Source organism: Erwinia sp. AK-PDG3-5 (assembly GCF_056821705.1).
Window position 1 is genome coordinate 2,410,713 of the sequence record NZ_CM165967.1, and the last position, 230,686, is coordinate 2,641,398.

197 protein-coding genes and 4 pseudogenes (2 of these 201 only partly in view) are annotated in these 230,686 nt (G+C 55.5%); 83 read left to right on the top strand and 118 right to left on the bottom strand.

The features are described 5' to 3' along the window. The 8 genes and pseudogenes from AC1UKS_RS11105 to AC1UKS_RS11140 form a co-directional block, all read right to left on the bottom strand. Positions 1-75, bottom strand: a pseudogene (locus AC1UKS_RS11105) (GrpB family protein); it reaches 473 nt to the left of the window's first position. A gap of 143 nt (positions 76-218) precedes the next feature. After that, entirely contained in the window at positions 219-488 is a 270-nt protein-coding gene (locus AC1UKS_RS11110) for a VENN motif pre-toxin domain-containing protein (RefSeq protein WP_482433547.1), read from the bottom strand. Between the two features lie 48 nt (positions 489-536). Continuing rightward, positions 537-1,076: a hypothetical protein gene (locus AC1UKS_RS11115; protein ID WP_482433549.1), complete on the bottom strand. Its 540-nt coding sequence runs from the start codon at positions 1,074-1,076 to the stop codon at positions 537-539. Continuing rightward, entirely contained in the window at positions 1,076-5,137 is a 4,062-nt protein-coding gene (locus tag AC1UKS_RS11120) for a hemagglutinin repeat-containing protein (protein ID WP_482433550.1), read from the bottom strand. Before AC1UKS_RS11120 ends, AC1UKS_RS11115 begins: the two co-directional genes overlap by 1 nt. Positions 5,138-5,156: 19 nt before the next feature. Further along, positions 5,157-5,501, bottom strand: a complete 345-nt coding sequence (locus tag AC1UKS_RS11125; protein WP_482433552.1) for an immunity 8 family protein — start codon at positions 5,499-5,501, stop codon at positions 5,157-5,159. A 2-nt stretch (positions 5,502-5,503) separates the two neighbouring features. Continuing rightward, positions 5,504-15,595: a hemagglutinin repeat-containing protein gene (locus AC1UKS_RS11130; protein ID WP_482433553.1), complete on the bottom strand. Its 10,092-nt coding sequence runs from the start codon at positions 15,593-15,595 to the stop codon at positions 5,504-5,506. Positions 15,596-15,607: 12 nt separating this feature from the next. After that, the gene (locus tag AC1UKS_RS11135) at positions 15,608-17,272 is read right to left on the bottom strand and encodes a ShlB/FhaC/HecB family hemolysin secretion/activation protein (protein WP_482433555.1); all 1,665 of its coding nucleotides are present in this window, start codon (positions 17,270-17,272) and stop codon (positions 15,608-15,610) included. Positions 17,273-17,610: 338 nt separating this feature from the next. Further along, a complete protein-coding gene (locus AC1UKS_RS11140) occupies positions 17,611-18,543 on the bottom strand; it encodes an NmrA/HSCARG family protein (protein ID WP_265910501.1) in 933 nt (310 codons plus the stop codon). A 100-nt stretch (positions 18,544-18,643) separates the two neighbouring features. On the opposite strand from AC1UKS_RS11140, the gene AC1UKS_RS11145 reads away from it, so the two are divergent. After that, positions 18,644-18,994 (top strand): winged helix-turn-helix transcriptional regulator, encoded by a 351-nt coding sequence (locus AC1UKS_RS11145; protein WP_013202203.1) that lies wholly within the window; start codon positions 18,644-18,646, stop codon positions 18,992-18,994. A 158-nt stretch (positions 18,995-19,152) separates the two neighbouring features. Here the strand turns inward: AC1UKS_RS11145 and fabF are convergent, their stop codons facing one another. From fabF to AC1UKS_RS11165, 4 genes are all read right to left on the bottom strand, one after another. Then, positions 19,153-20,442 carry a beta-ketoacyl-ACP synthase II gene (gene fabF, locus AC1UKS_RS11150; protein WP_482433557.1) on the bottom strand — a complete coding sequence of 430 codons (1,290 nt, stop codon included), beginning with the start codon at positions 20,440-20,442 and terminating at the stop codon, positions 19,153-19,155. Further along, the gene (locus tag AC1UKS_RS11155) at positions 20,429-23,530 is read right to left on the bottom strand and encodes an efflux RND transporter permease subunit (RefSeq protein ID WP_482433559.1); all 3,102 of its coding nucleotides are present in this window, start codon (positions 23,528-23,530) and stop codon (positions 20,429-20,431) included. The genes fabF and AC1UKS_RS11155 overlap by 14 nt, the downstream gene beginning before the upstream one ends. Then, on the bottom strand, positions 23,527-24,633 hold the full coding sequence (locus tag AC1UKS_RS11160) for an efflux RND transporter periplasmic adaptor subunit (RefSeq protein WP_482433561.1): 1,107 nt from the start codon (positions 24,631-24,633) through the stop codon (positions 23,527-23,529). The genes AC1UKS_RS11155 and AC1UKS_RS11160 overlap by 4 nt, the downstream gene beginning before the upstream one ends. A gap of 73 nt (positions 24,634-24,706) precedes the next feature. After that, positions 24,707-25,321 carry a TetR/AcrR family transcriptional regulator gene (locus AC1UKS_RS11165; RefSeq protein ID WP_482433562.1) on the bottom strand — a complete coding sequence of 205 codons (615 nt, stop codon included), beginning with the start codon at positions 25,319-25,321 and terminating at the stop codon, positions 24,707-24,709. A 312-nt stretch (positions 25,322-25,633) separates the two neighbouring features. Here AC1UKS_RS11165 and iolE point away from each other — a divergent pair, with 312 nt between their 5' ends. From iolE to AC1UKS_RS11180, 3 genes are read left to right on the top strand one after another with little or no spacing between them, the layout of a single operon-like run. Beyond that, a complete protein-coding gene (iolE, locus tag AC1UKS_RS11170) occupies positions 25,634-26,551 on the top strand; it encodes a myo-inosose-2 dehydratase (RefSeq protein ID WP_482433563.1) in 918 nt (305 codons plus the stop codon). Next, entirely contained in the window at positions 26,548-27,723 is a 1,176-nt protein-coding gene (locus AC1UKS_RS11175) for a Gfo/Idh/MocA family protein (RefSeq protein WP_482433565.1), read from the top strand. The genes iolE and AC1UKS_RS11175 overlap by 4 nt, the downstream gene beginning before the upstream one ends. A 25-nt stretch (positions 27,724-27,748) precedes the next feature. Further along, positions 27,749-28,780, top strand: coding sequence for a Gfo/Idh/MocA family protein (locus tag AC1UKS_RS11180; RefSeq protein WP_482433567.1), 1,032 nt, complete (start codon positions 27,749-27,751; stop codon positions 28,778-28,780). Between the two features lie 69 nt (positions 28,781-28,849). On the opposite strand, the gene AC1UKS_RS11185 is transcribed toward AC1UKS_RS11180, so the two are convergent. Next, complete coding sequence (locus tag AC1UKS_RS11185; RefSeq protein ID WP_482433569.1) at positions 28,850-29,860, bottom strand: Gfo/Idh/MocA family oxidoreductase; 1,011 nt, start codon at positions 29,858-29,860, stop codon at positions 28,850-28,852. Positions 29,861-29,973: 113 nt separating this feature from the next. Here AC1UKS_RS11185 and AC1UKS_RS11190 point away from each other — a divergent pair, with 113 nt between their 5' ends. Both AC1UKS_RS11190 and AC1UKS_RS11195 read left to right on the top strand, forming a co-directional pair. Next, positions 29,974-30,993: a LacI family DNA-binding transcriptional regulator gene (locus AC1UKS_RS11190; protein ID WP_482433571.1), complete on the top strand. Its 1,020-nt coding sequence runs from the start codon at positions 29,974-29,976 to the stop codon at positions 30,991-30,993. Positions 30,994-31,027: 34 nt separating this feature from the next. Next, positions 31,028-31,363 carry a hypothetical protein gene (locus AC1UKS_RS11195; RefSeq protein ID WP_482433572.1) on the top strand — a complete coding sequence of 112 codons (336 nt, stop codon included), beginning with the start codon at positions 31,028-31,030 and terminating at the stop codon, positions 31,361-31,363. Positions 31,364-31,376: 13 nt separating this feature from the next. Here AC1UKS_RS11195 and AC1UKS_RS11200 read toward each other — a convergent pair whose 3' ends face one another. Then, entirely contained in the window at positions 31,377-32,159 is a 783-nt protein-coding gene (locus tag AC1UKS_RS11200; protein WP_482433573.1) for an SDR family oxidoreductase, read from the bottom strand. A gap of 129 nt (positions 32,160-32,288) precedes the next feature. On the opposite strand from AC1UKS_RS11200, the gene AC1UKS_RS11205 reads away from it, so the two are divergent. After that, entirely contained in the window at positions 32,289-33,203 is a 915-nt protein-coding gene (locus AC1UKS_RS11205; RefSeq protein WP_482433575.1) for a LysR family transcriptional regulator, read from the top strand. Position 33,204: 1 nt separating this feature from the next. On the opposite strand, the gene bdcA is transcribed toward AC1UKS_RS11205, so the two are convergent. Together bdcA and AC1UKS_RS11215 are read right to left on the bottom strand one after the other, a co-directional pair. Then, positions 33,205-33,933, bottom strand: a complete 729-nt coding sequence (gene bdcA, locus AC1UKS_RS11210) for an SDR family oxidoreductase (RefSeq protein WP_482433577.1) — start codon at positions 33,931-33,933, stop codon at positions 33,205-33,207. A 54-nt stretch (positions 33,934-33,987) separates the two neighbouring features. Further along, positions 33,988-35,148: an MFS transporter gene (locus tag AC1UKS_RS11215; RefSeq protein ID WP_482436925.1), complete on the bottom strand. Its 1,161-nt coding sequence runs from the start codon at positions 35,146-35,148 to the stop codon at positions 33,988-33,990. 175 nt (positions 35,149-35,323) lie between these two features. On the opposite strand from AC1UKS_RS11215, the gene AC1UKS_RS11220 reads away from it, so the two are divergent. Further along, complete coding sequence (locus AC1UKS_RS11220) at positions 35,324-35,938, top strand: TetR/AcrR family transcriptional regulator (protein ID WP_482433579.1); 615 nt, start codon at positions 35,324-35,326, stop codon at positions 35,936-35,938. Positions 35,939-35,971: 33 nt separating this feature from the next. On the opposite strand, the gene AC1UKS_RS11225 is transcribed toward AC1UKS_RS11220, so the two are convergent. Next, complete coding sequence (locus AC1UKS_RS11225) at positions 35,972-36,709, bottom strand: SDR family NAD(P)-dependent oxidoreductase (protein WP_482433581.1); 738 nt, start codon at positions 36,707-36,709, stop codon at positions 35,972-35,974. Between the two features lie 81 nt (positions 36,710-36,790). Here AC1UKS_RS11225 and AC1UKS_RS11230 point away from each other — a divergent pair, with 81 nt between their 5' ends. Together AC1UKS_RS11230 and AC1UKS_RS11235 are read left to right on the top strand one after the other, a co-directional pair. Beyond that, positions 36,791-37,174 carry a winged helix-turn-helix transcriptional regulator gene (locus AC1UKS_RS11230; RefSeq protein ID WP_482433583.1) on the top strand — a complete coding sequence of 128 codons (384 nt, stop codon included), beginning with the start codon at positions 36,791-36,793 and terminating at the stop codon, positions 37,172-37,174. Between the two features lie 599 nt (positions 37,175-37,773). Then, positions 37,774-37,866: pseudogene (locus AC1UKS_RS11235) on the top strand (phage portal protein); the annotation flags it as partial. A 97-nt stretch (positions 37,867-37,963) separates the two neighbouring features. Here the strand turns inward: AC1UKS_RS11235 and AC1UKS_RS11240 are convergent. After that, positions 37,964-38,170 carry a regulator gene (locus AC1UKS_RS11240; RefSeq protein ID WP_482433585.1) on the bottom strand — a complete coding sequence of 69 codons (207 nt, stop codon included), beginning with the start codon at positions 38,168-38,170 and terminating at the stop codon, positions 37,964-37,966. 117 nt (positions 38,171-38,287) lie between these two features. Between AC1UKS_RS11240 and AC1UKS_RS11245 the strand changes: the two are divergent. From AC1UKS_RS11245 to AC1UKS_RS11255, 3 genes and pseudogenes are all read left to right on the top strand, one after another. Next, positions 38,288-38,374 (top strand): annotated as a pseudogene (locus AC1UKS_RS11245) (phage repressor protein CI); the annotation flags it as partial. A 102-nt stretch (positions 38,375-38,476) separates the two neighbouring features. Then, positions 38,477-40,174: an SNIPE associated domain-containing protein gene (locus AC1UKS_RS11250; protein WP_482436926.1), complete on the top strand. Its 1,698-nt coding sequence runs from the start codon at positions 38,477-38,479 to the stop codon at positions 40,172-40,174. A 123-nt stretch (positions 40,175-40,297) separates the two neighbouring features. Beyond that, on the top strand, positions 40,298-41,428 hold the full coding sequence (locus AC1UKS_RS11255; RefSeq protein WP_482433587.1) for a PAAR domain-containing protein: 1,131 nt from the start codon (positions 40,298-40,300) through the stop codon (positions 41,426-41,428). A gap of 454 nt (positions 41,429-41,882) precedes the next feature. On the opposite strand, the gene AC1UKS_RS11260 is transcribed toward AC1UKS_RS11255, so the two are convergent. The 6 genes from AC1UKS_RS11260 to AC1UKS_RS11285 form a co-directional block, all read right to left on the bottom strand. Next, positions 41,883-42,188 (bottom strand): YdgH/BhsA/McbA family protein, encoded by a 306-nt coding sequence (locus tag AC1UKS_RS11260; protein WP_482433589.1) that lies wholly within the window; start codon positions 42,186-42,188, stop codon positions 41,883-41,885. A gap of 275 nt (positions 42,189-42,463) precedes the next feature. Next, the gene (gene glgX, locus AC1UKS_RS11265) at positions 42,464-44,545 is read right to left on the bottom strand and encodes a glycogen debranching protein GlgX (RefSeq protein ID WP_482433591.1); all 2,082 of its coding nucleotides are present in this window, start codon (positions 44,543-44,545) and stop codon (positions 42,464-42,466) included. A 56-nt stretch (positions 44,546-44,601) separates the two neighbouring features. Next, positions 44,602-47,136, bottom strand: coding sequence for a malto-oligosyltrehalose synthase (treY, locus tag AC1UKS_RS11270; RefSeq protein WP_482436927.1), 2,535 nt, complete (start codon positions 47,134-47,136; stop codon positions 44,602-44,604). Between the two features lies 1 nt (position 47,137). After that, a complete protein-coding gene (gene treZ / locus AC1UKS_RS11275) occupies positions 47,138-48,919 on the bottom strand; it encodes a malto-oligosyltrehalose trehalohydrolase (protein WP_482433593.1) in 1,782 nt (593 codons plus the stop codon). A gap of 232 nt (positions 48,920-49,151) precedes the next feature. Continuing rightward, positions 49,152-50,150, bottom strand: a complete 999-nt coding sequence (locus AC1UKS_RS11280; protein WP_482433595.1) for an acyltransferase family protein — start codon at positions 50,148-50,150, stop codon at positions 49,152-49,154. 619 nt (positions 50,151-50,769) lie between these two features. Next, a complete protein-coding gene (locus tag AC1UKS_RS11285) occupies positions 50,770-51,936 on the bottom strand; it encodes a metallophosphoesterase (RefSeq protein ID WP_482433597.1) in 1,167 nt (388 codons plus the stop codon). A 199-nt stretch (positions 51,937-52,135) separates the two neighbouring features. On the opposite strand from AC1UKS_RS11285, the gene AC1UKS_RS11290 reads away from it, so the two are divergent. Then, a complete protein-coding gene (locus AC1UKS_RS11290) occupies positions 52,136-53,053 on the top strand; it encodes a ketopantoate reductase family protein (protein ID WP_482433598.1) in 918 nt (305 codons plus the stop codon). Here the strand turns inward: AC1UKS_RS11290 and AC1UKS_RS11295 are convergent. Then, positions 53,038-53,907: an AraC family transcriptional regulator gene (locus tag AC1UKS_RS11295; protein ID WP_482433600.1), complete on the bottom strand. Its 870-nt coding sequence runs from the start codon at positions 53,905-53,907 to the stop codon at positions 53,038-53,040. The two genes, AC1UKS_RS11290 and AC1UKS_RS11295, sit on opposite strands and share 16 nt — an antisense overlap. A 318-nt stretch (positions 53,908-54,225) precedes the next feature. On the opposite strand from AC1UKS_RS11295, the gene AC1UKS_RS11300 reads away from it, so the two are divergent. After that, entirely contained in the window at positions 54,226-55,167 is a 942-nt protein-coding gene (locus AC1UKS_RS11300) for a sugar phosphate isomerase/epimerase family protein (RefSeq protein ID WP_482433602.1), read from the top strand. A 66-nt stretch (positions 55,168-55,233) separates the two neighbouring features. Here the strand turns inward: AC1UKS_RS11300 and gntP are convergent, their stop codons facing one another. The 4 genes and pseudogenes from gntP to AC1UKS_RS11320 form a co-directional block, all read right to left on the bottom strand. Beyond that, positions 55,234-56,568, bottom strand: a complete 1,335-nt coding sequence (gene gntP, locus AC1UKS_RS11305) for a gluconate permease GntP (RefSeq protein WP_265910467.1) — start codon at positions 56,566-56,568, stop codon at positions 55,234-55,236. A gap of 77 nt (positions 56,569-56,645) precedes the next feature. Further along, entirely contained in the window at positions 56,646-57,710 is a 1,065-nt protein-coding gene (uxuA, locus tag AC1UKS_RS11310; protein WP_482433603.1) for a mannonate dehydratase, read from the bottom strand. 140 nt (positions 57,711-57,850) lie between these two features. After that, positions 57,851-58,150, bottom strand: coding sequence for an aldehyde dehydrogenase family protein (locus tag AC1UKS_RS11315; protein ID WP_482436928.1), 300 nt, complete (start codon positions 58,148-58,150; stop codon positions 57,851-57,853). Further along, positions 58,063-58,818 (bottom strand): annotated as a pseudogene (locus AC1UKS_RS11320) (aldehyde dehydrogenase family protein). The gene AC1UKS_RS11315 and the pseudogene AC1UKS_RS11320 overlap by 88 nt, the downstream one beginning before the upstream one ends. Between AC1UKS_RS11320 and AC1UKS_RS11325 the strand changes: the two are divergent. Continuing rightward, a complete protein-coding gene (locus tag AC1UKS_RS11325; RefSeq protein WP_482433605.1) occupies positions 58,781-59,251 on the top strand; it encodes a LysR substrate-binding domain-containing protein in 471 nt (156 codons plus the stop codon). The pseudogene AC1UKS_RS11320 and the gene AC1UKS_RS11325 sit on opposite strands and share 38 nt — an antisense overlap. 98 nt (positions 59,252-59,349) lie before the next feature. On the opposite strand, the gene AC1UKS_RS11330 is transcribed toward AC1UKS_RS11325, so the two are convergent. Together AC1UKS_RS11330 and AC1UKS_RS11335 are read right to left on the bottom strand one after the other, a co-directional pair. Continuing rightward, positions 59,350-59,925 carry a C40 family peptidase gene (locus tag AC1UKS_RS11330; RefSeq protein WP_053143142.1) on the bottom strand — a complete coding sequence of 192 codons (576 nt, stop codon included), beginning with the start codon at positions 59,923-59,925 and terminating at the stop codon, positions 59,350-59,352. A 230-nt stretch (positions 59,926-60,155) separates the two neighbouring features. After that, positions 60,156-61,664 carry an MDR family MFS transporter gene (locus AC1UKS_RS11335; protein WP_482433607.1) on the bottom strand — a complete coding sequence of 503 codons (1,509 nt, stop codon included), beginning with the start codon at positions 61,662-61,664 and terminating at the stop codon, positions 60,156-60,158. A gap of 82 nt (positions 61,665-61,746) precedes the next feature. Between AC1UKS_RS11335 and AC1UKS_RS11340 the strand changes: the two genes are divergently transcribed. After that, a complete protein-coding gene (locus AC1UKS_RS11340; protein ID WP_482433608.1) occupies positions 61,747-62,412 on the top strand; it encodes a TetR/AcrR family transcriptional regulator in 666 nt (221 codons plus the stop codon). Positions 62,413-62,548: 136 nt separating this feature from the next. Here the strand turns inward: AC1UKS_RS11340 and AC1UKS_RS11345 are convergent, their stop codons facing one another. Genes AC1UKS_RS11345 through AC1UKS_RS11375 form a run of 7 tightly spaced genes read right to left on the bottom strand, consistent with a single transcriptional unit; the run spans position 62,549 to position 69,723 of the window. After that, positions 62,549-64,084, bottom strand: a complete 1,536-nt coding sequence (locus AC1UKS_RS11345) for a sodium:solute symporter family protein (protein ID WP_482433609.1) — start codon at positions 64,082-64,084, stop codon at positions 62,549-62,551. After that, positions 64,081-64,386 carry a hypothetical protein gene (locus tag AC1UKS_RS11350; protein WP_265910460.1) on the bottom strand — a complete coding sequence of 102 codons (306 nt, stop codon included), beginning with the start codon at positions 64,384-64,386 and terminating at the stop codon, positions 64,081-64,083. The genes AC1UKS_RS11345 and AC1UKS_RS11350 overlap by 4 nt, the downstream gene beginning before the upstream one ends. 36 nt (positions 64,387-64,422) lie before the next feature. Then, a complete protein-coding gene (locus AC1UKS_RS11355) occupies positions 64,423-65,361 on the bottom strand; it encodes a phosphotransferase (protein ID WP_482433610.1) in 939 nt (312 codons plus the stop codon). Next, positions 65,358-66,287: a phosphotransferase gene (locus AC1UKS_RS11360; RefSeq protein WP_482433612.1), complete on the bottom strand. Its 930-nt coding sequence runs from the start codon at positions 66,285-66,287 to the stop codon at positions 65,358-65,360. The genes AC1UKS_RS11355 and AC1UKS_RS11360 overlap by 4 nt, the downstream gene beginning before the upstream one ends. Continuing rightward, positions 66,281-67,570 carry an allantoate amidohydrolase gene (locus AC1UKS_RS11365; protein WP_482433614.1) on the bottom strand — a complete coding sequence of 430 codons (1,290 nt, stop codon included), beginning with the start codon at positions 67,568-67,570 and terminating at the stop codon, positions 66,281-66,283. The genes AC1UKS_RS11360 and AC1UKS_RS11365 overlap by 7 nt, the downstream gene beginning before the upstream one ends. Next, on the bottom strand, positions 67,509-68,306 hold the full coding sequence (locus tag AC1UKS_RS11370; protein WP_482433615.1) for a DeoR/GlpR family DNA-binding transcription regulator: 798 nt from the start codon (positions 68,304-68,306) through the stop codon (positions 67,509-67,511). Before AC1UKS_RS11370 ends, AC1UKS_RS11365 begins: the two co-directional genes overlap by 62 nt. A 19-nt stretch (positions 68,307-68,325) precedes the next feature. Then, a complete protein-coding gene (locus tag AC1UKS_RS11375; protein WP_482433617.1) occupies positions 68,326-69,723 on the bottom strand; it encodes an amidase in 1,398 nt (465 codons plus the stop codon). Positions 69,724-70,235: 512 nt separating this feature from the next. On the opposite strand from AC1UKS_RS11375, the gene AC1UKS_RS11380 reads away from it, so the two are divergent. The 6 genes from AC1UKS_RS11380 (at position 70,236) to AC1UKS_RS11405 (ending at position 76,601) form a co-directional block, all read left to right on the top strand. After that, positions 70,236-71,015: a PadR family transcriptional regulator gene (locus tag AC1UKS_RS11380; protein ID WP_482433618.1), complete on the top strand. Its 780-nt coding sequence runs from the start codon at positions 70,236-70,238 to the stop codon at positions 71,013-71,015. A gap of 36 nt (positions 71,016-71,051) precedes the next feature. Beyond that, complete coding sequence (locus tag AC1UKS_RS11385; protein ID WP_482433619.1) at positions 71,052-72,452, top strand: M24 family metallopeptidase; 1,401 nt, start codon at positions 71,052-71,054, stop codon at positions 72,450-72,452. Between the two features lie 174 nt (positions 72,453-72,626). Next, positions 72,627-73,280, top strand: a complete 654-nt coding sequence (locus tag AC1UKS_RS11390) for a DUF3313 domain-containing protein (protein ID WP_265910452.1) — start codon at positions 72,627-72,629, stop codon at positions 73,278-73,280. Between the two features lie 17 nt (positions 73,281-73,297). Beyond that, positions 73,298-74,392, top strand: a complete 1,095-nt coding sequence (locus AC1UKS_RS11395) for a paraquat-inducible protein A (RefSeq protein WP_482433621.1) — start codon at positions 73,298-73,300, stop codon at positions 74,390-74,392. Further along, complete coding sequence (locus AC1UKS_RS11400; protein ID WP_482433623.1) at positions 74,389-75,999, top strand: PqiB family protein; 1,611 nt, start codon at positions 74,389-74,391, stop codon at positions 75,997-75,999. The genes AC1UKS_RS11395 and AC1UKS_RS11400 overlap by 4 nt, the downstream gene beginning before the upstream one ends. 11 nt (positions 76,000-76,010) lie before the next feature. After that, a complete protein-coding gene (locus AC1UKS_RS11405; RefSeq protein WP_482433625.1) occupies positions 76,011-76,601 on the top strand; it encodes a PqiC family protein in 591 nt (196 codons plus the stop codon). On the opposite strand, the gene AC1UKS_RS11410 is transcribed toward AC1UKS_RS11405, so the two are convergent. Further along, the gene (locus tag AC1UKS_RS11410) at positions 76,596-77,231 is read right to left on the bottom strand and encodes a TetR/AcrR family transcriptional regulator (RefSeq protein WP_482433626.1); all 636 of its coding nucleotides are present in this window, start codon (positions 77,229-77,231) and stop codon (positions 76,596-76,598) included. The genes AC1UKS_RS11405 and AC1UKS_RS11410 overlap by 6 nt on opposite strands. Positions 77,232-77,332: 101 nt before the next feature. Further along, positions 77,333-78,250: a LysR family transcriptional regulator gene (locus AC1UKS_RS11415; RefSeq protein ID WP_265910448.1), complete on the bottom strand. Its 918-nt coding sequence runs from the start codon at positions 78,248-78,250 to the stop codon at positions 77,333-77,335. Positions 78,251-78,413: 163 nt separating this feature from the next. On the opposite strand from AC1UKS_RS11415, the gene AC1UKS_RS11420 reads away from it, so the two are divergent. Further along, complete coding sequence (locus tag AC1UKS_RS11420; RefSeq protein WP_482433628.1) at positions 78,414-79,115, top strand: SDR family NAD(P)-dependent oxidoreductase; 702 nt, start codon at positions 78,414-78,416, stop codon at positions 79,113-79,115. 42 nt (positions 79,116-79,157) lie between these two features. Here AC1UKS_RS11420 and adhP read toward each other — a convergent pair whose 3' ends face one another. Then, entirely contained in the window at positions 79,158-80,186 is a 1,029-nt protein-coding gene (gene adhP / locus AC1UKS_RS11425) for an alcohol dehydrogenase AdhP (RefSeq protein ID WP_482433630.1), read from the bottom strand. 168 nt (positions 80,187-80,354) lie between these two features. Here adhP and AC1UKS_RS11430 point away from each other — a divergent pair, with 168 nt between their 5' ends. Then, a complete protein-coding gene (locus AC1UKS_RS11430) occupies positions 80,355-80,780 on the top strand; it encodes a GNAT family N-acetyltransferase (RefSeq protein ID WP_482433631.1) in 426 nt (141 codons plus the stop codon). Here AC1UKS_RS11430 and AC1UKS_RS11435 read toward each other — a convergent pair. The 4 genes from AC1UKS_RS11435 to AC1UKS_RS11450 form a co-directional block, all read right to left on the bottom strand. Beyond that, complete coding sequence (locus AC1UKS_RS11435) at positions 80,777-81,733, bottom strand: quinone oxidoreductase family protein (RefSeq protein ID WP_482433633.1); 957 nt, start codon at positions 81,731-81,733, stop codon at positions 80,777-80,779. The genes AC1UKS_RS11430 and AC1UKS_RS11435 overlap by 4 nt on opposite strands. A 132-nt stretch (positions 81,734-81,865) precedes the next feature. Then, positions 81,866-82,213 carry a VF530 family protein gene (locus AC1UKS_RS11440; RefSeq protein WP_410173038.1) on the bottom strand — a complete coding sequence of 116 codons (348 nt, stop codon included), beginning with the start codon at positions 82,211-82,213 and terminating at the stop codon, positions 81,866-81,868. A gap of 157 nt (positions 82,214-82,370) precedes the next feature. After that, complete coding sequence (ahr, locus tag AC1UKS_RS11445) at positions 82,371-83,387, bottom strand: NADPH-dependent aldehyde reductase Ahr (protein ID WP_013202122.1); 1,017 nt, start codon at positions 83,385-83,387, stop codon at positions 82,371-82,373. A gap of 203 nt (positions 83,388-83,590) precedes the next feature. Further along, on the bottom strand, positions 83,591-84,910 hold the full coding sequence (locus AC1UKS_RS11450; RefSeq protein WP_482433634.1) for a methyl-accepting chemotaxis protein: 1,320 nt from the start codon (positions 84,908-84,910) through the stop codon (positions 83,591-83,593). Positions 84,911-85,303: 393 nt separating this feature from the next. Here AC1UKS_RS11450 and AC1UKS_RS11455 point away from each other — a divergent pair, with 393 nt between their 5' ends. From AC1UKS_RS11455 to AC1UKS_RS11470, 4 genes are all read left to right on the top strand, one after another. Further along, positions 85,304-86,818: an ABC-F family ATP-binding cassette domain-containing protein gene (locus tag AC1UKS_RS11455; protein WP_482433636.1), complete on the top strand. Its 1,515-nt coding sequence runs from the start codon at positions 85,304-85,306 to the stop codon at positions 86,816-86,818. 208 nt (positions 86,819-87,026) lie between these two features. After that, positions 87,027-88,496 carry an SrfA family protein gene (locus tag AC1UKS_RS11460; protein ID WP_482433638.1) on the top strand — a complete coding sequence of 490 codons (1,470 nt, stop codon included), beginning with the start codon at positions 87,027-87,029 and terminating at the stop codon, positions 88,494-88,496. A gap of 2 nt (positions 88,497-88,498) precedes the next feature. Continuing rightward, positions 88,499-91,483, top strand: a complete 2,985-nt coding sequence (locus tag AC1UKS_RS11465; protein WP_482436930.1) for a virulence factor SrfB — start codon at positions 88,499-88,501, stop codon at positions 91,481-91,483. Then, a complete protein-coding gene (locus tag AC1UKS_RS11470) occupies positions 91,480-93,873 on the top strand; it encodes a virulence factor SrfC family protein (RefSeq protein ID WP_482433640.1) in 2,394 nt (797 codons plus the stop codon). The genes AC1UKS_RS11465 and AC1UKS_RS11470 overlap by 4 nt, the downstream gene beginning before the upstream one ends. 186 nt (positions 93,874-94,059) lie before the next feature. On the opposite strand, the gene AC1UKS_RS11475 is transcribed toward AC1UKS_RS11470, so the two are convergent. The 25 genes from AC1UKS_RS11475 to ssuD form a co-directional block, all read right to left on the bottom strand. Then, positions 94,060-94,239, bottom strand: coding sequence for a hypothetical protein (locus AC1UKS_RS11475; protein WP_482433642.1), 180 nt, complete (start codon positions 94,237-94,239; stop codon positions 94,060-94,062). A 455-nt stretch (positions 94,240-94,694) separates the two neighbouring features. Next, positions 94,695-94,877 (bottom strand): hypothetical protein, encoded by a 183-nt coding sequence (locus tag AC1UKS_RS11480; RefSeq protein WP_482433643.1) that lies wholly within the window; start codon positions 94,875-94,877, stop codon positions 94,695-94,697. Between the two features lie 100 nt (positions 94,878-94,977). Then, on the bottom strand, positions 94,978-95,910 hold the full coding sequence (locus AC1UKS_RS11485) for an ABC transporter substrate-binding protein (protein WP_482433645.1): 933 nt from the start codon (positions 95,908-95,910) through the stop codon (positions 94,978-94,980). A gap of 12 nt (positions 95,911-95,922) precedes the next feature. After that, positions 95,923-96,717 carry an amino acid ABC transporter ATP-binding protein gene (locus tag AC1UKS_RS11490; protein ID WP_013202112.1) on the bottom strand — a complete coding sequence of 265 codons (795 nt, stop codon included), beginning with the start codon at positions 96,715-96,717 and terminating at the stop codon, positions 95,923-95,925. Then, positions 96,701-97,621, bottom strand: coding sequence for an amino acid ABC transporter permease (locus AC1UKS_RS11495; RefSeq protein WP_373421576.1), 921 nt, complete (start codon positions 97,619-97,621; stop codon positions 96,701-96,703). Before AC1UKS_RS11495 ends, AC1UKS_RS11490 begins: the two co-directional genes overlap by 17 nt. 9 nt (positions 97,622-97,630) lie before the next feature. Continuing rightward, positions 97,631-98,143 carry a GNAT family N-acetyltransferase gene (locus AC1UKS_RS11500; RefSeq protein WP_265910435.1) on the bottom strand — a complete coding sequence of 171 codons (513 nt, stop codon included), beginning with the start codon at positions 98,141-98,143 and terminating at the stop codon, positions 97,631-97,633. A gap of 10 nt (positions 98,144-98,153) precedes the next feature. Continuing rightward, entirely contained in the window at positions 98,154-99,095 is a 942-nt protein-coding gene (locus AC1UKS_RS11505) for an ABC transporter substrate-binding protein (RefSeq protein ID WP_053143274.1), read from the bottom strand. Between the two features lie 14 nt (positions 99,096-99,109). Further along, positions 99,110-100,420, bottom strand: coding sequence for an LLM class flavin-dependent oxidoreductase (locus AC1UKS_RS11510; RefSeq protein WP_482433647.1), 1,311 nt, complete (start codon positions 100,418-100,420; stop codon positions 99,110-99,112). Between the two features lie 78 nt (positions 100,421-100,498). Next, positions 100,499-101,659, bottom strand: coding sequence for an amidohydrolase (locus AC1UKS_RS11515; RefSeq protein WP_482433649.1), 1,161 nt, complete (start codon positions 101,657-101,659; stop codon positions 100,499-100,501). Between the two features lie 21 nt (positions 101,660-101,680). After that, positions 101,681-102,685 (bottom strand): MsnO8 family LLM class oxidoreductase, encoded by a 1,005-nt coding sequence (locus AC1UKS_RS11520; protein WP_482433651.1) that lies wholly within the window; start codon positions 102,683-102,685, stop codon positions 101,681-101,683. 360 nt (positions 102,686-103,045) lie between these two features. Continuing rightward, positions 103,046-103,438, bottom strand: coding sequence for a YgiW/YdeI family stress tolerance OB fold protein (locus AC1UKS_RS11525; RefSeq protein WP_265910430.1), 393 nt, complete (start codon positions 103,436-103,438; stop codon positions 103,046-103,048). 71 nt (positions 103,439-103,509) lie between these two features. Further along, the gene (locus AC1UKS_RS11530; RefSeq protein ID WP_482433652.1) at positions 103,510-104,355 is read right to left on the bottom strand and encodes an LLM class flavin-dependent oxidoreductase; all 846 of its coding nucleotides are present in this window, start codon (positions 104,353-104,355) and stop codon (positions 103,510-103,512) included. 16 nt (positions 104,356-104,371) lie between these two features. Next, the gene (locus tag AC1UKS_RS11535; RefSeq protein WP_482433653.1) at positions 104,372-105,355 is read right to left on the bottom strand and encodes an ABC transporter permease; all 984 of its coding nucleotides are present in this window, start codon (positions 105,353-105,355) and stop codon (positions 104,372-104,374) included. Beyond that, on the bottom strand, positions 105,348-106,379 hold the full coding sequence (locus AC1UKS_RS11540; RefSeq protein ID WP_482433655.1) for an ABC transporter permease: 1,032 nt from the start codon (positions 106,377-106,379) through the stop codon (positions 105,348-105,350). Before AC1UKS_RS11540 ends, AC1UKS_RS11535 begins: the two co-directional genes overlap by 8 nt. Continuing rightward, positions 106,376-107,902 (bottom strand): sugar ABC transporter ATP-binding protein, encoded by a 1,527-nt coding sequence (locus tag AC1UKS_RS11545; protein WP_482433656.1) that lies wholly within the window; start codon positions 107,900-107,902, stop codon positions 106,376-106,378. The genes AC1UKS_RS11540 and AC1UKS_RS11545 overlap by 4 nt, the downstream gene beginning before the upstream one ends. Then, positions 107,892-108,914 carry a sugar ABC transporter substrate-binding protein gene (locus AC1UKS_RS11550; protein ID WP_265910425.1) on the bottom strand — a complete coding sequence of 341 codons (1,023 nt, stop codon included), beginning with the start codon at positions 108,912-108,914 and terminating at the stop codon, positions 107,892-107,894. Before AC1UKS_RS11550 ends, AC1UKS_RS11545 begins: the two co-directional genes overlap by 11 nt. 102 nt (positions 108,915-109,016) lie before the next feature. Next, complete coding sequence (locus AC1UKS_RS11555; protein WP_482436933.1) at positions 109,017-110,351, bottom strand: LLM class flavin-dependent oxidoreductase; 1,335 nt, start codon at positions 110,349-110,351, stop codon at positions 109,017-109,019. A 43-nt stretch (positions 110,352-110,394) separates the two neighbouring features. Next, entirely contained in the window at positions 110,395-111,606 is a 1,212-nt protein-coding gene (locus AC1UKS_RS11560; RefSeq protein ID WP_482433658.1) for an acyl-CoA dehydrogenase family protein, read from the bottom strand. Beyond that, positions 111,599-113,062 (bottom strand): MFS transporter, encoded by a 1,464-nt coding sequence (locus AC1UKS_RS11565; protein ID WP_265910422.1) that lies wholly within the window; start codon positions 113,060-113,062, stop codon positions 111,599-111,601. The genes AC1UKS_RS11560 and AC1UKS_RS11565 overlap by 8 nt, the downstream gene beginning before the upstream one ends. 188 nt (positions 113,063-113,250) lie before the next feature. Then, positions 113,251-114,126: a MetQ/NlpA family ABC transporter substrate-binding protein gene (locus tag AC1UKS_RS11570; RefSeq protein WP_265910421.1), complete on the bottom strand. Its 876-nt coding sequence runs from the start codon at positions 114,124-114,126 to the stop codon at positions 113,251-113,253. Between the two features lie 2 nt (positions 114,127-114,128). Further along, on the bottom strand, positions 114,129-114,824 hold the full coding sequence (locus AC1UKS_RS11575) for a methionine ABC transporter permease (protein WP_105759043.1): 696 nt from the start codon (positions 114,822-114,824) through the stop codon (positions 114,129-114,131). Then, positions 114,821-115,837 carry a methionine ABC transporter ATP-binding protein gene (locus tag AC1UKS_RS11580; RefSeq protein WP_482433660.1) on the bottom strand — a complete coding sequence of 339 codons (1,017 nt, stop codon included), beginning with the start codon at positions 115,835-115,837 and terminating at the stop codon, positions 114,821-114,823. The genes AC1UKS_RS11575 and AC1UKS_RS11580 overlap by 4 nt, the downstream gene beginning before the upstream one ends. Continuing rightward, positions 115,830-117,242, bottom strand: a complete 1,413-nt coding sequence (locus AC1UKS_RS11585; protein ID WP_482433662.1) for an LLM class flavin-dependent oxidoreductase — start codon at positions 117,240-117,242, stop codon at positions 115,830-115,832. Before AC1UKS_RS11585 ends, AC1UKS_RS11580 begins: the two co-directional genes overlap by 8 nt. A gap of 88 nt (positions 117,243-117,330) precedes the next feature. Further along, on the bottom strand, positions 117,331-118,740 hold the full coding sequence (locus tag AC1UKS_RS11590) for an FAD/NAD(P)-binding protein (protein WP_482433663.1): 1,410 nt from the start codon (positions 118,738-118,740) through the stop codon (positions 117,331-117,333). A gap of 3 nt (positions 118,741-118,743) precedes the next feature. Beyond that, entirely contained in the window at positions 118,744-119,910 is a 1,167-nt protein-coding gene (ssuD, locus tag AC1UKS_RS11595) for an FMNH2-dependent alkanesulfonate monooxygenase (RefSeq protein ID WP_482433664.1), read from the bottom strand. A 274-nt stretch (positions 119,911-120,184) separates the two neighbouring features. Between ssuD and AC1UKS_RS11600 the strand changes: the two genes are divergently transcribed. Both AC1UKS_RS11600 and AC1UKS_RS11605 read left to right on the top strand, forming a co-directional pair. Next, positions 120,185-122,071 (top strand): aliphatic sulfonate ABC transporter substrate-binding protein, encoded by a 1,887-nt coding sequence (locus AC1UKS_RS11600; RefSeq protein ID WP_482433666.1) that lies wholly within the window; start codon positions 120,185-120,187, stop codon positions 122,069-122,071. Between the two features lie 94 nt (positions 122,072-122,165). Further along, a complete protein-coding gene (locus tag AC1UKS_RS11605; protein WP_482433668.1) occupies positions 122,166-123,113 on the top strand; it encodes a sulfonate ABC transporter substrate-binding protein in 948 nt (315 codons plus the stop codon). 64 nt (positions 123,114-123,177) lie between these two features. Here the strand turns inward: AC1UKS_RS11605 and AC1UKS_RS11610 are convergent, their stop codons facing one another. From AC1UKS_RS11610 to tssD, 7 genes are all read right to left on the bottom strand, one after another. Next, entirely contained in the window at positions 123,178-124,221 is a 1,044-nt protein-coding gene (locus tag AC1UKS_RS11610; protein ID WP_482436937.1) for a PLP-dependent cysteine synthase family protein, read from the bottom strand. A gap of 175 nt (positions 124,222-124,396) precedes the next feature. Continuing rightward, on the bottom strand, positions 124,397-125,209 hold the full coding sequence (locus AC1UKS_RS11615) for a MetQ/NlpA family ABC transporter substrate-binding protein (protein WP_013202087.1): 813 nt from the start codon (positions 125,207-125,209) through the stop codon (positions 124,397-124,399). Between the two features lie 17 nt (positions 125,210-125,226). Beyond that, complete coding sequence (locus AC1UKS_RS11620; protein WP_346598739.1) at positions 125,227-125,895, bottom strand: methionine ABC transporter permease; 669 nt, start codon at positions 125,893-125,895, stop codon at positions 125,227-125,229. Continuing rightward, positions 125,888-126,913: a methionine ABC transporter ATP-binding protein gene (locus AC1UKS_RS11625; protein ID WP_482433671.1), complete on the bottom strand. Its 1,026-nt coding sequence runs from the start codon at positions 126,911-126,913 to the stop codon at positions 125,888-125,890. Before AC1UKS_RS11625 ends, AC1UKS_RS11620 begins: the two co-directional genes overlap by 8 nt. A 192-nt stretch (positions 126,914-127,105) precedes the next feature. Further along, positions 127,106-127,573: a hypothetical protein gene (locus AC1UKS_RS11630; protein WP_482433673.1), complete on the bottom strand. Its 468-nt coding sequence runs from the start codon at positions 127,571-127,573 to the stop codon at positions 127,106-127,108. Further along, positions 127,570-127,932, bottom strand: coding sequence for a tlde1 domain-containing protein (locus tag AC1UKS_RS11635; RefSeq protein ID WP_265910412.1), 363 nt, complete (start codon positions 127,930-127,932; stop codon positions 127,570-127,572). The genes AC1UKS_RS11630 and AC1UKS_RS11635 overlap by 4 nt, the downstream gene beginning before the upstream one ends. 12 nt (positions 127,933-127,944) lie before the next feature. Further along, complete coding sequence (gene tssD / locus AC1UKS_RS11640; RefSeq protein WP_482433675.1) at positions 127,945-128,436, bottom strand: type VI secretion system tube protein TssD; 492 nt, start codon at positions 128,434-128,436, stop codon at positions 127,945-127,947. A gap of 132 nt (positions 128,437-128,568) precedes the next feature. On the opposite strand from tssD, the gene AC1UKS_RS11645 reads away from it, so the two are divergent. From AC1UKS_RS11645 to AC1UKS_RS11685, 9 genes are all read left to right on the top strand, one after another. Continuing rightward, entirely contained in the window at positions 128,569-128,988 is a 420-nt protein-coding gene (locus AC1UKS_RS11645; RefSeq protein ID WP_482433677.1) for a hypothetical protein, read from the top strand. A gap of 180 nt (positions 128,989-129,168) precedes the next feature. Continuing rightward, positions 129,169-130,809 (top strand): TIGR04028 family ABC transporter substrate-binding protein, encoded by a 1,641-nt coding sequence (locus tag AC1UKS_RS11650; RefSeq protein ID WP_482433679.1) that lies wholly within the window; start codon positions 129,169-129,171, stop codon positions 130,807-130,809. Positions 130,810-130,819: 10 nt separating this feature from the next. Beyond that, positions 130,820-131,764, top strand: coding sequence for an ABC transporter permease (locus AC1UKS_RS11655; protein ID WP_482433680.1), 945 nt, complete (start codon positions 130,820-130,822; stop codon positions 131,762-131,764). After that, positions 131,761-132,612: an ABC transporter permease gene (locus tag AC1UKS_RS11660; protein WP_482433681.1), complete on the top strand. Its 852-nt coding sequence runs from the start codon at positions 131,761-131,763 to the stop codon at positions 132,610-132,612. The genes AC1UKS_RS11655 and AC1UKS_RS11660 overlap by 4 nt, the downstream gene beginning before the upstream one ends. Next, positions 132,609-134,231, top strand: coding sequence for a dipeptide ABC transporter ATP-binding protein (locus AC1UKS_RS11665; protein WP_482433682.1), 1,623 nt, complete (start codon positions 132,609-132,611; stop codon positions 134,229-134,231). The genes AC1UKS_RS11660 and AC1UKS_RS11665 overlap by 4 nt, the downstream gene beginning before the upstream one ends. Then, a complete protein-coding gene (locus AC1UKS_RS11670; RefSeq protein WP_482433683.1) occupies positions 134,228-135,229 on the top strand; it encodes a putative FMN-dependent luciferase-like monooxygenase in 1,002 nt (333 codons plus the stop codon). The genes AC1UKS_RS11665 and AC1UKS_RS11670 overlap by 4 nt, the downstream gene beginning before the upstream one ends. Before the next feature lie 12 nt (positions 135,230-135,241). Continuing rightward, positions 135,242-136,342 (top strand): alkylhydroperoxidase domain protein, encoded by a 1,101-nt coding sequence (locus AC1UKS_RS11675; protein WP_482433685.1) that lies wholly within the window; start codon positions 135,242-135,244, stop codon positions 136,340-136,342. 8 nt (positions 136,343-136,350) lie between these two features. After that, positions 136,351-137,490, top strand: a complete 1,140-nt coding sequence (locus AC1UKS_RS11680) for an amidohydrolase (protein WP_482433686.1) — start codon at positions 136,351-136,353, stop codon at positions 137,488-137,490. A gap of 19 nt (positions 137,491-137,509) precedes the next feature. Next, a complete protein-coding gene (locus AC1UKS_RS11685) occupies positions 137,510-138,358 on the top strand; it encodes a VOC family protein (RefSeq protein WP_482433688.1) in 849 nt (282 codons plus the stop codon). Positions 138,359-138,360: 2 nt separating this feature from the next. Here the strand turns inward: AC1UKS_RS11685 and AC1UKS_RS11690 are convergent, their stop codons facing one another. From AC1UKS_RS11690 to AC1UKS_RS11720, 7 genes are all read right to left on the bottom strand, one after another. Then, positions 138,361-138,630 (bottom strand): barstar family protein, encoded by a 270-nt coding sequence (locus tag AC1UKS_RS11690; protein ID WP_482433689.1) that lies wholly within the window; start codon positions 138,628-138,630, stop codon positions 138,361-138,363. Between the two features lies 1 nt (position 138,631). Then, positions 138,632-139,096, bottom strand: a complete 465-nt coding sequence (locus AC1UKS_RS11695; protein ID WP_482433690.1) for a ribonuclease domain-containing protein — start codon at positions 139,094-139,096, stop codon at positions 138,632-138,634. 33 nt (positions 139,097-139,129) lie between these two features. Then, on the bottom strand, positions 139,130-140,050 hold the full coding sequence (locus tag AC1UKS_RS11700) for a sugar ABC transporter substrate-binding protein (protein ID WP_482433692.1): 921 nt from the start codon (positions 140,048-140,050) through the stop codon (positions 139,130-139,132). Positions 140,051-140,192: 142 nt separating this feature from the next. Next, complete coding sequence (locus tag AC1UKS_RS11705) at positions 140,193-141,146, bottom strand: AEC family transporter (protein WP_482433693.1); 954 nt, start codon at positions 141,144-141,146, stop codon at positions 140,193-140,195. 109 nt (positions 141,147-141,255) lie between these two features. Then, on the bottom strand, positions 141,256-142,836 hold the full coding sequence (locus tag AC1UKS_RS11710) for a methyl-accepting chemotaxis protein (RefSeq protein ID WP_482433695.1): 1,581 nt from the start codon (positions 142,834-142,836) through the stop codon (positions 141,256-141,258). Between the two features lie 139 nt (positions 142,837-142,975). Next, complete coding sequence (locus AC1UKS_RS11715; protein WP_013202070.1) at positions 142,976-143,989, bottom strand: AI-2E family transporter; 1,014 nt, start codon at positions 143,987-143,989, stop codon at positions 142,976-142,978. Between the two features lie 167 nt (positions 143,990-144,156). Continuing rightward, complete coding sequence (locus tag AC1UKS_RS11720) at positions 144,157-144,498, bottom strand: helix-turn-helix domain-containing protein (RefSeq protein WP_013202069.1); 342 nt, start codon at positions 144,496-144,498, stop codon at positions 144,157-144,159. Positions 144,499-144,929: 431 nt separating this feature from the next. Between AC1UKS_RS11720 and AC1UKS_RS11725 the strand changes: the two genes are divergently transcribed. Both AC1UKS_RS11725 and AC1UKS_RS11730 read left to right on the top strand, forming a co-directional pair. After that, complete coding sequence (locus AC1UKS_RS11725; RefSeq protein ID WP_482436946.1) at positions 144,930-146,036, top strand: efflux RND transporter periplasmic adaptor subunit; 1,107 nt, start codon at positions 144,930-144,932, stop codon at positions 146,034-146,036. A gap of 20 nt (positions 146,037-146,056) precedes the next feature. Then, positions 146,057-149,218 carry an efflux RND transporter permease subunit gene (locus tag AC1UKS_RS11730; RefSeq protein WP_482433698.1) on the top strand — a complete coding sequence of 1,054 codons (3,162 nt, stop codon included), beginning with the start codon at positions 146,057-146,059 and terminating at the stop codon, positions 149,216-149,218. Positions 149,219-149,313: 95 nt separating this feature from the next. On the opposite strand, the gene AC1UKS_RS11735 is transcribed toward AC1UKS_RS11730, so the two are convergent. The 4 genes from AC1UKS_RS11735 to AC1UKS_RS11750 form a co-directional block, all read right to left on the bottom strand. Beyond that, entirely contained in the window at positions 149,314-149,442 is a 129-nt protein-coding gene (locus AC1UKS_RS11735; protein WP_482433700.1) for a hypothetical protein, read from the bottom strand. Between the two features lie 34 nt (positions 149,443-149,476). Next, complete coding sequence (locus AC1UKS_RS11740) at positions 149,477-149,959, bottom strand: RrF2 family transcriptional regulator (RefSeq protein ID WP_206401348.1); 483 nt, start codon at positions 149,957-149,959, stop codon at positions 149,477-149,479. A gap of 212 nt (positions 149,960-150,171) precedes the next feature. Continuing rightward, on the bottom strand, positions 150,172-151,044 hold the full coding sequence (locus AC1UKS_RS11745) for an NAD(P)-dependent oxidoreductase (RefSeq protein ID WP_482433702.1): 873 nt from the start codon (positions 151,042-151,044) through the stop codon (positions 150,172-150,174). Between the two features lie 151 nt (positions 151,045-151,195). Next, positions 151,196-152,053, bottom strand: coding sequence for a helix-turn-helix transcriptional regulator (locus AC1UKS_RS11750; protein WP_482433704.1), 858 nt, complete (start codon positions 152,051-152,053; stop codon positions 151,196-151,198). A gap of 117 nt (positions 152,054-152,170) precedes the next feature. Here AC1UKS_RS11750 and AC1UKS_RS11755 point away from each other — a divergent pair, with 117 nt between their 5' ends. Together AC1UKS_RS11755 and AC1UKS_RS11760 are read left to right on the top strand one after the other, a co-directional pair. Further along, the gene (locus tag AC1UKS_RS11755) at positions 152,171-153,589 is read left to right on the top strand and encodes an MFS transporter (protein WP_482433706.1); all 1,419 of its coding nucleotides are present in this window, start codon (positions 152,171-152,173) and stop codon (positions 153,587-153,589) included. Between the two features lie 283 nt (positions 153,590-153,872). Then, the gene (locus AC1UKS_RS11760; RefSeq protein ID WP_105759072.1) at positions 153,873-155,060 is read left to right on the top strand and encodes a sugar transporter; all 1,188 of its coding nucleotides are present in this window, start codon (positions 153,873-153,875) and stop codon (positions 155,058-155,060) included. A 49-nt stretch (positions 155,061-155,109) separates the two neighbouring features. On the opposite strand, the gene rhaM is transcribed toward AC1UKS_RS11760, so the two are convergent. The 4 genes from rhaM to rhaB are packed head-to-tail and all read right to left on the bottom strand — an operon-like array spanning position 155,110 to position 158,991. Then, positions 155,110-155,424, bottom strand: coding sequence for an L-rhamnose mutarotase (rhaM, locus tag AC1UKS_RS11765; RefSeq protein WP_482433708.1), 315 nt, complete (start codon positions 155,422-155,424; stop codon positions 155,110-155,112). Continuing rightward, positions 155,414-156,256 (bottom strand): rhamnulose-1-phosphate aldolase, encoded by an 843-nt coding sequence (gene rhaD / locus AC1UKS_RS11770; RefSeq protein ID WP_482433710.1) that lies wholly within the window; start codon positions 156,254-156,256, stop codon positions 155,414-155,416. Before rhaD ends, rhaM begins: the two co-directional genes overlap by 11 nt. Positions 156,257-156,265: 9 nt before the next feature. Continuing rightward, on the bottom strand, positions 156,266-157,522 hold the full coding sequence (locus AC1UKS_RS11775) for an L-rhamnose isomerase (protein ID WP_265910389.1): 1,257 nt from the start codon (positions 157,520-157,522) through the stop codon (positions 156,266-156,268). Beyond that, a complete protein-coding gene (rhaB, locus tag AC1UKS_RS11780; protein ID WP_482433713.1) occupies positions 157,519-158,991 on the bottom strand; it encodes a rhamnulokinase in 1,473 nt (490 codons plus the stop codon). Before rhaB ends, AC1UKS_RS11775 begins: the two co-directional genes overlap by 4 nt. A gap of 299 nt (positions 158,992-159,290) precedes the next feature. Between rhaB and rhaS the strand changes: the two genes are divergently transcribed. Further along, positions 159,291-160,118 (top strand): HTH-type transcriptional activator RhaS, encoded by an 828-nt coding sequence (gene rhaS / locus AC1UKS_RS11785; RefSeq protein ID WP_482433715.1) that lies wholly within the window; start codon positions 159,291-159,293, stop codon positions 160,116-160,118. Between the two features lie 59 nt (positions 160,119-160,177). Further along, positions 160,178-160,996, top strand: a complete 819-nt coding sequence (rhaR, locus tag AC1UKS_RS11790; protein ID WP_482436952.1) for an HTH-type transcriptional activator RhaR — start codon at positions 160,178-160,180, stop codon at positions 160,994-160,996. An 86-nt stretch (positions 160,997-161,082) separates the two neighbouring features. Here the strand turns inward: rhaR and rhaT are convergent, their stop codons facing one another. Continuing rightward, positions 161,083-162,117 carry an L-rhamnose/proton symporter RhaT gene (gene rhaT, locus AC1UKS_RS11795; protein ID WP_013202053.1) on the bottom strand — a complete coding sequence of 345 codons (1,035 nt, stop codon included), beginning with the start codon at positions 162,115-162,117 and terminating at the stop codon, positions 161,083-161,085. A 369-nt stretch (positions 162,118-162,486) separates the two neighbouring features. On the opposite strand from rhaT, the gene aldA reads away from it, so the two are divergent. Beyond that, complete coding sequence (gene aldA, locus AC1UKS_RS11800) at positions 162,487-163,926, top strand: aldehyde dehydrogenase (protein WP_482433717.1); 1,440 nt, start codon at positions 162,487-162,489, stop codon at positions 163,924-163,926. A gap of 583 nt (positions 163,927-164,509) precedes the next feature. Beyond that, on the top strand, positions 164,510-165,553 hold the full coding sequence (locus tag AC1UKS_RS11805) for an acyltransferase family protein (protein WP_482433719.1): 1,044 nt from the start codon (positions 164,510-164,512) through the stop codon (positions 165,551-165,553). 64 nt (positions 165,554-165,617) lie between these two features. Here AC1UKS_RS11805 and AC1UKS_RS11810 read toward each other — a convergent pair whose 3' ends face one another. Both AC1UKS_RS11810 and AC1UKS_RS11815 read right to left on the bottom strand, forming a co-directional pair. After that, the gene (locus AC1UKS_RS11810) at positions 165,618-166,904 is read right to left on the bottom strand and encodes an MFS transporter (RefSeq protein WP_482433721.1); all 1,287 of its coding nucleotides are present in this window, start codon (positions 166,902-166,904) and stop codon (positions 165,618-165,620) included. Next, a complete protein-coding gene (locus tag AC1UKS_RS11815; RefSeq protein WP_482433722.1) occupies positions 166,901-168,331 on the bottom strand; it encodes a M20 family metallopeptidase in 1,431 nt (476 codons plus the stop codon). The genes AC1UKS_RS11810 and AC1UKS_RS11815 overlap by 4 nt, the downstream gene beginning before the upstream one ends. 159 nt (positions 168,332-168,490) lie before the next feature. Here AC1UKS_RS11815 and AC1UKS_RS11820 point away from each other — a divergent pair, with 159 nt between their 5' ends. The 4 genes from AC1UKS_RS11820 to AC1UKS_RS11835 all read left to right on the top strand — a co-directional run bounded on the left by AC1UKS_RS11820 (position 168,491) and on the right by AC1UKS_RS11835 (position 171,652). Beyond that, a complete protein-coding gene (locus AC1UKS_RS11820; RefSeq protein ID WP_482433723.1) occupies positions 168,491-169,414 on the top strand; it encodes a LysR family transcriptional regulator in 924 nt (307 codons plus the stop codon). A 383-nt stretch (positions 169,415-169,797) separates the two neighbouring features. Next, entirely contained in the window at positions 169,798-170,127 is a 330-nt protein-coding gene (locus AC1UKS_RS11825) for a hypothetical protein (RefSeq protein WP_482433725.1), read from the top strand. A gap of 84 nt (positions 170,128-170,211) precedes the next feature. Further along, positions 170,212-170,775 (top strand): hypothetical protein, encoded by a 564-nt coding sequence (locus AC1UKS_RS11830; protein WP_482433727.1) that lies wholly within the window; start codon positions 170,212-170,214, stop codon positions 170,773-170,775. A 43-nt stretch (positions 170,776-170,818) separates the two neighbouring features. Next, on the top strand, positions 170,819-171,652 hold the full coding sequence (locus AC1UKS_RS11835) for a helix-turn-helix transcriptional regulator (protein WP_482433728.1): 834 nt from the start codon (positions 170,819-170,821) through the stop codon (positions 171,650-171,652). A 31-nt stretch (positions 171,653-171,683) separates the two neighbouring features. Here the strand turns inward: AC1UKS_RS11835 and AC1UKS_RS11840 are convergent, their stop codons facing one another. Further along, positions 171,684-173,276, bottom strand: a complete 1,593-nt coding sequence (locus AC1UKS_RS11840) for an ABC transporter substrate-binding protein (RefSeq protein ID WP_482433730.1) — start codon at positions 173,274-173,276, stop codon at positions 171,684-171,686. Positions 173,277-173,558: 282 nt separating this feature from the next. Further along, positions 173,559-173,987, bottom strand: coding sequence for an OsmC family protein (locus tag AC1UKS_RS11845; RefSeq protein ID WP_482433732.1), 429 nt, complete (start codon positions 173,985-173,987; stop codon positions 173,559-173,561). Positions 173,988-174,181: 194 nt separating this feature from the next. Between AC1UKS_RS11845 and pepT the strand changes: the two genes are divergently transcribed. Continuing rightward, positions 174,182-175,414, top strand: a complete 1,233-nt coding sequence (pepT, locus tag AC1UKS_RS11850; RefSeq protein ID WP_482433734.1) for a peptidase T — start codon at positions 174,182-174,184, stop codon at positions 175,412-175,414. 68 nt (positions 175,415-175,482) lie between these two features. Here the strand turns inward: pepT and AC1UKS_RS11855 are convergent, their stop codons facing one another. Next, positions 175,483-176,262: a transporter substrate-binding domain-containing protein gene (locus AC1UKS_RS11855; protein ID WP_265910369.1), complete on the bottom strand. Its 780-nt coding sequence runs from the start codon at positions 176,260-176,262 to the stop codon at positions 175,483-175,485. A 22-nt stretch (positions 176,263-176,284) separates the two neighbouring features. Then, complete coding sequence (locus AC1UKS_RS11860) at positions 176,285-177,454, bottom strand: methionine aminotransferase (protein WP_482433735.1); 1,170 nt, start codon at positions 177,452-177,454, stop codon at positions 176,285-176,287. A gap of 118 nt (positions 177,455-177,572) precedes the next feature. Between AC1UKS_RS11860 and AC1UKS_RS11865 the strand changes: the two genes are divergently transcribed. After that, positions 177,573-178,421 (top strand): LysR substrate-binding domain-containing protein, encoded by an 849-nt coding sequence (locus AC1UKS_RS11865; protein ID WP_482433736.1) that lies wholly within the window; start codon positions 177,573-177,575, stop codon positions 178,419-178,421. Between the two features lie 18 nt (positions 178,422-178,439). Here the strand turns inward: AC1UKS_RS11865 and AC1UKS_RS11870 are convergent, their stop codons facing one another. After that, entirely contained in the window at positions 178,440-180,107 is a 1,668-nt protein-coding gene (locus AC1UKS_RS11870; protein WP_482433738.1) for a methyl-accepting chemotaxis protein, read from the bottom strand. A gap of 218 nt (positions 180,108-180,325) precedes the next feature. Further along, positions 180,326-181,858 (bottom strand): carboxylesterase/lipase family protein, encoded by a 1,533-nt coding sequence (locus tag AC1UKS_RS11875; protein ID WP_482436957.1) that lies wholly within the window; start codon positions 181,856-181,858, stop codon positions 180,326-180,328. A 190-nt stretch (positions 181,859-182,048) separates the two neighbouring features. On the opposite strand from AC1UKS_RS11875, the gene AC1UKS_RS11880 reads away from it, so the two are divergent. Beyond that, positions 182,049-182,483 (top strand): DoxX family protein, encoded by a 435-nt coding sequence (locus AC1UKS_RS11880; protein WP_105759087.1) that lies wholly within the window; start codon positions 182,049-182,051, stop codon positions 182,481-182,483. 35 nt (positions 182,484-182,518) lie between these two features. Here the strand turns inward: AC1UKS_RS11880 and hglS are convergent, their stop codons facing one another. Beyond that, positions 182,519-183,874, bottom strand: coding sequence for a 2-oxoadipate dioxygenase/decarboxylase HglS (hglS, locus tag AC1UKS_RS11885; RefSeq protein WP_265910363.1), 1,356 nt, complete (start codon positions 183,872-183,874; stop codon positions 182,519-182,521). Between the two features lie 97 nt (positions 183,875-183,971). Beyond that, positions 183,972-185,291: an MFS transporter gene (locus AC1UKS_RS11890; protein WP_482433740.1), complete on the bottom strand. Its 1,320-nt coding sequence runs from the start codon at positions 185,289-185,291 to the stop codon at positions 183,972-183,974. Between the two features lie 297 nt (positions 185,292-185,588). On the opposite strand from AC1UKS_RS11890, the gene AC1UKS_RS11895 reads away from it, so the two are divergent. After that, positions 185,589-186,512: a LysR substrate-binding domain-containing protein gene (locus AC1UKS_RS11895; protein ID WP_482436959.1), complete on the top strand. Its 924-nt coding sequence runs from the start codon at positions 185,589-185,591 to the stop codon at positions 186,510-186,512. A gap of 12 nt (positions 186,513-186,524) precedes the next feature. On the opposite strand, the gene smrA is transcribed toward AC1UKS_RS11895, so the two are convergent. Together smrA and AC1UKS_RS11905 are read right to left on the bottom strand one after the other, a co-directional pair. Then, a complete protein-coding gene (gene smrA / locus AC1UKS_RS11900; RefSeq protein ID WP_482433742.1) occupies positions 186,525-187,097 on the bottom strand; it encodes a DNA endonuclease SmrA in 573 nt (190 codons plus the stop codon). An 88-nt stretch (positions 187,098-187,185) separates the two neighbouring features. Next, positions 187,186-188,139 (bottom strand): sugar-binding transcriptional regulator, encoded by a 954-nt coding sequence (locus AC1UKS_RS11905; protein ID WP_482433744.1) that lies wholly within the window; start codon positions 188,137-188,139, stop codon positions 187,186-187,188. A 170-nt stretch (positions 188,140-188,309) separates the two neighbouring features. Here AC1UKS_RS11905 and dalD point away from each other — a divergent pair, with 170 nt between their 5' ends. The 4 genes from dalD (at position 188,310) to AC1UKS_RS11925 (ending at position 193,434) form a co-directional block, all read left to right on the top strand. Then, a complete protein-coding gene (gene dalD, locus AC1UKS_RS11910) occupies positions 188,310-189,704 on the top strand; it encodes a D-arabinitol 4-dehydrogenase (RefSeq protein WP_482436961.1) in 1,395 nt (464 codons plus the stop codon). A gap of 10 nt (positions 189,705-189,714) precedes the next feature. Beyond that, positions 189,715-191,184, top strand: coding sequence for a xylulokinase (gene xylB, locus AC1UKS_RS11915; RefSeq protein WP_482433745.1), 1,470 nt, complete (start codon positions 189,715-189,717; stop codon positions 191,182-191,184). Positions 191,185-191,237: 53 nt separating this feature from the next. Beyond that, positions 191,238-192,530: an MFS transporter gene (locus tag AC1UKS_RS11920; protein WP_482433746.1), complete on the top strand. Its 1,293-nt coding sequence runs from the start codon at positions 191,238-191,240 to the stop codon at positions 192,528-192,530. Between the two features lie 148 nt (positions 192,531-192,678). Next, positions 192,679-193,434: an FNR family transcription factor gene (locus AC1UKS_RS11925; RefSeq protein WP_013202029.1), complete on the top strand. Its 756-nt coding sequence runs from the start codon at positions 192,679-192,681 to the stop codon at positions 193,432-193,434. Positions 193,435-193,499: 65 nt separating this feature from the next. Here AC1UKS_RS11925 and AC1UKS_RS11930 read toward each other — a convergent pair whose 3' ends face one another. Beyond that, the gene (locus tag AC1UKS_RS11930) at positions 193,500-194,441 is read right to left on the bottom strand and encodes a glycosyltransferase (RefSeq protein WP_482433748.1); all 942 of its coding nucleotides are present in this window, start codon (positions 194,439-194,441) and stop codon (positions 193,500-193,502) included. Between the two features lie 665 nt (positions 194,442-195,106). On the opposite strand from AC1UKS_RS11930, the gene uspE reads away from it, so the two are divergent. After that, positions 195,107-196,057 (top strand): universal stress protein UspE, encoded by a 951-nt coding sequence (gene uspE / locus AC1UKS_RS11935; protein WP_013202026.1) that lies wholly within the window; start codon positions 195,107-195,109, stop codon positions 196,055-196,057. 77 nt (positions 196,058-196,134) lie between these two features. Here the strand turns inward: uspE and pntB are convergent, their stop codons facing one another. Both pntB and pntA read right to left on the bottom strand, forming a co-directional pair. After that, positions 196,135-197,523 carry a Re/Si-specific NAD(P)(+) transhydrogenase subunit beta gene (pntB, locus tag AC1UKS_RS11940; protein ID WP_482433750.1) on the bottom strand — a complete coding sequence of 463 codons (1,389 nt, stop codon included), beginning with the start codon at positions 197,521-197,523 and terminating at the stop codon, positions 196,135-196,137. A 10-nt stretch (positions 197,524-197,533) separates the two neighbouring features. After that, positions 197,534-199,063 (bottom strand): Re/Si-specific NAD(P)(+) transhydrogenase subunit alpha, encoded by a 1,530-nt coding sequence (gene pntA, locus AC1UKS_RS11945; RefSeq protein ID WP_265910350.1) that lies wholly within the window; start codon positions 199,061-199,063, stop codon positions 197,534-197,536. A gap of 517 nt (positions 199,064-199,580) precedes the next feature. On the opposite strand from pntA, the gene ydgH reads away from it, so the two are divergent. Continuing rightward, positions 199,581-200,531: a DUF1471 family protein YdgH gene (gene ydgH / locus AC1UKS_RS11950; RefSeq protein ID WP_265910348.1), complete on the top strand. Its 951-nt coding sequence runs from the start codon at positions 199,581-199,583 to the stop codon at positions 200,529-200,531. A gap of 228 nt (positions 200,532-200,759) precedes the next feature. Next, positions 200,760-202,151, top strand: a complete 1,392-nt coding sequence (locus AC1UKS_RS11955) for an amino acid permease (RefSeq protein WP_265910347.1) — start codon at positions 200,760-200,762, stop codon at positions 202,149-202,151. On the opposite strand, the gene AC1UKS_RS11960 is transcribed toward AC1UKS_RS11955, so the two are convergent. Beyond that, on the bottom strand, positions 202,148-202,561 hold the full coding sequence (locus tag AC1UKS_RS11960; RefSeq protein ID WP_013202021.1) for a hypothetical protein: 414 nt from the start codon (positions 202,559-202,561) through the stop codon (positions 202,148-202,150). The two genes, AC1UKS_RS11955 and AC1UKS_RS11960, sit on opposite strands and share 4 nt — an antisense overlap. 174 nt (positions 202,562-202,735) lie before the next feature. Between AC1UKS_RS11960 and rstA the strand changes: the two genes are divergently transcribed. From rstA to AC1UKS_RS11990, 6 genes are all read left to right on the top strand, one after another. Continuing rightward, positions 202,736-203,464 (top strand): two-component system response regulator RstA, encoded by a 729-nt coding sequence (gene rstA / locus AC1UKS_RS11965; RefSeq protein ID WP_013202020.1) that lies wholly within the window; start codon positions 202,736-202,738, stop codon positions 203,462-203,464. Then, complete coding sequence (gene rstB / locus AC1UKS_RS11970; RefSeq protein WP_482433753.1) at positions 203,461-204,762, top strand: two-component system sensor histidine kinase RstB; 1,302 nt, start codon at positions 203,461-203,463, stop codon at positions 204,760-204,762. Before rstA ends, rstB begins: the two co-directional genes overlap by 4 nt. Positions 204,763-204,791: 29 nt before the next feature. Next, positions 204,792-206,282 carry a carboxypeptidase M32 gene (locus AC1UKS_RS11975; RefSeq protein WP_482433755.1) on the top strand — a complete coding sequence of 497 codons (1,491 nt, stop codon included), beginning with the start codon at positions 204,792-204,794 and terminating at the stop codon, positions 206,280-206,282. 161 nt (positions 206,283-206,443) lie between these two features. Then, positions 206,444-206,968, top strand: a complete 525-nt coding sequence (gene asr / locus AC1UKS_RS11980) for an acid resistance repetitive basic protein Asr (RefSeq protein ID WP_134824045.1) — start codon at positions 206,444-206,446, stop codon at positions 206,966-206,968. A gap of 91 nt (positions 206,969-207,059) precedes the next feature. After that, a complete protein-coding gene (gene ydgU, locus AC1UKS_RS11985; RefSeq protein ID WP_471721134.1) occupies positions 207,060-207,140 on the top strand; it encodes a small membrane protein YdgU in 81 nt (26 codons plus the stop codon). 114 nt (positions 207,141-207,254) lie between these two features. Continuing rightward, positions 207,255-208,070 (top strand): trypsin-like serine peptidase, encoded by an 816-nt coding sequence (locus tag AC1UKS_RS11990; RefSeq protein ID WP_053143422.1) that lies wholly within the window; start codon positions 207,255-207,257, stop codon positions 208,068-208,070. A gap of 61 nt (positions 208,071-208,131) precedes the next feature. On the opposite strand, the gene AC1UKS_RS11995 is transcribed toward AC1UKS_RS11990, so the two are convergent. Next, positions 208,132-208,464, bottom strand: coding sequence for a YnfA family protein (locus AC1UKS_RS11995; protein WP_482433758.1), 333 nt, complete (start codon positions 208,462-208,464; stop codon positions 208,132-208,134). Positions 208,465-208,593: 129 nt separating this feature from the next. On the opposite strand from AC1UKS_RS11995, the gene AC1UKS_RS12000 reads away from it, so the two are divergent. Both AC1UKS_RS12000 and AC1UKS_RS12005 read left to right on the top strand, forming a co-directional pair. Beyond that, positions 208,594-208,944, top strand: coding sequence for a DUF1283 family protein (locus AC1UKS_RS12000; RefSeq protein ID WP_072134900.1), 351 nt, complete (start codon positions 208,594-208,596; stop codon positions 208,942-208,944). A 50-nt stretch (positions 208,945-208,994) separates the two neighbouring features. Next, a complete protein-coding gene (locus AC1UKS_RS12005) occupies positions 208,995-209,291 on the top strand; it encodes a DUF1161 domain-containing protein (protein ID WP_455915334.1) in 297 nt (98 codons plus the stop codon). An 86-nt stretch (positions 209,292-209,377) separates the two neighbouring features. Here the strand turns inward: AC1UKS_RS12005 and AC1UKS_RS12010 are convergent, their stop codons facing one another. After that, positions 209,378-210,832: an MDR family MFS transporter gene (locus AC1UKS_RS12010; RefSeq protein ID WP_053143426.1), complete on the bottom strand. Its 1,455-nt coding sequence runs from the start codon at positions 210,830-210,832 to the stop codon at positions 209,378-209,380. A 335-nt stretch (positions 210,833-211,167) separates the two neighbouring features. On the opposite strand from AC1UKS_RS12010, the gene osmY reads away from it, so the two are divergent. Genes osmY through osmV form a run of 4 tightly spaced genes read left to right on the top strand, consistent with a single transcriptional unit; the run spans position 211,168 to position 214,628 of the window. Next, complete coding sequence (gene osmY, locus AC1UKS_RS12015) at positions 211,168-211,884, top strand: osmoprotectant ABC transporter permease OsmY (RefSeq protein ID WP_053143428.1); 717 nt, start codon at positions 211,168-211,170, stop codon at positions 211,882-211,884. Between the two features lie 21 nt (positions 211,885-211,905). Further along, a complete protein-coding gene (locus tag AC1UKS_RS12020) occupies positions 211,906-212,832 on the top strand; it encodes a glycine betaine ABC transporter substrate-binding protein (protein WP_265910340.1) in 927 nt (308 codons plus the stop codon). 9 nt (positions 212,833-212,841) lie between these two features. After that, positions 212,842-213,489, top strand: coding sequence for an osmoprotectant ABC transporter permease OsmW (osmW, locus tag AC1UKS_RS12025; protein WP_482433760.1), 648 nt, complete (start codon positions 212,842-212,844; stop codon positions 213,487-213,489). Then, on the top strand, positions 213,489-214,628 hold the full coding sequence (gene osmV / locus AC1UKS_RS12030) for an osmoprotectant ABC transporter ATP-binding protein OsmV (RefSeq protein WP_053143431.1): 1,140 nt from the start codon (positions 213,489-213,491) through the stop codon (positions 214,626-214,628). Before osmW ends, osmV begins: the two co-directional genes overlap by 1 nt. A gap of 97 nt (positions 214,629-214,725) precedes the next feature. Here the strand turns inward: osmV and bioD are convergent, their stop codons facing one another. The 3 genes from bioD to AC1UKS_RS12045 all read right to left on the bottom strand — a co-directional run bounded on the left by bioD (position 214,726) and on the right by AC1UKS_RS12045 (position 217,771). Continuing rightward, a complete protein-coding gene (gene bioD / locus AC1UKS_RS12035) occupies positions 214,726-215,394 on the bottom strand; it encodes a dethiobiotin synthase (RefSeq protein ID WP_482433762.1) in 669 nt (222 codons plus the stop codon). A 130-nt stretch (positions 215,395-215,524) separates the two neighbouring features. Next, positions 215,525-216,742: a sugar metabolism global transcriptional regulator Mlc gene (gene mlc / locus AC1UKS_RS12040; protein ID WP_265910336.1), complete on the bottom strand. Its 1,218-nt coding sequence runs from the start codon at positions 216,740-216,742 to the stop codon at positions 215,525-215,527. A 117-nt stretch (positions 216,743-216,859) separates the two neighbouring features. Next, positions 216,860-217,771: a LysR family transcriptional regulator gene (locus AC1UKS_RS12045; protein WP_482433764.1), complete on the bottom strand. Its 912-nt coding sequence runs from the start codon at positions 217,769-217,771 to the stop codon at positions 216,860-216,862. Between the two features lie 94 nt (positions 217,772-217,865). Between AC1UKS_RS12045 and AC1UKS_RS12050 the strand changes: the two genes are divergently transcribed. Next, entirely contained in the window at positions 217,866-219,119 is a 1,254-nt protein-coding gene (locus AC1UKS_RS12050; RefSeq protein WP_265910334.1) for an MFS transporter, read from the top strand. Between the two features lie 36 nt (positions 219,120-219,155). On the opposite strand, the gene msrA is transcribed toward AC1UKS_RS12050, so the two are convergent. Both msrA and AC1UKS_RS12060 read right to left on the bottom strand, forming a co-directional pair. Continuing rightward, positions 219,156-219,686 (bottom strand): peptide-methionine (S)-S-oxide reductase MsrA, encoded by a 531-nt coding sequence (msrA, locus tag AC1UKS_RS12055; RefSeq protein WP_482433765.1) that lies wholly within the window; start codon positions 219,684-219,686, stop codon positions 219,156-219,158. Positions 219,687-219,716: 30 nt separating this feature from the next. Further along, positions 219,717-220,358, bottom strand: a complete 642-nt coding sequence (locus AC1UKS_RS12060) for a TetR/AcrR family transcriptional regulator (protein WP_053143436.1) — start codon at positions 220,356-220,358, stop codon at positions 219,717-219,719. 304 nt (positions 220,359-220,662) lie between these two features. On the opposite strand from AC1UKS_RS12060, the gene bhsA (AC1UKS_RS12065) reads away from it, so the two are divergent. The 3 genes from bhsA (AC1UKS_RS12065) to AC1UKS_RS12075 all read left to right on the top strand — a co-directional run bounded on the left by bhsA (AC1UKS_RS12065) (position 220,663) and on the right by AC1UKS_RS12075 (position 223,642). Next, positions 220,663-220,917: a multiple stress resistance protein BhsA gene (gene bhsA / locus AC1UKS_RS12065; RefSeq protein ID WP_265910332.1), complete on the top strand. Its 255-nt coding sequence runs from the start codon at positions 220,663-220,665 to the stop codon at positions 220,915-220,917. 54 nt (positions 220,918-220,971) lie between these two features. Further along, positions 220,972-221,229 carry a multiple stress resistance protein BhsA gene (gene bhsA / locus AC1UKS_RS12070; protein WP_013202000.1) on the top strand — a complete coding sequence of 86 codons (258 nt, stop codon included), beginning with the start codon at positions 220,972-220,974 and terminating at the stop codon, positions 221,227-221,229. A gap of 370 nt (positions 221,230-221,599) precedes the next feature. After that, on the top strand, positions 221,600-223,642 hold the full coding sequence (locus tag AC1UKS_RS12075; RefSeq protein WP_482433768.1) for a choline transporter: 2,043 nt from the start codon (positions 221,600-221,602) through the stop codon (positions 223,640-223,642). A gap of 85 nt (positions 223,643-223,727) precedes the next feature. Here AC1UKS_RS12075 and AC1UKS_RS12080 read toward each other — a convergent pair whose 3' ends face one another. After that, positions 223,728-224,804, bottom strand: a complete 1,077-nt coding sequence (locus tag AC1UKS_RS12080) for an AbrB family transcriptional regulator (RefSeq protein ID WP_482433770.1) — start codon at positions 224,802-224,804, stop codon at positions 223,728-223,730. Positions 224,805-225,451: 647 nt separating this feature from the next. Between AC1UKS_RS12080 and AC1UKS_RS12085 the strand changes: the two genes are divergently transcribed. Both AC1UKS_RS12085 and tus read left to right on the top strand, forming a co-directional pair. Then, positions 225,452-225,853 (top strand): H-NS family histone-like protein, encoded by a 402-nt coding sequence (locus tag AC1UKS_RS12085; protein WP_013201997.1) that lies wholly within the window; start codon positions 225,452-225,454, stop codon positions 225,851-225,853. A gap of 170 nt (positions 225,854-226,023) precedes the next feature. Further along, positions 226,024-226,953, top strand: a complete 930-nt coding sequence (gene tus, locus AC1UKS_RS12090; RefSeq protein WP_482433771.1) for a DNA replication terminus site-binding protein — start codon at positions 226,024-226,026, stop codon at positions 226,951-226,953. A 59-nt stretch (positions 226,954-227,012) separates the two neighbouring features. Here tus and fumC read toward each other — a convergent pair whose 3' ends face one another. Beyond that, positions 227,013-228,410 (bottom strand): class II fumarate hydratase, encoded by a 1,398-nt coding sequence (gene fumC / locus AC1UKS_RS12095; RefSeq protein WP_482433774.1) that lies wholly within the window; start codon positions 228,408-228,410, stop codon positions 227,013-227,015. Positions 228,411-228,608: 198 nt separating this feature from the next. Between fumC and manA the strand changes: the two genes are divergently transcribed. Both manA and AC1UKS_RS12105 read left to right on the top strand, forming a co-directional pair. Further along, complete coding sequence (gene manA, locus AC1UKS_RS12100; protein ID WP_482433775.1) at positions 228,609-229,781, top strand: mannose-6-phosphate isomerase; 1,173 nt, start codon at positions 228,609-228,611, stop codon at positions 229,779-229,781. Between the two features lie 142 nt (positions 229,782-229,923). Beyond that, positions 229,924-230,686, top strand: partial view of a YdgA family protein gene (locus AC1UKS_RS12105; RefSeq protein WP_482433777.1) — the 5' portion only. The gene runs 740 nt beyond the window's last position; only the first 763 of its 1,503 coding nucleotides appear in the window; its start codon is at positions 229,924-229,926; its stop codon lies beyond the right edge, outside the window.

Sequence of the window (230,686 nt, forward strand, 5' to 3'; positions counted from 1 at the left end):
TTACTAACCTGGCGCGTTCTGCTTGATACTGATTTGCCACTGCTGATCGTATGGCGCTACGACGACAATGCGCATCGGTATGCCCCCAGTTTTATCGTTTTTCGATGGCGTCGCTACGTGAATTCTTTTATGACGTGGCACCCCTTGCCTTACAGATTTCACGTAGCGTTACCGTATCTGAGCCTGGATTATTTTCCAGGATCGCTTTGATAATATCGCTAGCAAAATGAATCTACTCCGGCACTGCCATCAACCGCGCCACCGGCCGCTCCGCCTGCCAGCGTTACAATGTTGGCGATAAGCATTCTTTCATCAGCAGACAGCTCAGAAGGTTTCCTGCCAAACAACAATGTGCTGAGCGCGTCGTTATAACACATCAGGCCTGCGGTTAACCCGCCCGCAGCGCCTCCAGCCACGCTACCGCCCTGAGCTTTGGCAATAAGCCCCGACGCCAGGGTGTGCAACAGATTACGTGGAAATACGTTCAACTGAGTTACAGTTAAAAAAATCCCGGCCGCGAGGGCTTGGGTTAATTGCTAACCGACTGCTTCAAAAAAACCACCTATTTCTTTTTGCGTTAACTTGTCCAAAAATAAATTAACAATGTTTTTTCCATCATCAATTCCAAGAGAAAATCTATCACTACACTTTATCCAACTAACCACATCCCTATCCTCACCTATGACTATTAAAATTGACTCTGAGGATATAATAACCTGAACATCTAAACTGAAATCATCTATAAAACGCTGATTAAAATCATGACTTCCTGAGTTCTTCCAGATGTCTGTATTAACAACTGGAAGTCCATGCGAACTGTTTATAAAATCTTTTGACATGGAGTCTGTTTTATGAACCGCTCCAGATTCTATCATTACTAATGTTACAGATGATAAAAGTCCATTCTCTGGTAACACAGCCAGTTCAAGCAGGCTTTTATTACCGTTCCCGACCCGCCAATACAAAGGAGGAAGATTCATACAATCAAGAATATTTATATTTATAGGAACGTAACCATCAACTGCAATGGCTACATTTCCTTGCTCATTAATAATTCGATCAATAATTAAGCTCATTATTTATACAACGCATGTTTTAGTACTGGATAAGGATCTGTAGGTCGTTGGCTAAATACCAATTCCCAGCGCCCAACCTGCATTTTTTCGTTAAATTTGAGTCCCAGAGAAGATGCATCTTCAACGGCACTCTGTAGACTGGTCAGCATAGCCTGACTTCCTTCTGTAGTACTGTGAGATAATCCATTTCGTGTTAAATATTCGCCCATATGTTTAGTTGCATTTGGATTCACCCAAACAGTTTGTCCATTAACATTTAATTCAAAAGACTTTGGAATGGACGTTCCTGCGATTGCAGGTTGAGTTGCTTTAATTGAATCAAAAACTGTTCCTGTTTTAGCTATATCAGCGCCAGCTATAGCCGCTGCTGCTTCAGCCTTACCCGCAACCTTAGCAACCACCTTCTCCGTCAGTACCGCGCCACCTTTCACCACTCCGACACCGCCAGCAAGCAGACTGGCTATATCGGTGACCAGCTTACCGCCCTCAACACCTGCATTAAACGAGCCACTGGCTCCGGCTTTCTGATACTCCGCTTCCATCCGGTCAATGCGGTCAATATAGGACTGCTTCACCGCATCCGACACGTTACCAAGCACATCGCCACTATTAAAGAGGGATTTCAGTGCTTCGTAAGTTTCAACCGGACTGCTGGCCGTTTTCACGATGCTGTCAACGGCATCATACAGCCCCGCCGGAACACCGGCCACCATGCCCGCCGCAAAGCTGCCATCCTGACCCAGGTCAATCGCCGTCCATTTGGCTTGCGCCCCCGCTTTGCATGCCACGGTCTGACATTCAGCGATTTCTTTATCCTTCTGAGCCTGCTGTTTTTGGCTCAGATAGTTATTCTCAACCTCAGTCCTGCCTGCAGATGCCCCGCTTCCAATTCCTGCACTGCCATCCACTGCTCCGCCTGTCGCTGCGCCTGCCAGCGTAACAATATTGGCGATAAGCATTTTTTCATCAGCAGACAGCTCAGAAGGCTCCCTGCCAAACAACATTTTACTGAGCGCGTCGTTATAACCCATTAAGCCTGCAGTTAACCCGCCCGCAGCGCCTCCAGCCACGCTACCGCCCTGAGCTTTGGCAATAAGCCCCGATGCCAGGGTGTGCAGCAAAATTCGCAACGGCTCATTGTCTTGCGAAACCTGCTTCACCATCTGTGCCAGCAGTGGAGCCGCACCGGCTGCGACCGCCCCGCCTAAGTTCCCGCCCGCAAGGCCGGCAAACACGCCGCTGATGGCCTGCGCGGCAATCTGCATTTTTGAGCCAACACCATATTTATCTTCGGCTGCCTTATCCAGCACTTTTTCTTTTTCAGCGTCAGACAGCTTGTTGAATTCACTGTCGTTCTCACGCTTTTTCTTCTGCTCTTGCTTCTCCTGTTCTTTCAGATAATCGAACGTCTGGGTAATGACCTGCTGCGCCAGCGCGGCCATCTCGCGCTGTACGGTGAGGCTGTTCTGCACTTTTTCCGCATCGAAGCTGTCCTTTAGCGCGTTCTCTGCGGACGCCGTTTCCCGACTGAGCTGCGAGACGTCCTGCTGCTGATCGTCCGGGTTGCGTATCTCAATGCTACCCGGCGAAATGGCGCTGTAGGTGGTGGAACCCGCACGGTCCTTTGTCTGCCCTAACGTCGCCACCGGCAGGGAACTGTCACTGACTCCTACCCCAAAGCCATTGCCGCCCGAACTGGCGTTGTTATGGATCTCTGTCCAGCCCAGCGTGCCGGTGCTGAGGGTATTTTTATCCGGCGTCGCCGTCGAGGCGATAACCGCGCCATCCAGCTGGGTATGGTCGCCCACATAAATAGTGTAGCCACCCTCACCCGCGCTGATGCCGCTTTGCTGGTTAACCGAAGCGTAGTCATTATAAATTTTGCTGGCGCTGGCGCTGGCGTTGGCGCTGCCCTGTACGGGTACCCCTGCGCAAATCGGCGGCACGCAGATACTGACATTGAAGCCGGATGAACTTTCATGGCTGTCATAGCTGGCATGATCCTGCTGGCTGGCGATCGCCAGGTTGCGGCCAGCATTAAGCTCGACGTGATTACCGCTCAGGTTGGCGCCGTTGAGCGTCACATCCTGACCCGCTTTTACCGTCAGATCGCCTGTTGCCGTCACCTCACTGTTATGGTGGGTGACGCTGTTGCCGTCCATTTTCCCACTGCTCTGGCTTGCCGCCAGCTCAATCGAGAAGCCGTTCTGGCTGCCGCCAAGGCCAAAACCGACACCCACGCCATAATGGCTGCCGCCGGAGGAGGATTTCTGGTTACTGGTATCTTCTGACGAGCGTAAAGCAATATCCTTGCCCGCAGACAGCGCGATGTTGTCGCCGCTGATACTTGCCCCAACGCCGGTGATGTTTTCTTTTGCCGTCAGCGTGGTGTCACCGCCGGATTTCAACGTGGTACCGGTCTGCTCGGTGTGACTCTGCTCCATCGACTGATGACTGCTACCGGCGGTAGCACTGACGGTGACTTTCACCGCGGCGGTTTTCTGTGTAACGGCCGACAGCGCTGTCATTGCTGCCTGCGCGGCATAGATGGCCTGCAGACGCGGATCGCTGTTATTTCTGTGCGCATCGACGGTCTTATCTGCCGCCTGTGCCGCGCTCACGCCGTAACCCGACATCTGCACCGTCACGCCATACTGTGCCGATTTACTGGCGCTGCTGGCTCTACTGCTGTCCTGTGACGTTGTCAGTTGGATATTCTGACCGTCAATATCCAGCCTGTTACCGGCATAGACGTCAGCCCCTTGCAGCGTTACATCCTTACCTGCTGAAATTGAGACGTTACCCTGCTCACTGACCACGCCGCTGCGCAGGTTATTCTGCTGGCTGCCCGCGTTTGCTTTATTCCATGCCGAGCTTCCCCAACCAATCGTGCCGCTATAGCCATCACCGCCGAGTGAACCGATGGTGGTGCTTGAGCCATGAGCCGTCACATTTTGCCGATCCTCGCCGGTATTCAAACTCACGTTGCCTTCGCTCGCGGTGAGTGACACGCTCTGTTTACCGGTCAGCGTTGAACCGGATACGGTAATGTCTCCCTTGTCGCTGTTCAGGCTGACGCTGTTGCCGGTAATGGCTGAGGTGTGCTGTGTAAGATAGGTGGCATCGCTGTTCTGCTGCTCACGGCCCAGACCGAACGGTGAAGCAGGTGCGCCATTATTTGGCGAGTCGCCAACCATGCGTGCCATTGCGCCAGCAGAAACGGTCGTGGTGAAATCTTTCTGCTTGCTGCGGCTGTCTGAGGTCATGCGCTGGCTGTCGGCCTCAGTCACCACGTCAATATTGCCCGTGGCCTGCAATGCTGCCGCTTTACCTGCGCTGACGGTACTGCCAGCAATCAGGATATTCCCGCTTCCAGCTTCGCCGCGTGCCGTCAGGGAAACATTTCCCCCGGCCGTCAGTGAACTGCCGCTCTGATAAACACTTTCACTGGTCTGGCTGGCTTTCGAAGAGGACCGGTGATACGTCAGCCCTACATCCGGTGCATCCAAAGCCGACGCGCCGAACTCGTTACCAACGGCTTTCGCCTGCCCGTATACCGAACTGTTCTGGTTCATGGCATCGCACAGATTGCGGACGGTATCAATCAACGTACCGGTCAATTGCAGACCAATCCCGGAGCTTTTGCTCTCTTGTTTATAGCTCTCTCTGACCTGATCCTGGCCGGACAGCACGGCAATATTTTTTGCCGTTACGTTGATGTCACCATTATTGCCACCAGCCACCACGTCGCTGCCTTTAATTAGCGCATTATTGCCTGCAGTAATTGTTACAGCGCCATTGGCCGTCCCGACCAGGCTACGCGCATCACTTTGCGTGACCTTCGCGCCGTTATATTCACTTTTCGCAGATTGCTTGCCATAACTGATCCCCATCCCACCGCTGGACAGGCCGCTTTTCTTCACCTCTTTCAGGCTGTAAGTGGACTGCGAGTCGGTGGCGGCAAGCAGATTAGAGCAGCGGGAGATAGCTGCTTTTATTGAACTGGTTGCTGCGCCGCAGATGCGGTAACTGATTGGTATGTCGAGTAAAACCCCAGCCACAAGGGCCGGGGGTTGTCATTTAAGGCTGGTAGTCTTCATATTCCCAGGCAAAGACGCGGGAGAGTTTTTGCGCTATCTCCATCCAGTCTTTGCCTTCGCACTGGTCGATATAATCAGTGATGGTTTTTGTGATCTCATCCAGATCATATTTACGTACCAGCAGCGTATGACGCATCAGTTCAGGTAGCCAGTGGTGCTTGCAAAGCCATTCGGGAGTACAAACAAAAAGATCAAAGTTATCTCCTCCTGATGTTTCAACAGTACCTATCGTTAAGGTTAAATTTATCGCAACTTCATCAACATCAGGCAGATATGTATTAAAATCATGATGAGCACAATCAATATTTTTCAGTGTTGCTTTCATTTCTAATCCAAAATATTCAGATGGCCATTACCAGTTTTAACTGGCTTACCTGTTGAGTTGATTTCGTAGGTTTCAAAGTTTGCTTGTGTTCCCGTTGTGGCAAAATGAGAATCCTTCAATGAAGGAGATCTATATCCACGAGTACCATCTGCACTAATCCAACCGCCGCCACTAGTTTGCTTTGCTCCATCACCAAGCCAAATTTGGCCTAATCTGTCAGCTTCAGCACGCGATCCTTCTCCCATTGAAAAGTCTTTTTTCCCTGATCCATCACCTTTAATTGCGATCTCCAGTCTTGGATCCTGCTTCGCAATATTGTTCAGGTTCTGCTGTAACAGATCATCCTTCAGCTTCGGATAGGTGGCAATGTTTTCTGCACCGCTGGATGTCTTGCTGCTGACAATGCTTTCTATGGATTCTTTCGTGACCTTGCTTCCAGTCTGCTTCTCAACGACCATCAGCATTTTCAGCTCTGACAGTTCTTTCGCAGACATCTTACTGACAGTCGCCACCGTCAGACCCGCTGGTAGCGCATCTCCGGCGGCCACTTCTGCCACCCAGATGCTGACTTCATTGGCGCAGAGCACCGGATTTCCGGCACAGGCACTGGCTGCGGCCTGTGCCGCTGCAATCAGCTCCGGCGTTGCTGCTGCAACCGCACCACCTGCGGCACCGGCTCCCAAAGCTGCGGCTATCGCTTTATTCACTGCCTCGCCACGCTGGCAGCTGGCTGATGAAGGATCGTCTGCGCAGGACAGCACATCTTTACCGTGTTCCTGAACGTACTTCGTCTGGCTCTCTTCGTTACCGCCAAATAAGTTGTTGGTAACGGTCGTCTGACCGGCCTGTGCGCCTGCCACCGCATCGGCGGTACTGTCCCCGGCCAGCCCGCCAGCCAGGCCCGCCGCCAGCGTTGCCAGCGCACTTACCGTCTGCTTCTCGGTTTCAGTCAGCTGACCGGCGCTTTTGCCGTAGACCTCCAGCGCGATCATTCCGGCCATTTCTGCCGTGACCGCGCCTGCGGCACCTGCCAGCGCACTGTTGCCCTGTGCGGCGGCCAGCGCGGCATTCACCGCTGCGTGTGCCATCACTTTACCGGCGTCATCCAGCCCGCTGTTGCCGATAATATTCGCGATGTAAGGAGCAGCGCCGCCCGCTGCGGCCTTCGCCAGATCTCCCCCAGCCAGCCCCTGTATCACCGCCGTCGCCGCCTGCATTCCACGTTGCAGGGCACTTCCCGTGCCGTAAGGGGCCATCGCCGTGTTGTAGGCCTGCTGCGCCACCTCTTCGGTGGTCGGATTCAGCTTGCCCTGACCGGCTAGTTGTTCTCTGGCCGCCTGAAGCGCTGCGGGATCTTTCTTCGCTTTCTCTCCGGCGATTTGTCCCTCAGTCCGCGCAATATCCCCAACCTGCACGCCGATCTCACCTATCAGCTGCGCTGTCTGCAGACGTTTTTGTTCTTTCTCTTTGTTAAAGATCGGACTGATACTGTCGTTAGCATGCTCGGTATCACGGCTCAAGTCATCCACATTCTGCTGTTGATTGGCTTTATCACGAACAATGATTGTTCCCTGTGCCACAGCAGACTGGGTGGTTCCTTCTGCATGCCCGGAACCCCCTGCGCCTGCCAGCAGTGTATTTGCCATATTGCCCGCAAACTGCCCCCCCATGCTCGCGCCAGAACTTACACCCATTCCCGCATGTTCGGTTTTATAATCTGCTTCATTATGAATATCGGTAAAGCCCAGGGTACCGGTATCAAGACGATTTTTATCAGCGTCCGCCTGGCTGGCAATTACGGCGCCGTTCAATTGCGTGTGATTACCGACCGTGATGTCGAAACCGCCTTTACCCGCATAAATCCCGCTCTGGTCAGTCACACTGTCATAATTGCTGTGCATCTTGTCCTGACTGACGTTGACGTAACCAGAGCCCGTCATGGAACCAAAGGTGAAACTGCCCCCTGCCCCAAAACTGGTTTGCTTCGAATCGTAATTGTCGCTGTCCTGAAGGCTGGTCATCGTCAGGTCACGTCCAATATCAGCTTTGACGTTGTTGCCATTCACCTGCGCACCGCTGAACGTGGTATCACGGCCGCTAGTAATGGATACATTCCCACCGCTATCCAGAGTGGTCTCACTCCAGACAGTACCGTTGCCTTTTTCATGACCTTTAGCGCCATTGACGCTGGCAAAGATACTAAGCCCTGCACTGCCCGACCCTACGCCAAAGCTGATCCCAACTCCGCCACCGCTGCTGCTGTTCTTGCCGGTGGTCTGTTGCGTATTAGCCGCCGCAGCCAGTGTGATGTCGTTTGCTGCATGTAAGGAGGTATCGCCAGCGACTTTCAGCTGACTGCCGGCAATAAGCAGGTCACCGCTATTAACACCGTTTCCTTTACCGGTCGCATCAATACTGAGATTTTTTCCGGCATTGATCGTTGAGCCGCTAACCGTGTCTGATTGTTGGTGTTGTTGTGATTTAGATTGTTGAGTAGTCAGTGACAGACTGATGCCAATGCCGTTGTTGGGATCGCCATTTGCCTGTGCGAGCTGACTTCCCTGATTAGCTTGTACACCGGAGAGTACCGCTTTTGTCGCCTGTAATGCGGCAAGTCGTCCGTCACTCTCCTGCTTTGCAGACTGCGCTGCGGCAATAGCACTATTGACTGCTTCAGCCACTGCACCGGAGAGCGCAAGAGTCAGGCCACTCGTGCGTTGTTCAAACCGTTCATCACGCGTCCGCACGTCATGGCCCGGAGTGATTACCACGCTATCGCCCTGGAGTGCCATGTTACCACCAGCAATAAGATCGGCACCGTTGACCTGAAGTTGCTTACCAGCCGTAATTGAAACATCCCCGGCGGTGCTACCCACCGTGCTAATGCTTTGACTTTGCGTAGTCCCTTTCTGCTTCATCTCGTGAAGAGATTTACTGCTACCGATGCTAATCCCAAGCCCACCGGTACCCATCAAACCGCTTTTTTTGGTTTCCGAGAAACGCCAGGCCGAATCCATGTTGGTTGCGGCTGCGATCTCAACGTTATTACCTGCGTTCAGGGCAACTTTTCCGTCACCAACCACCTGAGAACCCTTAACCAACAGGTCATTTCCAGCAGAAACGGAGACATTATTCCCGCTCAGCAGCGTGCCTTTTTCATTGGTTGCACTGTCTTCCTGAATGGTATGCGTCGTCTTCTTGCTGAGCAGACCTTTTTTGGTTTTGGTTTCTTCTTTGTAGTAATAATCGCTCTCTGTTGCAGTACCCAGATCTACGTTATTACCGGCGTGCAATGTAATGTCCTGTTGAGCCGTTATATCACTCGCCTGACTGTTGATGTCATGGCCTGCTATTAATGAAGTATTGCCGCCGCTGGCAATCTCAGTACCCTGCTGACGCACGGTTTCATTGATCACCGTTTTCTTGCCGCCACGCTCGCTGTTACCGGATGTTGTCGCTTCCGCTTCAAGGTTGATATCACGTCCCGCCTGCAGACCAATATCACCCTCTGCTGCCAGCGCTGCCGCCTGACTGGTTATATCCTGCCCGGCTCTTAACGTCAGATCGCCGCCGCTGGAAAGCGTTGTGCGCTCGGCACCTGAGCTATGCGTTTCTTTGTTGCCTATTTTGCGGCTTTCGTTGGTCGCGATGCTGTTGAGACTGAGGTCGTGCCCGGCATTGAGCAGCAGATCGCCATCAGCATTGAGTGAGGCACCGGTGATATTTATATCGTTGCCGGACTTCAGACTGAGCGCATCTTGTGACGTAATCGCCGCCTTCTGGCCAATCAGCGTCTTGCTTGCCTGCACCGGTCCATTGCCGCCTATCGTCCACATTGAGCTGGCGGTGATGTTATTGATGTCACCGTTAATGCTCTCCAGAGCAACTTTTTTACCACTGATGGTTGAGCTGAGGTTGTTGATATCGTTTAACGCGCCTAGCTGAAGGTCACTGCCCGCTTTAATCAGACCGGCGTTGAGATTGTCGATGTTATTCTGACTGTCTATCGCTACGGCGTTCTGCGCAGTAATGCTGCTGCCACTGTTGGTGATATTGCCACCTGACAGCGTGACGTTATTACCTGCAATAACGCTGCCGTCATTCATCGCTGCGTCTTTGGACGACAGGTAAACCTTTGGCACCATCACCGTTTCGCCATTTACCGTCGTCGCTTCCCACCAGATGATACTTTTATCAAGTGAGGCAATTTGATCCGCCGTCAGCGATACGCCAAACTGCAGCCCCAGCGACTGATCTTCTGCCGCGGCGTTGTCCATCAAATAACGCATCTGATCGAGATCGGATCCAATGCCGTTGAGATAGCGGCTACCGGTCTGATTAAGCACGGTATTGCTGACGTAACGCGTATCAAACGCCGCATCGCCGAGGAAGCGGTAATCGCTTTCAGGTTTCAGGTTGAGGCGATCAAGCAGATAGGCCGAACCGAGGAAGGTGTTTACATCGGTATATTGCTGACGCGTTTCCTGCAACGCACTAGCCGGCTGTTTCCCCAACAGCGCATTGAGATCGCCAAACATACTGCTATCGAGTTGCCCTAATCCATTGAGTTTTGGGTTGAGGGTGATCAGGTACGGACTTTTGCTGTCTCCTGTAACGAAGTAGCCATTTTCACTGGAGGGTAGCGGATAGGCGCTGGTGTCGACGTTCGCAGCGGCATAATGGTGAAGCGATGCGGGCAGCACACTGGTGCCACTGGCGGCATTATGTCCCTTTTCAACGTCAGTGAGGTTTTTTGTCGCTTCTGACCGATCCACCAGCGTTGCGCTGCCGTTAACCTGCTGCAGCGCATTTTGCAGTTGATCGCGCCATTCTGGCGAGTTGATCGCCACATTCTCACTGCCCGTCAACTGCTGGCGTTGTAATGATGTCGCCTTGTTTATGCCCGACAGACCGCTGAGGGCAGGTGCGGCCAGCGTATTCCCGCTCCATCCTGCATTCGCCGTGGTTGAGGTATTGCTGATGTCACCGCTGAAGCTGGCGTTGACGTTGCCTCCCGCCTGGATAACGGCCCGTAATCCGTCCCCTGTGTAAGTCGTCTCATATTCAGGAGTGCCAGACAGAATGTACGTGACGGTTTCATCGCTGGTGTTACCCTTGTTTATGGCGAACCGATCCGGATCGTAAAACTCTACGTTGCTTGCGCCAATGTTATCCTCACCAGGTTTTTTCTTAACAATGACCTGCATAACAGGCCTTAAGTCTGCTAATGAGGTGTACGTTAAATATTGGCTGGTTGTCCCGTTCTGCCAGGATGCATTATTCAACTGTCCTCCTGACAGATTCGCATTTTTCCCGGCAAGCAGATAACTTGCCTGATTGTTCAGCGTAGAAGCACTCACTGAAAGGTCCCGGCTTGCCGCGATCCGACCAGCTCCTCCGTCAGCAAAAGCAGTTACGCTGGTTTCGCTCACGAGATAGCGCTTTACGCGTGTTTTTTCAGTTGGTGCAAGATAGGCCCGTACGGTTCCGCTCGCGCCGTGTCCACTGCTACCACCTTTAGATTCTTTGAAATAGTAACCTAACTCTTTATTTTCAACAGAAAAGTCAGCCAACTCCAGCTCAAAAGACCCGCTTTCAGCTCCAGCTGGAATACCGGGCCCCTCAATGGTGGTGGAACTCGTCGTGAGCCCATCCCGCGTATTAAGCAGATGCCCGGTTTTAATGGTGATATCACCCTTCTGCGACTCAATCGTCCCGGACGTATTAATTACCTCCCCGTTGGCATTCCCCGCCGCATCTCGCTGCAGCCAGAGACTGTTACCTGCCAGCATGTCGCCGCGTTGATTTTGGGTACTGTTGCCGTACAGATAGAGATTTTGGCCGGCATACAGCAGCGCGGTGTTAATGATGCTGCCTGGCGAGTTGATGGTCAGATTGCCAAGCGTGCCGGTAAAGCCATTCACCATGACATCGCTGCGACTGGTCAGCGCCAGATTGCCGCCGCCCTGTAATGACCCTGCGCCGTTCAGGTTGATGCGGTTGCCGCTGAGGCTGCTGTCGCCGGTTCCGGTGGTGATCTGTCCGTTATTGGTGAGATCGCCCCCGGCACTCAGCGTCACTGCCTGACCCTGCATCTGGCTCTGGTTCTCGATAGCACCATTGCTGCTAATGCTGAGGCGGTTGCCTGCCGCCAGCGTATTTCTGCCGGTAAAACCATTGATTAACTGCAAGGTAGCGTCGCCCAACGCCACGACCTGACCGAGCTGATCAAATCCGGTACTTTTCAGCAGCAGACTGCCGCCACTGAACAGTCTGCCCGAAGCCTGATGGGTGACCTGGGTGGCATTGACGGTGAGCTGGTCAGCGCCTAACACCGTTCCGCTGTTATTGAGCTGCGCGAAATTGACCGCCAGATTGCCGCCCTGCGCCATGCCCTGATTCTGCAGTTGCGAGCCGGTGAGCGTTCCCTGTTGATCGGCAAGCAATGTGCCGCTGTTGCTGGCATTGGCGGCGTTAAGAGTCAGTTGCGCCGCCTGAAGCCAGCCACTGTTGGTGAGCTGGGGGGTTTTAAAGGTCAGCTCACCCGCTGAAAGTACTTTGCCGCTATTATTTGCTGTGTTATTTGCCGTAATACGGGCGGTGCCACCCTGAATCAGCCCGTAGTTGTAAAGTTCCGGCGTGATCAGCGTCAGTCCACTCTTACTGAGCAATGTGCCGCTGGCGTTATTGGTCAGCCGACCGCTGGCAGTGATTGCAAGGCTATTATCCCCCTGAATACGCCCGCTGTTATTGACTTCCCCGGTGATGACTTCAAGGGTTTGTCCCTGAATCTGCCCGGCGTTACTTAACGACGCTGAATGCAGATCCAACTTGCCAGCGCTCAACAGCGTTTTATTCTGCTGCTGCGTCAGTGCCCCGCTAAGTTGAACGCTGAGTGCATCCACACCACTGATGTCGCCATTATTGTTTAACGTCCCACCCTGCAGCGTCAGCTTTTTAGCGATCCACTGACCCTGGTTCGTGAAATTAAGGGCATTGAATACGGTGCTGCCGTTGGCCGAAATCTTGCTGCCGGCAGTAGATGTGAGGTTATCGCGCAGTGTGATTCGCAGGCCGTCCTCGCTCTGGATGGCACCGCCATTCGTCAGGCTATTGGCATCCAGCAGAATTTGCTGTCCCTGCCACGTGCCGTTATTGGTTACAGTGTCACCGGTTAGGGTCAGCGTGCCCTGAGTCAGCAGCTTACCGCCGGCGCTATTAACAAGGACGCGCGACGGTGTTGCCTGCGCAATGCGCATTCTCAGCGCACTGTGCTGTTGCAGCGATCCTAAGGTAAGCGACTGAAGGCCAATCAGACTGCCCTGATTGGTTACGCTGGCTGGCGTAATATCCAGCGTTTCGCCCTGCACGGTACCCGTGTTGTTCAGTGCGCCGCCATTAAGCGTCATGGTTTTCTCAGCCAGCAGCGAACCGTTATTCAGCAGATTTTGCGCTGAAAACTGTGCGGTTCCTTCTGAAAGCAATTCACCGTCGTTGCGCAATTCTTCATCGATTGCGGCCGACATCCCCTCCGTGCCCAGTAATGAACCCTGGTGCCACCAGCTGTTGGCGGTAATATGTGCGTTGGCACCCTGCAATATTCCGGCCGTACTGAGATTGCTGGCATTAAGGAGGAGATCACCAGCACTTAACGCTTTACCCGTTGAGGTCTGCGTCAGATCGTTGGTGGCTTGTGCATCAAGAGAAGAGGTTCCTTGCCACAGTCCACTGTTACCCAGAGAGCCACCCCGTAGCTGCAGACTCGCCGCCATGATTTTGCCGCTATTCAGCAAACGGACTGCGGTGATCTTTGCTTCACCGCCCGTTAGCAAACTGCCGCGGTTATCAAGTAATATTGATGATGTCCCCGTTAAGGCAGCTTTACCGTTTACGGTACCGGTATTAAGCAGTGAATCGAGTTGATAAGTAAGCCCCTGTCCCTGCCAGACACCGGCATTGTTGAAGGTTGACCCCGTCAGCGTTAAGTCACCGCCGCTTAGCAGCACGCCTTCAGCACTATTCGTAACTTCCCGGCTATTGAGCACCAGCGCATTGTCAGCCTGCAGCAGGCCCGTGTTATTGACCTGCTGTGCCGTCATGTTCAGTTGATCTGCCTCTACAGAACCCTGATTATCTAAGGCGTTGCCCTGAACATTCAGCGTCCCGCCGCTCAGCAGGTGTCCACCGCGCTTGTTGCTAACGTCTCCGCCCCGCAATGCCAGGGTTTTTGTACCCTGCATCAAGCCGCTGTTGATCAAATCGCCCTGTAGGGTCAGCACCTGCGCCATCAGCCGGCCGCTGTTATCGGTGGAACTGGATGTGAGTGTGAGCTGTTGTCCCTGCAGCAAGCCCTGGTTATCAAGCTTATCCGCAGCGACCGTCATTTGGCCTTCGCTGAGCAACGTCCCGCTGTTCGTCAGCTGTTTGCCCTGAGTTTGCAGAGACCCGGTACCCTGCAGCGTTCCCGTGTTGGCGACCTGGGCGGTGTCGTTATCCAATTTTTCAGCGGCTATCTGGCCTGCGTTAGCAAGCGAGTTGTTCTGTAAAGACAGGGTGTTATCCGCAAGAAGCAGGCCGCCCTGCTGATTATTCAAAATCGCGTTGTGTGCAGTAATATCAGCCGCATTAATTTCACCCTGATTGGTCAGATTGCTGCCGGACAGCGACAGCGTGGCACCGCTGGTGATCAGCCCGCTGTTATTCAGTTCAGGAAGGTTCAATGCAAAGCTGTTATCGGAGCTGAGCGTGCCACCCGCGAGGTTTGTTAAGCGATTACCCGTTAAACCAAGCGATTGTGAGCCTTGAATGAGGCCGCTGTTATCAATTTTCGCGCTGCTGAGTGACAGAACTGGCGCTGAAAACACGCCAAGATTCACCAGGCTGTTGCTGTTGATAGCAAGGCTGTTCACCGCAGAAATCGCCGCGCCTTTACTGTTCTGCAGGTCTGTCGCCACAACAGTAGTCGTTGCGCCAGCCAACATGCCTTTGTTATTCAATTGCTGCGCAGTAGCCGACAAATTTTTGCTGGCCGTTATCTGGCCACTGTTGTCGAACCGGTTTTGCGCCCGCAGTTGGATGCCGGCATCGCTAACCAGCGTGCCCTTTTCCAGAGCAATATCCTGCACGGCATTAACCGTCACCTGCCCGCTGGCCTTGTTATCACCGCTGAGGGTCACCGAGCTGGCATTTGCCGTCAGCGAACCGCTGCTCAGACTGTTGTTTAGCGTCAGTTTCCCCTGGGCATCCAGCACCATATCGCCCTGCCGCGCATTGAGATTACCGAGGTTAACGCCAACCCCTTTTTCGCTCGACACCAGATGAATACGGTTGGCATACATGCCACCCAGCGCGCGGGTATCCACTGCGACAGAAGGTGCCGCGCCTTCGCCAGCAATGGGTGTGAGCGATCCATCTTTCCCAACGCGGTTTGCACCGACCGTCACCGTCAAATCTTTCGCGTAGATCCCGGCATTGATCTCCGTGGCGCGCGCGACGATCGACACCGCATCGGCGCTGCTGCCATCAAGCCCCTGTCCTTCAACAATCACCGAACCTTTTGTGACTTCAAGCGCTGCCAGATTGCCGTTTGCATCCAGCTGTGGTTTACCGGTCGTCAGCGTGGCGTTTGGCGTGTTGATAAAACCGCAGCCATTACAGGTGATGCCGTAGGGGTTGGCCACAATGACATTGGCCGCTTTGCCCGCCACTTCGGTGTAGCCCTGCAGCTGTGAGCGGTTGGCACCCACCACTTCGTTAATGATCGACTGCGCTTCCAGACCGGCTTTCAGGTTGGGGTTATTTTGGATCAGCCCGCCAAGTTGCGTCTGAGTTAGCTGTCCGGTGGCGTTATTGAGGATCAGCCCCTCTTTACCGACGTTGTACTGCTGATACTGGTTATGTGAAACCCCGGCCTGGTTGGGTGTGGCGATATTTACCACAGGCACGCCGTTGCCGGCCGCATCCATTTTGGTGCCGGGCGTCACCGGGGTGATCTGGTCAGCAAAAGCCGGCAGCAAAGGTTGCGTGGCAATCAGACCGCAAATCAGGTAGCTAAGCGCGCGACGAAAAAGGGAAACTGGTTGACGATCGTCCATAATCATAGCCTCTTAGAAAGTCAGCCCGATGCGGGCATAAATGCTGATATTGTCGGGATGCAGCGAGTCAGGATGGCTGAGCGGAACACCGAGGGTGTATTGGGTGTAGACGTGCTGATTACGGGTGGTGATGCCAACGGCACTTCCCCACAGCGCCCCGGTGGAGCCACGGTTGAATTTGTCGCTTTTGAGCCAGCCACCGTCGAGGGCCACAGTGGTGCTGATTTCTCCCACCACCGGCAACGTCATCAGGCTGACATTCAGCTCGTTGCGCAGGTAGCCACCCGCATCACCGCTAAGGTATTGCTCTTTGAATCCGCGTACCGAGCTTTCCCCACCGAGGGTCAGGCGTTCACTGCCGTAAAGTCTGTCCGGTGACCACTGGCCATAAAAACTGCTCAGCCACCACAACCGCGCCGTCAGCGGACGTTGATAGCTGCCGCTCAGGCTCCATTTACGAAACTCAGCCTTAGGCAGGTCGCCGTTTTTTCCCCGATCGCTTTCAGCATTGAGCCATGGCATCCCGCGACTGAACATCGGGTTGAGGGTGGCCACACCGCCGGCGATTTTCTGGGTGTGAGCGATCCCAGCCTGCAGGCTGGTAATCTTGCGGCTGCTGGTATGCAACAGCGTGCTGTTGAGATAGTTGTGGATGGAATAATGATTGAGGCCGAGCTGAACGCCGGTTTTGATATCACCATTACGAAACAGCACCCAGGAACCATTTAAGCGGTGCGCAATGTTGTCGCCGTTGCTTAGCCAGGTATATCCGTTATTCTCGAAGCTGCTGTGATAGCTGCTCCAGCTGTAACTGTAATCCAGCAGTCCATAGCCATAAGGCACGCTGACGCCGGCCTGCAGGTTCTGGGCGTCACGCCATTGACTGAACGCGCTGCTTCGGCCACCGCTGATGAACCACTTGTCAGCAATGCCCAGTAAGTTATTCCCGGTCAGCACTCCGTTTATCTGGCCAACACCGGTGGATTTTTGTCCGCTATTATCAAAACTGAGCGACGCGCTTAAAGGGAATTGCGATACCGTCGTGAGGTTAACCACGGAATAACCCGCTTTTGGCGAGGGCAGGATTTCGATTTGCGCAGGCGTGTTTTGCACGCGATTGATTTGTTCCATTCCCTGCTCAATATCCCGCAGGTTCAGAATTCCACCTTCCATTCCCGGAAAGGTCGTTTGTAAAATGCGCGCATGTGCACCATCCAGACGAATGCTGTCCAGCCTGCCTTCCAGCACCGGAATAACCAGTTCGCCCTGCGTGAGATCCTGCTCGGTTAAAAATGCCCGACTGGTGATATAGCCACGTTGCATATACCAGTCTGAAATAGCGTGTACCAGCGCATTAATTTCCGTTAAGTTCAGACAACGATTAATATAAGGGCGGATAAACGTGCGTTTTTGCTTTTCTGATATCAGCGTGGAATTTTTGATTAGAATGTGACGAACGGTGAAACACGGTCCATTCTGATTGGGCTGCGGAACGGGTCGGCTTTCAGGCGTGGCCGCATGCCACAGCGCATCGCGCTGATCCTGATTCTGCTGCAGACGCTGGCTTTGTTCATTTTGAATGAAGTCATGATCGCCCGGTGACAAGGGTGCCGCTAAGGCGCTGAACGTCATTAGTCCGATGGCTAACGCCACCCACTTCCCTGTATTAAGTTTCATAAGTCTGCTGAACGTTATTCTGATTGTAAGGATTGTGTAAATAATGAAAAGAAGAATATCACTTTAACAATCAGAGAGTTCCCTAACAACAAAAATAATAATAATAAAATACTACTCGCCGTTAATTCACTATTCGCGTTTGCACTAAGTTAAATTAATAGAACCACTAACTCAAATGTGTAAATAACATGTCTGTGCAGACCATCCTAATCCACGACTGAGATTAGGATGGCTGATAATTGAAGACGATAAAGAGGTATAAAAATTGCCCAGCTTGAAATGTTGCTTATGGTTTAAATCAGTTCGGATAGCGGGTAAGGAATGTTAACCGTTTCGGATTACCGCAAAGCGATATCGGTACTCTGATTGACTAACGCCGCGGCAAACGCCTCTTTGCCTGGCCCTGCCAGCCATTCCTGCAGTCGGGTTAAATGACCAAACTCCTGGTTCAGCGCCGGCAAATCCGCATGACCGGCGCAGCGACCGTCGTCTATCACGGCAGCCAGCCGCTTGAGAAAATCATTCTCATTAAGTAACTTCTCGGAGAAACGCTGATAGTGGATAGGTTTACCAGCTGCCTGGCTAAGTAAAGCCTGCAAATCATTCCCGGTAACACGATCGCCGGCGATCTCGAGGGTTCGTCCCACAAACTGTTGCGGCTTGCTAAAAATTTCAGCCACAATTTTGCCGATGTCCTGCACGGCGATAAGCTGAAAAGCCTGCTCCGGGCGGGCAAAGAAGGTGAATTTATCCTGATCCAGCCCCATGCCAGGCAGCAACAACAGTTCCATAAAGGCCGCCGGACGGATAATCGTATAGCGGATACCCCGTTGCCGTATATGGTTCTCAATCTCGGTCTTACTGTCAAAATGTCCCAGCCCGGTGGGGCCCTGACCTGCGGCATTCACCGAGGTGTAAACCAGATGCTGAACCCGTTGCTCGACGGCGATATCCGCTATCAGTTTGCCGTAACGAATTTCCTGCTCATCCGTCACGCCGTAGGCTTCACCCTGCCCTGAACTTGGCTGGATGCTGAATACGCCATAGACGTCACGCATTGCTTCGCGGATAGATTCACCGTCGTTGAGGTCGCCCTTCACCATCTGCGCGCCAGCGGCCGCCAGACTCAGGGATGCGGGGCTGGTCAGATCGCGAACGAATGCCCTGACCGGCAGGCCACGGGATAATAATGCAGAAGCCACGGCCCCACCTTGCTGACCGGTGCTGCCAAAGACCAAAATGGGGCGATTGTGCGGATGATTAAGCGTCATAGTGCTCTCCTTGTTATCAGAGATCTTATTAGTATACTATTTATACCTGATTGCAATTAGGTACCTGAATGCCACCAGGTAGCCTGGAGTATCCTTCCTTATGTCTTCATCAACGCCTCAACAGCTGGAATCAAGCCGGGTGATTCTGGAAGAGTTAACCAGTAAATGGACGCTACTGGTCCTTAATGAACTCTGTCATGGACCCGTGCGCTTCAATGCGCTGCGACGCGCGATGCCGGACATCACCCAAAAAGCGCTGACGCAGACGCTGAGGAGACTGGAAGCGAATGGATTTATTACCCGCACGGTGCTGACCCAGTCGCCGGTGGCGGTGATCTATGAAATCTCCGCCCTTGGGCGTTCGTTAGAGCCCCATCTGCAGGCGATTTTGCTGTGGGTTGAGCAGAATAAGGGGGAAATTGAGGCGGCTAAACGTAACTGGGTCGGTTAATATCCTAAACTGGCGATCGGGAGATCCGGACTGGCAGCCTGGCGCTAAAAATTTGACCACGATTTAAAAAGACAACTCTCCCGGCAAGACGAGGTTGTTATTGCGATCGTCGCTAAACGATCGCAATAACTCTCGGTTAGTTCAGTGGATCAGAGTGATTAACTGACGTCTTCCCAGCGGCGAAAGAGAACGCTGGCATTGACGCCGCCGAAACCGAAGCCGTTTGATAATGCATGCGTGATAGCCGTCGGACGGGCTTTTAAAGCCACAAAATTCAGTCCCTGTCCGGCCTCATCAGGATGATGCAAATTCAGCGTCGGTGGAATGACCTGGTCACGCAGTGCCAGCAGGGTAAAGATGGCTTCAATCCCGCCTGCTGCGCCCAGCAAATGGCCAGTCGCAGACTTTGTCGAGCTGATGGCCACATCAGATTCTGCGCCAAATACTGACTTAATTGCCGCCAGTTCGCCCCGGTCACCCACCGGGGTTGAGGTGGCATGAGCATTGATATGCTGAATGTCGTCAGCTTTTACCCCCGCCTGACCTAACGCCAGTTCGATTGCCCGCCGGGCACCGCTGCCGTCTTCCGGTCCAGCCGTCAGATGCCAGGCATCGGCGCTGGTACCATACCCGACCAGTTCGGCAAGCGGGGTCGCGCCGCGCGCCAGCGCATGCTCAAGCGATTCGATCACTAAAAGTCCGGCGCCCTCTGCCATCACAAATCCATCGCGATCGCGGTCAAAGGGCCGTGATGCCTGTTCCGGTGCATCTGCAAAGCCGGTTGAGAGCGCCCGCGCAGCGGCAAAACAGCCCAATGTGACGCGATCGATGGCTGCCTCGGTGCCGCCGCAAAGGGCAATATCCGCTTCGCCACATCGGATGAGCCGGGCCGCATCGCCAATCGCCTGGACGCCTGCAGCACAGGCGGTGATCGGTGCGCCGAGAGGTCCGCGGCAACCATAGCGGATCGAGACATGGCCAGCCGCCATATTGGCAAGGAATGAGGGCGCCGTAAACGGTGAAAGCCTGCGCGGACCTCGGGTATCGGAGGTTCTCACCGCATCGGCGATGGCACCAAACCCGCCCACGCCGGAGGCGATAATGGTGGCCGTTCGTTGCTGCTGATGGTCATCCTCAGGATGCCAGCCGGCCTGCGTCAGCGCTTCTTCGGCCGCAACGAGGGCAAATTCGATGAAACGGTCCATTTTCTTGCGTTCTTTGGCGGCGATAAACCGATCCGGATCGTAGCCTGCCTCAGGGTCTTCTGACAGAGAAGGAACCTGGCCTGCGACGGTAACGCCGGTTCCTTCACTGATTTCAGGCGACAGGCGGGTAATCCCCGAGCGCCCTTCCAGCAGCCTTTGCCAGACTTTCTCGGTGCCGCATCCCAGAGGGCTGACCAGGCCGCAGCCGGTCACGACGATGCGCGTGTTGTTATGACTGTTCATGGGCAATTACCTCTTTATCGTCAGGCGTTGATTGCTGGGGGCGAATGTTGAACCAGATTGCGTACATCGCCGGCAAGAACACCAGCGTGATGATGGTGCCGCCGAATGTCCCGCCAATCAGGGTATAAGCCAGGGTTCCCCAGAATACGGAGTGTGTCAGGGGAATAAAGGCCAGAATCGCGGCCATTGCCGTCAGTAATACCGGGCGGGCACGCTGCACCGTCGCTTCCACCACCGCATCGAATGGCGCAAGTCCTTCGCGTTGGTTGTGATCGATCTGCCCTATCAGGATCAGCGTATTACGCATCAGAATCCCCGACAGCGCGATGAGGCCGACCAGCGCATTGATACCAAACGGCTGGTGGAAGAGCAGCAGCGTGGGCACTACCCCTACCAACCCCAGTGGCGCGGTGAGGAAAACCATCACCATCGCCGACATCGAGCGAACCTGCAGGATAATGATTAACAGCGTCATGGCGATCATAATCGGGAACAGCGGCGCCATGGCTTTGGTGGCTTTGCCGGATTCTTCGATCGATCCCGCCTGTTCAATGCGGTATCCGGCCGGAAGCTGGGCGATGACCGGCTGCAAAGCGGTCATGATTGCCGTAGAGACATCCGGCGGCTGCAGGCTCTCGGCAATATCGCCGCGCACGGTAATCGTCGGGGTGCGATCGCGTCGGCGCAGTAGCGGATCTTCCATCCGCACGTCAACCGCCCCGATTTGAGAAAGCGGAATGCGCTGGCCGGCGGAACCCACCAGGGTGAAACCGGCAATTTTTGCCGGATCGAGTCGGATATCGCCTGCCGCACGTGCCATAACCTGCACCGAACGAATGTCTTCACGCACGGAGGTCAGCGGAACGCCGGACAGCAGGAACTGAAGCTGTTGCGCCACCGCATTGGATGTCAGCCCCACCGCCTGCAGGCGATCCTGATTAAGTGTGAAATGCATGGTCGGCACGCGGGGGCCCCAGTCAGTATTGACGGTCCTCATCATCGGGCTGGCCTGCATCACGGCTTCCACCTTGACGGCGATGGCGCGCACCGTGTCGGGATCCGGTCCCATCACGCGATAGGCGACCGGATACGGAGAATACGGACCAAACACCAGCTGAGTTACCCGCACGCGAGCCTCAGGGGCCAGACCCGCTGCTACGGCGTCACGAAGCCGAAACTTAAGCGTTTCACGCGCTTCCTGACTGTCGGTCAGCACCACAATCTTGGCAAATGACGGATCCGGTAGCTCTGGCGCCATGGCCAGATAAAACCGCGGCGGCCCCTGTCCGATGTAAGACGTGGTGATTTGTGCCTCTTTCTGCTTTTTAAGCCAGCTTTCGATTTTCGCGGTTGTGGCGCTGGTCTGCGCAATCGAGGTGCCATAGGGCATCTGCACCTCTACCAGCACTTCCGGGCGATCGGAGGTTGGGAAAAATTGTTTTTTCACCGCGCCCATGCCGACTATTGCGACAGCGAAGAGCGCAATGACGCTGCCGGCCACCATCCACTTGTGTGCAATGACGCGGGTCAGTAAGCGCCGAAAGCGGTTGTAATGGCGGGTGTTATAAATGGCCGCATGTCCCCCTTCCACCTTGCTGATGTCCGGCAGCATTTTAACGCCCAGATAGGGCGTAAATACCACCGCCACCACCCAGGAGGCGATCAGGGCAATCCCGACGATCCAGAACATATTGCTGGTGTATTCACCGGCGGTGGACTGGGCAAACCCGTTGGGCATAAAACCGACGGCGGTAACCAGCGTGCCCGCCAGCATTGGCGCGGCCGTGTGAGACCAGGCATAGGCGGACGCTTTGATGCGGTCGTAGCCCTCCTCCATTTTCACCACCATCATTTCGATGGCGATAATGGCATCATCGACCAGCAGGCCCAGCGCCAGAATCAGCGAACCCAGCGTAATGCGGTCGAAGTTTTTTCCGGACGCCTCCATCACCACAAAGACGATGGCTAAAGTCAGCGGCACCGCGGCAGCCACCACTACCCCCACGCGCCATCCCATACTGACAAAACACACCACCATCACCACAAGCAGCGCGACAAAGAACTTGATCATAAACTCATCAACGGCGGAGCTGATGTTGACGGACTGATCGGTGACCTTGGTCAGGCTCATTCCCAGCGGCATGCCCTGGTTGATTTTGGCCGTCTGCGCATCCAGCGCCTTACCCAGATCCAGGCCGTTCCAGCCATCGCGCATCACGATGCCCAGCAACAGCGCCGGTTCGCCCTGATTGCGGATCAGGAAGGTCGCCGGATCCTGATAGCCGCGTTCAACCGTAGCAACGTCAGAAAGTTGCAGGGTTCGGCCACCGGCGACGATCGGCGTTTCACGGATTTTGTCCAGCTTGTCGAATGCGCCATCGAGGCGGATAAAGACCTGCGGTCCCTGGGTATCAATCGACCCGGCAGGCGTGAGCAGGTTCTGACTGTTGAGGGCGGAGAAAATATCTTCAGGGGCAATGCCCAGCGTGGCCAGTCGGTCATGGGAGAAGGAAACAAAGATACGTTCGGCCTGTTCGCCGATGATATTGACCTTTTTCACGCCCGGCACATGCAGAAGCTGCTGGCGCAGCGATTCCGCATCACGGGCCAGCAGCCGCTGCGGTTCGCCTCTTGCCTTTAAGGCGAAAAGCGCAAAGGTCACGTCGGAGAATTCATCGTTGATCATCGGCCCGGTTACGCCTGGCGGCAGATTACCGGCCTCATCACCCAGCTTCTTACGCGCCTGATAAAATTCTTCCTGCACCTGTGAAGGCGGCGTGCTGTCCTGGAGGGACAGTAGGGTAAAAGCCAGACCGGGACGCGTGTAGGTTTCACTGCGGTCGTACCACTTCAGTTCCTGCAGCCGCTTTTCAAGCGGCTCGGCCACCTGGTCCTGCATTTCCTGTGCGGTGGCACCTGGCCAGGCCGTAATAATCGTCATCTGCTTGACGGTGAAAGGCGGATCCTCAGCGCGCCCCAGTTCAAAGAACGACAGAATGCCGGCCACGGTAATCAAAATAATCAGAAACAGCGTGATCGAGCGCTCGCGAACGGCCAGCGCTGACAGATTGAATCGCCCTTTGCTCATGGCCGGCTCCCGGCAATGCTGGCGTCCTTCTGTGCAATGCGCACGGCTTCACCCTCATGCAACAGATGAGCGCCCAGCGCAACCACCTGCTCACCCGGCTGAAGCGAACCGGTGACGCTTGCCGCATCGTCACCCAGTCTCACTACCGAAACCGGTCGCCATGACACTTTGGCTGGCGTCCCGGAAATCGTCCAGACACCCGGCCCTTTCCCCGGATCGTAGAGTGCGGCTAAAGGGACCTGCATCATCTGGTTCGGTAATGGATTGTCGTTGATATGCAGCGTCACCGTGGATCCCAGCGGGGCGGCCGCCAGTGCTCCCTCAAGTACATATCGCGCCTCGAAGGTGCGGGTGACCGGATCGGCCGCATCGGACAGCAGCCGCAGTTTCGCAGCAACGGCCTGCTGGCCAGAACCGTACAGCGTTGCCCTTGCCTCGCTGCCGGGAATTGGTCGTAACGTCTCGGGCAATTGCACCACCGCCTCCCGCTGCCCTGCTCTGGCCAGACGGACAACCGGCTGCCCGGCGCTGACGACCTGGCCGGGTTCCGCCAGCGTTTCCATCACCACGCCGTCAGCATCGGCCAGCAGTACCGCATAGCCGGTGGCGTTTTGTGCCACATTTGCCTGTGCCTGAGCCGCGCTGAGTTCAGCTTTGGCCGACTCTGCCGCCGCTTTGATGCCATCGTAGGCCGAGGCTGATACTGCGCCGGTTTTGACCAGGCCACGATAGCGCCCCTCATCATCAGTCGCCTGTTTTGCCCGCGCCCGTGCGGCAGCGACGGCCTGTTGCTGAGCCTGTGCCTGCAGGCGCAAGTCAACCGGATCCAGACGCATCAATGGCTGGCCGCGTTTAACGTTCTGGCCGGTATCGACCAGGCGTTCGAGGATCTTCCCTTCAACGCGAAAGCCGAGGTCGCTTTGCACACGGGCAACCACAACGCCGGTGAAGGCGCGTGAGGCATCGACCGCACTGACCACGGTTGCCGTTCTTATCAGAGGAGGCTGAGTCCGGGGATCGTCAGCAACGGAAGCGTCACCGCAGGCCACCAGGGCGAGCGGCAACAGGTAAACAGCAAAACGGGCAGGATGTAGCCTGAGCATCGGTTCCCTTACACTTTAACAGGAGAGTAACCGCATTCTCAGACCAGTGACCAATATTGTCAATAGTCACCAATCAGGGTGACAGACTTCTCAGTATCAACGAAGACAGAAGTGTCGCCGCTGCCGGAGCGGTTTCCAGATTGTATTGCAGTTGAATTGGGCTGAGGTAAGGCAGCATAACCAGATATATCGCTTGTGTCGTCTCATCCAGCGGCGTTTTACGTTCAAACTCTCCGGCCTGACGCCCTTCAACAATGATCTGTTCAATCAGCTGGTGTACCCGAGCCTTATACGCTTCGGCTGAAGGCCACTTATCACGCGACGCGACGGCGGCAATGTCATAAAGCTTGCGGTCGTGAAAAAAAAGATCGCTGCCTGCTACAGTTATCGCACTGAATAAACGCCGTATTTTCTCAGAGGCTGAGGGCGCATCGGCAATGGCTGCATTGACGATCGCCATAATCATCGCCAGGCGGTTGCTGCAAATCACCTCGCCGATGGCCTGCTTGGAATCGAAAAATTTGTAGATGTAAGATTTAGAAAAACCGATGGCTTTGGCCAGTTCCGACACGGTGGTTTTCTCATAGCCGTAGTGCCCGAAATGTTCGGTAGCAGCGTCGACAACCTGATCGCGGATGCTGTGATCCGTCGGCCCCCGCAGGGGCAATGCATGTGTTTTATTCGTCATTTTGCCAGCTTAGCGTAATGCGTCAGGAATGACAACGCGTGACCATTTCGTAATTTGGTAACTAAAACAGGATTCATTTCTCATCCTCTCTCAGTCGTTTAATCATGCAGTTATCGCCTCCATTACCCTGCTTAAGCGGTGCCATAATCACAACATCGCCAGCCATGGAGTAAACCTCGCTGAGATCACATTTTTTATATCCAAAGCCGCCCTGCGGCACAATTGATGGTTTTCCATCATTGTTGCGATAACGTTAACTCAAACGCGCTCTTTATAGTGTCATCAAATTGACCTCAAAGGAGCCCTAATCCCATGAATTCCCGCATTCAGTTAGGTGTCAGCCCACTCAGTTGGACCAACGATGTTTTGCTCGATTTAGGAGACGATATCCCGCTGGAAACCTGTCTGAAACAGGCCGCCTCTGCCGGATATCAGGGCATCGAGCTGGGCAGGAAATTCCCACGCACCCCCACCGAATTAGCCCCATTGTTGCAGGACGTGAATCTGCGGCTGGCATCCGGCTGGCACAGCGGTTTTCTGGCCGACCGTAGCGTCGCAGAGGAAGTCGCGGCGGTTCAGCCCCATGCCGCCTTGCTTAAAGCGCTGGGGGCAAAAGTGATGGTCTATGGCGAGTGCGGCAAAATGCCGGGCAGCAGTCCACTTGACGAACCCCTTTCCCTTTCGCCGGTGTTGAGCTGCGTGGATATCGATGAATATGCCCGCAAAGTCAGTGAATTTGCCGCGATTTTGCTGCGGCAATATGGGCTCAAGCTGGCCTATCACCATCATCTGATGATGTTGGTTGAACACCATGATGAGTTACAGGAGTTTTTGGCGAAAACCTCGGACCACGTAGGGCTGGTGCTCGACTCCGGTCACGCCTTTGCGGGCGGCGTCAATCTGGCCCAGACGATCGAACGGTTTGGCCATCGCGTGGTACATATTCATCTGAAAGATGTCCGCCCGGACGTTTTGCGCCAGGTGCAGCAGGACGATCTCAGCTTTAATGACGCGGTGCGAGCCGGACTGTTTACCGTGCCTGGCGAAGGCTGCATCGACTATGCGCCGTTGATTGCGTTTGTGGCCAGTTCGGGTTACCGGGGCTGGCTGATTGTTGAAGCCGAGCAGGACCCGCAAAAAGAAGCGCCGTTTGCCGCCGTTTCCCGCGCGTTTCACTGGGCACAAAACACTTTTCAATTTTCTGCCGATGTCGAGGAAACCGCACAATGAAAGAGACGCTGAATATTGGCCTGATCGGCTCTGGCTTTATGGGACAGGCGCATGCCGATGCCTACCGTCGTGCGGCAATGATCTATCCCGACCTGCCGAAACGCCCACATCTTTATGCGCTGGCCGATCAGAACCAGGCCCTGGCCGATGAAAATGCCGCACGCTTTGGTGCAGAAAAAGCCTACGGCAACTGGCGTGATTTGGTGGCCGACCCGCATGTCGACGTGGTGGATATCACCTCGCCGAATCACCTGCATTTTGAGATGGCGCTGGCGGCGATTGCGGCCGGCAAGCATGTCTATTGTGAAAAGCCGCTGGCGGTCAGCACTGAGGAAGCGCTGGAAATGAAGCAGGCGGCGGAAAAAGCCGGCGTGAAAACCATGGTGGCCTTTAACAACATAAAAACCCCTGCCGCGCTGCTGGCAAAACAGATTATCGAACGCGGTGATATCGGCACGCCGATCCGCTTTCGCGGCACCTTCGATCAGGGCTTTTATAACGATCCCGAGCTGCCCTGGTCCTGGCGCTGCTCCAAAAAGCTGGGCGGCAGCGGTTCGCTGGGCGACCTGGGCGCGCACACACTCTCCGTGGCGCAGTTTCTGATGGGCGGTATCAGCGAGGTCACCTCCAGTGCGCAGACCTATCTGCGTCAGCGTCCGGTTCCCCAGGTGGATGCCGGCTACGCCAGCCGCACCGATGAAAACGCCGAACGCCGCGAAGTGGAAAATGATGACCAGGTGCAGTGCCTGGTGAGCTTTACCAGCGGGGCCAGCGGCGTTATCGAAGCGTCGCGCATCGCCGCCGGTCGTATTTTTGGTGTGTTCTGGGAAGTCTCCGGCACCGAAGGCACGATTTATATGGACGGCGAACGCTTCAATGAGTTGCAGGTTTATCGCTTCAACGACGACAAACACGATCGCGGATTTAAGACCCTGTACGCAGGCAGCCAGATCCCGGCCTATGCAGGCTTCTTCGGCTTTGATTTTGGCGGCGGCGGACTGGGCTATTTTGACGTGAAGGTCATTGAAGTCCACGACCTTGTGCAGGGCATTTGCAGCAACGAAGATTGTTATCCGAATTTTGCGTTTGGTTTACAAAATCAACAGATCCTGACCGCTATCGAGCAGTCCATGGACTCCCATCAATGGGTTCACGTGGCGAATAACCGCTGAACCGGCATCGCAACAAGGAGTGAGTATGTTTCCCTCTTCTTTACCTGTCCCCCGCCTGCCGTCAGCGCAGTCCATACCCGTCCTGCGCTGGGGCATTATCGGCCCCGGCTGGATCGCCGATCATTTTGCCCGCGCGTTAAAAGAACACACCGGGCAACAGCTGGTTGCGGTAGCCGCACGTAATGGCGATAAGGCACGGGCATTCGCCGATCGTTGGGCAATCCCGGCGGCATTCAGCAACGTTGACGAGATGCTGGCGATGAACGATCTGGACGCGGTATATATCGCCACGCCGCACAATCATCATTTCCCGGATGGTTTGCGGGTGTTGAAAGCGGGCAAGCACGTGCTGATTGAGAAGCCGCTGGCGTTGAATGCCAAAGAAGGCGCGGCGTTACAGGCGCAAGCGCAGCGTCAGGGCGTGCTCTGTATGGAAGGCATGTGGTGCGACTTTGCGCCAAAATACGATGTGCTGAGGCAGCTATTGGCGGATGGCGCATTGGGCGACTTGCACACCCTGATTGCCGATCACGGTGAGTTTTTCACCCAGGATCACCGCATATTCAATGCCGATCTGGCCGGTGGGCCGATGATGGACTTAGGCAGCTATCTGATTTCCCTGAGCGTGATGGTGGCCGGCGCGCCCGAGCGTATTCAGTCCAGCGGTCAGCAGGCTGAAGGCAATATCAACGGTCAGGCGTCGATGCTATTTGAACACCTCAACGGCATGCATTCGGTGTTGAACACCACGTTATTCAGCAATACGCCGGGCAAAGCGATTATTGCCGGCCGCGATGCCACGCTGGTGTTGGACGGTCAATTTTACGCGCCGGGTGGCTTTGTATTGACCTCAAGCCAGGGCAATAAATCATTACGCTGGGAAGAACCGCTGAACCGCTACACGCAGCTTAATCATGAGATCCAGCATTTTGCCTGGTGTGTCGGTCAGGGATTAACGGACTCACCGATTCGCCCGCTTGCCACGGCATTAATGACCTTATCCACCATGGATACCGTGCGCGGACAGCTGGGGATCGTGTTTAACGAAGAGCGTTAACCGCGCGATTCTGGCGTTAACTGCAAAGCCGGTCAACATCCTCAGCGCTGTTGACCGGGTTGTTTTCTTCTACAGCATCAACCCTACCGGGCAGAACGTCCGGGTTACCAGAGATTTCACCGCCGCTTCTGCAATGGCCTGCGCCTGAATGCCATCTAACAAACCTGGCAGATCGGCGACCGCTTCCCCATCCAGATAACGGGCAAACGCATCCAGATGCTGATAGTACGTTGCCTGTACCCGGCTGAACCAGTCCGGGTAAAGCCCCGGTCTGGCGATGGTGTTGCCCTGATACAACGTCATTCCCTGCGGACTTTGAGCACCGGACTCTACCAGCCCTTTTTCCCCCATCACGCTGATGCGTTCATCGTAGCCATATCCGGTGCGCCGGGTGTTATCCAGCTGCGCTAATCCGCCCTGGCGCATCTGCATAATCAGCACCGAGGTGTCGACATCGCCAAATTCACTGATTGCCGGCATCGCCAATGCGGCACCCATCGCCCCGACTGACACCACCTCATCTTCCGTCAACCAGCGCAGCAGATCGAAGAAGTGGATTGCCTGATCCCGCATCTGCCCGCCCGATGACTGCAGGTAGCTCAACGGCGGCAGTTCAGACGCACGACAGACCATCTGAATCAGTTCAGGACGTCCAAGAGTGCCCAGCTGCAGCTGGCGTTTTAACTGCTGATGGCTGCTGTCAAAACGGCGGTTGAAGCCTACCGTGACTTTTGCGTTCAGGGGCAGCACTTTTTCTACCACGCGGTTGGCCCGTTGCAGCGACAAATCGATCGGCTTTTCACAATAGACCGCTTTACCGGCCCGCGCGGCGGCTTCCAGCAGCTCCGCATGTGACGGCGTTGCGCTGGCAATCAGCACCGCGTCAATATTGTCGCTGTTGATGGCGGCGCTAACCTCGCCCGCCTGGCTGTGAAATTGTGCGGCGATGGCGCTGGCGCGAGCGCGGTCCACATCCGCCACCATCGCCAGCTCAATGCCCGGATGGGCCGCCAGATTCGCAGCGTGTACCTGGCCGATAAAGCCACAGCCAATCAGGGCAAAACGTTTTTTCTCAGTCATGGTGAATTCCTGTCTGCAGGTCAAAGTTCAGCAATAAAGTCGTTGCCAAAATAGCCTGCTGGCTTACCCTGAGGAACGCGTGTTTTGATGGATTTACCTCAACAGGAACGGCAATGAAAACAATCACTCTGGAGGCGCTGGCCGAACTGGCGGGCGTCGGCGTGGCAACGGTCGATCGGGTGCTCAATGAGCGAGGCGGCGTGTCGCCCCGCACCACGCAGAAAGTGCTTCAGGCAGCACGGGACGCCGGGCTGAAACGCATTCTGCCGGAGGAACACCGTCATGCCTGGCAGATAGAAGTGCTGTTGAGCGGTAACGACTCGTTCTTCTTTAAGCAGCTCGCCAGTGATTTTGCCGCCGTGGCGACCTCGCTGGGCTATCGCCGCATTGTTCTGCACCGCACCTTTGTGCCCGAATCCCGCCCGGACAGGCTGGCTGAGTTGATTGGCGAGTGCAGCAAAACCCGTGACGGGCTGATTGTGTTTGCCCATGAACATCCTGCGATCTATCAGGCGCTGCAACTGTGCAAACAGCGCGACGTGCCGGTGATCACCATCGTCACCGACCTGCCAGGGGCAGAAAGGCTGTGTCATGTTGGCATTAACCAGTTGCAGGCCGGCCGCACCGCCGGGTTGATGATGGGCAGCATGATCAAACAGCAAGGTGAGGTGATTGTCGTCAGCGGGCGCTTTGAGTATCGCGCGCATCAGCAGCGCATTCAGGGCTTTCGCGATGTTCTTGAGGAGCGCTTCCCGCAGATAACATTACGGGAGGTGCTGGCCGGTCAGGAGAGCCGCATCACCATCAGCAAACTGCTGGAGAAGCAGCTGGTGCAGTCTGCCAACGTGGTGGGCCTGTACAACACCGGGCTGGGTAACACCGAGATCAGCCAGGCGTTAGCGCGGCATCGCCTCACCGATTCCTGCACCTTAATCACCCATGAACTTTATTCCACCACCAAAGCGCTGTTCGCCAAAAAAGCACTGGCGCTGACGCTGGATCAAAACTCCGGCAGACATGCCCAGCTGGCGATAAATATTCTACTGGGCTGGCTGGAACAGGGTGTAAAACCCGAAAGTCAGGAAACAGGAAAAGTGACCTTTATGCTCTACACTCAGGAAAATTACACCTGACGCTTCTGTTCCTTCCTGCCGTGGAGACGTGGCTATGTCAAAACAAAACGATAGCGCCGAAGTCGAAAAAGATATCTGCGTGCATATCTTTACCGCCTCAGCCGGGATGGTCGGTGTTTGCATCACGGTCATCGGGATATTTCAGGTGGTGACGACCCTCAGAAAAGAAGGCACGCTGGGCGACGATTTGCTGGCGATTAACGCTTTTTTATATTTAATCACCACCATCCTCTCCTACTGGGGATTGCGATCGGGCGGGGTGAAGCACCGCCCGGTGTTGGAAAAATGGATCGATATTCTGTTCCTGATCGCCCTCACCTCCACCACTTTTATTGCTGGCCTGATCACCTGGGCAATGACCTTTACTTAAGCATCGGCAAATCTCAAATCTGGGTCATGCCGCCATCGACAACCAGTTCGATGCCGGTGATATAGCTGGCATCGTCCGAGGCCAGAAACGACATGGCTTTTGCCATCTCATCGGCGCTGGCAGCACGTCCCAGCGGGGTTTTCTCGGCCACCTGTAGCAAGTATCCCTCGATGTCCTTATCGCTCATGCCTAATTCGGATTTATACGCCGGGGTGACCACCACGCCTGGGGCGATGGCATTAATGCGGATATGACGGCCTTTCAGATCGGAGGCTGCAGTGCGCACAAAAGAGCGCAGTGCGGCTTTGGTCGCGGCATACACGCCGAAAGCGGGCATCCCCTGATTAGCGGCGATTGATCCGGTGACCACGATGGCACTTCCCTCGCCCATCAGCGGCAGCGTTTTCTGAATGGTGAAGAGCGAACCCTTAACGTTAATGTTGAAGTACTTGTCGAACTGCGCCTCGCTGATGGACTCAAGCGGCGCAAACTCGCCGCCGCCTGCGTTGGCAAACAGCAAATCCAGACGACCGTGTGCCTCGCGGAGACTCGCAACAATGCGATCCACATCTGCGGCGACAGAGATATCGCCCTGAATCGCGGTGGCGCCAGACCCTATCTGGGCGATTGCGCTGTCCAGCTCAGCCTGACGGCGACCGGTGATGACCACCGTGGCACCCTCGCGGGCCAGACGCATGGCGGTCGCCAGACCGATACCCGAGCTGCCGCCGGTAACAAGCGCAATTTTTCCCTGATGTTTGCTGGTGTGGATATTGCTGAGGTCGGTAATTTTCATGGTCATTCTCCGCGAGTGATTGGGTTGTCAGTACGGGAATGAATATAGGACTGGCGGATTCAGGAATAAATAGCGTAAATTCGAAATCTTTATTCCCCCACAGAGATAATCCGCCGGGAGCGTTCTGCCATGGATCAACTGCAAGCCATACGTGCCTTTGCGCGCGTCGTCGAAACCGGCGGATTCTCAAAAGCCGCGCAATCGCTGCAAATGCCCAATGCCAGCTTAAGCAAATCGATTCAGGCGCTGGAAAAGCATCTCGGGGTAAAACTGCTTGAACGCAGCACCCGGCGGGTCAGCGTCACCCGCGACGGCACGGCATATTATGAACGGACCAAACATCTGCTCAGCGAGCTTGAAGATATTGATGCCACGCTGGGTCGATCGCAGGCAACGCCCAGGGGACGGTTACGTATCGAAACCGGTGGAGCCGTCGCCAGCCTGCTGTTGATCCCGGCGCTGCCGGACTTTTGTGCCCGTTATCCGGATATTGAGCTGCAGGTCGGCGTGTCCGACCGCACGGCCGATGTGATTGGCGAGAACATTGATGGCGCCATTCGCATCAGTGCCGCTGATGGCGCATTGATCTCGCGTAAAATCGGCGCGTTCGGCTGGACCACCTGTGCCAGCAAAGCTTATCTGGCGCGCTACGGCGTTCCCGATCACCCGCAGCAAATTCTGGACGGCGAATTCCCGGTGGCCGGCTATTTTTCGTCACAAACCGGCATTTTGTTACCGATGAAATTCTGCAAACAGGGGGAATCGCTGGAGATCACCCCGGCCTGCAAGGTGATGGTCAATGAGAGTAATGCCCACCTGGCCACTGCGCTGACGGGTATTGGCTTAATTCATACGCTGGATTTTATGATTCACCCGTCCATCAAGGCAGGCAAGCTGGTGCCCGTCCTTGAGGACTGGCGGGCACCGCCGGTGGACATCTATTTCAGCTATGCGCCCAGCCGCCAACTCAGTACCAAAGTCAGGGTGTTTGCTGACTGGGTCACCGAGCTGATTGCCCGAAACTCAGTGATCACGGAAGGTTAGCTCAAGCGCCGAATCCCCCGTCAATGGTCAGCGCCGTGCCGGTCACCATGGCCGCTTCGCGGCTGGCAATCCATAACACCATCGACGCGACTTCGCTGGCGTGCGCATGGCGTTTAATCGCCATAAAGCTGTGCATCATTTCGTTCATCGGCCCGTCAGACGGGTTCATATCGGTGTCGGTCGGACCGGGTTGCACCACGTTGACGGTGATACCGCGCGGGCCAAAATCTCTGGCCAGCCCACGGGCCATGCCCTGAACGGCTGATTTACTGGCACCATAGGCGGTCAGCCCCTCAACCGGAACGCGGTCGGCATTGACCGAACCAATGATAATAATGCGGCCGTCGTCCTTCATTTTGCGGGCGGCTTCGACCGCGGCGAAGTAAGGGGCATGGATGTTGATCACAAACAGCCGTTCAATTTCGTCAGCATCGATCTCCAGCGGATCGCCGGCGGCCAGCACCCCGGCATTAAATACCAGCACATCCAGTTCGCCCGCCTGCGCGACGGCATCAACCAGCTCGGCACGGTTCGACACGTCCAGCTTGATCATCTGGCTGTGTGTCTCCTGCGCGATGACTTCGGCTTTCTGCTGGGAGCTGGCGTACGTGAACACCACGTCATCGCCCTGCTCAGCAAAGCGACGAACGATCGCCTCACCAATGCCGCGGCTGCCGCCAAGGATCAGAACCTTTCTGCCTGTATCGGGTTTATCGGTGTAATCAGTCATGGTCATTCCTCGTCATCAGTTAAAAGAAATCAGCAATGCGTCGCGCACGCACTATCAACCGGCGACAGAACAGACGGCTCTCCCTGCTTTACTGAAACCGTGTTTGCTGGCGCGGGAAGCGATGGCAAAGCTCAGCAGCAAAAGTATAAGCATTACCCAGGGAAACGCGGTGACGCCGGCCTGCTGTAATAACATGCCACCGCTGAGTCCACCGGCGGCGATGGCGCTGTTCCACACCACCACATTCATCGACAGCGCAATGTCAGCCCCTTCACCGGCAGCATCGGCCAGCGCGGTTTGCAGCAAGGTGGCAGCCCCGCCAAAACTGATGCCCCAAATCGCCACGCCACAATAAATGACCGCAGGCGAGGTTAAGGCCACGGCAAAAATCAGAGAAATCAGGGCAAAAACCGCCAGTGAACTTAAGACTGCCAGCCGAAGATGACGATCGACAATCCGCCCGGTGATAAAGATGCCCACCAGCGCCGCCAAACCAAAAATCAGCAAAATCAGGCTGACCTTATTTTCCAGCCCGGCCGGAATCACAAACGGGGCGATATAGGTGTAAAGAATGTTGTGCGCCAGCATCCAGGTAAAGACCACGCCTAACACCGGACGGACACCTGGCGTGTTGAAAACAGCTTTCAAGGCCATTTTTTGCTGACTTGTTTGCCCGGCAAAATCAGGAACAGCCAGCAGCACCCAGACGACCAGCAGCACCGATAAGCCAGACATCACGGTAAAGGTCAACCGCCATCCCAGTAAATTCCCCAGCCAGGTGCCCAGCGGTACCCCCAGCGACAGGGCAATCGGCGTGCCGACCATCGCCAGCGCCATCGCTTTTCCCTGCAGAGAAACCGGCACCATTCTGCGGGCATAGCCTGCCAGCAAGCTCCAGGCTAATCCGGCAGATGCGCCCGCCAGAAAGCGCGCCGCCAGCGTCAGCACGACGTTTGTCGAGATTGCGGTCAGGGTGTTGAACAGCAAGAATCCGATTATCGTGGTCAGCAATACGCTGCGACGCCGCCAGGTTCGGGTGGCGAGGGTCAGCGGTATGGCCGCAATCAACGCGCCAGCGGCAAACGCCGTCACCATCTGACCGGCAAGCGACAGTGAAATCGTCAGTCCGGCGCTGATTTGCGGCAGCAAACCGGCTGGGATGGTTTCCGTGACGATGCAGATAAAACCGGTCATCGCCAGTGCCAGCAGCGCCATCACCGGTAGTCGGTCCTGTCGGGTCGCCTTCGCGACCGGAGAAATATCAGCCAAACTGCCCTCTCTTGGTTATCCAGTTGATTTTGTATCGTTTGGTATAGATATCCTGAGCGCGCAGCGTTGTCAAATATTTATGTATCGATTAGTATATAACTTAGTTGAAAGGAGATACCAAATGAGAACGGGCAGACCACGGCAGTTTGATCGCGATGACGCGGTGCGACAGGCAATGCACCTGTTCTGGGATCGCGGCTTTGACTCGACCTCGCTGAGTCAGCTGAAAAGTGCGATCGGCAACGGTATTACCGCGCCGAGCTTTTACGCGGCGTTTGGCTCTAAAGAGAAGTTGTTTCAGGAAGCGGTTGCCTGCTATTTGCAGTCACACGGGCGCGTGACCGAAGCCTTGTGGCAGGACGAACTGCCGCCGCGCGAGGCCATTGAATCCACCCTGCTACGTTCCGCACGCATGCAGTGTGCAGACGATCATCCCAAAGGCTGCATGGTCACGCTGGGCCTGATGTCGGTGAGTACCGATGAGCATAAATACCTGCTCAGCCCGCTGGAGCAATCAAGAAAAAAGACCTGTGAGGGTTTTATTCACTGCGTTGAACGCGGTGTGCTAAGCGGCGAGCTGCCCGTCGGGACGTCAGCAAAAACGCTGGGACTCACCTTTAACAGTTTCCTCAGCGGGGTTTCTACGCTGGCACGCGATGGTGTGGCTTTTGAGGATATTGCCCGGTCGATCGGGCAGGTTATGCAGTTATGGGACGGCCAGCTGGGCGATAATTAGCCGCGATGGTTTACCCATCGCGGCCAGACAGGATCAGGTCAGGTTATTCGCCATGCCGCCATCCACCAGCAGTTCCACGCCGGTAATAAAGCTCGCATCCTCACTTAACAGGAAGGACGCCGCAGCAGCCACCTCCTGCGGACGTGCCATGCGCCCCAAGGGGATAGGTGCGATCAACGTCTGGCGAACGGCTTCCGGTACGGCGGCCATCATATCGGTATCGGTGGGGCCTGGTGCCACCACATTGACGCGAATACCGCGCGGTGCCAGTTCCAGACTCCAGGTGCGGGCATAAGATCGCAGCGCGGCTTTGGTGGCGCTGTAGGTGCCGTACCCCGCCACGCCCAGTCCGCTGGCGACAGAGCCAACCAACACCACGGCAGCTTTGTCACTCAGCGAGTCCAACGCGGCCTGAAATGCCGTGACGTGACTTTGCACATTGACGCTGAACAGTTGATTGACGTGTTCGGCCGTTTCCTCCGCCAGCGATGCGGGCGTGCTCATCCCAGCGTTCAGCACCAACAGGTCAATACGGCCCGTGCTTTCTGCAATGGTGGCAATCACCTGCTGGATATCGCTTTGCTTTCCGGCATCCGCAATCAACCCGGTCACGCCCGCCCCCAACTGCGTGACCGCAGCGTTCACTTCCTCTTCACGTCTGCCGGTAAGGAACACCACCGCGCCTTCTGCGGTCAGCCTTTCAGCAATGGCAAGACCGATGCCTTTGGCACCCCCCACGATCAGGGCAACTTTATCCGTCATTTTGCTCATCATTCTCTCCTCATTTGTGTAGAGAATGGATGATATACTTCTTATATCTGATATCAATAACGCACCTGAAGGATACAAGATATGGTTGAGTATACCGACCTGGACAGGCTGTTTGAGAAAAGCCGCGCCGATATGGAGTTAGTTCGCCCGGTGCTGAATAAAATCGCCGATAAATGGACGATTATGATCCTGACCGTGATATGCCCGCAGCCTGCCCGCTTTAATGAGATCAAAAAACGCCTGAATATCACCCATAAAGCACTGGCTGATGCGCTAAAGCGGTTGGAAAAAAATGGCCTGGTGACGCGCACCGTATTACCCACCACGCCGATTGGCGTGGAATATGCCATCACGCCTTTGGGCCATTCATTACGCGGGCCGTTTGAAGCACTGTGTCAGTGGGCGATTGAACATGGCGACAGCATTGAAGAAGCCAATCTTAGCTATGACAGCCGTGCTATTTGACGCGCTATGTAAGGCGAAAAAAACACCGCATTCGGTTAAGAGATGCGGTGTTTATTTATGGGTTTTTTGTTACCTGTAAATAAAAACCTTTATAATCAGCAATTTATAACGAACCTCTGACGCCAGTGGCGACCAAATGTCGACAGCACTTTTGCCGCGGGGCGTAATTTCGTAATTTATTGTGCTATGCCGTTTCAATCGCGTACAACAATCCAACCTAAGCAACCGCGCAGACATCATCCCAGCGCAAATAACTAGCCAAAGAACGGGTTCCCGAGTCCCTTCCTAAAACTTTTTGACGGATAGCCCGATGATCCCCAGATGCAGAAACCCAAACAGTTCCGCCCTGTTGGCAAAAGTAGGTCGAACCTACCAAACTATCCCGCTGATTGCGTTTCGTCCAGGTATCCACTGCTACACAATCCAGTTCAGTACATTAACCCTATTACCCCAGCTGAGGGTCTGATTCAGTAAGCAAATTGTTTCTGCATACCTTTGGGAGAAGCTGCTTCGGGTATGTGCAGCCTGTCCGCACATAGGACAATTCATCGTTTTCGTCATCCCTCATTATTAAGCAGTTCGCAATTTGGAACCAATGCGTCTTTGTCCGCAACGAGCTGATGCCATTACGTAAGCGGCTGCACGAGCTGAATAAATGGATCGGTGAAGACGTGATCCGCTTTGAGCCTTAAACCTGGACATTGGCGAGAATGGTCAATATGCAGATGCCGCGGCTGTGAACGCCCGCGCAAGGGCTGGTCTGGCTACAAGCCATGCTTAAAAGGCAGTTCATTGAAATGAGCGCGCATCAACGGTAAGAGCAACGAGGTTAATCATTACTTTTTGACGCTTTTTATCTTTATACAGTTGATGGCGAGGCAAGCGGCCATCAGCCAGCATGTCAATGATAGTTTCTATTGGCAGGCCTCTAAGCTCGCTGTAGCGCTCAATTGTGACGTGCGGTGTAATGAGAGTGATTGATATATTAAGGGTCATGATGCAACATCCCCTATTGGATTGTGGTTAGTCTGTAGTAATCGCGACAAGCCTTTCGCCCCCGATTGTCGTTCACGATGGATCTACCACATACCTCCGTGAGCAAAACTCACAGCTGTGCTTGATGGGCACTTGTTGATTTATATCGATGGGACGTACTCCATTAGACCGATCATCAGACTGCCTAAGGGCATGATTAAAATTTCCACTACAGGTAATAGTTTTGAGTGTGCTTTTTCAGATATTGAAGTGATTGCGTGTGTGAAATGCATAACAGTTCAAACTGATCGAATAAAGGATTATGAAATGGATTTTTTTGTCACAGTAGTACTCGTGTTAGCCCTACTTTCTCCAATCCTGACTGTGATTCTGGTCAAGAAAGGCAAAAAGCATAAGGTGGAGGTCGATAACCTTATCGCTAGCAATACTGCTCTCAAAGATGAATTGTATGAAAGCCAAGAGAGGCTTAGTCAAACTGAACAAAATTTAGCTCAAGCAGTCAGAAAACACTCTGAACTTGAAGGAAGATCCTACCCCTTATGGCAGTATCAAGAGTTACATGATGCCGTCGTGGATGCTGAGAAAAAGATAAAAAATGCTGACTCTATAGCCAAAGAAATAATTGAAGAAGCCCAAATAAAGGCTGCCAGAGCTATAAATGAAGCTCATAACCAAGCCCGGCTCACAATAAGCAATGCTAACAGCGAAGCAGTATCCATCACCAAAGACGCACGCGATGCTCGTTTGAAAGCTAAAGAGCGGTTAGATAACGCAAATAGTAAAGCTAATGAATTAATTTCCAACGCAAATGATAATGCAATGAAAATTCTCTCAGATGCAGAGGTCCGAGCAAAAGAAATTGCAGGTTCTGCATATGAAGCGAAAGAATTTGCAGAAACCTACCAAGCTGTAGCCAAGTCAATGAAAAATAAAATTGAAGGTTACGGCGATGAATGGATAGTTCCAAACCGAAGCGTTTTGGATGAACTTGCAGAGAATTATGAATATACTGATACAGGCAGAGAACTCCAAAAAGCGAGAGAGTTAACAAAATCTTTAATCAAAACGAGCAAAGCGGCAAGTTGTGAATATGTCGAACCTAATAGACGTAATACTGCAATAAAATTTGTATTAGATGCGTTCAATGGAAAGGTTGATAGTACGCTTTCTAAAATCAAACATAATAATTACGGTAAACTCTCCCAAGAAATTAAGGACGCATTTCAACTTGTGAATTATAACGGCTCCGCTTTTAGGTCAGCTAAGATCACTGATATATACTTACAGGCTCGACTCAACGAACTTAAATGGGGCGTTGCAGTTAATGAGATCATGCTCGAAGAAAAAGAAGAACAAAGGCGCATCAAAGAACAGTTGCGCGAAGAAGAAAAGGCTCGCCGAGAATATGAGAGAGCGATAAAAGAAGCCGAAAAAGAAGAGAAAACAATTCAGCAGGCTATTGACAAAGCGACTAAAGAATTAATGCTTGCAGGTGAAGAGCAACGTATAGCCCTCGAACAGAAACTGGCTGAGCTACAAATTAAATACGAAGAAGCTGAAGCCAAAAACCACCGAGCCATCTCGATGGCGCAGCAAACACGCTCTGGTCACGTATATGTGATCAGTAACATCGGCTCCTTCGGCGAAAACATTTATAAAATTGGGATGACACGTCGACTCGAACCCCTTGATCGAGTTCGTGAACTTGGGGATGCCAGCGTCCCATTCTCATTTGACGTGCATGCAATGCTCTACAGTGATGATGCCCCTTCACTTGAAAATCACCTTCACAAGGTGTTCAACGATAAACAAGTAAACAAAATTAACTCGCGCAAAGAGTTCTTCAATGTTGGTATAAAAGACATCAAATCTACGATTCAAGAAATGAATATTGATGCGCATTGGACGATGTTTGCAGAGGCTAAAGAGTATCGTGAGTCATTAGCCCTGAATGAAACAATCCCTACTGATAAAATTCCCCATGATGAACTGATCGTTGCTTAACTTAGGGTAGTACTCGCGGTGAAGTGTGATTGCCAAAGTCTGACCCAACACCCACAAAATCAGAATCACCTCTGGTATTTTTTTCAGTTTACCCGGACTAACTTCACGGAGAGCAGTAAACACATGGCAGGAAGCAATAACACCATCAACGCTAAGCGCACCGCCGTGAGCGGCGACCGCACCACCACCGGCGCCCAATGCATCGCCAGCAGCAGATGGGCAGTTAACGGGAAACTATCCCTTCGCGTGGGGGACAAAACCACCCCCTGCCCGGCATGCGGGAAAAGCGGCGTCATCACCTCCGGCGACCCGACCAGAACCCTCAACGGCATCACCGCCGCCATTGACGGCTCCGACGTGCTCTGCGGCTGTCCGCCCGGCACTAACAAGGTTGTCGCATCCGGGGGGTATGTAGCAGCCAGCGCCACATCATCCTCAGAGCAAACGGAACCTGCACAGCACGCACAGGCCGCGAAACATCGACACGGCATTGTAGACACATGCAAACCGAAAGATAACTTGTTACTGAACGGGGTTTATCTCTGGACGGAAATAACAGGGGCTGGACATGCCTTTGTTTCGGTTCACGAAAACAACTCTATTTTTCTTTATACCTACGGTCGATATGGACGAACAGGGCCTGGTACTGCCACCGGTGACGGAATTCTTAACTTTTTGATGGGTGAAGATGCAAGGGCATATTACAGGTCCGAACTCTATCGCATGAAAGCTCGGGCATTTAGAATCGATGATGCAGATCCTGAGTTAACACGAAAATCCTTCGAAGATTTATGGAATAGCAGCGCCCCTGCAATTCAAACACCTGACATGCCAGATACAACCCGGAGAAGAGGCCGTACCATTGACGAGTACGATGTTACAGGGAAAAATTGTACTACCCACTCTGTAGCAGGAATCAAATATTCAGGCTCGAAAGTATTTGAAAATGGCTACGCCTCAATGACAACTCAACTACCAATTGAAGCTGAAGAAGATTTTACTATTCCAGTTTCTCTACAGCGATACCTAGTTAAAAAGGGATCAGATATGTCTTCAATGCTTGTGGTGGAAATGACAAGTATCTTCAAGGAGCAATACCCCAACAGTGATAATCTCCAGGAACTTCATGAATCTTCCCGAGGTAAGATCCAGAAAACCGCAGCTGAAAGCGCGGCGGTTGAGGATTCATTATCACCCTATTCAGGCGGAACTATAGGAGGGGTTTTAGGTGGTTCGTATGACGTCAACGAATAGAACTAAAACAGTTCTCCGATGGTTAGGTATAGGGACAGTATCTCTTTGCTACTTTATCGTCCTGGTAATAGCATCATTCTCTTTTTCTGCTTTCAGTGAGAATCAAAGTATGCTGTTTTCTAACCCTGTACCATTAATTGAATATCAAGCTGCAATAGATTCACTTATTCAATACACAGACAGAGTCTTTGATGCGGCTATATATGGTTTTGCTATTTGCGTACCCTTGATCCTTCTCATATTCAAGAAAGTACGGTGACGGGATATCTACCATAACATCTGTTGTCGGCACTACTAAAACCGGGTAAGTGGGGTTTACGGGGTCAGACGTGCGAAAGTCATGGCTGGTGAACCGCAAAACCAACGTAAATGCGCCCAACAAATTTCACCTGGTTGCATGGCTATGCAGCCAGGTGAATAAGCAACGGTTCGGTATAAAAGTTGTTTAAAAGCATCAGCCATTGGCCGCTTTTTCAGCAACATAATACAGCGTGGCTTTGGCGGCCAGCACATGTTGGTCATCGTTTCCCGGTTTGTGAGACTCCACATCGGTAATGTGATAACCCGAGGCACCCGCTTCCATCGCTTTTTTCACGAAGGCATCGTTAAGCTCTTCCATGGAGGTCACCCAACTGACCTGTGTTACGCCAACTGGATGCATGGAGGCAATCTCGCGATGGGTTAATCCTGCACGGATCAGGACAGGCTTAACGCTCTGTGGTGAGAATATAGATAAAACATCATTAACGAGATCTTTCATGTTGTGACTCCTGAGTATTCCAGTTCAAAACCAATAAGGCGGCATTATTACTGCGGTCAGATCGACGGTAATGTTCCGCCCTATCGGTTATTGCGCACGTCCGGCGAATGACACCGGCAGGACTACTAAACGCCTTTTCTCGTTAATCGTTTTAGCTAAACTTGCTAAATTATTGTTAAGAAAGGTTCCGCCACAACTAACGGAACTTTCAGGAAGATATTTTCATATGATTACATATTCGTTACATCTGACACGCATTATTCCTTGTCGCCCCTTTATGGCCTTCTGAATAAGGCAATGCTGCGCCCTTCCAACTCGAAATCCTTTTCCCGGGTAATCACCAGCCCCGGTTTTGCGGTCAACGAGGTGGCGGTGGTCAGTTCAAGCACCCAGCCACCTTCACCAAACTGCGGGATCTGGAACGGCACATTGCCCTCATACGGGTTAAACAGCATCAGCACGTCATGCCAGATCCCCTCTTCCGTATGCAGATCCGGGCGACCAATATACACCCCGAGCGTAACGCCTTCGTCCCACTGATCCGGCTGCTGGAAACCACCGCCGGCATTGAACCACTTAATATCCATGCCATCGCGCCAGCTTTCACGACGTAGCAACGGCTGCTCGGCACGCAGCTTGATCACCTGGCGGGTAAATTCGCGCAGTGCCGCACCGGTATCCGGCACTTTATCCCACTCTACCCAGGAAATTTCGCTGTCCTGACAGTAGCCATTGTTGTTGCCTAACTGGCTGCGGCCAAACTCATCACCGGCCAGCAACATCGGCGTGCCGTGAGAGAACAGTATGGTGGTGAGGAAATTGCGGCGCTGGCGATCGCGCACCGCGTTGATCCCTTCGTCCGTGGTCGGGCCTTCAGCACCATAATTGTACGATCGGTTATCATTATGGCCGTCGTTATTGTCCTCGCCGTTGGCTTCGTTGTGCTTGTCGTTGTACGAGGTCAGGTCGTTAAGCGTGAAGCCATCATGGGCGGTGATAAAGTTGACGCTGGCCCATGGCCGGCGGCCACGCAAATCGTATAAATCACCGGACCCCAGCAGGCGTGCGGCAAACTCAGACGCGACGTTGTCACCTTTCCAGTATTCGCGCACCGTATCGCGATATTTGTCATTCCACTCTGCCCAGCCCGGCGGAAATCCGCCCACCTGATAGCCGCCAGGCCCAATGTCCCACGGCTCGCCAATCAGCTTCAGTTTCGACAGCACCGGATCCTGCATCATCGCGTCAAAGAAGCCGCTGCGCTGATCGAAACCTTCTGGCTCGCGGCCAAGAATGGTGCCCAAATCGAAGCGAAAACCGTCAATATGCATCGATTCCGCCCAGTAGCGCAGCGAATCCATAATCATTTGTAAGACGCGCGGATGCGAGGTGTTTACCGTGTTGCCGGTACCGGTATCGTTGATGTAATAGCGGTGTTGCTCGGGGAAGGTGCGGTAATAGGAGTAGTTGTCGATGCCCTTAAATGACAGCGTCGGCCCCAGCTCATTGCCTTCGGCGGTGTGGTTATACACCACGTCGAGGATCACCTCGATACCGGCATCGTGATAAGCCTTCACCATATCGCGGAAACCCTGAATGCCATTCGGGCCGAAATAGCGGCTGGCGGGCGAGAAGAAATTCAGGGTGTTATAACCCCAGTAGTTCTTCAGCCCTTTTTCCAGCAGATGTTGATCGTCCGGGAACCAGTGAACCGGCAACAGTTCAACGGAGGTAATGCCCAGGTTTTTGATGTAATCAACGGTGGCCTTGTGCGCCATGCCTTCGTAGGTGCCACGGAGGGCTTCCGGTACGGCGGAGTTGAGCTGCGTAAAGCCCTTCACATGGGTTTCGTAAATCACCGTTTCCGGCCAGCCGATCGCCGGGCGATTCTCATCCTGCCAGTTGAACTCATCGGGGTCGATCACCCGGCATTTCGGCGTGTACGGCGCGCTGTCGCGATCGTCGAAGGTCAGGTCTTTGTCATCATCATGCAGGTTGTAGGCGAAGTGCGATTCGTCCCACTCAATTTCACCAGACAGCTCACGGGCATAGGGATCCAGCAGCAGCTTGTTGGGATTAAAGCGGTGGCCGTTTTCCGGATCGTAAGGCCCATACACGCGATAGCCATACAGCGCGCCGGTTTTCAGATCAGGCACATAGCCGTGCCAGACTTCATCAGTATATTCCGGCAGATCCAGTCGGGTGATTTCAAACACCCCGGTCGGATCGTATAAACAGAGTTCAACCCGTTCAGCATGGGCGGAGAAAAGTGCGAAATTCACCCCCTTGCCATCAAAATTCGCGCCAAGACGCAGGCTGTTACCTGCGGTGATCCCGTAAGGTTTACCGTTAGACATGCCACTCTCCATTGCAAAACGTTAATGTGACTGCGGTGTATTGATTGTTTTTTCAATCAACCCTGAAGGATCACAGGGGTTATGCATGCAATATTTTCTAAATTGAAGCGGGCTGTCAGGAAGTGTTCTTCCCCGGTCAGTACATCGCGATAACGACGCTGGGCCAGCTCAGGCGGCAGGTTAATCACGGCGTTATTCCAGTATTGCTTCGGCCCGGCAGACAGGCTTTCGCCCACCAGAGCAAACACCAGTCGCGGCAGGATCACAATCACTGCGTTAACCCCATCGCGGCGGGCGAAGGCCAGAATGTTCTCCGCCTGCTTTCCGCTGGCCTGTAGCGGCAAATATTCGCCTTTTCTGAACAACTCTGGCTTATCCAGCCGCAGGTGCAGCAGTCGGGCGATAACCTGCTGTTTCAGCTTGCCGCTGCGCCAGTCGGCTTCGTCACAGGACGCGGGCAACACGTCGTCGGCCGTTAGCTGATGTGCCAGCAGCGGGAAGTCAGGATCGCGACGGTTATCAGGATCGACCAGGCTAAAATTCAGCGCTTCGCTTCCCTGATAGATATCCGGCACGCCTGGGGCGACAAGCTTAATCACCGACTGGGTAAGGCTGTTAACCAGCCCCGCCCGCACAAAGGGTTGCAGCGTACGGTGGAAGTCCTGCAGGAAGGTCTGATTCTGCGGATCGAGCAGATGGCGGGTATAGTCGAATACCGCCTGTTCGTAGGGTTCGTTGGTGTCGGCCCAGTCGGTGCGCTGCTTCGCTTCGCGCAGGGCTTTTTCCACATAGGCAAGGAAGCGTTCTTCCAGCGCCTTTAAGCCCGCTTCATCCTGCGGCTCAAGCGTGGCCGGCCAGACGCCAGCCAGCGCCTGATACAACATCCACTCTACCGCCGGCTTGGGCGCCAGGCCATCCGCCAGCTTGCTGACCTTATGCTGATTCATCTGCTGCCAGCGAGCGATGCATGCCTGCCAGATGGGCGGCGCTTCCGTCAGCGTATACAGTCGGGCGCGGGCATCCTCACCGCGTTTGGTGTCATGGGTTGAGGTGCTGGAAATCGCATCGGGCTGAAGTTGCAGCCGCTGCGCCATCTCCTGATGAAAACGCTCTGGCGTGAAGGTGCGCGGCAAGGGTTCGGCACCCACTTCATTCAGCGCCAGCTCCATATGCTGACGGAAGAACAAGGTATCCTCCACCGATTTCGCCATCAGCGGTCCGGTAAGCTGCTGGAAGCGGGTGCGGAAGGTATCCGCCTCTTCCGTGGCACCGTCTGACACCTTGCCCGCGAGGATGCGGGTGAGAAAATCCACCGCGCCACGATCCGGCACGTTCTCGCCCGTTTTAACCTCACCGGCCACCTGGTGCAGCATTTCAGTGCCTTCTTCCGGCAGACCCTCTTCAGTGCCGTAGGTGCGGTACACCGGGAAAGCGATCAGCAGTTCGCGTAGCGCTTCCCGCCCGGTTTCCTCTTCCAGCCTGACGTTTTCTTTGTTAGCAATCTCGGTGGCCAGCGTCAGCAAGGTGCTGAACTCACCGGCAAAATTTCGGTCCGCCATCAGCATTTTGGCGGCACGCAGTTCCGCCTCCATATCCACCTGTCGGCCAATCACCCGCTCATAAACTTTGCGCAAGGTGCCGATCTGCTTGCCGTCGACCAGCGCGTCGGAAATCGCCGCAATAAATTCGTAGCCGGTGGTGCCGGAAATCGGCCAGTCCGCCGGAATAACCTCACCCTCACCCAGAATTTTCTCGACGGTCAGGTAGCAGTCCGGGCCTACCTGCTGCCGCAACAGCTCAAGGTAGCCTTTCGGATCGGCCAGGCCATCCACATGATCCACCCTGAGTCCGTCAACCGCGCCGGCATGCACCAGTTCGAGGATCAGCCGGTGGGTATCATCAAACACGGCGCGATCTTCCACCCGCACGCCCGCCAGACCGGTGATCTCAAAGAAGCGGCGATAGGAAAGCTCTTCTGGCGCATCCCGCCACGACATCAGCCGCCAGGGCTGACGGTCATGCAGTTCAGCAAGGGCCGGTTTGTCGGTGAGTTGCAGGATTTCCTGCTCTTTCCCTTGCCAGCTTTCCGGCGTCAGCGGATAAAAACTCCCGAAGTAGGCCAGCGCAGGACGCCCGGTGGCAGGATCGGCTTTAACGGCGATCTCGCCCTTTTCCAGCGCGACGTCAAAGGTGTCACCGAGGAAAGGTAAGGTCAGCCGCCGCGACCAGTCGATATCAAAATAACGCGCATAGCGGCTGTTTTCACCGTGTTCGATAACGTCACGCCACCAGGGATTTTCCAGCGAGGCCGCCATATGGTTCGGCACAATGTCGAGGATCAGGCCCAGTCCGGCGTCCTTTAACGCCCTGACCATGCGGTCAAAACCGGCGCGGCCACCGATAGCCGGATCGATTTCATTGGCATCGGTAATGTCATAGCCGTGGGTTGACCCCTGGGTGGCGGTAAATATCGGCGACGCATACAGGTGGCTGATGCCGAGTTGCAGCAGATAAGGCACCAGCTCGGCGGCCCGATCGAAGGTCATGCCGTTGCGGAACTGAATTCGGTAAGTTGCAGCGGGAATGGTCACTTTAGATCTCCCTGGCCAGACGGACAATAATGGCGTTTTGCGCCAGCTTTTCTTCCGCGGCAGGCCAGGCGAACAGGGTTTCACCCGGAAGGTCGACCAGCGGCTGAGCGGTTTCAGCCAGATTGATGGCCAGAGACAGCGTGCCATCCGGGAAGGTCCAGCTGACGGCGAGGAAACCTTCCGCCGTCTTCAGCACCTTGCCGCTGTTGCCGCCGGCCTTGTCCAGCAACGGCACGATATATTGCTGACGCAGCGTCAGCAGTTGTCTGGTCAACGCCAGCCACTGCTTGCCCTCCTCGCGGGTCGGCTTTTCCCAGTCAAGCTTAGAGCTGAAGAAGGTCTGTTTATCGTTGGGATCGGGCACGCGGGTGCCTTCATGTCCGGCATGTCCCGCGAACTCCCGTGCGCGCCCTTCGCGCACCGCTTTGGCCAGATCGCCATGGAAGTCGGTAAAGAACAGGAACGGCTGGGTTTCGCCATACTCTTCGCCCATAAACAGCAGCGGGATATGCGGTGAAAGCAGCAGCATCGCCAGCAGCGCCTGGGTGCGCTCGGCACCCGCCAGATCGATCAACCGCTCGCCGAGCGCGCGGTTACCGATTTGGTCGTGGTTCTGGATGAAATCAATAAAGGTCACCGGCGGTTGACTGAGGCTACTGACGCCCCTTTTCTCGCCAGACTGCGGCGCCACTTCGCCCTGATAGGCAAAGCCTTCGGTCAGCGTTCGGGCCACCAACTTTTCGGGCTGCCGGGCAAAATCCTGGTAATAGGCATGGGTTTCACCGGTGGCAAACACATGTACCGCATTGTGGAAGTCATCGTTCCATTCGGCGGTAAACAGCGGCGCCGATCCGTCTGCCGCACGCGGATGCAGGAAGGTGACATTGCGGCAATCTTCGGTCGACAGATGGATATGGCGGTCAGGATGGTCATGGCGGATGCGTTCGGCAATCTCAATCAGCGCATGTTTCTCCGAGCTGTCTTCGATTTGGTCGATAGCGTCAAAGCGCAGGCCGTCGAGATTGTACTCCTTTAGCCAGAACAGCGGCGCTTCAATCATATAGTCGCGCGCGGCCGCAACATCATAGGCGATGCCAGCGCCCCATGGCGTCATCCGCTCCTTATGGAAGAAGTCCGGTGCCAGCAGCGGCAAATAATTGCCTTCAGGACCGAAGTGATTAAGCACGATATCCAGCACTACCGAGATGCCGTGATGGTGGGCGCTGTCGACAAAGGCCTTAAAATCATCGGGTGTGCCGTACGTCGAGTGTGGCGCGTACAGCAGCACGCCATCATAACCCCAGCCACGACTGCCGCCGAACTGCGACAACGGCAGAACTTCAATCATGGTGATACCGAGGTCGGCCAGGTAAGGCAGCTTTTCACTGGCGGCGGCGAAGGTGCCTTCAGGCGTGAAGGTGCCGATATGCAGTTCATAAACCACGCTTTCAGACCACGGACGGCCTTTCCAGTCGGCGTTATGCCAGATGTAGTACTCAGGATCGACCACCAGCGAGGGACCGCTAACGTCCGATTTTTGCGCGCGTGATGCCGGATCGGGCACCACCATGCCATCGGCCAGCACAAAGTTATATTCCGCTCCTGCTGAAACGCCGCTGGCCTGATACTCAAACCAGCCGTCGGCTTGCGCCGTCATCGGATGATCTACACCCGCAAGCCTTAAGATCACCTCTTTTTGCCCGGTCGCCCATAAACGAAAGCGGACTTTTCCGTCGCCGACGATCTCACTACCCCAACGTTTGATAAAAGATTTGGACGCCATTCGATTCCCTCGTTTAAGCCAGCAATGGGCAAAAGCAATAATGGTGGAGAAGAAAAAACGCGGTGGAGTCCGGTTCTCAGGCACTCATGGTAAAAAATAATCATAGACGATGAATTCACCGCTGATGGCCAGCCGGTGAAACTTTCCCGTGGCTGGTCTCCGCTGAGCGCAATGCTCAGGGCGTGTGAGGTGCAGTTCCCTTCACGAGATAGTTTCACTAACGCGACTGTTTTCAAGTCACCATGCGGTTAATTGATTTTTCGTGAAGTAAACCGGGTCGTTGCGACTTCAGAAAACGACGTTCAACGAGAAACCATGAAGCACAGGCAAGGGTACAGGTCATAATGACCGATAAAAGAAGTGCAATGCAGGGTTGCTTCTGAAAGAAACCCCAATAAACGAAAATCTGAATGACTGGAAAGTTATACAGGTAAATTCCATAAGAAATATCAATGGGGTGTTTGTTAGTACTAAAATTAGGGGTAAACAAGCTCAAGAGCAACACGGAAGAAACAATAAGACAGGGTTCAATAAAAATTCTTATGATCGGGTGTTTCTCTGTAAAAAACCACAGCGAGATCGAGCATACGAAAGTTAAAAGCAAGGGTTTCAGCCTGACTCTGTTGACAGCAAAAAACGATCCCAGAAAATAATAAGATGCCATGCCGACAAATTGCAGAGACAGTGTTCTCGACGACGATGTTACATGAATGATACTGAACCATAAAACCCATAAAACTGAAATTAAATACATAATAGCGAAGGGTAAAGCACCACGTCTGCCCGAAACAGCAAGGACTATCGGCGTCATGATATAAAGCATTATCTCTGACTTAATCGTCCAAAGCGAACCATTCATTGCTGAAAGAGGATTGCCATCAAAAACCCCAGGCAGTGATGGATGCATGAAATTGAGAAAGGTAAAATTAACTAACACGTATTTGTACAACTCACTACTTTGCAGAAAGTCCATTTTTGGATAACGTGTAAACAGAACGCCAATCACTACCATCAAAATAATAGCCATAAAATAGGCCGGAACTATCCTGTTAAACCTTTTTAGGAAAAATGTAGAGAGGTTGTTGCGCTGAAAGCTCAAAGCAATTAAATATCCGCTAATTGCAAAAAAACATTTAACAACCACATCGCCATTAACATACCGAAGAATTGTCGATAAAACAGGAGAGCCTGACACGCCAGCGGCATGCACCAGCAGTATCGACAAGGCCAAAAGATGTCTCATGATATTAAAATTTGTATTATTGTTTTTATTCACTATAATCGTCCGCAATTGAAGTTTAACCCTATGTATTCTAGGGGAACAAGAAGTTATGAGTATAAATGGAACATATACAAGTCCTACAAGTGACCAGATTTTGATAATCACAGCCAACAACTCATCACAGGGTTATATTACGGGTACGTTTATAAATAAGATCACCCCTTTAGGTGAAATGACAACAATTCTCAATAATTCGAACACCCGGTATGCATATACCCAAGACGGTGGGCCAACAAGTGTAGGTATATATATTTGGCAACGAGACGCAGATTGGTCAGAAGTCGTAATGGACTATTGGGTGGGGAGCATTTCAAGCACTAACCATCTGGTAATGAGTGGGTCGCAGTCATATGCGAAAAACACGGGAGAGCAGGAAGTGTTCAGTTTTGGAAATGTGATTTTTACATACAGCTAAATAGCCACACATACAACCGCGACATTTTTGCCCATGCAGGTCCCTTCATAGAGAAAGCTGGCAAAGCGGTTGAGGCATTACAGCAGGTGTCAGAACTGAAGAGATAGTTCGGCTCTCCGGGGATCCTGCCTGGAGAGCCAGGGCATTCAGCCTTTACTCACTGGCGAGGGCCACCCTCTCGGGGACAACGTCTTTCGCGGGCTCGCTGCGGCGGGCTTTTAAGGTGATCAACGTCAGTTCCGAAGGACGTCCAAGTCTTAGCGCCATGCCCGGCCACAGACCGGTACCGTTGTTGACGTAAAGCGTCATCCCCTCCACGTCATAAAATCCCGAAACAAAGCCCCCGTTCGCCGGTGCAAAGAACCGATCGAGCCCGGCAATCAATCCGCCGTGCGTATGGCCAGAGAGCTGCAGCTGAACACCGCGTGCCGCGGCCTGGCGGGCATTTCTCGGCTGATGATCCAGCAGGATAATCGGCGCGCCGACCGGAGCATTTTCCAGCGCCTGATCGAGATCGGATGAGGTGGAAGAACGGTTGCTGGCGGACAGATCGTTAACGCCGGCCAGCAGCAGCTTCGCACCGTTGCGGTTGATCACCGCATGCTTGTTCGGCAGCGACTTCATGCCCAGCTGGATCAGGTGTTCCGTCCATTTTTTCTGTTCAAAGAAATATTCATGGTTGCCGGTGATCACATACACACCATCCGGCGCGCTCAGGTCACGCAGCGGTTCAACATCTTTCCGGCGATTGTTAACGGTACCGTCAATCACATCGCCGGTGATCGCAATCAGATCGGCGCCCAGTCCGTTGGCTTTTTTCACCACGGCCGCTGACCAGCTTGCCGGAAACAACCGGCTGATGTGCATATCGGTCAGTTGCACAATCTTGTAGCCCTCAAACTCGGCCGGCAGACCGCTGACTTCCACGGTGATGTTTTTCACCGGCGGCACCCGTATCGCCTGATGCACGCCATACGCCGAAAGCACCACGGCAATCAGTCCGATGGCGTAACGGTAGCCCGGCTGAATGGCGATTTGGTGCTGAACGATCAGCGAAATCAGCGCGACCACATCGGTGGCGATCTGCATCAGCGCAATCAGGAAGATGGCGCAAAACGCCCAGTTAAACAGAATGACGATAAAACGCGGCATTTCCGGCGCAAACACGCTGCCTGACGAAAAGCGGCAGAAAAGATGGTACTGAGAAGCGATAAGCAGCAACAGCGCCGTTGCCAACCGGACGGACAGTGGCCAGGGCATTGGGCCAATAAAACGCGTAATAACGTACAGCGAAGGCAAACTGAAAATCAGGTGAAACATGGAACTGCTCCTCAGTGAAAGACGATACCCGTAATACCGGCTGAATGGCACGGCGGCAGCCGGACTCGCCAGACTACGCGACAATCCGGGGAATAGCAGCACACAGCGTGCTCAGATGAATGAAACATTTCTCTGCTGGCAACGCCTGCCGACGCGTTTTAAGGTAGGGGCTCTCTTGATGACTTAACAGGATCACACAATGCGTATTCTGGTGGTGGGTGCCGGAGCAACCGGCGGCTATTTTGGTGGACGTCTGGCGCAGGCCGGTCGTGATGTAACCTTTCTGGTACGCGAACGTCGCCTGCAGCAGTTGCAGCAAAACGGGCTGATATTACAAACGCCCCGTGAAACCGAGACGCTGCATCCGCAGTTGACCCAGGCCAGCACGCTCAACGGGCCGTTTGATTTGATTATCCTGACGGTCAAAAGTTTCGGCCTTGAACAGGCCATGCAGGATATCGCGCCGGCGGTCGGGCCTGCGACGCTTGTCATGCCGATCCTCAACGGCATGCGCCATATTGACACCCTGCGCGATCGCTTTGGCAAAAACAATGTGATTGGCGGCCTGTGCAAAATCAACGCCACGCTGGGACCCAATGGTGAAGTGGTGCAAATGACGCCGCTGCAGCAGATTTATTATGGCGCGCTGGATGGCAACAATGACGCGCGTCTGCAGCGGGTCGATGCGGCGTTAAGCGATTGCGGCTTAGAGACGATTTTCAGCGATGACATTATCAGCGAGCTGTGGGAAAAGTGGCTGTTGCTCAGCACGCTGGGCGCGGTCACCTGCCTGTCACGCGGCAACACCCAGCAGATCCTGCGGTCACACGGCGGCGAAGCGCTGTTGCAGGGCGTGTTCAGCGAGATCCTCGCGGTCATCAGCGCCGATGGCTATCACCCTCGCCCGGCAGTGACCGCCAAAATTTACGCCATCCTCAGCAACCCTGACACGCCGATGACCTCGTCGATGTACCGCGATTTGAGCCAGGGCTATGACATTGAGTCAGACCAGGTGATCGGGGATTTGCTGCTGCGCGCGGCAAGGAACAGCGTCAGCACGCCGCTACTGAACGCGGTAAACGTCAATTTGCAGGTTTATCGTCAGGCCTTAGCCTGACCGGTTAGCCAGTATTTTTTATATTTGGCGGGTGGGATCCCCACCATATTATTAAATATGCGGTGAAAGTTATTCACGTTATCGTAACCCACCGCATTCGCCACTTCCGTCACACCCAGTTCGGTACTGAGTAATAAGTTTTGCGCCTCACCTATTCTGCGACGGCTCTGATAATGCTTGGGCGAGTAGCCTGAAAAATCCTTAAAGACATGGGCCAGATAAAATGGACTCATATTGATGGCGGCGGTAATCGATTTCAGGTCGATATCCTCTTTATAATGATCGTCAATATAATCTTTGATGCGCTGCCCCAACAATACTTCCGTGGTGTCATCAAGCGCTTTATTTTCGATCCACAGGCTGCGGCAAAGCAGTAACAATACGTTCAGCAGATTGTTGCCGATGTCCGCACCATACAGCTTTTTAGCGCTGACGTGCCGCCACATTTGCTCAAAAAGATGACGGATCTCTTCGTAACACTCACCACTGGGCATCACCGCACTTTGCGAACGTGGCGTCAGAACGTTAAGCGGCAAGCCTTCAATTTTCAGCTGCTCAACACCACAGCTGTACATCAGCAGATCGTCTGACGCATGTGGGTTTTCATCATGCAACACGCCGACATTGAACAGCATCAGGTCACCGCATTTGACCTGATAACCGCGTCCATCAATGTTGTAGCTTCCCGCCCCTTCAACCACAAACATCAGTTCAAAACGCTCGTCATGCTTGTGCATTATCCTCGGTTTTGCAGCTTCTTTACCCTGGTGTTTGCAGATGAACATCAGCCGGGGACGACTGTCATGGGCAAAACCGCCTGATGTAGGGTGTTGGTTACTGCAAAAAGTCAGCATGGCGCCTCCGCTGAGTTTGTCGCTATTCTTGCGGCCTGTTGTACGACTCATTTTGCGTGTTATTTAAAACCACGCAACTGATTTCCTGAATCCCGTCGCGTTATCTTTTTTTGGCCCATTTTTCGCTTATTTCGCTTCTCTCCATTCTTGCTATGTCAACGCGTTAAAATGTAACTGGGATGACCGTCACGGCTATTTCGTTTTTTGTATTCAGATAATCGATCTTCAGCACAGTCTGAAATCACGCTTTTCGCCGCTGCGTCGCTTTCATTCATCTCTCTGTTATAACGATGCTCTGACTCTGAATAAGGACATGTTATGAAACTCGCCCTCTGTACCGACGTTCTGGCTGATTTATCGTTTGAGAAAATGTTGGATAAAGTTAAAAGCTACGGCATTACCGGCGTTGAAATGACGGCCGGCGGCTGGTCGCCCTGCCCGCATGTCAACACTGAAGAACTGCTCACCTCGGCAGAAAAGCTCGACCAGTTTCGTCACGCGCTTGCCCAACGTGACATGGAGATTGTTGCCCTTAACTGCTCAGGAAATCCTTTAGCGCCGGGTGAACTGGGCGAGCAACATACGCAAAGCAGCTATCGTACCGTCGAGCTGGCAGGCAAGCTGGGTGTTAAAAAGATCGTGATGATGAGTGGTTTGCCCGGCGGCGGACCGGAAGATCGCATACCCAACTGGATCACCTCCACCGTTTCCTGGCCGGGCTATATGCCCGGAGTGATTGATTATCAGTGGAACAAAGTGGCTATCCCGTGGTGGAAGAAATTTGTCGCCCATGCCAGAGAGCACGGCATTGAGCAGATCGCAATTGAGGAGTTCCCTTGCCAGCTGGTGTTTAATCCATCGACCTTACTTCGTCTGCGGAAGGCGGTCGGCGAGATGATCGGGATGAATCTCGACCCCTCGCACCTGATTGCCATGGGCGCCGATCCGATTGCTGCAGCGCGCAAGCTAGAGGGTGCGGTTTACCATGTGCATGGCAAAGATGCGCGCATCGAACGCGGGCTGGCCGACATCGATGGGCTGATGGAGTATCAGCCGGTGACCAACACCAAAACCCGCACCTGGAACTATGTTGCGGTGGGTTGTGGCCAGGATCTGTGCTGGTGGAAAGAGTTCTTTTCGGTGCTGCGTATGACCGGCTACGACGGCTATGTTTCGCTGGAGATGGAAGATCTGACCATGAGCGTCGAGGCGGGGTTACAAACGTCGATTGATGCGCTGAACGCCACGCTCAGCCGTTAAGCGGACGGGATGATAATGACGCAACCCCATCTGCAGCAGGGGTTGCGTCTTCAGAACGGACGGGGGTCAGTGGATCCACAGGCTTAACAGCAGCACCATTCCCAGGCCGACCACCGAGTTAATCAACTCCAGCAATCCCCAGGTCTTAAAGGTATCTTTCATCGAGATGCCAAAGGTCTCCTTAAACAGCAGGAAACCCCCGTCGTACATCAGCGTAATGGTGTTACTGCCGCAGGCTACGGCCAGCACCATCAATGCCGGGTTAAGATGGAAGGCACCGACCATCGGCGCCACAATCCCGGCGGAGGTAATGGCGGCCACCGCGCCCTGTCCGGTCAGGATGCGAATGACGGCGGTGATCAGCCAGGCAATCACAAACGGTGAGAACGGCACGCTGCTCATCACGTGGACAATGCTGTCGCCAACGTCGGAATCAATAATCACCTGTTTGAGTATCCCGCCGGCGCTGATCACAAACAGCACGTTAGCGATCTGCGAAATCGACAGGCTGACGTTATTTGTTACGGCGTCCGCGGTCATCCCACGTCGGATACCGAGGAACCAGATGGCGGTACAGGTGGCAATTAACATGCTGATTTCCGCACTGCCGAGGAAAGCACATAGCTGGGTCAGCAAAGTCCCCTTGCCGGCCAGCGGCTTAATTATTGATGCCAGAATCATCAAAATAGCCGGGATCAGCGGCACCATAATGCTGGTTTTAAACGAAGGCAGCGACTGCGGATCTAACTCGGCAACGGGTTTAATCATCGAATTGAGCGGGATGTTTTTAATGCCCGGCAGGAATTTAGGCAGCAGGATCCCGGCACAAAACAGCGCAGGTATAATCACCAGCACGCCATACAGATAGACCTGCGCGATATCGGCATTAAAGGCACTGATGAGTGCCACCGGTCCCGGTTGCGGCGGGAACAGGCTGTGTCCCATTGTTGCACCAACCACCGTCGGGATCACCAGCTTCATATAGGGGATGTTGGCTTTTTTAGCGATGTTCATCACCAGCGGCATAGCGATCAGGAAGGCCACTTCGTAAAACATGGCGATACCGAAGATGACCCCGATAAACATCAGCCCGACGCTCAGATATCGCGTGCCACAGCGCCGGATTACCGTGTCGGCAATTTGCTGGCTGGCACCGGATTCGGTCATAAACTTACCGATCACCGCACCGAAGATAATAATCAGCGCCAGGTGGCCCATAATACTGCCGATACCCTGCTGTACCGTGGAGACAATCTTATCTAGCGGGATCCCCTCTAAAATCGCCACCAGCACGCCGGCAATCAGCAGCGAAAAGATATTATGAAATTTATATTTGAGATTCAGTACGACTAATAACGCAATCCCTAGCAGAACCCATGTAAGTGATAATATAGGTGACATAATGATCCCTCATAATGATGTTATCTATCTTTAAGCCGACACCGAGAAATAGCGGGGAAAGCTCCCCGCTGGAGAGGTTATTTACTGCTGACGGCTTCCCACAAGCCAAGAAGATAGGTCACGCCTAATGCACGATCGTACAAACCATAGCCAGGACGACCGGTCTCGCCCCAGATAAAGCGGCCATGATCCGGACGGATATAGCCATCAAAGCCATTGTCGTGCAGCGACTGAATGACCTTCAGCATATTCAGGGAACCGTACTGAGTGGGATGGGCCGATTCGTAGAAATCCTTGTCCTGAATGATTTTGATGTTGCGGACATGGGCAAAGTGAATGCGCTTACGACGCGAAAACTCAGCCAGAATGCCGTACACGTCGTTCGCCGGATCTTCCGCAATGGAGCCGGTGCAGAGCGTGATGCCGTTTGCCTCGGAATCGACCGCATTACAGATCCAGTCCAGATCGTCGCGGTTTTTCACCACGCGCGGCAGGCCGAAAATGGAATACGGGGGATCGTCCGGGTGGATCGCCATCTTCACACCGACTTCTTCACACACCGGGATCACCGCTTTCAGGAAGTAGGCCAGATTTTCACGCAGCTTAACGTCATCAACGTCTTTGTACTGGGCAAAAAGCTCCTGCACTTTACCCAGACGCTCCGGTTCCCAGCCTGGCAAGGCAAACCCGTTGGAATTTTCCAGAACCTCTTTCACCACCTCTTCCAGACTCTTGTCGATGCCCTTCTTCTCGAAGGCCATGGTCAGGGAACCGTCTGGCAGCACGTAGTTCATATCGGTCTTCATCCAGTCAAATACCGGCATGAAGTTATAACAAATCACCTTCACACCCGCTTTGGCCAGATGACGAATGGTTTGCTGATAGTTGGCGATGTAACGGTCACGGCTGGGCAGGCCAATCTTGATGTCGTCATGAATATTCACGCTTTCGATCACTTCCATCGTCAGACCTGCGGCCTGAGCCTGACCCACCAGCGCGGTAATCTTATCTTCCGGCCAGACTTCACCGACGGCAACATCGTACAGTGCCCCAACCACGCCTTCCACGCCCGGTACCTGACGGAAATACTCCAGGGGGATTTTGTCCTGCTCCGGACCGAACCAACGCATCGTCATTTGCATGATAAATTCTCGCTATACTGTTTATCTTGTATGGTAGCCTACCATCGCAGTATAAACAGATAGCCAGCAATTGGGTTGATGGCCGTCACAGAATGAATTGTTGTCCCGGAAAATAGGCCAGCGACGGCTCCCAGACAGCATTAATGCTGCTGCCCGGTCATCAGCACATATTTCACCTGCACATATTCCTCAATCCCATAATGTCCGCCTTCACGCCCGTAGCCCGAATGCTTGATGCCGCCAAAGGGAACCGATGCGGTGCCGACCGAGCCGGAGTTCATGATGATCATCCCCGCCTCCAGCTGTTTCGACAGGCGGAAAGCGCGGCCAAGCTGGTTGGTCCAGGCATACGTCACCAGGCCATATTCGGTGTTGTTGGCGCGACGGATGGCTTCTTCCTCGGTTTTAAAGCGATACAGGGCGAAAACCGGGCCGAAAATCTCGGAAGCGTGGCATCGTCGAAGACGATAAATGGCGCATTGCCACCCAGTTCCAGGGTCATTTTTTTCAGCGTGGTGCCGCACTTTCTCGCGAGGATCTTTCCAACGCGGGTCGAACCGGTGAACGACACCCTATGGATGTGCTCGTCGCGGGTAAAGGCTTCGCCAATCGCTTGCGGATCGCCGGTGACCATTTCAAAAACCCCGGACGGAATACCGGCTTCGCGCGCATATTCCAGTAACTTCCACGCCGTCAGCGGCGTCTCTTCTGCCGGTTAAATCACCATGGTGCAGCCCGCTGCCAGCGCGGTGGCCACTTTGCGGGTGATCATCATAAAGGGGAAATTCCATGGCGTAATGGCGGCCGTCAGGCCAACCGGCTCCGAGGCATTGGCATCGTGCGATGGAATGGTGTCGCCATACACCCGATGCGCTTCCTCGGCATACCATTCAATAAAGCCCAGGCCATATTCGATTTCGCCCAGTGCTTCGCTCAGGCATTTGCCATTTTCTCTGACCATCAGTTCGGCGAACACGCGTTTATCGGCACGCACCAGGTCATACCAGCGGCGCAGGATATCGCTGCGTTGTTTAGCGGTTTTTAGCGCCCATGCCGGAAAGGCTTCACAGGTGCGGTCGATCGCCTCAACGACCTCTGTCGGGCTCATTAACGGCGACTGGCCGCAACTCCATGCCACCGCCTTAGTCGGCAACGTGCTGGTTCCGGTCTGTCGACCGACGCCGGGCAGAAAAGAAAGTTTCCGGCCCGACAGCCTGAATAAACACACCTTGTTAAGCGTGCGCGGAAGACCGGATGACTGGCAGATTTGGGGAGAGGCGTTCGGCGTCGACCTGAAGCAACAGAGCAGGCGTGAACTGGAAAGCTCTGCGCTGGCGTATCAGGCGGCGCTTGAAGGTCAGGGAATTGCTCTGGCGCAACGGGTGCTGGTTGAAAGCGAGTTGCAGGCCGGTTCGCTGATCGCCATGGAAGCGCACCAGGTTGACTGCGGCAGGCTGACCTACTATCTGGTGTGGAAAGAAAACAGTCTGAAGGAAGCCAGTTTACGGCGACTGGAAAAGTGGCTTAGCAGAAATGGCTAATGGGTTAACGTCCCCGGTTTGACCCACCGGGGAAATCGTCAGGACGGCGGCCAGGTGATAATTACGCCACGATCCGGCGATGGATAAATCGTTGTCAGCTATTTACTGGCAAGAAAGAGATTTTTCTTATCGCTATTAAACGAAATTTCCGCCCCAACTTCTTTTTTTAGCCGGCGCGCCTGGTAATAAACCGATTTCCAGTACGGATTATCCAACGACGAACGCATCACGCCATTACTGACTGACGCATGCAGGAACTGATCCTGCGTATCATAAAAACCCACATGCAGCTCATTATGAATCCGGAAAAATACCAGGTCGCCGGTTTGCAGTTGATTTCTTGCGACCGGCTTACCCATTTCAATCAGCTCTTTGGTGGTTACCCGGTCCATTGGAATATTGAAGCGATCCTTCAAGGTGCGCCAGACAAACCCGGAACAGTCAACGCCCTGCAGATTGGTGCCGCCCCAGTGATACGGCGTGCCCTGCCAGGAGTGCATTTGATCGTGTAAAGCGGCGAGCACCGGAATCAAATCGGGTTGCTCCGCCGTGTTACTATTTTGCTGTTCATTATTATCTGCAACGTCACGGCCAGAATCATGTTTCGATGAACATCCCGCAATGACGATAAAGGCGAGAGTGAACAGATTCTTGAATGTGAATAAATGTTTCATTAATACGGCCGCAGGGAGAGATAAAAGATAACAACTTATACCGTATATAATTATCCGACTAAACAGCCAGTGTTAACTATCCCCCTCACCTTACTTATCTTTACAAAACTTCCCTGCCGACAAAATAACACCGGGTAACGTTCAGGGGTGAAATTGCACTTATTTCCCCTGACCGCCCCCTTATTAACATCATCGCGCTGTGCTTATTTCCCCGGTCAAGCCCCCCTCACCTATTCGCGACGAAGCGGCGCTTCAGGCAGCAACCAGGATAAAACAAAGGCGAGGATCATCACGCACATCGCCATTAAAAATGCCGCATGAATGGCATCCCCAAACGCCAGCAGATAGTCATGGTGAATGGCCGTCGGCAAGTGCTGTATCGCTTTGGGATCCATGCTGCGCGGCAATTCTGTTCCTTCAGGTATCAGACGTTCCAGCCCGGACTTCAGCACCTGACTGAATACCGTGCCAAACAGCGCCACGCCAATCGAGCCGCCCACAGAGCGGAACAGCGTCACGGATGAGGTCGCCACGCCAAGCAAATGCGGCTCCACGGTGTTCTGCACCACAATCACCAGCACCTGCATCACCATGCCCAGCCCCATTCCCATCACGCAGGTGAACAGATAAAGATGCCAGGTGGGCGACTCGGTGGAAATGGTGGTCAGCAGTCCCATACCGATACTGGCCAGTAAGGTGCCGGCAATCGGGAAGATGCGATACTTACCGGTGCGGCTAATGATGCGTCCACTGATGATTGACGTCAGTAATAACCCGCCCATCAACGGCAACAGCTGCATCCCCGCCTGGGTGGGCGTTGCCTCTTTCACTATCTGCAAATAGAGCGGCAGGAAGGTCACGCTGCCGAATAAAGACATGCCGATAATAAAGCCGATCAGGCTCGACAGCAGGAAGCTGCGCTCGCGAAACAGCCGCAGCGGGATAATCGGCTCTGAGGCCAGCCGCTCTTCGTGGATAAAGCCAATCACGCCGACGATGCCAAACGCCAGGATGCACCATAACGCGGGATCGGACCAGGCTTTCACCGAGCCGCCTTCGCTGGTAAACAGCGTGATGCCCACCAGCGCCATGCTGAGATAAAAGGCACCCAGCACATCTATCTCATGCTGTTTGCGCTTGCCGCCGGGCTTCAGCACCAGGCCAATAATCACCAGCGCCAGCAGCCCCAGCGGCAGATTGATATAGAAAATCCAACGCCACGACATATGCTGGACGATAAAGCCGCCGGTTAACGGCCCGATCACCGTGGCCAGACCAAACACGCCGCCGAACAGCCCCTGATAACGTCCCCGCGTGGCGGGTGGCACCACATCGGCCACCGCCGCCATACTGACCACCATCAGCCCGCCACCGCCAAGTCCCTGAAGCGCCCGGGTCAACACCAGCTGATCCATATTTTGCGCCAGCCCGCACAGCGCCGATCCCAGCAGGAACAACACGATCGACAGCTGCAGTACCGGCTTACGACCGTAAAGATCGCCGAACTTACCGTACAGCGGCACCACGACCGTGGAGGCCAGCGTATAGGCCACCACCACCCAGGTGAGCTTATCCAGCCCGCCCAACTCGCCAACGATGGTCGGCAGTGCCGTTGAAACAATGGTCTGGTCCAGTGCTGCCAGCAGCATGACCAGCAGTAACGCGCTAAACAGCAGACGCAAAGAAGGCTCTTTGGTCTGCACGTCAGGTTGATTTAATGAAGTGGATTCTGAATCCATGAGATGACTCGCTTGTAATTAATTAAATGCACAATTAATATTTACCGCAAAGCTTAACATGAACGCAACAGGCAGGTAAAAAATGTCCGCACTGAAAGCAAATTCTGGCGCTAAGCCGCTGAAAACTGGCCCACGTAAACCAGGCCGCCCTCGCGGCGGTGCGATTAACGTCGAACAGCGCGATCACCTGCTGGATATTGCGCTGCATCTTTTTGCCCAACAGGGCATCGCTGAAACCTCGATGAACGCCATCGCCCGTAACGCCGGTGTCACGCCGGCGATGATGAATTACTACTTTCACTCCAGAGAAGCCCTGCTCGATATCATTATCGAAGAGCGTTTCCTGCCGGTGCGCAGTCGTATTTTTGCGGTTTTTGTCGCCAACGCTGACGCACCGATGCTGGCGATTGAACAGATGGTCAGGGAACTGGCGTCCACCGCGCAGCGCGACAGCTGGTTTGCCCCTCTGTGGATGCAGGAAGCGGTCAGTGACAACTCGCCCATACGCCTGCGCATCCAGGAAAAATTTGGCAAAGAAGCGCGAATTAAAATCCTCAGCATTATGGACGGCTGGAAACAGCAGGGAAAAATCAACGCGCAGATCAATACGGTGCTGTTAATGAGTTCTCTACTCAGCCTGGTACTGGTGCCGTTGGTTCAACTTCGGCCAGGTGATGATGATGCCACCCGTGAAGCGATTGTCCAGCATGCGCTTGCCCTGCTGTGCAAAGGGATTTCGCCGGAGTAACGCCGCTGAGATTAAGGTCGGATTTCTGCGCACCACATTATCAGAAGCATTCACTGTGATGAAATACTCCTTCCCGTCTGAAGGGATCATTAACCGCTTCCCCTAGAAAAAAGGCGGCTTGCGCCGCCCTTCGGGGTTAACTCATCAGCGGTTTCACCGCCGGTTGGGTTTGCCGTTGCCCGTCGGCCAGCGCGAACAGCGCGTCCACCCGGGCTTTCTCCTCTGCAGACGATTTAATCATCACGCCACAGACCATAAACACCAGCACGTTACCCGCCAGACCGACAATGCCGCTGGTCAAAGAACCCAGCGCCGGAATGTCATCCGGGTAGAACACGGTCAGCACGATGGCGATCACAATGCCGGTCAGCATGCCCATCAACGCGCCCTGCTTGTTGCCAAAACGGCTGAAGATGCCAAAGAACAACGGCACGGCCAGCTGGATAATGCCCTGATAGGAGATCTGCGCCAACAGTTGCAGACGTGAGTAGTTAAAGGTCAGGTAAGCCAGCACGGCTGCCGCGACAATAAAGACCACCATGCCTGACTTTGCCAGCACCGTGAGCTGACGGTCGCTGCGCGGTTTATTCCAGGTTGCCAAATCATTGGCGAACTGTGTGCCACACACCTGCACACAGCCATCGACGTGACCGATACTGGCGGCCAGCACAATCACCAGCGCCAGACCCAGTAGCCACGGGCCGCCGTGGGTGAACAGTGCGGTAAAGAAGCCCTGCTGCGGATTAGCCTGCACGCCCGGATCCTGACTGATGGCGGTGGCGAACAGCATCAGGATGGCGTAGAAACCGCCCACCAGCAGAATGGTCAGCAATGTCCCCTTCTTCACCGCCTTAATGCCGCTGGCGGTGTAAATACGCTGGAAACTCATCGGCCAGCACATTGAACCGACCACACCGGTGAAGATCAGGCTGAACATATACCAGCTACCATAATGACTGCCTTCCGCACCCGGGATCTGCAACATCGCCGGTGGCAGACTGGAGAGCTGGGTGAAGCCGTGCTCGCCACCGCTAAACAGCAACCAGACGCAGACCAGTGACCCCAGCCCGTAGGCCACAATGCCCTGATACATGTCGGTCATAATCAGACCGCGCATACCCATATTTACTGTCCAGTACTGACGCACCAGAATCAGCACCACGCCAGCGATCAAACAGGTGGTCACGCTCCAGCGGCCAAAGCTGGCGAAATCCACCAACAACGCCAGCGCCTGGATGCCCATCACTACCCACGGGAACACGCAGATGATGCCGATAATCGAGGCCACGCGTTTTACCGCCGGGCTGTTAAAGCGCATACCGAGCAGGTCTGGCTGGGTAGTCAGATTAAAGTGCTGGCCCCATTTCCAGGCACGTCGCGCCATCAGATACATCGCGGTGACGCCCAGTGTGGAATACACCGCGCCATAAAAGCCAATCACGCCGCTAACCGACATGGCAAAAAATGCCGTAAAGGTCGCGCCCGGCCACCAGGAGTTGGTATAGCTCATGGCGATATACCATGGACCGTAAGAACGCCCGCCGACGGCATAATCAGAAAACGAGGTGCTCTTCTGATTGGTGGCGTACAACACGGCAATCATAATCGCCAGGAACAAACCAATCAGACCAAAGGTAATAAAATAATGGGGTTCAACGGCGGACATATTCATAGCACTTCCTCATCTTCAGGAATTTCCCCGAAAGCACATTCAGCCAGATACATCACCCATAACCCAAGCCCTAAAAACACGGCAATGGCTAACCAGTAAACGATGGGTAATGGGATACCTGCGACCAATGCACTGCTGCCGCTGACGCTTAAATATAATGGCGGAAATAACGCCAGTAATGCTAAGACCAGCAGGTAAACGGCAAAGATTTTATTCTTTAAACTGATTAACGAACGCTTTTGTGGCGTCATTATAATGGAACTCATAACCACCTCCGGTTCAGGATATTTATGGTTTTGCATTCCCTTACCTGCTGATAAACAGCGATTCCCCTGGGCTTAAACCGCGCGCAACCAGTTCTCCCAGTCAGGATGGTTGAGCACGCTGCGGGCGCGGAGTGTTTTCCACGCACCGTATTTGGAAAAATCAAAATCGATATCCGCCACCTGATGCTGAATAATCGCCCAGGTTGACCACTTCATATCGGCGAGAAACTTGTGTATTTGCACCCGGGCATAACAGGCGTGTTCCAGCTGGCCAAAATAATCCTCCAGCAGTTCACGCTCAATTTCCGGGGTGAAAAACATTTCGCCAAACCATAAAGCCAGTTCATAACACCGATCGTTATTCGAGGCATATTCAAAATCGACCAGCCGGATATCCCCGCCGGCGTTCAGCATAAAATTCCCCGCCAGGGTGTCGTTCATACAGGGCACCATATCCAGCCCGGCCGCTTCAAGCGCGGATTGGGCGCGCTGGCTCTGCTTGTGCAGCCATACCGCATCGGCGGAGAAGGTTGCCCCCAGCGACGTCACCTGACCGATATGCTCATCCAGCATATCGAATACGGTTTTGCTCTCCGCCAGCAGCGAGCGATCGTTAAAGCTTTTCAGCGCAAGCAGCGCCTTATGACGCACGTCACGCTGCTGGAAATCCTGGTTCGATGAGGGACGCCAGCCTTCCATAAATTCAAAAATCTCCACGCCCTGTTCGCGTAAATAGGCGAACACATGAGCGCCATAACCGGTTTCCGCCGCCTTGAGGCTGGCTTCATGGGCGGTGTCGCGATTGATAAATCGCTCGGTGCCTTCGCCGGGGATTTTTACAAAATAGGCGGTCGGCGCACCGGCCACTTCCACCCGCCAGTTGGCGTTAGAAATGCCGCCACTGACCGGACGATAAAGAATGTCTGCGCTCTGCCATTGCGGCACCACGGCCAGCGCCTGCTCCAGCCGCTGCTCCTGCCAGCTTTGCGCTTCGCCTGGACGTTTCATCATGCTGCACTCCCCGCCACAAGGGCTAACCAGCGTTCAAGGCGCGGATCGGCGGCACTTTGCCGACAGCGCAGTAAGGTCCACTGACCCACTTTGGTAAATTCCAGGCCGCGGGAGCTGGTGTGACCACTCCAGAATCCCCACAGCGTCCAGTAATAGCTGTCGATCAATGCATACAGGCGGCAACGTGCATGATCTGCTTCGCTGCACTCGCCGCGCCAGGCGCGGATCGCCTCCCGCCACTGGTCATCGAACGGCAGACGCTCATGCAGCAGAACCGCAATGTCGTACCAGGCATCCCCCTGCGCGGCGTGATCGAAGTCGAGCAGTTGCCATTCGCCCAAATCGTTAACCAGCCAGTTGCTGGCAACCGGATCGCCATGAATCAACACCGGGGAATAAGGGTGCTCATTCAGTGCCTGCCAGGCAAGGTCGACGCATTCCCCCAGCCAGCGCAGCTCGTCCGGCAATCTCACGTTGTCACGCTCGCAGCATTCACGCAGCTTTTGCAGCGCATCGTGACGCGTGGGCAACGGCACGCTAATTTCATGTAGCTGGTCGAGGATCTGCGTCAGCTTGTGGAAATGCTGTGGCTGAGTCAGCTGGTCCAGCGTCGCCCAATGCCAGCGGTCATCCAGCGCGGCAAAGATCACCACGCCCTGTTCGCTATCGGCATGGATCAGCTGTGGCGCCAGGCCCAGTTCAGCGGCTGCGCGGCTGGCGACCACCGTGTGTTCAATGTTGATCAACGGCTTTTGATCCTCATGCAGGACTTTGGCGTAAAAGTGCTGACTGCCCTTCTGCACCTTAAATCCCGCCCACTCGGTCGCCACGCGATGCGGTGAAGCGACCCCGGCGGTGCCGGGGTCAATCACCCATTCGGCGTCAGGCTGCCAGGCGCTGAGAGCCTGTTCTAATCGGCTTAGCATGGTGTTACCTCATCAGCGGCATCGGGATGCAGGCAAAGATCGGCCAGCAGCGCCAGCAGGAGATCTAAACCCCGGTGTAAATCATCCTGCCCGGTAAATTCGTTTTCGTTGTGCGACAGCCCGTTATGGCTGGGGACAAACAACAAACAGCTTGGGCAGTGATAGCTCAGGCTGACCGCATCATGCCCCGCAACCGTTTGCATCAACATCGCGCTGAGTCCCAACCGTTCGGCCTGTGCCAGCGCACGTTGACCCAGCGGCGCACTCAACTGCTGGCGCGGCCGAAACAGCGAAGATACAAGGCTGACATCCGTTGCCGTTTCCTGCGCAATGCGCTGTAGCGTTTCGGCAAAGCTGTCGCCGGTCATTTTCAGTAAGGCTTCGTCCGCTGAGCGAAATTCGAGATACAGCGTCGCTTCCGACGTCACCACATTGGGCGAATTTGGGTAGGTTTCCAGCCGGCCAACGGAGGTATGCAACGCCAGCCCGTGCTTATTGGCTTCCTCACGCACCGCAACGATGGTTTTTGCCGCCGCCAATAGCGCATCGCGACGGCTGGCCATTAACGACGGGCCGGTGTGATTTTGTTCGCCCCGGAACGCCACCTGCCATTTCAGCGCGGCCCAGGTCTCGCTGACCACGCCAACCTGCTTTTGCTGTCGCTCAAGATGTGGGCCCTGTTCCACGTGGATTTCCACGTAGGCCGCCAGCGGCAGTTCGGGCAATGTCTCGCCACGGTAACCAATGCTGTGGAGCGCGTCACCCAGGGTGATGCCCTGCGCATCGGTACAGGCCAGCCCGTCCTCCAGCGTGGTGGCGCCAGTAAATACGGCACTGCCAATCAGGCTGGGTTGGAAACGCGCGCCCTCTTCGTTGGTCCAGTTCACCACCGCCAGATTACGCTGCGCGTCGCCCTTCTTTAGCTGCCGGGCCAGGCTGCTGATCGCCACGGCTCCGGCCGTTACGCCATAAGCCCCATCGAACCGGCCGCCGGCGGGCTGACTGTCCAGATGCGAACCGCAAAGTAGCCAGGGCGCGCCCGGACATAAGGTCATCAGGCCAAACACATTGCCAATCTGATCAACGTGGACACTGAAGCCCTGCTGTCGCAGCCAGTGGCAAAACGCGTCGCGCATCGCACCATCTTCCGCACTTGCCGTCAGTCGGTGTAAACCACCGGCTGGCGTGGCACCGATGGCACTGCTTTGCGCAAACAGCGCATCAAAGGCCTGATAATCGTTTGGCATCATCCGCGGCCACGCCGGGATGGAGGATATTGACATGGGCTTTCTCCAGACTTGCGACAAAACTTGCCGGTGGTGGCGCATTGGTCACCAGCGTATCCACGCCGCTAAACGGCAGCGTGTTAACAAAGGTACGCAGACCAAATTTCCCCTCATCCGCCAGGATTACGCTCTGGCGACAGTGTTGGCTCAGTACCCGACGCAGCAGCGCTTCGGGCTCTTCGTAATCCATAAAACCCTTGCTCAGATCGACCGCGCCGATCCCCATAAAGGCAATGTCGTAATGAAACTGTTGCGCAAACGCCAGCGTGTGCGGGCCGATCAGGGCATTGTCATTACGACGCACCCGACCCGGCACCACGGTCACCACATTGTCACTTTGCTGGGTCAGCAGGCTGCCGATATCCAGCGAGTTGGTGAACACCTTGAGCCGCGAGAATTGCGTCAGCTGTTGCGCCAGTGCCAGGGTGGAGGTGCCGGTATCCAGAAACAGCGCCATACCTTCATCAACTAATTCACAGGCCAGTTGCCCCATGCGCACTTTGGCGCGGGGTTTGATGCGGCTGCGGATTTGCAGCGGCTGCTCTTCACTCGGCACCGGCAAAATGGCTCCACCATGTACGCGGCGTAACACACCCTGTTCTTCCAGATACTTCAGGTCACGGCGGATGGTTTCTTCGGACACCACAAAGCGCTGAGCCAAATCGGTAACGCGCACCCGCTTATCGCTGCTCAACACCCGCTTAATTTCATCCAGTCTCGGCTGATTAATCATGATTTCCCTTCTTTTGCTATCAGGCCTGCGGCGGCAGATGCTGCGCCCAGGGCAGTAAGTCTTCTATTGCTGCGCAGAATTGCAGCACATCGCCTTCGGCGTATCGACGGCCAATCACCTGCAACCCCACCGGCAACCCCTGCGAAGTCATGCCGCACGGGAGGGTGGCTGCCGGATTGCCGGTCAGGTTGAACGGCCAGGTAAACGGCGTCCAGCGCGCCCATTCCACGCCGCTATCGCCTTCAGGCTGATCTGCCGGCGTCTGGCGATCGGCGGCAAACGGCTGCACTGGCAGAGTTGGCATCACCAGCAGGTCAATGTCTTCAAACAGGGCGTGCACGCTATTGGCAAAGGCCGCACGCTGTTTCTGCGCGCTGAGGTAATCGGCCAGTCCGATGCTTTTAGACCGCTCAATAAGCGTCGCAAACCCCGGATCGAGCAGGTCCATCTGCTGATGCAACGCCGCGCCGTAGGCCACGCCTCGTCCTCCGGTCCACAGCGTATTAAAGGTTTCAAACGGGCTTTCCCAATTGAGCTGAATGGGGATCAGCTCAACCGGCAAACCCTGCGCGATTTTTTCTACGGCCAGCTCAACCTGCGTGGCAATTTCCGCATCGACCGGCGTGTTGAACATCGTGGCGGCATACGCCACCCGAAAGCGTGGCAATGGCCGATCGCAGCGTTCCAGCCAGCATTCGTTTTTTTCCGGCAAAGCCTGATGATCGCGGGCGTCAGGACCGGAAAGCAGATCGAACAACAGGGCGCTGTCACGCACGGTACGGGTCAGCGGCCCGGCATGGCTGAGCATTTCGGTGGCAGACCACGGCCAGGTCGGAATACGTCCGAGCGAGGCTTTCAGGGCAAACAGGCCGCAAAACGCACCGGGAATACGGACCGACCCCCCGCCATCGGAACCCAACGCGCCCGGAACCAGATGTGCCGCCACGCTGATGGCCGAACCAGAGCTGGATCCGCCGCTGGTCAGCGCGGTATTCCACGGATTACGTCCGTGACCAAACACGCGTGAGTAGCTTGAACCGGTCCAGCCAAATTCCGTGGTGGCGGTTTTGCCCAGCAGGATCGCCCCTGCGGCTTTCAGTCGGGTAACGATCGGGGCATCACTGTTCGGGACATTTTCCAGCGAGGTTAGCGACCCTTTGGTGGTGCGCAGTCCTGCGGTGGAAAACAGATCTTTAATGCCGAACGGCACGCCATGTAACGGACCGCGCCAGTGCCCCTCCGCCGCCTCACGATCGCAGGCCTCTGCCTCGCGCAACGCCGCCTGTTCAAATACATCGCCAAAGGCATTCAATGTGGAATTGTGGGTTTTTATTCGCTGCAGACAGAGTTCCACCAGCGAGACGCTGCTGCGCTCACCCTGGCGAATTTGCTTCGCCGCCGTCAGGACATCCGGCATTAATTCTCTGTGCTTACTGTATCCCTGCTGCATCACTTCACCCTGACCTTCATGAATGTTGATGAAATGATAGTGACGACTGTCGCCGCGACGTGCAAGCCCGGTTTTTGTTGCTAATGTGGGATATGTGGAGTTTATTCCATGCCGGTGATAGGAAAAAATGATGGGAAGTTTTGGTTTGAATCGCTGGTTTTTTGCCCTGCGACAGCCGAATATTTCATTATTGTCAGCGCGTGCCTGCAATTGCCACCGCTATCCCTGGGAGGCCAGTTAAATTGCAAAAAACGCCCTCCGCACTCTCCGAGGCCCTCACAGCCGCGTGGTAATAATAAAGTCATATACCTGATTTCCACCCTGCGCATTCCCCTTTTTCACCGTCACCGACTGCCGGCCAAAATGAACATAACGTGCGCAATGCCGATCGCTGCCTGTTGCTATTTCCTATCGTAAGATATAAAACTAGCACTATCTTACGATACAGTCGTAAGATATCTTTCAATCAGGAGAACCTTATGTTTAAAGAAATGTTTAATGACCGCCGTGGCGGTCGCCACCCTGCGCACTCCCAGTCACAGGACCGTCGCAGTGAGTGTTTCCAACAGGCTGAGAGCCGTGAAGAGGCGCTGGCGATGATGTTTGACCAGTGGCGTGACGCGATGCGCAGCGGACATCACCACCATCGTGGGCGTCATGATGCGTCTGGTGAGCGTCATTTTGATCGCCGTGGCGATCGTCATGATGGGCATCGCGGCGGGCACCGTGGCGGCAGAGACGACGCAGGTCATCGCGATCGCCCTTCTTTCCTGCGTGGCCGCAAGTTTGGCGCGGATGAATTGCAGTTACTGTTGTTGTCCTTGCTAAAAGAACAGGCCAGCTACGGTTATGAGCTGATCAAGATCCTGACCGACAAGAGCGGTGGCTTTTATACGCCAAGCCCAGGGGTAATTTATCCGGCCCTGACCTACCTTGAAGATGTGGGCTTTGTGACCGTGCAGCAGGAAGGCAACCGCAAACGCTATGCGATTAATGAGCAAGGCGAAGCGCATCTGGACGAAAACAAGGCGGTGGCTGATGCCCTGATTGCCAAGCTGGCCCTGTTTGCCAGCCAGAGTGATTCCGTCAGTCAGGCGATGTTCGAACACCGCCAGCCGTTTTCACCGGAGTTGACCCAGGCCATCCACAATTTGCGCAGCCAGCTGCATGCCTGTCACGACAGTGATGAGGACACGCAGCGCAAGGTTGCAGAAATTCTGCAGGCGACGCTGGTACAAATGCAGTCCATTGGCCGTTAAGGTAACGATGTTAATTCGAAAACATTGAGGTTGAGGATGAATCAGTCCCCTGTCCGTTATGAGCTTACGTCTGTCCCGCCACCAAAGCGCTTCTCCAATGCAAAATCGCCCGTAATCAGCGATGAGGCGATGCGTCAGCGGCTGCAGAATATCCTGCTGGCCATGCAGCAGCATCGGCTTGATGCCATTGCGATCTATGCCGACAAAGAGCATGGCGGGAATTTCGAATACCTCGCCGGATTTATTCCGCGCTTTGAAGAAGCCTTGCTGATCCTCACGGCGCAGGGCGAACTGACTTACGTGATGGGAAACGAGAATCTGAAACTGGTTCCCCATGCGCGCAACGGCGGCAAATGCCTGCACGCACCGGCCTTTTCCCTGCCTAATCAACCAATGGATAACGACGCGCCGTTAGTGGTTGTGCTGCTGCAGGCCGGCCTCCACAGCGGAAGCCAGATCGGCGTGGTCGGCTGGAAATTATTTACCAGCCAGTTGCGCGATACGCGTTATACCTTCGACGTGCCGTCGTTTATCGTTGAAGCCATTATCGACGCCGCAGGCGAGCGGAAAAATGTGGTTAACGCCACCTCGCTGTTTATTTCACCTGAGTATGGCGTGCGCCGGATAAATACCGCCAGCGAAATCGCTTTTTATGAGTATGGTGCCAATCTGGCTTCCACCAACGTACTGGCTGCGCTTGAGCAGATTGAACCCGGCAAAACCGAGAAGCAGATTGGTCAGCTGTTGGCGGCGGATGGCCAGCCGAATAGCGTCATTACCATCGCCGCCACCGGCGACCGGTTTGCCAATGCAGGCTTATACCCCACGGATAAAGCGATTCAGGCCGGGGATAAGTTCTCGATGACCGTCGGCTTTAAGGGCGGGCTGACCAGCCGTTCCGCCTATGTGGTGGCGGCGGAAAATGAACTGCCTGCGGCAGTGGCGGATTACCTGCCGGCGTTAGCCATTCCCTACTATCGTGCGGTGACCCGCTGGCTGGAAGCCCTTCGCCCTGGCCTGACGGGCGGCGAGCTTTATCAGGTGGTCGAAGAAGCCATGCCGAAGGCGAAATGGCAATGGCATTTAAATCCGGGTCACCTGGTGGCGGATGAAGAGTGGCTCTGCTCGCCGGTTTACCCGGATTCAACGATCGCGCTTGAGAGCGGCATGATTTTTCAGATCGACATTATTCCGTCACTGCCTGGCTATGGCGGTTGCAGCATTGAAGATACCGTTGCGCTGGCGGATGCGGAACTGAGAGAAGAACTGCAAAGCCAGTATCCAGACGTCTGGCAGCGGATGGAAACCCGCAAACGCTATCTGCGCGATGTGCTGAATATCATGGTATCTGAGGATGTCATCCTGCTGTCCAACACCGTCGGTTATCTGCGCCCTTTCCTGCTGGATAAGACACGGGCGCTGGTCCGGCAACCCTGATCGCTCCGCCAGCCACATCCTCTGTGGCTGGCGTTAACCGCCTTCCTCACGTTAACACCACGCAACATCCTCTTGACACTTCCTCACAATCCATGCATAACTAAACCGTACAGTTCAGTTATAGGTTAAGTTTATCCACTAACCTTTCTCTCTCCTTTCTCCAGGGCCGAAAAAATGATCAGATCTTCGACTGTTGCCTTACTCACCGTGGCTGTTTTTCTGACCGGTTGTGCGAGCACACCACCCGCCCGCTATGCCGGGATAGATTCCGCCGCGCGGCTGACACCCAATACGGGCGATGAAGCGGATCGCATTCCGTTTAAGTACAGCACGCAGGTGGACTGGAATCAGTACAGCACCATGATTGTTGAACCAGTGACGATTTATCAGGGTGCTGATGGCCAGTTTGGCGATATGTCGCCAGCCGATCGCCAACAGCTGGCGACCTATATGAAGGATAAATTCACCGCCAGTCTTCGTGCGCATTATCAGGAAACCACCGTGGTTGCGCCGAAAACCTTGCGGATAAAACTGACATTGACCGGAGCGGATACCACCACCCAGGTCGTGGGTACCTTCACCAAATTCGATCTGGCAGGCGGCCCGTACAATATCGTGCAGTCTGTTCGCGGTGGCCGGGGCATGTTCAGCGGCTATGTCGACTATGCGGTCGAAGTTTACGATGCGCAGAGCAATACATTACTGACTGCCTGGGTTGCCCGTCAGTATCCCAATGCCATGAACATCTCCGCAACGATTGGCTCGCTTAGCGCGGCCAAAGTCGGTATCGACAAAGGGGCCGATGAATTAGCGAATACGTTGAAGTGATCCGCCAGGTCAGAGCCATGAACGCACACTCAGAATTGGTGGTTTGCCCACAGTGCAACTACCTGCATCGCCTGTCTCCTCCGGTTGGCAGTCAGGCGGCACTCTGTTGTCGCTGTCGTGCACCGCTGTGGCGAAAAGCCGGCCAGGCGCCATCGCTGTTACCCCTTGCTGTCGCGGCCGCGCTGGGCTGGCTGTTTGCCTGTTTATTGCCCGTCATCAGCCTGAATTTTCAGGGCATCTCAAGAGAGATGACGCTATGGCAAGCCGCCTGGCGGGGTCCGGGCGAAGGTCACTCGCTTCTACTGTCGGTGCTGTCGACTTTTTTGATCGTCGTCGCGCCGATGACGCAGATTTTGCTGATCGTCTGGCTGTCACTGTTTGGTCAATTTCAGCGAAAAGCCCCGGGTTTTGCTGCAATTACCTCCCTGCTCAGAACAATCAGCCCCTGGAGTATGCCGCTGGTGGTTGCCGTGGGGTTTGTGGTGGTGGGCATCAAGCTGTCCACCTTGCTTCAGGTAAAAGCTGGTGCCGGCGCATGGGCACTTGCGGCGTCTGCGCTGCTTTTCTTCCGGCTATCTGCACGGGATCTTCGTCCGCTCTGGGCAGAACCGTTAGTGCCTGAACAGCATGCAAACAACGGTCAGGCGTGGGCGCTGTTAATTGCCGCAATGATTTTTTACCTGCCCGCGAATGTGCTGCCGGTGATGTTTACCTCTTTTCTCGGCACCGGCAGCGAGAAAACCATCTTCGAAGGAATCATTGAGTTCTGGCGTAGCGGTTCTCCGGGCATTGCCGTGCTGATTTTTCTGGCCAGTATGGTTATCCCTTTCATCAAGTTCTTAGCGCTGGGCCTGCTGCTGCTAACCAGCCAGCGCAAAAGTCCGTGGGCGAGACCTGAAAGAGAGCGTTTATATCGCTTCACGGAATGGGTCGGGTGCTGGTCAATGCTTGATGTCTTCGTGGTGGTGATTATCTCAGGCCTGGTGCAATTTCCGGGGTTGAGTGAAGCCGAACCCCGGCCAGGGATTATCTATTTCGCGCTGGTGGTGATCCTGACGATGCTGTCGGCACAGCGTTTTCGTTCACAAAGTATCTGGGAAGTCACGCCATGAACGCACAGCCAACTGACGAGCCACTCTATCTGCGCAGCCAACCCTATCTGATTTGGCTGGTGCCCATTGCGGCTTTTGCGATCGGGATAACCCTGCTCATTCAGTCACATCTGGCCGTAGGGCCGCTGATTACCGTTGTCTTCACCAATGCTTCAGGGCTGGAGGCGGGAAAAACCGTGGTGAAGTTCAAAGAGGTCAGTGTTGGCGTGGTGGAGGCGGTCTCGCTAAGTTCTGACGATGCAAAGGTGCTGGTGCAGATCAGACTGAATAAAAATACAGAGAATTTAACCGCCGCAGACAGCCGTTTTTGGGTCGTACGGCCGCGCGTGGCTATCAGTGGCGTGAGCGGAATCGATACCTTGTTCTCCGGCGCGTATATTGGCGTGGATAAAGGCAAAGCCGCGCAACATGCCAGCGAATTTACCGGGCTTGAACAGCCGCCTTCGGTAATTAACGATACGCCCGGCAGTCAATTTCTGCTTAACACAGACGATCTGGGCTCGCTGGATGTGGGTTCGCCGGTCTACTTTCGCCGGGTGCAGGTTGGCCGCATTGCCTCCTACCATCTTCAGGAGGATGGGAAAGGCGTTCAGCTGCGAGTCTTTATTGACGCGCCTTACGATCGCCTGGTCACCGCCAATAGTCGGTTCTGGAACGTCAGCGGGCTGGACCTTTCCGTTGGCAGTAACGGTTTTCAGTTAAAAACGCAAACGGTGGCCGCTATTATGGCCGGCGGCATCGCCTTTTACACGCCGGACAGTCAGCCAGCAGCGCCCGCCAATCCCGCAGCCATTTTCACGCTGACCGCCGATCGGGACAAAGCGATGGCGCCCGCAGATGGTCAGGCGATGACTTTTCGCCTGCGATTTGAACACTCACTGCGGGGATTAGAGGTGGGCGCGCCGGTGGTGTTTGCCAGCGTCAGGATCGGCCACGTCTCTGCCGTCTCGCTAGACTACGATCCCCACGGCTATCGTTTCCCAACGCTGGTCGATATCGAGGTCTATCCGGCCAGAATGGGCAACGTGCTCAATAAACTGCCTAAATCGTCAGGCGATCCGGCAATGGCGGCCGCTCTTTTTACCCAGGATCTGGTCGATCACGGATTACGAGCGCAAGCCGTCGCCAGCAGCCTGTTAACCGGACAGCTGACTCTGACCCTGGATTTTTTCCCCAAGGCGGCAAAGGTCCCGTTTGATATTCATGCCCGACCTTTGATGCTGCCCACCATCAGTGGGGGGCTGGAGGAGATCCAGCAACAGCTCGCCGACATCGTCGGTAAGATCAATAAAATGCCGCTGGAATCGATCGGTAACCGGTTGGACAACACGCTGTTCGAACTGAGCAAAACCCTGCGCATCGTCAATACACAAACCTTACCTCGCGCCAATTCGCTGCTGCTGTCGGTACAAAAAAGCAGTGACAACGTTCAGAGCATGACCTCCGAAGATTCACCGCTGTTAATGGGGCTAGTCCAGACCCTGCAGGAATCGGCACGGGCGTTCAAAGCGATCAGAAATGTCAGCGACCAGTTGAGCCGCCATCCCGAATCGTTGATTCAGGGCCGCGCGGCCGATCGCCAGGCGATGCCAGAAGGGAAAAAGTAATGGAGGGTCGAATGAGATATTTACTGCCCGGAATATGCCTGCTGCTGGCGGCATGTACGTCGCCTGATATTCACTATCACACCTTGATGAGCAGCACGCCTTTCCCCGCTATGGGGAGCCATGTTGACATCAATGTGTTGCCGGTCACCGTGCCGGCACAGCTCGATATGCAGCAGGTGGTGATCAGAGAGAACCGCAGCGGCGCGGCGATACTTGAAAACCAGCGTTGGCTAAGCCCGCTGGCTGATGAGTTCACCACCGCCCTGTCCGCTCAACTGGCGGAGCGACTGGCAACGCAGGAGATTTCCGGGTTGGCGACTCAGGCGAACAGCCCCGTGGTCACCGTGAAGGTAAATGTGCGCCGTTTTGACAGCTGGCCGGGAAACAAAATCCACCTGCAGGCTGACTGGGTGCTGACGCTGAAACCCGAAAACCGTCAGACCCTGTGTCACAGCGATTTATCACAAGCGGTAAGGGGTGACGTTTCAGCGCTTTTTCCGGCGTGGCAAAACCTGCTCAACCGGCTCAGTGAACAGATTGCAGCGACCGCGATCACCCTGTCGACGCAAACCGCATCCTGTCCGGCACAGGGAAACTTATGACTGGCTTCGCGCCTGGCCAGCCATGGTGCCGTACAGGAAGACGTTCACGCCCCTGGTCACCATCAGTGCGATCTGCCCTGAGGTGAACTGAGGAATTTCCCGCTGCAGCATGAAACCGTCTATCTCGGCTTTCATTAACGACGTGAATTGCTGGGCGCGCAGCATTGGATCGGCTTCACTCAGCTCACCTTTCCGCATGGCTTCAGACATCACCTGGCCAAGCGTGCCCATACTTTCGCGAATGCCGGCATCGAGGAAAAGGTTGCCGATATCAGAATGCCCCGCTTCACCGACCACCACGCGGTAAATCTGCATCGCCTGATTGTCACCGCCCAGCACCTTCAACATCCCTTCCCCAAACTGAATAAGCCGTTGTTCCAGGTTCAGGCCAACGTTTTCTTCTGCCACCAGTTGCAACGCGGCTTCAGTCAAAAAGCGGGTGCTGTGATGGCGGACCACCGTTTCAAAAAGCGCTTCTTTCGAGGCGAAATAGTTATACAGCGTGGCTTTGGAACCGCCGGCTCTTTTTGCCACTTCATTCATTGAGGCGCGTTCGTAGCCAACATCCTGGAAAAGTTGGGAAGCCGCGACAATGATTGCCTGACGTTTTTCCTCTGTCAGTGTTCTCATCATTATTCCTTAAAAACGGGTTTAGCCTTGATGCGATAACGATCGGAACCGCATTATTAATTACTGAACCGTACGGTTTATTATACGCAGTATGCCACAGCTCAGGCTGATAGCGTATTTTCCGGCCGACAAACGCTCAGCAGCAGTTGGCGTAGCCAGCGATGTGCGGCATCCGCGTCCAGTCTGGGATGCCACATCTGTGAAACGGTGATCTCTGCCGTTTTCACCGGTAGCTCAAAGGCAATCAGTCGCCCCGAGAGCATGGCGTTGTTCAGGCAGGAAGCAGGCACCAGCGCCACCAGATCGGACGCTTCAGCTACTGCCAGCGCGGCAGAAAAGCCCGGTACCACTGCCGCAATTTTCCGCTGCAGGCCCGACTCTGCCAGTACGTCATCAACCGGACCCCGTAGCTTTCCACGGCGTGACGCGATCACATGACTGAAAGAGACATAACGCGCTTTGCTGACGGGGGTTTCTGCCGCCAGCGGATGCCCTTTTCTGACCACGCCAACAAAACGGTCGCGGAACAGCGCCTGCAACCGCACCTCCGGCCCCATCTCCCCCAGTACACCGATCTCGATATCGATCGGCCCTTCCCTGAGCGGTTCGGCACTTTTTTCCGGCTTGGGCGCAAATCGCAGACACACGCCGGGCGCAACGGCAGCGGCGGCCGCAATCAATGCCGCACCGAACGTTTCCACAAAACCGTCATTGGTACGCAGCGTAAAGGTCCGCGTCAGGGTGGCTAACTGCAAGGTGTTGGAGGAAGGTCGCAGCAGCGATCGGGCATCGGAAACCGCGTGATGGGTGCGTTCGCGCAGGCCGTTGGCGTAGGGTGTCAGCACCATTTTGCGACCGGCACGCACCAGTAACGGATCGCCGGTGACCGCACGCAGCCGGCTCAGGGTGCGGCTCATCGCCGAAGCACTTAAGCCAAGCCGACGCGCAGCGCCAGCCACACTGACTTCAGCCAGCAGCACATCTAGCGCAATAAGTAAGTTCAGATCGGGTTCAGTCATGCCCTATCCTGGCATGCAACGGAAACGGTGGGAAGGCGTTTGGTGCAGGTTATTACTGCAAATGCTGCGTCTTCCGCCCGGTCAGTAACGGGTCTATCTTTCTCTCAGTGACGCAAACGTCTTCGCTTCCCTGACCGGAAGCCTTATTAAGAGGAACAGCAACATGCCTTTATCACATGCCAAAACCGTGCTGATCGTCGGCGCGTCTCGCGGGCTGGGATTCGCGCTGGTCGAAGAGTATCTGCAACGCGGCTGCAAGGTGGTTGCCACCGGCCGCAGCGCTTCCACCGAAAAACTGGAGATGCTCCTAGAGCAGTTCCCGCATGCGCTTGAAGTGGAAACCGTCGATATCACCGTGCCGGACGAGGTTCAGGATCTGCACTCACGCCTCAGCGAACATCGCTTTACTATGCTGTTCGTAAATGCGGGGGTGAAAAACAAGGACGGGGAAACTATCGCCGATGTGTCCACCGAGGAGTTTATTCGCGTGATGATCACCAATGCCCTCAGCCCGATGCGCTTTATCGAAGCGTTTCAGGATTTGGTGGAGCAAAACGGAACCCTGGCGGTGATGTCTTCCGGTCAGGGCAGCCTGACCAATAACACCAACGGCAATTACGAACTCTATCGCGGCAGCAAGGCGGCGTTGAATATGTTTATGCGCAGTTTCGCCGCGCGCCACAATGATGACGGTAAAACGCTGCTATTGATGGCGCCAGGCTGGGTACGTACCGATATGGGCGGTGCCGGCGCGCGGTTAACCATCGGGGAAAGCATTCCGTCACTGGTCAATACCATGGCGGGATATGAAGGCCGCCGCGGACTGCACTATCTGGATTATCAGGGAAAGGTGGTGCCGTGGTAAGGCGGATAAAATGGCCCCGCTAGCGGGGCCATTAGCTGTCAGTTACAGCGACAGATCGACCACGATGCGCCCTTTTATTTTGCCGGCATGCATTCTGGCAAAAATGTCATTAATGTTGCTCAGCGGTTCAACCGAGATCGTTGCCGCCACTTTATGACGCCCGGCGAAGTCCAACGCTTCCTGCAGATCTTTACGGGTTCCCACGATTGAACCGCGCACGGTAATGCCCTCTAACACCATATTAAAAATCGACAGATCGAAGGTGCCGGGCGGTAACCCGTTCAGCACCATGGTGCCGCCGCGACGCAGCGCGCCAATCGCCTGTTCAAACGCTTTCGGTGAGACCGCAGTGACCAGCACCGCATGTGCCCCACCAAAACTGTCATGGAACGTTTTACCCGGATCGACATGTCGGGCATTGGCTACCACGCTGGCACCCAGGCTTTTCGCGAAGGCCAGCTTATCGTCATCCACATCGACGGCAGCCACGTTTAATCCCATCGCAACGGCATATTGCACCGCCATATGGCCTAATCCGCCAATACCAGAAATCACCACCCAGTCACCCGGTTTGGTATCGGTCATTTTCAGCCCTTTATAGACGGTGACTCCCGCACAAAGGATCGGCGCAATTTCATTAAAAACGATATTGTCTGGCAGGATGCCGACGTAATTGGCATCGGCCAGACAGTATTCCGCGAAGCTGCCGTTGACCGAATAGCCCGCGTTCTGCTGCGCGTGGCAAAGCGTTTCCCAGCCGCCAAGACAGTGCTCGCAATGGCTACAGGCGGAATAAAGCCAGGGGACGCCCACCCGATCGCCCTCCCTGATATGTGTGACACCGTCACCTACCGCTACCACGTATCCCACGCCCTCATGACCTGGAATAAACGGTGGTTGTGGCTTCACCGGCCAGTCGCCTTCAGCCGCATGTAAGTCGGTATGGCAAACGCCGGTCGCGACAATTTTTACTAATAGCTGACCTGGGCCCACTTCCGGTATCGGCACCTGTTCAATCACTAATGGCGCGCCAAACGCTTTCACTACTGCGGCTTTCATTGTTTTTATCATTCACTCCTTGCTGGAAAACAGGCTGAAACAGCCTTGAAGGTGCCGGAATTCACTGACCGGCCTGGGTAGAGCATCAGCAGGAGTAGCAAAAAATGAGCGTGGGATCATTGATCTGAATAGGGGTTACTGTGTTATAACGCCATAAAATCAGTGCAAAAAGGAACCGCAATGAAGCTGACCGTCAGCCATAAAATTACCGATAAGGATCGTGAAGAGTTGCTGGATGGGCTTCGCGCATATAACCGCCAATTTTTCAGCAACAGCCACTGGCATGAGGTGGGGATTTACCGCCATGACAGTGAAGGCAAGATGAGCGGCGGGTTAATTGCCGCCAAAAGAGGCCCCTGGCTGTGCATTGATTATCTGTGGGTCAGTGAAAGCAGCAGAGGATCCGGATTAGGCAGTGAACTGATGCAAGCGGCTGAGCAGGAAGCCCTGACGCTGGGCTGCCTTCATGTTCAGGTTGATACGATGAGCTTCCAGGCGCTGCCGTTTTACCAGAAACTCGGCTATGCGCTGAAAATGTCTCTGCCGGATTTCCCCGAGCGAGGCATGCAGAGACATTATCTGACCAAAGAGGATCTGGCTGACTAAAGGGTCATCACCACGCGGCCAATGCGGCCGCGCTCTTCTGCACGGCGATGGGCATCGGCCACATCGGCGAAGGCGAAGGTGGCGTCAATCGGCACGTTCAGTTCGCCGTTAAGCGCCTGGTTGAGCAGTTGCTCAATCAGTTTACGCGGTTCCGGCTCACCCATAATTGGGCCAAGCAAGCAGCCAATCACCGTTTGACGGCGCATCAGCAATTGTCCGGCATCGATTTGCGTTTTGCGGCCACCGAATACGCCAACTAACACCGCACGTCCGCCTTCGTTCAACGCCTGAAGCGCATCATTTAATACATCGCCGCCGACGTTATCGATAATCAGATCGACGCCCTTGCCGTCCAGCAGTGCGCGAACCTGCTCATGGGCGGTTTTATCGGCGGTGACGATGGCGTCAGACAGGCCATATTCGCGCAGTTTTTCCAGGCTTTCCGCACGGGTGCCGGTGCCAATCACGCGTGCGCCCTTCTTCGCCGCCAGTTGCACTGCCGCCACGCCCACGCCACCGCTGGCACCTAACACCAGCACGGTCTGTCCGGCCTTGAGCGCGCCCAGTTCCAGTACCCATGCCGCCGTTCCGGCACTGACCGGGATAGTGGCCGCCACGCCCAAATCCAGTCCATCCGGTACCACAAAACAGTTGCCCGCCGGAACAGCACGCAACTCAGCGTGGGAGCCTTTCCACGAGAAGGTCGTGACTTTCTGACCCAGGCTAAATCCGCTGACGTCTTTACCGATTTTTACGATTTCACCGGCGGCGGAATAGCCGATCACCGCATTGTCTTCCTGAGGAAATTCGCGGCGATTTACCAGATCCCCCCCCTCAATGCTGATCGCTTCAACCCGAATCAACAGTTCATTATCCGCAGGAACCGGATCGGCAACGTCCGCAATATGGAGGACGTCAGGTTTGCCAGGTGAGGTGTAGATTGCAGCTTTCATGGGTAATCCTTTCGTTATTCGTCATAAACCAGCGCTGACCGTCAGGTCGTTGCCATGATGAATGAAAGAGTATCAGCCATAGATGCCTGCTCTCTTGCCCGAACATGCCTTAAGCGCTAAGAAGCCTCTGATTTACTGGTCTTTCTTTTTCCAGTTTGCCCAGGGATCTTCGGTGAGGATGTCCGGCTCGTGCGTTGCGCTGTGATCGGGCACCGGCGCAGATTGCGGCTGTGGCGCGTCGTGGGTGGTCGCGGCAGATTTATCATTCAGCGAGGTAAGGTACAAATCTTCCACTTCCTTACGCGCCCACGGCGTGCGGCGCAGGAATTTCAGGCTGGATTTGACGCTCGGGTCGCTTTTAAAGCAGTTGATGTTGATGCGGTTGGCCAACTCGGCCCAACCATAGCGATCCACTAAAGCGAGAACGACGGCTTCAAGGGTTACGCCATGCATTGGGTCATTTGAAGAGTGAGTGGTCATGGTATGTCCTGATCCGGGTGAGAATGGCGGACAACATACTGAATGCTGTGCGTGAGTGCAATAACACTGATTATAGCGGGTGAATGCCCGGCTTCAGACAATAAAAAACCAGCGCACAGTGCGCTGGTTAACAATGTCAGGAACTTTTATGCGCGTATCAGAAATCCGCTTTCAGAACCACACGGAAATTCGCTTTACCGGCGCGGACATGATCCAGCGCGTCGTTGATTTTCGACATAGGGAAGAACTCGACCTGTGGGGCGATATTGGCACGGGATGCCAGCTTCATCAGAGAGCGCAGCTGGCCCGGAGAACCGGTAGAAGAACCCGTTACCGCTTTGTCGCCCATAATCAGATCGAACGCGCTGACCTGGAACGGCTTCATCACTGCACCCACGGTATGGAATTTACCCTGTGGCGCCAGCGCGTCAAAGTACGGTTTCCAGTCAAGGTCGACAGCCACGGTGCTGAGGATCAGATCGAAACGTCCGGCCTGCGCTTTCAGGGCTTCAGGATCGCGGCTGTTCACCACTTCATCTGCGCCCATATCCAGAATCGACTGCTTTTTGCCTGGCGTTGAGCTGAATGCCACCACTTCCGCGCCCATTGCCCGCAGGATTTTGATGGCGATGTGGCCCAGACCACCAATCCCAATCACTGCGACGCGGCTCATGGCGTTAATGTTGCTCATCAGCAGCGGTTTGAACACCGTAATGCCGCCACACAGCAGCGGACCGGCGCTGGCCACGTCCAGACTTTCCGGAAGCGGGATCACCCACTGCCAGTCTGCACGCAGTTTTTCAGCAAAACCGCCGTGATTCAGAATGGTCGGCGTTGAACCGTTTTCACAGTTGACCTGCTCACCCTTGATACAGGAATCGCAGTGCTGACAGCTTTTCGCCGTCCAGCCAATGCCGACACGCTGACCGACTTTCAGGCCTTTGCCCGCAGCCGCTTCGCCCAGTGCCGAAACGCGACCAATCACTTCATGGCCGGCAATGGTCGGGTAGCTGGAGATGCCCCACTCATTATCAATCATCGACAGGTCAGAATGGCAGACGCCGCAGTATTCAACCTCCACTTCCACTTCTTCTGTACTCAGTGCACCTGCTTCGTATTCGTACAGTTCAAGGGCCTGTCCGGCTTGCATAGCTGCGTAGCTTTTAATTTTCACTCTTCACCTCGGTTTTTGAAATTACCTGAGAGAGTTTAGCAAACCGCTCAAGGCTGCCATGGAGCGAAACGCGTCATAAGAGACCAGTCTATTGTATCTGATTGTAACTGTTGTGGTTTTATCGACCAGACTGCACGAAAATTAACCTCGTGGCAAAATGAACCGCGAGGCGTCGATAACCAGAGGTTTAGGCCGGCCACCACTTAATCCGTCAGTTTGTGGGTAACGTGGCCGATCGCTTCGACAACCTGCGAGGAATTGGCCTGAATATCGACGATCACGTTGCCCGCTTCACGCACCAGATGGACACCTTCATCAGCACGCACCAGGTTTGCAGAGATGTTCTTCTGCGCAATCGCCGCTAACTCGTGGTTGCGATCGACCACGCCGGAAATCTCCTGACTGGCGGTATGAATATTGGCCGCCAGACTGCGTACCTCATTGGCAACCACCGCAAAGCTGCGGCCATGGGTGCCGGCGCGGGCGGCTTCCACCGCCGCATTCAGCGCCAGCAGGTTGGTCTGGCTGGCAATCGAGCGGATAGTTTCGACAATCACCCCAATTTGCGCCGACTGCGAGCTAAGCCCGTTAATATCGTTGGAGACTTTGCGCAGCTCGCTGGCGATTTCATTCATTTTGCGCACGCTGTTTTCAATCACCGTCACGCCAACGCGGGTATTTTCACTGGTTTCCAGCGCGGCCTGATAGGCGTGCTCGGCGGCTTCGCGCTCCTGCTGGTTTTTCAGCACCTGCGGTGACACGTCGGTGGCAAACTTCACCACTTCATACAGCTGATTGTTTTCGTCGAATACGGGGTTGTAGGTGGCGCGCAGCCAGATGGTTTTGCCCTGCTTATTGATGCGCGCAAACTGCCCGGAAACAAAGTCGCCACGGCGCAGTTTTTTCCAGAACTCGGCGTATTCCCGGCTGTTCGCCAGCTCAGGCGTACAAAACTGGCTGTGATTTTTGCCGATAATTTCATGGGACTGATAGCCCATGGTTTGCAGGAAATTGTCATTGGCGCGCAGCACCTGGCCGCGCAGGTTAAAGGCAATCACCGCCATTGAACGGTTAATCGCATTGGTCATCGCCCGCTGTTCCTGCGCATCCAGAATGTGGTCGGTGATGTCCGAGGCCAGCTTAACGATTTTGATCACCCGACCGCTGCGGTCCAGCACCGGCACGTAATTGGCCTCCAGCCATAAAGGACGACTGTTTTTGGCCATGCGCAGGAATTTATTGCTGAAGCTTTCGCCCCGTTTCAGCCGTTGCCAGAAGTGGGCATATTCCGGCGAACTGACCAGCGATGGCGGGCAAAACATCCGGTGATGCTGTCCAATCACCTCGTGCAACTCGTAATCCATCTTTTCTAAAAACAGCGCATTGGCATTCAAGATGGTGCCTTCGGGCGTGAATTCTATCATCGCAATGGCGTCGTTCAGCGAACTTAATGTCGCTTTTGAATGACGGGTATTGTTATAGAAAACACGTGATAAAACCCCGGATTTAATCGTGCTAATCATGTTGTAACCTTATTGTCATATTTATGGTATTCGTCACAAGTACACTATCGGCAGATTTGGCGGAAATTTAAGCTGTAATTGAGAGGCATCTTTAGAAGGGGTTTTTCTGATTATTTTCAATGCGATTTGAAACCCTGTTGATTTCATGGCTATACTTCGGGCACCGTTTAACCCTTAACCTATAGTAAGGAGGCCCCCATGCAGTATTGTGAAATGAATTTATTTTCACGTACTTTTGGTATTTGGGCTGCTCAGGCTAATCCGCTTTCCTGCGGCGATGACCTGAGCTTGAGCGAAGCTACATACTGATTTTCCCTTCCCTCCGGCTTTCCGGGTTGTCGTCTGCTTTTTATGACGACGGGCATGCTTTTGCCTGCAACTCTGGATTAAGCAATGAGCACATTACTTTCTGCACAATCACTCTGTTTTGATAACGCCTTTGGTCCGCTGTTGGATCGGGTTTCCCTGACGCTTTCACGCGGCGATCGCATTGGCCTGATTGGTCATAACGGCTGTGGCAAAAGCACCCTTCTGCATCTGCTTTCCGCCGATATCGAGCCTGTTTCCGGTTCGGTGACTAAAGCCAGTCATTGTCTGATGGCGCATATCGAACAGCACCTTCCCGCCGCGTTGACCCAATCGACGTTGATTGACGCGGTTGTTGCCCAACTTCCCGCCGCCGAACGTCAAAGCGATCGCTGGCAGGCCGAGGTAATGCTCGACCGCTTAGGCTTTGACGAAGCGGTCTGGCAACAACAGGTTGATACCCTCAGCGGTGGACAGCATACGCGTCTGCTGCTGGCGAGAGCGTTAATGCTACAGCCGGATTTATTGCTGCTTGATGAACCGGGCAACCACCTGGATTTGCCGACGCTACTGTGGCTGGAGCAGTTTCTGAAAAGCTGGCACGGCAGTTTTGTACTGGTGTCCCATGACCGCTATCTGCTGGATCGCGTCACTCATCGCAGCTGGATTATGCGTGACCAGCAGCTGCACAGCTTTCACTTGCCCTGTAGCCAGGCGCTGGCGAAACTGGCCCTGCGGGATGAAACCGATGCGTTACGCAATCAGGCCGAGCAGCGTGAAATCGATCGGGTGACGAAAAGCGCGAAACGGCTGGCGGTATGGGGACAGGTTTACGATAACGAGGATTTGTCCCGCAAGGCTAAGCAGATGGAGAAGCGCGTCGACAAGCTCCGGGATGAGCAAACGCTGCTGACGGAAGGATCGAAATGGCGGCTGACGCTACAGGGCGAAGCACTGCCTGCCGATCGGCTTATTGAGCTACACAATGCGGCGATTTCCGCCGATGTTGGCTCTCCGCGGCTATTTACCGTCAACAGTCTGAAGGTCAAAAGTGGCGATCGCGTGGCGATTATCGGCGCCAACGGCGGCGGTAAATCCTCTCTGCTGCGCACCGTCTGGCAGGGACTTTCGCACCCGCGTGACGGGCTGGTGTTTCATCCCCGCGTTGAGGTGGGCTATTACGATCAGCGGCTAATGCAGCTCGATGAGCGTGAAAGCCTGAGCGATGCGCTGGCGCATTTTGCCCCGATGACCAGCGAACAGCGGAAAATGGCGTTAATCAGCGCCGGATTTTCGTGGGTACGGCATCAGCAAGCGGTCAGTACGCTGAGCGGCGGCGAGCGATCGAGGCTGCTGTTTGTCGGCCTCTCGCTGGCGCGTTATTCCCTGCTGCTGCTCGACGAGCCGACCAACCATCTGGATCTGGAAGGCAAAGCGCAGCTCGCCGCTACGTTAGGCAACTATCAGGGTGCCGCGCTGATTGTCAGTCACGACCGGGAGCTGATCGCCTCAAGCTGCAATCGCTTCCTGCTGATCGACCAGCATCGCATTGAGGAATGGCACGATCTGGACAGGCTGTACGCCCGTTTCGCCGGCGAGTAAACGGTTAACCGGCAGGAGTCCCCCCGGCCATGGATGGCCACCGTGAATTTTCACCCGATTCGGCACGGCCTTTCGCGCATCCCATTGCGAAAGTAATCACCTGTTTACCCTCTTATTTCCGCCTTAGCCTTAAGTCAAATTCAACTACACTATCGGCAACACTGGAGAATAGTTTACTTTCCACTTCTGACTAGAAGGTCCTTTTTGCGTGGCAAAATCATTCTTACGCAGCGGAAGTCTGGATGCGGTTCTGCCTCTTGGCGAGAACGGTCAGCCCGTTTATTTGTCAGCCCTGCAACTGCGCGAAACGCTGCGCCTCAGGAAACAACCTCAGATTGCTGATTGCCTGGCTATCCCTCAGCCTAACGATGCCGGCGATCGCCTTGACTGGTACTCACCGATTTCCGGAAAGGTCACCTCCTGGGCCGCCGCGAGCGAAAGCTCCCGCAGCCATGCGCTGAACCAGCTGATCGCCTGCCAGCAGGCCGTTGCGGATATGTGCCAGAAAGCGCAGCAGTCAGAAAAAACCAGCCAGAAGCTGTTCGGTGCCCTGCTCGCCAAGGCGCTGCAGTTCCCCGACCAGAACTTTGTCTATCTGGTGGGCGGCAAACCGGTGCTGACCTTCTGGGGCTTCGTCAGCCTGGATAAAAAATCCCGTCAGGATGCACTGGATTGCCTGCGCGCCGTGGAAGAGGACGAGCCGCCGCTGAATCTCTCCAAAATGACCGCGACGATCCCCACGGTTACCGCCGTGGCCCCGGTTATCGTTCCTGCTCCGGTTGCCGCCGCCCCCGACGTGCTGCCCGAGCCGGTTGCCGTGACGCCTTTATTACCGGAAGCCCCGGTGGATGCCCCCCCTGCAGCCGTAGAAGCGCAACCGCCGGTGACATCCCCTGCCGCGAAAAACAAGCTGATCCGCTACGGCTGGATGGTGCCGGCTGCCGCGTTGCTGATTGCCTTTGGCGTGCAGATAAAAGGCTGTGTTTCCCAACCGGATACGGCGAAAACCGCCACGCCGGCGGAAGTGAAACCGACCGCGCCTGAAGCGACGAAAGCGCAGCCAGAAGCCCAGACACAGCCTGAAGCGACAGCCACAACGCCCGCCGTTGCACCTCAGCCCGCTGCCGCACCTCAGCCAACTGCCGCGCCTGAAGCCGCTAAACCACAAACGCCTGCCGACGTGAAGCCTGCGCTGCCGGTCGCCCCTTCAACCGTTGCCCCGGTTGACGCGACGCCTGCGACAACAGCGGCAGAACAACCCGCTGAACCGGTCGCCGACCTGCCACCCGCGCAGAAAGATGACCTGGTGCTGCCTGCCAATGCGGTGAAGCTGGGCTCAACCAAATTCCTTGACGGCCAGTGGCGCGTGATTGTTGGCGGCAAGAACCCGATCACCGGCAAGCCACCGAGCCTGCGCTATCAGATGAAAGCCGGCAAAGGCGTGGCAAAAATGACCATGGGCGATGGCATCGTGTGCCGCGTTGATGTGTATGCCGGCCTGATGAAATCCGGCAACCTGGTGATCAACAGCCGCACCAAAGCCAAATGCAGTGACGGTTCGCGCTATCAGATGCCGGACCTGGTATGTAAACAAGGCCTGACTGGCGCAGCCGAATGCAGCGGACAGTACGATGCCAATACGGTGTTACCGATGACGATGAAGCGCGAGAGTAAATGATGATGCTGGCAACGATCGCTGATTTTAAACCGAATATGACGCTGATTCAGAACAGTGGCATTCAGTTCCTCGACTTTGCGCTGACGCCTGAGCTGGACGCCGATCTGCCGGGCAAATTTGTCCGCCAGACCGCCAACGGCCCGCTGCTGCGTCTGAACTTCAACACGCAAAACGGCAAATATATGCTGCCGGTGAACGCCGGCACCGCGCCTGAAGTGGTGAAGCCGGAGTTCAGCTTCCCGCTGGCGCAATCCCTTGCGCTGCTGAACGGTATCTGGCTGCCGCTGCCGTTCCTGCGCTTTAATCCGCCGCGCACCTTTATTGGTGGCCCGGACAACTGGGCGCGCATGCAGATTATCGCCCTTGATAAGCCGGATCAGAACGGCAACTCGCACCGCGTCTGCCTGGCCTTTGAAACCCGTGTCTGGGCCGAAGGCGAAGATGAGTCGCTGGCGCTGAACGAAAGCGACGTCAAAAATGGCGTCAGCTTTGCGCTGGCACATCGCAGTAACGAACTGGGCGAATTCCTCGACCACACCTGGATTGACGGCTGGCTGCGTGAAGTGTTCAGTCAGCAGGCGGCCAGCGTGGAAGATCGCCCGCAGGTCAATATTCGTGCCGCCCTGCGCGAGTTCGAATATCAGGCGCATTACCTGAATGTCCTGCATTTGCTCGGTGAGCAGTTGAACCTGCCAGAGCTGAAAATCAGCGCCGCCACCCTGCAGGAACCGGCGATCCCGGTGGACTTGATCCTTGATGTTGGCAACTCGCACACCTGCGGCATTATGGTGGAAGAGCATGTTGACGATCATCATGGCCTCAAGCACACCTACGAACTGCATCTGCGCAACCTGAGCGAACCGCATCAGCTGTTTAACGAGCTGTTTGAAAGCCGCGTGGAGTTTGCCCAGGCCACCTTTGGCAAACAGAACTTCTCGGTGGAAAGCGGCCGCGATGACGCCTTTATCTGGCCGTCGATCACCCGCGTGGGCCGCGAAGCCAGCCATCTGGCGCTGCAACGTCTCGGCACCGAAGGCGCCACCGGCATCTCCAGCCCGCGTCGTTACCTGTGGGATGAAGAGAGCTACACGCCGGGCTGGCGCTTCAGCCGGACGCCGGGCAACTCCGCCCAGGAGCCGCTGGCGACCGCCGCGCCGATGACTAATCTGGTTAACGATGAAGGCCAGCCGCTGTATAACCAGCCGTTTGATGAACGTCTGCCGGTGTTCCTGCCGCAGTACAGCCGCAGCTCGGTGATGAGCTTTATGCTGTCTGAACTGTTGGCCCAGGCCCTGATGCAGATGAACAGTGCCATCCAGCGCCAGAAAATGCTGCACAGCAGCGCGCCGCGCCAGTTACGCAACATCATCCTGACGCTACCGTCGGCGATGCCGAAACCCGAGCGGGAAATTTTCCGCCGCCGGATGCACGAAGCCATTGCGCTGGTGTGGAAAGCGATGGGCTGGCACCCGGCAGATGACGACTTTACCAGCGCCAAAGACAAGGCCAAAAGCCTGGTGCCGGTGCCGGAAGTGCAGATGGAGTGGGATGAAGCCACCTGTGGTCAGATGGTCTATCTCTACAATGAAACCCAGGTGAACTTTGGGGGCCGTGCGGAAGCCTTCTTTGTCAGCATGGCACGCCCGGATCGCGCCCGCGCGGCGGATGAGCCGGTTGGCAAAACCCTGCGCATCGCCTCGATTGATATCGGCGGCGGCACCACGGACCTGGCGATCACCCAGTACCGTCTGGATGATGGCGTCGGCAACAACGTCAAAATCATGCCGCGCCTGCTGTTCCGCGAAGGCTTTAAGCTGGCCGGTGACGATATCTTACTTGACGTGATCCAGCTGTATGTCCTGCCTGCGCTACAGGCGGCGTTCAAGCAGGCGGGGATGGTCAACCCGGAAGGCGTAATGACCCGGCTGTTCGGCCATGAAGGTCGTCTGGATGGGCACTCCACGCTGCGTCAGCAGGTCACGTTGCAGGTGTTTATTCCGGTCGGCCAGGCGATTCTGGAAGCCTACGAGCGCTTCGATCCGCTGGATCTGAATGCCGAAGTGGATGCCCGCTTTGAAGAGTTGCTGGCGCTGCCACCGACCAGCAAGCTGCTGGATTACATCAACCGGGAAATCCAGCGCGAGCTGCCGGGTGAAGCCGATGAGTTTGATATTCTGCGCGTGCCGCTGATCGTCAAGTTGAGCAAGCTGCACGCCGAGTTCCTTTCACCGCGCATGAACATCACCCACAGCCTGCGTTCGATGGCGGAAGTGGTGGCGGTGTATGATTGCGATGTGCTGCTGCTTACCGGCCGCCCTTCACGCTTCCCAGGCGTGCAGGCGCTGTTCCGCCACCTTCAGCCGCTGCCGGTCAGCCGTATTCTGTCGCTGGACGGTTACCACACCAACGACTGGTATCCGTTTAACAAACAGGGCCGCATTGAGAACCCTAAATCTACCGCCGCCGTCGGGGCGATGCTCTGCCTGCTGTCGCTGGATTTACGTCTGGCGAACTTCTGGTTCAAAGCCGGTGACTTCCAGCCCTATTCGACCATCCGCTATCTGGGGATGCTGGACAGCAACGTCGCGCTGAGCAGCGATAACGTCTGGTATGGCGATATCGATCTGGATGATGAGAAGTTCAGCCTCGATTCCCGTCAGCGTTTCCAGGTGCGCGGTGCCCTGACGCTGGGCTTCCGTCAGCTGGATAATGACCGCTGGCCCGCCTCGCCGCTTTACACTCTGCACATAGCCGATCCCCAGCTGGCGCGCAGCGTGGCCGGCGACAAGGTGCTGAAAATTAAACTTGCTGTCGCTAAAGAATCTGGCGACTTTGGCCCGGAACGCTTTGAAATTGCGGACGCCACGCTCGATGATGGCACCCAGGTTCCGCTGGAACATTTACGCCTGAAGCTGAACACCTTAGCCAGCAGCGGATCGGGATTAACCCATTACTGGATCGACAGCGGGAGCGTATACAAGAAATGAAACCTTTGACGCCAAAACAGCTGTCCGGCACCTTCGGCAAAAAACTGGAAACGCTGGCCAAAGGCATCGAGCGTTCGGTCAGCTGGCTGGAAAGCGCACGCGAAACCTCGCCGCGCCTGAATATGGAAGCCGATCGCCTGAGCGTGCGGCTGCAGCGTCAGCTGAATAAAGCCACTAACCTGCTGGAAGCCGCCGGTAAAGAGTGCGCGATTGGCTTTTTCGGCCTGTCGCAGGCGGGAAAGTCCTATCTGATCACCTCCCTGGCGGCCAGTGAAAAAGGCAAAACCGAGATAGCGTTGGGCAATACGGTCATCGACTACAGCGTGCTGAATCCGCAACAGCTGACCGGCACCATGGTGGTTCGCTACAGCGGTCAGCAGGTTCGCGTTGATAACGAGTGGCCGGTGCAGCTGGCGCTGTTAAGTGAAGCAGAGCTGGTCGCTATTCTGGCCGACGTCTGGTCACGCCGCAGCGGCGATCAACCGGCGGTGCTCGACGAGCAGCAGATTTCTGAACGGCTGAAAACGGTGTCGATGTACCGTCAGCCAGAGGCCATCGAGGGCATGAGCCGCCAGGACGTGGTGGCCTTGTGGGATCGCCTTGCCACCTCGCAGCTGTATTCCGGTAAAGCGCTGGAAACCCACTTCTGGCCGCTGGCGATTGAACTGGCACCGATGCTCGGCGTCGACGATCGTGCCCGCCTGTTCTCGCTGTTATGGAATGAAGATCGCGGGCTGACCGCCCTTTATCGCCAGCTGGCGCACGTGCTGCATCATGTCTCCTGCGTGCCTCGCGTGCTGGCTCCGCTGGCGGCGCTGAACGATGCGTCACTGAGTATTTTGAACAGCAACGGCCTGCGTTATTTCAACGCCTCGTCGGATCGCGTGATTCAGGTGGTGCCTCAGCATAACGGCCGCAACCTGCAGCCGGTCAATCTGCCGCTGGCCGAGCTGGCGCTATTAGGCCGCGAAGTGCTGATGCCGCTGTACAGCGCCCCGCGTGAGAGCCTGTTCGAGCAGGTCGATATGCTGGATTATCCGGGCTTCGAGCAGCCTGCGGTGCTGCCCGATGATGAACACCATGAGCTGGCGCTGGCCTTTATGACCGCCAAGCGCCCTTTCCTGTTAACCCGTGCCGCAGAGCATCAGGATGTTAACCTGCTGATGGTGTGCAGCGCCGTCGGGCACCGCGCGGAGACCCGCACCGTCGGCCGCGTGCTGGATAACTGGGTGAAGCAGACTCAGGGCGAAAATACCCAGGTGCGCAGCCGCCGCAAGCCCGGCCTGATTTGGGCACTGACGCCGTTCGATCAGCGCATCACCCGTGGACAGAACTTTGATGCTGCCGTGCAGCGTTATGTCGGTAATCCGGGCGATGTCTGGGGATCGATGCTGGCGATGGATGAAAAAGGCGTTAAGCGCATGGCGGGCTGGCTGATGACCGAGATCCGTCGTGAAGCCAAGGTGGAAAGATTGCAGGAACAAAGCGCGGAAATCCGTCGTGAACTGGCAGAAAACCTGCTGGGCCGCTGGTATCTGGCCTCCGAAAAAGAAGAGCCGCAGGCGCGTCTGCGCATTGCCGGAAGCCTGCTGAAATCCTTGCAGGCGAGAACCGGCGTGCATGGCGAGCTGCTGGAAAGGTTGTTGCCTGCGCGTGAAACCCTGCGTCACCTGTTCCTGCAGCGTCAGAATCCCGGCGAGCGTCCGCTGGTGGAAGAATATGCGTTAAGTGAAGATGACCCGTTTGGCATCGGCATGAGCATCGATTTGCTGAGCGATGAGCCGGTGGCCGGACTGCTGAATGCGGAAGAGCAACACGTCGCCGAAGAGCCGGAAGCCGAATTTGCCCAGCAGGTGTATCGCCACTGGATCAATATTCTGCGTCAATTGCCGGACCAGGGGCCGCTGCTGGAGCTGCTGGGCGTGACCAAGCCGACGCTGGAGATGCTGACCGAAGAGTTGGTGACCGCCAGCATCCGTTTAGATATTGAAGCCCTGCTGGTGAAAAAGCTGACCGATCATGACGCGTCAGGCACGCCGGTTGAAATGATGGCCGATCGTCAGGTTTCCCGCGCGCTGAGCGTGATGGGTGATTTTGTTGCCTGGTTGGGATTCCAGCATGTGCCGGAAGCGGATCGTCCACAGAGCAAGATCAACCGTGGAAAGCCGATTTTCGCCAAACCGGAAACGCAGACCGCCAGCCTGGGCCCCGGCCAGCGCCTGACCAAACTGGATCTGAAACCGAACAATTACGCGGCCTGGTATATTTATGACTGGCTGGTGGGATTAAACGAGATGATTTTACAAAACGCGGGTTACTCGGCAGCGCGTGAAATCAACAGCGAACAGCGTGACGAGCTGGCGTTAATTTTGAAGCAGATTGGCAAATAAAGCATGAAAAAACCGGGGCAGAAAGCCTGCCCCGGCAACACAATTAGTGCAAAACTACAGCAAACCTCAACACACGACCCTACTTTCAACATACTCCTTCACCTCACGGTGATGGTTTCGACGTTCATTCATTACGCTACACGGACGATCCCGATCTGTGTCCTCAGCAGTGCCCCACCTGCGGGGTTATTGCGATTCGGCGTTAGCAAACCATCTCGGATCGAAATTGCCAAAATCCAGGCCATACATGCCGGCGACAGGAATAATCGACTCAAACACGCGTTCTGAGATTGGATTGTGATCGGCCATTTCATCGGTTTGCCCGTTCGCGATCTGCCCAAACAGGCGAGTTAACCAGTTGCTCATCATCATCTCCTAAAGGATTATTCGTTCTGTGACACCAGATTTACCGCATCCCCTCAGCGAACGGAAATAAGGATATCTGCATCCGTTATGCGGTGGGCAGATATGCCGGAGAAGAGGTGCTGAAGCGGGAGCTGCCGGGGCTGTTAATCATCCGCCTTTGTAGAATCATGCAGGGGATTTTAAAATAAATTTGGCTTTAGGTGAGAAAATCACGGCAGGCGTTGTCTGTGGAAATCAAACCAGCCAAGGTGAGAGGATTTGGAATTATGGGGTTTCTTCCGGAGAATCGTCGCCGGTTGTGTTACTGCGGATTGAGAGGATTGTAGAATTAGCCTGTCGCAAGTCACGCATCATGACGTCATTGTATTTTGCAATACCGTTCGCGAAAAGCACGGCGTGGTTTCTCAGAGCCGTAGCCTAAGAGAGTACTGGCGTAGGCGAAATCAACAGAATAATCAACCCTTGATACGAAACGCTTCTCTATCGCCACGGTCTTCTTTTTCTCTCTTGATCCTTGTTTCAGCATCGTCAAACATATCCATAAGCTGCTCAGCTTTTTGACGACGTGTCCCTGCTAAACGAACCGCTGGCGCGTGCAAGTTTAGTATTTGTGCATTTATCTGGGGAGAGTTTTTCATGGAGAACCTCCGTTAATCTAACCTCACAGTATAAACTGTGTACAAACTGAAATACAGTGAGGATTCTCCTTCTGCAGGCAACTGCCTCCTCTAACCTATCTCAGTAAACAATCCCCTGCGGATTCACCGTGGAGTGGCTGATGGCTTCGTCCTGCTCGCCCCAGCGTTGTAGCACCTGTTGATATTGCCCGCCGGCAATGGTGCCATCCAGCGCGGTTTGTAAGGCCGGGGCCAGGCCGTTGCCCTTTTTGGTGGTGACGGCCACCCAGGCGCGGAATGGGCCGTTGCCTACCAGTTTGGTTTGCCCGCGTGAGGCCACTTTCCAGGCGGCGATAGAGTGTGGACCAAACATCGCGTCAGCGCGGCCGGAGAGCAGCGACAGCGTCGCCGAGGCATCATCGGTCAGATAAATCGGCTCGACCGGGGGCAATCCTTTTTCCCGGTTCTGCTGATCCCAACTCAACAGGATGCGTTCCTGATTGGTGCCAGAAGCGACGATGATCTTCTTACCGGCGACATCCTTCGGCGAATTAATGGCGGCGATCGGGCTGTTGGCCTTCACCGAAAACGCATGGTTATCCGAGCGATAGGTGGCGAAATCGAACTTCTTTTTGCGCTCCTCGGTAACCGCAATATTGAACATCGCCACATCATAACGCCCGGCCGCGATCCCTAATGGCCAGTCCTCCCACGAAGCCGGCACCAGTCGCAGCTTTAAGCCCAGACTGTCGGCTAATAAGCGGGCGATATCCGGGTCGCTGCCAATGCGGGTTTTATTGTCGGACGCCAGCAACGCCAGCGGCGGCGAATTGGTGGCTGAGGTCGCCACCGTCAGATATCCCGGTTCGATAAAATGAAATCCCGTCGGGATCTTGCCGATCGCTTCCGGGTTCGCTGGCGCGTCAATCGGCGTTTCGTTCTTCAACACGTCCAGTTTTTCAGCCGCGGTGGCGGGAACGCTGCTGAGCCAGGCCACGCTGGCAAACGAAGCGGCAAGCAGACTGTATTGCCATAATGGGTTTGCTTTGATCATCTGGTCCCTTCCTTACAGCACGCGAGCGAGGAAACGGCGCGTTCGTTCATGACGGGCATTGTTCAACACCTGGGTGCTGCTGCCCTGCTCGATGATTTTGCCCTCGTCCATAAACACCACATGGTCCGCCACTTCACGGGCGAAGCCAATCTCATGGGTGACGATCACCAGCGTGGTGCCGGACCGCGCCAGCTTCTTGATCACGTCCAGCACTTCGCTGACCAGCTCCGGATCCAGCGCCGAGGTCGGCTCGTCAAACAGCATCACCCGCGGATTCAGCATCAGCGCCCGCGCAATGGCGACGCGCTGCTGCTGGCCGCCGGAGAGATGGCGCGGCCAGGCATCGGCCTTGTGACGCAGGCCAACAATATCCAGCAGCTCACCGGCGCGAATAATCGCATCGCGTTTTGACAGCTGACGATGGGCGATCGGCGCTTCAATCAGGTTCTCCAGCACGCTCAGATGGGGAAACAGATTGAAGTTCTGGAACACGTAGCCGACGTTGATGCGCTGGCGCAGGATCGCCTTCTCCTTCAGTTCATACAGCTTGTCTCCCCGCTGCTGATAGCCAATGTAGTCGCCATCGATGCGGATAAAGCCCTCGTCGACCCGCTCCAGATGGTTAATCGAGCGCAGCAAGGTGGATTTCCCGGAGCCCGACGGGCCGAGGATCACCGTAACCGAACCGGGTTCCAGCTCCAGCGAGACGTCGTTCAACGCTTTATGCTGGCCAAAGCTTTTGCTGACGCCGGTAATGCTGATGGCGCCGGTGGCATTGACGTTGCGGTAATCAATGGCTTCTGACATGAACGATCTCCTCTGACGGGGTAACAGGCGTGACGCGGGTACGCCATTGACGCCAGCGTGACGGTTTAGGTTCGCGGGTGACGCTGCGCGCCAGCCAGCTTTCCACGTTATGTTGGATCACGGACAGCACGGTGGTGATAATCAGATACCAGGCAGCACCCACCATCAACAGCGGGATCACTTCCTGATTGCGGTTGTAAATCATCTGAATGGTGTAGAACAGTTCCGGCATCGCCAGCACGTACACCATCGCGGTGCCCTTCGCCAGACTGATAATTTCGTTAAAGGCGGTCGGAATAATGGCGCGTAACGCCTGCGGTAAAATGATACGGAAGGTACGGCGGAAAGCCGATAAGCCGAGCGCCGACGCCGCTTCGTGCTGACCAAAATCCACGCCGAGGAAACCGCCGCGAATGATTTCGGCACTGTACGCCGCCTGCACCAGCGTCAGGCCAATCACCGCGGCCGGGAACTGACCGAGCACGTTAATGGTCTGGAAATGCCCCCACGACAGGCTGGTAAAGGGCACGCCGACCGACAGGGTTTCGTACAGGTACGAGAAGTTATACAGAATGATCAGCACCACAATCAGCGGCAGCGAACGGAACAGCCAGATATAGCCCCAGGCCAGGCTGCTCAACAACCAGGAGGAAGAGAGCCTGGCCAGCGCCAGCAGTCCGCCGAACGCCAGGCTGAACACCGTGCCTAACAGGGTCAGCAGCAGCGTCTGCCCCAACCCGTGCAGGATCACCGGATCGAAGAACCAGCGGGCAAACACCCCCCATTCCCAGCGCGGGTTGAAGGCCACCGACTGCACCACACCGGCAAGAATAAACAGGGCGACCACCGCCCCGATAATGCGCCCCGGGTACCGGGCCGGTACCACTTCCAGCTGCTTGTCCATGCTCACTCCTTAACTGGCCTGGGCGATGCGGTCAGCATCGACCACTTTAATAAAACGCAGACGACCGTCATGCGGCGGCTGGCTGTAACGCTCCAGATCGCCACTCAGATCGAACTGCGGCACGTAGCCATGGCCGCTGTACAGGCGCACGGCTTCGGGCTGACGGAATCCGGTGGTGAGGAAAAAGCGGCTGTAGCCGGCGAGGATCGCCCGGCGCTCCAGCTCTTTGACCACGATCAGCGCCAGCCCCTGACGACGCAGATCGCTGCGCGTCCAGATGCGTTTCAGCTCAGCCGTCTGCGCGTCATACGGCTTATACGCGCCCATTGCGATGATCTCGCCATCACTCTCCAGCACGATAAACAGCCCCTGTGGCGGCAGATACCACTCGGTCAGCTCCACCTCTTTCAGACTGCTAAAGTAATCGCCGTAGCGCGCGGCATATTCCCCAAACAACCCGGTGAGGATCGGTTGCAGTTCAGGGGCCTCCGGCGAGACATCGCGGAATTGTCTGTGAGTCATTGCGGGCTCCTTAGTCGCCTAATCCTGGTGGGTTGATTTCGGAATGGTCGATAGCTTCAACCCCTTCTCCCCAGCGATTCAGCACCTTTTGGTAGTCGCCGTTCTTCATCACGCCATTCAGGGCGATATTCACCGGATCGACCAGGCCGCTGCCTTTTTTCAGCGTCACCGCGATATGCGCCGCCTTTGGCCAGCCGCCATCGACACTGCCGACCAGTCGGGTTTTACCGGTCAGCGCCGCTTTCCAGGCACCAATCACGTTCGGGCCAAAATAGGCATCCGCGCGGCCGGACTGCAGCGCCAGCGTCTGGGCGGCATCATCTTTGGAATAGACCGGGGTAAACGGCTTTAGCCCTTTCGCCTGGTTCTCTTTATCCCAGGCCAGCAGGATCGCTTCCTGGTTGGTGCCGGAACCGACGATGATGCGCAGGCCGGCGATGTCTTCCGCTTTGCTCAGCGATTTAATCGGGCTGCTGGTTTTGACGTAGAAGCCCAGCGAGTCCTTACGGTAGGTGGCGAAATCAAACTTCTCTTTACGCTCTTTGGTGACGGTAATATTGGTGATCGCCGCATCATATTTGCCGGAAGCCACGCCCAGCGGCCAGTCTTCCCAGGAAGTCGGCACCACGTTGAGCTTCAGGCCGAGGCTGTCGGCCACCAGACGGGCGATATCCACTTCACTGCCGAGCAGGGTTTTGTTGTCATCGGAGAACACCGTCAGCGGCGGCGAATTCAGCGCTGCCACCGCCACGGTAAAGGAACCGGGAACCGCCGGGCGGAATCCGGCCGGTAATGCCGAGACCGCCTGCGGATTTTTTTCGGTATTGACCGGGGTTTTATTGGCTTCAAGACTGACGCGCTGACCGTTAACCGCCACGTTAGTGGTATCTGCAAGGCTACTGCCGCTGGCGGCCAGTAACAGTAACGCGATGAGGGTATGAGTTTTCTGCATTGTTCAGGCTCTTATTATATAGCGAACTGATTAAGGGGATTTTTCAGGGCAAAGCTGTCGCGCAGGGTTTTGCCGGGATACTCGCTGCGTGACAGGCCTCTTGCCTGCAGGATCGGCACCACGCGATCGACAAAGCGTTCAAAGGTATCCGGCGTACCGCCGTTGATGATGAAGCCATCCGCCGCTTCGCTGTCGAACCACAGTTGCAAGCCGTCGGCGACCTGCTCCGGCGTGCCGTGGAACAGCGGACGCGGCGTGGCCGATTCCAGCGCGGCCTGACGCAGGGTGTGGCCGTGCTGACGGGCTTTCTGTTTGATCTCATCGGTGGTACTGCGGAAGCTGTTCTGGCCAATCTCGCCCAGTTCGGGGAATGGTTCATCCAGCGGGTATTGCGAGAAGTCATGATGGTCGAAGAAACGCCCCAGATAGTTCAGTGCATCTTTGATCGACACCAGCGCGGCGGTGGCCTGATATTGATCCTCAACGTCCTGCGCATCGTTACCGACAATCACGCTGACGCCCTGGAAGATATGCAGCTCGTCCGCCTGACGGCCGTTCTGCACCACCTGCTTCTTCACATCCTGATAAAAGGCCTGCGCTTCTTCACGGGTCGGTTGATGGGTAAAGATGGCATCCGCATGGCGGGCGGCCAGCTTGCGGCCATCTTCAGACGCGCCGGCCTGGAAGATCACCGGACGGCCCTGCGGCGTGCGTTCAATGTTCAGCGGGCCCTGCACCTGGAAGAAATCACCGTGATGATTTGGCGTGTGCAGTTTCTGCGGATCGAAGAACTGACCGCTCTCCTTGTTGCGCACAAACGCGCCCTCTTCCCAGGAATCCCACAGCCCTTTTACGACCTGCAAATATTCATCCGCAATGCGGTAACGCAGCGCATGTTCCGGGTGCTGCTGGCGCGAAAAGTTTTTTGCCGAGCCTTCCAGCGGCGAAGTGACCACGTTCCAGCCGGCGCGACCGCCGCTCAGGTGATCGAGGCTGGCAAACTGCCGGGCGACGGTAAAGGGTTCGCTGTAAGAGGTGGAAACCGTTCCCACCAGCCCGAGATGCTCGGTGGCGCCCGCCAGTGCGGACAACAGCGTTAACGGCTCAAAGCGATTAAGGAAGTGCGGGATCGACTTCTCGTTGATAAACAGACCGTCGGCGACAAACAGGAAGTCCAGCTTGCCCTGCTCGGCTTTACGGGCGATTTTTTTGGCGTAGTCGATGTTGATGCTGGCATCAGCCTGCGCCGCCGGATGGCGCCATGCGGACATATTACCAGATGCGCCGTGCAGAATAGTGCCCAGTCGAAGCTGTCTACGGGTCATGATGTTCTCTCTTTTTTTAGCGATAGCGGTGCCGGACGGGAGGAAGGTGATCCTCCCGCTAAGGCGTTAATCGGGGATTTAGTGCGTTTCGGTCAGGGGCGGACAACATCGGGCGTTAAGCTGTTGCAACGCCTGCTGCGCCAGTAGCGCGAAATAGTGTGCGGCCGGGGCGATAGACGCCTCGTCAGGATTGAAGCTGCCGTGATGCAGGCCATATTCGCTGGCGCTGCCGATGCTGACAAACGCGCCAGGCACCTGTTGCAGATAGAAGGCGAAGTCTTCGCCACCCAGATGCAAATCGGCATTCAGCACCCGGTAACCGGCCTGCTCAGCGACTTCCGCGCTGAACTGCGCCCAGTCCGCATCGTTCACCAGTACCGGCGGACCGGCATGCCAGCTCAGGGTGGCTTCAGCGCCGCTGGCCAGCGCGTAGCTTTCCACCAGCTGGCGCACGCGGGCTTCCAGCTCTGCACGCACCTTCAGATCGTGGGTACGCGCGGTGCCACCAAACTCGACGCCCGCCGGCAGCACGTTCCAGGTTTTTCCGCCGTCAATGCGGGTAATGCTCAGCACCAGGCTGTCGAGGGTATTGAAGCTGCGGCTGGTCAGCCCTTGCAGCCCCTGAATAATCTGGCTGGCGACGACAATCGCATCAACGCCCTGTTCGGGATGGGCGGCGTGCGCGCCTTTGCCGGTTACCCGGATAATGAATTTGTCGGCATTGGCATAAAACGCACCGCTGCGGGTGGCAAAGGTGCCGACCGGTAAGCCCGGCTCGTTATGCATGCCGAAAATCGCCTGCACGCCGTCGAGCAGTCCGGCGGCGATCAGTTGCTTTGCCCCGACGGCGATCTCTTCCGCCGGTTGAAACAGGATGCGTACCCGGCCTTTCAGCTGCGCTTCATTGGCCTTCAGCGCCAGCGCGGCACCAAGCATCACCGCGCTGTGCAGGTCATGACCGCAGGCGTGCATCACCCCCGCTTCCCGCGAGTGAAAACGCACGCCGCTGGTTTCAAAAATCGGTAACGCATCGATGTCCGCACGTAGCGCAATCAGCGGTTCCCCCTCGCCAATTTCCGCCACAACGCCGGTTTCCAGCGCCGTCTCCAGCAGCCTGATGCCGGCATTCTGCAACCATTCACGCAGGCGTCGGGTGGTGGCAAACTCTTTGCCGGACAGTTCCGGCCAGGTGTGCAATTCGCGACGCCATTCAATCAGCTGTGCTTCATTTGGCTTCAAGGTAAACCTCCGCTACACGTTTCAGGCCGCGATCAGATGATGGGTCGCCAGCAGTTCCAGCGAGTTTCGTCGCGCTGCGGCATCGACGATCGGTGTATCAATGATGAATTCATCAATGCCAAAGTTCTGATGGAGCGCTTCAAACTGCGCATGAACCTGCGCGGCGGTGCCTTTCAGCAGCGATGGCGTGCGCGGTTCGATCAGGTAATCGGTAAAGCCGCCCTGTCGTAGATAGCGTTCCGCCTGTTCAAGGCTGGCGACATTCACGCCGGGGCCGTTTTTGACCTGCACGTGGAACTGCTTCATGCCGGAGACCAGCAGCTCAGCCTGCGCCGGCGAGTCCGCCGCCACCACCTGCACCGCCACCAACGCTTTCTGTCCCTGGCTTACGCGCGCATAGGTGTTCAAGGCGTTTTCCAGCTGCTTCCTGTCGCCGTTGATATGCGCCGCGAAGACAAACTGCCAGTTCAGCTCCGCCGCCAGCCGCGCACTCTCCTCACTGGCCCCCAACAGAAAGCGGGACACCGGCTTTAACGGCAGCGGCGTGGCATTCAGCGCTTCTTCATCGGCTGCATCGCCAGGCGATGGGGTTTGCAACCAGTTATCCAGTAAGCTCAGCTGTTCGGCAAAGCTGCCCTTTTCGTCAGCATGAATTCCAAGCTGTAATGCATGGGTCGAAAGGGGTAATCCACCGGGCGCTTTACCGACGCCGAGATCAATTCGACCGGGCGCCAGTGAAGCCAGTAAATTAAAATTCTCGGCAACTTTATACGGGCTGTAATGCTGCAACATCACGCCGCCAGAGCCGACGCGAATATGTCGGGTCTGGGCGATAATCCATGCAATTAATACTTCCGGCGAAGGCCCGGCCAGATGAGAAGTATTATGGTGTTCAGCCAGCCAGAAACGATGAAAGCCCCAGGCTTCCGCCTGCTGAGCCAGTTGCAGCGTGCGCTGCAGGGCTGCGCCCGGCGTTTCACCCGGTGCAACCGGTGATTTATCTAACAGACTCAGTCGATATGCCATTCACCCATTCCTTTTCACGTCTAATTGCCATTGAGTGTGGCGTGGCAATGCGAACAGGTAAAACAACAAAAAGTGAAATATGTAGTGATAAAATGGCAATACGCCTTTTATCTCGCGGGAAGATTGAATATGGCGTAATTAATGCCGCTAAATTGGCTTATTTTATTTTCGGCTAAGCTTTGCCTGATACAGATTAAGCAGTGCGGTTTGGTGTATTTGGCATGGGTGTGGTCATGGCCGGTTAAATGGCACACGGGTAATAAAAGAGGAGGGTTCGAGCTTCAGGCTAATTATTGTTTTCAAACGGCGTGAGGATACGGAAAAAAGCCCCTGTCCGGCAGGAGCTGTGAAATAGTGAACTTACGGCGTTTTAATTTGTTGGGCCTGGACATGGCGGGATTTGCCCTGGCCTTTCACATAGCCGCTCAGGCGGACCAGATCCTTGGCGCTGTACTCTTTACCTTTCCAGGCGCTTTGCGGCACGGTGACGCGGATGGTGCCGCTGTCATCGCGGAAATCGAAGGTTTCCGCCCCGGTTTTCTTGATCAAAAATCCTTCCAGCGTCACCCAGGCATTCAACCGTTGATCCGCCAGTGAGGCGACCGTGCTCTCAGCGGTATCTTCGGTGCCTTTTTTACCCGCATCCTTTTGCTGCGGCGGCGGTGGCGCTTCGCCGGTTTTATATCCACCCTCTGCGGCCATCGTGTGGCTGCTAAAAGCCAGTAATGCGGCCAGTGCCAGCATCTTTTTCATTGGTTCTCCTTAAGGTCTCAGGCGATGTCTTATGCTATGCATCGCTTTAAGCCTGGCACAGGAAAGCAGGGTTAGCCGGTTTCAGCGCGGTTATGGCGGTACTGGCTGATGGGATGATCGTCCGGCAGCCTTGATTGCCCTTCGCCCTGTAACCGCTCACGCAGCGTTAAGGGCGTGGCCGGTCTGGCGGCAATCCTGCCGCGCGCCGCGAGTTCAGGCACCACATAGTGGACAAAATCTTCAAAGCTGCCGGGACTGATCGCATAACCGATATTAAAACCATCGACGCCGGATTCAGCCGCAAACTCTTCAAGCCGATCGGCGATAGTGGCCGCGCCGCCGACCAGCGTCGGATGCAGACCACCAATGGCGATGTAACCTGCCGCTTCCCGCAGCGTCCACTGTCGGCCCGCGTCAATTCGGGTCAGGCTGGCCAATGCCGAACGGCAGGCATCGGTTTCGATATACTCCAGAGGGCGATCCAAATCGAACGCCGACCAGTCAACGCCGGTCCAGGCGGAGAACAGCGCCAGCGCCGCCTCTTCACTGATGTAGTGCTGGAAATCGGCATAGCGCGCCTGGGCCTGGGCATCGTTTTCCCCGGTGACCACGGTGACCGCCGCAATAAAGCGCAGCGAGGCGGGATCGCGCCCGTACTCCGCCGCCAGCGTGCGGATAAGCGCAATATCGTTGCGGATCGCGTCGCTGGTCAGCCCGGCCATAAAAATGACCTCGGCATATTTCGCAGCAAAGTGGCTGCCACGCGATGAGGTGCCCGCCTGCAGCAGCACCGGCGTGCGCTGTGGGCTGGGCTCGCTGAGGTGCGCATCCGGCACCTGATAATAGCGGCCCTGGTGCGCAATCGGATGCACCTTACGCGGGTCGGTATACACCCCCTGCCGTTTGTTATTCCGCACCGCGTCGGTTCCTTATTCAGGCGCGTTGCCGGCCTTTCAGTGCACCGGCGGCCAGCACCAGGAAAATCAGCACGCCGGTGGCGACCTGCTGCCAGTAAAAGTTCCAGCCAATCAGCAGCAGCCCGTTGGCGACAAAGCTCAGCAGCACCACGCCCAGCAAAGTGCCGGCGACGTTGGGCCGCCGTTGAGCCGAAAAGGTGCTGCCGATAAAGGCCGCGCCGATGGCGTTCAGCAGGTAGGCATTGCCCGACATCGGCACCCAGGCCTTGACGTTGGCGGCCAGCATCAGCCCCACCACGCCGGCCACCACCGCGCTGAGCACAAATCCCACTGCCAGCGTGCGGCCAACGGCGATGCCCGAGTAGCGGGCGACGCTGATCTGCACGCCGGTAAAGGTCAGCGCGCGACCAAAGCGGGTGCGTTGCAGCAGGATATGCAGCACCACGGCAATCACCAGCACGTACCACAGCGGCAGCGGGATCCCCGCCAGCGAACCGTGGCTGATGGCGGAAAACCCGGCTGGCAGCACCTGGCTGAGTAAATAGACCGGCTGGCCGCCGCCCGACGAGAGCTGTTGCATGCTCTGGCCGATAAACAACGTGCCGAGCGTGGCCAGAAACGGCTCCACGCCCAGCACCGCCACCAGAAAGGCGTTGAGCAGCCCGACGCACAGCGCCGCCAGTAACGCCGCGCCCAGCGCCAGCGGCAGGCCGACCTGATGCAGCGTCAGCGTCACCAGCACCAGGCAGGCAAAATCGATGGCGGTACCGATCGACAGGTCAATGGCCCCCATTGAGGCCACCACGGTCATCGCCAGCGCGGCAATCGCCAGCGGCGCGACGTTATTCAGCAGCACGCTTTGCAGATTATTGAAGCTGAAGAATCCCGGCGCGAAGCAGCTAAAAAAGATCAGCAGTGCAGCAAAACAGATCAACACGCTGACCCGCAGCAGGTTGCCACGCAGCCGGGTCAGGACCGGCGACAGAGTGATATCAGACAAGGACCTTACTCCTTTGATGGCGTTGACGCAGGAAGGCGGTCAGCGAGACAACCAGCAGGATCAGCACGCCTTCCACGCCGTTGATCCAGTAGCTGGAGACGTTAATCAGCTGGAAACCATTGGCGATCAGCCCGAGGAACACCACGCTCACCAATGTGCCGAGGATGGTGGGCACCAGCCGACGCGAGAAGACCACGCCAAGCAACACGGCGGCGATCACCATCAGCAGGTTATCGTTGGCGCCCGGCGAACTGCCGCTGAGCACCGTGACCGAGCCGAACGCCGCCAGACCGGCTGCCAGCCCGCAAAGCACGTAGCTGGCGGCAAGATAGCGCGCGACGGAGAGCCCGTTGGCCCGTGCGGCCAGCGGATGACTGCCCACCGCCTGCAGCCGCAGGCCAAACGGAGAAAGATGGGTCAGAATCGCAAACAGCCCTGCCACGATGGCAAAGGCCCAGGCCAGCCACGGCAGCGATAACGGCCCTGCGCCAATCAGCGCGTCAAACAGCGGGCCGCTGACCGGCACCGTTGAATTCTGCGTCACCACCATCTCCAGCCCGAGGGCGATATTCATGGTGGTCAGGGTGGCTAACAGCGGCAAAATCTTCAGCCACGCCACCGCGATGGCGTTGACCAGCCCGACCGCGCCGCCGGTCAGTAATGCCAACAGCAAGGCGGTTTCAGGCGACGCGCCCTGGCTTAGCTGAGTGGCGAAAACCGCCGCGCTGAGGCCCATATTGGCCGCCACCGACAGATCGATGCCACCGGTCAGCGAATGACTGCCGCCGCCGCTCAGCACCAGCGTCAGGCCAAAGGCCAGCGTGCCGGTGACCGCAGTTTGCTGCAGGACGTTACCCAGATTGCCGAAGGTGAGGAAAATCGGCGACAGGAAGGCAAACACCGCCAGCACCGCAATAATCAGCAGAAACGCGCCCAGTTGCAGCCGCGGTCCTTTGCGATCGCGCGCGGAGGCAGTGCGTCCGCTAACCGCCGTTGCTGACGCAGCAGAAGAAAGTTCGGTCATGTTAACGCTCCCGTCGCCGCCGACTGAGCGCCAGCGGCCCAGGCGAGGATTTCATGATCGTCGGTGTCCGCGCCCTGCAGGATTTTCACCACTTTGCCGCGCGCCATCACCAGGATGCGATCGCTGAGCGACTGCAACTCCAGCAGATCGGTTGAAAACAGGATCACCAGCGCCCCTCTGGCCGCCAGCTGGTGCAGTGCGCGATAGATCTCCGCCTTCGCGCCGATATCCACCCCCACCGTCGGCTCATCCAGCAGATAAACCTTCGCCCCGGTATTCAGCCATTTTGCCAGCACCACCTTTTGCTGGTTGCCGCCGGACAGCAGGCGCACGGCGGCCCGGTCGCCGGGCGTGCGGATCCCCAGAACGCGGATATTGTCCGCCACCAGGCGGCGTTCTTTACCGCCATCGATCAGCAGCTTTTGCGTTAAGGCCGACAGGCTGGTCAGCGCGATATTTTCCCTGACGCTCAAATCCGGCGCGATGCCGTTGGCCCGACGATCTTCCGGCACAAAGGCCACGCCATGCTTCACCGCCTGATGCGGCGAATGCGGCAGCCAGGCCTCGCCATCCAGCGTCAGCGTGCCGCTCAGGCCGTGTTCCAGCCCAAACAGCGCGCGCACCAGTGCCTTGCCGCCGGAGCCCAGCAGGCCGGTGATGCCAAGTATTTCACCGCGATAAGCGGTAAAGCTAACCTGTTCGAAGCGCCCGGCCGCCGCCAGATTGTCAACCCGCAATACCGGATGCGTTTGCGGCTGCGCATCCCGGCGGGTCAGCGCTTTTTGTTCGCCGCCGAGCATATCGCCGATCAGCTGGCTGGCGGTGATCTGACTGACCTGATGATGGGCGACGTTACGCCCATCGCGCAGCACGGTCACCTGCTGGCAAAGCGCGGTAATTTCATCGAGATAATGCGAGACATAGAGGATCGCCAGCCCCTGTTGCTGTAAGCGGCGAATAGCGCGAAACAACGCCGCCACTTCATGTTGCCCTAACGCGGCGGTCGGCTCATCAAACACAAGAATGCGCGGCGACTGGCGCATGGCACGGGTAATCTGCACCAGCTGCTGCTCCGCCACGCTTAAATCGGCAATCAGGCGATCGGGAGGAATGGCGATGCCGAACAGATCCGTAATCGCCTGTGCCGCCGTGCGGCGCATCAGCCGTCGGTTGATCAACGGCAGGCCGGGATAGCGCGGCTCCTCACCCAGTAACAGCGCTTCCGCCACCGTCAGGCTCGGCGCCAGCAGCCGCTCCTGATGGACAATTTCAATCCCCAGCGCCTTTGCCGCCTGCGGTGAAGGAAGCGCGGTTTCCCGCCCTTCCAGCACAATCTGCCCGTCATCCGCCTGCTGTAGCCCGGCGAGAATTTTGATCAGCGTCGATTTGCCTGCGCCGTTATGGCCGATCAGGCCATGGATTTCCCCGGCCGCCAGCGTCAGCGAGACCTGACGCAGCGCCGGGATGCCGGCAAAGGCTTTACTGATGTTGCTCATCGCCAGCAGCGGAGCGCTATTTTGCATCGCTTTGTCCCAGCGTTTTCTGCACCTCAGCGGCATTCTCTTTGGTCACCACCAGCGCCGGTACGTAGGTGGCTGGCGGCAGAGAACGATCGCCCGCCAGATAGCGTGCGACGTTCTGCACCGCGGTCTGGCCAATCAGGTACGGTTGCTGTGCCACCACGGACGCGGCGCTGGATTTCGGATCCTTCACCAGCGACACCACGTCCGGGCTGCCGTCAACGGCGTAGGTTTTGATCTCGCTGCGCCCGGCGGCATCCACCGCCTGGGTGGCTCCAATTTGCGGCACATCCCACGCTGCCCAGATCGCCTGCACCGTGCCTTTCGGGTATTTGTTTAACAGCTGGCTAATTTGCGCATAGGCATCCTGCACCGTATTGGGGATCACATCACGCAGCTCCGGCTGAATAATTTTAATTTTTGGATACCATTTCAAAACGGCTTTGAGCTGGTCATAACGCATGGCAACCACCGGCACGCCATAGAATCCGTTAAATACCAGAATATTGCCCTCACCACGCAGATCGTTAACCATTTTCAGCGCCAGCTGCTCGCCAATATAAAAGTTATCCGAAGTGGTAACGTTAATACTCGACGGACTGGCAGTATCGACGGTAAATAAGGGGATCCCGGCGGCGCGAATCTTTTTCAGCCAGGGTTCCAGTACCGAGGCGGTGCCGAGCGTTTCGATAATCGCGTCCGGCTTTTGCGCAATCAGCGTCTGGATCTGGCCGATTTGCTGCGCCTCCTTCCTGCCACCATCCAGCGCGATTGGCGTGCCGCCCAGGCGTTTCACCTCATCCACCTGCCCCTGATAGGCTTTCAGGTCCCAGTAGTGATCGGTCCCGGCCACGGTGATCCCGATGCGTTTACCCTGCAACGACGGCACCTCACCATTCGGTGCTGCCTGAGCGGATAAGGAAAATAACACCGACAGGGTAAATAAGGCTAAACCTGACGCACGCAAACCTGACTTAATAACCGCACTGTTTTTTATATTTTGGCTAATCATCATCTGTACCTGGTGAAATTAATAAGAGTTCAACTTAGCATGCTGAAATTCATCCATTCAGATCAATTTCAGCTAATCCTGAGCGAGTTTTAGCAATAGAACGCGTTAATCATTATTCCGGTTATTCTTCCCTCCCCGACGCCAGGCAGCGGCCGGATGACGTTCGGCAAGCCTGTCGTTATTAAACAGTTTTTTTCGCAGCGTGCCGGGTTGATAAGCCGTTTTATACCGCCCGCGCTTCTGCAGTTCCGGCACCACGAATTCAATAAAGTCGATATAGCTTTGCGGATTCACGATGCGCGTGAGGTTAAAACCGTCGATTCCGGCCTGGTCGATCCAGTCGATCAGCGCGATAGCGACCTGTTGCGGGTCGCCGACAATCAGCGCATAGCGTCCACCCAACGCATGCTGTTCCAGCAGCTGACGTTTGGTCCAGCCGCTGTAGGCTTTGCTGACCGACTCGATCGCCCGGGTGGCACCGCTCTGTATCGGCTCATCAAGGTCGAACGCCGCCAGATCGATGCCGGTCGAGCTGGAGAAGTGGGCGATGCCCGCTTCCGGGCTGGCATAACGCAGGTATTCCTGATGCTTTTCCTGCGCCTCGCGTTCGGTGGGAGCCACTATCACCGAAATGCCCATAAAGATTTTCAGATCCTCCGGCAACCTGCCGGCCGCTTTCGCCGCCTGCCGCAGCCTGTCCACCTGTGCGCGCATCGCCTGTGGCGTGCTGCCATTCACAAAGGTGCACTCCGCATGGCGCGCCGCGAACTGGATCCCCCGCGCGGAACTTCCCGCCTGGAACAGCAGCGGCGTGCGTTGCGGAGACGGCTGGGAGAGGTGATAGCCCTCCACCTGATAAAATTCCCCGCGATGACGCACCGGATGAATTTTGCTGGCATCGGCATAGCACCGCTGATGACGGTCGGCCAGCACCGCGTCCTCTTCCCAGCTGCCTTCCCATAGCTGATAGCTGACGTCGAGGAACTCATCGGCCTGATCGTAGCGACGGTCATGCCCCAACAGTTCCGTCTGCCCCATGGCGCGGGCGGCGCTGTCGAGATAACCGGTAACGATATTCCAGCCCACCCGACCGGCGGTCAGATGATCGAGCGTCGACAAGCGGCGGGCAAACGGATACGGCGCTTCGTAACTCAGGTTGGCGGTCAGACCAAAGCCCAGATGTTCGGTGACGCTGGCCATTGCCGACACCAGCATCAGCGGATCGTTGACCGGCAGCTGGATAGATTCGCTGGCGGTCAGGGCGATCCCCTGCTGATAGACGTCGTACACGCCGAGAATATCGGCGATAAACAGCCCGTCAAACAGCCCTTTCTCGAGGATCTTCGCCAGATCCAGCCAGTAACTCAGGCTGTTAAACTCCGTGGAACGATCCTGAGGATGCGTCCACATGCCGTGATGAATGTGCCCAACGCAGTTCATATTGAAGGCGTTTAACAGGATTTTTTTCGGCGCGCCCACAGCCCTATTCCCCATTGCCAATCTGCCAGATAAACGTCGGTTCGCGGCCATTAACCGCCCAGTCGCCGACGTTGCGGATTTTATAAATCACCGGGTTGTGTGACGCCACGGTGCGCGCGTTGCGCCAGTGACGATCCAGCGCTTTGCTGACGCGGGTGTCCGATGCGCCCAGCGCGTTAAACAGTTCGGTGGCGGCACGCGGGATCAGCTCGGTCGCGATCACCTGCGCTTTGGCAGCTTCCAGCTCCGCCTGCACGTTGGCCTGCTGGATCGCCTCTTCGTTGCCGCCCTGATGCTCGACGTCAAACGCCCGCTGCAGCGAATGCCCCGCGCGCTGCACGGCGGACTCCACCGCCCATGCCCAGCTGTCGATCTGCCCGACCACCTGCAGCACCTGCACATCTTGCTTCACCAGCGGCGCGTTGCCGTGGCTGTAGATACGCTTACGCGCCGCCACGCCCTGCGCAGCATCGCGGCTGACCGCACGGCCAATGCCGGCCAGCGTCGCCAGCAATACGTGCTGGTAAAACGCGGTCTGATAGCGAAAGCGCTCGCTGAAGTCATAGACGTGCGCCGGCTCCACTTCCGCCTCGTTAAAGCGCGTGGTGCCGCTGCCGGTCAGGCGCTGACCAAAGCCATCCCAGTCATCGTCGCGCTGGACCGCCGGTTGATGGGTGCTGACCAGCGCAATCACATCGCGGTCGTTGTCGGTGCGCTTCGCAAAGACATCTATCCAGTCGGCGTACAGCGTGCCGGTGCTGTAAAACTTCTCCCCGTTCAACCGCCAGCCGTTTTCGCCCGGCGACACCCGGGTTTTGATTTCGCCCAGCTTCAGGTTGCCGATTTCGCTCCAGCCGCTACCGACCAGTTCACCGTCGGCAAAACGGCTGAACCACTGGCGACGCTCTTCGCTGTCGGGCTGATTCAGGCGATCTTCGACAAAGGCGAAATGGGCGCGCAGCGCCTGCGGCAGGTTGGAGTCGGCTTCGGCCAGTTCAATCAGCAGCTGGAACAGCTGCGGCAGGCTGGCACCCAATCCGCCCTGTTCCACCGGGATGCGCAGGGTGCCGAATCCGGCCTGCTTCAGCCAGCGGATTGGCTCATCGGCCAGCGTCCGCTGATGTTCACGCGCGACCGCGCCTTCGGCAATCTGGTTGAAGATCGGGCGGAATCTGGCGGCCAGAATTTCGTAATCCGGGTAAGTGGCTTCAGACATGGTGTTCTCCAGTTTCGTGTTCGGTGTCAATGTCCTGACGGGTCGGTTCGAAGCGAATAATCAGCAGGAAGAAAATCGGGATAATGGCGGCCAGCGAGACGATCCAGAACATATTGGTGCCGTAAGCCGCCTGCAGGATCGGCAGGATAAACAGCGCCAGCGCGCTACCAATGCCCGACAGCGAGCGGCCAAAGCCGACGCCGGTGGCGCGAATATGGGTAGGATAAGAGAGCGCCGGATAGATCATCATCTGCGCGCCAGGGCCAAAGCCTTCGGCGAACAGCCACAGACCCAGCATCAGCATGGCAAACACCACCCCGGCGGTCGCTTCAGGATGACCGACCAGCGCCAGCGAAATCAGCGCGATAAACTGCAGCGCAAAGCCGGCGATCGCCACATGCCGTGACGGGAATTTCCACGCCAGGCGCATGCCCAGCAGTCCGCCGGTAAAGGCAAACAGCGCGTTAAGGCCGAGCGAGGCGGAGATGGTTTCAAACACGCCTGCGCCGAGGAACTGCGCCAGAATCGACGGCAGGAAGAAGGCAATCGCGGTGTATTCAAACGAGATACAGACGTTCATCACCGCGGTCACTACGGTGCGCTCCAGATAGGGTTTCTGGAACAGCACGCGGAAGCTGACCCTGGGCGGCGCTTTTTTTTCTACCGCCGGCTTTTCTGGCTCGGCTTCATGGGCGACGATGCCGTAGGAATCCCGCAGGATACGCACCGCACCACTCAAATCGCCCTGATTGGCCGCCCAGAGCGGCGATTCATTCATAAATTTGCTGCGCACGGCGATGATCAGCAGCGCAGGCACCGCACCAAACAGCAGCGATGCGCGCCACAGCCAGTCCAGATGCTCTTTTGGCAGCAGGAAATAGAGGGCAAAAATGATAAAGAAACAGGCCGAGGAAGCGGCGTACCACATCGGGCACCAGGCCGCCAGCCGCGAGGCCTTATTGCCCTTGCCGGTGAATTTGGAGAATTCCGCCAGGTAGGCCATCGCCACCGGCAAATCAATCCCCACGCCGACGCCCATCAGGAAACGCGCGCCGATCAGCACCCAGACGTTCGGTGCCAGGCCAGCGGCAATCGCCGACACCACAAAGAACAGCATATCGGCCATAAATACCGAGTAGCGGCCGTATTTATCGGTCAGCCAGCCGCCGACCAGGTTGCCGACGATGGTGCCGATCATGATCGACGAGGTCACCAGCCCGGTCAGGGTTGGCGTCAGCCCGAACTCTTTCACCACGTCATCAATCCCGTAGGACAGCGTGGTCAGATCGTAGGCGTCGAGGAAGACGCCGCCCAATGCCAGAAACACGATCCAGCGGGCGTAGCTGTTTTTACTGCTGCTGCTGTTAATGACGTTTGCCACATCACTGACAGAGCGAATCGGTGTTGAATGCGGCGGCGGAATTATCCGTTCGCCCTCAAGATTAATCGTGCTCATACTGGCCTCATCATTTTATTATTCGCGGGTGATGAGCTGTTTATAGAAGGATTTTGCGGCGGGAACAAACAACAAATAATCATTATAAAATCATAAAAATCAATAAGATATTCGCATTTTTTTGACAAGCAGAAAAACCGGATAAGCCAAAGGCCTATCCGGTGGGTTCAGGGTTAAAACGCGCGCGATTATTCTGCCGAAACAGGCACCAGCACCCCTTTCACTAACGGGTCATTGGTCTCTTTCAGCCACTGCTGCAAGCGTGGGTCGGCAAACGCCTTCTTCAGCTTGACGATGTTCTCGTCGTCCAGATACGGCGTGCCAATCACCAGCTGCGAGGCAAAGGTTTTCGGCGCGGGCGGGAACAGGATCCCTTTCTCACGCGGGACTTTGCCGGCGTCAAACTGGGACACGTAGCCAATCGCCGCATCCACCGAGTTCAATGCGCGCGGCATGGTTAACAGATCCAGCTCCTTAAACTTGAAATTGTGCGGGTTGGTTTTGATGTCCTTAAGCTGCGCCATTCGCGGCTCCACCGCCGGATCCAGACCAATCAGGCCGATGCGTTGCAGTAACCACAGCGCCTGGCCCTGGTTGGCACCGTCATTGGGCACCACAATTTCCGCGCCTTCCGGTAAATCCTTAATCGAGCTGTAGCGATCGGAGTAGATGCCAAACGCCCACTGGAAAATCGGCAGCGCCGGGGTTAAGGCAAACTTGTTGGCGTCGACCACCTGCTTTAACCACCACTGATGCTGATAGACGGTCGCGGCATACTGGCCGTCGGCCACCGTGCGGTCCGCCTGCACCGGATCCTGCAAGCCTACCGCTTCCAGCTTGATGCCGTAATCCGGCGCGATATGCTGACCGACGTACTGGATAATGCGCTCTTCGCCGGCCATCGCCGGTTCAAAATGGACCTTCAGCGTGTCGGTAAAAGTGACAGCGTCACTCTTCTTCGCCAGCAGATGCCAGGCCACGCCCGCCACGGCAATCACCACCACGACGGCAACAACGCCCGGCCATTTTTTCTTTTTTCTGATTTCAAACTGGTGCTGCGACATGGTCAGGATCCCTGAGAAGGTTGAAGTGCGGCAACCAGGCGGTCGCCGGTAAACTGAATCAGTTGTATGGTGGCAATAAGCACCAGAATGGTGGCGATCATGATGTGGTTGTCGAAGCGCTGATAGCCGTAGACCACCGCCAGATACCCGATGCCGCCCGCGCCGATGGTGCCGGCGATCGCCGAGTACTCAATCATCGAGATCAGGTTAAGCACGATGGCCGCAACGATGGCGGGCAAGGCTTCGCTGACCTGCGCCCGGCGGATGATTTGCCAGGTCGACCCGCCGGAGACCAGCCCCACGGCGGTGACGTCAGCCGGCAGCTCGCGCAGTGCCGTTTCCACCAGCCGGGCAAAGAACGGCGTACCGGCAACAATCATCGGGATCACCGCCGCAGGGATGCCGATAGTGGTGCCCGTCAGCCAGAAGGTGAACGGAATGATCGCCGCCATCAGCACCAGAAACGGCAGTGAGCGTCCCATGTTCACTATCCAGCTCAGGCTGCGGTTCAGTGCCGCGTGCGGGAACAGCCCGCGCTTTGAGGTGTTAAACAGCACGATGCCCAGCAGGCCGCCGAAGGTGACCACAAACAGCATCACGATGCCGACCATCAGCCAGGTTTCGCCGTAGGCCGGCAGCATCAGGGTGTGGATATCGCGCCAGGGGGTGTCATGGCTCATGACGTCTGCGGGTTTCATCCGGCCTCCTGCAATGCGGGCTGGAGATCGAGGATTTCGGCATTGATGCCCAGTTGATAAAGCTGCTGGATCAGCACCTGGTGGCGGGGCCGCTGCGCGCCAAAGCGCACGGCGATGCGCATCCGCCCTGCCAGCCGCTCGCCCACCTGCTCAACGTGCGCCGCCAGCAGATCGATGTGCAGCTGATATTGCTGGCTAAGCTGGCTGATCCAGTCGGTGGCCAGCGGGCGATCGCCATAGGTCAGCTGCAGCAAAATATCCCCCGACGCCTCCAGCGGCTGCAGCGGAAACAGCCGTTGTCCCAGGCTCGACTGCGGGCTGGAGAGCAGATCGCTCAGGGTGCCCTGTTGCACCAGCCGACCGTCGCTGATTTCGGCCACCGCATCCGCCGCCCTGCGCACCACGTCCATTTCATGGGTGATCAAAATAATCGACAGGCCAAAGCGATCGCGCAGCTGTTTCAGCAATGCGAGGATTGAACTGGTGGCCTGCGGATCCAGCCCCGAGGTGGCTTCATCGGCCAGCAGCACAGACGGTTTCAGCGCCAGCGCGCGGGCAATCCCGACCCGCTGACGCTGGCCGCCGGACAGCTGCGCCGGAAAGGCGTTGGCTTTATCGCTCAGGCCCACGCTGTCCAGCAACTGTCCGACGTGGCGTTTGATTTCACCTGGCACCACGCCGAGCCACTCCAGCGGCAGCGCGATGTTTTCCCAGGCGGTTTTACGCTGCAACAGCGCCGACGACTGAAACACGGTGCCAATGGCCCGGCGTTTGGCGCGCAGCGCCTCACCCGACAGCTGCGACAGATCCTCACCATTGACCCGGATGCTGCCCGACGAGGGTTTTTCCAGCAGGCTGATGCACTTCGCCAGCGTGGATTTTCCCGCGCCGCTCGGGCCGACCACGGCGGTGATCGACCCCGCTGGCACGGTCAGCGAGATGCCTTTCAACACCTCCACCGTTTTCCCGCCCGGCGCGGGATAGTGTTTTTTCAGCTCAGCGATTTCAATCATTGAGCACCTCACTCTCCGGCTGCGGCACGTCGCCCGACACGCGGCGATAGCCCACGCCAGGATGCGGTGCTGCAAGACGGTCGCCCTGACCAAACAGTTTTTCGCGCAGGGTGCCCGGCTGATAGTCCTTCTTGTAGACGCCGCGTTTTTGCAGCTCCGGGATCAGCAGATCCACCACATCGGTAAAGGTTTCGTGAGTGACGGCGTAGGCGAGGTTAAAGCCATCGACATCGGTCTCTTCCACCCAGCTTTGCAGCTCGTCGGCCACCGTTTCGGCACTGCCCACCAGCAGCGGGCCAAAGCCACCAATCCCCACCCAGTCGGCCAGCGCCTGCACCGTCCACTGACGATCCGGATCGGCGGTAGAGAAGGTTTCCACCGCCGACTGAATGGCGTTGGTGTGCAGGTGTTTAAGCACCTGGTCCGGCTGATACTGGCCAAAATCGATCCCGGTCCAGCCGGAGATCAGCGCCAGCGCCCCCTCATAGCTGACGTATTTTTTATACTCTTGCCACTTCGCCTGCGCCGCCTGGTCGGTTTCCCCGACGATCACCGTTTGCAGGTTGAAAATCAGGATACTGCGCGGATCGCGGCCGGCCTCAGCCGCGCGGCGGCGAATATCCGCCACGGTTTTCTTCAGCAGCACTTTCGATGGCGCGGCAACAAACACGCACTCGGCATGCTCAGCAGCAAACTGCTTGCCCCGGCTGGAGGCACCGGCCTGATACAGCACCGGCGTGCGCTGCGGCGACGGTTCGCACAGGTGAATGCCCGGCACCTGGAAGAAGGTGCCCTGATGGTTAATCGGGTGGATTTTTGTCGGATCGCTGAAGATGCCGCGCACGCGGTCGCGCACCACCGCATCGTCTTCCCAACTGCCTTCCAGCAGCTTGTACACCACCTGCAGATACTCATCGGCATAGTCATAACGCGCATCGTGATCGGTCTGGCTCTGATGACCGATATTCTTTGCACCGCTCTCCAGATACGAGGTGACGATGTTCCAGCCGATGCGACCTTTGGTCAGGTGATCCAGCGTGGAAATGCGGCGGGCAAACGGATAAGGATGCTCAAAGGAGAGCGAGGCAGTCAGGCCAAAGCCGAGGTGTTCGGTGACTAACGCCATCGGGGTGATCAGCGCCAGCGGATCGTTAACCGGCACCTGGGTCGCGTTGCGGATCGCGGCATGGTTGTTGCCGTCCAGCACGTCATACACCCCCAGCACGTCGGCAATAAACAGCCCGTCGAACTTGCCTTTTTCCAGCAGGCGGGCCAAATCGGTCCAGTAGGCCAGATCCTTATATTCCCACGAGCGGTCGCGCGGGTGCGCCCACAGGCCGGGAGACTGGTGACCGACACAGTTCATATCAAAAGCGTTCAGGCGAATTTCACGTTGCGATGACATAGCAGACTCCATAGCTGGCACGGCAAGGGCTCGCCCTTCCGTTCCGGCAATCAGTAAAAGGATATTTTTTTCAGGAAAAATCAGCGGTTCAGGAAGGGGGACATCGCTCGCTGTCGGGCTGGGGAACGATCCCCAACAGCTGCTGCGCCAGGGTTTCGGCATGTTCGGCGACCTGCGGCAACCCCATGAGTTCACCGAAGCGGCCGCGCGCGGCGGGCCCGACGACATACAGGTGAGGGTTGCTCTGGTCGTGGCGGTTCAGGGTGCGGGAATGGGCATCGACAGCGATCCCCAGCGCCAGCGGATCGGCCTTGATCAGCCCTTCCGTCGCCAACTGGTGCAGCAGCGGATTACTGCTTAACAGCGCGCCGTGGGCCGGACCGGTGGTGACGATCAGCCGGTCAACCTGCACGCTGTCGGCGCTGGCCTGGCCACGTCGCTTCAGGCTCAGGATCACGGTGTCGTTATCGACCGCCACCTGTTGCAGGCTGGCGGCCAGCACCTGAAGGTGGCCGCTGTGCAGCAGTCGCGTCAGCACCGCGCTGACCTGCGGCGCAATGCGGTAGCGATGCACATCCCACCACGGGCGCAGATGGCGCAGAAAACTGCGCTGCTGGCCGAGCGGCAGCTGTTGCCACAGGCGCTGACCGTTGAGGCGAATATCGTCCAGCACCACCTGCCACGGCTGCTGTTCGGCGGCGGCCAGACGGGCTTCCTGGCGGATGCGGCGCAACCAGCCAAGTGCGGTCGCGGCCTGCGGTCGCTGGTAATCCAGCGGTCGTGGCGCAAAGTCACCGGAGATATTCGGGCGCGGCAGCTGACCCCGGCGGGAGAAGGCGACGATGCTGCCGCGATGCCCCTGACGGTGCAGCGAGGCGACCACGTCCGACATGGTTAAGCCGGATCCGATAATGGCCACCCGATCGTCTTTAGCCACCTGGCTTAGCGCATCGGTCTGCCACGGATTGGCGATCAGCGCAGGATGCCCGGCCAGCACCTGCTGAAGTTTAGCCGGCACCGCAGGCGGCGGATGGCTGACCGCCAGCACCACGTCATCCGCGCGGTATTTTCTGCCGGACGCCGTCAGCACCTCGCCGTTTTGCAGTGCTATCGCCCGATCCTGAATATGGGTCACCCGCACCGCCGAGGTTTTCAGCGCCTCAGCCAGCTTGCCAGCCACGTAAGCGCCAAAGTGGCCGCGCTGCGGATAGACCTTGCCGTCCTGCCACAAGGCTTTAGCATCGATCTGAAAGGCGGCCGAGGCACGATACCAACGGTCAAAGTCCCCTTCTTCCGCCGCCGAAAGCTGCATCCTGGCCGCCGGCACGTTAATCCTGTGCGCCGGATCGGTGGTGCCATAGGCCACACCCTGAGCCAGCTGGGCGCGCGGTTCAATAATTGTCACTTCCAGCCCGGCGTGACCCAACCGCGCCAGGTGGACAGCCAGCGCCGTGCCGGTAAAGCCGCCGCCGATAATGACAATCTGCCGATCGCTCATGACTCAGTTTCCCTGTTTGCCCGGACGGCGATCGCCACCGATGGTTTCGCCAAAGGGTCCGGTATTGATGGTGCGCTGGCGCTTCTCGGCATTGCTGGCCAGCGGCAGCAACGGCATCACCAGTTCCGCAAAGCGGTGCGCTTCTTCCAGATGAGGATAGCCTGAGAAGATAAAGTTTTTGATGCCCAGCGCCTGATATTCACGAATACGATCCGCCACCTGCTGCGGACTGCCTACCAGCGCCGTACCCGCGCCGCCACGCACCAGGCCTACGCCGGCCCACAGGTTAGGGGCGATGCGCAACCCGTCTTTCGAACCGCCGTGCAGCGCGCTCATGCGGGCCTGTCCGGTGGAATCCATCCGCGAGAAGATCTTCTGCGCGGCGGCGATGGTGTCATCATCAAGGTGGGCAATCAGCTTGTCGGCGGCGGCCCAGGCTTCTTCTTCGGTTTCCCGCACAATCACGTGCAGACGAATGCCGTAATCCAGCGTGCGGCCCCGCTCTTCAGCGCGCTGACGCACCACGGCGATTTTCTCCGCCACCTGCTCAACCGGTTCGCCCCAGGTCAGATAGGTATCGATCTGGTTAGCGGCCACCTCCAGCGCTTCTTCCGAGGAACCGCCAAAGAACAGCGGCGGACCGTCTTCCTGCACCGGCGGGAACAGCACTTCGGCCCCTTCCACGCGGATATGCTCGCCGTGGTAATCGACCTTCTCGCCCTTTAACAGGCGCGAATAGACGTCGAGGAACTCGCGGGTGACCTGGTAACGTTCGGCGTGGCTGAGGAAGATGCCGTCGCCTTTGTTCTCCACCGGATCGCCGCCGGTCACCACGTTGATCAGCAGACGCCCTTCTGACAGGCGATCCAGCGTGGCGGCCATCCGCGCGGCCAGGCTCGGCGGCTGTAAGCCGGGACGCACCGCGACCAGATAGCGCAGGCGTTTAGTGATTGGTGCCAGCGCCGAGGCCACTAACCAGGAATCCTCGCAGCTTTTGCCGGTGGGGATCAGCACGCCGTAATACCCCAGATTGTCGGCGGCGAGCGCCACCTGCTGCAGATACGGCAGATCGACGGCTCTTCCGCCTGCGGTGGTGCCGAGATAACGGCCATCGCCGTGGGTCGGTAAAAACCAAAATACCTTGAGATTGTCCTGCGCTGCGTCGCTCATTATCCGTTTCCTATATAACGATATCTGAATTTATTGTATTGATTATTCTCGTTTGGTTATAAAGACCGTAGCAGGAACCATGCCACAATATAATCCTGCTATTGTTATTATTTTTCAATGGGTTAAATTTTAAGATCCCCGCCCCTTTTTGCTGCAAATGCAACAGCCACTGATGACCGCCTGCTGCATTTGCAACAAACCGGCCGCCCACCCCCTCGTTATCGCCCGCGTCTGAAGGTATGGTTTCCGTTCCGCTTACCCTGAGGGAAACCCCATGCAAACCCACGGCCCGGTGTTAATTGATCCTGCCTCTATTGCCTTCCAGAGCGTTCTGGATCGCCTGGCCCCGACCGACGCTACCGTGCTGATCGTCGGGGAAACCGGCACCGGTAAAGAGGTGGTGGCGCGCTATCTGCATCATCACAGCTCGCGACGCGACCGGCCGTTTCTGGCGGTTAACTGCGGCGCGCTGACCGAAAGCCTGGCCGAATCCGAACTGTTCGGTCATGAGAAAGGCGCCTTTACCGGCGCGGCAGATCGTCATCAGGGCTGGTTTGAGGCGGCGGAAGGCGGCACGCTGCTGCTGGATGAAATTGGCGAGCTGAGCCTGCCGTTGCAGGTGAAGCTGCTGCGGGTGTTGCAGGAGCGCGAAGTGACGCGGGTGGGATCGCGTCGCCCGGTAAAGGTCAACGTGCGGGTGGTGGCGGCCACCCATGTCGATCTGGCGCATGCCATCCGTGAACGCCGTTTCCGTGAAGACCTCTATTACCGGCTGAATGTCGCGGCGGTGGCGCTGCCGCCGTTACGCCAGCGGCGGGAAGATATTCCGCTGCTGGCCGACCACTTTTTAACGCTGTATGCACGGCGGCTGGGCCGTCCGCAGCTGCGCCTCAGTGAGGAAGCGCTGGGCACGCTGATGGATTATGCCTGGCCGGGCAATATCCGCGAGCTGGAAAACACCCTGCACAATGCGGTGCTGTTGAGCAGAGAGCCGCTGATTACGCCGCAGCAGCTGCGGCTCAGCGCCGCCAATCTGACCTCGCTGCCCCATGATGACGATTCGCTGGATGCGTTCTTACGCCAGCAGCTGGTGGAAAATGACAGCCCGCTTTATCAGCGGGTGCTGGATTCGCTGGTGCGTAACGCCTTTGAACTGAGCCAGGGCAACCAGCTGCAAACTGCCACCCTGTTGGGCATCAGCCGCAATACGCTGCGCACCCATCTTGGCCATCTGGGCCTGATTAAAGCCCGCCGCAGCGTGGCCGGCGCGACAGGCAAAACCCCGAACGAATTGGGCAGCAGCGAGCGCGAACTGCGGATTGGTTATCAGAAGTTTGGCAATCTGGGGATTTTGAAAGTGCGGCAGACGCTGGAAACGCAGTTTGCCGATCGCGGCGTCAGCGTGCTGTGGAGCGAGTTCCCCGCCGGTCCGCAGTTGCTGCACGCGCTGACCAACGGCGAGATCGATTTTGGCACCACCGGCGAGGTGCCGCCGCTGTTCGCCCAGGCCAGCAACAGTCCGCTGCTGTATGTCGCCTGGGAACCCGCCGCCCCGCGTAGCGTGGCGCTGCTGGTGGCGCATGACAGCCCGGTGCAGACGCCGGCCGATTTACGCGGCAAGCGCATCGCGGTGAATAAAGGCTCCAACGTCCATTACCTGTTGCTGCAAATTCTCGACGAGGCGGGCCTGACGCTGGACGACGTGCGCGTGGTCTATGCCCCGCCGAAATATCCGCTGACCCCCAGCGATCATCATGCGGTCGATGCCTGGATGATGTGGGACCCGCTGCTGAGCGATGCCGAACACGGCGAGCAGCTGCGGGCGATCGCCAACGGCGTTGGTCGGGTGAACAACCATCAGTTCTATCTGGCGCATCGCGACTTTGTCGGGCATTCCGCCGATTTGCTGGACACGCTGATGTCGGCCCTTGAACACACCGGACAGTATATCGAGGCGCACCGCGATGAGGCCGCCGCGCTGCTCTCCGCCGAGCTCGGGCTGTCCACCGCGTCCCTCGTCCATGCGCTGGCGCGCCGCAGCCATCAGCCCCGGCGCATGGATTTGACCATTATTCGCCAGCAGCAGGCGATTGCGGATCGCTTTTACGCCCTTGGCCTGCTGTCCCGCGCGATCAAGGTGCGTGAGGCGGTCTGGCCATGATTTTTTCAGCTAAGCAAAGCAATTTTACTCGTTAAGCCGTTTTCGCGCGGTTTGCTATGTTGCGGAAACACCACTTAAAACACTGGGATTAAAGATGAAAAAAATCGTATTGAGCGGCCTGATTGCCGCCGCACTCAGCGCCTCGGCGTTTAATGTCATGGCAGAAACCGCCCCTAAACAGGTCACCATCGGTTTCCAGAAAGCCAATATTTTTGCGCTGCTGAAGTATCGCGGCACGCTGGATACTGAATTCAAAAAACAGGGCATCGCGGTGAAGTGGGTCGAATTCCCGGCCGGCCCGCAGATGCTGGAAGGGCTGAACGTCGGCAGTATCGATTTGGCCGCCACCGGCGATGCGCCACCAACCTTCGCCCAGGCGGCGCAGGCCGACCTGGTGTATCTGGCGCACTCGCCCGCTAACCCCAAAACCGAAGCGATTGTGGTGCCGGAAAACTCCGGCATCAAAACCGTGGCCGACCTGAAAGGCAAACGCGTGGCGCTGAATAAAGGCTCCGACGTTAACTATCTGCTGGTCAGCGCGCTGGAAAATGCCGGATTGAGCTACAAGGACGTGAAGGCCATTTATCTGCCGCCTGCCGATGCGCGTGCCGCCTTCCAGCGTGGCGCGGTCGATGCCTGGGTGATTTGGGATCCCTATTACGCGGAAGTGGAAACCAATGCCCGCGCCCGGTTGATCAAAAATGCCGAGGGGTTGGTGCCGCATTACACCTTCTATCTCTCCAGCCGTAAGTTTGCCGATACCTATCCGCAGACCGCCAAACAGGTGGTCGATCAGCTCGGTACGCTGAGCGACTGGGCCAACAAAAACCCGGATGAGGCGGCTAAAATACTGTCGACCTCAACCGGTTTGCCGCAGCCGATCTGGCAGCGGGCGATTGCCAGAATGCCGTTTGGCGCAGAGCGAATGACGCCGGAAGTGTTTAAGGAACAGCAGGCGCTGGCTGATAAGTTTACCCAGATTGGCCTGCTGCCGGTGAAGGTTAACGTTGCCAGCGCAACCTGGTCGCTGGATAAGAAATAACGCTGCATTTTGCAGGCAAAAAGGGCAATCGACTGATTGCCCTTTTTTATCTGCTGGGGGTGACTCAGACGATCGCTTCCGCCTGGCGATTCAGCGCGGCAGCCTGCAGCTGTTCAACGCTGAGCGCGGGATCGAACAGGCCGGTGGAGAGGTAGGTCAGGCCGCTGTCCGCGAGGATCGCCACAATCCGCTTGCCGGCATATTCCGGCCGCCGGGCAACCTCGCGCGCGGCATACAGCACCGCACCAGAGGACTCACCCACCAGGATGCCATCCGATAAGGCGACTTCCCTCGCCGTCTGTACCGCCTGCCAGCTCTCCACCGCGATCGCTTCATCGCACAGGCCGCGATCGAGCGTCAGCGGCACCCGCTCCGGGGCCACCTCGCTGAAAACATGCACGCCGGTGATCTCGCGGGTGTCCGGGTTGTCCTTGTCCGGGATGCTGAAGCGGCCGGGCTCGACGGCGATCAGTGTGATCTGCGGGTTAAGCTGCTTAAGATAGCGTCCCGCCCCTGACAGCGTGCCGCCGGTGCCGACGGACGCGATCAGCACGTCAACCTGCCCTCCGGCCTGCTGCCAGATTTCCGGCCCGGTATTGTGGAAATGGGCCTGCGGATTCGCCGGGTTTTCCAGCTGGCAGGTGAAGCAGATATTCGGCTCTTTCAGGATCACGTTATCGGCCAGCCAGCGGGCGGCAGCCACAAAGTCGCCGTCACTCGCTTCGATCACTTTGTCGAAGCCGGGTACCGTGCTAAACGGGATGATTTCCGCGCCGAAGGCGTTGAGGATGGCAAAACGTTCGGCGCTGAGTTTGTCATGCAGGTAAACGCGAAACTTATAGCCTTTGGCCGCCGCAATCGCGGCCAAACCTATGCCGGTATTGCCGCTGGTGGTGTCGACCAGCGTCATGCCCGGCCTGAGCTTGCCGCTGCGCTCCGCCGCTTCAATCATTGCCAGCGCGGTGCGATCTTTGATGCTGTGATTAGGATTAAAATATTCCAGTTTGGCGACCAGATCGGCAGCTAGTTGATGCTGTTGGGAAAAGCGGGTGAGGCGTAATAGCGGGGTCTGACCTACCAGTTCGGTAATGCCATTATGTATTGTCATCATGCGCTCCAGTCAGGCGGGTTAAGCAATCTACAGGCAAATATTCCGCTTATCGTCTGAAAGGTAAATTAAGAAATAGCGCAAAGGATTCCAGAGAAATAACTAAGTCCGGGGAGCATGAATTACCGATGTAAAAAAGGCCGGTTTCCCGGCCTTCTTGTAAAAAAAACTGCTATCAGTTATTCACCGGAATAACGGCACCTTTATATTTGGTGCGGATCCAGTCCTGAATTTGTTTCGAATGCAGCACGGTGACCAGCGCTTTAATATCCGGCTTGTTTTCATCGCCACGGTGCACGGTGATGATATTGGCGTACGGGTTATTTTCACCGCTTTCAACGGCAATCGGATCTTTTACCGGATTAAGGCCGGCATCAATGGCGTAGTTGGCGTTAATCACCACCGCATCACCTTCGTCATTGTTGTACATCTGTGGCAGCAGCGCGCCTTCGACGTTAGCAATAAACTGCAGGTGTTTTGGGTTCTCAACCACGTCGCTGATGCGCGCGTCCACTTTGCTGACGCCAGGCTTCAGTTTAATCACGCCGGCCTTCTCAAAGATCGACAGGATACGGCCCTCTTCCGCCACCGCATCACGCATGATCACTTTGCCGTTCTGTGGCAAATCCTTCAGCGATTTGTATTTCTTCGAGTAGATGCCGATGGGCTCGATATGGATTGCGCCAGCGCTGACAAAATCATAGGTCTTGTCGTCGGCATGGTCTTTCAGCACGCTGTTCAGATACGGCACGTGCTGGAAGTAGTTAGCGTCGATATCACGGCTGGCCAGCGCGGTATTTGGCAGGATGTAGTCCTGGAAAGGTTTGATTTCCAGATCGATGCCCTGCTTCGCCAGGATCGGCTTGGCCTGCTCCAGAATTTCAGCATGCGGTACGTTGGACGCGCCAACGGTCAGCGTATCAGCCCATGCGCTCAGACTCATCGCAGCCAGAGTGGCAGCAGCCAGCAGTGTCAGTGTTTTTTTCACAGTAAATCCCCTAAAAGTTAACGTTTATCGAGCCGTGTGGTCACGAGATCACCTACGAACTGGATGATAAAAACAATCACCAGAATCATTGCCGTCGCCACCAGCGTCACATCGCCGTGGTTACGTTGAAAACCTTCCAGATAGGCCAGATTGCCGAGGCCACCGGCGCCAATCACCCCGGCCATCGCGCTGTAACTGACCAGCGCTATCAGCGTGACGGTGATACCTGACACCAGTGCTGGCGAGGATTCCGCCAGCAGCACGCGGAAAATCAAGGTGCTGATGCGCGCGCCCATCGAACGCGAGGCTTCAATCACCCCTTTATCGACTTCGCGCAGGCCGATTTCCACCAGACGCGCGTAGAACGGCGCCGCCCCGACAATCAGCGCCGGCAGGGCCGCATCCGCGCCCAAAATGGTGCCGATCAGCTTTTTGGTGAACGGGATTAGCAGCACAATCAGAATGATGAACGGGATCGAGCGGAAGACGTTGACCAGCACCGAGATCACCGCATAGATCGCCCGGTTCTGGAACAGGCCGCCGCGCGCGGTCAGAAACAGCGCCAGCCCGAGTACAATCCCCAGCACAAAGGTCGCCACGCCGGAAATGGCGGTCATATACAGGGTTTCACCGGTCGCAGCCCACAGCTGGTCCAGTTTCAAATGCGGAAAGAGGGACTCAATCATTGGCGACCACCTCGGTTGTAATGCCATGCGCGTGCAGGTCCTGCAGAATGTTCTCCAACTGGCTGCGGGTGGCGTTGACCTGTAACCACAGTTCGCCAAAGGTGCCATTGCTGGTTTGCGTCATTTTGCCGTGCAGGATGTTGAACGGTAGCGCGTATTTCAGCGTCAGTTCGCCGACAATCGGCTGGCGAGTGCTCTGACCGATAAAGGTCAGCTTCAGCACGCTGCCGCCCGTCTCATCCACCAGCTCAGCATTGAACGGCGTGTCTGCGCGGCTGTACTCGGTGGTTTGCTTAACGAACTGGCGGGTGATCGGCTGTTGCGGATGGGTAAAGACCGACAGCACCTCGCCCTCTTCGACGATGCGACCGTCTTCCATCACCGCCACCCGATGGCAGATTTTGCGCACCACGTGCATTTCGTGGGTGATCAGCACGATGGTCAGCTTCAGTTTACGGTTGATATCCAACAGCAGATCGAGGATGGCATCGGTGGTTTGTGGATCGAGCGCGGAAGTGGCTTCATCACACAGCAGCACTTCGGGATTGTTGGCCAGCGCGCGGGCAATGCCGACACGCTGCTTTTGCCCACCGCTGAGGTTGGCCGGGTAGGTCGACTCTTTGCCGGTCAGCCCCACCAGCTCAATCAGCTCTTTCACCCGCGCCTGGATTGCCGCTTTTGGCGCGCCGGCAATTTGCAGCGAAAAAGCGATGTTTTCGCTGACCGTACGCGACCACAGCAGATTAAAGTGCTGGAACACCATGCTGATTTTCAGCCTTGCGGCGCGCAAAGCTTCGCCTTTTGCTTGGGCAATATCCTGCCCGGCAATGGTCACGCTGCCCGACGTGGGTTTTTCCAGCCCGTTAAGCAGACGGATCAGCGTACTTTTTCCCGCGCCGCTGTAGCCGATAATGCCGTAAATCTGCCCCTGTTCAACCTGAAGGCTGACATCGTCGACGGCCCTGATCAGACCCGCCGTGCCTTTGAAGGTCTTGAATACGTTGCGTAAAACTATCATCTGTTGCCTGTCTGTCTGCGGCGATTGAATCGCTTATTAAATGAACTGATTGTTTTTGCTGCATTATTGATAGAACTTATGACACGGGATAGTAGGCAGACCAGATATGACTGGAAAGGACTTAAAGGGAATGTCTTATAGCTAAAGTGAATATGTATAAAACCCGGCATCAGCCGGGTTTGTGTTGGGAAGTTATCTTGAACGACGTTGTGCTATTTCTTGCCTGACCTCTTCTATCGCCTCCTGCAGGGTTCCAAGGCACTCTGCCGCCTCATGCCCAGCCTTTTTCAGGGCCGGTTCAGCCCTGGCAAAATAGGCTTCAATTTGCTGTTGAGTAAAGTGGGTCATGCCGGGTATGGCGCAAATAAACGAGCTACCGAAACGCTGTTTTAACGGGTCGGAATTGTGCTCCAGCGGGTGGGTTGCATTAATTACCGCGACAGGGTCTTTAATCAGCGCCCTGCTAAGCGCGGTCGTCAGCGCCTCCGTTTGCCGATCGTCAAGGGTATCGCCAAGACGGTTAATCTCCTGCGGCAGTGCCTGCAGCGTTTTGCCGTCGGCCTGTTCCACCAGCCGGATATAAGCGTGCCAGTCGTTTGCTGCCGCCATGCACGCCGTCGATAAGATGCAGGCAATTAAAATAACGCTCCGTCGGATCATCTGACAACCTCCAGAATCTTATCCGATGACTGGATGATTTTTGCACGTGTGCCCGGCCCGAGGATTATGCAGCCTTCGGAAGCGAAACCGGGCACCGCTGGCGACTTCTTCTCACCGTGAATACGAAACAAGGAACGCCCAAAACCATCACCCGTGACTTGGTTCAGGATTATTGTCATAGGTCCTTTGGAATTGGTGTGTTCACCAATGCGCCACGTTCCTCGAGGAATGGGGCCCATGCTTTTTACGTGCTGACGGTCGGGGTTGTTTTTGTTTGTCAGACTTCCTGAATAACCTTTCCCTACTAACTTACCGTTGTGCCATAACTCGCCAGTACTTTGATAATATGTCCATGCCATCAATCATGCTCCTTATGCTGCATTGCGTTCTTTCCATGAATCAGAATGAATAATATTACCGTCCAGATATTTCCAGGTAATTTTCTCATAAGACATTTCGAGCACCTCAAGGTGATCGTGGTATTCATAATCGGGGTCTTGTGTATCCTCCATTAAAGGAACGACACAGGTAATACGGGCATTTTCAAGATACACGTTGAAATATTCTTCTTCCTGTCCGGCGTAATTGAGGCGATAGAATTTAAGCTCGGCTGATTTTAAGACTTTCCCTGAACTAACGAATCGATAAAGATTGGGACTGGAAGAGTCCAGTGCTTTGGTAAGGATAAAGGGGGCATGTCTGCGTGTTGCGTTTATGTTGCCGGACAGGTCATCCGTTGGGAGTGATATGCTGTGAGCCAGCGCGGTTATCTCAATGCTTCCTTCTCGATGCCGTATGTTTACAGAACCTCTGACGGGGTTACCACCATCATCTTTTAACCATAAATAGACTGGTATAGCCATTTTACGAACTCCTTTTCATGATAAGGATCATAATTATCGCGTCCTGTCTCTGTATGAATAAAATGAAACCTGAAATTTTATTGATATAAATCAATTTGATAATTTTAAACACCAATAATAGAGGATCATGCTTTGAACAGGAAAATAAAAATAGGGATGTTGGTGATTGCCATGATAATTACCGTGCCGCTGGCGGCATTGATTGCTTTTATCTACCTGCGCACCGGGCACTATCTTCATAGCGAGGAGAATCTGGCGAAATGCCAGACGTTCACGCCAGAGCAGGCGAAAGTTGAAGTATTACGCTCCCGGCTGAAAAACCATAACGGCTGGTCGTCTGGGGGTGAAGCCTGGTCTGCCGCTCATAGGGCTAATATCGCCTTCCTTGATGGTGACATCCAAAAATCAGATTCGGGCTGGTCGATACCCTTTACGCAAACGAACACGATAAATGTGAAGCAATACTTTGCGATGTTGGACTGCGCGACGCTGATCACTGAATATGCCTCAGAGCCCGAAGAGCCGCAGCGCGGACTGTCGGTATCACCCTGAATATCCAGGCTGAAGCAGCGTCCAGACAGCTTCTGCCCATATTAAGACGGCCGTACCGCCGAACCCGCCTATATTCGCCTGCCGATTAACCTTAGATGATTTCCTTGGTTCACCCCACTCCTGCTAAAGCCTGATATTTAACGTCACTTCCCTGAAAATATTGACGTTAAAGGATCATCTATGCCGACCACTTTTCGCCCTGAGGCGCTGGCTCGTCCGCTGGCTTTAAGCATTGCCCTTGCCCTGTTTGGCGGAAACGCCGTTGCGGCGGATTCGCCGGTTAAAGGCGGCACGCTGATTTATCTGGAGCAGCAGGCGCACACCAACCTGTATCCCCCGGCGGGCGGTTTTTACCCTAACGGCGGCATCCTGAATCAGATTACCGACAAGTTGACCTGGCAAAATCCGGAAACCCTCAAGGTTGAACCCTGGATTGCCCAGAGCTGGACCACTAACGCCGATAAAACCGAATACACCTTTAAACTCCATCCCGGCGTGACCTTCTCCGACGGCACGCCGCTGGATGCCAATGCGGTCGCCAAAAACTTCGACACCTACGGGTTGGGCAATAAAGCCCTGCGCCTGCCGGTTTCAGAAGTGATCAACAATTATGATCATAGCGAAGTGGTCGATCCGCTGACCGTGAAGTTCTATTTCAAAAAATCGTCCCCAGGCTTCCTGCAGGGCACCGCCACCATCGGTTCGGGACTGGTGTCACTCAGCACCCTGGCGCGCAGCTTCGATCAGCTGGGCGATGCCCGCCATATCATCGGCTCCGGCCCGTTTGTGGTCAGCGATGAGAAGCTGGGTCGTGAGGTCGATCTGGTCGCCCGTAAGGATTACCAGTGGGGACCGGCGAACATCTCCCAGCAAGGCCCGGCCAACCTCGACGGCATCAAGATTATCGTGACGCCTGAGGATAGCGTGCGCATCGGCGCGTTGCTGGCCGGTCAGGCAGATTTCATCCGCCAGGTGCAGGCCTACGACGAGAAGCAGGCTAAAGATCAACACTTCCCGATTTATGCCGCACCCACCCGTGGCGTCAACGACAGCCTGAGCTTCCGTCCTGATAACCCGCTGGTCAGCGATCTGCGCGTGCGTCAGGCCCTGCTGACTGCCACCAACTCGAAGCAAGTGGTGGAAACGCTGTTCTCCCCTAACTATCCGCAGGCCACGTCGGTGATTGCCACCACCGCCGCGGGCTACATCAACCTTGCCGACAAGCTGACCTTCGATCAGGCGAAAGCCAAAAGCTTGCTGGATGAAGCGGGCTGGAAACCGGGCGCCAACGGCATCCGTGAGAAAGACGGCAAGCCGCTATCGCTGACCGTTTACGAGTCCCTGCCGCAGCCACAGAACAAAGAGGTACTGCAGCTGATCGCGCAGCAGTGGCGTCAGGTCGGCGTGGAGCTAAAAGTGAAGGCGGGTGATGCGGGCAGCAAAACGCTGGACAGCCTTGACCCGCTGAAAACGCCGTTGAACGTCACCGAAGTGGGCCGTGCCGATCCGGACGTGATCAAAAGTAGCTTCTATCCGGCCAACCGCGACGCGCTGCTGCAAAAAGGCGGTTCGAGTGACAAGGTGAAAAGCTTCCGGGATGACAAGCTGAATCAGCTGCTGGTGAATATTTCTGCCGAGATCGACCCTGCCAAACGTCTGCAGCTGACCGGCGATGTGCAACGCTACCTGCTGGAGCAGGCTTACGTGATCCCGATTTTCGAAGAGCCGCAGGTGTTTGCCGGCGCACCATGGCTTAAGGGTGTGAAGTTCGAAGCGGTCGGCCGTCCTGCGCTGTATAGCGCCTGGCTTGAAAAGCATTAAGGAGATCTGAATGCGCCATTATCTGCTGTATCGGGTTGGGCATGGGGTGCTGGTGCTGTGGGCCGCGTTTACGCTCTCCTTTGTGCTGCTGCAGGTGCTGCCCGGCGATGCGATCCTGATTAAGTTTCAGAACCCGGATATGGGGCTGAGCCCGCAACAGATCGCCGAGATGCGGCAGGCCTATGGCGCAGACAGTCCGTTGTGGCAACAGTATCTGCATACCCTTGGCGCGATGCTGCAAGGCGATTTTGGCTATTCGGTGCAGGCCGGCGTGCCGGTCAGCGAACAGGTGCAGAGTAATCTGCCAGAGACGCTGCGCCTGGCCGGCTGCGGTTTTGTGCTGGCGGTGGTGCTGGCATTTGTGCTGGCCGCGTTGTCGCGCATTCCGGCGCTGCGGGGCTTGCGAAACCTGCTGCAATCGGTACCGGTACTGTTTATTTCCATCCCGACCTTCTGGCTGGGCATTGCATTAATTCAGCTGTTCTCTTTCCAGTTGCGCTGGATACCGGTGATCAACCCTTCCCCGTTACAGGGACTGATTCTGCCGGTGATCACCGTGGCAATCCCGATTTCCGCCCCGCTGGCGCAGATCCTGTTACGCAGCATCGACGAGGTGGCAACCCGGCCGTTTGTGGCGGTGGTTCGCGCCAAAGGCGCCAGCGAAAGCTGGGTGTTATGGCGGCACGTGTTGCGTAACGCCATGCTGCCGGTGCTGACCGTGGCCGGACTGCTGCTGGGCGAGCTGATTGCCGGTGCGCTGATCACCGAAACGGTGTTTGGTTTAGGTGGCCTCGGCCAGTTAACGCAACAGGCGGTGAATAATCAGGATGTCGCGGTATTACAGGCGGTGGTGATGATTTCGGCGCTGGGCTTTGTGCTGATTAATATGCTGGTCGATCTGTTAATGCCGCTGTTGGATCCCCGTCTGCAAACCGTGACCAGAGGTGCCGTATGAGCCTTGTTGATTTTGCCACCGCGCGGCAAAAGCCCACGCCAATCCGTCAGGCCTGGAACGTTCAGCCCGGTCTGTGGCTGGCATGGTTAGTGATGCTGCTGGCAGCCATCGCCGCGCTGTTTCCGGCTTTACTGACGCCTTACAGCGCGGTCGAAGGGATTGCCGGCGCGCAGCGTCTGGCCCCGCAGGCCGGACACTGGCTGGGAACCGATCAGCTGGGTCGTGACGTTTTCGCCCGCATTGTCTATGGCGCGTCGCACTCGTTGTCTGCCGCGCTGCTGGCGGTGGCCATGGGCGGGATTTTTGGCACCGCGCTGGGCGTGCTGGCCGGTGCGGTAGGCGGGAAAACCGAGTCGGTAGCGATGCGAGCGGTTGACGTGCTGCTGTCGATTCCCTCGCTGCTGCTGTCGTTAAGCGTGCTGATCCTGTTGGGCTTTGGCACCCTCAACGCGGCAACGGCGGTGGGGATTGCCTCCATCGCCAGCTTTGCCCGCCTGGCGCGCGGTGAAGTGGTGCGCATTCGCCACAGTGATTACGTCGAGGCGGCGTTTGGCAGCGGCGGACGCTTTCTGTCAGTGCTGTGGCGCCATATTTTACCTAACGCGCTGGCCCCGGTGATCGCCTACGGTGCGCTACAGTTTGGTCAGGCGATCCTCGCCCTTTCTACCCTGAGTTTCCTCGGCTACGGCACCCCGCCGCCGGCCCCGGAATGGGGATTGCTGATCGCCGAAGGCCGCAACTATCTGGCCACCGCCTGGTGGCTGACCACCTTCCCGGGCCTGGTGGTGGTGTGCGTGGTGCTGGCGGCTAACCGCATCAGCCAGCAGCTTTCAGGAGGCCGGAAATGAGTTCGCAACCCGAGTTACTGCTCAACGTTGAGCAACTGAGCCTGAGCTATCGCACTGGCGCAGCCTGGAAAGAGGTGGTGCATCAGGTCAGTTTTCAGCTGAACAAAGGGGAAATGGTGGCGATGGTCGGCGAATCCGGCTCCGGTAAAACCACCACCGCGCAGGCGATTATTGGCCTGCTGGCGGAAAATGGCCGGCGCGACGGGGGTCGCATCCTGTTGAACGGCGAAGATATCAGCCAGTGGTCATCCCGTCGGCTGGACAGCGTTCGTGGCGCGCGTATCAGCCTGGTGCCGCAGGATCCGGGCAACTCGCTCAATCCGGTGAAAACCATTGGCGATCAGGTTGAGGAGATTTTACGTCTGCATCGCGTCTCTGACCGCGCCGGACGCAAACAGCAGGCGATCGAGCTGCTGACCCGCGTCGGGCTCAGCCATCCAGAGCAGCGCGTCAGCCAGTATCCTCATCAGCTGTCAGGCGGCATGAAACAACGCGTGCTGATTGCCATCGCCCTGGCGCTGAAGCCGGACATTATTATTGCCGACGAGCCGACCAGCGCGCTGGATGTCACCGTACAGAAGCGCATTCTCGACCTGCTGGATCATTTACGCCGTGAGTCCGGCACCGCCGTGCTGTTTGTCACCCATGACCTGGCGCTGGCCGCCGAGCGTGCCGACCGCATTATTGTGTTCCGCAATGGTGAGATTCAGGAACAGGGCGCGACCTCGCAGGTCATCGGTGCGCCAAAACAGGCTTATACCCGCCAGTTGCTTGCCGATGCCCTGCCGCGTCCGCGCCAACCTGACCCCTCCAGCCCGCGTTCGTTCACGACACCGGCGATTCAGGCTTCGCGCATCAGTAAGGGATTTGCATTGGGGAAAAGCCAACGGTTACAGGCGCTGAACGAGGTCAGTTTTGCCGTGGCCCGTGGCACCACCCACGCCATCGTCGGCGAGTCGGGTTCGGGCAAAACCACGCTGGCGAGGATCCTGCTGGGGTTTGAGTCGTCGGACGCTGGCCGTATTACCCTCGACGGTATCGTGGTCAACGGCCTGCAGGGCGAATCATTGCGCCAGCTGCGACGCCGCATCCAGTTTGTTTACCAAAACCCGTTCGCGTCGCTCGATCCGCGGCAAACGCTGTTTCGCATTATTGAAGAACCGCTGCTGAATTTTGACCGGCTTAGCCGCGACGAACGCCGCCAGCGGGTGGAAGCGGTAACGCAGAAGGTAGCGCTGCCGCTCGATATCCTGTCGCGCAGCGCGCGGGAACTGTCCGGCGGCCAACGTCAGCGTGTGGCGCTGGCCCGGGCGCTGATCCTGCAACCGTCGATTCTGGTGCTGGATGAAGCCACCTCGGCGCTCGACGTCACCGTGCAGGCGCAGATCCTCGCCCTGCTGCAACAGCTGCAGGCAGAACAGGGCCTGACCTACCTGTTTATTACCCATGATTTGGCTACCGTGCAGCAGATTGCCGACACCCTGACCGTGCTAAAGGCCGGTGAAGTGGTGGAATCGGGTGACGTTGTCACTATTTTTAACGCACCGCAACACGCTTACACCCGCGAGCTGCTGGCCGCGATCCCTGTTTATTCCCCGCCGGTTAAGGAGTTTTCATGACCGCTAAACGACTCGGCTTTTTCACCCGCCTGCTGGATAAGGTCCCGGCCAGCGCGCGCTACCGGCTGGCCACCGAGCAGATCCAGCACGCTGAGCGGCTGGGTTTCGACAGCGCCTGGATAGCCCAGCACCATTTCCATGAAAATGAAGGCGGCTTGCCCTCGCCGCTGCTGTTTCTGGCGCATGTTGCGGCGCATACCCAGCGGATCCGTCTGGGCACGGCGATTATCACCCTGCCGATGGAAAATGCCCTGCGCGTGGCGGAAGATGCCGCAGTGCTGGATCTGCTGGCCGAAGGTCGGCTGGAGATTGGACTGGGTTCCGGCGGCACGCCAACCTCGTTCCTGCCGTTTGGCTTGACCTTCGAACAACGCGGTGCGGTGTTTGGAGAACATCTGCACACGCTGCTCAGTGCCTGGCGTGGCGACTCGCTCAGCCATCCCGATAATCATCTGTATCCGCCGGCGCCGCAGCTGGCAGAGCGCGTGTGGATTGCCACCTTCTCGGTAGAAGGCGCAGTACGCGCGGCGAAAAGTGGGCATGGACTGATGCTGTCACGCACCCAGCCTCGCCCGGCTGACCAGCCAAATCTGCCGCTGGATGCGCTGCAAAACCCGATGATCGATGCCTATCTCGACGCCCTTCCGGCTGGCGTTGAGCCGAGGATCCTCGCGTCCCGTACCGCCTTTGTTGCCGACTCCGATCATTACGCCCGCAAGCTGGCAGAGCCGGGTATTCGTGCCCAGGTCACGCAGTTTGTTGCGTCCGGTCAGCCGCTGCGCGGCGACAGTTTTGACGACTACTTACGCCAGGTTGACGCCCATGTCGGCAACGTGGAACGGGTCACCGCGTCGCTGTTGCAGGACAGCGTGCTGCCCCGCGTCACCGATATTTCTTTCCAGGTTCATTCAGTTGAACCGCCACACGCCGACACGCTGCGCTCTGTTGAACTGATTGCTGAGCACATTGCGCCACGGCTAAGAACCCTGAAACCCTAACCGGAGATGATGATGACCACTGCAACGGATTTACTGGCTTCGCTGGCAGATATCGCGCCGGATTCTGAGCTTGCGCAGGCCCGCCACACCCGGGAAGCCGCCACCCGCCATGCGCAAGGCAGCTATGAGGTGATCTTCAGCCAGCAGGATGCCGATTTCCCGCTGGCTGAACGTTTCGCCCTGGCGGCTAAGGTAGCGGAATGGAATGCGCAGCCCGCGCTGCAAACGCATTACCAGCAGCAGGCTGGCGAACTGGACACCAGCACACGCCATGCGCTGGCGTTAGCCTGGGCGCATCGTCTGACCTCCGAACCGGTCAGCGCCACCCCGGCACATTTGCAGGCCTTGCAGGACGCGGGATGGACCGCGCGCGGCATAGTGACACTGTCACAGCTGGTGGCCTTTATTAACTTCCAAAGTCGCCTGCTGGCCGGTTTACGGCTGTTGCAGGGCCACGCCTCAACCGCCACCGCACTGGCGGTGGTGGCAGGTGTCTGGCATCAGGCGGCCACCACCGCCAGTGGCAAAACGGCGCTGACCGCCTTCACCCAGCAGGACCTCGGCTGGGAACCCTGGCTGGCCGCCAAACCGCTGACGGAATTCACGGAAGAAGAGAAACAGGTTCTGGCGAAGTTTGGTCATACCGACTCCGATTATTTCCGCCTGCTGGCGCGGAATTTACCGGTGCTGGAACAGCGCACCCTGACGGATAAAGGCATTTTCTTCACCTCCGGCGGCCTGCCACGCGCCGACCGCGAACTGGCGGCTGCGGTGGTCAGTAAGGTTAACGGCTGCATCTTCTGCGCCTCGGTACACGCCCGCAAAGCCAGCCAGCTGTCGAAAGATTTCGATTCGGTCGAAAAACTGATTGGCGTCGCCCCCGGCGGCAAGCTGTCCGAAGGCCAGTCCGCACGCTGGGCGGCCATTATCGATTTCTCCGCTGCCCTGTCCGTGACGCCGCAACAGGCCACGCTGGGACAGATTGTCGCGTTGCAGCAGCAGGGTCTGGATACCCTGGCGCTGCTGGATGTGATCCAGTCCAGCGCCTTTTTCGCCTGGGCCAACCGCCTGATGCTAACGCTGGGCGAACCCTTTATCCCTTCAGACGTATAAGGAGCCGTATGACTTCGTTACCCTCCAGCCAACTGGTGCAATGGCGCCGAGAGTTGCATCAATATCCGGAGCTGTCGAATCAGGAATTCGCCACCACGGAACGGATTACCGCTTGGCTGAAGCAAGGCAATATCCGCCTGCTGCCGTACGATTTGAAAACCGGCGTGGTGGCTGAAATCGGCCAGGGCGAACCGCTGATTGCCCTCCGGGCCGATATTGATGCGCTGCCGATTGATGAAGCGGTGAACCATCCCTGGACGTCGACCCATGCCGGCGTGATGCACGCCTGCGGCCATGATATCCATACCTCGGTGATGCTCGGCGTGGCGCATCAGCTTAAGCAGCAGGAAGCCGAACTGACGGGGCGGGTGCGCATCCTGTTTCAGCCGGCTGAAGAGACCTTTAACGGTGCGCAACAGCTGATCGATGCTGGCGTGCTGGACGGCGTTCAGGCAATTTTTGGTATGCATAACGCGCCCGATCTGCCGCTGAACAGCTTTAAAACCCGCGCCGGTCCGTTTTATGCCAACGTCGACCGCTTTGTGATCCGCCTTGAGGGCAAAGGCGCGCACGCCGCACGGCCACATGAAGGCATTGATTCAATCGTGATTGCCAGCCAGATCGTCACCGCACTGCAAACCTTGCCGAGCCGGACGTTCAGCTCGCTGGAGTCGGTGGTGGTCAGCGTAACGCGCTTCACCGCTGGCAACACCTGGAACGTGCTGCCACAAAGCGTCGAGCTGGAAGGCACGGTGCGCACGCACAATGCGGCTATCCGCGCGGCAATACCTGAAAAGATGACGGCGTTGATTAACGGCATTGCCGGCGGCTTTGGCGCCAAAGCCGAACTGGAGTGGATTGAAGGTCCGCCGGCGCTGGTGAATACGCCGGAATGGGCGGAGTTTGCGCTCGATCTGGCCAGCGAGGCCGGCTTTAAGGCCGAAGCCGCCGCGACGCCACAGATGGGCGGCGAGGACTTTGCCTTCTATCTGCACCATGTGCCGGGGGTGTTTGTCAGCATCGGCAGCGCCAGTGAGTTTGGCCTGCATCATCCAGGCTTTGATCCTGACGAAGCGATCATTGATTCCTCCGTCCGCTATTTTACCCAGCTGGTTCCTCGCGCCTTAGCGCGGGTGGCGGCTAAATAATAAAAAAAGGAGCACCATTATGCCTGTCCCTACCCCTAAGGCGGTTCTTGATCATGTGGTGATTAACGTCGCCGACCAGTTAGATGCTGCCAGCGCGCTGTACCGCAGGTTGGGTTTTCAGCTGACCGAGCGGGGTCATCACTCCCTCGGCTCCAGTAATCATCTGGCAATTTTTGGCGAAAATTACCTTGAGCTGCTCGGCTATGAGAAAGGTAAAAAGAGCAGCCGCGCCGATCTCTGGCAGGCGTCTCCGGGCCTCAGTGGCCTGGTGTGGAAAACGGAAGATGCCGATCAGGATTATAAGCATCTGTTACGTCAGGATTTAGACGGCGATGAGCCCGCCTCTTTCCACCGTCCGGTGACCCTGCCGGACGGCACGGTGACCGAAGCGAAGTTCCGCACCGTCCGGGTGCGTCCGTCGCTGATCGCCGATGGCCGCAGCTTTTTCTGTCAGCATTTAACCCCGGAAGCGGTGTGGCAGCCCGCGTGGCAACGGCACCCGAACGGCGTGAAAAACATCAGCGAGTTTGTGATTGTCGCCCGCGATCCGGCCTCGGTTGCCTCGCTGTACAGCCGCCTGTTTGGCACCAACAGCCTGAGAGCCTGTCAGGAAGGCGCATTTTTGCTGACCGCCGGCGTGACCAGCGTGCGCTTTGCGACCGAAGATTACGTCAGGTCGCGCTTCCATGCGCTGCCGGATAACTATGATGGCTCGGCACGCATGGCGGCGTTAAGTTTTCAGACTGAGGATCTGGCGAAGGTCAGAGCGGCACTGCATCAGGGCGGTCTGCAGTTTAGCGAGGCGAATGACGCGATTGTGGTCTTGCCGCAGCAGGGCTTTGATGTCGCCCTGCGCTTCCATCAATAGCGTTAGCAAATGCGCAGGCTGAATTTTCCCCCGGAAGCCGCTTCCGCTTCCCGCAGCACGGCTATCACGCCGTCAAACTGCTGAGGATCGGCATGCGTGGTCAGATGACGTAGCGTCACGCGCGCCGGCAGGTCAATCATGCCGGTTAGCGCATCCCATAGCGCATCCAGATTGTTGCCAAAGGCCATCTCAATGGCGAACTTGTGGCAGAACTGACGGTAAAATTCTGCTACGTCGGCGATATGCTCAAAGTCGAAGCTAACCGTGTTCATCTCAGTACACCTGCTCAACGTTGCGGTAATGGTCCTTAGTCACGTAAATCAACCCGTCACTGGAGTACAGCAAGCGGTCGCTTCCCCGGCGGCCGCAGTCATAATTCACGTCCGCTTCAAACCAACGTCGCCCCTGCTTTTCCGGCAGCACTTTTTCCCGGTTGGAGAAGCGATCGCCGCCGATTGCCCGGCCTGGCAGGCTCTGGCAAAGATTGCCCCGCGACGGTTCCCAGCCCTTTTTTCTGGCTTCACCTTTGGTTAAGTAAAATGCAGGAAGGCGCTGATGCTGGTGCAGATAGTCGGCCACGCGTTGTTGTTGCGTGAGCGTGCTGATATCGCTGCTGTTGGTCGCGGAGGCGGCGTGCGCCGCCTGCTGACGATCGGCAGGCGGTTTGGACGGGTGGCGTAAGCCGGCGGCGGTGGCCACAATGGCGAGGATCGCCGCAATAATCAGTTTTTTATTCATCGCCGGAGTTTACCGCGACGGCAGATTTAGCGTCTATTCCTTATCAACGTATTTTTGTAACGTGGCCGGGGTAACCAGCTCAAACGGGATCCAATAATACGGGTCGAGCTTTTCGCCTTTAATCATCTTCTGCGCCACATCCACCGCCGCTTTGCCCTGGCCAATCGCATCCTGGAAAACGGTCACCTGCATTTTGCCCGAGGACATGGCTTTCAGCCCATCCGGCGTGGCATCAATGCCGCCAATCAGGATTTTGCTGTCTTTCTTGCCGGCCTGTTGTAAGCCCATGATCGCGCCAATCGCCATTTCATCATTGTTGGCGGCCACGATGTCGATCTCTTCACCGTTGGTCATCCAGTTGAGCATCAGATCCATCCCCTCATTGCGGGAATAGTTGGCGGTCTGCTTCTGTACCACGCGCATTTTCGGGTACTTGGCGACCACCTGCTCCACGTCTTTGGTGCGTTGAATGGCGCCCGCATCGGTCAGGTTACCAATCATGATGCCCACATTGCCCTGATAGTTTGCCAGACGCGCCAGCGCTTCCATCTGCAGGGTGCCGGACTGTTTCTCATCAGAGCCGACAAACACCACGCCGCTCGGCAGTTTGATATCGCCAGGCGTGCGGTTTACGTAAACCAGCGGAATGTTGGCGGCGGTCACCAGTTTGGTCATCGCCGGGGTGCCGGCCGAATTGACCGGATCAACGATGATGGCATCAACGCCGGCGCTGATGAAACTTTGCACCTGATCGGTCTGCCGGCCGACATCGCCGCGCGCATCTTCAAACTGCACGGTGATGCCACGGGCTTTGGCCTCTTTATCAATCGACTGGCGGATGATGGTCAGGAAGTTCTGGTCGAAATAGGCCATTGAAACGCCGATGGTTTCCGCCAGCACGCTGGTGGAACAGCTCAGTGAGGCGACGAGCAGCAGGGCTTTGTAGGTTTTCATTATTCTTCTCCGGAGGTCAGGATCGGTCCGTTTCGCCGTGCTTATAAACGAAACAAAATTACCGATAAGAGAAGATAGTGAAATAAACGTACTTGCCGCAAGCGTCTCGCGTCAGTTCCGCCAGCTGGCTCACACTTCCTCGTCAGGCGAGGTCCATTAGCATGAGCAGCAGCGGCGTGGTCACCGCGGAGAAAACCGTCGACAGCAGCATGCTGGTGGCGGCCGGTCCGGTTAAGGCATTGAATTGTTGTGACATTAAATAGACATTGATGCCAACCGACATCGAGCCTAACAGCACCACCACTTTGCTTTCCAGCGGCGGCAGGCCCAGCATCACCGCCAGGCCCCAAATCACCAGCGGCTGAACAATCAGCTTCAGCAGGCAAATCGCATAACTCTCTTTCAGGCCGTCCTTCACTTTGTAGGCGGCCAGACTCATCCCTAACGCCACCAGCGCCAGCGGCACGGCGATGGTGCCCAGCATGCTCACCGGTTTATCAATCATCTGCGGCAGCGGGATGCCGGTCAGGCTGAACAAGGTGCCGGAAAGAATGGCGATAATCAGCGGATTTTTCAGCACGCTGACCGCCGTTTTACCAAACCCTTTCAGATTAAGCGCGCCGTGTTTGACCCACTCGACGGACACCGTGGCCAGCGTCCATAAAATCAGGCCATTAAACACCAGCACCAGCGCCACCGACGGGATCGCCCTTTCGCCCAGCATCACCGTGGCAATCGGCAAGCCCAGCATCACGTTATTGGAGAAGATGCCGCCCAGCGCAAATACCGACCCGGAAATGCCATCCAGCTTAAACAGCCGGCTTGCTATCACTCTGCCGAGAACAAAAACGATCAGGCAGCTGCCGAAAAAAGCGATCAGCAAGCGGGCATCGACCGGCGGGCTTTGACCGAAATCGCTCATCAGCCGGAATAACATCGCCGGAAGCGCAATTTTAAACACCACGCGATTTAGCGCTTCGGTAATGCTGTCGGGCCATTTTCGCCAGCGAACCAGCATCCAGCCTAAGGCAATCAGGATAAACAACGGCATGGAAAGCAGGATTTGGTGCAGCAGAGTGTGCAAAAGCGCGGGCATGGCGGGCTCAACTGTCAGTCGTTTTCCCTACCATAAGATCGATGTGATGTGACGTAAAGCCTTGATAGTGGCGACGGTGGGAAAAAGGCCGGGCGACCCCGGCCGGGGCTCACACTGTCGGCGCCAGTTTGAACACGCTGACGCTTTCCAGCAGACTTTCAGCCTGCGATTGCAACGACTGCGCAGCCACGGTCGACTGTTGTGACAACGAGGCATTCTGTTGCGTGGCAGAGTCCATCTGGGTGACAGCCAGGTTAACCTGATCGATACCGACGCTTTGCTCACCGCTGGCCAGCGAGATTTCTGCCACCAGTGAGCTGACGCGTTGCACGTTATCGACGATGTTACCCATCGCTTCGCCAGCGCGTGCCACCAGCGCATTGCCGGCAGTGATCCGGCCCACTGAACTGTCGATCAGGGTTTTTATATCCCGTGCGGCTGATGCGGAACGCTGAGAAAGCGCCCGCACTTCTGCCGCCACTACCGCAAATCCGCGCCCTTCTGCGCCCGCGCGTGCCGCTTCTACGGCGGCGTTAAGCGCCAGAATGTTGGTCTGGAAGGCAATACCATCAATCACGCTAATGATGTTGCTAATTTGATGTGAGAAATGGTGGATTTCACCCATGGTCTGCACCACCTCCTCCACTACGCTGCCGCCTTGCTGCGCGGCGGTGGTGGCGGTCAGCGCAATATCGCTGGCATGACGGGCGTTGTCGGCGTTTTTCTTCACTACCGAGGTTAACTCTTCCATCGATGCCGCCGTCTCTTCCAGCGCACTGGCCTGCGCTTCATTACGTGAGGAGAGGTCCTGGCTGCCGTGGGCAATCTGCGCCGAGGCGGTGGCAATCGTTTCGGTGCCTTCACGCACATCAGACACAATGCGCGTCAGGTTGCCGTTCATCTCTTTCAGAGCCGCCATCAATAAGGCGGTCTCATCGCGGCCTTTCACCAGAATCTGAGTTTGCAGATCGCCCGCGGCTACCGTCTGAGCAATTTTAACCGCCTGCGCCAGCGGACGAGTGATGCTACGCACTAACCAGAAAGTAATGGTGATGCCGGTGATTAAGGCCATTAGCATCGACACGAACAGCAGCAGCCGCGTGTGTTGATAGGCGGCCTGGTTCGACGCTTCAATCTTCGTATGCAGATTGAGGGTATGCGCCAGCACCTGGCTGACGACCTCATCAATCATTTTGGTCGGCTGACGGTCGATCCCGGTGACCAGATGGTCAACGCGCTGCGCGCTGCTGGCGTCGCCGACGTGATACTGCTCAAGCGCCGTCAGATAACGTTTCTCCAGATCCGCATGCAGCCGTTTGGTCTCCACCACTTCCCGGTTATTCATGCCCATTGCCGGCATTGTGACGATCAGTCTGGCCAGCAGATCCTGCGTCAACCTGCTCTGCGCCACAAAGGCGGCCTGATATTTGTCGAAGCTCTTCGGGTCATCTGCGCCGCGCAACAGCGTATTTTTCCACTCCTGCACCTGGATTTTGAACTGAACCTGCGCATTTCTCGCGGTATCAATGACCTGTTCGATCTGCATTTCCTGCTGCATGATTTGGCTGCTTTGCTTAAGCGCATCCTCGTTGACCATCAGCCCTCTTAAGCCGATAAACAACGTCGCGCATAGCAGAATCGCCGCCAGCAGGCCAAGCCGGAGACCGATTTTAAAATTGGACAATTTCATAGACAACCCTGGGTAATAGATGAAGCAGACGCTATTGTCTGATCCTTCATAAAGGGTTATCGACTGCGGAGCGCAGGAACTTTAAGCTGGGGGGATGCTATCGGGTGAAGCGGGCCTGATATCAGGCCCGCAACAAGGATTAAATCAGACGGGCAATGCGCAGCTCGCTTTTCAGGTAGGCGTAATAGACCGGAGCCGCGACCACCCCGGCCAGACCAAAGGCGGATTCAAACACCAGCATCGCCAGCAGGATTTCCCAGGTTTTAGCATTGATCCGCGAACCAAAAATTCGCGCGTTGATAAAGTATTCCAGCTTATGCACCAGCATCAGGAACACCAGCGAGATCACCGCCGCTTCAAGGGAAATCGACAGGCCAATCAGCACAATCACCGTATTGGAGATCAGGTTGCCGATAATCGGCAGCAATCCGGCGACAAAGGTTAGCACCACCACCGTTTTGCCAAACGGGAAGTGCAGGTCAAACAGCGGCAGCACGCCGAACAAGAAGCCACAGGTCAGCACCGTATTCACCAGCGAGACCTTAATCTGCGCGAAAACCACATTGTGGAACGAGTCCGCCAGTACGGTCAGGCGCTCGAGCAGCGCATGGCGCAGCGGTGCATCCTGCGTATCCACATTGCTGATGCGCAGGGAGATGATGGCCCCCAGCAACATGCCAATCAGCATGGTGGCAAAGGTATGGGCCGCTGTACGACCAAAGGTCTGGACCACCACCAGATGCTCGCGCAGCCAGGTGACCACCTGATGTTGCAGCTCATCAATATCGGCCGGTAAATAGCGGGAGACCACCGGAGAAAGCGTGCGCTGGGCGTCTTCCAGCAGTTTGCTGGCCGCCGCATGGAACGCTGCCGGGTTCTGGAAATCATTCAATAAGAAGCCGATCAGCTTGCTGACACCAACCACCAGCCCCAACACAATGATCACGGTGAGGAAGAAGATGATGATCCAGCGGGCAATCGGCCCTTTGACCAACCGCTCCACCCACGGCGTCAGGGCCAGGATGGTTTCGTAAACGATAAATCCGGCCAGAAAACAGGGCAGCAGGCGTAACGGGAAAATCATAAAGAGCGCGGCGAAAATCAGTAGATAACTGGCCGCCTCGCACCAACCCTGTTTGTTCTGTTTCCACATCAATGACAATTCCTGTCTGAATAATAATAAAAATCAGCGTGATTCAGACAGTATACAATGCGTTGCGGCTATCGGGCGGAATAAACAAGACGAGTCTGAGGTGTGGACGGGGCAAATGGCAGAAATCACAGCGGGCAGAGACGCCCGCTATTGAAGAGATGCGCAGTTTATGAACAGGCGCTGACCTGAACCTGGCGACGCCATGCGCCCGGAGACTGGCCAAACTGACGTTTGAAGCTGCGGTTGAACGACTGCTGGGAATCAAATCCAAATGAAATCGCCACATCCAGAATCGGCTCACCACCCGTTGCCAGGCGCTCAGCAGATTTTTTCAGACGTCGTGCGCGGATATATTCGCCCAGTGCGTAGCCGGTGTGCTGCTTGAACATCCGTTGCAGGTGCCATTTCGAATACCCGGCCCGATCGGCAACGGTATCCAGATCCATTTTCCCTTCGATGTGGGTGTCGATCCACTTTACGAGATCGGTAATAAAATCATCATGGCTCATTGCGCTTCCCCTTTTAATGCTTTTTGTTTTAGCCTGGCTTGACCTCTCCCCCGCAGAAGGGTAAAAGGTAACTTTAATGAATGCATATCTCCAAGTTAAAGCAGCCGACCGCTTAATGCAAGTTTAATTGTTGCATTAAATGCGATTCGCTGGCACTCTCCTCTTAATCGCCTCACTCTTGTCCCCTGTTTTCTTGCCGTTTACATTTTGATACGGGTATTGACAAGAAAATGCTAAAAGCAACAATAACACTTGCACTTAATTTACCCTCTCTCTACAATCCCTGCGTTTAGTGTATTTATCATAAGTACATTTTATGCATTATGCCGTGCTCCTTTTTTCACGTCGTCAGCATCTGCAAGGGATTAATAACCATGAAATCTTTCACCTCATCGCACCTGCGCCTCAGTGCGCTGTCGCTTCTCTCAGCAATGTGGCTGGCGGGCTGCGACTCCAAAGGGGCTGAACAGAGCGCACCGCCTGCCCCGCAGGTCAGTGTCGCTGAGGTTCAGCAACAAACCGTCAGCCAGTGGGATAACTTCAATGGCCGCATTGAAGCGGTGCAGAGCGTCCAGCTGCGCCCGCGCGTGACCGGGTATATCGATAAAGTGAACTACACCGAAGGCCAGGAAGTAAAAAAAGGCGACGTGCTGTTTACCATTGATGACCGTACCTATCGCGCTGAACTGGAACGCGCCCAGGCCGATCTCGCCAGTGCCATCACTCAGGCGCAGCTGGCCCGCAGCGAATCCGGCAGGACCGAGAAGCTGATTGGCACCCAGGCAATTTCACGTGAGGTGTGGGAACAACGGCGTTCAGCCTCAACGCAGGCGCAGGCGAACGTGCTGGCGGCGCAGGCCGCAGTGGATATGGCACGCCTGAATCTCGATTTTACCAAAGTTACCGCGCCGATTGATGGCCGCGCCAGCCGCGCGATGATCACCTCCGGTAACCTGGTGACCGCCGGCGACAGCAGCAGCGTGCTGACCACGCTGGTGTCGCTCAACACCGTGTATGTCTATTTCGACGTCGATGAAGCCACCTTCCTGCGTTATCAGCGCATCAGCCGTGAAGGCGAAAGTGCCGCTGCGGCGCATCACGCGCTGCCGGTGAAAATCGGCCTGGTCGGTGAAGAGGGCTATCCGCATACCGGCAAAGTCGACTTTACCGATAACCAACTGACTGCCAGCACCGGCACCATCCGCATGCGCGCGCTGCTGGATAACGATCAGCGTCTGTATACGCCAGGGCTGTTCGCCCGCGTGCAGCTGCCGGGCCGCGCCGACTTCCCTGCCCTGTTAGTCAATGACAAAGCGGTGCTGACCGATCAGGACCGTAAGTTTGTCTGGGTGATTGATGCGCAGAATAAAGCCCAACGTCGCGATATCCAGCCTGGCCAGATGGCTGATGGCCTGCGCATTGTGCAGCGCGGCCTGACGTCCGGCGATCGGGTGATTGTCGACGGTGTGCAGAAAGTATTTATGCCTGGGATGGCGGTAAATGCCAAAACGGTGCCTATGGCGCCAGCCTCCCTTTAATCTAAGCTGCGGGAACTGTTATGGATTTTTCCAGATTTTTCATCGACCGACCGATATTCGCGGCCGTGCTGTCGATTCTGATCTTCGTCTCCGGGCTGATTGCCATTCCGCTGCTGCCGATCAGTGAATACCCTGATGTGGTACCGCCCAGCGTGCAGGTGCGTGCGGAATACCCCGGCGCCAACCCAAAAGTGATTGCTGAAACCGTGGCGACGCCGCTGGAAGAAGCGATTAACGGCGTCGAAAACATGATGTACATGAAATCGATTGCCGGTTCCGATGGCGTGCTGGTGACCACCGTCACCTTCCGTCCGGGAACCGATCCGGATCAGGCACAGGTTCAGGTGCAAAACCGCGTGGCGCAGGCCGAAGCGCGTCTGCCGGAAGATGTGCGCCGTCAGGGCGTCACCACGCAGAAACAGTCGCCGACCATGACGCTGGTGGTCCATCTGGATTCACCGTCCGGTCGCTACGATTCGCTGTATCTGCGCAACTACGCGCAGCTGAAGGTGAAAGATGAGCTGGCGCGTCTGCCGGGCGTCGGCCAGGTGCAGATTTTCGGTGCCGGTGAATATGCCATGCGTATCTGGCTGGATCCGACCAAGGTTGCCGCGCGCGGTATGACCGCAGGCGATGTGGTGTCGGCGATCCAGGAGCAGAACGTGCAGGTGTCTGCCGGGCAGCTTGGCGCAGAGCCGATGCCCAATAAAAGCGATTTCCTGTTGTCGATCAATGCGCAGGGACGTCTGCAAAACGAAGAAGAGTTCGGCAATATCATCCTGAAAAGCGGCGAAGACGGGCAGATTGTTCGCCTGCGCGACGTGGCCCGCATTGAAATGGGTTCGGGCAGCTACGCCTTACGCTCGCAGTTGAATAATAAAGACGCGGTAGGGATTGGTATTTTCCAGGCACCGGGCGCGAACGCCATCGATCTGTCGAATGCGGTGCGGGCGAAAATGGCCGAGCTGGCGACCCGTTTCCCCGATGGCGTCGAGTGGAAAGCCCCTTACGATCCGACTATTTTTGTACGTGATTCAATCAGTTCTGTGCTGCATACCTTGCTGGAAGCGATTCTGCTGGTAGTGTTGGTGGTGATCCTGTTCCTGCAGACCTGGCGCGCCTCGATTATTCCGTTGCTGGCGGTGCCGGTGTCGGTGGTCGGGACCTTCTCAATCCTGTATCTGTTGGGCTTCTCGCTTAACACCCTCAGCCTGTTTGGGCTGGTGCTGGCGATAGGGATCGTGGTCGATGATGCCATCGTGGTGGTGGAGAACGTCGAGCGAAATATCGAAGAAGGTCTGGAACCGCGGGCGGCAGCGCATCAGGCAATGCGCGAAGTGTCGGGTCCGATTATCGCCATTGCGCTGGTGCTCTGTGCGGTGTTTGTGCCGATGGCCTTCCTGTCAGGCGTGACCGGACAGTTTTACAAGCAGTTTGCGGTGACCATCGCTATTTCCACGGTGATCTCAGCCATCAACTCCCTGACGCTCTCTCCGGCGTTGGCGGCGCTGTTGCTGAAACCGCATGATGCGAAGAAGGATCGCCCTACCCGGATTATCGATGCGCTGTTCGGCTGGCTGTTCCGTCCGTTTAACCGCTTCTTTAACCGTAACTCTGCGCGCTACCAGGGCGGCGTGTCCCGCATCCTGAAGCGCCGTGGCTCGGTGTTTGGCGTCTACATCCTGTTGCTGATTGGTGCCGGCGTGATGTTTAAAGCGGTGCCAGCGGGCTTTATTCCGACTCAGGACAAGCTCTACCTGATTGGCGGCGTAAAAATGCCGGAAGGATCGTCGCTTGAACGCACCGATAAAGTGATCCGCCAGATGAGTGATATTGCGCTGCACACGGAAGGAGTTGCCGATGCGGTAGCCTTCCCTGGCCTTAACGCGCTGCAGTTCACCAATACGCCGAATACCGGCACGGTGTTCTTCGCGCTGAAACCGCTCAATCAACGCACGCGCTCCGCGTCTGAGATTAACGCCGAAATCAACGCCAAGCTGTCGCAGATTCAGGAAGGCTTCACCTTCTCGATCATGCCACCGCCCATCCTCGGCCTCGGCCAGGGTGCCGGTTATTCGCTGTATATTCAGGATCGCGCGGGATTAGGCTATGGCGCATTGCAGGAGGCTGCCAATGCCATGGCCGGCACCATTATGCAAACGCCTGGGCTGCACTTCCCGATCTCCACTTATCAGGCCAACGTGCCGCAGCTGGATGCGCAGGTTGACCGTGACAAGGCCAAGGCGCAGGGCGTGGCGTTGACCGATCTGTTTGGCACGCTGCAAACCTATCTGGGGTCGTCTTACGTTAACGACTTCAACCGTTTTGGTCGTACCTGGAAAGTGTATGCGCAGGCCGATGGTCAGTTCCGTGACAGCATTGAGGATATTGCCAACCTGCGCACCCGCAATGCAAACGGAGAAATGGTGCCGATTGGCAGCATGGTGCATATCGGCACCACCTATGGGCCCGATCCGGTGATCCGCTATAACGGCTTCCCGGCGGCGGACTTGATTGGCGATGCCGATCCGCGCGTGCTCTCTTCTGCCGAAGCGATGCAGGCGGTGCAGCATATTGCCGACCAGATCCTGCCTAACGGTATGAACATTGAATGGACCGACCTGAGCTATCAACAGTCCACTCAGGGCAATGCGGCGATTATCGTTTTCCCGGTGGCGGTGCTGCTGGCGTTCCTGGTGCTGGCTGCGCTTTACGAGAGCTGGACGCTGCCGCTGGCGGTGATCCTGATCGTGCCGATGACCATGCTGTCCGCGCTGTTTGGCGTCTGGCTGACCGGCGGGGATAACAACGTCTTCGTGCAGGTGGGATTAGTGGTGTTGATGGGGCTGGCCTGTAAAAACGCCATCCTGATCGTCGAGTTTGCCCGTGAACTGGAAATGCAGGGACGGACTATCGTTCAGGCCGCGCTGGAAGCCTGTCGCCTGCGTCTTCGCCCGATCGTGATGACCTCAATCGCCTTTATCGCCGGGACCATCCCGCTGATGCTGGGCCACGGTGCCGGTGCCGAAGTGCGTACGGTTACCGGCATCACCGTGTTTGCCGGGATGTTGGGCGTCACGCTGTTCGGCCTGTTCCTGACGCCGGTGTTCTATGTTGCCCTGCGCAAGCTGGTGAAAAAGGAAGAACCCGCTGCAGAACCGTCACCGGCCTTTGAAGGCTAATCCTTAACTTCCGGGGTAAACGCTGCCCCGGTTGATCCGGGACGCTAAGCGCCTCTACGCAAAAAGCCGGACAACATTACGCTGTCCGGCTTTTTTTATGCGCCAGGCATCACCAGACTCAGACGAATATTGAAGGGAGCCAGTTCCAGCGCCAGTGATTCCGTAAAGGCATTCACCGCCAGAGGACGCGTCGGCCTGGTGACGGACGTAAAAAAACCGGGCATCCTTGTGGATGTCCGGTTTCTTTTTACGGGAGGGCTAGCTTTCAGCTTCTTCGCGGGCGCGTGTTGCCTCGCAGCTGCCTTCCGGTTCGCGCCTGTCGCGCTCGAAAATTTCTCTTAACGCATCTGCGACCGTGCGCTTAGCCAGCACGTCCAGCGAAGCCTGTTCAGCTTCTCGCGCCAGTTCCTTGAAGAACCAACAGGTGTTGGCACTGACCAGACAGCGGGCAGGCACTTCAGGGCGCCCTGCCAGTAACGGCTTGTCTTCCAGCACAGACGTATAGATATCACATAAGGTGATCTCGTCTGCCGGTCGGCCAAGACGAATGGTCCCGGCCCGGCCTAGTGTGGAAACAATAATGCCATCGCGAGTCAGCGGCACCATCATCTTGCGGACAAAACTGGGATTGGCCTCAAGGCCCATCGCCAGAATTTTGCTGGTGCTGCGTTTACCTTCCCGCTCCGCCTGGGCCACACAGAGCACCATTTGTAAGGCTGTAGGAAAACGAATATCAAGCATGTTCAGATCCTTGCTTTTAGCTGTGCATCACCGTTTTTGCGGCGGTCTTAAAAAGCATTAAAAATCAGTCAACTAGTAAAAACAATACCTGTTTAATATAACAAATACTGTTGCACTTTAGAAGGTTCTGCCTAAGCGATTACTGCTATTCCCCTTATCATTATGATATTTAGGGGATTATGGCTGAGCCGATCGTCGACCGGCTCGCTTTTTTAGCCGGACTTATCACTAAGATAGCGATAAACCACCGACAAATCTTTCTCTCCATAGCCTGCGTCCACTGCATCCTGCCAGACGTCTGAAATTAAGTTGAGGCCAGGCAGCTCACTGTGTTTGGCCGCAGCCAGTGCCAGATTAACGTCTTTTAACGCCCATGTAAGATGCATTTGTGGGTCATAAGTTCCCTCTTTCATCATCTCCAGCTTACCTTTTACATAAGGCACCGCCAGCGGACCACCGTCCAGCACCGACCACAGGTCATCCGGCGTGAAGCCAAACTCTTTCGCCATCTGGGTACTTTCTGACAGGCCCTGCACCATCGAGATCAGCCAGGCATTCACCACCAGCTTCATTTTTGAAGCGGCACCCGCTTCGCCCAGCCATTTGGTGCCTTTTGAAATGGCGGCAAAAACGGGCTCAACCGCGGCAGCACGTTGACGATCGCCGCTGGCAAGCACCACGATTTGGGCGTTTTCAGCTGGGGTTTTGGTGCCGGAAACCGGCGCGTCGAGGAACACCACATCAGGGCGCTGCTGCTGGAAGGAGGCAATCAGTTTTTCAGTCGACTCTACGCCAATGGTGCCCATTTGCACCACAATCGCGCCGTTTTTCAACGCGCCCTGCGCCTGGCCCAGTACCGATTCCGTGGTTTGCGCATCGGCCAGCATGGCGATCACCACATCGGCCTGTTCTACCGCCTGTTCAGGGCTGTCCGCCAGCTTCAGTCCTGCACCCTGCAGATCTTCGCCGCGGGCTTTGGTTCGGTTCCAGCCAGAGGTGCTATAGCCATTTTTCACTAAATTAGCGGCGAAGGCGTGGCCCATCGCGCCTAATCCCAATACTGCAACAGTGGGACGTTGAGTCATTACTGAATTCCTTATGCTGAGAAACGGGAGCGACATTGCTGCCGCCTTCACTGACCAGGGTAGCGCAATGCGCGGGCGATTGCTTAACCTGAGAGGGGGAAATTGCGCCCTGAATTGGTAAGAGGGTGTGAATTAGCGCGGCAATTATCCGCTAGCTGTCAGCGGTGATCTGGCTTAACGCTGCAGCGCTGTTTTCATCTTCCGGGATATAAACCAGCAGACGCTCACCGTTTCGTGGTGCGGAGAACCAGTTATTTTGCCGCAGGGTTAATGCACCTACTTTAGGATGGAAGAAGCGTTTAACCTGATTTTCAATCGCCCGAATTTCGTAACGCTCCCAGATATTGCGGAACTCATCGGAACAGGCCAGCAGGCGATCCACCATCGATTTCCAGTGCGGGTCTTCAAGGTTATCGCCCATCTGCGCGCGGAACCTTGCCACCATATTCGGCATCACCGTTTCCCAGTCCAGCATGGAATCCCGCCAGGCCTGACTGGTGAACGCCAGCAAAATGCAGTTTCGGTCTTCCGGAGGAATAGCCTGTAAATCCAGATTGACCAACTTCTGCCACGCCTGGTTGTAGCCAATGATATCAAAGCGCGCTGACTGAATAACGGCGGGTAACGGATGCAGCGCATCGAGGGTGATTTGCCCATGCGCCGACACTTTCGCGCAGAGTCTCGCTGCCGCCTGTACCGGATACTGATGACCGGCCAGCGAAAACAGATGTTGGGTTTCCGCTTCGTTACACTGTAACGCTGAAGCAATCGCCGTCAGCGTTTTATTGGAGGCTTTGATCTCCCTTCCCTGTTCCAGCCAGGTATACCAGGTGACGCCAACGTCGGCCATCTGCGCGACTTCTTCCCGCCGCAGGCCCGGCGTACGGCGGTTTCGCATGCGCGGAAGCCCCAATCGGTTAGGATCCAGGCTTTCCCGACGGCGGCGCAAAAAGGCCCCCAATAACTGACGGTTATTTTCCGCAGCAGGAATAACGGTAATCTCAGGCATGTCGGGCTCTCCAGGGCATACGGGTAGCATTTATACCATGATAATCAAAAACTGGTACCCGTTTCACAGATCGCTGATGCTATGCCTCATTCCGATTGCTGACAAGGTTTTTACCTGATGAACAACGCCTCCGATTCTCCAACGCTGGGCCGCAGCGGCCTGCTGGTCTTACTGGCGGGGCAACTGCTGCCGATGATCGATTTTTCCATCGTTAACGTGGCGCTGGATGCCATGTCCACCGCCCTGCACGCCTCACCGATCCAGCTGGAGCTGATCGTGGCGGTGTACGGCATTGCCTTTGCCGTTAGCCTGGCAATGGGCGGTCGAATGGGTGACAACTATGGCCGCCGCCGGGTGTTTACGCTGGGCGTGGTGGTATTCGGTATCGCTTCGCTGCTGTGTGGCCTGGCGAATTCCGTCTGGCTGTTGCTGGTGGCCCGCGCATTACAGGGTATTGGCGCGGCGATGGTGGTGCCGCAGATCCTCGCCACGCTGCACGTCTGTCTGCACGGGCGCGCCCATGCTCGCGCAATTGGCCTTTACGGCGGCATCGGCGGGCTGGCCTTTATTATCGGACAGGTGCTGGGCGGTTTCCTGATTGCCGTCAACCTTGGTGGCTATGGCTGGCGCAGCGTGTTCCTGATTAACATCCCGCTCTGTGTCCTGATCGTGCTGTTTGCCGCTAAAAGCATTCCTGAAACCAAAAAGTCGCAGAAGGTTTCCATCGATTTGGCTGGCACGGTTCTCCTCGCCAGCGCCATTGGCTGCCTGTTATTAGCGCTCGCGCTGGGGCCGTTGCTGCACTGGTCCTGGCCATGCATCCTGCTGCTGGCCGCCTTCCCGGTATTGCTGCACCGTTTATGGCGGGTGGAAGTGAAGCTGGAACTGCAACAAGGGCACCCATTGCTGCCGCCGGGCCTGATGCGCCTGAATGGCGTGCGCTTTGGTCTGTCCATAGCGGTGCTGTTTTTCTCCTGCTGGAGCGGGTTTATGTTTGCCGTGGCGCTTACCCTTCAGTCCGGCCTGGGTATGACGCCCTTCCAGTCGGGTAACGCCTTTATTGCATTGGGCGTGGCCTATTTTATTGGCTCGCTGTGCACCACCCGCGTGGCAGAGAAGTTAAGCCGCATCGCGATGCTGTTGACTGGTTGTGGTATTCAAATGATCGGACTGCTGGCACTGATGGCAACCTTCAAAACCGGCTGGCCTGATGTCGGCATTGATTCGCTGATCCCGGCAACGGCCTTAATTGGTTTTGGTCAGTCGTTTATCGTCAGTTGTTTCTATCGTATCGGCCTGTCAGATGTGCCGAAAGATCATGCCGGTGCGGGCAGTGCGATGCTGTCTACCGTACAGCAGGCAGCGTTTGGCCTGGGACCGATGCTGTTAGGTACCGTTTACAGTCAGGTATTACAACAGCATGGCAGTTACCAGCAGGCGGTATTGCTGACGTTGGCCGTTGAATGGATTGTAATGCTGCTGTTGGTGATCCGAGCGGTGGCGACACGCCGGAGTTTACAGGTTCAGCCTGGTTAAGGACGGTAAGCCGTTAAGCAGGCCCTGGGCTGCTGGCTGAATTGGTCGGATAACTTGTTTCCCGCCGACAGCCAGCCGTTTTTTTGCCTCAAAGGCATTATCAAGACTCATATAAGGTCGTTGTGGCCTTTTTATTGGCGATGAGTCCGACAATTATACTGATTTACAAAAAAGGGCACTTTTTCGGTGTCATCTGGCGGACAAATAAAACACAATACGCGCTTAATTTCTTAGATTCCGCCCGATGTGGAATTAACTTTCTATCAACAAGTCGTTAACTCCAATGCAATCTACTAATCCTGTTTCACGCAAGACAGCGTGGCTACGTGTCTTCATGTTAGCCATTGCCGCATTTATCTTTAATACCACCGAGTTTGCACCGGTCGGTCTGCTGTCTGACATTGCGGCCAGCTACAATATGAACACGGCACAGGTCGGGTTGATGCTGACCATTTATGCCTGGGTCGTTGCCTTGCTGTCACTGCCGATGATGCTGCTGACGCGCAATGTTGAGCGTCGCTTCCTGCTGATTGCCATTTTCACGCTGTTTATCGCCAGTCACGTGCTCTCGACCTTTGCCTGGAGTTTCAATATCCTGGTACTGTCGCGTATCGGCATTGCCCTGTCTCATGCCATTTTCTGGTCGATTACCGCGTCTCTTGCGATCCGCGTAGCGCCGGCGGGCAAAAAGACCCAGGCATTAAGTATGCTGGCAACTGGCACCGCGCTGGCGATGGTATTAGGCCTGCCGATTGGTCGCATGATTGGTCAGTACCTTGGCTGGCGTATTACTTTCGGGGTGATTGGATTCGTCGCGCTGGTGACCATGCTGTGCCTGGCGAAATTATTGCCGAAGCTGCCAAGTGAGCACACTGGCTCACTGAAAAGCGTGCCGATGTTATTTAAGCGCCCTGCTCTGGTTTCGCTTTATTTACTGATTGCCGTCGTTGTGACCGCCCATTATACCGCCTACAGCTATATCGAGCCGTTTATTCAAAGTGTGGCGGCGATGGGTGCCAACTTTACTACCTTCCTGCTGTTGATATTTGGTGCAGCCGGCATTGTCGGTAGCATTTTGTTCAGTACGCTCGGCAATAAATTCCCGGCGGCATTTTTACTGGGTGCCATAGCGCTAATTACCCTTTGCATGCTGACGCTGTATGTTTCGGCCACCCATACGTTGGCGATTTCCACGCTGTGTATTTTCTGGGGCATGGGAATAATGATTATCGGGCTGGCGGTGCAGGTTCGCGTGCTGGCGCTGGCACCGGATGCAACCGACGTCGCCATGTCGTTACTCTCGGGGATTTATAATATCGGTATTGGCGGCGGCGCGTTGCTGGGTAATCAGGTTAGCCTGCATCTGGATATGCAGAATATTGGTTACGCTGGCGGTACGATTGGCCTGCTAGCGCTGGCCTGGTGTGCGTGGAGCATGCGGCGTTATCCGCAGTTACGCATTAACGGCTAAGCGGATTTAAGTTAAAAAAAACCACCTTTTCAGGTGGTTTTTTGTTTTGTCAGTCCAGATAAAACACAGACTTGAGCTCAGTACTTACCGGGCTGTTATCCGCGTTAGACGGCATCAGTTCACACATCGATTGCCACCAGCGCTGGCATACGTCGGTTTGTGCCACCGCATTCCAGCGCGCTTCTGATTCTATCTCCACTACCCCAAACAGCAGGTTGCGCTGCGCATCAAGAAAGATGCTGTAATGATGCGCGCCATGCTCCTTGAGGGTTTGCGCCAGTTCAGGCCAGATCGGGTTGTGCCGCTGCTGATACGCCTGATGCTTATCCGGATGAACCTGCATCACGAACGCTTTACGCAACATGAGGATGACGCGCCTCCAGTGCAGCCTGCCACGGCTTAACGTTGAAGCGTTCGCCCAGCGCAATCAGCTCTGCGGTGGTGATACTCTGCTTCATGCCGCCCATCGACAGCACTTTTACCACCACTTCTGACGATTTTTCCGCGGTATCAATCAGACCAAAGGTCTCATCAAGCGTCGGCCCCGCGCCAAAGATGCCGTGGAATGGCCACATCACCAAGCTGTGGGACGCCATCTGTTGAGCGGTTTTTTCGCCGATGCCGTCAGTGCCAGGCACCATCCACGGCACGATGCCCACGCCATCGGGGAAGACCACCAGGCACTCGGTACTGCCTTCCCATAGCAGGCGGGTGAAGCGGGCAGAATCCAGCTCAACCACATAACTTAGCGACATAAAGTTGGTGGCGTGACAGTGCATGATAACGCGATCGGCACCGTCACTGGCCTTGATGCGTACGCTGTGCGATTGGAAGTGAGAGGCCAGTTCAGACGTCGGTAACCCGCCGTTGGTCAGCCCCCAATATATGCTGTAGGCGCGGCCATCTTCGCTGACCCGCAGCAGCACCAGGCTGTCGGCGGGATCCAGCTGCACATTGCGGAAGAACTTGCCCGATCCGGTCACCAGGAACCAGCAGTTGGCCAGTGCCGGAGCCGGTTGGGTCAGCTCAACGGTACGTGGCTCGCGATCGAAGTCCTGCGCAAAAGGTCTGACTTCTTCGTCCAGTAAACGCAGGCTGACATTACCGCCATTGCGCTCATCCCACCCTTTCAACCACATATCGCTGGTGGCTTTAACCATGTCCCGCACAAACCAGGCACTGAGAATATTTTGCATGTTTAATCCTTAACGTTTGCTGAGAACGTGTTGTTCATAATGGCGGACATCGCCTAACCAGCCGGCACCGGCTGGAACATCGTGACGCAGACAGTAGGCTTCCCATACGGCCTGCCACGGTAGAGATTTTTGCTCTTCATACAGCGCCATACGCGTGGTGTAATCCCCTTCCAGCTCGAGCTTTTTCAGGGTATCTACCGGCTCCAACAGTGCCCGTAACAGGGCCTTTTTCGCATTGCGGGTACCGATCACCCAGGCCGCGATACGGTTAATAGAGGCATCAAAGAAGTCCAGGCCGATATGCACTTTGTCGAACAGCTTCTGGCGGACGATTTCATTGGCAATGGCCTGGGTTTCATCATCCAGCGCCACCACATGGTCGCTATCCCAACGCACCGGGCGACTCACATGCAGCAGCAGACGCGGAACGTAAAGCATCGCCGTGGAGATTTTGTCAGAGACCTGCTCAGTAGGATGGAAGTGACCGGCATCCAGGGTCAGCGCCGTCTGACGGCTGCTGGCATAGCCCAGGCAGAACTCATTGGATCCCACGGTGTAGCTTTCCGCACCAATGCCAAACAGCTTACTTTCCACCGCATCGTAATGATGTGCGGGGTCGATCTTCTCGCTGATAATCTCATCCAGCGAGTTCATTAACCGTTCGCGCGGGCCAAAACGATCGATGGTTTGATCCTTCATGCCGTCCGGAACCCAGATATTCATAATTGACGGCGTTCCCAGCTGTTCACCAAAGGAGGCGGAAATTTTCCGGCTGGCCTTGCAGTGTTCAATCCAGAACTGGCGGATTTCCGGGTTAGGGTGCGCCAGGGTAAAACCATCCTCACTGAGCGGATGCGAGAAACAGGTAGGGTTGAAGTCCAGACCGAGCTTATTTTTCTTCGCCCATTCAACCCACTGGCTGAAATGTGCAGGCTTGATGTCGATACGATCGACCGGGCTTTCGGCATCCAGATAAATAGCATGCAGATTCAGACGCTTCGGTCCTGGGATCAACGCCATCGCCTGATCGAGGTCGGCACGCAGTTCGTTAGCCGTGGTGGCTTTGCCCGGATAATTTCCGGTGGCCTGGATACCGCCCGTTAGCGCGCCCTGCGGATTTTCAAAACCTTTTACATCGTCGCCCTGCCAGCAGTGCATGGAAACGGGTAGCTTATCCAGCTGGGCCATCGCAGCGTTGACGTCAATGCCAATTTCAGCGAAACGCTGTTTCGCCAGCTCAAACGCCTGTTCGATTGCTCGGGTCATATACATAGCTCCTTTGCCTTGTGTGTCAGTGACTGGAAACGCGGCCAACTGCGGCGATACACGTCACTGGCGTGAGGGGTAAACGTTTTAAGAGAGAAGTTTTGTTTCATCAGCTGGCGCAGATGCGTGACGTCCTGAATGTCACCACGGGCAATCAGCTGGATACCAATATTGCCGAGGGTAGAGGCTTCTATCGGGCCAGCGATCACCGGGATGCCGCAGGCATCCGCACAGAGTTGGTTGAGCAACGGGTTCTGACAGCCTCCGCCGACAATATGCAGCCAGCTAAAGGCGTGGCCCCGCAGGTCCTGAAGTTCATGAAGCACCTGGCGATAAAACAGCGCCAGGCTGTCGAAAATACAGCGGGCAAGCGCTGGCGCATCCGTCGGCGCAGGCATTCCTTGCTCAACGCAGGCATCCTGAATTTCCCGCACCATATTTGCCGGGTTGATAAAGCGGTCGTCGTTGGGGTTGATCAGCGAGCGGCAGGCCGGCTGGCGCTCGGCGGCGGCGATCAGTGCACATAAATCTTCGATTGCCAGCTCGCTGCAAACGCGCTGAAGTAACCACAGACCCATAATATTTTTCAGCACCCGATAGCGGCCTTCCGCGCCGCCTTCGTTGGTGATATTCAGTGCCAGCGCAGCGTCACCGGTAAAGGGCTCCAGGCTTTCAAACCCCATCAGCGACCAGGTGCCTGAGCTCATCCACGCGGCGTTGGTTCCGGCGACGGGCGCTGCCAGCACGGCACTGGCGGTATCGTGGGTGGCAACCGCAATTACCGGCACCTGCTGGCCGTCGGCACTGGTCCAGTGGCCGAGTGGCGTCCCAGGTTGCGAAGGTGCGCCAAACCAGCTGGCCTTTGCACCGGTCCACTCCAATAGCGTCTCGTCCCACTCTCCGCTCTCAATGTTCAACAGCTGGGTGGTGGTGGCATTGGTGTATTCCCAGTTCAGCTGGCCAGTTAAACGATAATGAAGGTAGTCCGGGATCATCAGCGCATGCTTGACCCGATCCAACCATTCAGGCCTGGAGGCGGTCAGCGCACGTAGCTGATAGAAGGTATTAAAAGGCAGGAACTGGATGCCGGTATGCTGAAAGATCGCCTCGCGGGATAACGCCTGACAGGCTTGCTGCATAACACCCTGGGTTCGGCCATCGCGGTAGGACACCGGCAGACCAATCCTTTCGCCATTTTGGTCCAGCAGAACATAGTCCACGCCCCAGGTATCTATGCCGATACTGTCAGGCACAATGCCCTGCTCGACCAGCTTGTTTAATGCGCTTTTAATGAATGCTTCCAACGCATCTACATCCCAGCACTGCTGCTCATCAAGGGTGACCAGTCGGTTCACACAACGCGCCACTTCTTCCAGTTGAAGATCGCCCGTTTTGGTATCAAAACGGGCCAGCATCACGCGGCCGCTGGAGGCACCGAGGTCGATGGCAACACAATTTCGCAAGGTCATAGCATTGGCTTCCTTTCTGTTTGATAGCCACAGTCTAAAAGCCTGACGAACTGACACCTTCCCGTAACTGCCAGCCGTGGTCGACCACTGGCAACCTGGCAAAGGTGAACGTGAATCAGCTCACAGTTTTGTTTTTCAACCGCTTAGGCTGCCGATGTGACATGCCGCGCAAATCTGTTATTCCCTTACGCCATTCTTAGAAATACAGCTGTTTTGCGGCTAATTGCTGTCGAAAATTCAAGGTCAGCGCCCCGCGTCGGGCAGTAGACTTGCCCGATGATTGCTAAAGAGGAAAGATCATGACCGTCTTGCACAGCGTGGATTTTTTCCCGAGCGGCGGACTGCCGATAGCCATAGAACCGCGTGCCCCTCAGGGGGCGTTTCCCGAGCACCATCATGATGATTTCCATGAAATTGTGATTGTCGAGCAAGGAGCGGGCATCCATATTTTTAATGGCGAGCCGCGTCCGTTATGCGGTGGTTGCGTCTGCTTTGTGCGCAATCACGATCGCCATCTGTATGAAAATACTGACAAGCTGATCCTGACCAATGTGCTTTACCGGGGGCCAGAAGCCTTTCGCTTTGTCACCGGTTTTCAGCATCTTCTGCCGCAGGAGTCCGAAGGCAATTACCCTTCTCACTGGCGTATTGGCAACAGGGTGCTGACGCAGGCTAAAGCGCTGATTGGCGATTTGGGCAAGTCGCCCGATCGCGCCGGGTGGGAGAACCAAGCCGAACAGGAGATGCGTTTTATGCAGCTGTTGGTATTGCTTCGCCGTGGGTGCAGTGAATTGCCAGGAGACGATCAGGATGATCGGATGCGCGGATTGCTCAACTGGCTGGCCGAGCATTTCAGTGAAGAGATTGACTGGGAAGCGCTGGCAACCCGCTTCTCGCTGTCGCTACGCACCCTGCATCGCCAGTTAAAACAACAAACTGGCAGCACACCGCAACGTTATCTGAATCAACTCCGTTTGTTGCAGGCGCGTCATTTGCTGCGTCACAGTGAAATGCGCATTACTGATATTGCTTATCAGTGTGGATTTGGTGACAGCAATCACTTTTCCACACTGTTTAAGCGCGAGTTTGGCACCTCTCCGCGTACCATCAGACAAAATGATCTGTGAGGTGAACCTTGACGCCAACCCTTCGCCTGGCGAAAGCCGACTATTTTCCTTCTGACCTGATGCCTGTGGCGGTTGCTGACCGCGCGCCACAGCCCAGCTTCCCACCGCACATCCATGAATTCAGCGAGTTAGTAATCGTCTGGCGGGGCAACGGCCTGCATGTGATGAATGACAAACCCTGGCTAATCACCTGCGGGGATTTGTTCTACCTGCGGCCAGATGACTGTCACAGCTTCCAGTCGGTTAACGATCTGGTGCTGGACAACATTATCTACTGCCCGGAACGCTTCACGCTTGGACTGGATTGGAAAAACTTCCTGCCGGAGAGTGAGGATTCGGCCTGGCGCCTGACCACCCGCGGGATGGCGCTGGCCCGCGGAGTGATCCAGCAACTGATGCAGGAGAGTCGGAAAAGCGACCAGCTCTCCAGGCAGCTGACCGAAACCTTATTCCTGCAGCTGGTGTTGACGTTACAACGTCACCGATATGCCGCAGACAGCGCATGGCAATTACCGGAAGGTGAGCAGTTGGATTTGTTGATGTCCGCCATTCAGGGACAGATCGCCAGCAACTTTGACCTCAGCGCATTTTGCCAACAGCATCAATTGTCTGAACGTGCATTGAAGCACCTGTTTCGCCAGCAAACCGGAATGACGCCTGGACATTACATTCGCCAGCTGCAGCTCTGCCGGGCGAAGGTTTTACTGCGCAGCAGCGATTGCCTGATCGGTGAAGTGGCCGCCAGATGCGGCTTCGATGACAGTAACTATTTTTCGGTGGTGTTTACCCGCGAAACGGGCTTAACGCCCAGCGCCTTCAGGCAACAGTTTGAACATGGCAATCAACGTAAAATGCCTTTTGTCCGACATGAAGGATAAAGGCAGGCAGGAAGGAAGGAACAGACGGCACCACGTCCCTGTGGTGACGGTGACAACCTCGGACATCCTGCCCGCTCAGGCTTGCCTCAGGACATCATGCCCATTCCGACGATATTCGCTGCAAGGATAATCACCGCGCAGCCGCCGCAAAGAACGCTGACCGGACGACGCCCGACATTTTTCCACTCCTTTAATACCAGCCCAACCAGACCACCACATAGAACGTAGAAGCTCATATGCAGCATCCAGCTGATAAAGTCATATTCCGCAGGAATGCGGGCATGGCCCCAGGCATAGAAGAAGAACTGCAGATACCACATGGTGCCGCCCAGCACGGAGAGCAACACGTTGCTAATCAGCATGGATTTGGCCACTGAAAAATCTTTTCTGACCGAAAGATCGGATTTTGTTGCCAGGCGAATAAAGCAGAAGCCAAGGTTAACCAGTGCACCGCCTCCCATGATCACCACATAGCTTGGCAGTGCGGTATAAAGCGGGTCGATACCCAATGCCGCCGCCGCATCATGCATCGGTTTAGCGGCATTCATCGCAAAGGACATGCCGGCCGAGAAGATGCCGCAGATTACCGCCAGCACCAGGCCTTTTTTCAGGTTGAACTCTTCGGCGGTAATGCCCATCGCCCGCTCTTTTAATAAGCCCGCGCGCGAGACGATAGCCACGCCAATCAGCGCAACCAATACGCCAAGCAGCGTTAGCCTGCCCCCTGCGGAGCTGAACAGTTCGACGAAGCGGCCCTGCAGTAACGGCGTCATCAGCGTGCCCACCACCAGGGTGATACCGATGGCAATACCAATCCCCATCGACATGCCCAGATAGCGCATGGTCAAACCGTAGTTGATATTCCCTACGCCCCACATGGCGCCAAAGAGAAAGACAGGCAACAGCTGAGAGAGCGAAAAGCTGCTGTAGTACCCCCAGAAGTTTGGCAGCAGAACTGCACTAACCGCCCAGGGTAAAACGATCCACGATGCGATACCGCCGACTGACCACATGGTTTCCCATGACCAGTGACGGACTTTTTTAAACGGAGCATAGAAGCAGGCGGCGCTGGCCGCGCCCACCAGATGCCACAGGATGCCTGAAAGGATTGCTTGATTCATTATTATTTCCTTCGTAGGAGGGTGAGGTGCCCGGTATGCGCAGTCTACGAAGGATCGAACCGCGGGCACCTTATGCTGACTGCCCGCTGCGGCAGAAACCTGGCAAAATTCAGCGCCTACTGCTGACCGCGATCACAAATCCTGATTCTGAGGATAGTCAGTAAAAATCGCTTTGCGCCCTGATAATCCCCTCATTTTAAAGCGTTAATTGCTTTATTACTGTGAGGCCCTGCCGTTCTTTTAGATTCTGCCAGTTCCCTCGACGTAATGGCAGTCAGGTAAAGGTCATCGCGCATTTCCTGCGGCAGAATTTTATAACGCAACATTTCATTAACCTCACCATAAAATAGTGTTTACGGAGAATCTGCCATGACCGCACGCCAACATCGCCTTTATATCAATGGCCAGTTTGTAGAAAACCGCAGCGGACGCTGGATTGATGTGATTAACCCCGCGACGGAAGCATTGCTCTCTCAGGTGCCGGAAGGCAACCGTGAAGATGCTGACCGTGCAATTGACGCCGCTGAAGCAGCACAGCCCGCCTGGGAAGCCCTTCCTGCCGTGGAACGGGGCAACTGGCTGCGCAAAATTTCTGCCGGTATCCGCAGCCGTGAAGCAGAAATCACCGCCACCATTGTTGCCGAAGGCGGCAAAACCCAGCAACTGGCGCAAACGGAAGTGCTGTTTACCGCAGATTACCTCGACTATATGGCTGAGTGGGCCCGCCGTTATGAAGGCGAGATCGTACAAAGCGATCGGGTGAATGAGACCATCATGGTATTTAAAAAAGCGATTGGCGTTACCACCGGCATTTTGCCGTGGAACTTCCCCTTCTTCCTGATTGCGCGTAAAGCCGCCCCGGCGTTAATCACCGGTAACACCATCGTGATTAAGCCCAGCGAACTGACGCCGAATAACGCCATGCTGTTTGCCGACATTGTTGACCAGGTGGGTCTGCCTGCGGGCGTCTTTAACCTGGTAACCGGTTATGGTCCGGAGGTCGGCCAGGCGCTGGCCGCCAATCCCAAGGTCGGTATGGTCAGCCTGACGGGTAGCGTCAACGCTGGTATTGCCACGTTGCAGGCAGCGGCGCCGAATATCACTAAAGTTTCTCTTGAGTTGGGCGGAAAAGCACCTGCAATAGTGATGAATGACGCAGACCTGGAGTTGGCGGTTAAAGCCATCGTCAGCTCCCGAATGATAAATACCGGGCAGGTTTGTAACTGTGCTGAGCGGCTCTATGTTCAGCGCGACGTTTATGACGAGGTTGTCACGCGTCTGGCGACCGCTTTCGGCCAGGTAACCAGCGGCAATCCGGCAGAACGTAGCGATATCGATATGGGCCCGTTGATCTCCGCCGATGCCCTGATGCGCGTTGAACAAAAGGTCGCGCTGGCGGTTGAACAAGGCGCGACAATCGTCACCGGCGGGAAACGCAGTGGCCAGCGCGGCTATTTCTTCGAACCGACGCTTCTGACCAACGTGTCTCAAAAAATGGCGATTATTCAGGAAGAAACTTTCGGCCCGGTGCTGCCGGTTATTCCTTTCAACACCCTTGAAGAGGCGATTGAAATGGCCAATGACAGCGAGTATGGCCTGACCTCCTCTATTTTCACCCGTGATTTGAACACCACAATGCAGGCACTCAAACAGCTGAAGTTTGGCGAGACCTATGTGAACCGCGAGAATTTTGAGGCGATGCAGGGGTTCCATGCCGGCTGGCGAAAATCAGGTATCGGCGGCGCCGACGGCCGCCACGGTCTGGAGGAGTACTTACAAACTCACGTGGCCTATCTGCAGTATCATTAATCCACATTGTGTTTCCAGTAATGAAGCAGCCGGCGGGGTTTTACCGGCTGCTTCCGGTCATATCAGGCCATGCCGCATTCATTCAGCCCACTTATACCGAGCTCCAGGAATAGTCCCATAGTTAAGGGGCCTTAACTATTCATGATGACCGGTTGTGTTCCCCGGCATTTTGGCAGAAGCTGCTAATCATTTGTCGGCGTTAAATCCTCAGTATTAGCACTGTGTTGCCTGAATTCAGCACCTTGCTGACGGTTAAACAAAAAACAATTATTAGCGCCATTTATTACTTGCACACTTAATCCAAAATTAATTAAAGCAACAGGTACAGGAAATTCCTAAACTAATTAAAGTTGTATTTTACATATGGAAATAAATGATTAAATCAGGTTAATGTATCACCTCACACAGAGCGCGTTTGAGCTTATGTGTTGAAAGAAAGACACACACAGCAATCTCATTACAAAGAGGCCAATAAAGGCCCAATGATAAAATCCATCAATATACTATTCCAAAAATGGATATGCTCCCTGCCCCTCACCGTTCTGCGGTGAGGGGTTTCCTACACAGCGCCGGGGTCATTTACATGAAAAATAACTTACTCTCTATTACCTGGCTGCACGCCGCAGCCTGTTTATTGATCGTACTCTGCAACGCAGAAAGTTTTGCCGGTAAATTAAGTGACGTGAAATTTTCAGGTTTGGCAGGTTATGGTTCTTCAATCGGTCAGCTGGGTGTTTTTCTTTTTTTTATGAGCAGTGGTTATCTTATTTCAAGCCTGCACTGGAATGACTTTGGCGAAGGAAAGGTTATTCCGTTTATTAAAGGAAGGCTGGTAAAAATATTGCCGGTTTATTATTTATTCACGCTGGTCACTATTGTGTTTTGGGTGATGCAACCCTCGTGGTTTCCATCTACAACCGTAGAACCTGTGGATAATATCCTGTCACTGCTTTTTATTCCTTCGGTCTACATTAAAGAGCTCGGTGCGTTGACGCCGGTGCTTTCCTCAGGATGGATATTCTGCTACGAGATGTTGTTTTATCTTATTTTTTCGACTGGCTTATTGCTGGCACGCCGTTCTGGCCTGACCTTGATTTTCCTCAGCATGATTGTGCTGGCCGCCGCCAGTTTACTGGTTCCGAGCGATAACCCATGGTTCCAGTTCTATACCAATCCCATAATGCTTTATTTTCTCAGCGGTGTTTTTTGTTTTGCCATACAGCCGAGATTGACGATACCCTGGTTCCACAGCGGATATTCGCTGCTGATGGTGGCCTTCCTGGTTATCGTTGGGACAACGCTTTCCCAGGGTTTCCTGCAACTGGTGGTGCTGACCCTGAGCTTCTTTATTCTGACGTTTTTCAGTTTCCGCATCAGTAAAACCTCTTCTGCGGGTCGCGTATTAACCGCCGTCGGTCTGGCTTCCTATTCAATATATGTCTGCCATCGCCTTTTAATGGGGGCACTGGTGGAAATCCTTCAGTTGATTATTCCATCGGGCAGCGGCCAGACTATTCTGTACCTCGCGATGGCGCTGTTATTGGTTGGCTCAGTCGGCTTCGGTTATCTGGTTTACTGGATGATTGAACGCCGTGCCTCAGTGATCCTGCAGGTAAAAGCGGGTTAAACGATCCCTAAAAGTGCACCTCCAATTGTCCGTTGCCTGCGGACAATAGAGGTGCATTTCTTCATTATGCCGTTACGCGTTTTAGCGATTGGGTTTTATACAACGCCCATCCGCTGAGCAATGCCAGTGCCATTAGATAGTAGCTTGGCGCTAAACTTGTCCCGGTAGCGGTAATTAACAGGGTACAGATTAATGGCGCAAAGCCACCAAACACCGTAACGGCGATGTTGTAACTGATCGCCATCCCGCTGGCCCTGGTGGTCATCGGGAACAGATCGGCCATCATTGACGGCACCGTCGAGAAATAGACCGATTTCAGTAACGCCATCCATCCCACCAGCATCAGCAGCATGCCCGCCGTAGGACGGTTCACCACCAGCAGGAAGGCCGGGTAAATCGTCATGATCAGCAAGATAAGCGATCCCCACATCAGCGGTGTGCGCCCTATTTTCTCCGCCCAAAGCCCCATCAATGGCGTGACCACCGTCAGAATAACCCCGGCTAACAAAGTGGCGCTGAACGCCGCCGTACCCGAGAGGTGCAGGCTTTTAGTGGCATAGGTGGGGACATAATTCAGCATGTAATTAATGCCGGTCGAGATCACCATCAGTCCGATGGCCAACAGCATCAAATTCTTCTGCTGCCCGGCCAGCAATTTCAGCGGAGAATGGGTTTTCTCCTGCGCGACAAAGCTGGCGGGTTCATGCACATGCCGACGAATATAGAGGCCGACCGGGCCAATCAACAGTCCAAAAGCAAAAGGAATGCGCCATCCCCAGTCCTGGATTTGCGCTTCGCTTAGCCACTGGGTTAACCCCAGTCCGAACGCCGATGCCAACAGGGTGCTCGCGCCCTGGGTTGCGAACTGCCAGCTGGCGATAAATGCGCGGCGATGAGGAAAGTGCTCAACCAGGAAGGCGGTGGAACTGCCAAACTCGCCACCTGCAGAGAACCCCTGAATCAGTCGCGCCAGCAGGATCATGATTGGCGCGATCAGGCCGATGGTGCCGTAAGCCGGCATCAGCACAATGATCAGCCCGCCCACCATCATCAGGGTGATCGACATCATCAGTGCCTTTTTGCGTCCGACGCGGTCAGCATAAGCGCCCAGTACGATCGCACCCAATGGGCGGATCAGGAAGGACACGCCAAAGCTGCCAAAGGTCAGCAACAGGGAAACGGCGGGATCCTGAGTGGGGAAAAACGCATGGGCGATATAGCTGGCGAAAAAGCCGTATACCGCGATATCAAACCATTCGAGCGCATTGCCCACGCAGGTGGCAAACAGGGTTTTATACAGGTTCGGCGTGGTGCTCATCGTGTCAGACTGCGGGTGAACGACGCTGCTCATACCGTCTTCTCCTGCTGTTGCTGATACTGTTGATGGCTGGCCAGCAGATCTGCGCCCTTCTCGCCCAGCTCCCACAGCAGCTGGGTCATCATTTGCAGCCCTTCGCGGGCAATGGATTTCAGCATATGTTCATCAACGGCATGCTGACCGCAGGAGGGATAGGAATGCGGCACCCATAACGTCGGCAAGCCGAGGATCTTAGCGAAGACATCATTTGGCAGCGAGCCGCCGAGGTTGGGTAACAGCGCCGGTTTTTTCCCGCTAATCGAGGACATCGCCTGAAGCGCCCAGTCCACCAGCGGATCGCGTGGGTCAAGCCGGGTTGCAGGCGACCCTCGCAGTACCTCCACCTCAACCTGGCTGAAGCCATGACTGTCGAGATGCTGACGCAGATGCTGAGCGATATTTTCCCAGTCGGTGCCGACCACAAAACGCAGCTGGCACACCGCCGTGGCTTTGCCGGGAATGGCATTCATCGGTCTGTCTGGATTACCGGTCAGGAATGAGAGCACTTCGAAGGTATTCCAGCCGTATAAGCGTTCGGTTGGCGTCAACCCGGCTTCGCCCCAGTTAACCTCAATCTGCGGGCCATCTGAATTATCCAGCACATCAATATCACTGAGGATTTCCCGTACGGAAGCAGAGATAGCGGGCGGTTTGAGTGCTTCAACCTGAAGCTGACCATGTTGATTGACCACGCAGGCCAGCGCGTTAGCCAGTTGAGTTCCCGGATTGGTCAGTAAACCACCCCAGTTACCCGAATGATAATCGCGGTCGCGCGCATGGATACTGAGTCGGACGTTTACCGCGCCACGCGATCCGAGGAACAGCGTTGGGCGCTGCGCATTCAGCCGTGGACCATCAGAAGCAATAAAGATATCGGCTTTCAGCAGCTCTGGATTTTCGGCACAGATTTGCGCCAGGCCAGGTGAGCTGATCTCTTCACCCATTTCAAACAGGAACGTGCAGTTAAAGCCCAGCTTGCCGCCGCGCGCAGCGAAGATTTGCTCAAGCGCCGCGATATTTACCGTGTGCTGTCCTTTATTATCGGCACTGCCACGGCCGTACCAGCGGTCGCCCTCTTCGGTCAGCTGCCAGGGATCCAGCCCTTCGCGCCAGTTTTCATCATCGCCAAATACCACATCGCCATGTCCGTAACACAGCAGCGTAGGAAAGGCTGCATCTTCGATTCTGCTGGCCACTAAAAAAGGGCGTGCGTGTGCGCGGGGATTTTCAAGCTGAGTCAGCGTAAACCCAAGCGCCTGCATCGCCGGGGCAATCTCTTCATCAAGGTAGCGCTGCAGTTCTTCATCGCGATCGTTGCGCTGACTTTCAGTACGTAAGGCAACGCGTCGTGCCAGTACCTGTTTAAATTCGCCGCTATCAAAATACGCTGTGGCCTGCGCCACTGCCTGTTCACCCGTCATAAGTCCGCCCGTTGTGTTTGCATATTTGTTGTTATGTTCTGCATCCATCTAAGCTAAAATCGGGGTTTGCCACAATCATCAAAATATCAAACACGCGTTGCTTTTAAAGCAAGGCAAGATTGCACAGTTAAGCAGCATGCACCAGCAGAAGGCAAAGCAATGCACAGTTCTGAAATTCGCTATTTTCTGGCCGTCGCCAACTGCGGCTCATTGAGTGCCGCCAGCCAACAATTGTTTGTCGCGGTTTCGGCCATCAGTCGCCAGATTCAGAAGCTTGAAGCGGAAATCGGCGCCCCGCTGTTCGACAGACATGCGCGCGGCATGGTGCTTAACGACGCCGGTAAGATTTTTGAAAATCATGTGCGCCGGAGCCTGATGGATATGGAACACGCGATGGCGGAGATCAAAGGGCTGAAAGCGGTGAGAAGAACCGCACTGCGTATTGCCTGCACTGACGGCATGGCATTCAGCCTCCTGCCCGCGCTATGTTCGCAGTTTCGTCATCTGAATCCGTCGGTCAGTTTTAATCTGACCGTGGGCAGCGCGCTGGAAGTGGCGGAGATCCTGCGCCGGGGAGAGTGCGATGTCGCTTTCCAGTTCAGCCTGCAGCCGGAAAGAGGCGTCGATGTCGTGGCATCTTTCCCTGCGCCGGTATTGATCGTGATGCAACAGTCCCATCCGCTGGCGAAAAAGGCGTTTACCCTAAAGGATTTGCAGGCCTTCCCCGTAGCGTTACCCGATCAAGGCACCACCGTTCGCCAGCTGTTTGAACTCTCCTGCCAGATGAGCGGTACTTTTATCGAGCCGGCGATTACCTGCAATAATTTCAGTACGCTCTATTTTTTCCTGCAGCAAAACCCCCAGGCGATCACCATTTGCAGCCAGTTTTCCGTGCTGTATCAGGCCAAAGAGCACGGTCTGGCATTACGGTCTATCGGCATTGATCAGCTCACCCAGCGCACGCTTCAGGTCCAAACGGTCAACGGCCGCCAGCGATCCGCAGCGTTGAATCTGTTTCTCACCTTTGTCAGTGAGCAGTTGCAGCAGCAGAATGACTTTTTCCGTAGCGAGTATGGTTTCTGAGTGGGTTCGGGGCTTTAAGTTTAAAGGTATTAAGGTCAACACCTGTACGGTGGTTTGGCGTCGCTGGGTGGCCGGGTCGATTCACAGGTCAAAGCGGGTGTGATGGAATGCCGTTGACATTAAGGATCCAGGCTCGGGAAGCAGGTTTTGATTTGTGTGCCCCCATTGAAACAGGCAACAATCAAGCCTTAGGGAAGGGAGAGAAGGTTGATAAGCGAAGCATCGGCGACAGGGATGTCGCCGCTGAGCCCCCAGGGATGAGTGCACGGCGACTTTGCGTTCAACCTTCTCTCCCTGAACTTGCCACCAGAACATCCAGACGACTAATTACAGCAATATCCAAACAACTTACCCCTGTAAGTCATTTTTGAGGAAGTCATAACGTGGACAGCAAATTACTGGGCAGCTACCTGAAAGATCGGCGGGCGAAGCTGTGCGCATTGTTTAATTTCAGTACGGTTGAAAATTATCCCGGGAGTGGTAACATCTTCTTCATTGGTCAAAAACTGGCCCCGCGAGCTAAAAAGGAGATCGCTATGAGCATGCAAAACAGCAGGGTTAACTCACCTTCTCGCGCTGATGCCTTTCTTGCTTTAATGTTGGATGGCGCTAAAGTCATGATGAGTCCAGAGCTGCGCGCCGCAGAATTCACCAATGAGACATCCGGCCCGGTGAAACCGGCTGTGAATTCAAAGACCCTTCATACGGCCTGACTGACAGAATATTGATAATTAACCCGCCACGGCGGGTTTTTTTACGGTTTACGTTTACCCAGGGAAAGGAAACGAGGCATCTTTATGGATAAAGAGCACTGGAATGAGGTCGGAACGGCAGTCATCACCTTTATGCAGGCATTTTTAGATCGGGCCGGATTGCCGTTACGCGTTAGCAAAATATCGGATCCTGTCTGGCGAGTGTTACAAAAACGCTTTGCGACTGCTGAGCTTGACTGGGATTGGGCAATCCAGTTCACCAATAATCCCCGTCATTTCGATCTTGCGGTAGGAACGGACTTAGGTAATGCGGTTGATGGTGTGGCTGTCGGCCTCTATCACCTGAAGGAAAAACGATTAGAAATTCAGGCGGTCGAATCCTTCGTCAAGGACCAAGTTTGTCACCCTCTTCGTGGAAGGCTGGTTGAGTTAACGGTGATTGCAGCGACCTATTTCGTTCTTCTTATGGAAGGAAGAGAGGTTCATATCATTGATCCGCTTGATGATACTCTTATCGCTTATTACACGAGATTTGGCTTTCAGACGCATCGCTATTTCGATGAAACCTGTCTTATACGAATGATTGCCAGCATTGATATTCTGGAAAAACAGTTGCTGAGACGCATCACGAATCATTCTGCGAATTGATGGCGCGGCTGAAGCCTTAGGCCAATTTTGAGGAAGCCATAACGTGGACAGCAAATTACTGGGCAGCTACCTGAAAGATCGGCGGGCGAAGCTGAATCCGGCGGATTTTGGTATTTCCCCTATCCGCCGCCGCACGCCGGGGTTGCGGCGTGAGGAAGTGGCCAACCGCGCCAACGTCAGCGCCACCTGGTATACCTGGCTGGAACAAGGCCGCGGCGGCTCGCCTTCGGCTGAAGTGCTCAACCGGATTGCTGAAGCGTTAGGGCTGACGCCTGTCGAGCGCGAACACCTGTTTTTCCTGGCGCAGCAGCGCGCGCCGCAGGTGCATTATCAGGCCTGGGAGCCGATATCGCCGCAGCTACAGCGGGTGCTGGATTCGCTGGAATACAGCCCGGCGATGGTGAAAACCCCGACCTGGGACATCATTGCCTGGAACGAAGCCGCGCGTGCGGTACTCAAGGACTACAGCAAAATGGCGCCCGAACAGCGGAACATCCTGCGGATCCTGTTTGGCGATCCCCGCGTCAAAGAGCATATGGTGAACTGGCTGCAGGATGCCACATTTGCCGTCGCGGCTTTCCGCTCGGAAGTGATGCGCGCCGGTGCCATGGATTCTGTGCAGCCGTTAATTGATGAGCTTTGCCAGAGCAGCAGCGAATTCAACACCATCTGGCAAAATTATGATGTTCAGCAGTACGGCGAGGGCATCAAACATACGCGCCTGCCGCTAGTGGGCGAGTGCAATTTCGCATATTCTTCGTTTGCCGTTGATGGCCGCGCCGATCTGGGCCTGGTGATTTATACCCCTTCCCGGCCGATTGACCGGGAAAAAACCGCCACGCTGATCGCTCACTGGCGTCAACAGCAAAGGGGATAAACGGCGGCCCCCATAACGAGGGCCACCGGCGTTACTTCATATCAACCTGATAAAAGATATGTTTGCCAAACGGATCGATCTCATAGCCGGTCACCTCTTTGCGTACCGGTTCAAAGATGGTCGAATGGGCAATCATCACCGCAGGGGCCTGATCGTGCATGATTTGCTGCGCCTGGCGGTACAGCTGGATGCGTTTATTATGATCCTGCTCGCTACGGGCTTCGGTGATCAGCGTGTCGAACGGCTTGTAACACCATTTCGAGGAGTTCGACCCGCCGTTGGCCGAGGTGCAGCTGAACAACGGACCGAAGAAGTTATCCGGATCGCCGGTTGCGGTGGTCCAGCCCATCAGCGCGGCCTGATGATCGCCATCCTTCACCCGCTTCAGGTATTCACCCCATTCAAAGCTGACGATTTTGGCATTGACGCCCACTTTCGCCCAGTCGGCCTGGATCATCTCCGCCATGCGGCGCGCGTTCGGGTTATACGGACGCTGAACCGGCATCGCCCACAGCTCGATAGTGGTGCCCGGCTTGATGCCGGCTTCTTTTAACAGGGTTTTGGCTTTCTCAGGATCGTAGTCGTAATCCTTCAGATCCTGATCGGCACTCCACACGCCCGGCGGCAACAGATTTTTCGCTGCGGTGCCGGTTCCCTGGAAGACCGCCTGAATAATCGCCGGCTTATTGATGGCCATGGTCAGCGCCTGACGGACCTTAACGTTATCCATCGGCGGCTTTTGCGTGTTGAATGCGAGGAAACCGGTGTTCAGGCCCGCCTTCTGCATCAGCACCAAATCTTTATTCTCTTTCATGCGCGGCAAATCGGCGGGGTTCGGGAACGGCATCACCTGACACTCGTTCTTCTCCAGCTTGGCTAAACGCACCGATGCATCTGGCGTGATAGCGAACACCAGACGATCCAGTTTGGCTTTACCCTGCCAGTATTCCGGGAAGGATTTGAACAGGATGCGCGAATCTTTCTGATACTGCACCAGCTCAAAAGGTCCGGTCCCGATCGGCACCTGATCGACCTTCTCTGGCGTGCCCGCTTTTAACATCGCGTCGGCATATTCAGCCGAGAGAATCGAGGCAAAGTACCAGCCCAGATCGGCGAGGAACGGCGCTTCTGCATGTGCCAGCGTAAAGCGCACGGTGCTGTCGTCAACTTTCTCGATATTCTGGATCAGCGAGCCAAACTCCAGGCTTTCAAAGTTGGCGTAGGTGCCGTTAGAGACATTGTGGTACGGATTTTTGGGATCTTTCTGCCGCATAAACGAGAAAATCACGTCATCGGCGTTGAAGTCGCGGGTCGGTTTGAAGGCTTTATTGCTCTGGAACTTCACCCCTTTCCGCAGATGGAAGGTGTAGGTTTTGCCATCGGGGCTGATATCCCAGCGCTCTGCCAGACTCGGGATCAGTTCTGTGGTGCCCACTTTAAAATCCACCAGCCGGTTATAAACGGGTACGGCGCTGGCATCAACGCTGGTCCCTGAGGTGTATAACTGCGGGTTAAAGTTTTCCGGCGATCCTTCCGAACAGAACACCAGCGTTTTCGCCGCGGCCCCCGAAGCCACAACCAACGCTAACGCGGCAACTGCCGTCCTTAATACTGATTTTCTCATCTCCATCCTCACTTTAAAGTGCTTTTATTGTCTGTCCTGAACAGCTAACAATCTAATCGCTATCGCCAGAGGGAGCCAGTAAAAAGACGCATTTTTGACCATAAGATTGGGTTATATTTCAAATGATTGAAAATTATGCGCGCGCGGAGTCGGCAAAATATCCGCCTGAAAAGAGAGTGGCGTCTGAAGAGATTTCAAAGAGAAGTGAGGGTTAGACGGGGGTTAAAATGACTGTTCCCCACCGGACGGCAGGGAACACAGAGCGTTAAGAAGACTGAATGATCAGTTCAACTTGTACTCAAGGGTAATCTCAGCGTTTAACACCTGAGAGACCGGACAACCGGCTTTCGCCTGGTTGATAATTTCATCGAATTTGCTGCTATCAATGCCCGGCAGTTTGACCTGGCTTTGCAGGGCAATTTTAGTGATTTTAAAACCATCACCCGACTTATCCAGTGACACATCGGCCACGGTATCGATGCTTTCAGGGGTGAAGCCTGCATTGCCTAACATCAGCGACAGCGCCATTGAGAAACAAGCCGAATGGGCCGCGCCAATCAGTTCTTCCGGGTTGGTGCCTGGTTTGCCTTCAAAACGGGTATTAAAGCCATATGGCTGCTCTTTCAGCGCGCCGCTTTCGGTGCTGATCGTGCCTTTACCCTGCTTAATATTGCCTTCCCAGTGCGCCTGCCCTTTCTTATGAATGGTCATGACTGTCCTCCTGTTTGTTTATCATGAACATTCAGTATAGTGGCTTCTTAGCGCTTCGCCGGAAGAAGCCTTTCAACTGGCTATTTACTGACCAACCCGTCCCGTCATTTCTCCGCACCGGCTTTGACCTGAGCCTGACTCTCTGATAGTTATAACAAATCCGCATTACCCCTACACAGACACAGGAAGACAGGATGAATCAGCAACTGGCCAGCCAGCTCAGCACCCGTTTTTACCGTTACCTTGCCGTCACCAGCCAGAGTGATGCCTCGGCTAAGGTTCTGCCCAGCACGCCTGAACAACACAATATGGCGAAAATGCTGGCCGAAGAACTGCGTGAGCTGGGATTGCAGGATGTGGTGATTGATGAATTCGCCACGGTCACCGCCGTTAAACCGGGTAACCGCCCTGCTGCGCCCCGCATCGGCTTTATCACCCATATTGATACCGTCGACGTTGGCCTGTCTCCGCATATCCATCCGCAGACGTTGCGCTTTGAAGGGCAAGACCTGTGTCTGAATCAGCAGGAAGATATCTGGTTACGCACTGCGGAACACCCGGAAATCAATGCCTATCATGGCCAGGACGTGATCTTCAGTGACGGCACCAGCGTGCTGGGTGCGGATAATAAAGCGGCGGTCACCGTGGTGATGACGCTGATGGAGAATCTGACTCACAACACGCCGCACTGCGATATCGTGGTGGCATTTGTGCCTGATGAAGAGATCGGCCTGCGTGGCGCGAAAGCCCTCGATCTGAAGTCGCGCTTCGATGTCGATTTTGCTTACACCATCGACTGCTGTGAGCTGGGTGAAGTGGTATATGAAAACTTTAACGCGGCGGCGGCTGACATCCGGCTGACCGGCGTGACCGCGCACCCAATGTCCGGCAAAGGCGTGCTGGTCAATCCGCTGCTGATGGCGATGGATTTTGTCGGTGAGTTCGACCGTTTCGAAACCCCTGAACATACCGAAGGCCGCGAAGGCTATGTCTGGTTTAACGATATGACCGCCAACGCCAACGAGGCGCGGCTGAAGGCCTCAATTCGTGACTTTGACCTGGCCTCCTTTGAGCAGCGCAAACAAAAAATTGCCGATGTGGCCGAGAAAATCCGCCAGCAGTACCCGACCGGTAGCGTTGAATTTACCATTACCGATACCTACAGCAATATCAGCAATGCGATTGGAGAAGATCGTCGCGCCATTGATTTGATCTTCGCCGCCCTGGAAGCACTGGACATCACCCCGAAGGTTACGCCAATGCGCGGCGGCACTGATGGCGCGGCGCTTTCTGCCAAAGGGCTGCTGACGCCAAACTTCTTTACCGGTGCGCATAACTTTCATTCGAAGTTTGAGTTCCTGCCGGTGCCCTCGTTTGTGAAGTCCTACCTGGTGGCAGAGCAGCTCTGCCTGCTGGCGGCGAAATAAACCAAAAAAGGGGCGAATTTCTTCGCCCCTTCTCACTCTGCAGCTCAGCGTGACTTCACGCCCGCGCGTTATTCTTTAACCGCAACATCAATGCCTGGGAAGAACTTCGCCGCAAGTTTGGTCACGGTGCCGTCAGCCTGAACTTTGGTGATGGCCGCATCCAGCTCCTGCTTACGTTTAGCATCGTCTTTACGCAGACCAAAACCGATACCCACGCCGAGGATCTGCGTGTCTTCTACCGCGCCACCCGCAAAGGCAAAGCCTTTACCCTGCGGTTTTTCCAGGAAGCCAGACTGACCCGCTGCGGACATCACCAGCGTGCCATCAAGACGGCCAGCAACCATGTCGTTGTAAACCTGATTCTGATCCTGATAAGAGGTGACCGTCACGCCCTGCGGTTCCCAATGCTTCTTGGCGAAGGTTTCCTGCACTGAACCCTGTAACACGCCGATGTTTTTGCCTTTTAAAGATTCAACGGTCGGTTGCAGGCCTGAGCCGCTTTTGCCGATCAGCTGGCTTGGAATACGGTAAATCGGTTTGGTGAAGCCAATGCTTTTCATGCGCGCTTCGGTGATGTTCATCGCCGAGTTAATGGCATCAAATTTCTTCGCCGCCAGTGCCGGGATCAGTGCATCAAAGCTGCTTTCTACCCAGCTACATTTAAAATTGCCTGCCTGGCAAATCGCTTTTCCCAGCTCAATATCAAACCCTTCCAGCTCACCGGAGGCGTTGCGGCTTTCGAATGGCGGATACTGCGATTCCAGACCGTAACGCAGCGTTTCCTGCGCCAGTGCAGACATGGAAGACAGCAGGCCTACAGCCACAAACAGTGCATTCAGTTTCTTCATCAACTTCCCCTCAGGAGGTTTATTAGCGAGGCTTCACCTGGCACAGCGCCCGAGCGCCCGCCTTCAGTGTGGCTTCGTCTTTTGCGAAAGAGAGACGGATCAATTTATTGTCAGTACCATCCGTGTAGAACGCCGAAAGTGGGATAGTTGCTACACCGTGATCAACAATCAAACGTTTTACCATTTCGCTGTCAGATTCGTCACTGAAATCTGCATAGCTGGCCAACATAAAGAACGAACCGGCTGACGGCAGCAGCGTAAACGGCGACGCTTGCATCAGTTCCGCCAGCATGTCGCGCTTACGCTGATAAAATTCGCCCAGTCCGAGATAGTTAGCCGGTTCGCGCAGGTAATCCGCAAAGGCAACCTGCATCGGGGTGTCGGCGGAATACATCATAAACTGGTGAACCTTGACCATCTCTTCCATCAGCTCGGCCGGGGCCAGACAATAGCCAACACGCCAGCCGGTGACGTGGAAGGTTTTGCCAAACGATGAAACGATCACGCTGCGTTGAGCCAGCTCCGGATGTGTTGCCATGCCCTGATGTTGACGACCATCAAACAGGATATGTTCATAGACTTCATCGGACAGCACCACGATATTGGTGTTGCGGGTGATGGCCGCCAGCTGATCAAGATCGGCCCGCGACAGCACCTGAGCACTCGGGTTGTGCGGGGTATTGATGATAATCATCCGCGTGCGCGGCGTAATTGAGGCGCGCACTTCATCCCAGTTGATGGCGAAATCCGGCACCTGCAGCTTGAGTCCGACCGGCACGCCGCCCTGCAAGCGAACCACCGGCGCATAGCTGTCAAACGCCGGTTCGAAGAAGATCACTTCGTCGCCGCTGTGAACCAGCCCGCCAATGGCCGCATAAATCCCCTGGCTGGCGCTGCCGGTGATCAGCACTTCGCTGGCCGCGTCATACTGCTGGCCATACAGCGTCTGCACCTTGCTGGCTAACACCTCTTTCAGCGCTCCCAGCCCGGTCATCGGCGCATATTGATTATGCCCCTGCTCCATAGCTTGGGTGACGCCGTTGATCAAGGCCTCGTCGCACGGGAAGTTGGGTGCGCCCTGGGACAGGTTAATGGCGTTGTGCTGCGCAGAAAGTTGGCCGATCACGGCGAAAATGGTGGTGCCAACATCGGGTAATTTTGAACGCTGTTGTACAGAGGATTTGATGGTCATGCTGTCTCCGTTGGAGGTGGAATGCGCAATGTCTCTATTCAACGTGAGCACACTTGAGCCGACAAGCGAATTGTTGTCATAATAGCTATGACTTTTAAACATAGCTCAGAGGCAAACGATGTCACGGCGCACGCTCCCGCTCAATGCAATTCATGCCTTCATTGTTACCGCCAGGCACCTGAATCTGACCCGCGCTGCCGGAGAACTGTGCATCACCCAGGGCGCCGTTAGCCGCAAAATTGCTTCGCTTGAGAACTGGCTGGGGTTTGCCCTGTTTGATCGCCACGCCCGTGGCCTGACCCTTACCCCCCAGGGCGCCAGCCTGCTTCCCGCAATGAAAACCCACTTCGAACAGATGATGCAGGCGGCCGAACAGGCCAGCAAAACCCATGGCGTGATCCGACTGAAGGCACCGACCTGTGCCATGCGCTGGCTGGTGCCTAAACTGGTGGCGCTGGAGCAGGCGCAACCCGATCTTCACGTCTCGCTGACCAGCACCGTCGACCACAGCACCCAGTTGGATAATCATGATGTGGCGATCCTGTACGGCAGCCAGCCGGCCGGCAGTTGCCGGTTGTTTGATGAGGAGCTGACGCCGGTTATCGCCGCCAGCCTGCAGCCTGAAAAACCAATGGTAGTCAGCGATCTCTCAGGGTTAACCTTTTTGCATCCCACGGCCGACGGGCGCGACTGGCAGCTGTGGTTAAGCCAGCAGCCGTCAGCAGTGTTGCTAAAGCGCAACCAGCATTTCGATACCATGGATTTGGCGATCAGCGCGGCGATTCAGGGATTTGGCGTGACGGTGGCCGATGTGACTCTGATCGCAGCGGATCTGACGATGAAGAGGCTGATCGCCCCGTTCAGTGAGACGGTGAAAACGGGCGCGGTCTACAGTCTGATCCAACGCCCACCGGAAGAAGCGCCACCGCAGCTGGCTGCATTGGTGGCGTGGTTATGCCAGCGGTGATGTCCGCGGGCTAAACCCTTAGAACGATACCCACTCATCTGCCGAAGCAGCCGCCGGTTTTGCCGTCAGCGCGCGCGTCATACCGCCGGCGGGCTTAACATAGGCAGCCGGTGCGGGCGCTGCTGCAGACACTGGCGACAGGCGGAATTTCGATACAGACAGGGTCAGCTCTTCCGTCTGGCGTTCCAGCTGGCTGGCCGCCGCCGACACCTGCTCCACCAGCGAGGCGTTCTGCTGGGTCACGCTGTCCATTTCGGTGATTGCCGTACCGACCTGCGAAATCCCTTTGCTCTGTTCTTCAGAAGCCGAGGCAATCTGCTTCATGATTTCGGTCACTTCCACCACGCCGCTGAGGATCGCGTCCATGGTGCTGCCGGCTTCACCGACCAACAGCGATCCTTTTTCCACGCGGGAAACCGAATCAGCAATCAGCATTTCAATCTCTTTCGCTGCACCGGCGCTGCGCTGCGCCAGGTTACGCACTTCGCTGGCGACGACCGCAAAGCCACGGCCCTGCTCACCGGCCCGCGCGGCTTCAACTGCCGCGTTCAGCGCAAGAATATTGGTCTGGAAGGCGATGCTGTTGATCACGCTGGTGATCTCGGCAATTTTCTTCGAACTGCCCGCGATGCCCTGCATGGTGGTGACCACATCATTCACCAGTTTGCCGCCTTTGCTGGCGGTGACCGAGGCATTCTGCGCCAGGTCGCTGGCTTGACGGGCGTTGTCGGCGTTAAATTTCACCGTGGCCGTCAGCTGTTCCATACTCGCCGCCGTTTGTTCCAGCGCCGCAGCCTGCTCTTCAGTGCGTGAAGAGAGATCGTTATTGCCGGAAGAGATTTCAGCCGCGCCGCGATAGATATTGTCCGTACCGCTGCGGATGGCGCTCACCGCTTCACGCAGGCTATCCTGCATGGCACGCAGCAGAGGCACCAGTTTTCCGACGCAGTTACGACCGATATCTTCCAGCGGATGGCTCAGATCGCCATCGGCAATCAGGCGGAAATGTTCACGCATACCGTCGAGCGGACGCACCAGCATTTTGACCAGGAAGCGGTCAGTAAACAGCAAGATAATCAGGCCGACGATCACCGATAGCACAATGACAATTTTGGTGACATCGGTCAGGTGGTCAACGGTAACGCGGGTGGTATCCAGCTTCTGACCCGCCGCCAGATTAAATTTGTCTACGGTGGCACCGAACTCGCGGCTCAGGGCAGGCGTGACGCCGGTCGCCTGGCGACGAAACGCATCCATATTGCCCTGCTGCGCCAGCTGCATCTGTGGCAGCACGCCGTTATCCAGCAGCTTTTGCCAGCTGCCGATCACCGCAGCGGAATAGCTGGCATCCATCGGGCCCGGTGACTGGGCTTTAAAATCGGCCAGCAACGCAGACATGTTATCGAGCGCCTTTTGCACCGACGCCATATCCGCCGCAGCAGAGGCGCTGCCAGACTGGCGGGACTCCACGGCGCGCGTCAGGCGGGTGATAAAGCGGAAATACTGATCGTTGCCTTTGCTCAGGGTGGCCATCTGATTGACCAGTTCACGATCGACCTCATTACCGTGGCCCAGCGCATTGAGGGAATAGACGCTGTACATGCCGACGGCTGACCACATCAGGCAGAACAGCCCGAGGATCCAGAGCATCACGCTGCGGATGGTAAAGTTTTTTAACATGTTCATAACTACTCCGTAACGGTATTAGTGCGGGTTACATCGCCTGAAGATCGGGCGCTTATCCGCTGTTATCGGCACGGAGTGAGAAAAACTGAGGGGATATCCGCTGGCGATTCAAAAACTTAGACTGACCACCATTTCAGTTAAGTCCTTGCTGCCAAAGTCATTTAAGGCATAAATCGCCTGAGCATTCGATTTAGCGGGGAAATAATTATGTTACGCAACTAGTCGTTTAGCCGCACCATCCCTTTCATCAACAGACGGAACAACTGAGTCCGTCGGCGCATAAAGCGCTTTTCCAGCTTCAGCACCGCCTGCCCCTTGACGCCAAAGCGCATCACCTTGTCTTCCCACGGGCGCCAGGCAGGCCAGTTGATCTCGCCCTCGATTTGATGCGAGAAGGCGCTGGCATCTCGGGCAAAACTCAGCCAGTAGTCGCTGACCTTTTTGGCGAATGCCCGATCGTTGTCGGTAAACGGTCGATCGCCTGGCTCGTCACCGAAGGCATCCAGCGTATCCAGCGTGTAGGGGATTTCGTTACCATGCCAGGTGCCGTTCACATACAGATCGCGCGCGTTTTCAGAGACGTAATCGAAATAGTAACGCCACGCCGGCATGCCGTTGCGGTGCTGCGCCAGCGCCGCAATATAGCCCATGGTGGTAAAGGTCATATCGCGGGCCACCTGTCGGCCCAGCTCACTGTCGTCATACACGCCATCGTACATCATGCGGATCATTTTCAGCCGCAGCCCGATTCGCTGCGTCTGGCGTACTCCGGCAATCACTTTTGCCGGGTCAACGCCAAAGTAGCTAAGTACGCTGGCTTCATCACTGTTACTGCCGATCATCAGCGGCAGTTTTAGCTGTTTCGCGGCGGTAAAGACGCTGAGCATCGGTTCCGGTAACACGCAGTCGCCGGCGATGGCCACCGGCCCGTTAGCCAGCGAGCTGTCCAGTTGCCAGAAAGCGTCAGCAGGCAATTCCCTCAGCTGTTCGGCCGATGCCTGTTCCAGCCCGAAATGGCTGGCCAGCCTGACACCGGTGTTAAGGGCTTTTTGCCGGGGAACATCCGGCAGCGTATAGGCGCTTTGGGCAATGCCTTTGTGGAAAAGCCCGGCGGCCAACGGCGAAGCAAACAGGGACAGGACGCTTCGCGCCCCGGAGGATTCGCCAAAAAGGGTGACGTTGCTGCTGTCACCACCAAAGCTGGCGATATTGCGCTGTACCCATTGCAGCGCGGCAATCTGATCGAGCAAGGCAAAGTTATTTACCACCTCACCCGCCGGATACTCTTTGTCTAACGCCGGATGGGCAAAAAAGCCCATATGGCCCAGTCGGTAGTTGATGGTGACGATCACCACCCCCCGCGAAGCCAATGGCAATCCGTTATAAGGCGCCAGACCGCCCGCGCCCATGACATAACCGCCGCCATGGATCCACACCATCACCGGCAGTGGACGAGCCGGTTCCAGATCGGGAGTCCAGACATTGAGATACAGACAGTCTTCGCTAAAGTTACCCGGATCGCCTCCGCCTACCGCCAGACAATATTCCCGGTTCTGCCAGCTGGCATTTCCCCAGGCGGTGGCATCTCGCTCACCTTGCCACGGTTTAACGGGTTTAGGCGGCTGCCAGCGTAACGCACCCACGGGGGGTGACGCATAGGGAACGCCCCTGAAGACAAAAATGCCCTCCTCGAGACTTCCGCGAAGCCGTCCTTCCGCGGTACTGGTCCTTAACAAACGATCGTGTCTCATCATCTCATCCTGAAATAGCCTGCTAATCATTATTTGCAGCCGTGAGACGAAAGTCCAATCTTTGCGGCCATTTGCAGATTATGCTGATAGGGCAGCAAAAGGATTGAAAGAGAGATTCAGAGGATTTGAGTTTCATCGCAGGCCATTTTTGATTATGTTTTCCCCTCCCCTTATCTGAAAGGATTTGACCATGTTTTCGGCCCTGAATAATGGATTTTCCCGCCTGACCGATCGTCCTGATTTCGGCAAGCTGGTGCTGCGCCTGACCTTTGGCATTTTGCTGCTGTTTCATGGCGAATTTAAGGTAATCCATGGCGTCGGCTGGATTGCCAATATGTTGAAACCGCATGGCATACCCGGCTTCGTGGCGTATGGCGCGTATATTGGGGAAATTGTTGCCCCGATTATGATTATTATCGGTCTGATGACCCGTCCGGCCGCATTTGTGATTGCGGTGAATCTGGTGGTGGCCACGCTGCTGGTCAAAACCGGCGCAATTTGGGACCGTACCAACGTAGGGGCCTGGGCGCTGGAAGGCGAAGCGCTTTACCTGTTTGGTGCGCTGGCGATTATGTTCCTCGGCGCGGGTAAATATGCGCTAATAAAAAATCCACGTTTACAGTAAAAAAAACCGGGGCATACGCTCATGCCCCCGATTTTTTAGCTCATCTGCGTCACACCACATCTCGCCAGACTGGCTTTTTGCCGCTGGGCATAGAGTGCAATTTCATCCTGCACCGCCGCGCCTAAGGCTTTTTCAAACTCCGCTTTGCTGCTGTGGCCCTGACTGCGTGCTTTAGTTTCGCTGCCTAAATTGGACTGGAAAATCCCGGCGGCACTGACCGGCAGGAAATCCTCATAAATCATTGGCGTGGCGCTAATCAGACCCGCGTCCAGTAAGGTCTCTATATTTTGCTGCGCGGCAATCTGCTCAGGATGGGCGCGGCCCTTTTCGCTCAGGCGGAAGGTAAACCAGGCTAACTGTTGCACGCGTAAGGTTCTGGCATCATCCGGGAAGGCCTGGAAAATGTCGCCCAACTTCTGCTGGTGTACGCGGTTGTCAGTGCCCGTTTCACTCTCCTGCAGCAGGCGATCGTACAGCTCGCGGCCTTTGGCAGTGAGCGCAATGCCACGCTGTTCGATCTCGCCAAACCTGGCGGTGTGCGTGCCCTGCTGCGCGTCGCGAAAACGCACCGCCTCATCCAGCGCTTTAAAGCTGGTCTGCCGCAGCAGGATCGGCACCTCACGACGCGGCGGCCCTTCGATGATCGCTTTCGGCGTGATGCCCGCGTCTGGCATCAGCGCCTGCACGCGATCGATGTCCAGCGTGCGCGGCGTCAGGTGGTTGATATGGCAGCCGGGGAAACAGACCACATCGGCAATCAGCCGATGCTGGTCGAGCAAGGCCTGATAGGTACGCCGATCGACGGTGGTTTGCTGATGCCAGCGGAAAGTTTCCAGCACTTCCGGAATAAACTCTTCCGCCTGCTGCGCGGTCAATCCGCCCTGCTGCTGATGCAGGCTGACCAGTTCACGGCAGCGCGGCGTGAAGATATCGCGCGCGGCCAGAATTTCTGCCGCCTGCTGCTGCAGGGAAGGATCGTCGATCAGCTCTAAGCGGAGTAGCGAGGTAAACAGACGGAAAGGATTGGCGTTCAGCGCGTCATCGTCCAGCGGACGAAACGCCGTGGAGTGAACCGGCACCCCGGCCTGAGAAAGGTCATAATAGCCGACCGGATACATGCCCATAATGGCAAACACCTGCCGCAACATAGCCAGTTCAGCCGCGGTGCCCACCCGGATAGCACCGTGGCGTTCAACGCTTAACCGCGACAGCTCATTGTCCCGCTCAAGCTGCTGTTTCAGGGCCGGATTCTGCGCCAGCACCTCGGCATTAACCTGTGAGACCAGTTTCAGCAGCGTGCCATATTGCGGCACCTCCTGCTGATACATCGCCGACATCGCACTGGCAAACCCGGCGCGAAGGCTATCGGCAGACACCCATCTACTTTCCATTTTCTGACCCTTATTGCAGTGATGCAGTCAGATTACTGGAAAGCGCAGGAGCCGGAAAAAATTATTGGTAATTTGTGATCGGCTCCGGGATTGCGGATTAGCGACGGTAGCCGTAACGGTATTTGGCCAGCAGCAGTAATGAGGTCAGCACCGCCGGGATCGCCAGGCTGCTAAACACCTCGGTGATGTTCCAGCCCATCGACAGCATTTGCGCACCGGCAAACGCGCTGAGGATCGCGCCAATCCGCCCGACGCCATGCATCCAGCTGGAGCCGGTGGCGCGGGCGTGAGTCGGATAATAGCTGGCAGACAGCGCGTTCATTCCGGTATTGGCGCCGTTCAGGCAAAAACCACTGCAGAAGGCCACCAGGCTGAGCACCAGCGTGTGGGCTGGCGCAAAGCCAATCGCCACCGTGGCGATGGCACCGGTAAAATAGATCGCTGCCAGCGCCAGGTTGGCATTAAAGCGGTCCATCATCCAGCCCGCAAACAGCGAACCCACCGTGCCGCCCGCCTGATACATCGCGGTGACCAGCGCCGCTTGCGTGACCGTCATGCCCATGTTTTTCACCAGCGAAGGCAACCAACTGCCGATCAGATACACCAGGAACAGCCCCATAAAATAGGCGCCCCACAGCAGCGTGCTGCCCAGCAGGTAGGGACGGCTTAACACCAGCCGCGCCGCGCCGTGGCACTGCGGTTTTTCCGGCATGGCGAACTGACGCCCATTCAGCGCCTGGTCCGGTGCCATTTTCGCGACAATCTGACGGATGCGCTCAGCGGGCGCCTGTCTGGCGATCAGAAACCGCACCGATTCCGGCAATCCCTTCAGCAGGATGGGCACCATCAGTAACGGTAAAATTCCGCCCACCACCAGCACCGCATGCCAGCCGAAGGTGGGGATCAACCACGACGCGGCAAATCCGCCGCCCGCCGCACCAAAGGTGAAGCCGCAGAACACCACGGTGATAATGAAGGCGCGTTTACGTTCAGGAGAGTATTCCGCCACCAGCGTGCCGACATTGGGCATTGCCGCGCCCATCCCCAGTCCGGTGAGGAAGCGGAACAGCATCATTTGATCGACGTTGTGCGACAGCGCGGTCATCAGCGTCCATATGCCGAAGAAAAACACGCTGCTGATGATCACCACCCGACGGCCAAAGCGGTCGGCCAGCGGTCCTGCCAGCATCGCCCCCAGCGCCAGGCCAATCAGTGCGGCACTGATCACCGCACCAAGCTGATGAGTGCTGACGCCCCAGTCACTTTTCAGCGCCGGTGCAATGAATCCCATCAGTGCAATGTCCATGCCGTCCATTGCCACCACGGCGAAGCACAGGGCAATAATCCTTTGCTGGTAACGGCTGATGCTGCCTTGATTAATTAAGGCACGCACATCAATCGCAGCGGTACTCTCCACGTTAGCGCTCCATGGGCCAGCAGCAGTCAGGGGCTGGCGACGTTTCCTGAAAAACAGAGTCGGCTATGATAACGGATTGTCTGCCTGTTGACCTGTCTTATTAAGGAACAACCCTTATGACAGCGGTTATTAAAGGTCGTTTTGATAATGCGCTTTGATAGTTGACGGGTGTGAACGCGGTTAAAAGTGATGGAAAACTGTGCAAAAGCCGTAAATGTTAACTAAATTTTGCAATAAGGTTAACAAATCTCTCTTATGCGCCTTGCCAGTTGGCTGGCCTGCTACTTACGCTGGGTTATGGATAAAAATTACCTGTTTAATCAGCGCATTCGCTTGCGCCATCTGCACACTTTTGTCGCCGTTGCTCAGCAAGGGACGCTCGGTCGTGCCGCCGAAACGCTGTCGCTGAGCCAGCCAGCGCTGTCCAAAACCCTTAACGAGCTGGAGGAGCTGGCCGGTGCACGCTTGTTCGATCGCGGTCGGCTGGGCGCGCAGCTCACCACCATGGGCGAGCAGTTCCTGACCCATGCGGTGAGGATCCTCGATGCGCTTAATCACGCCGGACAATCCTTTAGCCCGGCAGAGATTGATCAGCCGGCAGTGCTGCGCGTGGGCGTGTTAACCACCGTGGCGCTTGGGATGCTGCCGTCGATACTGGATCGCTTCCACCAGCTGCAACCTCAGGCAATTGTTCAGGTGGCTACCCTGCACAATAACGTGCTGATTGCCGGTTTACGAGCCGGAGAATTTGATGTCGGCATCGGTCGCATGGCCGATCCGGAAATGATGACCGGGCTGACCTATGAACTGCTGTTTATGGAAAATTTACGGCTGGTGGTTCGGCCCGATCACCCGCTATTGAGTGACAACGTCACGCTGTCCAAAGCCTTGTCATGGCCGGTAGTGATTTCGCCGGAAGGCACGGCACCCCGGCGTCTGGCGGATGAGATGATCAAAGAACAGGGCTGCCGCTTACCGTCCACGCTGGTGGAAACGTCGGCGACGTCCCTCGCCCGGCAGCTTGCCTTGCGTTACAACTACGTCTGGTTTGTGCCGTCGGGCGCGATCAAAGAGGATTTGCTGCATCAGTCGCTGGCCGCGTTGCCGATTGCGTCGCACGGGCCTGGTGAATCGGTGGGGATCATTACCTGTACCGGCGCCGCGTTAAGCCTCAGCGCAGAAGTGCTGCTGGCTACCGTGCGTAAATCCCATTCAGGGTAGCCAGCTTAAGGCTCAACGACTGCGTTTGGCGTGGCGTTCGCGGTTTTCCAGTCGGGCCTGCTCGGTTTTCTTCAATCCGACATAACAGGCACCGCTACCGCCATGCTGCGGCAACGCGCTGCAGTATGCCTGTACCAGATCGAATTGCTGCAACCAGCGATCCAGATAGCTGCGCACGATGTTGGCATGCGAATCATCTTCCCGCCCTTTGCCATGCACAATCAACAGATTGCGGTAGTTCTCCTGCTCAGCCAATAGCATAAAGCGATAAAGCGTCTGTCGGCAGGCTTCCACCGGCTGCCGCAGCAGATTCAGCGTGGCGTTGGCGGGATATTTTCCGTGGCGCAGCTTATCCAGAACGCCCTGCTGAATACCTTCGGCCTTGAATTCTAACGGCGTTTCGCGCGGGATAATGGTGAGATAACCACTGGTCAGGGGATTATCCAGCTGCAGGTCTTCCAGGGTGTTGCGGGGTAATTTGGTTGAGGGGGATTTCAACCAGTGAACACTGGCGCAATCCTTTAGCGGCTTAACGTCTTCCATTGCCATCGCATCTTTAAACAGATCCTGCTCGTCAAGATTCATCTTGCGGTCCCCCGGAGGTCAAAAAAACGGAGGTGGAGAATGGCTCCACCCTGCAAGTTTAGCAAAAGTCTCGCCGGAAGCACTCCCCTTAATCGCCCCGAGAAAGCGCGTAACGGGCGCTGGCCTCATCGGTGATCAACCCGGTCATCCAGCGTCCCCGTAATGCAGCGGCGATCGCTTTATGCTTGTCCTCACCGCCCGCAAAGGCGATCACTTTACGTTGCGTTTGCGCGGTGAGTTCCACGCTGGTCAGCCGCCGATCTAACTCGCTGGGCACCCGCTTGCCATCCTCACCGATAAAGTGCCCGAGCATTTCTGCCGCCACCTTCAGCGATTCCAGCGTGCTCACCTGGCTGTCGGTGATAAAGCCATCGGCATTCAGCGGGCAGCCTGCGGCAACCTGCCCGATGCCAACGAACATGATATCGGCACTGGCCGCTTTTTCGGTGACGGTGCGATAGATGCGGTGGTTACACCACAGATCGCGGTCTTCTACGCTGTCGGCATACAGCGGCGCAGGCAGAATAAAATAGCGGCCCTGGGTTTTCTCCGCCATCCACAGCGGTACGTCATAGCGGGTACAGGAACCATCGCTGGCGATCGCGCCAATCAGCGACACGCAGCTGTGCTGCGGCCGGTCAAACTCGGGCAGTTCATCAATGGTTGCCCGCAAGGTTCGGCCAGAGCCGACGGCAATGGTCTGCGCGTCTTCCAGCTTCAGCGTTTGTGCCATCACTTCCGCGCCGGCAACCGCGATCATCTGCTGCAAGCCTTTGCCATCCACTCCAGCCGACGGCACCACCTGGCAGATCTCCAGATTGAAGCGGGTTTTTACCTGTTCGGCCAGCGTCATGCAGTCCGCCACCGGATGGGTAATGCTGACGCTCACCAGGCCCTCCTCTGCCGCCAGCGCCACCAGCCGCTGGGCCACCTGGCGTGATACGCCAAGCTTATCGGCAATGTCGTGCTGGGTTTCCCCGGCGACGTAGTACATCCAGGCGGCTCTGGCAGCCTGATCGAGTTTCTTATTGTGCTTACTCATTCCGTTGCTCCGCGATTTTTTTCCAGCTTACTCTGAATAATTGCCCGACCATCGGGCAAAAGCAAATTTTGTGATCTATCCCGCAGACAGCCGAGCGCAGAATCCGCAGGCTATAACGCATCAGGCAAAAGCCCCAATTATGAGCAAAAGCCCAAAATCAGGAGAGAATGATGACCACTGCTACCCCGTCGATTTGGCTGCACATTGGTGCAGGATCCTTTCACCGTGCCCATCAGGCCTGGTATCTGCATCGCCTGATGGCTCAGGGTGATTGCCGCTGGGAGATTGCGCTCAGCAATATTCGCGATGATGCGGTACCGCTGTTTAACACGCTGGCCGCGCAAAATGGCGAGTACACGCTGGAAACCGTTACCCCGGAAGGGGAACGTCAGTACGAGAAAATCACTTCAATTAAAACCCTGGTGCCGTGGGATGCGGAGCTTAAAGGGCTGATTAAGCAAGGCGCTGACCCGCGTACTAAAGTGATTGCCTTTACCGTGACCGAGAGCGGTTATTTTCTGGATAACGATCACCAGTTAGACCCTGAGCATGCGGATATCAAAGCCGATCTGCGGGGAGAGGCGCGGACGATTTATGGCGCCCTGACCCTCGTGCTGCTGGCCCGCATGGCCGCGCACGGCAATCCGCTGACGCTGCTTAACTGCGACAACCTGCGGCATAACGGCGCACGTTTCCGCCAGGGTTTCCTCACCTTCCTTAAGCTGCGCAACGAACCGGCTTTACTCGACTGGGTTACGGAAAATACCACCTCACCCAATACCATGGTCGACCGTATTACGCCGCGTCCGACCGCCGATATCGCGCCGCGCGTGCTGGACGCCACCGGTTTTGCCGATAAAGCGCCGGTCATGGCGGAAGCCTTTATCCAGTGGGTGATTGAGGATGACTTTGCCGCCGGACGACCCGCGCTGGAAAAGGTCGATGTGGAGATGGTCGACTCCGTGCTGCCATGGGAAGAAGCCAAAATCCGCATCCTGAACGCCAGCCACAGCTGCATTGCCTGGGCTGGGACGCTGGTCGGGCAGGACTTTATTCACCAGAGTACTCAGACCCGGGAAATTAAAGAGATGGCCTGGGAGTATGTCACTCAGGACGTGATCCCGTCGTTGCTGCCAAGCCCGTTAGACCTTGAGAACTATCGCGACGTGGTGCTGGCACGCTTTGCGAATCCGTATATTCGCGACACTAACCAGCGCGTGGCCGCCGATGGTCTCTCCAAGATCCCCGGTTTTATCAGCCCCACCCTGATAGAAACCTACCAACGGGGCGACACGCCGCGTGCGACCTCGCTGCTCCCGGCGCTGTTCTTCCTGTTCCTGCAACGCTGGCACCAACAGGATCTGCCTTATGACTATCAGGACGGGGCTCTTGATGCAGCGGCACGCCATGAGATGTTCAGCCATAAGGATGCGCTGGCCCGCTATGCCGGCGATGCCACCCTGTTTGGGCCGTTGTCACAGCGCGCAGAGTTTGCCGCGTTACTGGAGCGTTCGGTCGCCAGCCTGCAAAGCTGGGCCAGACATCCGCAGCCGGTAAGCGAATAAGGAGCCGGTTATGTACCTCGGAATTGATGCGGGAACGTCGGAAATCAAGGTGCTGGTGATCGATCGGCATGGCGAGATTGTCGCTACTTCAGGCGCGAAACTCACGGTGCAGCGCCCTCATCCACACTGGTCTGAACAGGATCCGGCTGAATGGTGGCAGGCGCTGCAACAGGCGGTTAGCAGCCTGCGTTCAAAAGTCGGCGAACGTTGGGCCAGCATACGTGCGATAGGACTCTCCGGCCAGATGCATGGCGCCGTGCTGCTGGACGGTGATAACCGGGTGCTGCGTCCGTGCATTTTATGGAACGACACCCGCAGTGCCGCAGAATGCCAGGCGCTGATGGCATCAGCCACCGATCTGTCGGCGATTTCCGGCAATCTGGCGATGCCCGGTTTTACCGCGCCCAAGCTGTTATGGGTGTCGCGCCATGAACCGGCAATTTTCGCCAAGACGGCCAGCGTCCTGCTGCCAAAAGACTATCTGCGCTGGAAAATGAGCGGTGAGAAACTGAGTGATATGTCGGATGCGGCGGGCACTCTCTGGCTGGACGTGGCGAAGAGAGACTGGTCCGACAGCCTGCTGGCTGCCTGTGGCCTGACCCGCGATCATATGCCGCGTCTTGTTGAAGGATCTGAACCTGCGGGAAAACTCAAACCGGAACTGGCCCGCCAGTGGGGATTGAGTGATGAAGCGATCATCGCCGGCGGCGGCGGTGACAATGCGGCCAGCGCGGTGGGCATGGGTGCCGTCAATGCGGGCGATGCGTTTATCTCGCTGGGCACATCCGGCGTGCTGTTCGCGGTTAACGATCGCTTCCGCCCTAATCCGACGTCTGCGGTCCATGCATTTTGCCATGCGCTTCCAGAGCGCTGGCACCAGATGAGCGTGATGCTGACGGCGGCCAGTGCGCTGCGCTGGCTGTGCGATCTGCTGGGAGCGTCAGAAACCACGCTGTTAGCGGAAGTGGCGACCTTAAGTGCGGCTGAACAGCGCAGCGCGCCGGTGTTTCTGCCTTATTTATCTGGCGAACGCACGCCGCACAACGACCCGCAGGCGACAGGATCGTTTCATGGGTTGACGCACGCCACCCAGCGATCCTCACTGGCCTATGCCGTGCTGGAAGGCGTGACCTTTGGCATGGCTGACGGCCTGCAGGTGCTTAAGGAGGCGGGCACCCGCATCAACAGCTGTTCACTGATCGGCGGCGGTGCCCGCAGTCCCTGGTGGGCGCAACTGATGGCTGATGCGCTGAATATCCCGATTGTTACCCATCAGGGCGGTGAAGCTGGCGGTGCGTTGGGCGCCGCGCGATTAGGCTGGCTGGCGGATGGCGGTGACGAAGCCGTGGTCTGCCGCAAGCCTGCTGAATTAACACGCTATCTGCCTGAGGCTGGCCGCCATCAGCGGCTGCAAAAGCGGCTGGCTTATTTCCGCTTGCTCTATCAACAACAGCGCGAGGCTCGCGCACTCGGTTTCTAAATCATCCCGGACGCCATGTCCGTCCGGGCCCTGCACGCCTTAGAGGAATCATCATGCAATCAGCAAAAAACTGGTTCGGCCTCCCCTTGTCTTTGATTTGGGGTTATATCGCCATTGCGGTGTTTATGAGTGGCGACGGCTTCGAAATGGCCTTCCTGTCAAAGCACATCACCGACCTGGGATTCAGCCCGGCAGAGTCCGCTCTGGTGTTCACGATTTACGGTGCGGCGGCGGCGCTGGCGGCCTGGAGCTCGGGTGTGGTGGCGGAAATTATCACCCCACAGCGCGCGATGCGCATTGGTTTCATTCTTTGGGTGGTGATGCATATCCTGTTTATGACTCTTGGACTGGGCATGCGTAACTATCCGCTGATGCTGCTGTTCTACGGCATTCGTGGGCTGGCGTATCCGCTGTTTATCTACTCATTTGTGATGCTGGTGGTGCAAAACGTTCCTAAACATCAGCTTTCATCGGCGATGGGCTGGTTCTGGGCGATGTACTCGGTCGGCATTGGCTGTATTGGCAGCTATCTGCCGAGCTTCACCATTCCGTGGATCGGCGAAACCGGCACGCTGTGGTTCGCAATTGCCTGGGTGGTGGTCGGAGGTTTAATGGCGATGGTGCTGCTGCGCAAAGTGGGTGGCGAAAGTGAAAAGGCCAATCTGACCACCCGCGAGAAGTTCACCGAACTGTCCCGCGCAGTGACGATTCTGTTCACCAACCGCAATATCTTTCTCGCATGCCTGATCCGCATTATCAATACCCTGTCGCTGTTCGGTTTTGCAGTGATCATGCCGATGCTGTTTGTCGGCCGGTTGGGCTTTAGCATGTCGGAGTGGCTGCAGATTTGGGCGGTGTTCTTCTTTGTCACCATCTTCACCAATATTATGTGGGGCGTGCTGGGAGAATATATTGGCTGGATCCGTCAGGTTCGCTGGTTCGGGTGCCTGGGTTGCGCCCTGTCCAGCCTGGCGTTTTACTATCTGCCGGTCACCTTTGGCCACAATTACTGGGTGGCGATGATCCCGGCGGTGATGTTAGGGATTACGGTTGCCGCGTTTGTACCAATGACCGCGGTATTCCCGGTGTTGGAACCGAGACATAAAGGTGCGGCCATTTCGATTTATAACCTGTCTGCCGGGTTGAGTAACTTTTTGGCTCCGGCGATTGCCTCGCTGGTTTTGCCCTTCTTTGATATCGTCGGGGTTGTCTGGACCTATACCGGTTTGTACCTGTTTGCGGGGATCTTGACGCTAATCATAAAAGTAGAACAACCTGCTCGCGTGAAAGAAAAGGGTAAAACAAAGCACTATTCCGGCGCTGTTACCGCAGTTGATAAGTCTTAGGTTTGATTAAAATCAACATATTCAACGGGATGCAAATTTAACCAGCATCCCTTCTCTTTATATGGCTAAAACTGCTCGGATCAGTTCCCTTATGTGACGAAAAAATGTTAAAATTGACCCCAGTCAATAATCAATCGAGCGTATCTCTATGATCCCGGAAAAGCGTGTTATCAACAGACGTATCCAGTCTGGCGGTTGTGCTATTCATTGTCAGGATTGCAGCATCAGCCAGCTCTGTATTCCCTTCACGTTGAACGAGCATGAGCTCGATCAGCTGGATAATATTATCGAACGCAAAAAGCCGATTCAGAAAGGCCAGACGCTGTTCAAAGCTGGGGACGAGCTGAAATCGCTGTACGCTATTCGTTCCGGAACCATTAAGAGCTATACCATCACCGAACAGGGTGACGAACAGATTACCGGATTCCACCTTGCGGGTGACCTGGTGGGCTTCGATGCCATCAATGGTGGCCAGCATCCGAGTTTCTCCCAGGCGCTGGAAACGGCCATGGTGTGTGAAATTCCGTTTGAAACGCTGGATGACTTGTCTGGCAAAATGCCAAGCCTGCGTCAGCAGATGATGCGCCTGATGAGCGGTGAGATTAAAGGCGATCAGGAAATGATCCTGCTGCTCTCCAAGAAAAATGCCGAAGAGCGCCTGGCGGCCTTTATCTACGGCCTGTCTCGTCGCTTTGCCGAACGTGGCTTCTCTCCACGCGAGTTTCGTCTGACCATGACCCGTGGCGACATTGGTAATTATCTCGGCTTAACCGTTGAAACCATCAGCCGTTTGCTGGGTCGATTCCAGAAAAGCGGAATGCTGGCGGTAAAAGGCAAATACATCACCATTGAAGATCATGATGTGCTGTCGCAGCTGGCCGGACAAAGCCGCGCAATCGCCTGATCTCACTCCGCCGGGTTGGCCTGCTAACCCGGCGTTTTATCTCCATCCCGCCCTTTCAGTGCTGTTTATCTTAGCTTTAGCACCAGCTTTATATAAAAGAAGAAATCACTCGGACTGTTAATTCCCTTACCCAGTCTGGAAAGCGAAATATTCCCCTTAAAGTTGCGCTTAATTTTATCCTTATCCCGTACCCGGTTGCGGTACAGTCCAAGAAAATGGCGCGTCTCAACCAGGGCATGCCGCAATAAACAGAGCCTGACCGACTCATACCCTGGCTTACGGGAATAGTTGATTGATTTTTTAATCACATCGATATAACTGGTTGCTCTGAGATCAAAATAATCCCCGCGATTGGTAATCGACTGAGCATTGTGCAGATAGGTATAGTCTTTCTCATCCGAAATATAAAAGTTACCATTATTGATGGCTAATTCTACCGTCCACAGAATGTCCTTGTGGCTTTTGCCTTCATGGAAGGTCATTCGATGCCTTTTAACGTAGTCCGACCTGACCAGCTGTAGCCAAAGGTAATGGGGCCACTCATCGTTATCAACGCAGCTTTGCATCCAGCTGAATCCGCTAATCACTTTATTGCAGGACTGCTTTTCGTGGATCGCCACCTTATGTTCATGCCCGAAGCCATCGCGCCAGGCGTTCATCACCAGTACATCAACGTGGTTCTCTTCCGCCATCCTTAAACGGTCATAGATAAACCCGTTCCCGACACGATCATCCGCATCGAGGAACATCAACCATTTGCCGCGGTGAGCGGCTAATCCGGCGTTTCTTGCCGCGTAAACGCCCTTGTTCACCTGGTCAAGCAATACTACCCGTGGATCGGTGATCGCGGCGATAATGTCGTGAGTGTTGTCACTGGAACCGTCATTAATGACGATCAGTTCAAAATTAACCCGTGTTTCACGGCAAATTTCGTCTATCAAACCCCCAATGCTATCCGCTGCATTAAACACAGGAATAATGATGCTCACATCAATATTATCCGTCATGGGTAAACCACTCTTATTTAACATTGTTGTCAGCCCCAGCATTCTGTCGGCACTGCCGGTATCTCAGTTCAATCACTTCAGTATGTAAACACTCTTCACACAGCGCTTTATCCGTAGAGGTGACTCTGTCGAATAAATTCCTGTCCTTATCACATCGTTCACACTCTTTTTTCGCTAACACCACATTCAACCCCAGAACATCAATTTTTAATCAGATTATTCATTCATGAGTTATAATTACCGCCGTTACTAATCAGGCGGTAGATTATTGTGACGGTCTTTCATTGGTTCACGCTTCGGTTATAAAGTTCAGGGTTAGAGATTCCTAAAGTGCGAAATGATGAAGTTAAAAGATTAATTTCAACGGCTTGATGGCGGAATGTTTTTAACACCTACGTGTTGGAATTACCCCTTTTGATTTCGGAAAAATGACCGCGTCTTGATTTGTAAACGCTAGCTACCGCTGATGGCGTGGGGTTGCTGGGGCCGGGTTGGCAACGCGGTTTTGCTAAGCCTTTTTTCTGCTGTTGTTAGCCGGCTGGCGAGGTGTAAATAGCCTGCTTATTATTTGTTATAATATTGATCCGCCTATAACTTTTTCCTTCTGCACAGGCCGCTATTGGGCTATCTTTAACCTATCACGATCAGTGTCTGGAGAACCCGTTATGACCAAGTATCAAAACATTCTCGTGGCGGTCGATCCGCAGCAAGACGATCAGCCTGCGCTACGCCGTGCCGTGTATCTGAACCAGCGCCTCGGTGGCCGGATCACGGCTTTCCTGCCGATTTATGATTTCTCATACGAAATGACCACCCTGTTGTCGCCTGATGAACGCACCACCATGCGTAAAGGCGTGGTCAGTCAGCGCACCGAATGGATCCGCGAACAGGCCCAGTCTTATCTGGATGCGGGCGTCCACATTGAGATCAAAGTGATCTGGCATAACCGCCCTTACGAGGCGATCATTCAGGAAGTGCTGAATGGGCGTTATGACCTGGTGCTGAAGATGGCTCACCAGCACGACCGCCTGCAGGCGGTGGTCTTTACCCCTACCGACTGGCACCTGCTGCGTAAATGCCCATGCCCGGTATGGATGGTGAAGGATCAACCGTGGCCTGAAGGTGGCCGCGCCGTGGTGGCCGTTAACCTTGCCAGTGAAGAACCGCATCATGATCCACTCAATACCAAGCTGGTAAAAGAGACGCTGGAACTGGCTGATTTAGTCAACCATACCGAAGTCCATCTGGTGGGGGCTTACCCGATTACTCCCATCAATATCGCCATTGAACTGCCGGACTTCGATCCGAGCGTTTATAACGACGCGATCCGCGGTCAGCATCTGCTGGCGATGAAAGCGTTGCGGCAAAAATTCAGCATTGATGAGAAGTTTACCCACGTCGATAAAGGCTTGCCGGAAGAGGTTATCCCGAATTTAGCGGAACATCTGGATGCGGGTGTGGTGGTATTAGGCACGATTGGCCGCACCGGGATATCTGCGGCGTTCCTCGGCAATACGGCGGAACAGGTTATTGATCATCTGCGCTGCGATTTGCTGGCGATTAAGCCTGACGGTTTTACCTCGCCGATTGAACTCGATGATGATGAAGACGATTAATGTCAGTCTCTGAACAATAAAAAGGCCGGGAAATCCCGGCCTTTTTTATATCTGACGCCCCGCTAACGGGGAGCCTGTTACAGCGCTTTCAGAATGGCATCGACGGTAGCTTTCGCATCACCAAACAGCATCTGCGTATTCTCTTTGAAGAACAGTGGGTTCTGCACACCGGCATAACCGGTATTCATTGAACGCTTAAACACCACCACGTTCTGCGCTTTCCACACTTCCAGCACCGGCATACCGGCGATTGGACTGCGTGGATCCTCCTGCGCAGCCGGGTTCACCGTGTCATTGGCACCAATCACCAGCACGGTATCGGTACTGCCGAAATCGTCGTTGATTTCGTCCATTTCCAGCACGATGTCGTACGGAACACGGGCTTCAGCCAGCAGCACGTTCATGTGCCCAGGCAGACGACCGGCAACCGGATGGATACCAAAGCGAACCTTGATGCCACGGGCGCGCAGCTTTTCAGTAATTTCCGCAACCGGATATTGCGCCTGCGCGACCGCCATGCCGTAGCCTGGGGTAATGATCACCGAGGTGGAGTTTTTCAACATTTCTGCCGTGCCTTGCGCGTCAATCTCACGGTGCTCACCCACTTCATCGGTTTCACCGGTTGAGCTGCTGTCGGTGCCAAACCCACCGGCAATCACGCTGACAAACGAGCGGTTCATCGCCTTACACATAATGTACGAGAGGATCGCCCCGCTGGAGCCCACCAGCGCTCCGGTGACGATCAGCAGATCGTTGCTGAGCATAAAGCCCGCTGCCGCCGCTGCCCAGCCTGAATAGGAGTTGAGCATTGACACCACCACCGGCATATCCGCGCCGCCGATTGAGGCCACCAGATGCCAGCCGAAAGCCAGCGCAATTACCGTCATAATCAGCAGAGCAAACACCTGTACACCGGTGCTGTCAGTGCGGACAAAGGCGATCAGCAGGCAGAGTGAAACCACCAGCGCCAGCAGATTCAGCTTATGACGATGCGGCAGCATCAACGGACGGGATGAAATTTTGCCGCGCAGTTTGCCAAAGGCCACCAGAGAACCGGTGAAGGTCACCGCACCGATAAAGATGCCGATAAACACTTCGGTCAGATGGATATTTTCCAGCACCAAATCAAGGCCAGGGCCATGATCGAGGTAGCTGTTAAAGCCCACTAACACGGCGGCCATACCGACAAAGCTGTGCAGCACGGCAACCAGCTCTGGCATTTCAGTCATTTCGACCTTTTTCGCCAGGCGGATACCGATGGTGCCACCGATGACCATTGCTAACAGTACCCAGCCAACGTTGCCGCTGTCCGGGCCAAGCAAGGTCGCCAGCAGCGCAATCGCCATACCGCTGATACCGAACAGGTTGCCCTGTTTAGCCGTCTCATGTTTCGCCAGCCCAGCCAGGCTGCAGATAAAAAGAATTGCGGCAACAATGTATGCTGCAGTCACTAATCCTTCAGACATTGATTACCCCTTAGTTCTTACGAAACATTTTCAGCATGCGCTGAGTGACGGTGAAACCACCGAAAATATTAATGCTGGCAATCAGCACCGCAACGAAGGACAGGAAGCTGACCCAACCGCCATGACCGATTTGCAGTACGGCACCGACCACGATGATGCCTGAAATGGCATTAGTCACCGACATCAGCGGCGTGTGCAGGGCGTGGCTGACATTCCAGACCACGTAATAGCCGACCACGCAGGAGAGTGCAAAAACGGTAAAATGCGACAGGAATGCCGCAGGTGCGACGTTGGCGAACCAGCCAAACAGCACGATCGCCAGCGCAAACAGCACATACTTACGCAACGGAGAAACCGGCTTCTTCTCAACTTTTTCGACAGCTTTCGCCGCTGGAGCCGCTTTCGGGGCAGCAGACACCTGAATAGGCGGTGCAGGCCAGGTCACTTCACCCTCACGGATAACCGTGACGCCGCGGATCACTACATCCTCGAAATCGACGCTGATTTCGCCGTTTTTCTCTTTGCACAGCAGCTTCAGCAGGTTAACCAGGTTAGTGCCGTACAGCTGTGAAGACTGCGTCGGTAAACGGCTTGGCAGATCGGTATAACCAATGATTTTCACGCCGTTTGCGGTGGTGGTCACTTGATCGGCGACGGTCAGTTCGCAGTTACCGCCGGTTTGCGCCGCTAAGTCGACAATCACGCTGCCCGGCTTCATCGAAGCCACCATCTCAGCGGTGATCAGCTTCGGTGCCGGACGCCCTGGGATCAGCGCGGTGGTGACAATAATGTCAACCTCTTCGGCTTGTGCCGCAAATAATGCCATCTCCGCCTTAATAAAGGCTTCTGACATCACTTTTGCATAGCCGTCGCCACTACCTGCTTCCTCTTCAAAGTCCAGCTCAAGGAACTCGGCGCCCATGCTCTGCACCTGTTCTTTCACTTCCGGGCGGGTGTCAAAAGCACGGACAATCGCACCAAGGCTGCCAGCGGCACCAATTGCTGCCAGACCCGCCACACCCGCACCGATCACCATCACTTTCGCCGGCGGTACTTTACCTGCGGCGGTGATTTGACCGGTGAAGAAGCGGCCAAACTCATGGGCGGCCTCAACTATCGCGCGGTAGCCGGCAATATTGGCCATTGAACTCAATGCATCCAGCGACTGGGCACGTGAAATGCGCGGCACGGCGTCCATCGACATGACGGTCACGTTGCGCGCTGCCAGTTTCTCCAACAGTTCAGGGTTCTGGGCTGGCCAGATAAAGCTCACCAGCGTGCTGCCCTCGCGGGTCAAGGCAATCTCGGCATCATCCGGTGCATTGACCTTAAGAATAATGTCTGACTGCCAGACGGTAGCGGTGTCAACCAGCGTGGCGCCGGCTGCCGCATAGGCAGCATCATCAAAACTGGCCAGCTTGCCGGCATCGTGCTCAATCGCCACGCTGAAGCCGAGTGCTAAAAGCTGCTCTACCGTTTTCGGTGTGGCGGCGACTCGCGCTTCGTTGGGCAACCGTTCTTTGGTTATTCCAATTAGCATAATAATCCCTTTCATCAGAGGTGAAATGATGGTTGGTCCTGCTGCAACGGCCCAAACGACCGGTGCAGGATCTGTTTCAAACTGTTTATAACCTACTGAAAAGTTGTGCTGCGATCCAGCCACGGCACGACAGTTCGCGACTTTTCATATAAAAATCCATAGTAAAGTGGCAAAAGCATCGCTTTGATACTGTATTTACTCGACAAACACGCATAATCTGCTAGCAAAAAACATGCAACAGACTTGCCATCGTGAGAAAAACATATTATTTAACAATGAATTAACGATATAAGTGATATCAATAACCAGCTTAGGTGGTAACCAGACGGCTAAGCGCGCAATTTAACAATTATTTAATATCCTCACCGTGGGTATGCTCAGCGCAGACAACCCATCGCTCAAAATGGCTGAGACAGCGGGCATTATTACATGCAATAATCGGCTGCTAATCTGTTACACATCAAGAGTCCAGCACGTTTTCGTACTCATTTTTTGCGTAAGGCGAAGGATTATTTTTATGAAGCTGAAGAACACCATTCTGGCGTCAGCCCTGTTGTCACTCACATCATTATCCGCTTTTGCGGCACAGGAACTGTCACCAGAAAAAGCGGCCGCGCTGAAACCCTTTGATCGTATTTCGATTTCTGGCCGTTTCAATGCGATTAACGACGCCAGCGCTGCCGTGTCAAAACGTGCCGATGAGTTGGGCGCCGCTTCTTACTACATTCAAAGTATTAATGATACCAACGGTAATGGCGGGAACTGGCGTGTTGTGGCAGACGTGTATCACAATGATGCGCCTGCAGCGGCACCCTCTAACGACCGCGTAATTAACGGCGTTCGTGAACTGAATAAAGCAGAAGCCTATAAATTAGAGCCTTACGATACGGTTTCGATCAGTGGTTTCTACCGCAGTCAGCCTGACGTCAACGATGCCATCACTAAAGCGGCAAAAGAGAAAGGCGCTGCGTCCTTCTTTATTGTTCGTCAGATTGATGCCAACAGCGGCGGCAACCAGTACATCACCGCCTATGTCTACAAAGCCAATGCGCCGGAGCGTAAAGTTCAGTCTCCAGACCTGATCCCTGCTGATTCTCAAGCCGGTAAAGCGGCGCTGGCGGCGGGTGGTGCGGAAGCGGCGAAGGTACAAATCCCAGGTGTTGCGTCCTCGCAAACGCCAAGCGCTGATGTGGGACGTTTCTTCGAGACGCAATCCTCTACTGGTCAGCGCTATACGGTCAAAACTCCGGACGGCAAGAGCGTGCAGGAAGTTAGCGCCATCACTGCGGCACAGATGCAGCCGTTCGACAGCGTGACCTTTACCGGCCACTTCGGTACCCCAACAGAAATTTCTGATGCTGTTGGTCAGGCGGCGATTAAGAAAGGCGCGAAGTACTATCACATCACGCGTCAATGGTCTAACCAGAGCGGCGGTAACCTGACGGTCTCTGCTGACCTGTTCAAGTAATCTCTTCAGGAGACGGCTTCCGGGCCGTCTTCTCTATTTTGCATACTTCCTACCCCGAATGTGCATAACCAGTCACAAACCAGCCTGTTCGCATTGCATCTCCTGCCCTCACTCCGTAGAATCCCCGCCTTCTTCAGTTGATCCCTTCACGGCCCACGCTGTTTACACGCATTAAACGCGACGGATTATCACTGAACTGGTTTTTTATTCTGCTATCGGGATGCTTTTTTGGACAAAAAATTAGGTCTTACCGCGCTGACCGCGTTGGTTCTCAGCTCGATGCTTGGCGCGGGCGTATTCAGCCTGCCGCAAAATATGGCGGCAGTCGCCAGCCCGGCCGCGCTGTTGATCGGCTGGGCCATCACCGGCGCGGGCATTATTTTGCTGTCACTGGCGCTGCTGTTACTGACGCGCCTGAAGCCCGAACTGGATGGCGGCATTTTTACCTATGCCCGTGCAGGTTTTGGTGAGCTGGTCGGGTTTTGTTCCGCCTGGGGCTACTGGCTTTGTGCGGTGATCGCCAACGTTTCCTATCTGGTGATTGTCTTTTCCGCACTCAGCTTCTTTACCGACTCGCCGGGACACGTGGTGTTCGGTGATGGCAACACCTGGCAGGCGGTGCTCGGCGCTTCCGTGCTGCTGTGGATGGTGCACTGGCTGGTGCTCCGTGGCGTGCAAACCGCCGCCAGCATCAATCTGGTGGCTACGCTGGGTAAACTGGTGCCGTTAGGGCTGTTTGTGGTGCTTGCCGCGGTGGCATTCAACTATGACCGCTTCCATTTTGACTTTACCGGCCTGGCGCTCCACGCGCCGGTCTGGCAGCAGGTGAAAGACACCATGCTGATTACCCTGTGGGTATTTATCGGCGTGGAAGGCGCGGTGGTGGTGTCTGCCCGCGCGCGCAATAAGAAGGATGTGGGTCGCGCGACCTTACTGGCTGTCATGGCGGCACTGATTGTTTATCTGCTGGTCACCCTGCTCTCTTTAGGCCTGGTGCCAAGAGCGGAACTGGCTGGCATGCGCAATCCATCGATGGCCGGATTAATGACCCGTCTGGTAGGATCCTGGGGAGATGTGATCATCGCCGTGGGCTTGATTGTGTCGGTATGCGGTGCGTATCTCAGCTGGACGATTATGGCCGCCGAAGTGCCGCTGATGGCCGCAGAGCATGGCGCCTTCCCGCGATCGCTGGCAAAGCAGAACCGTCGCGGCGCGCCTTCCGCGTCGCTGTGGCTAACCAATATCAGTGTGCAGGTGTGCCTGGTGTTGATCTGGTTGACGGGGTCGGATTACAACACGCTGCTGACCATTGCCTCAGAAATGATCCTGGTGCCCTATTTCCTGGTGGGTGCGTATCTGTTTAAGGTGGCGCGTCAGCTAAACCGACCGGGCATCATGGCTATCGCCAGCGGTGCCAGTGCGTATGGCCTCTGGCTGCTGTATGCTTCAGGCCCACTGCATTTGCTGCTTTCGGTGGTGCTGTATGCGCCAGGCGTGCTGCTGTTCCTGTTTGCCCGCCGGGGTGGACGCGGCACAGCGCAGCTCAACGTGCTGGAAAAAGGGGCGATGGCATTGCTGGTAGTGGCGTCGGCACCCGCGATGTGGATGCTGGTTCGCTAGTGCGAAAAGGCCGGAAGGTTGACCGTTAAGCGGTCATCTTTCTGCTGCAGGGTCAGCGGCTTGACGTACTCCTGATGGACGAGGTCAAGCTGACGATCCGAAAGCGGATAAGGCAGAAGAATATCAAACTGCTCAATGTGTTGTTGTTCAGCGAGGGTAATCAATCGGGCGATGTTTATCTCATCGCTGACCTGGGTCGAAATGATTTGTAACGCCAGCGCTTTGAGTCTTTCAGAAGGGATTTCAGGCAGGTCGCGGGAGTTTCGGGTCACCACACCAAAAATCGGGATAACCCCATAGATCGCATCCATAAAGCTCCAGCGCTTTTTGCAGGATGCGGCGAGAAAATCGATATAATTGAGGCAGATATAATCACTGCACCCGGCAGATGCCAGCTTATTATCAGACACTCTCGTTCTCCTTTCTCTCAAGATTATTCCCCTGAGTCGCCACGGCAACCCGGCGGATATAATGGCATAGTATAGGGTGCTTATACTATACATCTGACGTTATTTAGCAGCGGGTAATAGTAGTTAAGTTTAACAAAGGGTAATCTTGCCTTTCCATTTCAGAAAAACAGCCCTATGAACAAAATTGTGTTTGTCGAAGATGACCAGGATGTTGGCGAACTGATCGCCGCATACCTGAGTCGCCATGATATTGAAGTGATTGTTGAAAGCCGTGGCGATCGGGCTGAAGCGACCATCGCGGCAGCCATGCCAGACCTGGTGATGCTGGATATTATGCTGCCTGGCAAAGACGGCATGACCTTGTGTCGGGATCTGCGTGCCGGCCAGGACTGGTCGGGGCCGATCGTGCTGCTGACGTCCCTCGACAGCGACATGAACCACATTCTCTCTCTGGAGATGGGGGCTAATGATTACATTCTGAAAACCACCCCACCCGCGGTATTGCTGGCGCGGTTACGCCTGCATCTGCGTCAGGCGGGCAGCAGCAGCCAGAGTGATGAAATCGCGCCCAAAGTCGCCGGTCAGAATGCGTTGCGCTTCGGGACGCTGGCTATCGACCCGGTCAACCGCCAGGTTTCACTCAATAATGAAGTGGTCGCCCTTTCAACTGCGGACTTTGATCTGCTGTGGGAACTGGCGACGCATGCCGGGTCGATCCTTAACCGCGATGCCCTGCTGAAAACGCTGCGTGGCGTCAGCTATGATGGCATGGATCGCAGCATTGACGTGGCGATCTCCCGCCTGCGTAAAAAGTTGCTGGATAGCGCCACCGAACCCTATCGCATCAAGACCATTCGTAATAAGGGCTACCTTTTTGCGCCACACGCGTGGGACGCTAAATGAAGAAGCTGTTTATTCAGTTTTACCTGCTGCTGTTCGTCTGCTTTCTGGTCATGGCGATGCTGGTCGGCCTGGTGTATAAATTCACCGCCGAGCGGGCCGGTCGTCAGTCGATGGACGACCTGATGAAAAGCTCGCTCTATCTGATGCGCAGCGAACTGCGTGAAATTCCGCCACGCGACTGGAATAAAACCATCGATAATCTTGAGCTGAATTTGTCGTTCAAGCTGCATATAGAACCGATGAGCAGCTATCAGCTTGATCCGCCTACCCTGCGCCGTCTGCGCGCCGGTGAGATTGTGGCACTCGACGATCAGTACACCTTCCTGCAGCATATTCCCCGCAGCCACTATGTGCTGGCGGTGGGACCGATTCCCTATCTGTTCTTTCTGCATGAGATGCGCATTCTGGATATTGCGCTGTTAGCCTTTATTGGCATCTCGCTGGCGCTGCCGGTGTTTATCTGGATGCGACCGCACTGGAAAGACATGCTCAGGCTGGAAACAGCCGCCCAGCGATTTGGCCAGGGCCATCTGAACGAGCGCATTCACTTTGACAGCGCCTCCAGCCTGCTGCGCCTTGGCGTGGCGTTTAATCAGATGGCCGACAACATCAATACGCTGGTGGCCAGTAAAAAGCAGCTGATTGATGGCATCGCCCATGAATTACGCACCCCGCTGGTTCGCCTGCGTTACCGGCTGGAGATGAGTGATAACCTTACCGATGCTGAAGCGGCGGCGCTGAACCGGGATATCGGTCAGCTCGAAGCGCTGATTGAAGAGCTGCTGACCTATGCCCGACTCGATCGCCCTAAGGTTGATCTGAATTTGCAGTCACTGGATTTAGCCGAATGGCTGCGTGAACGGCTGGATGATATCCGCTCGGTACAGCCAGATTTTGCTATCGAACTGGATATGCCCCAACGTCAAAACCTCGGCGTGGCGGATACCCGACTGATGGAGCGGGTGCTGGACAACCTGGTCAACAACGCGCTGCGCTATGCTGACCAGCGGCTGCGGGTCGGCCTGTGGTTTGACGGTGATATTGCCTGTCTGCAGGTTGAAGACGATGGCCCCGGCATTCCGCTGGAAGAGCGTGAGCGCGTGTTCGAGCCCTTCGTGCGTCTCGATCCCAGCCGTGACCGCGCAACCGGCGGATGTGGTCTGGGCCTGGCGATTGTCCACTCGATTGCCCAGGCCTTTGACGGCTATGTGTTGATCGATGCCAGCCCGCTCGGCGGCGCCAGCGTTCGCTTTTGCTGGCCAGTTAATTTACCCTTATCGTCACCTCGCGCTGCCTGACAGCGCCATAAATCATTCAAGGGAGCGCCATGTCATCTGCCTACGCTAATTTAACCCGCACCTTCACACGCCTGTCGCGATTCGGCCACCTCTCCGCCATTGCCGGCTGGGATATGATGACCATGATGCCGCCCGGTGGCAGCAGCGCGCGCGGTGCTGCCCTGGCGGAACTGAGCGTGCTGCAGCACGAAATCCTGACCGCAAAAGAGGTTGGCCACTGGCTGGATGAAGCTGAACAGGCTTCACTGAATGATGTCGAGCGCGCCAACCTGTTCGAGATGCGCCGCGCATGGCAGCAGGCCGCCCTGCTTCCCGCCTCGCTGGTGGAAGCAAAATCGATTGCCGGTTCCCGTTGTGAGCACGCCTGGCGTCAGCAGCGTCCGGCTAACGACTGGCAAGGATTTGCAGAGAACCTGAAGGAAGTGGTGAAGCTGAGCCGCGAGGAAGCCGAAATCCGCGCCCAGGCTAACGGTTGTTCGCGCTACGATGCGCTACTGGATATTTACGAGCCGGGCATGACCAGCGCCAAACTGGATAAAACCTTTGGTGAAATCAAAGAGTGGCTGCCTTCATTGCTGCAACGCATTGTCGATAAGCAGGCTCAGGAAGTGGTCGATGTGCCGGTTGGCCCGTTTGCGGTCGAGTCACAGAAGCAACTGGGTCTGGCCATTATGAAGCAGCTGGGCTTCGATTTTAACGCAGGCCGACTGGATGTCAGCGCGCATCCTTTCTGTGGCGGCGTTCCGGATGACGTGCGTATCACCACCCGTTACAACGAGAACGAATTTATCAGCGCGATGATGGGCGTGATCCACGAAACCGGTCATGCGCGCTACGAGCAAAACCTGCCGAAGCAGTGGGCAGGCCAGCCGGTATCTCATGCCCGTTCCACCGCCATCCACGAATCGCAAAGCCTGTTTTTTGAAAAACAGCTTGGACGCAGTGCGGATTTCCTTAGCCTGCTGCTGCCACAGGTTAAGCTGCTGATTGGCGATCGTCCTGAGCTGGAAGAAGGCAATTTTATCGCACTGAACCAGCGGGTGAAGCCAGGACCGATCCGCGTAGATGCCGATGAAGTCAGCTACCCGGCGCACATCATCCTGCGTTATGAAATTGAACGTGCGTTAATCGAAGGCGAGATTGAGGTCGACGATATCCCTGATCTGTGGCAGGAAAAAATGCAGTCACTGCTGGGTCTGGATACCACCGGCAACTACCGTGACGGCTGTATGCAGGATATTCACTGGACCGATGGTGCCTTTGGTTACTTCCCGACTTATACCCTGGGAGCCATGTACGCCGCTCAGCTGTTCCAGGGCGTGAAGAAAGCGCTGCCTGACGTTAATGAACTGCTGCGCGAAGGCAACCTGCAGCCGGTATTTGACTGGTTACAGCAAAATATCTGGCAGCACGGCAGCCGTTTCAGTACCAAACAGCTGATTGAGAACGCCACCGGGGAAGACCTTAACCCGCAATACTTCCGTCAACATCTGGAAAATCGTTATTTAAACGGCTTCTGATCCTCCTTCAAGGCAGGCTACACGCCTGCCTTCCTCACTTCGTACAATCCGTTACACGCCGATACCAATCACTCACTGAAAGCATTTCCCCCTTCTCATATAGTTACTTCACCGGCCCCGCAGTGGGCTGACACATGAACTAAACTTTTGAGGGTTTTTCAATGAAAAAATTATTTGCTCTGGTTGTAGCCGCTGCAATGGGTATGTCTTCAGTTGCTTTCGCTGCTGAAACCACCGCCGCTCCAGCAACCACTTCTGCTGCAACGACTGCTGCTCCGGCTAAAGCGACTACCGCTAAGCATCACAAAAAACACAAAGCAACTGTGCAGAAAGCGCAGGCTGCCAAGAAAGTGCACCACAAGAAAACCGCTAAGAAGCCAGTTGCTCAGAAAGCGCAGGCTGCTAAGAAAGTGCACCACAAGAAAGCCGCTAAGCCAGTAGCTCAGAAAGCACAGGCAGCAAAAAAAGTACACCACAAGAAAGCCACTAAGCCAGTTGCTCAGAAAGCGCAGGCTGCTAAGAAAGTGCACCACAAGAAAGCCGCTAAGCCAGTAGCTCAGAAAGCGCAGGCAGCAAAAAAAGTACACCACAAGAAAGCCGCTAAGCCAGTAGCTCAGAAAGCGCAGGCAGCGAAAAAAGTACACCACAAGAAAGTTGCTAAGAAAGCCGCTGCTCCTAAAGCGTAATTCATGAAGCGGGAGCCAGACTCCCCCCTCAACAGCCTTTCAATCAAACACCCGGATTATTCCGGGTGTTTCTTTCCTGGAGTATCGGATGATGGTGCGTCGCTATTTATTCGAAATTATCCTGGGCTTTATGATCCTTTGTGGTGTTATCGCCGCCAGTTTTTACCTGTAACTTTCGTAGCGTGCTGATATTCCAAATTAAACTCCCTTTTTTTTGACTATACGACTATAGTTATTATCACGCCGTAGTTAACTCCCCCCATTCATTCTCCACTCAGAGAGAGACATGCGACTGACAGCTGTTTTTTTAATCGGATGTTTAGCCTTTTCGTTTTATGCCCACGCAGATGATGATGATGAAAGCCCCAGCGCCGCTGACGTCAAAACCCTGTTCTTTGGGAAAGACGATCGCAAACCTGTCGCTGATACCGCCAGCCAACCCTGGGAAGCCATCGGCCAACTGGAAACGGCAAGCGGCAATCTCTGTAGCGCTACCCTGATCTCTGCTCACCTGGTTCTGACCGCCGGCCATTGCCTGCTGGCGCCGCCGGGTAAAGTCGATAAAGCCATTGCTCTGCGCTTTATTTCAAATACCAAAGGCCGCTGGCGTTATGATATTCACGATATCGAAACGCGTGTCGATCCCGAACTTGGCCACAAATTAAAAGCAGACGGTGACGGCTGGATTGTCCCTTCTTCTGCTGCCCCTTATGATTACGGTTTGATTATTTTGCGCAATCCGCCTTCCGGTATTACGCCAATCCCGTTATTTGACGGCAGCCGCAGCGATTTAACCGATGCATTAAAAACTCAGGATCGCAAAGTGACCCAGGCAGGCTATCCGCTGGATCATCTGGAAACGTTGTATTCTCATAGCGATTGTCTGGTGACCGGCTGGGCGCAAAAAGGCGTGCTTTCACACCAGTGCGATACCTTGCCTGGCGACAGCGGTTCCCCGTTATTACTGAAGGTGAATGATGCGTGGCAATTGATTGCGGTGCAAAGCTCAGCACCCGCAGCGAAAGACCGTTATCAGGCCGATAACCGGGCCATTGCCGTCACCGCTTTTCGCGATAACCTGGAAGCATTAGCTCAGGAATAAGTCAGATGGGCAAGTGAGGTTCCGATTCGCTCCTGAATCTACATCGCTTGCCCTTACCCCGTTAACTCCTTCCCCATCCTGCAACAATAATCAGCATGCCGCTAAAGGCGATGATGGCACCCAGCCAGTCGTAATGGCTCAGCTTTACACCATCGACAAAACGCAACCACAGTAACGCGGTCATCACATAGACGCCGCCGTAAGCGGCATACACGCGTCCGCTTGCCGCAGGATGCAGGGTTAACAGCCAGACAAAGGCGGCCAGACTGGCCGCTGCCGGCAGCAGCAACAGCACAGAACCGCCCTTTTTAAGCCACAGGTACGGCAGGAAACAGCCTATAATTTCTGCCAGCGCGGTGAGAAAAAACAGCAAGGTTGTCTTAAAAAACAGCATTCATTCACTCTCTGAAACCTAAACGAAGACGCGGCTGACTGGTGAGCCTTTTCAGCCTGATGATATACTATCTTAAGCATACGCTTGCCGACAGGCGTTGGGATCAACAGAAAAACCAAGGAAATGACGATGAAACAATGGCAAAAACATCTGAGCAAGGCTGCTCTGCCGCTGGTGCTTTTTGGCACTTTGTTCAGCATCCAGCACAGCGCACAGGCGCAAACTGACAGGTTAATTATTCAGGATGGCAATAATGCCCTCAGCAACGAGCAGGCTCGTCAGGATAAAGAGCAGTGGGATGAGACTCAACGTTTGCGTACCAAAGTGAACACCCGCGTTGAGAAAAACTTCGACAAATACGACCGGGCTGCCGATACCCGTGATGCCTGCGATCAAAGCCTGAACGTCAATGCTTATTGGGAGCCGAATACTCAGCGCTGCCTGGATCGTCGCTCTGGCCGTCAGATCATTGCGCCCTGAGCTGCTATAGTTAGCACGGTATTGATAGCACACGCAAAAATAGGGATGACATGATGAAACACACTAAGTGGATGTTAGCCGCACTGATGGTTATTGCACCTCTGGCCGCACAGGCTTCCTGTGACACGGTAAAAGCGGATATTAATCAGAAGATTATCAATAATGGCGTAGCGGCGGGCGATTTCTCATTGGATATCGTGCCAAACGATCAGGCAGACCAGGCCGGTGGCCAGGTGGTCGGTCACTGCGAAAACGACACGCAGAAAATTGTCTATAAGCGCAACGGCGCCGATAATGACGCGGTGCCCGCCAGCACCGGCACTTCTCAGGATGCACCCGCTTCCTGACGCGTTGGGGGCGAAACGCTTCGCCCCCTTCAACACTTCAGCGTTAACCCCTCAACTCTTCAACAATCCTGCCATGCCCGCGACACCTAATGCGGTTTTGTCGCCGGGATAAATCGCGCGATCACCAGACTCGCCACCGCAATGCCCACCGACACCGCAAAAACCCAATGCAACGACAGGGCAATCTCACTCACCATCTGGTGCAGCGTGCCATGATGCAGCGCTTCACGCTGTGAATGCGACATGATTTGTTGTACCGGATCGTTATAATCCGGCAGGCGGATCAGCAGGTTATAGTTGAGTACCGCGCCCAACACCGCCGTGCCCAGCGCTGAACCCAGCATGCGGCTAAACATGATCGATGCGGTGCAGATGCCGCGAATATGAAACTCCGCGGTGTTTTGTACCGCAATCAGGAAGGTGGTGCTGGTCATCCCCATGCCGGTACCGATCACAAAGGCCGAAATCCCGGCGTGAAAGACCGAGCTGTTGCTGTGTAGCGTCAGTAGCATCGCGGTGCCCACGATCAACAACACCGAACCCAACTGCGCGGTAAACCGGTATGAGGTTCGCTGCATCAATCTGCCACTAAGGGTGCTGGCAAGCGGCCAGCCGATCGACATCATCGCTAACGCGCTGCCTGCCTGCAGGGGCGTGCCGCCATTTACCCCCTGAATCCAGGTGGGCAGAAAGGCACTGATCCCCATCATCGCCGCGCCAATCACCAGATTTCCAGCATTGCCGGCAACCAGCGTGCGGCTGCGCCAGATTGCCATCGGGAACAACGGCTCATCAGCGCCCCGCTCATGTCTGACTAACGCATAGCCTGACACCAAAGCGATGACCAACAGCGCCACCGACCAGTAACCGAGGCTTTCGGCCTGTAACAACGCGGTTAGCAGCGCTGTCACGGTGAGCATTAACCAGCCGCTGCCGGCCAGATTGAGCTTTTGCGTTTGTTCTTTGCTGGATTCAGGAAACCATTTGGCCAGCATCAGCATCGAGATAATGCCAATCGGCACGTTGACCCAAAAAATCAGCGCCCAGTTAAAGTGCTGAACGATCCATGCGCCGGTCAACGGTCCGGTAATGGCCGCAATTCCCCATACGCTGGAAAGCCACCCCTGAATGCTGGCCCGCTCTTTAGGCGGATAAACATCGGCGATGATGGTTGAGGTCAGCGGCATAATCGCCCCTGCGCCCAGCCCCTGAAATGCGCGGAACAGGATCAGCCAGGCCATATTGCTGGCAAATCCACAAAGTATTGAGCCGATCAAAAACAGCGAAGTGCCAATAAAGAACACCCGTTTCCGGCCCCAGAGATCCGCCAGACGACCGTAGATCGGTACGCTCACTGCCTGAGTCAGCAGGTAGATAGAAAAAACCCAACCAAACAGCGAAAAGCCGCCGAGTTCGGCAATGATCGTTGGCATGGCGGTAGCAACAATAGTCACTTCAATGGCCGCCATAAACATCGCCAGCATGGCGGCGACCAGTATCCAGTGGCGATGCGTGACCTGGTGTTGTGCTGATTCTGACATAGGGTTCCCTTGATAAACTCCTTCTATTCTGGCCTGGTTTTGAGGACAGAGTTTCCGAAACGTGCTTTCTTATAAACGTATGTTTGTTACGGTGTCACCTATTTGACGATAAAATATTTTCATTGAACTCAACCCAGTGCTGGTAAGGCTTCTGCATCAGTATGGTCGAAAACTATCCTACTGATTTTAAGCCTAAAACTTGGCACAGCTGTGACTAGCCTGCTATAGGTTTTAGGGCGCTTTCAAACCCTTTAACCAATAAAAGCGTTTAACGTCACATTTATAACCGTTTCCGGGGCACGCTTCATTCCGGAATATCAGGGAGAAAGGAATTCATGCAAAACCAAACGCTTCTCCGGCGTGCTGCACTGGCCGTTCTGTTTCTTGCCGTGGTCATTGGCTTGCTGGTATACGGCCTGGGCGTTGAAACCATCAAAGCCCGCCAGGTAGACCTGGTGTACCTTGGCCAGCAGCATATGATGCTGGTGTTCTGGTCAATGCTGTTCGCTTTGCTGGTCGGCATCCCCAGCGGGATTATCCTCAGCCGCCCCGCCGCCCGTAAGTGGGCTGAGTATGTCATGCAGATCTTCAATGTGGGTAACACTTTACCGCCCCTTGCCGTTCTGGCGCTGGCGATGGTGGTGATTGGCATTGGCGATCGTCCGGCGATTATTGCCCTGTTCCTCGCGTCCTTGCTGCCAATTGTGCGAAATACCTATTCTGGCCTGTGTTCGGTGCCGGCCTCGCTGATTGAAGCGGCCAACGGCATTGGCATGACTAAAGGTCAGCGCCTGCGTAAGGTTGAATTGCCCAATGCCTGGCCGGTGATGCTGTCCGGCATCCGTGTGGCCACCGCAATTAACGTTGGAACCGCGCCGCTGGCGTTTCTGATTGGTGCCAGTAGCTATGGCGAGCTGATCTTTCCCGGCATCTACCTTAACGACTTCCCGACGCTGATCCTGGGTGCCGCTGCGACCGCGCTGTTTGCGCTGATCCTCGATATGTTGCTGGCAGGCCTTGGCCGTCTGGTCAGCCCGCATACGGCCGTATAGAAGAATAATAAGGAGCAATACATGGCTAAGGCCTCCTCTTTAACCCGCTGGGTTCGTCATACCGCACTGGCGCTGAGCGCCACGCTGGCCATGAGTGCCACCGTGGCCGCCGCTGAACCGATTGTGATGGCGACGAAAAGCTTCACCGAGCAGCATATCCTTTCCGCGCTGACCACCCAGTATCTGCGCAAGAAAGGTTTCGAGATAGAAGCGAAAACCAATATCGCCACCACCATTGGCCGCAATGCGATGATCAATAAGCAGGTTGATATGACCTGGGAATATACCGGCACCTCGCTGATTATTTTCAACCATATCAACAAGCCGATGTCCTCGAAAGAGGCTTACGAGACGGTAAAAAATCTCGATGCCAAACTTGGCCTCGTATGGCTCAATCCGGCGCCAATGAACAACACCTACGCGTTTGCTATGCAGCGCAAACGTGCCGATGAAGAGCATATCGACACCCTGTCACAGCTGGTGGCGAAGATTGAAGAAGTGCGTAAAAACGATCCCGACCATAACTGGATGTTAGGGCTGGATCTGGAATTTGCCGGCCGCTCTGATGGCATGAAACCTCTGCAGAAGGCCTACAACATGCCGCTGGATCGCCCGCAAATCCGCCAGATGGACCCGGGCCTGGTGTACAACGCCATTCGTGATGGTTTTGTCGATGCCGGACTGATCTATACCACCGATGGCCGCGTAAAAGGGTTTGATCTGAAAGTGCTGAAGGATGATAAGAACTTCTTCCCAAGCTACGCGGTAACGCCAGTGGTCACCAAACAGACGCTGGATTCCCATCCGGGGCTGGCCGATGCGCTCAATACCCTGTCACCATTTATCACCGATGAAGCCATCACCGAGATGAACAAGCGCGTTGATATCGATCATCAGTCGCCGCAGACCGTCGCGAGTGATTTCCTTAAATCGAAAGGCTTAATCTAAGGAGGCAGTATGGATACCATTCATTATATTATTGATAACTGCAGCTATTTAGCCTCACTGACCTTTCAGCATCTGTGGCTGGTCGGGCTGGCCGTCGGGCTGGCGATCGTCATCGGCGTACCGCTCGGCATCATCATTGTTCGCTATAAGTGGCTGGCAACGCCGGTGCTGGGCCTGGCGACTATCGTGCTGACCATCCCGTCTATCGCGCTGTTTGGCCTGATGATCCCGCTGTTTTCCATGATCGGTCAGGGCATTGGCGTGCTACCTGCGGTCACCGCGGTATTCCTCTATTCCCTGCTGCCGATTGTGCGTAACACCCATACCGCGCTGGAAAATATCCCGCCGGGTTTGCGTGAAGCGGGACGCGGGATCGGCATGACGTTTTCGCAGCGTCTGCGTTGGGTAGAGATCCCAATGGCGCTGCCGGTCATTTTCGGCGGTATTCGTACCGCGGTGGTGATGAATGTGGGTGTCATGGCGATTGCCGCCGTGATTGGCGCGGGTGGTCTTGGCTTGCTGTTGCTTGATGGCATCAGCGGCAGTGACGTCCGTATGTTAATAGCAGGCGCGCTGATGATTTGTTTGCTGGCAATTATTCTCGACTGGCTGCTGCACCGCTTGCAGCTGGCGCTGACTCCTAAGGGGATTCGATAATGATAAAACTGGAAAATCTCACAAAAACGTTTAGCCAGAAAAATGGGGCCACCTTTAATGCCGTGGATAACGTCAGCCTGAACGTGCCGGAAGGCGAAATGTGTGTGCTGCTCGGCCCTTCTGGCTGCGGGAAGTCCACCACGCTGAAGATGATTAACCGTCTGATCCCGTCAACCAGCGGCAAAATCCTGATTAATGGCGAAGACACCAGTGGCCTGGATACGGTGACGCTGCGCCGCAACATCGGCTATGTGATCCAGCAGATTGGTCTGTTCCCTAATATGACCATCGAAGAGAACATTACCGTCGTGCCGAAAATGCTTGGCTGGGATAAAAAGCGCTGCCGTGAGCGCGCGACTGAGCTGATGAGCATGGTTGCGCTGGATCCGAAAACCTTCCTGCACCGCTATCCGCGTGAGATGTCCGGTGGACAGCAGCAGCGTATCGGCGTGATCCGGGCGCTGGCCGCAGATCCACCGGTACTGCTGATGGATGAGCCCTTCGGCGCGGTCGACCCAATTAACCGTGAAGTGATCCAGAATGAGTTTCTGGATATGCAGCGCCAGCTGAAGAAAACGGTGATGCTGGTCAGCCACGATATTGATGAGGCGTTGAAACTGGGCGACCGCATTGCGGTGTTCGGTCAGGGGAAAATCGTGCAGTGCGCCAGCCCGGACGAGCTGCTGGCGAAACCGGCTAACGACTTTGTCGGCTCTTTCGTTGGCCAGGACCGTACGCTGAAACGCCTGCTGCTGGTTCAGGCCGGCGACGTCACCGATCAGCAGCCCACTATCACCGTGAAGAAGAATACGCCGCTGTCTGAAGCGTTCGGCATGATGGATGACAACGACATGCGCTCCATTACCGTAGTGGATGATGACGGCAAGCCGCTGGGCTTTGTAAAACGTCGTGAGGCGCGCGGTGCCACCGGACAGTGCATTGAAATGCTGAACAAGTTCACCGTCACCGGTCGTGCGGAAGAGAACCTGCGTATCGTGCTGTCGAAACTGTATGAGCACAATCTGGTGTGGATGCCGATTGTCGATGAAGAAGGCCGTTATAGCGGGGAGATTTCGCAGGATTATATTGCGGGCTATCTGAGTTCCGGTCGTACCCGTCGTGCTCTGAACCTGTCTTAATCTCGCGTCTGGCGTTAACCGACTCAGCAGCGGCAGGGAAGCCGCTGAAAGTCAGTTACGAACCTTTGCTGATGTCCTGTCAGATCACTGCACCCCGTCAAAACGCCACTGCACTTAAATCGAGGTACTTTGCCAGATCGCGCGTTTCAGCTCGCGGCAGGTATGGCAATTCGCCCAGCAACGGTGCCTGGATGGTATTGCTCAGCACATCAATAATTTCAGCGTAATGCGCCAGGCCCGGATTGATGCGGTTTGCGACCCAGCCGAGCAGCGGCAAACCATCATTAATAATCGCTTCCGCCGTTAACAGCGCATGACTCAGGCAACCCAGCTTGATTCCGACCACCAACACCACCGGAATTTTCTCTTCCACTACCCACGCTGAAAGCGGCCGTAAATCGGTCATTAAGCTGCGCCATCCGCCGGTGCCTTCCACCACCACATAATCCGCCTGCTCAGTTAACGAACTGAGTCCGGTGCTTAATGTGGCGTAATCAACGAAGATGTCCTGACTGGTGCTCACCTCATCATCGAGCACGGTGAACGGATTGATCGCGGCATAAGGCAATTGCAGCGTGGAGGAAGATTGCAGGATCAGCGCATCTTTGTTCCTGAGCCCCTGCTCTGTTAGCTGGCTGCTTTTAGCGACAGGCTTGTAGCCCACCGTGCTTTTATTGCCTTCAGCCAGTTTCTGCAGGAGCGCGCGGCTGATTACGGTCTTCCCCACTTCAGTATCCGTGCCCGTCACAAATATCCGCTTCAACATTGCTGCCCTCCGTTAGTCATAACCGATCAAATTAATTAAAAACAATTAACAATTAAGAGCGGGAATAGTAGGACAGTCTGCGGAAAGTCAGCTTGCGTTAGCGCAATATTTTATCGATAAGCGAGGAGAATCAGCCCTGCAGCAGTTTAACCAGCAAGGTGCCATCATAAAGGGCATCTTTTACCAGCGCGGCACCGGGCATCGTTCCGACGTTAAGAAATTGTGTCGGCTCGAGGGCGATCTGCTGGCTGTAAGCCGGGAGAGACTGGCGATGGATGCAATCTGCTATCGCCGGGAAGAGAATATCTCTGGCCTGATTGAGTGGAGAACCAATCAGTATTTTTTGTGGGTTAAACAGGTTGACCATGATCGCCACAATGCGACCTACGCTGTGACCGACACCGACGATCAGCTCGGTAGCCAGGGGGTCGCCTTGTTGGGCCGCACCGCACAATGCTTCCAGCGTCAGCGGTTGGTCATGCAGCATGCTGTCAGCGGAGGTTTCGAGCCGTAACGCCGCTTGTTCCAGCAGGTTCTCGCTGCTGGCAACGGTTTCCAGACAGCCGTGATTGCCGCAGTAGCACTGCTTACCGTGAGGATCGACCTGGGTATGACCAATTTCAACCAGCGTACTGCTGCCATTATGTAACAGCCTGCCGCCGGTGATCACGCCGGCCCCCACCTGATGGTCAATCACCACCTGGATGACATTTTTTGCTTCCTGAGCGGCACCAAACAACGATTCCGCCAGCGTCCAGGCACAGACATCATGCTGAATATAGACCGGCAGACCCGTACGCTTTTCCAGCTCGGGTCCCAGCGGCATATCGGTGATGTGATAGAAAGGCATGCGATGAACTATGCCGCTGCGGGCGTTGAGAATGCCGGGCAAGGTGATGGCGATCGCCGTCAGACGCTCGAGTTTTTGCTGATGACGAATAAAGAAGGCGTCCACTTCAGCAATAATGCGCCCGACTAACGGCTCGCTGTTTTCCACTGGCAACGGGCAGAGATCCTCGGTCACCAGCTGGCTGCTTAAATCGCGTAACGAGAGGGTAATATCACCGTTGCCGATACGAACTGAAAGGTAATGCCAGGCCTGAGTATCCAGAATTAATCCCACCGCGGGACGGCCACGACTGCCGGCTTCCTGAAACTCGGTTTCTTGAACCAGATGGGCTTCCAGCATCTCACGAACAATCTTGGTGATGCTGGCAGGCGCAAGCTGCGCCTTGCGGGCTAATTCTATGCGCGAAATGGGACCAAACCGATCAATCAGCCGATAAACTGCCCCTGCATTTGTCTGTTTGATCTGGTCAATGTGGCCAGGCTGACCGTCCGCTATCACACCCCTGCTCCCACTTATTTTCGCGCTTCAAAATAAAGCTTTCGGTCATGGTGAAACACTTCGCGGATGGCGTCAAATATTTGATTCGGAATGTGATTTGCAGCACATAAAAGCCGTTCAGCCGGCTGATATTCCATCAGTTGGCGACTGCAGCAGCAGTTCTTTCATGTGTTTCATCAGCGCGGTAGTTTCCTGCCGCTTCGCCCAAACCAGCCACACTTCTGACCAGGCATCCGCTTCTTTTAGCGCCACCCAACTGACATCCTCAAGACGAATGCGGCTGAATGAGGCTGGCAGAATTGAAATGCCTAATCCCGCTGAAACCAGTCCGAGAATGGTCATCGCTTCGCCCACTTCCTGGGCAATATTGGGCTGGATTTCGTAGCGTTGTAACAACGCCAGCGTTTCCGTGTACAGCGCCGTACCGACTTTAGGATCGAAGAAAACAAAGGGTTCCTGTGCCAACGCTTTGACAGAGATCGCCGGGTGCGTGGCTAAGCGGTGGGATTTCGGTAATACCGCAAATAACGGCTCGCGCAGCATCAGCTGATGGTCCAGGGTCTCAGGTAACGGCGTATTGCGCATCACCCCCAGATCCAGCCGCCCTTCGTTGATCGGTTCCAACTGTTGACGGGTGTTGATTTCCTGCATCTGAATATGCACGCCGGGATAGCGCTGGCGAAAGGTAAACAGCGCATCAGAAACGGCGGTAATAAAAGGTGCGGATGAGGTGAAACCTATGCGCAGTTCCCCCTCATCTCCCCGGTGCAGCCTGGCGGCCTTATCCGCAGCCTGATCGACCTGCAGCAGGATTTGCCGGGCATCGAGCAAATACTGGCTGCCTGCGGCGGTAAGCTGAACGCTGCGGTTGGTGCGGGCAAACAGCCTGGCACCAATTTGCTGCTCAAGGATTTGGATCTGCTGGCTGAGCGGTGGCTGTGAAATATTCAGCCGCTGCGCCGCCCGGCCAAAATGCAGCTCCTCTGCAACCGCAATAAAGTAGCGCAGGTGACGAAGCTCAATATTCATATTTTAAACATATCATTTGAGATTATTAATAGATTAGACATCATATTAATCCCTTATTACAGTAAACAGAATAATTTCATTTCAAGGATCTGCAGTGAATCGCTCATCACCCTCCGCGACGCTTCCTGACAGCCTGCAGCGGCCTTCAGAGCCCCTACCGCTCAACAATGAGTACATCAATCGCGGCACACCGCAGTTTATGCGGGTCACGCTGGCGCTGTTTTCCGCCGGACTGGCGACCTTTGCCCTGCTTTATTGCGTGCAGCCCATAATGCCGGTGCTCTCGCAGGAATTCGGCGTGTCTCCGGCGGCCAGCAGCCTGTCACTTTCCGTTGCGACCGGTCTGCTGGCCCTTGGGCTGTTGGTTACGGGGCCGCTATCGGATGCGATTGGCCGTAAATCGGTGATGGTGACCGCGCTGTTGATGGCAGCAGTCTGCACCTTGCTTTCTGCCACCATGACCAGCTGGCACGGCATTTTGATTATGCGCGCGCTAATCGGGCTGTCATTAAGCGGCGTGGCGGCCGTTGGCATGACCTATCTCAGTGAAGAGGTGCATCCTGGGGTGATCGCCTTCTCAATGGGCCTTTATATCAGCGGCAATTCGATTGGCGGCATGAGCGGCAGGTTGCTGAGCGGCGTGATCACTGATTTCACTTCCTGGCGGGTGGCGGTGGCGGTAATTGGCTGCTTTGCGCTGGCTTCAGCCCTGATGTTCTGGAAAATTCTGCCACCCTCGCGCCATTTCCGGCCCGCCTCGCTCAAGCCGCGCAGTTTACTGATTAACTTCCGGCTGCACTGGCGCGACAGCGGTCTGCCGTTGCTGTTTGCGGAAGGCTTCCTGCTCATGGGCGCGTTTGTGACGATGTTTAACTACATTGGCTATCGTCTTCTTGCGCCGCCTTATGGACTCAGTCAGGCCATTGTGGGCCTGCTGTCCGTGGTGTATCTGACCGGATCCTGGAGTTCCCCTAAAGCGGGCGCGATGACCGCAAAATATGGCCGCCCGGCAGTACTGCTGTTTTCTATCGGGATGATGGTGGTGGGCATTCTGCTGACGCTGTTCAGTTCGGTATGGCTGATTTTACCGGGAATGATGCTGTTCACGGCGGGATTCTTTGCCGGCCATTCAGTTGCCAGCGGCTGGATTGGCCCCCGCGCCAGACGCGCCAAAGGACAGGCAAGTTCGCTGTATCTGTTTAGCTACTATCTGGGTTCGAGCCTGGCGGGAACGTTGGGAGGCGTTTTCTGGCATCAGTTTGGCTGGGTTGGCATTACCGCCTTTATCTGTACCTTACTGGTGCTGGCGTTGCTGGTGGGCGTTCGTCTTCGCAGCAAAGCGTTATAAAAGAACGGGCCTTGCGCCCGTTCTGTTGTTTGTCCGCTACTTGGTACGGTCAGCGTAACGTTTGTGCAGCTTCTGCAGTTTGGCTGGGATCACGGCCAGGCAATAACGGTTCTGTTGCCCTTCACCTTCCCAATAGTTCTGATGATACTCTTCCGCCGGATACCACTCGGCCGGACCTTCAATGGTGGTCACGATCGGGCTGGTCTGATCTTCCTGCGCACGCACAATCGCCGCTTTGGCTTCTTCTGCCTGCGCTTCATCAGCCGGGAAAATCGCCGAACGGTACTGCGTGCCGATATCATTGCCCTGGCGGTTCAGCTGGGTTGGATCGTGGGTGGCAAAGCTGATATCCAGCAGATCGCCATAGCTGACTTTTTCCGGATCGAAGCCTAGACGAATGGCTTCTGCATGGCCGGTGTTGCCATCGCAAACCTGACGGTAGGTTGGATTGCTGGTGTGGCCACCAATATAGCCACTTTCTACCGACACGACGCCAGTAGTCTGTTTGAAGACCGCTTCTGTGCACCAGAAGCAGCCCCCGGCGATGGTTGCATATTCAATTGTCATGGTGACTCCTCTTTTACGATCGTGCCGGACTCAGTGACAGCCTGTCCGGCTTAATATCGGCCATTGCAGCATAAGCGTATCAATAATGCTATCCAGTTCTGCGCGGCTGGCGCCTTCCCGGGCGCGGACGGACATGCCTTGCAGAACGCATCCCAAATAAGCAGAAAGCGCCGTGATGTCGGTCTTCGCGTCCAACTCACCTGCCGCCTGACGCGCCAGCAGAAACTCGTTCAGGTGATTCTCCTGACTGTTGTGGCGCGCGCGCAGCATATCAGCGACTTCGGTTGAATCCGCTGAGAGTGCGGTAGAGGTACAGATAAAGAAGCAGCCGGCCGGTTTTTTGCCATCGGTAAAGCAGGCGGCGGTGGAACGAAAATAGCCTTCCACGCCTTTCTCTACGCAGCTTTCAGGGCAAGCCAGAGCAGCCTGCCGCTGTTCGGCAAACTTCTCTATATAGCGATCCACTGCGGCGCGGAACATCCCTTCTTTATTGGTAAATTCGGCGTACAGCGTTGGCGCTTTCGCCCCGGTCGCTTCAACCAGATCGGAGAGTGAAGTGGCTTCATAGCCATGGCGCCAGAACAGCTCAAGCGCAATGTCTAACGCCGCTTCCCGGTCGAAGGTTTTTGGCCGTCCCCGGCCCTTACGGGTGCAGATTTCCTGATCGGTCATAGATCCTCTCTTTGGCAACGCAATGAGGAATAAATTACCGATCATTATAAAAACAATCAAGCGGCCGTGTCGAGCCTGTTCGTTACTTTCCTTGTTTACGAGGATGTTGTAGGCGAAATCCGCGTCGGGAAAAACTTTTTTGAAACTTTAAATCATTTTTTATCAAGCGCTTGCCAATTAAATTAACGGTCGTTAATAAAATGCTGTTGACGGATCGGCGTGGCAGGAATACCATTTAGTTATCGATCGTTAACTAATAACGACGCAGACATTAACTAAACCGAATTGAGAGAGAATAAAGACTATGAAAAACCTGAAAATGACCCTGGCTGCTATCGCACTGACTTCCGTTTCTTTCGCTGGTTTCGCTGCTGACATCGTCGGTCAGGAACCGGTTAATCAACAGCAGGTCGGTGTGGTTACCGCCAGCGGCACTAACCTGTCTTCCCTGGAATCTCAGCTGTCGGCTAAAGCCGATGCAGCCGGTGCAAAATCATTCCGTATTACCTCAACCACCGGTAATAACCGCATGCATGCTACTGCAGAGATTTATCAGTAATTGCACCGAATGAGCTTTTTGCACCATAACAAATTTTAAATTAAGGGTATCGTCATGAAAAACATCAAATTAGCTGTAGCTGCTGTGATTTTAGGTTCATTGTCTTTCGGTAGCATGGCTGCCGACCTGGTCAGCAGTGCCCCGGATAACCAGCAGAAAATCGGCGTGATCAGCGCAACGGGTAGCACCAACCTCGCCTCACTGGAGTCACAACTCTCGGAGAAGGCCCAACTGGCGGGCGCGAAATCTTTCCTCATCACTTCGACCTCTGGTCAGAACAACCTGCATGGCACAGCCATCATTTATAACTAATTGCTTTTCGCCCGCACTGCCGCCAGCTCATCCCTGGCGGCATTCTTATTTCTGCCGCTGCGAATATTCCTGTCAAAATCCCCGTTAAATAAAGCCACACTTTATGTGGAAATAAAGCCAACAGTTTCCATACTGAAATTATTTTTAATTGAATGCTCAATCAATAAAACCTATGATAGTGGCCTCTTTTGACAAATCCTCAACAAAAAAGGTGAGAAATTGACGAATTAACACAACCAAATCAGAAGGATAAATTCACAACCTGACTATTGCCCAGTGTAGTTAGCGGATATGCGGCGGAATTTCCCAGTATGCGCTAAGGCACGCTTTGCAAAGATCGGGGTCAATCTTGATTATTTTCGGAGATGGTATGCCGACGACTGAAATATCCAGGAAAGAACAAAAAGACCGCATCAATCCAGTGGTTTTCTTCACTTCTGCAGGACTGATTCTGCTTTTCTCCCTCACCACTATTTTCTTCACGGATTTATCCGATCGGTGGATTAACACTGCCCTTGAATGGGTCTCCAATACCTTCGGCTGGTATTACCTGCTGGCAGCAACGGTCTATATCGTCTTTGTGGTGCTGATTGCCGCCTCGCGCTTTGGCTCAATCAAACTGGGGCCGGAGCAATCCAAGCCGGAATTTAGCCTGACCAGTTGGGCGGCGATGCTGTTTGCGGCGGGTATCGGTATCGATCTGATGTTCTTCTCCGTGGCCGAGCCGGTGACACAATATATGATGCCACCTGAAGGCCAGGGACAAACCATGGAAGCTGCGCGTCAGGCCATGGTCTGGACGCTGTTCCACTACGGACTTACCGGTTGGGCGATGTATGCATTGATGGGCATCGCGCTGGGCTACTTCAGCTACCGCTATGGTCTGCCGTTGACCATCCGTTCCGCCTTATACCCTATTTTCGGCAAGCGTATTAATGGCCCGATTGGCCACTCTGTGGATATCGCGGCAGTGATCGGTACCATTTTTGGTATTGCCACCACGCTGGGTATTGGTGTGGTGCAGCTGAACTACGGTCTGCACGTGCTGTTCCATGTGCCGGAAGGATTAACCGCGCAGGCGGCGCTGATTGCCTTATCGGTAATAATGGCGACGATTTCCGTTACCTCGGGCGTGAATAAAGGTATCCGCATTCTGTCGGAGCTGAACGTCCTGCTGGCGCTATTCCTGATCATCTTCGTGCTGTTTGTCGGCGATACCAGCTTCTTACTGAATGCGCTGGTGCTGAACGTGGGTGATTACATCAGCCGCTTTATGGGCATGACGCTGAACAGCTTCGCCTTTGACCGCCCGACCGAATGGATGAATAACTGGACGCTGTTCTTCTGGGCGTGGTGGGTTGCCTGGTCGCCATTTGTGGGTCTGTTCCTGGCGCGTATCTCCCGTGGACGTACCATCCGTCAGTTCGTGGTCGGCACCCTGACTATTCCATTTATCTTCACGCTGTTGTGGCTGTCGATCTTTGGTAATAGCGCCCTGCATGAAATCATCGGTGGCAACATGGCCTTTGCGCAGGAAACGCTGGCGCACCCGGAACGCGGATTCTATAGCCTGCTGGCGCAGTATCCTGCCTTCACCTTCAGTGCCTCGGTCGCCACCATTACCGGCCTGCTGTTCTATGTGACCTCTGCCGATTCGGGTTCACTGGTACTGGGTAACTTCACCTCAAAACTGAGTGATATCAACAATGATGCGCCGAACTGGCTGCGGATCTTCTGGTCACTGGCGATAGGCCTGCTGACCGTAGGTATGCTGATGGTGAATGGTGTGACCGCGTTGCAGAAAACCACCGTGATCATGGGTCTGCCGTTCAGCTTCGTGATTTTCTTTGTGATGGCCGGGCTGTATAAATCCCTGCGGGTGGAAGATCACCGTCGCGCAAGTAGCGTGGTGAATACCCAGCCAATGCCGGTATCGCGTGAAGATCGCCTGAACTGGAAACAGCGTATCTCACGCGTGATGCATTATCCGGGCAGTACGCATACCCGCAAGATGCTCGACACCGTGTGTCTGCCAGCGATGCAGGAAGTTGCGCTTGAACTGGAACGTCGTGGTGCTCAGGTGCAGGTCAACGAACTGCCGCCGTTGGAAGATGAACGTCTGAACCATCTGGAGATGTCGGTGGCGCTGGGTGAAGAGCAGAGCTTCCTGTATCAGATCTGGCCACAGCAATATTCGGTTCCGGCCTTCACCTACCGTGCGCGTAGTGGTAAGACCGATTACTACCGGCTGGAAACCTTCCTGCTGGAAGGCAGCCAGGGCAATGATTTGATGGATTACACCAAAGAGCAGATCATTAATGACATTCTCGATCAGTACGAACGTCATTTAACCTTCCTGCATATTCACCGTGAAGCACCAGGAAACGCCATGCCGTTCCCTGAAACGCAGTAAAGCACGGCGCAATAGAGCCGGGTTGCCGCCCGTTAATGTCGAAATACCTCTGACATGACAGCGCGGTAGCCCGGCTTTTTGTGTTTCAGGGCGACCGATCCTGCTTACGCTGCCGGGATGCCATCGTATTAGCGACCCACCTCGCCAGCGCCGGGCCGGTTAATAACACCACAATAAAGCGGCCAGTTTGCATCGACATCACAAAAGGCATATCCACGTGACTGGATGACGCAATAATCGCGACTGAATCCGCCCCACCCGGACTGGTTGCCAGATAGGCGGTCAGCGGATCGATTCCGGCGAAATGCACCAGACAAAATGCGAACAAACCACAAATCGTCACCAGGCTTAATATAGACAGCAACAGTCGGGGAAGTGCTTTGGCGGCATACAGCAGAATGGCGCGATTAAAGCGCAGACCAATGCTCCAGCCAATAATCGCATACGCCGCCATCAATAACGCCGGCGGCAATTCAATAATCAGCAGAGAAAAATCCTGCAGAATCACCCCACCCGCTAAGGTCATTAACAACGGTCCGGCCGGGATGCGGAAAACTTTACCGACCAACACGCCACCGAGGATCACCAAAACAGTGATGGCAAAATGTCCCCAGGCGACAGGCTGAATAATATCAAAGCTGGAAGGCGTGGCACCGGCAGGCACCCCCGGCGCCCAAATCCGCGCCACAATGGTTGCCGCAACCGCCACAATCACCACGCGAAGATATTGCATAAATGCCACTAGCCTGACGTCCGCACCATAACTTTCTGCCATCAGCGTCATGGCGGTAGCCGCACCAGGCGATGAACCCCAAATGGCCGTCGAACCGGGCAACACCTGAAAACGTGTCAGTAACCAGCCGAGCAACGAACTGGCGATAATGACCGAGAAAATACTGGCGATAAATAAGGGCCAGTTTTTGGCGATTTCTACAAATATTGAGGCGGGAATGGCGCGGGCAATCATGCTGCCCACAACGCCCTGTGCCAGATAAAACAGATTGCGATGGATGATTAACGGTTTGTCTCGCGCGGCAAACACGATCGCCATTGCCATTGGCCCCAACAGCAGCGCCGCCGGCAGATTCAAACTTTCCAGGCCAACGACAGCCAGAGTGGAAAACAGAATCAACCAGAACCAACGCAGGGGAGGTATTTTCATCAACGACTCCATAAAGTGCCTGAAAGATACGCAATCTATTTTATCAGCTCATTCTGCCCTGCCAGACTTTTTAACCGCGATATCGGTGATAAGTCTGACTCAGAGCTCAAAGCTACGATATTATTCTCAAAGGGAGTTAGTATGTTGTAACTAAAGTGGGCGGTTAACCTTGCTGGTTCTTTGACAACGTGCCGGGTGGAAGCGAATTAACGGCGTATTGCCTGCGCGTTCGCCGTATCAACCGGACGATCGTCCATGAATACTCACTGGCAGAGGGGTTATACCGGTTGTCCCCGAGGCCAGCTTAACTAAGCCAGCCTGTGGAGGCCCACTCATATTAATGTTGGCGCTGTAAAGCATTTATTTGAATATAAGAGATCGACTAAAATAACGCAATTATTGCTGTCCACCAGAATGGAAGTTGTTCATTTGCCCAACGTAATGCCCTGGCAGATGTTAAGATTTGTCTCAATATTGTAAATATAAGCTTATCAGAATTGGGACCCCGGCAGTTAAACAGCGTAAAAATAGCGAAAATAAATAAACATTTTGATGATTAGGTGTTTTTTACCGTCAATTTTCTCTGTACACTGGTCTCCGATACATACACTGATTAATTTTAAACCACTCAACGCTACGGATTCCTTATGAGCGAAACTCTGAAAGTATTAAATAACATTCGAACCCTTCGTGCTCAGGCTCGTGAAGTTTCTTTAACTGAACTTGAAGAGATGCTGGAAAAACTCGAAGCGGTTGTTAATGAACGTCGTGATGCAGAAGCAGCTATCGCTTCTGAAGTTAAGGAAAAAGAAGAGAAGCTGGCTAAATACCGTCAGATGCTGTTGGACGACGGCATTGATTTAAGCGAACTGACTTCTGCAGAGACTTCTACCGGTAAATCTCGTGCCAAGCGTGCGCCACGCCCGGCCAAATACCAGTACACCGATGAAAACGGTGAAACTAAATCCTGGACCGGCCAGGGCCGTACTCCTGCGGTAATTAAGCAGGCGCTGGACCAGGGTAAAAAACTTGAAGATTTCCTGATTTAATCTTCCTGCCACGTCAGTTTTCGCTGGCGTGGCTACCTTCCCCTTCCCTTTTTTTTCTCATTACTTTTTTCTTTGTCGCTTTATAATTCTCTCCCTTAACAGCCTCACCGATTGTTGCCCCCCGAAGCGCGCGACAATAATGAGTATGTTGTAACTAAGAGTGATTTCTGATGAGCCGATATGATGCCGTAGATAACCTGCACCGCTGTGTGGAAGAGCTGCAGACCGCGTTGGCAGCCTTAACCCAGCAGCTTCCTCAACTGCGTCTGCTGATGGCACGGGTTTTTGAATTGCCGCCGGTGCATAAGGGCCAGGAGCATCAACCGCTGCTGGAAATTAACGTTACCCAGCACCTGGCACAATCAGCATTAAATCTGGCACTACGTCATTATTCCCGCCTGTTTATCCAACATCAGTCTGAGTCATTAAGCACTAAAGCTGCGGTGCGCTTGCCTGGCGCAATTTGCTTTGAAGCCAGCCCGGAGCAATCGGCGCTTATCCGTCAGCAGGTTGAGGCGATTAATAGCCTGAAATACCGCCTGGAACAGATTATTACCGTTGAGTCTGGGGTAGAGACTGAGGAACGCTTTGAATTTGTCCATACCCATCTCAGAGGATTAATAACGCTGAATGCCTACCGCTCTATTACCCTGCTGGAATCGCCCGATTCGCTGCGATTTGGCTGGGCAAATAAGCACATTATAAAAAATGTCAGCCGGGAAGAGATGCTGGAAAAGCTGAAAAAAAGCGTGGCTTCAGGACGGGCAATGGCACCCTGGACCCGTGAACAGTGGGCGGAAAAACTGGAGGATGAGATGGCGGTAATTAATTCTCTGCCAAAGGGAGCAAAGCTGAAGATTAAGCGCCCGGTAAAGGTGCAGCCGATTGCCCGCGTATGGAATAAACAACAACAAAAGCAAACGCAGCTGGCCTGCCCTTCTCCTTTACTGGTGCTCTGCGAAGATGCAAACCAGCTGCCGAAGCTTGGCGAATTACTCAATTATGATGCTGCCAACGTGGCCCATAAATTTAAACCTCAGGCCACGCAGCTGTTTGCGGTGATCCCAAGGTTGCATTTATATAGTGATACAAACCTGTAACACTTTGCTGGCGGCAAAAAAAAGAGCGGAATAAATTCCGCTCTTTCATCACTCTGTCATTAAGACTTCATGCTGCCAACCATATCTTCCGGTCGAACCCAGGCATCAAACTCTTCTTCGGTCAGATAACCCAGTTTCAGCGCCGACCCTTTCAGGGTTAAGCCTTCTTTATGCGCTTTCTTGGCAATTTCTGCCGCTTTATCGTAACCAATATGCGTATTTAATGCCGTCACCAGCATCAGTGACTCATTTAAGAGCTGGCTGATACGATCGAGATTCGGCTCAATACCGACGGCGCAATGGTGATTGAAGCTGTCCATCCCGTCTGCCAGCATCCGCACTGATTGCAGGAAGTTATGAATGATCATCGGACGATAGACATTCAGTTCGAAGTTGCCGGATGCACCGCCCATATTGACCGCCACATCGTTACCCATCACCTGGCAACAAAGCATGGTCATCGCCTCACACTGGGTCGGATTGACTTTACCTGGCATGATTGAGCTACCTGGCTCGTTTTCTGGAATGGCAATTTCGCCAATACCACAACGCGGACCCGACGATAACCAGCGCACATCGTTAGCGATCTTCATCAATGATGCGGCCAGCCCTTTCAGTGAACCGTGGGCATGTACCAGCGCATCACAGGTTGCCAGTGCTTCGAATTTATTTGGCGAAGTGACAAAAGGCTGTTTGGTCAGGTCAGCCAGCTCTTTCGCCACGCGTACCGCATATTCCGGGTGCGTATTCAGCCCCGTCCCCACCGCCGTACCGCCTAACGCCAGTTCCGCGACATGGGGAATGCTCTGCTCAATATGCCTGAGGTTATGGTTCAGCATCGCCACCCAGCCGGAGATCTCCTGGCCGAGGGTTAATGGCGTGGCATCCTGCAAATGGGTTCGGCCAATTTTGACGATATCCTTAAAGGCTTCGGCTTTATCGTTCAGGGTTTTTTGCAGGATTTTAAGCTGAGGAAGCAGATGCTCCTGAATAGCCAAAACCGCCGCAACATGCATCGCGGTCGGGAAGACATCGTTGGAGCTCTGACTTTTATTCACATCATCGTTTGGATGCACCAGGCGTTCCATGCCGCGCACGCCGCCAAGGATTTCACTGGCGCGATTGGCGAGCACTTCATTCATATTCATGTTGGTCTGGGTACCGGAACCGGTCTGCCAGATTGCCAGCGGGAATTCTGTACTGTGTTTGTTCGCCAGCACTTCATCCGCGGCGGAGATAATGGCCGTAGCCCGCTCGTTGGGCAACAGGCTTAAATCACTGTTCACCTTTGCCGCAGCGCGCTTGGTCAGCGCCAGAGCGTGCACCAGTTCAACAGGCATTTTCTCTGTGGAGATACGAAAGTGTTCCAGTGAGCGTTGCGTTTGCGCGCCCCACAGTTTATCAGCAGGAACTTCGATGGGACCCATTGAATCTTTCTCAATGCGGTTGGCAGCCATGACTCTCTCCTTTTTGCACAATAATATGATTTTGAACCGTTACTTTGCCCTGAAGGGCCAAAAGCGCGGGCGATATTCTGGCATACAAGAATTTAACATTATGCGACTCATTCGACCTTCTTGCACTCCGCATTGTCTTTTTGACGTGGTTTTCTGCTTTAATACACGCAGTTATTATCCGATTATGTGTGAGTTAACATGCAAAAATTAATCAATTCGCTGCAAAATTATGCCTGGGGTAGCCCCACTGCCCTGACCGAACTGTATGGCATTCCTAACCCGGATAACCTGCCGATGGCGGAACTCTGGATGGGTGCCCATCCGAAAAGCCCCTCCTTAATTGAAGTCGATGGTAACAAGCAGTCATTACGTGCGGTGATTGATGCTGATAAAGACGCAATTCTTAGCAAAGCCGTTGCTACGCGCTTTGGTGAACTGCCGTTCTTATTTAAGGTGCTTTGTGCCGATCAGCCGTTGTCGATTCAGGTTCACCCAAGCAAAGCGGCAGCCGAAGTCGGCTTTGCCAAAGAGAATGCGGCTGGCATTCCTTTAGATGCGCCAAACCGTAACTACAAAGACGCCAACCATAAGCCCGAGCTGGTGTTTGCACTGACGCCGTTTAAGGCCATCAACGGCTTCCGTGAGCTTCACGAAATCATCTCCCTGCTGCAGCCGGTGGCGGGTGCACATCCGGCGATTGCCCATTTCCTGCAGAACCCGCAGATGGGCGGCCTTGAGGCGCTGTTTACCGCGCTGCTGTCGATGGAAGGTGAAGAGAAGAGCCTGGCGCTGGACGTGCTAAAGAGTGAAATCCCACGCCACCGGGGCGAACCCTGGGCCACCATCTCGCTGATTGAGACCTTCTATCCTGATGACAGCGGGCTGTTCTCCCCGCTGCTGTTGAATGTGATTGAGCTGCAGCCTGGCGAAGCGATGTTCCTGTTTGCCGAGACGCCGCACGCCTATCTGCAAGGGGTGGCGCTGGAAGTGATGGCCAATTCGGATAACGTGTTGCGCGCGGGATTAACGCCGAAATATATCGATATTCCCGAACTGATGGCGAACCTGAAATTTGATGCCAAGCCGTATGCCAACCTGCTGACTCAGCCGGTGCAGCAAGGCGATACGCTTAATTTCCCGGTGCCGGTAGACGATTTTGCTTTCTCCCTCCACCAGCTCAGCGCCCAACCGACCGTCATTCAGCAGCAAAGCGCCGCGATTCTGTTCTGCGTGGATGGCCAGGCAGTCATCAGCCATAACGACCAGCAGCTGACGCTCAAACCCGGCGAGTCCTGTTTTGTTCCGGCGACGGACGCCCCGGTGACGCTGGCAGGCAATGGTCGGGTGGCGCGCGTCTGTAACCTTCTGTAGGATTTACGGCTGACGTTAAGCGCCACAATTGCTATTATTAATCAAATTATTAAGCAAAACGCCTCAGGGCGTTTTTTCTTCGCCAGGCATTTGCCCACAGGATCGATTTGCCGGCGCCAGTGACTAAAAGGACGACTGACAGATGAAGAAGACAAAGATAGCGATTGGCGTAGTAGTCGCACTCGGCGTGATTTGGACCGGAGCCGCGTGGTTTACCGGCAAACAACTGGAATCGCACATGGATGAGCTGGTGCAAAATGCGAATGCCCAGATGAACAACATGGCGCCGGAAAACCGTCTCAAGCTGAGCTATCAGGATTTCCAGCGCGGTGTGTTCACCAGTACCGCCCGCTTTGTCCTGCAGTCCAACTCGCAGACTGAAGACAACTCGCTGATCAAGCCAGGCCAGAGCATCGTGTTTAATGAAAAAATCGATCACGGTCCTTTCCCGCTCGCCCAGCTGAAAAAATTCAACCTGATCCCAAGCATGGCGTCGGTGCATACCCAGCTTGAGAACACCGATGCAGTGAAGAAGCTGTTTGAAATGACCAAAGGTCAGTCGATCGTTCAGGCTGATACCCGCGTCGGATACAGCGGCGCTACCGCGTCTGCCATCAACCTGCTGCCGGTCGACTATAACAACGCGCAGACCGGCGAACGCTTTGCCTCTAATGGCGGTACGGTCAATATCGACGCGGATAACAAAGGCGATAAGGTCAATTTCAGTGGCGATCTGGATAGCCTTGTGCTGACCACCAAAAATCAGCTGGATATGCCGGTGATGTTTACCGCTAACGGCCTGAAACTGGATGCCAGCACCCATCTCAGCCCGGAAGGCATGCGCATTGGCGATCAGAGCATCAACCTGAAGAAACTGACTGCGGTCGTGGATGGCAAAGAAGCCT

Excerpts from the sequence above, each read along its gene's own strand:
- AC1UKS_RS11115 (WP_482433549.1), bottom strand. The coding sequence starts at position 1,076 with ATGAGCTTAATTATTGATCGAATTATTAATGAGCAAGGAAATGTAGCC.
- AC1UKS_RS11125 (WP_482433552.1), bottom strand. The coding sequence starts at position 5,501 with ATGAAAGCAACACTGAAAAATATTGATTGTGCTCATCATGATTTTAAT.
- AC1UKS_RS11130 (WP_482433553.1), bottom strand. The coding sequence starts at position 15,595 with ATGGACGATCGTCAACCAGTTTCCCTTTTTCGTCGCGCGCTTAGCTAC.
- AC1UKS_RS11135 (WP_482433555.1), bottom strand. The coding sequence starts at position 17,272 with ATGAAACTTAATACAGGGAAGTGGGTGGCGTTAGCCATCGGACTAATG.
- AC1UKS_RS11140 (WP_265910501.1), bottom strand. The coding sequence starts at position 18,543 with ATGACGCTTAATCATCCGCACAATCGCCCCATTTTGGTCTTTGGCAGC.
- AC1UKS_RS11145 (WP_013202203.1), top strand. The coding sequence starts at position 18,644 with ATGTCTTCATCAACGCCTCAACAGCTGGAATCAAGCCGGGTGATTCTG.
- fabF (WP_482433557.1), bottom strand. The coding sequence starts at position 20,442 with ATGAACAGTCATAACAACACGCGCATCGTCGTGACCGGCTGCGGCCTG.
- AC1UKS_RS11155 (WP_482433559.1), bottom strand. The coding sequence starts at position 23,530 with ATGAGCAAAGGGCGATTCAATCTGTCAGCGCTGGCCGTTCGCGAGCGC.
- AC1UKS_RS11160 (WP_482433561.1), bottom strand. The coding sequence starts at position 24,633 with ATGCTCAGGCTACATCCTGCCCGTTTTGCTGTTTACCTGTTGCCGCTC.
- AC1UKS_RS11165 (WP_482433562.1), bottom strand. The coding sequence starts at position 25,321 with ATGACGAATAAAACACATGCATTGCCCCTGCGGGGGCCGACGGATCAC.
- iolE (WP_482433563.1), top strand. The coding sequence starts at position 25,634 with ATGAATTCCCGCATTCAGTTAGGTGTCAGCCCACTCAGTTGGACCAAC.
- AC1UKS_RS11175 (WP_482433565.1), top strand. The coding sequence starts at position 26,548 with ATGAAAGAGACGCTGAATATTGGCCTGATCGGCTCTGGCTTTATGGGA.
- AC1UKS_RS11180 (WP_482433567.1), top strand. The coding sequence starts at position 27,749 with ATGTTTCCCTCTTCTTTACCTGTCCCCCGCCTGCCGTCAGCGCAGTCC.
- AC1UKS_RS11185 (WP_482433569.1), bottom strand. The coding sequence starts at position 29,860 with ATGACTGAGAAAAAACGTTTTGCCCTGATTGGCTGTGGCTTTATCGGC.
- AC1UKS_RS11190 (WP_482433571.1), top strand. The coding sequence starts at position 29,974 with ATGAAAACAATCACTCTGGAGGCGCTGGCCGAACTGGCGGGCGTCGGC.
- AC1UKS_RS11195 (WP_482433572.1), top strand. The coding sequence starts at position 31,028 with ATGTCAAAACAAAACGATAGCGCCGAAGTCGAAAAAGATATCTGCGTG.
- AC1UKS_RS11200 (WP_482433573.1), bottom strand. The coding sequence starts at position 32,159 with ATGAAAATTACCGACCTCAGCAATATCCACACCAGCAAACATCAGGGA.
- AC1UKS_RS11205 (WP_482433575.1), top strand. The coding sequence starts at position 32,289 with ATGGATCAACTGCAAGCCATACGTGCCTTTGCGCGCGTCGTCGAAACC.
- bdcA (WP_482433577.1), bottom strand. The coding sequence starts at position 33,933 with ATGACTGATTACACCGATAAACCCGATACAGGCAGAAAGGTTCTGATC.
- AC1UKS_RS11215 (WP_482436925.1), bottom strand. The coding sequence starts at position 35,148 with ATGGCGCTGCTGGCACTGGCGATGACCGGTTTTATCTGCATCGTCACG.
- AC1UKS_RS11220 (WP_482433579.1), top strand. The coding sequence starts at position 35,324 with ATGAGAACGGGCAGACCACGGCAGTTTGATCGCGATGACGCGGTGCGA.
- AC1UKS_RS11225 (WP_482433581.1), bottom strand. The coding sequence starts at position 36,709 with ATGAGCAAAATGACGGATAAAGTTGCCCTGATCGTGGGGGGTGCCAAA.
- AC1UKS_RS11230 (WP_482433583.1), top strand. The coding sequence starts at position 36,791 with ATGGTTGAGTATACCGACCTGGACAGGCTGTTTGAGAAAAGCCGCGCC.
- AC1UKS_RS11240 (WP_482433585.1), bottom strand. The coding sequence starts at position 38,170 with ATGACCCTTAATATATCAATCACTCTCATTACACCGCACGTCACAATT.
- AC1UKS_RS11250 (WP_482436926.1), top strand. The coding sequence starts at position 38,477 with ATGGATTTTTTTGTCACAGTAGTACTCGTGTTAGCCCTACTTTCTCCA.
- AC1UKS_RS11255 (WP_482433587.1), top strand. The coding sequence starts at position 40,298 with ATGGCAGGAAGCAATAACACCATCAACGCTAAGCGCACCGCCGTGAGC.
- AC1UKS_RS11260 (WP_482433589.1), bottom strand. The coding sequence starts at position 42,188 with ATGAAAGATCTCGTTAATGATGTTTTATCTATATTCTCACCACAGAGC.
- glgX (WP_482433591.1), bottom strand. The coding sequence starts at position 44,545 with ATGTCTAACGGTAAACCTTACGGGATCACCGCAGGTAACAGCCTGCGT.
- treZ (WP_482433593.1), bottom strand. The coding sequence starts at position 48,919 with ATGGCGTCCAAATCTTTTATCAAACGTTGGGGTAGTGAGATCGTCGGC.
- AC1UKS_RS11285 (WP_482433597.1), bottom strand. The coding sequence starts at position 51,936 with ATGTTTCACCTGATTTTCAGTTTGCCTTCGCTGTACGTTATTACGCGT.
- AC1UKS_RS11290 (WP_482433598.1), top strand. The coding sequence starts at position 52,136 with ATGCGTATTCTGGTGGTGGGTGCCGGAGCAACCGGCGGCTATTTTGGT.
- AC1UKS_RS11295 (WP_482433600.1), bottom strand. The coding sequence starts at position 53,907 with ATGCTGACTTTTTGCAGTAACCAACACCCTACATCAGGCGGTTTTGCC.
- AC1UKS_RS11300 (WP_482433602.1), top strand. The coding sequence starts at position 54,226 with ATGAAACTCGCCCTCTGTACCGACGTTCTGGCTGATTTATCGTTTGAG.
- gntP (WP_265910467.1), bottom strand. The coding sequence starts at position 56,568 with ATGTCACCTATATTATCACTTACATGGGTTCTGCTAGGGATTGCGTTA.
- uxuA (WP_482433603.1), bottom strand. The coding sequence starts at position 57,710 with ATGCAAATGACGATGCGTTGGTTCGGTCCGGAGCAGGACAAAATCCCC.
- AC1UKS_RS11330 (WP_053143142.1), bottom strand. The coding sequence starts at position 59,925 with ATGAAACATTTATTCACATTCAAGAATCTGTTCACTCTCGCCTTTATC.
- AC1UKS_RS11335 (WP_482433607.1), bottom strand. The coding sequence starts at position 61,664 with ATGGATTCAGAATCCACTTCATTAAATCAACCTGACGTGCAGACCAAA.
- AC1UKS_RS11340 (WP_482433608.1), top strand. The coding sequence starts at position 61,747 with ATGTCCGCACTGAAAGCAAATTCTGGCGCTAAGCCGCTGAAAACTGGC.
- AC1UKS_RS11345 (WP_482433609.1), bottom strand. The coding sequence starts at position 64,084 with ATGAATATGTCCGCCGTTGAACCCCATTATTTTATTACCTTTGGTCTG.
- AC1UKS_RS11350 (WP_265910460.1), bottom strand. The coding sequence starts at position 64,386 with ATGCAAAACCATAAATATCCTGAACCGGAGGTGGTTATGAGTTCCATT.
- AC1UKS_RS11355 (WP_482433610.1), bottom strand. The coding sequence starts at position 65,361 with ATGATGAAACGTCCAGGCGAAGCGCAAAGCTGGCAGGAGCAGCGGCTG.
- AC1UKS_RS11360 (WP_482433612.1), bottom strand. The coding sequence starts at position 66,287 with ATGCTAAGCCGATTAGAACAGGCTCTCAGCGCCTGGCAGCCTGACGCC.
- AC1UKS_RS11365 (WP_482433614.1), bottom strand. The coding sequence starts at position 67,570 with ATGTCAATATCCTCCATCCCGGCGTGGCCGCGGATGATGCCAAACGAT.
- AC1UKS_RS11370 (WP_482433615.1), bottom strand. The coding sequence starts at position 68,306 with ATGATTAATCAGCCGAGACTGGATGAAATTAAGCGGGTGTTGAGCAGC.
- AC1UKS_RS11375 (WP_482433617.1), bottom strand. The coding sequence starts at position 69,723 with ATGCCGGATGTCCTGACGGCGGCGAAGCAAATTCGCCAGGGTGAGCGC.
- AC1UKS_RS11380 (WP_482433618.1), top strand. The coding sequence starts at position 70,236 with ATGTTTAAAGAAATGTTTAATGACCGCCGTGGCGGTCGCCACCCTGCG.
- AC1UKS_RS11385 (WP_482433619.1), top strand. The coding sequence starts at position 71,052 with ATGAATCAGTCCCCTGTCCGTTATGAGCTTACGTCTGTCCCGCCACCA.
- AC1UKS_RS11390 (WP_265910452.1), top strand. The coding sequence starts at position 72,627 with ATGATCAGATCTTCGACTGTTGCCTTACTCACCGTGGCTGTTTTTCTG.
- AC1UKS_RS11395 (WP_482433621.1), top strand. The coding sequence starts at position 73,298 with ATGAACGCACACTCAGAATTGGTGGTTTGCCCACAGTGCAACTACCTG.
- AC1UKS_RS11400 (WP_482433623.1), top strand. The coding sequence starts at position 74,389 with ATGAACGCACAGCCAACTGACGAGCCACTCTATCTGCGCAGCCAACCC.
- AC1UKS_RS11405 (WP_482433625.1), top strand. The coding sequence starts at position 76,011 with ATGAGATATTTACTGCCCGGAATATGCCTGCTGCTGGCGGCATGTACG.
- AC1UKS_RS11410 (WP_482433626.1), bottom strand. The coding sequence starts at position 77,231 with ATGAGAACACTGACAGAGGAAAAACGTCAGGCAATCATTGTCGCGGCT.
- AC1UKS_RS11415 (WP_265910448.1), bottom strand. The coding sequence starts at position 78,250 with ATGACTGAACCCGATCTGAACTTACTTATTGCGCTAGATGTGCTGCTG.
- AC1UKS_RS11420 (WP_482433628.1), top strand. The coding sequence starts at position 78,414 with ATGCCTTTATCACATGCCAAAACCGTGCTGATCGTCGGCGCGTCTCGC.
- adhP (WP_482433630.1), bottom strand. The coding sequence starts at position 80,186 with ATGATAAAAACAATGAAAGCCGCAGTAGTGAAAGCGTTTGGCGCGCCA.
- AC1UKS_RS11430 (WP_482433631.1), top strand. The coding sequence starts at position 80,355 with ATGAAGCTGACCGTCAGCCATAAAATTACCGATAAGGATCGTGAAGAG.
- AC1UKS_RS11435 (WP_482433633.1), bottom strand. The coding sequence starts at position 81,733 with ATGAAAGCTGCAATCTACACCTCACCTGGCAAACCTGACGTCCTCCAT.
- AC1UKS_RS11440 (WP_410173038.1), bottom strand. The coding sequence starts at position 82,213 with ATGACCACTCACTCTTCAAATGACCCAATGCATGGCGTAACCCTTGAA.
- AC1UKS_RS11450 (WP_482433634.1), bottom strand. The coding sequence starts at position 84,910 with ATGATTAGCACGATTAAATCCGGGGTTTTATCACGTGTTTTCTATAAC.
- AC1UKS_RS11455 (WP_482433636.1), top strand. The coding sequence starts at position 85,304 with ATGAGCACATTACTTTCTGCACAATCACTCTGTTTTGATAACGCCTTT.
- AC1UKS_RS11465 (WP_482436930.1), top strand. The coding sequence starts at position 88,499 with ATGCTGGCAACGATCGCTGATTTTAAACCGAATATGACGCTGATTCAG.
- AC1UKS_RS11470 (WP_482433640.1), top strand. The coding sequence starts at position 91,480 with ATGAAACCTTTGACGCCAAAACAGCTGTCCGGCACCTTCGGCAAAAAA.
- AC1UKS_RS11475 (WP_482433642.1), bottom strand. The coding sequence starts at position 94,239 with ATGAGCAACTGGTTAACTCGCCTGTTTGGGCAGATCGCGAACGGGCAA.
- AC1UKS_RS11480 (WP_482433643.1), bottom strand. The coding sequence starts at position 94,877 with ATGAAAAACTCTCCCCAGATAAATGCACAAATACTAAACTTGCACGCG.
- AC1UKS_RS11485 (WP_482433645.1), bottom strand. The coding sequence starts at position 95,910 with ATGATCAAAGCAAACCCATTATGGCAATACAGTCTGCTTGCCGCTTCG.
- AC1UKS_RS11490 (WP_013202112.1), bottom strand. The coding sequence starts at position 96,717 with ATGTCAGAAGCCATTGATTACCGCAACGTCAATGCCACCGGCGCCATC.
- AC1UKS_RS11495 (WP_373421576.1), bottom strand. The coding sequence starts at position 97,621 with ATGGACAAGCAGCTGGAAGTGGTACCGGCCCGGTACCCGGGGCGCATT.
- AC1UKS_RS11500 (WP_265910435.1), bottom strand. The coding sequence starts at position 98,143 with ATGACTCACAGACAATTCCGCGATGTCTCGCCGGAGGCCCCTGAACTG.
- AC1UKS_RS11505 (WP_053143274.1), bottom strand. The coding sequence starts at position 99,095 with ATGCAGAAAACTCATACCCTCATCGCGTTACTGTTACTGGCCGCCAGC.
- AC1UKS_RS11510 (WP_482433647.1), bottom strand. The coding sequence starts at position 100,420 with ATGACCCGTAGACAGCTTCGACTGGGCACTATTCTGCACGGCGCATCT.
- AC1UKS_RS11520 (WP_482433651.1), bottom strand. The coding sequence starts at position 102,685 with ATGGCATATCGACTGAGTCTGTTAGATAAATCACCGGTTGCACCGGGT.
- AC1UKS_RS11525 (WP_265910430.1), bottom strand. The coding sequence starts at position 103,438 with ATGAAAAAGATGCTGGCACTGGCCGCATTACTGGCTTTTAGCAGCCAC.
- AC1UKS_RS11540 (WP_482433655.1), bottom strand. The coding sequence starts at position 106,379 with ATGACCGAACTTTCTTCTGCTGCGTCAGCAACGGCGGTTAGCGGACGC.
- AC1UKS_RS11545 (WP_482433656.1), bottom strand. The coding sequence starts at position 107,902 with ATGCAAAATAGCGCTCCGCTGCTGGCGATGAGCAACATCAGTAAAGCC.
- AC1UKS_RS11550 (WP_265910425.1), bottom strand. The coding sequence starts at position 108,914 with ATGATGATTAGCCAAAATATAAAAAACAGTGCGGTTATTAAGTCAGGT.
- AC1UKS_RS11555 (WP_482436933.1), bottom strand. The coding sequence starts at position 110,351 with ATGAACTGCGTTGGGCACATTCATCACGGCATGTGGACGCATCCTCAG.
- AC1UKS_RS11560 (WP_482433658.1), bottom strand. The coding sequence starts at position 111,606 with ATGTCTGAAGCCACTTACCCGGATTACGAAATTCTGGCCGCCAGATTC.
- AC1UKS_RS11565 (WP_265910422.1), bottom strand. The coding sequence starts at position 113,062 with ATGAGCACGATTAATCTTGAGGGCGAACGGATAATTCCGCCGCCGCAT.
- AC1UKS_RS11570 (WP_265910421.1), bottom strand. The coding sequence starts at position 114,126 with ATGTCGCAGCACCAGTTTGAAATCAGAAAAAAGAAAAAATGGCCGGGC.
- AC1UKS_RS11575 (WP_105759043.1), bottom strand. The coding sequence starts at position 114,824 with ATGAAACCCGCAGACGTCATGAGCCATGACACCCCCTGGCGCGATATC.
- AC1UKS_RS11580 (WP_482433660.1), bottom strand. The coding sequence starts at position 115,837 with ATGATTGAAATCGCTGAGCTGAAAAAACACTATCCCGCGCCGGGCGGG.
- AC1UKS_RS11585 (WP_482433662.1), bottom strand. The coding sequence starts at position 117,242 with ATGTCATCGCAACGTGAAATTCGCCTGAACGCTTTTGATATGAACTGT.
- AC1UKS_RS11590 (WP_482433663.1), bottom strand. The coding sequence starts at position 118,740 with ATGAGCGATCGGCAGATTGTCATTATCGGCGGCGGCTTTACCGGCACG.
- ssuD (WP_482433664.1), bottom strand. The coding sequence starts at position 119,910 with ATGAGCGACGCAGCGCAGGACAATCTCAAGGTATTTTGGTTTTTACCG.
- AC1UKS_RS11600 (WP_482433666.1), top strand. The coding sequence starts at position 120,185 with ATGCAAACCCACGGCCCGGTGTTAATTGATCCTGCCTCTATTGCCTTC.
- AC1UKS_RS11605 (WP_482433668.1), top strand. The coding sequence starts at position 122,166 with ATGAAAAAAATCGTATTGAGCGGCCTGATTGCCGCCGCACTCAGCGCC.
- AC1UKS_RS11610 (WP_482436937.1), bottom strand. The coding sequence starts at position 124,221 with ATGACAATACATAATGGCATTACCGAACTGGTAGGTCAGACCCCGCTA.
- AC1UKS_RS11620 (WP_346598739.1), bottom strand. The coding sequence starts at position 125,895 with ATGATTGAGTCCCTCTTTCCGCATTTGAAACTGGACCAGCTGTGGGCT.
- AC1UKS_RS11625 (WP_482433671.1), bottom strand. The coding sequence starts at position 126,913 with ATGATAGTTTTACGCAACGTATTCAAGACCTTCAAAGGCACGGCGGGT.
- AC1UKS_RS11630 (WP_482433673.1), bottom strand. The coding sequence starts at position 127,573 with ATGATCCGACGGAGCGTTATTTTAATTGCCTGCATCTTATCGACGGCG.
- AC1UKS_RS11635 (WP_265910412.1), bottom strand. The coding sequence starts at position 127,932 with ATGGCATGGACATATTATCAAAGTACTGGCGAGTTATGGCACAACGGT.
- tssD (WP_482433675.1), bottom strand. The coding sequence starts at position 128,436 with ATGGCTATACCAGTCTATTTATGGTTAAAAGATGATGGTGGTAACCCC.
- AC1UKS_RS11650 (WP_482433679.1), top strand. The coding sequence starts at position 129,169 with ATGCCGACCACTTTTCGCCCTGAGGCGCTGGCTCGTCCGCTGGCTTTA.
- AC1UKS_RS11655 (WP_482433680.1), top strand. The coding sequence starts at position 130,820 with ATGCGCCATTATCTGCTGTATCGGGTTGGGCATGGGGTGCTGGTGCTG.
- AC1UKS_RS11660 (WP_482433681.1), top strand. The coding sequence starts at position 131,761 with ATGAGCCTTGTTGATTTTGCCACCGCGCGGCAAAAGCCCACGCCAATC.
- AC1UKS_RS11665 (WP_482433682.1), top strand. The coding sequence starts at position 132,609 with ATGAGTTCGCAACCCGAGTTACTGCTCAACGTTGAGCAACTGAGCCTG.
- AC1UKS_RS11670 (WP_482433683.1), top strand. The coding sequence starts at position 134,228 with ATGACCGCTAAACGACTCGGCTTTTTCACCCGCCTGCTGGATAAGGTC.
- AC1UKS_RS11675 (WP_482433685.1), top strand. The coding sequence starts at position 135,242 with ATGACCACTGCAACGGATTTACTGGCTTCGCTGGCAGATATCGCGCCG.
- AC1UKS_RS11680 (WP_482433686.1), top strand. The coding sequence starts at position 136,351 with ATGACTTCGTTACCCTCCAGCCAACTGGTGCAATGGCGCCGAGAGTTG.
- AC1UKS_RS11685 (WP_482433688.1), top strand. The coding sequence starts at position 137,510 with ATGCCTGTCCCTACCCCTAAGGCGGTTCTTGATCATGTGGTGATTAAC.
- AC1UKS_RS11690 (WP_482433689.1), bottom strand. The coding sequence starts at position 138,630 with ATGAACACGGTTAGCTTCGACTTTGAGCATATCGCCGACGTAGCAGAA.
- AC1UKS_RS11695 (WP_482433690.1), bottom strand. The coding sequence starts at position 139,096 with ATGAATAAAAAACTGATTATTGCGGCGATCCTCGCCATTGTGGCCACC.
- AC1UKS_RS11700 (WP_482433692.1), bottom strand. The coding sequence starts at position 140,050 with ATGAAAACCTACAAAGCCCTGCTGCTCGTCGCCTCACTGAGCTGTTCC.
- AC1UKS_RS11705 (WP_482433693.1), bottom strand. The coding sequence starts at position 141,146 with ATGCCCGCGCTTTTGCACACTCTGCTGCACCAAATCCTGCTTTCCATG.
- AC1UKS_RS11710 (WP_482433695.1), bottom strand. The coding sequence starts at position 142,836 with ATGAAATTGTCCAATTTTAAAATCGGTCTCCGGCTTGGCCTGCTGGCG.
- AC1UKS_RS11715 (WP_013202070.1), bottom strand. The coding sequence starts at position 143,989 with ATGTGGAAACAGAACAAACAGGGTTGGTGCGAGGCGGCCAGTTATCTA.
- AC1UKS_RS11720 (WP_013202069.1), bottom strand. The coding sequence starts at position 144,498 with ATGAGCCATGATGATTTTATTACCGATCTCGTAAAGTGGATCGACACC.
- AC1UKS_RS11725 (WP_482436946.1), top strand. The coding sequence starts at position 144,930 with ATGTGGCTGGCGGGCTGCGACTCCAAAGGGGCTGAACAGAGCGCACCG.
- AC1UKS_RS11730 (WP_482433698.1), top strand. The coding sequence starts at position 146,057 with ATGGATTTTTCCAGATTTTTCATCGACCGACCGATATTCGCGGCCGTG.
- AC1UKS_RS11735 (WP_482433700.1), bottom strand. The coding sequence starts at position 149,442 with ATGCCCGGTTTTTTTACGTCCGTCACCAGGCCGACGCGTCCTCTGGCG.
- AC1UKS_RS11740 (WP_206401348.1), bottom strand. The coding sequence starts at position 149,959 with ATGCTTGATATTCGTTTTCCTACAGCCTTACAAATGGTGCTCTGTGTG.
- AC1UKS_RS11745 (WP_482433702.1), bottom strand. The coding sequence starts at position 151,044 with ATGACTCAACGTCCCACTGTTGCAGTATTGGGATTAGGCGCGATGGGC.
- AC1UKS_RS11750 (WP_482433704.1), bottom strand. The coding sequence starts at position 152,053 with ATGCCTGAGATTACCGTTATTCCTGCTGCGGAAAATAACCGTCAGTTA.
- AC1UKS_RS11755 (WP_482433706.1), top strand. The coding sequence starts at position 152,171 with ATGAACAACGCCTCCGATTCTCCAACGCTGGGCCGCAGCGGCCTGCTG.
- AC1UKS_RS11760 (WP_105759072.1), top strand. The coding sequence starts at position 153,873 with ATGCAATCTACTAATCCTGTTTCACGCAAGACAGCGTGGCTACGTGTC.
- rhaM (WP_482433708.1), bottom strand. The coding sequence starts at position 155,424 with ATGTTGCGTAAAGCGTTCGTGATGCAGGTTCATCCGGATAAGCATCAG.
- rhaD (WP_482433710.1), bottom strand. The coding sequence starts at position 156,256 with ATGCAAAATATTCTCAGTGCCTGGTTTGTGCGGGACATGGTTAAAGCC.
- AC1UKS_RS11775 (WP_265910389.1), bottom strand. The coding sequence starts at position 157,522 with ATGACCCGAGCAATCGAACAGGCGTTTGAGCTGGCGAAACAGCGTTTC.
- rhaB (WP_482433713.1), bottom strand. The coding sequence starts at position 158,991 with ATGACCTTGCGAAATTGTGTTGCCATCGACCTCGGTGCCTCCAGCGGC.
- rhaS (WP_482433715.1), top strand. The coding sequence starts at position 159,291 with ATGACCGTCTTGCACAGCGTGGATTTTTTCCCGAGCGGCGGACTGCCG.
- rhaR (WP_482436952.1), top strand. The coding sequence starts at position 160,178 with ATGCCTGTGGCGGTTGCTGACCGCGCGCCACAGCCCAGCTTCCCACCG.
- rhaT (WP_013202053.1), bottom strand. The coding sequence starts at position 162,117 with ATGAATCAAGCAATCCTTTCAGGCATCCTGTGGCATCTGGTGGGCGCG.
- aldA (WP_482433717.1), top strand. The coding sequence starts at position 162,487 with ATGACCGCACGCCAACATCGCCTTTATATCAATGGCCAGTTTGTAGAA.
- AC1UKS_RS11805 (WP_482433719.1), top strand. The coding sequence starts at position 164,510 with ATGAAAAATAACTTACTCTCTATTACCTGGCTGCACGCCGCAGCCTGT.
- AC1UKS_RS11810 (WP_482433721.1), bottom strand. The coding sequence starts at position 166,904 with ATGAGCAGCGTCGTTCACCCGCAGTCTGACACGATGAGCACCACGCCG.
- AC1UKS_RS11815 (WP_482433722.1), bottom strand. The coding sequence starts at position 168,331 with ATGACGGGTGAACAGGCAGTGGCGCAGGCCACAGCGTATTTTGATAGC.
- AC1UKS_RS11820 (WP_482433723.1), top strand. The coding sequence starts at position 168,491 with ATGCACAGTTCTGAAATTCGCTATTTTCTGGCCGTCGCCAACTGCGGC.
- AC1UKS_RS11830 (WP_482433727.1), top strand. The coding sequence starts at position 170,212 with ATGGATAAAGAGCACTGGAATGAGGTCGGAACGGCAGTCATCACCTTT.
- AC1UKS_RS11840 (WP_482433730.1), bottom strand. The coding sequence starts at position 173,276 with ATGAGAAAATCAGTATTAAGGACGGCAGTTGCCGCGTTAGCGTTGGTT.
- AC1UKS_RS11845 (WP_482433732.1), bottom strand. The coding sequence starts at position 173,987 with ATGACCATTCATAAGAAAGGGCAGGCGCACTGGGAAGGCAATATTAAG.
- pepT (WP_482433734.1), top strand. The coding sequence starts at position 174,182 with ATGAATCAGCAACTGGCCAGCCAGCTCAGCACCCGTTTTTACCGTTAC.
- AC1UKS_RS11855 (WP_265910369.1), bottom strand. The coding sequence starts at position 176,262 with ATGAAGAAACTGAATGCACTGTTTGTGGCTGTAGGCCTGCTGTCTTCC.
- AC1UKS_RS11860 (WP_482433735.1), bottom strand. The coding sequence starts at position 177,454 with ATGACCATCAAATCCTCTGTACAACAGCGTTCAAAATTACCCGATGTT.
- AC1UKS_RS11865 (WP_482433736.1), top strand. The coding sequence starts at position 177,573 with ATGTCACGGCGCACGCTCCCGCTCAATGCAATTCATGCCTTCATTGTT.
- AC1UKS_RS11870 (WP_482433738.1), bottom strand. The coding sequence starts at position 180,107 with ATGAACATGTTAAAAAACTTTACCATCCGCAGCGTGATGCTCTGGATC.
- AC1UKS_RS11875 (WP_482436957.1), bottom strand. The coding sequence starts at position 181,858 with ATGAGACACGATCGTTTGTTAAGGACCAGTACCGCGGAAGGACGGCTT.
- AC1UKS_RS11880 (WP_105759087.1), top strand. The coding sequence starts at position 182,049 with ATGTTTTCGGCCCTGAATAATGGATTTTCCCGCCTGACCGATCGTCCT.
- hglS (WP_265910363.1), bottom strand. The coding sequence starts at position 183,874 with ATGGAAAGTAGATGGGTGTCTGCCGATAGCCTTCGCGCCGGGTTTGCC.
- AC1UKS_RS11895 (WP_482436959.1), top strand. The coding sequence starts at position 185,589 with ATGGATAAAAATTACCTGTTTAATCAGCGCATTCGCTTGCGCCATCTG.
- smrA (WP_482433742.1), bottom strand. The coding sequence starts at position 187,097 with ATGAATCTTGACGAGCAGGATCTGTTTAAAGATGCGATGGCAATGGAA.
- AC1UKS_RS11905 (WP_482433744.1), bottom strand. The coding sequence starts at position 188,139 with ATGAGTAAGCACAATAAGAAACTCGATCAGGCTGCCAGAGCCGCCTGG.
- dalD (WP_482436961.1), top strand. The coding sequence starts at position 188,310 with ATGACCACTGCTACCCCGTCGATTTGGCTGCACATTGGTGCAGGATCC.
- xylB (WP_482433745.1), top strand. The coding sequence starts at position 189,715 with ATGTACCTCGGAATTGATGCGGGAACGTCGGAAATCAAGGTGCTGGTG.
- AC1UKS_RS11920 (WP_482433746.1), top strand. The coding sequence starts at position 191,238 with ATGCAATCAGCAAAAAACTGGTTCGGCCTCCCCTTGTCTTTGATTTGG.
- AC1UKS_RS11925 (WP_013202029.1), top strand. The coding sequence starts at position 192,679 with ATGATCCCGGAAAAGCGTGTTATCAACAGACGTATCCAGTCTGGCGGT.
- AC1UKS_RS11930 (WP_482433748.1), bottom strand. The coding sequence starts at position 194,441 with ATGACGGATAATATTGATGTGAGCATCATTATTCCTGTGTTTAATGCA.
- uspE (WP_013202026.1), top strand. The coding sequence starts at position 195,107 with ATGACCAAGTATCAAAACATTCTCGTGGCGGTCGATCCGCAGCAAGAC.
- pntB (WP_482433750.1), bottom strand. The coding sequence starts at position 197,523 with ATGTCTGAAGGATTAGTGACTGCAGCATACATTGTTGCCGCAATTCTT.
- pntA (WP_265910350.1), bottom strand. The coding sequence starts at position 199,063 with ATGCTAATTGGAATAACCAAAGAACGGTTGCCCAACGAAGCGCGAGTC.
- ydgH (WP_265910348.1), top strand. The coding sequence starts at position 199,581 with ATGAAGCTGAAGAACACCATTCTGGCGTCAGCCCTGTTGTCACTCACA.
- rstA (WP_013202020.1), top strand. The coding sequence starts at position 202,736 with ATGAACAAAATTGTGTTTGTCGAAGATGACCAGGATGTTGGCGAACTG.
- rstB (WP_482433753.1), top strand. The coding sequence starts at position 203,461 with ATGAAGAAGCTGTTTATTCAGTTTTACCTGCTGCTGTTCGTCTGCTTT.
- AC1UKS_RS11975 (WP_482433755.1), top strand. The coding sequence starts at position 204,792 with ATGTCATCTGCCTACGCTAATTTAACCCGCACCTTCACACGCCTGTCG.
- asr (WP_134824045.1), top strand. The coding sequence starts at position 206,444 with ATGAAAAAATTATTTGCTCTGGTTGTAGCCGCTGCAATGGGTATGTCT.
- ydgU (WP_471721134.1), top strand. The coding sequence starts at position 207,060 with ATGGTGCGTCGCTATTTATTCGAAATTATCCTGGGCTTTATGATCCTT.
- AC1UKS_RS11990 (WP_053143422.1), top strand. The coding sequence starts at position 207,255 with ATGCGACTGACAGCTGTTTTTTTAATCGGATGTTTAGCCTTTTCGTTT.
- AC1UKS_RS11995 (WP_482433758.1), bottom strand. The coding sequence starts at position 208,464 with ATGCTGTTTTTTAAGACAACCTTGCTGTTTTTTCTCACCGCGCTGGCA.
- AC1UKS_RS12000 (WP_072134900.1), top strand. The coding sequence starts at position 208,594 with ATGAAACAATGGCAAAAACATCTGAGCAAGGCTGCTCTGCCGCTGGTG.
- AC1UKS_RS12005 (WP_455915334.1), top strand. The coding sequence starts at position 208,995 with ATGATGAAACACACTAAGTGGATGTTAGCCGCACTGATGGTTATTGCA.
- AC1UKS_RS12010 (WP_053143426.1), bottom strand. The coding sequence starts at position 210,832 with ATGTCAGAATCAGCACAACACCAGGTCACGCATCGCCACTGGATACTG.
- osmY (WP_053143428.1), top strand. The coding sequence starts at position 211,168 with ATGCAAAACCAAACGCTTCTCCGGCGTGCTGCACTGGCCGTTCTGTTT.
- AC1UKS_RS12020 (WP_265910340.1), top strand. The coding sequence starts at position 211,906 with ATGGCTAAGGCCTCCTCTTTAACCCGCTGGGTTCGTCATACCGCACTG.
- osmW (WP_482433760.1), top strand. The coding sequence starts at position 212,842 with ATGGATACCATTCATTATATTATTGATAACTGCAGCTATTTAGCCTCA.
- osmV (WP_053143431.1), top strand. The coding sequence starts at position 213,489 with ATGATAAAACTGGAAAATCTCACAAAAACGTTTAGCCAGAAAAATGGG.
- bioD (WP_482433762.1), bottom strand. The coding sequence starts at position 215,394 with ATGTTGAAGCGGATATTTGTGACGGGCACGGATACTGAAGTGGGGAAG.
- AC1UKS_RS12045 (WP_482433764.1), bottom strand. The coding sequence starts at position 217,771 with ATGAATATTGAGCTTCGTCACCTGCGCTACTTTATTGCGGTTGCAGAG.
- msrA (WP_482433765.1), bottom strand. The coding sequence starts at position 219,686 with ATGACAATTGAATATGCAACCATCGCCGGGGGCTGCTTCTGGTGCACA.
- AC1UKS_RS12060 (WP_053143436.1), bottom strand. The coding sequence starts at position 220,358 with ATGACCGATCAGGAAATCTGCACCCGTAAGGGCCGGGGACGGCCAAAA.
- bhsA (WP_265910332.1), top strand. The coding sequence starts at position 220,663 with ATGAAAAACCTGAAAATGACCCTGGCTGCTATCGCACTGACTTCCGTT.
- bhsA (WP_013202000.1), top strand. The coding sequence starts at position 220,972 with ATGAAAAACATCAAATTAGCTGTAGCTGCTGTGATTTTAGGTTCATTG.
- AC1UKS_RS12075 (WP_482433768.1), top strand. The coding sequence starts at position 221,600 with ATGCCGACGACTGAAATATCCAGGAAAGAACAAAAAGACCGCATCAAT.
- AC1UKS_RS12080 (WP_482433770.1), bottom strand. The coding sequence starts at position 224,804 with ATGAAAATACCTCCCCTGCGTTGGTTCTGGTTGATTCTGTTTTCCACT.
- AC1UKS_RS12085 (WP_013201997.1), top strand. The coding sequence starts at position 225,452 with ATGAGCGAAACTCTGAAAGTATTAAATAACATTCGAACCCTTCGTGCT.
- tus (WP_482433771.1), top strand. The coding sequence starts at position 226,024 with ATGAGCCGATATGATGCCGTAGATAACCTGCACCGCTGTGTGGAAGAG.
- fumC (WP_482433774.1), bottom strand. The coding sequence starts at position 228,410 with ATGGCTGCCAACCGCATTGAGAAAGATTCAATGGGTCCCATCGAAGTT.
- manA (WP_482433775.1), top strand. The coding sequence starts at position 228,609 with ATGCAAAAATTAATCAATTCGCTGCAAAATTATGCCTGGGGTAGCCCC.